This is a genomic window from Paraburkholderia sp. GAS448 (genome assembly GCF_050435685.1).
In the GTDB taxonomy this organism is placed as follows: Bacteria; Pseudomonadota; Gammaproteobacteria; order Burkholderiales; family Burkholderiaceae; genus Paraburkholderia.
In genome coordinates, this window is the sequence record NZ_JBNDKT010000012.1 from 57409 (window position 1) to 253686 (window position 196278).

192 protein-coding genes and 1 riboswitch (1 of these 193 only partly in view) are annotated in these 196278 nt (G+C 63.2%); of the genes, 108 read left to right on the plus strand and 84 right to left on the minus strand.

Going from position 1 to position 196278, the window contains the following annotated elements; all coding sequences use genetic code 11:
- Positions 1-612, plus strand: the final stretch of a protein-coding gene (locus P3T23_RS21985; protein ID WP_429318413.1) for a putative bifunctional diguanylate cyclase/phosphodiesterase. 1662 nt of this gene lie to the left of the window's left edge; the window shows 612 of its 2274 coding nt (coding positions 1663-2274); the start codon falls outside the window, past its left edge; its stop codon occupies positions 610-612.
- Positions 613-659: 47 nt separating this feature from the next.
- On the opposite strand, the gene P3T23_RS21990 is transcribed toward P3T23_RS21985, so the two are convergent.
- The gene (locus P3T23_RS21990; protein WP_429318228.1) at positions 660-2210 is read right to left on the minus strand and encodes a methyl-accepting chemotaxis protein; all 1551 of its coding nucleotides are present in this window, start codon (positions 2208-2210) and stop codon (positions 660-662) included.
- A 404-nt stretch (positions 2211-2614) separates the two neighbouring features.
- The gene (locus tag P3T23_RS21995; RefSeq protein WP_429318229.1) at positions 2615-2986 is read right to left on the minus strand and encodes a hypothetical protein; all 372 of its coding nucleotides are present in this window, start codon (positions 2984-2986) and stop codon (positions 2615-2617) included.
- A gap of 161 nt (positions 2987-3147) precedes the next feature.
- Here P3T23_RS21995 and P3T23_RS22000 point away from each other — a divergent pair, with 161 nt between their 5' ends.
- Positions 3148-3627: a VOC family protein gene (locus tag P3T23_RS22000; RefSeq protein WP_429318230.1), complete on the plus strand. Its 480-nt coding sequence runs from the start codon at positions 3148-3150 to the stop codon at positions 3625-3627.
- A gap of 170 nt (positions 3628-3797) precedes the next feature.
- The gene (locus tag P3T23_RS22005) at positions 3798-4181 is read left to right on the plus strand and encodes a nuclear transport factor 2 family protein (protein ID WP_429318231.1); all 384 of its coding nucleotides are present in this window, start codon (positions 3798-3800) and stop codon (positions 4179-4181) included.
- Positions 4182-4444: 263 nt separating this feature from the next.
- Here the strand turns inward: P3T23_RS22005 and P3T23_RS22010 are convergent, their stop codons facing one another.
- A complete protein-coding gene (locus P3T23_RS22010) occupies positions 4445-4933 on the minus strand; it encodes a cache domain-containing protein (protein WP_429318232.1) in 489 nt (162 codons plus the stop codon).
- A gap of 345 nt (positions 4934-5278) precedes the next feature.
- On the opposite strand from P3T23_RS22010, the gene P3T23_RS22015 reads away from it, so the two are divergent.
- On the plus strand, positions 5279-5806 hold the full coding sequence (locus tag P3T23_RS22015; protein WP_429318414.1) for a hypothetical protein: 528 nt from the start codon (positions 5279-5281) through the stop codon (positions 5804-5806).
- A gap of 136 nt (positions 5807-5942) precedes the next feature.
- Here the strand turns inward: P3T23_RS22015 and P3T23_RS22020 are convergent, their stop codons facing one another.
- On the minus strand, positions 5943-7358 hold the full coding sequence (locus P3T23_RS22020; RefSeq protein ID WP_429318233.1) for a methyl-accepting chemotaxis protein: 1416 nt from the start codon (positions 7356-7358) through the stop codon (positions 5943-5945).
- 396 nt (positions 7359-7754) lie between these two features.
- Here P3T23_RS22020 and P3T23_RS22025 point away from each other — a divergent pair, with 396 nt between their 5' ends.
- Positions 7755-8525, plus strand: a complete 771-nt coding sequence (locus P3T23_RS22025; RefSeq protein ID WP_429318234.1) for a class I SAM-dependent methyltransferase — start codon at positions 7755-7757, stop codon at positions 8523-8525.
- 28 nt (positions 8526-8553) lie between these two features.
- Here P3T23_RS22025 and P3T23_RS22030 read toward each other — a convergent pair whose 3' ends face one another.
- The 4 genes from P3T23_RS22030 to P3T23_RS22045 all read right to left on the minus strand — a co-directional run bounded on the left by P3T23_RS22030 (position 8554) and on the right by P3T23_RS22045 (position 13293).
- Complete coding sequence (locus P3T23_RS22030) at positions 8554-10014, minus strand: flavin-containing monooxygenase (RefSeq protein WP_429318415.1); 1461 nt, start codon at positions 10012-10014, stop codon at positions 8554-8556.
- Positions 10015-10211: 197 nt separating this feature from the next.
- Complete coding sequence (locus P3T23_RS22035) at positions 10212-11423, minus strand: tetratricopeptide repeat protein (protein WP_429318235.1); 1212 nt, start codon at positions 11421-11423, stop codon at positions 10212-10214.
- A 114-nt stretch (positions 11424-11537) separates the two neighbouring features.
- The gene (locus P3T23_RS22040; protein ID WP_429318236.1) at positions 11538-12221 is read right to left on the minus strand and encodes a PspA/IM30 family protein; all 684 of its coding nucleotides are present in this window, start codon (positions 12219-12221) and stop codon (positions 11538-11540) included.
- Positions 12222-12603: 382 nt separating this feature from the next.
- On the minus strand, positions 12604-13293 hold the full coding sequence (locus P3T23_RS22045) for a hypothetical protein (protein WP_429318237.1): 690 nt from the start codon (positions 13291-13293) through the stop codon (positions 12604-12606).
- Between the two features lie 354 nt (positions 13294-13647).
- On the opposite strand from P3T23_RS22045, the gene P3T23_RS22050 reads away from it, so the two are divergent.
- From P3T23_RS22050 to P3T23_RS22125, 16 genes are all read left to right on the plus strand, one after another.
- On the plus strand, positions 13648-15159 hold the full coding sequence (locus P3T23_RS22050) for a tyrosine-type recombinase/integrase (RefSeq protein ID WP_429318238.1): 1512 nt from the start codon (positions 13648-13650) through the stop codon (positions 15157-15159).
- Between the two features lie 32 nt (positions 15160-15191).
- Complete coding sequence (locus tag P3T23_RS22055; RefSeq protein ID WP_429318239.1) at positions 15192-15434, plus strand: hypothetical protein; 243 nt, start codon at positions 15192-15194, stop codon at positions 15432-15434.
- A gap of 273 nt (positions 15435-15707) precedes the next feature.
- Positions 15708-16715: a hypothetical protein gene (locus tag P3T23_RS22060; protein ID WP_429318240.1), complete on the plus strand. Its 1008-nt coding sequence runs from the start codon at positions 15708-15710 to the stop codon at positions 16713-16715.
- Positions 16716-16752: 37 nt separating this feature from the next.
- Positions 16753-16998: an HNH endonuclease gene (locus P3T23_RS22065; protein WP_429318241.1), complete on the plus strand. Its 246-nt coding sequence runs from the start codon at positions 16753-16755 to the stop codon at positions 16996-16998.
- Between the two features lie 133 nt (positions 16999-17131).
- Positions 17132-17371: a hypothetical protein gene (locus tag P3T23_RS22070; protein ID WP_429318242.1), complete on the plus strand. Its 240-nt coding sequence runs from the start codon at positions 17132-17134 to the stop codon at positions 17369-17371.
- Positions 17372-17403: 32 nt separating this feature from the next.
- Positions 17404-19509, plus strand: coding sequence for a DNA polymerase (locus tag P3T23_RS22075; RefSeq protein ID WP_429318243.1), 2106 nt, complete (start codon positions 17404-17406; stop codon positions 19507-19509).
- Position 19510: 1 nt separating this feature from the next.
- Positions 19511-19900: a hypothetical protein gene (locus P3T23_RS22080; protein ID WP_429318244.1), complete on the plus strand. Its 390-nt coding sequence runs from the start codon at positions 19511-19513 to the stop codon at positions 19898-19900.
- Between the two features lie 4 nt (positions 19901-19904).
- Positions 19905-20576: a PD-(D/E)XK nuclease family protein gene (locus tag P3T23_RS22085; protein ID WP_429318245.1), complete on the plus strand. Its 672-nt coding sequence runs from the start codon at positions 19905-19907 to the stop codon at positions 20574-20576.
- 12 nt (positions 20577-20588) lie between these two features.
- The gene (locus P3T23_RS22090; RefSeq protein ID WP_429318246.1) at positions 20589-21050 is read left to right on the plus strand and encodes a hypothetical protein; all 462 of its coding nucleotides are present in this window, start codon (positions 20589-20591) and stop codon (positions 21048-21050) included.
- Positions 21038-22624, plus strand: coding sequence for a helicase-related protein (locus tag P3T23_RS22095; RefSeq protein WP_429318247.1), 1587 nt, complete (start codon positions 21038-21040; stop codon positions 22622-22624). The genes P3T23_RS22090 and P3T23_RS22095 overlap by 13 nt, the downstream gene beginning before the upstream one ends.
- Before the next feature lie 18 nt (positions 22625-22642).
- Positions 22643-23134: a hypothetical protein gene (locus P3T23_RS22100; RefSeq protein ID WP_429318248.1), complete on the plus strand. Its 492-nt coding sequence runs from the start codon at positions 22643-22645 to the stop codon at positions 23132-23134.
- A gap of 17 nt (positions 23135-23151) precedes the next feature.
- The gene (locus P3T23_RS22105) at positions 23152-23385 is read left to right on the plus strand and encodes a hypothetical protein (RefSeq protein WP_429318249.1); all 234 of its coding nucleotides are present in this window, start codon (positions 23152-23154) and stop codon (positions 23383-23385) included.
- Positions 23382-24839: a hypothetical protein gene (locus tag P3T23_RS22110; protein ID WP_429318250.1), complete on the plus strand. Its 1458-nt coding sequence runs from the start codon at positions 23382-23384 to the stop codon at positions 24837-24839. The genes P3T23_RS22105 and P3T23_RS22110 overlap by 4 nt, the downstream gene beginning before the upstream one ends.
- A gap of 39 nt (positions 24840-24878) precedes the next feature.
- Entirely contained in the window at positions 24879-27932 is a 3054-nt protein-coding gene (locus P3T23_RS22115) for a DUF927 domain-containing protein (protein WP_429318251.1), read from the plus strand.
- Positions 27907-28443 (plus strand): hypothetical protein, encoded by a 537-nt coding sequence (locus P3T23_RS22120; RefSeq protein WP_429318252.1) that lies wholly within the window; start codon positions 27907-27909, stop codon positions 28441-28443. The genes P3T23_RS22115 and P3T23_RS22120 overlap by 26 nt, the downstream gene beginning before the upstream one ends.
- 33 nt (positions 28444-28476) lie before the next feature.
- Entirely contained in the window at positions 28477-28743 is a 267-nt protein-coding gene (locus tag P3T23_RS22125; RefSeq protein ID WP_429318253.1) for a hypothetical protein, read from the plus strand.
- A 29-nt stretch (positions 28744-28772) separates the two neighbouring features.
- Here P3T23_RS22125 and P3T23_RS22130 read toward each other — a convergent pair whose 3' ends face one another.
- The 8 genes from P3T23_RS22130 to P3T23_RS22165 are packed head-to-tail and all read right to left on the minus strand — an operon-like array spanning position 28773 to position 42115.
- Positions 28773-29369 (minus strand): hypothetical protein, encoded by a 597-nt coding sequence (locus tag P3T23_RS22130; protein ID WP_429318254.1) that lies wholly within the window; start codon positions 29367-29369, stop codon positions 28773-28775.
- Between the two features lie 3 nt (positions 29370-29372).
- Entirely contained in the window at positions 29373-29837 is a 465-nt protein-coding gene (locus P3T23_RS22135) for a hypothetical protein (protein ID WP_429318255.1), read from the minus strand.
- Complete coding sequence (locus P3T23_RS22140; RefSeq protein ID WP_429318256.1) at positions 29837-36850, minus strand: LPD38 domain-containing protein; 7014 nt, start codon at positions 36848-36850, stop codon at positions 29837-29839. Before P3T23_RS22140 ends, P3T23_RS22135 begins: the two co-directional genes overlap by 1 nt.
- A gap of 24 nt (positions 36851-36874) precedes the next feature.
- A complete protein-coding gene (locus P3T23_RS22145; protein WP_429318257.1) occupies positions 36875-37630 on the minus strand; it encodes a lytic transglycosylase domain-containing protein in 756 nt (251 codons plus the stop codon).
- Positions 37627-39060, minus strand: a complete 1434-nt coding sequence (locus P3T23_RS22150; protein ID WP_429318258.1) for a hypothetical protein — start codon at positions 39058-39060, stop codon at positions 37627-37629. Before P3T23_RS22150 ends, P3T23_RS22145 begins: the two co-directional genes overlap by 4 nt.
- A gap of 22 nt (positions 39061-39082) precedes the next feature.
- On the minus strand, positions 39083-40003 hold the full coding sequence (locus P3T23_RS22155) for a hypothetical protein (protein ID WP_429318259.1): 921 nt from the start codon (positions 40001-40003) through the stop codon (positions 39083-39085).
- Positions 39994-40428, minus strand: a complete 435-nt coding sequence (locus P3T23_RS22160; RefSeq protein WP_429318260.1) for a GNAT family N-acetyltransferase — start codon at positions 40426-40428, stop codon at positions 39994-39996. Before P3T23_RS22160 ends, P3T23_RS22155 begins: the two co-directional genes overlap by 10 nt.
- Before the next feature lie 7 nt (positions 40429-40435).
- Positions 40436-42115: a hypothetical protein gene (locus P3T23_RS22165; RefSeq protein ID WP_429318261.1), complete on the minus strand. Its 1680-nt coding sequence runs from the start codon at positions 42113-42115 to the stop codon at positions 40436-40438.
- 94 nt (positions 42116-42209) lie between these two features.
- Between P3T23_RS22165 and P3T23_RS22170 the strand changes: the two genes are divergently transcribed.
- Positions 42210-42446 carry a hypothetical protein gene (locus P3T23_RS22170; protein WP_429318262.1) on the plus strand — a complete coding sequence of 79 codons (237 nt, stop codon included), beginning with the start codon at positions 42210-42212 and terminating at the stop codon, positions 42444-42446.
- An 11-nt stretch (positions 42447-42457) separates the two neighbouring features.
- On the opposite strand, the gene P3T23_RS22175 is transcribed toward P3T23_RS22170, so the two are convergent.
- The 15 genes from P3T23_RS22175 to P3T23_RS22245 all read right to left on the minus strand — a co-directional run bounded on the left by P3T23_RS22175 (position 42458) and on the right by P3T23_RS22245 (position 54290).
- Positions 42458-43384, minus strand: coding sequence for a hypothetical protein (locus P3T23_RS22175; RefSeq protein ID WP_429318263.1), 927 nt, complete (start codon positions 43382-43384; stop codon positions 42458-42460).
- On the minus strand, positions 43384-44031 hold the full coding sequence (locus P3T23_RS22180) for a hypothetical protein (RefSeq protein ID WP_429318264.1): 648 nt from the start codon (positions 44029-44031) through the stop codon (positions 43384-43386). The genes P3T23_RS22175 and P3T23_RS22180 overlap by 1 nt, the downstream gene beginning before the upstream one ends.
- Positions 44028-44768, minus strand: a complete 741-nt coding sequence (locus P3T23_RS22185; protein WP_429318265.1) for a DUF6682 family protein — start codon at positions 44766-44768, stop codon at positions 44028-44030. The genes P3T23_RS22180 and P3T23_RS22185 overlap by 4 nt, the downstream gene beginning before the upstream one ends.
- Before the next feature lie 474 nt (positions 44769-45242).
- A complete protein-coding gene (locus P3T23_RS22190) occupies positions 45243-45860 on the minus strand; it encodes a hypothetical protein (protein WP_429318266.1) in 618 nt (205 codons plus the stop codon).
- A gap of 12 nt (positions 45861-45872) precedes the next feature.
- A complete protein-coding gene (locus P3T23_RS22195; RefSeq protein ID WP_429318267.1) occupies positions 45873-46820 on the minus strand; it encodes a hypothetical protein in 948 nt (315 codons plus the stop codon).
- Positions 46821-46895: 75 nt separating this feature from the next.
- The gene (locus P3T23_RS22200) at positions 46896-47936 is read right to left on the minus strand and encodes a hypothetical protein (RefSeq protein ID WP_429318268.1); all 1041 of its coding nucleotides are present in this window, start codon (positions 47934-47936) and stop codon (positions 46896-46898) included.
- An 11-nt stretch (positions 47937-47947) separates the two neighbouring features.
- Positions 47948-48205, minus strand: coding sequence for a hypothetical protein (locus tag P3T23_RS22205; RefSeq protein WP_429318269.1), 258 nt, complete (start codon positions 48203-48205; stop codon positions 47948-47950).
- Entirely contained in the window at positions 48202-48498 is a 297-nt protein-coding gene (locus P3T23_RS22210) for a hypothetical protein (RefSeq protein WP_429318270.1), read from the minus strand. Before P3T23_RS22210 ends, P3T23_RS22205 begins: the two co-directional genes overlap by 4 nt.
- Positions 48499-48580: 82 nt before the next feature.
- On the minus strand, positions 48581-49201 hold the full coding sequence (locus P3T23_RS22215; RefSeq protein ID WP_429318271.1) for a hypothetical protein: 621 nt from the start codon (positions 49199-49201) through the stop codon (positions 48581-48583).
- Between the two features lie 24 nt (positions 49202-49225).
- On the minus strand, positions 49226-49939 hold the full coding sequence (locus P3T23_RS22220; RefSeq protein ID WP_429318272.1) for a hypothetical protein: 714 nt from the start codon (positions 49937-49939) through the stop codon (positions 49226-49228).
- A 19-nt stretch (positions 49940-49958) separates the two neighbouring features.
- Entirely contained in the window at positions 49959-50849 is an 891-nt protein-coding gene (locus tag P3T23_RS22225) for a hypothetical protein (RefSeq protein ID WP_429318273.1), read from the minus strand.
- A 14-nt stretch (positions 50850-50863) separates the two neighbouring features.
- The gene (locus P3T23_RS22230) at positions 50864-51292 is read right to left on the minus strand and encodes a hypothetical protein (protein WP_429318274.1); all 429 of its coding nucleotides are present in this window, start codon (positions 51290-51292) and stop codon (positions 50864-50866) included.
- The gene (locus tag P3T23_RS22235) at positions 51289-51852 is read right to left on the minus strand and encodes a hypothetical protein (protein WP_429318275.1); all 564 of its coding nucleotides are present in this window, start codon (positions 51850-51852) and stop codon (positions 51289-51291) included. Before P3T23_RS22235 ends, P3T23_RS22230 begins: the two co-directional genes overlap by 4 nt.
- 34 nt (positions 51853-51886) lie before the next feature.
- Complete coding sequence (locus P3T23_RS22240; RefSeq protein WP_429318276.1) at positions 51887-52159, minus strand: hypothetical protein; 273 nt, start codon at positions 52157-52159, stop codon at positions 51887-51889.
- Positions 52160-52316: 157 nt separating this feature from the next.
- Positions 52317-54290: a hypothetical protein gene (locus P3T23_RS22245; RefSeq protein WP_429318277.1), complete on the minus strand. Its 1974-nt coding sequence runs from the start codon at positions 54288-54290 to the stop codon at positions 52317-52319.
- Positions 54291-54381: 91 nt separating this feature from the next.
- On the opposite strand from P3T23_RS22245, the gene P3T23_RS22250 reads away from it, so the two are divergent.
- Complete coding sequence (locus tag P3T23_RS22250) at positions 54382-54546, plus strand: hypothetical protein (RefSeq protein ID WP_429318278.1); 165 nt, start codon at positions 54382-54384, stop codon at positions 54544-54546.
- Positions 54547-54566: 20 nt separating this feature from the next.
- Here P3T23_RS22250 and P3T23_RS22255 read toward each other — a convergent pair whose 3' ends face one another.
- Positions 54567-55160, minus strand: a complete 594-nt coding sequence (locus P3T23_RS22255) for a hypothetical protein (protein ID WP_429318279.1) — start codon at positions 55158-55160, stop codon at positions 54567-54569.
- 67 nt (positions 55161-55227) lie between these two features.
- Complete coding sequence (locus P3T23_RS22260) at positions 55228-56124, minus strand: hypothetical protein (RefSeq protein ID WP_429318280.1); 897 nt, start codon at positions 56122-56124, stop codon at positions 55228-55230.
- Between the two features lie 183 nt (positions 56125-56307).
- Here P3T23_RS22260 and P3T23_RS22265 point away from each other — a divergent pair, with 183 nt between their 5' ends.
- Positions 56308-56904, plus strand: coding sequence for a hypothetical protein (locus P3T23_RS22265; RefSeq protein WP_429318281.1), 597 nt, complete (start codon positions 56308-56310; stop codon positions 56902-56904).
- 13 nt (positions 56905-56917) lie between these two features.
- Here the strand turns inward: P3T23_RS22265 and P3T23_RS22270 are convergent, their stop codons facing one another.
- From P3T23_RS22270 to P3T23_RS22290, 5 genes are all read right to left on the minus strand, one after another.
- The gene (locus P3T23_RS22270; RefSeq protein ID WP_429318282.1) at positions 56918-58411 is read right to left on the minus strand and encodes a hypothetical protein; all 1494 of its coding nucleotides are present in this window, start codon (positions 58409-58411) and stop codon (positions 56918-56920) included.
- A 4-nt stretch (positions 58412-58415) separates the two neighbouring features.
- On the minus strand, positions 58416-58925 hold the full coding sequence (locus P3T23_RS22275; protein WP_429318283.1) for a hypothetical protein: 510 nt from the start codon (positions 58923-58925) through the stop codon (positions 58416-58418).
- Positions 58918-59085 (minus strand): hypothetical protein, encoded by a 168-nt coding sequence (locus tag P3T23_RS22280; protein ID WP_429318284.1) that lies wholly within the window; start codon positions 59083-59085, stop codon positions 58918-58920. Before P3T23_RS22280 ends, P3T23_RS22275 begins: the two co-directional genes overlap by 8 nt.
- Positions 59086-59087: 2 nt before the next feature.
- Positions 59088-59345 carry a hypothetical protein gene (locus tag P3T23_RS22285; protein ID WP_429318285.1) on the minus strand — a complete coding sequence of 86 codons (258 nt, stop codon included), beginning with the start codon at positions 59343-59345 and terminating at the stop codon, positions 59088-59090.
- A gap of 65 nt (positions 59346-59410) precedes the next feature.
- Entirely contained in the window at positions 59411-59980 is a 570-nt protein-coding gene (locus tag P3T23_RS22290; protein ID WP_429318286.1) for a hypothetical protein, read from the minus strand.
- A gap of 384 nt (positions 59981-60364) precedes the next feature.
- On the opposite strand from P3T23_RS22290, the gene P3T23_RS22295 reads away from it, so the two are divergent.
- The 16 genes from P3T23_RS22295 to P3T23_RS22370 all read left to right on the plus strand — a co-directional run bounded on the left by P3T23_RS22295 (position 60365) and on the right by P3T23_RS22370 (position 81707).
- A complete protein-coding gene (locus tag P3T23_RS22295; protein WP_429318287.1) occupies positions 60365-61045 on the plus strand; it encodes a hypothetical protein in 681 nt (226 codons plus the stop codon).
- Positions 61046-61726: 681 nt separating this feature from the next.
- Positions 61727-62098: a hypothetical protein gene (locus tag P3T23_RS22300; RefSeq protein WP_429318288.1), complete on the plus strand. Its 372-nt coding sequence runs from the start codon at positions 61727-61729 to the stop codon at positions 62096-62098.
- A 313-nt stretch (positions 62099-62411) separates the two neighbouring features.
- Positions 62412-63032, plus strand: coding sequence for an antirestriction protein ArdA (locus P3T23_RS22305; protein WP_429318289.1), 621 nt, complete (start codon positions 62412-62414; stop codon positions 63030-63032).
- A gap of 51 nt (positions 63033-63083) precedes the next feature.
- Positions 63084-63431, plus strand: coding sequence for a hypothetical protein (locus P3T23_RS22310; RefSeq protein ID WP_429318290.1), 348 nt, complete (start codon positions 63084-63086; stop codon positions 63429-63431).
- Positions 63428-63718: a hypothetical protein gene (locus P3T23_RS22315; protein WP_429318291.1), complete on the plus strand. Its 291-nt coding sequence runs from the start codon at positions 63428-63430 to the stop codon at positions 63716-63718. The genes P3T23_RS22310 and P3T23_RS22315 overlap by 4 nt, the downstream gene beginning before the upstream one ends.
- Entirely contained in the window at positions 63715-64086 is a 372-nt protein-coding gene (locus P3T23_RS22320; RefSeq protein ID WP_429318292.1) for a hypothetical protein, read from the plus strand. Before P3T23_RS22315 ends, P3T23_RS22320 begins: the two co-directional genes overlap by 4 nt.
- 10 nt (positions 64087-64096) lie before the next feature.
- Positions 64097-64441 carry a hypothetical protein gene (locus tag P3T23_RS22325; RefSeq protein WP_429318293.1) on the plus strand — a complete coding sequence of 115 codons (345 nt, stop codon included), beginning with the start codon at positions 64097-64099 and terminating at the stop codon, positions 64439-64441.
- Positions 64434-64796 (plus strand): hypothetical protein, encoded by a 363-nt coding sequence (locus P3T23_RS22330; RefSeq protein WP_429318294.1) that lies wholly within the window; start codon positions 64434-64436, stop codon positions 64794-64796. The genes P3T23_RS22325 and P3T23_RS22330 overlap by 8 nt, the downstream gene beginning before the upstream one ends.
- A 340-nt stretch (positions 64797-65136) precedes the next feature.
- Positions 65137-65505 (plus strand): hypothetical protein, encoded by a 369-nt coding sequence (locus P3T23_RS22335; RefSeq protein WP_429318295.1) that lies wholly within the window; start codon positions 65137-65139, stop codon positions 65503-65505.
- A 112-nt stretch (positions 65506-65617) separates the two neighbouring features.
- Positions 65618-65902, plus strand: a complete 285-nt coding sequence (locus tag P3T23_RS22340; RefSeq protein WP_429318296.1) for a hypothetical protein — start codon at positions 65618-65620, stop codon at positions 65900-65902.
- A 142-nt stretch (positions 65903-66044) separates the two neighbouring features.
- A complete protein-coding gene (locus P3T23_RS22345; protein WP_429318297.1) occupies positions 66045-74465 on the plus strand; it encodes a hemagglutinin repeat-containing protein in 8421 nt (2806 codons plus the stop codon).
- On the plus strand, positions 74465-74671 hold the full coding sequence (locus tag P3T23_RS22350; protein ID WP_429318298.1) for a CPCC family cysteine-rich protein: 207 nt from the start codon (positions 74465-74467) through the stop codon (positions 74669-74671). The genes P3T23_RS22345 and P3T23_RS22350 overlap by 1 nt, the downstream gene beginning before the upstream one ends.
- 91 nt (positions 74672-74762) lie before the next feature.
- Positions 74763-76517: a ShlB/FhaC/HecB family hemolysin secretion/activation protein gene (locus P3T23_RS22355; RefSeq protein WP_429318299.1), complete on the plus strand. Its 1755-nt coding sequence runs from the start codon at positions 74763-74765 to the stop codon at positions 76515-76517.
- 78 nt (positions 76518-76595) lie between these two features.
- Positions 76596-77201 carry a hypothetical protein gene (locus P3T23_RS22360; RefSeq protein WP_429318300.1) on the plus strand — a complete coding sequence of 202 codons (606 nt, stop codon included), beginning with the start codon at positions 76596-76598 and terminating at the stop codon, positions 77199-77201.
- 872 nt (positions 77202-78073) lie between these two features.
- Complete coding sequence (locus P3T23_RS22365) at positions 78074-80566, plus strand: penicillin-binding protein 1A (RefSeq protein ID WP_429318301.1); 2493 nt, start codon at positions 78074-78076, stop codon at positions 80564-80566.
- Positions 80567-80828: 262 nt separating this feature from the next.
- On the plus strand, positions 80829-81707 hold the full coding sequence (locus P3T23_RS22370; RefSeq protein WP_429318302.1) for a lipid A biosynthesis lauroyl acyltransferase: 879 nt from the start codon (positions 80829-80831) through the stop codon (positions 81705-81707).
- Here the strand turns inward: P3T23_RS22370 and P3T23_RS22375 are convergent, their stop codons facing one another.
- From P3T23_RS22375 to P3T23_RS22385, 3 genes are read right to left on the minus strand one after another with little or no spacing between them, the layout of a single operon-like run.
- Positions 81708-83189, minus strand: a complete 1482-nt coding sequence (locus P3T23_RS22375) for an efflux transporter outer membrane subunit (protein ID WP_429318303.1) — start codon at positions 83187-83189, stop codon at positions 81708-81710.
- A 2-nt stretch (positions 83190-83191) separates the two neighbouring features.
- Entirely contained in the window at positions 83192-86383 is a 3192-nt protein-coding gene (locus P3T23_RS22380; RefSeq protein ID WP_429318304.1) for an efflux RND transporter permease subunit, read from the minus strand.
- Positions 86380-87444 carry an efflux RND transporter periplasmic adaptor subunit gene (locus tag P3T23_RS22385; RefSeq protein WP_429318416.1) on the minus strand — a complete coding sequence of 355 codons (1065 nt, stop codon included), beginning with the start codon at positions 87442-87444 and terminating at the stop codon, positions 86380-86382. The genes P3T23_RS22380 and P3T23_RS22385 overlap by 4 nt, the downstream gene beginning before the upstream one ends.
- A 318-nt stretch (positions 87445-87762) precedes the next feature.
- On the opposite strand from P3T23_RS22385, the gene P3T23_RS22390 reads away from it, so the two are divergent.
- Positions 87763-88380, plus strand: a complete 618-nt coding sequence (locus P3T23_RS22390) for a TetR/AcrR family transcriptional regulator (protein ID WP_429318305.1) — start codon at positions 87763-87765, stop codon at positions 88378-88380.
- Positions 88381-88554: 174 nt separating this feature from the next.
- The gene (locus P3T23_RS22395; protein ID WP_429318306.1) at positions 88555-88689 is read left to right on the plus strand and encodes an entericidin A/B family lipoprotein; all 135 of its coding nucleotides are present in this window, start codon (positions 88555-88557) and stop codon (positions 88687-88689) included.
- A gap of 161 nt (positions 88690-88850) precedes the next feature.
- On the opposite strand, the gene P3T23_RS22400 is transcribed toward P3T23_RS22395, so the two are convergent.
- From P3T23_RS22400 to P3T23_RS22425, 6 genes are all read right to left on the minus strand, one after another.
- Positions 88851-89081, minus strand: a complete 231-nt coding sequence (locus tag P3T23_RS22400) for a DUF2795 domain-containing protein (protein ID WP_429318307.1) — start codon at positions 89079-89081, stop codon at positions 88851-88853.
- 66 nt (positions 89082-89147) lie between these two features.
- Entirely contained in the window at positions 89148-89408 is a 261-nt protein-coding gene (locus P3T23_RS22405; RefSeq protein WP_429318308.1) for a hypothetical protein, read from the minus strand.
- A gap of 347 nt (positions 89409-89755) precedes the next feature.
- Positions 89756-91093 (minus strand): C45 family autoproteolytic acyltransferase/hydolase, encoded by a 1338-nt coding sequence (locus tag P3T23_RS22410; RefSeq protein ID WP_429318309.1) that lies wholly within the window; start codon positions 91091-91093, stop codon positions 89756-89758.
- 219 nt (positions 91094-91312) lie between these two features.
- Entirely contained in the window at positions 91313-93046 is a 1734-nt protein-coding gene (locus P3T23_RS22415; protein WP_429318310.1) for a ClcB-like voltage-gated chloride channel protein, read from the minus strand.
- 133 nt (positions 93047-93179) lie between these two features.
- Positions 93180-93917: a glutathione S-transferase gene (locus P3T23_RS22420; RefSeq protein WP_429318311.1), complete on the minus strand. Its 738-nt coding sequence runs from the start codon at positions 93915-93917 to the stop codon at positions 93180-93182.
- 223 nt (positions 93918-94140) lie between these two features.
- The gene (locus P3T23_RS22425) at positions 94141-95214 is read right to left on the minus strand and encodes a YeiH family protein (protein WP_429318312.1); all 1074 of its coding nucleotides are present in this window, start codon (positions 95212-95214) and stop codon (positions 94141-94143) included.
- Positions 95215-95333: 119 nt separating this feature from the next.
- Here P3T23_RS22425 and P3T23_RS22430 point away from each other — a divergent pair, with 119 nt between their 5' ends.
- The 8 genes from P3T23_RS22430 to P3T23_RS22465 all read left to right on the plus strand — a co-directional run bounded on the left by P3T23_RS22430 (position 95334) and on the right by P3T23_RS22465 (position 102947).
- Complete coding sequence (locus P3T23_RS22430; protein WP_429318313.1) at positions 95334-96236, plus strand: LysR family transcriptional regulator; 903 nt, start codon at positions 95334-95336, stop codon at positions 96234-96236.
- A 198-nt stretch (positions 96237-96434) separates the two neighbouring features.
- The gene (locus tag P3T23_RS22435) at positions 96435-97208 is read left to right on the plus strand and encodes a sugar phosphate isomerase/epimerase (protein ID WP_429318314.1); all 774 of its coding nucleotides are present in this window, start codon (positions 96435-96437) and stop codon (positions 97206-97208) included.
- A 59-nt stretch (positions 97209-97267) separates the two neighbouring features.
- A complete protein-coding gene (locus tag P3T23_RS22440) occupies positions 97268-98293 on the plus strand; it encodes a sugar kinase (protein ID WP_429318315.1) in 1026 nt (341 codons plus the stop codon).
- Between the two features lie 55 nt (positions 98294-98348).
- Positions 98349-99635, plus strand: a complete 1287-nt coding sequence (locus P3T23_RS22445) for an MFS transporter (RefSeq protein WP_429318316.1) — start codon at positions 98349-98351, stop codon at positions 99633-99635.
- Between the two features lie 4 nt (positions 99636-99639).
- Positions 99640-100608, plus strand: a complete 969-nt coding sequence (locus P3T23_RS22450; RefSeq protein ID WP_429318317.1) for a 2-hydroxyacid dehydrogenase — start codon at positions 99640-99642, stop codon at positions 100606-100608.
- Entirely contained in the window at positions 100605-101666 is a 1062-nt protein-coding gene (locus P3T23_RS22455; protein ID WP_429318318.1) for a LacI family DNA-binding transcriptional regulator, read from the plus strand. The genes P3T23_RS22450 and P3T23_RS22455 overlap by 4 nt, the downstream gene beginning before the upstream one ends.
- Positions 101667-101726: 60 nt before the next feature.
- Positions 101727-102533, plus strand: a complete 807-nt coding sequence (locus P3T23_RS22460; protein WP_429318319.1) for a YhfC family intramembrane metalloprotease — start codon at positions 101727-101729, stop codon at positions 102531-102533.
- A 48-nt stretch (positions 102534-102581) separates the two neighbouring features.
- Positions 102582-102947, plus strand: coding sequence for a DUF3022 domain-containing protein (locus P3T23_RS22465; protein ID WP_133662991.1), 366 nt, complete (start codon positions 102582-102584; stop codon positions 102945-102947).
- A 39-nt stretch (positions 102948-102986) separates the two neighbouring features.
- On the opposite strand, the gene P3T23_RS22470 is transcribed toward P3T23_RS22465, so the two are convergent.
- Both P3T23_RS22470 and P3T23_RS22475 read right to left on the minus strand, forming a co-directional pair.
- Positions 102987-103424, minus strand: coding sequence for a PGDYG domain-containing protein (locus P3T23_RS22470; protein WP_429318320.1), 438 nt, complete (start codon positions 103422-103424; stop codon positions 102987-102989).
- A gap of 211 nt (positions 103425-103635) precedes the next feature.
- Positions 103636-104151, minus strand: a complete 516-nt coding sequence (locus P3T23_RS22475; protein ID WP_429318321.1) for a Spy/CpxP family protein refolding chaperone — start codon at positions 104149-104151, stop codon at positions 103636-103638.
- Positions 104152-104352: 201 nt separating this feature from the next.
- Between P3T23_RS22475 and P3T23_RS22480 the strand changes: the two genes are divergently transcribed.
- From P3T23_RS22480 to P3T23_RS22490, 3 genes are all read left to right on the plus strand, one after another.
- Positions 104353-105237 carry a LysR family transcriptional regulator gene (locus P3T23_RS22480; protein ID WP_429318322.1) on the plus strand — a complete coding sequence of 295 codons (885 nt, stop codon included), beginning with the start codon at positions 104353-104355 and terminating at the stop codon, positions 105235-105237.
- A gap of 162 nt (positions 105238-105399) precedes the next feature.
- Complete coding sequence (locus P3T23_RS22485) at positions 105400-105864, plus strand: Lrp/AsnC family transcriptional regulator (protein WP_429318323.1); 465 nt, start codon at positions 105400-105402, stop codon at positions 105862-105864.
- Between the two features lie 287 nt (positions 105865-106151).
- The gene (locus tag P3T23_RS22490; protein WP_429318324.1) at positions 106152-107249 is read left to right on the plus strand and encodes a saccharopine dehydrogenase C-terminal domain-containing protein; all 1098 of its coding nucleotides are present in this window, start codon (positions 106152-106154) and stop codon (positions 107247-107249) included.
- Between the two features lie 44 nt (positions 107250-107293).
- Here the strand turns inward: P3T23_RS22490 and P3T23_RS22495 are convergent, their stop codons facing one another.
- Together P3T23_RS22495 and cydX are read right to left on the minus strand one after the other, a co-directional pair.
- Positions 107294-107914, minus strand: a complete 621-nt coding sequence (locus P3T23_RS22495; protein ID WP_429318325.1) for an AAA family ATPase — start codon at positions 107912-107914, stop codon at positions 107294-107296.
- Entirely contained in the window at positions 107911-108072 is a 162-nt protein-coding gene (gene cydX / locus P3T23_RS22500; protein WP_429318326.1) for a cytochrome bd-I oxidase subunit CydX, read from the minus strand. Before cydX ends, P3T23_RS22495 begins: the two co-directional genes overlap by 4 nt.
- Positions 108073-108396: 324 nt before the next feature.
- Between cydX and P3T23_RS22505 the strand changes: the two genes are divergently transcribed.
- From P3T23_RS22505 to P3T23_RS22560, 12 genes are all read left to right on the plus strand, one after another.
- On the plus strand, positions 108397-108831 hold the full coding sequence (locus P3T23_RS22505; RefSeq protein WP_429318327.1) for a hypothetical protein: 435 nt from the start codon (positions 108397-108399) through the stop codon (positions 108829-108831).
- Between the two features lie 143 nt (positions 108832-108974).
- Complete coding sequence (gene corA / locus P3T23_RS22510; RefSeq protein WP_429318328.1) at positions 108975-109952, plus strand: magnesium/cobalt transporter CorA; 978 nt, start codon at positions 108975-108977, stop codon at positions 109950-109952.
- A 352-nt stretch (positions 109953-110304) separates the two neighbouring features.
- Positions 110305-111261: a sugar ABC transporter substrate-binding protein gene (locus P3T23_RS22515; RefSeq protein ID WP_429318329.1), complete on the plus strand. Its 957-nt coding sequence runs from the start codon at positions 110305-110307 to the stop codon at positions 111259-111261.
- A gap of 342 nt (positions 111262-111603) precedes the next feature.
- Positions 111604-113199: a sugar ABC transporter ATP-binding protein gene (locus P3T23_RS22520; protein WP_429318330.1), complete on the plus strand. Its 1596-nt coding sequence runs from the start codon at positions 111604-111606 to the stop codon at positions 113197-113199.
- The gene (locus tag P3T23_RS22525; RefSeq protein WP_429318331.1) at positions 113196-114212 is read left to right on the plus strand and encodes an ABC transporter permease; all 1017 of its coding nucleotides are present in this window, start codon (positions 113196-113198) and stop codon (positions 114210-114212) included. The genes P3T23_RS22520 and P3T23_RS22525 overlap by 4 nt, the downstream gene beginning before the upstream one ends.
- Before the next feature lie 125 nt (positions 114213-114337).
- A complete protein-coding gene (locus tag P3T23_RS22530; protein ID WP_429318332.1) occupies positions 114338-115366 on the plus strand; it encodes a LacI family DNA-binding transcriptional regulator in 1029 nt (342 codons plus the stop codon).
- Between the two features lie 47 nt (positions 115367-115413).
- On the plus strand, positions 115414-116376 hold the full coding sequence (gene rbsK, locus P3T23_RS22535; RefSeq protein ID WP_429318333.1) for a ribokinase: 963 nt from the start codon (positions 115414-115416) through the stop codon (positions 116374-116376).
- Between the two features lie 200 nt (positions 116377-116576).
- Positions 116577-118310, plus strand: coding sequence for a methyl-accepting chemotaxis protein (locus tag P3T23_RS22540; protein WP_429318334.1), 1734 nt, complete (start codon positions 116577-116579; stop codon positions 118308-118310).
- A gap of 237 nt (positions 118311-118547) precedes the next feature.
- Positions 118548-119321, plus strand: a complete 774-nt coding sequence (locus tag P3T23_RS22545) for a 2-keto-4-pentenoate hydratase (protein WP_429318335.1) — start codon at positions 118548-118550, stop codon at positions 119319-119321.
- A gap of 607 nt (positions 119322-119928) precedes the next feature.
- Positions 119929-121851, plus strand: coding sequence for a PrkA family serine protein kinase (locus tag P3T23_RS22550; RefSeq protein ID WP_429318336.1), 1923 nt, complete (start codon positions 119929-119931; stop codon positions 121849-121851).
- Positions 121852-121977: 126 nt separating this feature from the next.
- Positions 121978-123249, plus strand: a complete 1272-nt coding sequence (locus P3T23_RS22555) for a YeaH/YhbH family protein (RefSeq protein ID WP_429318337.1) — start codon at positions 121978-121980, stop codon at positions 123247-123249.
- Positions 123246-124946 (plus strand): SpoVR family protein, encoded by a 1701-nt coding sequence (locus tag P3T23_RS22560; protein ID WP_429318338.1) that lies wholly within the window; start codon positions 123246-123248, stop codon positions 124944-124946. The genes P3T23_RS22555 and P3T23_RS22560 overlap by 4 nt, the downstream gene beginning before the upstream one ends.
- Positions 124947-125235: 289 nt before the next feature.
- Here the strand turns inward: P3T23_RS22560 and P3T23_RS22565 are convergent, their stop codons facing one another.
- Together P3T23_RS22565 and P3T23_RS22570 are read right to left on the minus strand one after the other, a co-directional pair.
- Positions 125236-125577 carry a small multidrug resistance protein gene (locus P3T23_RS22565; RefSeq protein WP_429318339.1) on the minus strand — a complete coding sequence of 114 codons (342 nt, stop codon included), beginning with the start codon at positions 125575-125577 and terminating at the stop codon, positions 125236-125238.
- The gene (locus tag P3T23_RS22570) at positions 125577-127100 is read right to left on the minus strand and encodes a UbiA family prenyltransferase (RefSeq protein ID WP_429318340.1); all 1524 of its coding nucleotides are present in this window, start codon (positions 127098-127100) and stop codon (positions 125577-125579) included. Before P3T23_RS22570 ends, P3T23_RS22565 begins: the two co-directional genes overlap by 1 nt.
- Before the next feature lie 194 nt (positions 127101-127294).
- On the opposite strand from P3T23_RS22570, the gene P3T23_RS22575 reads away from it, so the two are divergent.
- The 5 genes from P3T23_RS22575 (at position 127295) to P3T23_RS22595 (ending at position 132993) form a co-directional block, all read left to right on the plus strand.
- Positions 127295-128590: an MFS family transporter gene (locus P3T23_RS22575; RefSeq protein ID WP_429318341.1), complete on the plus strand. Its 1296-nt coding sequence runs from the start codon at positions 127295-127297 to the stop codon at positions 128588-128590.
- Between the two features lie 284 nt (positions 128591-128874).
- Positions 128875-129774, plus strand: coding sequence for a TauD/TfdA dioxygenase family protein (locus P3T23_RS22580; RefSeq protein WP_429318342.1), 900 nt, complete (start codon positions 128875-128877; stop codon positions 129772-129774).
- Between the two features lie 64 nt (positions 129775-129838).
- Entirely contained in the window at positions 129839-130891 is a 1053-nt protein-coding gene (locus tag P3T23_RS22585; RefSeq protein ID WP_429318343.1) for an ABC transporter substrate-binding protein, read from the plus strand.
- A gap of 384 nt (positions 130892-131275) precedes the next feature.
- Positions 131276-132118, plus strand: coding sequence for an ABC transporter ATP-binding protein (locus tag P3T23_RS22590; protein WP_429318344.1), 843 nt, complete (start codon positions 131276-131278; stop codon positions 132116-132118).
- On the plus strand, positions 132115-132993 hold the full coding sequence (locus tag P3T23_RS22595) for an ABC transporter permease (RefSeq protein ID WP_429318345.1): 879 nt from the start codon (positions 132115-132117) through the stop codon (positions 132991-132993). Before P3T23_RS22590 ends, P3T23_RS22595 begins: the two co-directional genes overlap by 4 nt.
- 19 nt (positions 132994-133012) lie before the next feature.
- Here the strand turns inward: P3T23_RS22595 and P3T23_RS22600 are convergent, their stop codons facing one another.
- Both P3T23_RS22600 and P3T23_RS22605 read right to left on the minus strand, forming a co-directional pair.
- The gene (locus tag P3T23_RS22600) at positions 133013-133234 is read right to left on the minus strand and encodes a hypothetical protein (protein ID WP_429318346.1); all 222 of its coding nucleotides are present in this window, start codon (positions 133232-133234) and stop codon (positions 133013-133015) included.
- A gap of 96 nt (positions 133235-133330) precedes the next feature.
- The gene (locus P3T23_RS22605) at positions 133331-134299 is read right to left on the minus strand and encodes a glycosyltransferase family 2 protein (protein WP_429318347.1); all 969 of its coding nucleotides are present in this window, start codon (positions 134297-134299) and stop codon (positions 133331-133333) included.
- A 383-nt stretch (positions 134300-134682) separates the two neighbouring features.
- Between P3T23_RS22605 and P3T23_RS22610 the strand changes: the two genes are divergently transcribed.
- From P3T23_RS22610 to cynS, 11 genes are all read left to right on the plus strand, one after another.
- On the plus strand, positions 134683-135549 hold the full coding sequence (locus tag P3T23_RS22610; RefSeq protein WP_429318348.1) for an NmrA family NAD(P)-binding protein: 867 nt from the start codon (positions 134683-134685) through the stop codon (positions 135547-135549).
- Positions 135550-135797: 248 nt separating this feature from the next.
- Positions 135798-136283: an SRPBCC family protein gene (locus P3T23_RS22615; RefSeq protein ID WP_429318417.1), complete on the plus strand. Its 486-nt coding sequence runs from the start codon at positions 135798-135800 to the stop codon at positions 136281-136283.
- Between the two features lie 245 nt (positions 136284-136528).
- On the plus strand, positions 136529-137371 hold the full coding sequence (locus P3T23_RS22620; RefSeq protein WP_429318349.1) for an alpha/beta fold hydrolase: 843 nt from the start codon (positions 136529-136531) through the stop codon (positions 137369-137371).
- 203 nt (positions 137372-137574) lie between these two features.
- Positions 137575-138348 carry an SDR family NAD(P)-dependent oxidoreductase gene (locus P3T23_RS22625; RefSeq protein ID WP_429318350.1) on the plus strand — a complete coding sequence of 258 codons (774 nt, stop codon included), beginning with the start codon at positions 137575-137577 and terminating at the stop codon, positions 138346-138348.
- A gap of 18 nt (positions 138349-138366) precedes the next feature.
- Positions 138367-138618: a DUF1488 domain-containing protein gene (locus P3T23_RS22630; RefSeq protein WP_429318351.1), complete on the plus strand. Its 252-nt coding sequence runs from the start codon at positions 138367-138369 to the stop codon at positions 138616-138618.
- A gap of 235 nt (positions 138619-138853) precedes the next feature.
- Positions 138854-139057: a cold-shock protein gene (locus tag P3T23_RS22635; protein WP_429318352.1), complete on the plus strand. Its 204-nt coding sequence runs from the start codon at positions 138854-138856 to the stop codon at positions 139055-139057.
- A 319-nt stretch (positions 139058-139376) separates the two neighbouring features.
- Positions 139377-139607, plus strand: coding sequence for a hypothetical protein (locus tag P3T23_RS22640; RefSeq protein WP_429318353.1), 231 nt, complete (start codon positions 139377-139379; stop codon positions 139605-139607).
- A 260-nt stretch (positions 139608-139867) separates the two neighbouring features.
- Positions 139868-140113: a hypothetical protein gene (locus tag P3T23_RS22645; RefSeq protein ID WP_429318354.1), complete on the plus strand. Its 246-nt coding sequence runs from the start codon at positions 139868-139870 to the stop codon at positions 140111-140113.
- A gap of 17 nt (positions 140114-140130) precedes the next feature.
- Positions 140131-140409, plus strand: a complete 279-nt coding sequence (locus P3T23_RS22650; RefSeq protein ID WP_429318355.1) for a hypothetical protein — start codon at positions 140131-140133, stop codon at positions 140407-140409.
- Between the two features lie 78 nt (positions 140410-140487).
- Entirely contained in the window at positions 140488-141345 is an 858-nt protein-coding gene (locus P3T23_RS22655; protein WP_429318356.1) for a GNAT family N-acetyltransferase, read from the plus strand.
- Between the two features lie 93 nt (positions 141346-141438).
- Positions 141439-141888, plus strand: coding sequence for a cyanase (cynS, locus tag P3T23_RS22660; RefSeq protein ID WP_429318357.1), 450 nt, complete (start codon positions 141439-141441; stop codon positions 141886-141888).
- 67 nt (positions 141889-141955) lie between these two features.
- Here the strand turns inward: cynS and P3T23_RS22665 are convergent, their stop codons facing one another.
- Entirely contained in the window at positions 141956-142342 is a 387-nt protein-coding gene (locus P3T23_RS22665; RefSeq protein ID WP_429318418.1) for a DUF488 domain-containing protein, read from the minus strand.
- Between the two features lie 249 nt (positions 142343-142591).
- Between P3T23_RS22665 and P3T23_RS22670 the strand changes: the two genes are divergently transcribed.
- Positions 142592-143032 (plus strand): SET domain-containing protein, encoded by a 441-nt coding sequence (locus tag P3T23_RS22670; RefSeq protein ID WP_429318358.1) that lies wholly within the window; start codon positions 142592-142594, stop codon positions 143030-143032.
- A gap of 86 nt (positions 143033-143118) precedes the next feature.
- Here the strand turns inward: P3T23_RS22670 and P3T23_RS22675 are convergent, their stop codons facing one another.
- The 10 genes from P3T23_RS22675 to P3T23_RS22720 all read right to left on the minus strand — a co-directional run bounded on the left by P3T23_RS22675 (position 143119) and on the right by P3T23_RS22720 (position 156697).
- Positions 143119-144063 carry a DUF2950 domain-containing protein gene (locus P3T23_RS22675; protein ID WP_429318359.1) on the minus strand — a complete coding sequence of 315 codons (945 nt, stop codon included), beginning with the start codon at positions 144061-144063 and terminating at the stop codon, positions 143119-143121.
- A 21-nt stretch (positions 144064-144084) separates the two neighbouring features.
- Positions 144085-145446, minus strand: a complete 1362-nt coding sequence (locus P3T23_RS22680) for a DUF3300 domain-containing protein (RefSeq protein WP_429318360.1) — start codon at positions 145444-145446, stop codon at positions 144085-144087.
- 190 nt (positions 145447-145636) lie between these two features.
- Positions 145637-147436 carry an allophanate hydrolase gene (gene atzF / locus P3T23_RS22685; RefSeq protein ID WP_429318419.1) on the minus strand — a complete coding sequence of 600 codons (1800 nt, stop codon included), beginning with the start codon at positions 147434-147436 and terminating at the stop codon, positions 145637-145639.
- A 37-nt stretch (positions 147437-147473) separates the two neighbouring features.
- The gene (gene uca / locus P3T23_RS22690) at positions 147474-151097 is read right to left on the minus strand and encodes an urea carboxylase (protein WP_429318361.1); all 3624 of its coding nucleotides are present in this window, start codon (positions 151095-151097) and stop codon (positions 147474-147476) included.
- A 195-nt stretch (positions 151098-151292) separates the two neighbouring features.
- The gene (locus P3T23_RS22695; protein ID WP_429318362.1) at positions 151293-151934 is read right to left on the minus strand and encodes an urea amidolyase associated protein UAAP2; all 642 of its coding nucleotides are present in this window, start codon (positions 151932-151934) and stop codon (positions 151293-151295) included.
- Positions 151935-151948: 14 nt separating this feature from the next.
- Positions 151949-152653 carry an urea amidolyase associated protein UAAP1 gene (locus P3T23_RS22700; protein ID WP_429318363.1) on the minus strand — a complete coding sequence of 235 codons (705 nt, stop codon included), beginning with the start codon at positions 152651-152653 and terminating at the stop codon, positions 151949-151951.
- A 12-nt stretch (positions 152654-152665) separates the two neighbouring features.
- Entirely contained in the window at positions 152666-153457 is a 792-nt protein-coding gene (locus tag P3T23_RS22705) for an ABC transporter ATP-binding protein (protein ID WP_429318364.1), read from the minus strand.
- Positions 153454-154269, minus strand: coding sequence for an ABC transporter permease (locus P3T23_RS22710; protein ID WP_429318365.1), 816 nt, complete (start codon positions 154267-154269; stop codon positions 153454-153456). Before P3T23_RS22710 ends, P3T23_RS22705 begins: the two co-directional genes overlap by 4 nt.
- 27 nt (positions 154270-154296) lie before the next feature.
- A complete protein-coding gene (locus tag P3T23_RS22715; protein ID WP_429318366.1) occupies positions 154297-155364 on the minus strand; it encodes a putative urea ABC transporter substrate-binding protein in 1068 nt (355 codons plus the stop codon).
- 58 nt (positions 155365-155422) lie between these two features.
- Positions 155423-155532, minus strand: a riboswitch (guanidine-I (ykkC/yxkD leader).
- Between the two features lie 241 nt (positions 155533-155773).
- Positions 155774-156697 carry a LysR family transcriptional regulator gene (locus P3T23_RS22720; RefSeq protein ID WP_429318367.1) on the minus strand — a complete coding sequence of 308 codons (924 nt, stop codon included), beginning with the start codon at positions 156695-156697 and terminating at the stop codon, positions 155774-155776.
- 267 nt (positions 156698-156964) lie between these two features.
- Here P3T23_RS22720 and P3T23_RS22725 point away from each other — a divergent pair, with 267 nt between their 5' ends.
- From P3T23_RS22725 to P3T23_RS22735, 3 genes are all read left to right on the plus strand, one after another.
- A complete protein-coding gene (locus P3T23_RS22725; RefSeq protein ID WP_429318368.1) occupies positions 156965-158080 on the plus strand; it encodes an NADH:flavin oxidoreductase/NADH oxidase in 1116 nt (371 codons plus the stop codon).
- Between the two features lie 85 nt (positions 158081-158165).
- Entirely contained in the window at positions 158166-159518 is a 1353-nt protein-coding gene (locus tag P3T23_RS22730; RefSeq protein WP_429318369.1) for an MFS transporter, read from the plus strand.
- A 181-nt stretch (positions 159519-159699) separates the two neighbouring features.
- Positions 159700-160314: a hypothetical protein gene (locus P3T23_RS22735; RefSeq protein ID WP_429318370.1), complete on the plus strand. Its 615-nt coding sequence runs from the start codon at positions 159700-159702 to the stop codon at positions 160312-160314.
- Positions 160315-160429: 115 nt separating this feature from the next.
- Here the strand turns inward: P3T23_RS22735 and P3T23_RS22740 are convergent, their stop codons facing one another.
- A complete protein-coding gene (locus tag P3T23_RS22740) occupies positions 160430-161824 on the minus strand; it encodes a dihydrolipoyl dehydrogenase (protein ID WP_429318371.1) in 1395 nt (464 codons plus the stop codon).
- A gap of 156 nt (positions 161825-161980) precedes the next feature.
- Here P3T23_RS22740 and P3T23_RS22745 point away from each other — a divergent pair, with 156 nt between their 5' ends.
- The 3 genes from P3T23_RS22745 (at position 161981) to P3T23_RS22755 (ending at position 164415) form a co-directional block, all read left to right on the plus strand.
- Positions 161981-162949: an AraC family transcriptional regulator gene (locus P3T23_RS22745; RefSeq protein ID WP_429318420.1), complete on the plus strand. Its 969-nt coding sequence runs from the start codon at positions 161981-161983 to the stop codon at positions 162947-162949.
- A gap of 301 nt (positions 162950-163250) precedes the next feature.
- Positions 163251-163520: a glutaredoxin 3 gene (gene grxC / locus P3T23_RS22750; protein WP_429318372.1), complete on the plus strand. Its 270-nt coding sequence runs from the start codon at positions 163251-163253 to the stop codon at positions 163518-163520.
- 100 nt (positions 163521-163620) lie between these two features.
- Positions 163621-164415 (plus strand): TSUP family transporter, encoded by a 795-nt coding sequence (locus P3T23_RS22755; RefSeq protein WP_429318373.1) that lies wholly within the window; start codon positions 163621-163623, stop codon positions 164413-164415.
- Between the two features lie 102 nt (positions 164416-164517).
- On the opposite strand, the gene P3T23_RS22760 is transcribed toward P3T23_RS22755, so the two are convergent.
- The gene (locus P3T23_RS22760) at positions 164518-165501 is read right to left on the minus strand and encodes an LLM class oxidoreductase (protein WP_429318374.1); all 984 of its coding nucleotides are present in this window, start codon (positions 165499-165501) and stop codon (positions 164518-164520) included.
- Between the two features lie 366 nt (positions 165502-165867).
- On the opposite strand from P3T23_RS22760, the gene P3T23_RS22765 reads away from it, so the two are divergent.
- The gene (locus tag P3T23_RS22765) at positions 165868-166143 is read left to right on the plus strand and encodes a hypothetical protein (RefSeq protein WP_429318375.1); all 276 of its coding nucleotides are present in this window, start codon (positions 165868-165870) and stop codon (positions 166141-166143) included.
- An 85-nt stretch (positions 166144-166228) separates the two neighbouring features.
- Positions 166229-166528: a superinfection immunity protein gene (locus P3T23_RS22770; protein WP_429318376.1), complete on the plus strand. Its 300-nt coding sequence runs from the start codon at positions 166229-166231 to the stop codon at positions 166526-166528.
- Positions 166529-166579: 51 nt separating this feature from the next.
- On the opposite strand, the gene P3T23_RS22775 is transcribed toward P3T23_RS22770, so the two are convergent.
- A complete protein-coding gene (locus P3T23_RS22775; protein WP_429318377.1) occupies positions 166580-166870 on the minus strand; it encodes a hypothetical protein in 291 nt (96 codons plus the stop codon).
- 778 nt (positions 166871-167648) lie between these two features.
- Here P3T23_RS22775 and P3T23_RS22780 point away from each other — a divergent pair.
- Together P3T23_RS22780 and P3T23_RS22785 are read left to right on the plus strand one after the other, a co-directional pair.
- Positions 167649-167807: a hypothetical protein gene (locus tag P3T23_RS22780; RefSeq protein WP_429318378.1), complete on the plus strand. Its 159-nt coding sequence runs from the start codon at positions 167649-167651 to the stop codon at positions 167805-167807.
- A 103-nt stretch (positions 167808-167910) separates the two neighbouring features.
- Positions 167911-168198, plus strand: coding sequence for a hypothetical protein (locus P3T23_RS22785; RefSeq protein ID WP_429318379.1), 288 nt, complete (start codon positions 167911-167913; stop codon positions 168196-168198).
- Between the two features lie 44 nt (positions 168199-168242).
- Here the strand turns inward: P3T23_RS22785 and P3T23_RS22790 are convergent, their stop codons facing one another.
- The 4 genes from P3T23_RS22790 to P3T23_RS22805 form a co-directional block, all read right to left on the minus strand.
- On the minus strand, positions 168243-169916 hold the full coding sequence (locus P3T23_RS22790; RefSeq protein ID WP_429318380.1) for an FAD-dependent oxidoreductase: 1674 nt from the start codon (positions 169914-169916) through the stop codon (positions 168243-168245).
- A gap of 42 nt (positions 169917-169958) precedes the next feature.
- Positions 169959-170723: a ParA family protein gene (locus P3T23_RS22795; RefSeq protein WP_429318381.1), complete on the minus strand. Its 765-nt coding sequence runs from the start codon at positions 170721-170723 to the stop codon at positions 169959-169961.
- A 212-nt stretch (positions 170724-170935) separates the two neighbouring features.
- Entirely contained in the window at positions 170936-171640 is a 705-nt protein-coding gene (locus P3T23_RS22800; RefSeq protein ID WP_429318382.1) for a YceH family protein, read from the minus strand.
- Positions 171641-171946: 306 nt separating this feature from the next.
- Positions 171947-173182, minus strand: coding sequence for a DUF3734 domain-containing protein (locus P3T23_RS22805; RefSeq protein WP_429318383.1), 1236 nt, complete (start codon positions 173180-173182; stop codon positions 171947-171949).
- A gap of 643 nt (positions 173183-173825) precedes the next feature.
- On the opposite strand from P3T23_RS22805, the gene P3T23_RS22810 reads away from it, so the two are divergent.
- The 4 genes from P3T23_RS22810 to P3T23_RS22825 all read left to right on the plus strand — a co-directional run bounded on the left by P3T23_RS22810 (position 173826) and on the right by P3T23_RS22825 (position 175826).
- A complete protein-coding gene (locus P3T23_RS22810; protein WP_429318421.1) occupies positions 173826-174209 on the plus strand; it encodes a hypothetical protein in 384 nt (127 codons plus the stop codon).
- A 12-nt stretch (positions 174210-174221) separates the two neighbouring features.
- On the plus strand, positions 174222-174443 hold the full coding sequence (locus P3T23_RS22815) for a hypothetical protein (protein ID WP_429318384.1): 222 nt from the start codon (positions 174222-174224) through the stop codon (positions 174441-174443).
- A gap of 138 nt (positions 174444-174581) precedes the next feature.
- The gene (locus P3T23_RS22820) at positions 174582-174947 is read left to right on the plus strand and encodes a BON domain-containing protein (RefSeq protein ID WP_429318385.1); all 366 of its coding nucleotides are present in this window, start codon (positions 174582-174584) and stop codon (positions 174945-174947) included.
- A 324-nt stretch (positions 174948-175271) separates the two neighbouring features.
- Entirely contained in the window at positions 175272-175826 is a 555-nt protein-coding gene (locus tag P3T23_RS22825) for a hypothetical protein (RefSeq protein WP_429318386.1), read from the plus strand.
- Positions 175827-175922: 96 nt separating this feature from the next.
- Here the strand turns inward: P3T23_RS22825 and P3T23_RS22830 are convergent, their stop codons facing one another.
- Complete coding sequence (locus P3T23_RS22830; protein ID WP_429318387.1) at positions 175923-176729, minus strand: LytTR family transcriptional regulator DNA-binding domain-containing protein; 807 nt, start codon at positions 176727-176729, stop codon at positions 175923-175925.
- Positions 176730-177091: 362 nt separating this feature from the next.
- Between P3T23_RS22830 and P3T23_RS22835 the strand changes: the two genes are divergently transcribed.
- The 8 genes from P3T23_RS22835 to P3T23_RS22870 are packed head-to-tail and all read left to right on the plus strand — an operon-like array spanning position 177092 to position 185393.
- Entirely contained in the window at positions 177092-177958 is an 867-nt protein-coding gene (locus P3T23_RS22835) for an FAD binding domain-containing protein (protein ID WP_429318388.1), read from the plus strand.
- 24 nt (positions 177959-177982) lie between these two features.
- Positions 177983-178504, plus strand: coding sequence for a (2Fe-2S)-binding protein (locus P3T23_RS22840; protein ID WP_429318389.1), 522 nt, complete (start codon positions 177983-177985; stop codon positions 178502-178504).
- A 17-nt stretch (positions 178505-178521) separates the two neighbouring features.
- Complete coding sequence (locus tag P3T23_RS22845) at positions 178522-180933, plus strand: aerobic carbon-monoxide dehydrogenase large subunit (protein WP_429318390.1); 2412 nt, start codon at positions 178522-178524, stop codon at positions 180931-180933.
- A gap of 60 nt (positions 180934-180993) precedes the next feature.
- Positions 180994-181596 (plus strand): SRPBCC family protein, encoded by a 603-nt coding sequence (locus P3T23_RS22850; protein WP_429318391.1) that lies wholly within the window; start codon positions 180994-180996, stop codon positions 181594-181596.
- A gap of 14 nt (positions 181597-181610) precedes the next feature.
- Positions 181611-182504 carry an AAA family ATPase gene (locus P3T23_RS22855; RefSeq protein WP_429318392.1) on the plus strand — a complete coding sequence of 298 codons (894 nt, stop codon included), beginning with the start codon at positions 181611-181613 and terminating at the stop codon, positions 182502-182504.
- Positions 182498-183703 carry a vWA domain-containing protein gene (locus tag P3T23_RS22860; RefSeq protein ID WP_429318393.1) on the plus strand — a complete coding sequence of 402 codons (1206 nt, stop codon included), beginning with the start codon at positions 182498-182500 and terminating at the stop codon, positions 183701-183703. The genes P3T23_RS22855 and P3T23_RS22860 overlap by 7 nt, the downstream gene beginning before the upstream one ends.
- On the plus strand, positions 183700-184755 hold the full coding sequence (locus P3T23_RS22865; protein WP_429318394.1) for an XdhC family protein: 1056 nt from the start codon (positions 183700-183702) through the stop codon (positions 184753-184755). The genes P3T23_RS22860 and P3T23_RS22865 overlap by 4 nt, the downstream gene beginning before the upstream one ends.
- Positions 184752-185393, plus strand: a complete 642-nt coding sequence (locus P3T23_RS22870; protein ID WP_429318395.1) for a nucleotidyltransferase family protein — start codon at positions 184752-184754, stop codon at positions 185391-185393. The genes P3T23_RS22865 and P3T23_RS22870 overlap by 4 nt, the downstream gene beginning before the upstream one ends.
- Positions 185394-185587: 194 nt before the next feature.
- Here the strand turns inward: P3T23_RS22870 and P3T23_RS22875 are convergent, their stop codons facing one another.
- Both P3T23_RS22875 and P3T23_RS22880 read right to left on the minus strand, forming a co-directional pair.
- Positions 185588-185920 carry a DUF4148 domain-containing protein gene (locus P3T23_RS22875; protein WP_429318422.1) on the minus strand — a complete coding sequence of 111 codons (333 nt, stop codon included), beginning with the start codon at positions 185918-185920 and terminating at the stop codon, positions 185588-185590.
- Positions 185921-185991: 71 nt separating this feature from the next.
- Positions 185992-186261, minus strand: a complete 270-nt coding sequence (locus P3T23_RS22880; protein ID WP_429318396.1) for a hypothetical protein — start codon at positions 186259-186261, stop codon at positions 185992-185994.
- Positions 186262-187066: 805 nt separating this feature from the next.
- Here P3T23_RS22880 and P3T23_RS22885 point away from each other — a divergent pair.
- Positions 187067-188494, plus strand: coding sequence for a cytochrome P450 (locus P3T23_RS22885; protein ID WP_429318397.1), 1428 nt, complete (start codon positions 187067-187069; stop codon positions 188492-188494).
- A 130-nt stretch (positions 188495-188624) separates the two neighbouring features.
- Here the strand turns inward: P3T23_RS22885 and P3T23_RS22890 are convergent, their stop codons facing one another.
- The 5 genes from P3T23_RS22890 to P3T23_RS22910 form a co-directional block, all read right to left on the minus strand.
- Positions 188625-188990 carry a hypothetical protein gene (locus tag P3T23_RS22890; protein ID WP_429318398.1) on the minus strand — a complete coding sequence of 122 codons (366 nt, stop codon included), beginning with the start codon at positions 188988-188990 and terminating at the stop codon, positions 188625-188627.
- A 292-nt stretch (positions 188991-189282) separates the two neighbouring features.
- Complete coding sequence (locus P3T23_RS22895) at positions 189283-189636, minus strand: DOPA 4,5-dioxygenase family protein (protein ID WP_429318399.1); 354 nt, start codon at positions 189634-189636, stop codon at positions 189283-189285.
- Positions 189637-189702: 66 nt separating this feature from the next.
- Entirely contained in the window at positions 189703-191043 is a 1341-nt protein-coding gene (locus P3T23_RS22900; RefSeq protein ID WP_429318400.1) for a type II toxin-antitoxin system HipA family toxin, read from the minus strand.
- A 2-nt stretch (positions 191044-191045) separates the two neighbouring features.
- Positions 191046-191543 (minus strand): helix-turn-helix domain-containing protein, encoded by a 498-nt coding sequence (locus tag P3T23_RS22905; protein WP_429318401.1) that lies wholly within the window; start codon positions 191541-191543, stop codon positions 191046-191048.
- Between the two features lie 402 nt (positions 191544-191945).
- Positions 191946-192404: a hypothetical protein gene (locus P3T23_RS22910; RefSeq protein ID WP_429318402.1), complete on the minus strand. Its 459-nt coding sequence runs from the start codon at positions 192402-192404 to the stop codon at positions 191946-191948.
- 694 nt (positions 192405-193098) lie between these two features.
- Here P3T23_RS22910 and P3T23_RS22915 point away from each other — a divergent pair.
- The 3 genes from P3T23_RS22915 (at position 193099) to P3T23_RS22925 (ending at position 194568) form a co-directional block, all read left to right on the plus strand.
- Positions 193099-193731 (plus strand): hypothetical protein, encoded by a 633-nt coding sequence (locus tag P3T23_RS22915; protein WP_429318403.1) that lies wholly within the window; start codon positions 193099-193101, stop codon positions 193729-193731.
- Positions 193732-193805: 74 nt separating this feature from the next.
- Positions 193806-194339: a hypothetical protein gene (locus P3T23_RS22920; RefSeq protein WP_429318404.1), complete on the plus strand. Its 534-nt coding sequence runs from the start codon at positions 193806-193808 to the stop codon at positions 194337-194339.
- A 49-nt stretch (positions 194340-194388) separates the two neighbouring features.
- Positions 194389-194568 (plus strand): hypothetical protein, encoded by a 180-nt coding sequence (locus tag P3T23_RS22925; RefSeq protein WP_429318405.1) that lies wholly within the window; start codon positions 194389-194391, stop codon positions 194566-194568.
- Positions 194569-194642: 74 nt separating this feature from the next.
- On the opposite strand, the gene P3T23_RS22930 is transcribed toward P3T23_RS22925, so the two are convergent.
- From P3T23_RS22930 to P3T23_RS22940, 3 genes are all read right to left on the minus strand, one after another.
- Positions 194643-194873: a tautomerase family protein gene (locus P3T23_RS22930; RefSeq protein ID WP_429318406.1), complete on the minus strand. Its 231-nt coding sequence runs from the start codon at positions 194871-194873 to the stop codon at positions 194643-194645.
- Positions 194874-194966: 93 nt separating this feature from the next.
- A complete protein-coding gene (locus P3T23_RS22935; protein ID WP_429318423.1) occupies positions 194967-195695 on the minus strand; it encodes an SDR family NAD(P)-dependent oxidoreductase in 729 nt (242 codons plus the stop codon).
- A 203-nt stretch (positions 195696-195898) separates the two neighbouring features.
- Positions 195899-196111 carry a hypothetical protein gene (locus P3T23_RS22940; protein WP_429318407.1) on the minus strand — a complete coding sequence of 71 codons (213 nt, stop codon included), beginning with the start codon at positions 196109-196111 and terminating at the stop codon, positions 195899-195901.
- Positions 196112-196278: the final 167 nt, after the last annotated feature.

The following is a 196278-nucleotide window of genomic DNA, read 5'->3' on the forward strand; positions in this document are numbered from 1 at the left end:
GAGGATACGGGGCTCATCGTCGCGATCGGCCACTGGGTGCTCGAACGGGCGTGCGCGCAGGCAGCCGAATGGCGAAGGACGATCGCGCCGGACCTCGTCATCGCCGTCAATCTGTCGCCGCGCCAGTTCAACGATGGGCTGGTCGAGCGCGTCCAGTACTGTCTTGCCCGTACCGGGCTCGATCCCGGCGCACTGGAACTGGAGATCACCGAAGGGCTCCTGATGCGCGACAGCGAAGCCGTGCTGCCGATGCTAAGGGCGCTGACCGGCATGGGCGTGCGGATTTCCGTCGACGATTTCGGCACGGGCTATTCGTCGCTGTCGTATCTGAAGCGCTTTCCGCTGCATAACCTGAAGGTCGACCGGTCGTTTGTCGCCGGCTTGCCGGACCACCGCGACTCGGTCGCGATCACGCAGGCGGTGGTCGCGATGGCGCATTCGCTCGGCATGAACGTGACGGCCGAGGGGGTCGAGACACCGGCGCAGGCGTCCTTCCTGCGCTCGATCGGCTGCGACAAGCAGCAGGGCTATCTGTTCAGCCGGCCCGTGGAAGCGATGGTGTACGCGCGCCGCCTGCTGGAGCCGTATGCCGAGCCGGGCGTCGAGGTGTAGCGGTATGGCGTCAGTCGGCCGTAGACCGTATTGAATCCGTCACTGTTTCAAACCCTCCTGGACGGCACCAGGCCGTCGCCGCGGTTGACGCTGCACTGGACGGCCCAGCGGCCACCGAGCGCGGGCGCAATGTAGCCGATCTTTTCCACTGGTTGCCTCGTGACGGGGTGCCGTCCGTTGAATTCGATCCAGCCACCGCCCTGATCGACCGCGCGCCAGCTGGCTTCGCGGATCGCGGATTGGTCGTCGCCCGGCAGCGCCTCCTGGCGCAGCTTGCCGGCCTTGCCTGGATCAGAGCCGAAGGCACGGAAATAGTCGTCCCGGTCCGCAACCACGATATAGAGGTCGCGATCGCGAAAGCCGCCGTTTGGGTCGTGAAATCGGCGCACGGCGTTTTCCGGCCCCTCAGTGTCGACCAGTCGGGCCGCGCGCTCCGCCATGGTCCGGGCCTCGTCGGCACAGCCCTGTCGCAGCCGGATATATTTGACCCCGTCGCTCAGTCGATCGGCACGGGCTTGCAGCAGACTCGCCGTTTCCACCGACCCGCCGACCATCTGGCCATTGCGCTGGGTGATGTCGTCCAGCACCTCGACCGCCTGGGCGATCTCCTGCAATCCGGTGGTCTGCTCGCTGCTCGACCGTGCGATGTCGCGCAGCAAGGCGGCCACCTCGCTGACCGCGTCGACTGCACGCGTCAACAAATTACGGCTGCCTTCGATGGCCTGAACCCCGTCGGTCACTTCGTCGCGAGAAGCCTGGATCAGTTTCTTGACTTCCGCTGCCGCTGCCGCGCTGCGCTGCGCCAATGCCCGCACTTCGGCTGCAACCACGGCAAAACCGCGGCCGGAATCTCCGGCCCGGGCGGCCTCCACGGCGGCGTTGAGCGCGAGGATATTGGTCTGGAAGGCGATGCCGTCGATCACGCCGAGTATCTCTCCCATCTCGCGCGAACGTTGCTCGATGCGCACAATGCTTTCGACCGAAGCGCGCACCGCGGCCTGTCCCGCTACCGCATCGGCATGCGCACGGGCAGATCGCTCGTCGGCTTGCTGTGTTTGATCGGTGTTGTAGCGCACGGCTTCCAGCAGGGCTTCGAGTGAGGCACGGGTCTGCTCCAGGTTGGCAGCCTGCGATTCGGTGCGTTGCGACAGCGAGGTGGCATGTTGGGTCGCCTGGGCCCCGCCCATGGCGATCAGTTCGGCTTCGCTGCGCATGCGCGCCACCATCTGCGACAACTGGTAGGCGAGCACGCGCCCCTGTTCGCCCAGCGCCGCCAGTTCGTCGCGCCCCGCCAAAGACACGTCCCGTGACAGATCGCCGTCGCACAGCGCCTTCGACTGGGCCCGCAAGATCGAGATCGCATGAAGCAGGCCGGCCCCGAAGAGCGCAAAAATCACCAGGAACTGCGCCAATCCCAACGCGGCGCCATAGTTGCCGTACCAGCGCGCCGCCGCGACGGCGCCGATTGCGCTAAGTGCGGCAATCGTCCACTGCACCCGCAGGTTCCAGCGGCGCAATGCCGACCTGAGCGGGAGAGGAGGGGATTGTGCGTGGGACAGGCCGCCGGTTAAGCGTGGAGTCTCTTTATAGGTTGACATGCATTTTCCCCGAACCTGATTTTGTTTTTTGCCTTCGAGCGCTGGCAAGCTGCATGGGAATGCAACCGGGAGCACATCGCTGGCGCGCATGTTCTTCTGTTCCCGGAGACGCCTTGCGGAAGTGACGGTTGTCACGGAGCGCATCGCTCCCGCAAACCTCCGTCTCCCTTGAATTCGCCGTGGGCGGCCGTCACCGCAAAGGCCACGCTCACGCGGCGATTCTGCCATAGCGGGGGTAGCACGGTTATCGCAAATGCCCTCATCTCACTTCTATTCTTCTTATCGGGCGAATGCGCTCCGCCCGGTGGCGAGTCTCTGCCTCGCACCCACAAAACTCGCGTGCTCAAAGGTAGACATCTTGACAACGCGGCGAGATTTCGTTTCGGCGAGGGCTGCTCGAGCTATCAGGCGCCGAATGTGGAGCGCGTGCCTGACGATGACCAAAGTACTTTTCCTGGCATTGCCTGGGTCACCATCGCGTAGAACGCTTCGCCCGAACAATGCATCGGGATCACGTAGTCTGGATTGATTTCCTTCAGCATGTTCACCGTGGCCTGTTCATGTTGAAAATCGTCGGGAATCGACGTGGCACTCTGCTTGTCCAGCGGTAATTTGTCGGCGTCACAACCCATGCCACTACGCACACCGACGGTCATGATGCTGGGATTGAGCGGCTTCTCGAACGTCGTCTGGGGAATCCAACCCGTTGTGAACGCGTGACCCGCCACTACGGCGGGACGCTCCGCGAAGACGATGTCCAGGTTGGCGTCCCGCATCGCCTGCGGGTCGAGCGAGGTTTGGGATTCGGGTTTGCGCCCATTTCGAACTCGACAGCCAGGCTATTATCGACAGTCAATACAGCTGTCTCGATGGCGTGGGCGTCAGGATGCTGTCCTCAAGGCCCGTTGACGGCGTGTGTTTCTGAAAGGAGATTGCGATGGCTGAGCTCGTAACATGCCTGTGGTTCGATCAAGGTAGAGCGCGCGAGGCGGCGGAGTTTTACGCCGCCACTTTTCCCGACAGCCGTGTCGACGCAGGTCATGTATCGCCTGTACCGGGCATTGGGCAGGGTCCGGAGTTGACGGTCGAGTTCTCCGTGCTCGGCCGGCGCTTTGTAGGGTTGAACGGCGGGCCCAATTTCAAGGCGAATGAGGCGGTAAGTTTCATGGTCCAGACGGATAGCCAGGAAGAGACCGACCGATATTGGAACGCCATTATCGGCAATGGCGGAGAGGAAGCGCCTTGCGGCTGGTGCAAGGACCGCTGGGGCTTTTCGTGGCAGATCACGCCCAGGCGGCTGCTCGAGCTCGTCAACGGGCCCGATCGTGATGCCGCAAGGCGTGCGATGGACGCGATGATGAAAATGAGGAAGATCGATATGACCGCGATAGAGCGCGCAGCGGCAGCAGCTGATTGACACGCAGACGCGGTGGTTCGGCCAGCCAATCGATGTCGCTGGCCACCCACGGCAAGAGCACTCATTGAGCACGGGCTTCGTGGAGTCTCGAAGTCGCCAGGACGGGCAGCCCCGGGTTTATTCCACGACGCACGTGATAGATGAACGTAAACGGTATCCGGAGGCCCTCCATGCAGGAAGAGAAAATACGTGAAGCCCTGAATGCGCACTGGCAAGCGTCGGCGGCCGGCGATCTCGACGCAGAACACGATATTTACGATGACGATGCCATCTGTGACTATCCCCAGTCAGGTGAACGAATCCTCGGGCGAATGAATTTGCAGGCACTGCGGAGTCATCATCCAGGCAAGCCAGCAGGTTTCGATGCCAGGCGAATTCAAGGAGAAGGTAATCTATGGGTCACGGAATACTCCATCACCTATAACGGGCGACCAGCCTACACGGTAAGCATTATGGAGTTCTGCAACGGCAAGGTCGTTCACGAGACCCAGTATTTTTCGGATCCCTTTGAGGCGCCGGGTTGGCGGAGTCAATGGGTTCAGCAGATCGCGTGACGACGCATTGCGGCAAGATAAGCCCAATTGCTTAGTGGTCGCCCGCTGGAATTTGGCTTCCTCGAATTCGCAGTTCAGCGAATCCTTGCGAAAACGTCGGAGAACAAGGCGGCGATAAGGCTCGGCAAAACGGTTGGAATGCGTGTTGAATCAGAACGCGTCAATGATCGACGCTTCAAGGGCCAGGAGTGGACTACGACAGTATTGGCCACAGGATCTTTACTCGCGCCTGTGTCGAATCGGGCTGAGGCTAATCAAGGGCACTACTCGGGATAAAAGCCCGAACCCACCAGACCAGGAACTCCATCGATCTTCACGGCCTTCACGTAGGTCCATTTCCGCGATGGCTGGGTCTGTCCGGGTTTCGGGGACATGTAGTCGACCCATCCTGCCCCCCTGGTTTCAGCCGTCTGAATCATGGCGTCATGAAACAACTTGCCGTTGACATCTTTCAGGCCGGTGACTTTGGTCCCCTCACGGGCTGGGATGCCAGGATTCAGCAAGACATTCGACTCCAGGTCGTAGACGAATACATAGGTGTCGCCGTGTAACCACTCGGAGTCCTTTACTCTAAACTCGGGAAAAGCCGCCCTACCTTTACCGTCGATCAGAGCCGCGGCTTTGTTGACTAGCGCTTCGACCTGTTTCGCCTGCTCGGACGGCGGAGGGGACGACTGAGCAAATGCGAATGACGCGCTGCCGGGCAAACTGGCAAAAAGTAGAAGACCTAGCGAGAAGGCTTTAATTTTCATAGCATTGTCTCCAGTCGATGAATACGGCAGTGTCGCGGCGACTCCTCGCAGCCCTCGGATCCTGGCGCCTGGTCGGGGCATCCCTTGCACGTGCACACGCGACCATCTGCTTTTTCCCGCGCGTCAATGAAGCAGATCGAATCGCGCTTGATAGTCGGTCACCGGCGGTGACTCTTGTCGACGGTTCAGTATGCTTCCGCATGCCTGATGACGCTTCGCGGCTTGCAGGAAAGACGATCATCGATAGGGAACTTTGAAGGCGCCGGCACTGTGCCTTTTCCGCCCAGATTTTCTAAAATGATTAATGAAAGTAGCGGAATCTGGTCGCGTCTAAAAAAGGTCGCGATGGAACGTCACATGCACTCGCACCAATTCACTCGCCGCATGCCCGACTGGCGTGCAGTCGTAATCGCCGGCTGCGTAGCGGGAGCGGTCTTTCTGGTGCTCGAACTTCTGGGGATATGGTTCGCCGGGCAGAGCCCCTGGGGGGCGCCTCGAATGATCGCGGCGATTGCGGTGGGGCGTGGTGTGCTGACGCAGCCCCCTACGTTCGAGGTGGGCATCGTGCTGGTGGCGCTGGCCGTTCACTTCGTGCTTTCGGTCATCTTCACGCTTATTCTGGCGGTGATCATCGCACCGTTTAGCTTCGATTCGAGCATGGGGATGGCCTCGCTGGCGGGCGCGGTTTTCGGCGCCACCGTGTATCTCGTCAACTTCTACGGCATGAGTCACGTGTTCCCATGGGTTGCGGACGCCCGCAGTTGGGTGAGCTTCGTGTCTCATATCGCGTTTGGCCTCATTGCCGCCGACACGTACCTGCGGCTGGAAAGGAAGGAGGGGGCGAGCAGCAGCGGAACAGGCGCAATCCGTTGACGCTTTCTCTCAAGGCTACGGCAAGTGAGGACTTATCGCGCTCTACGTCGGCAGCGCGATATCAGCCCTGCCGGAACAGATCACGCGCCAGCGAGCAAAAGAGGGTGGTGTGGGCGATTCGTCTGCGACCTCCTTTTCAAACCCGATACCCGACCCGAACCCCACCCCAATGCCGTCCGGCGACAAAAACCGGCGCCGACGCGTCTTTCATCAACACAAACGCGCCACCCCCCATATCCCTCCGGTAGGTCTGCAACAAAAACCGCTTCGTATTCGCGCCTGCCGCAAGGCCAGTCCGGTCATTAAACAGGCGCCGGTTCCGGCAATTAGCGGCATTCCAGACAGGATCATCCCCTTGCGGCTGCGAAAACTTCAGATTATGGGTAGGCAGATAACCGTGCCGGTCGACAGCGGCACAAAACGCGACCCGCTCATCGAGCTTGAGCAAAGGCTCCTGAACAGCGGGCAAAACCCGATCGGTGAACGCAGTAAACCGCGTCATGAACTGCGGCGGATCCGTGCGCGGAACCGGCACGTAAGTCTCATCGAACAGATCCGCGATGGCGATATCGCCCCGCGCGAGGGCGCCCTCGAACAGTTTGCTGATCTTCACAGCCGCCTCTTCAACCGCTTCGATAAAGCGCGTATCCGCCGTCTCCACTCCGGTCGCCGCCGTCAGTTCGATCAACGTTTCAGACACACCCAGCAGATTCCCCAGCCGGTCCTTCGCCTGCGCGAAGTTCTCGCTCGAATGCTCGACGCCGCTCGCCATCTCAAGCACCTGTGCCTCGAGTCCGTTGCATTGCGTCTCGATTTCGCCGGAGAGCGTCGCAATCTGCCCGGCTTCGGCGTTCAGTTGCGTGATGGCCTCTCCGGTCGAATGAACGACATCGCCGATCATCCGCGTGCCTTCGCGCACGCGATGCGCCCGCGCCGTATTCACCGATCCCTCTGAAATCAGCTGCTCGGTCTGCTGGGTCAGTTGCGCAAGTGTCGTCTCGATCTGGCCGGTGGCCTGAGCGGTCTTCGCCGACAGGTTCTTCACTTCGGCCGCCACCACCGCGAAACTCTTGCCGGATTCGCCGGCGCGGGCAGCCTCGATCGCGGCGTTCAAGGCGAGCAGATGTGTCTGGCGCGCAATCAGCGAAATCTCCTCCGACACGCGGCTCACATGCGCGAGCGCCGCGCGCAGCGCACCGATCTGGCTCTCGATCACCGTCACACCCTCGACGAGCCCGTGAATATCCGCAAGCGATGCTTCGAGCGTCTGCTGCGACGTCTGCACGCTGGTCGCGGCCCCGGCGGTCACGCTGCGCATCTCGCGGGCGGCGGCGGCAATCCGGTGGTTGCCTTCCATCGTCAGTGCCGCGGATTCACGCAAGGCGCGGCATACCTGCGCCTGCCGCTGCACGCGAGCCGCGACTTCTTCGACGTGCCCCGACACGTCGCAGATTTCGATTCCCAGTTTGCCCGCCTGCGTGGCAATGTCGCCGACGACCGAACTCGACCGGCTCATCCTGCGGCCCATCCGGCGAAAGCTGAAGCCCGTCATTGAAGTCTCCTTGATGGCGCGGGTTTGCGAGGTCGTCCAGGACGGATCCCGCGTCTTCCTGCTGCGTTTACGGCAAGCTTTCCGGCGACTTGATCAGGAGAATCCCGCACTCGTCATTAGCGATACTGTGCGAACATGCGCGCTCGCTGGTGACGACCCGTCCGGTGCGCCTGAAGCTGTCTAACCTTTAACTGAGTCCATGATTGAAGCCTTCGCACCCGTTGCGGACTGGCAGCAGCTCGAGAAGTTGTGGGAGCTGATCGTGCTGGTCTGCAAGTTTTTCTGGGAATTGCTGCGCCTCCTGGGCGGTGGTGGCTGAAAGCGTCCCGTCACGCACTTGCCCGTGATCTGAGCTAACGTAAAGCGCTTCGACACACGCAACGAGGGGCCCCAGCAATGACTCACGATTCAACCAGGCGCTTCACCGACCGCGTTGCCGACTATGTGAAATACCGTCCAGGCTATCCGCGCGAAGTGGTGACGTTCCTGCACGCCACGTGCGGCCTGGCAAACGGCGCGCGCGTCGCCGACATCGGCGCCGGCACGGGTATTTCGACGCGGCTCTTTCTCGACGCAGGGCATCCGGTCGTCGCCGTCGAACCGAATCAGGCGATGCGTGAAGCCGCCATCGCGTGGCTGTCGGCGTCCCCGGGGTTCAATGCCGTTTCAGGCACCGCGGAAGCGACCACCCTCGAGAACGCCAGCGTCGATCTCGTCATCGCCGCCCAGGCGTTTCACTGGTTCGATCCGGCAACGGCTGGCCGCGAGTTCGCACGCGTCCTGAAACCGGGCGGGCTCGTCGCGCTATTCTGGAACAGCCGGCTGCTCACAGGCTCGGCGTTTCTCGAGGGATACGAGGCGCTCCTCAAGCGATATGGCGTGGACTACACGGAGGTGTCTGAGCGCTATGGCGACGATGCCGGCATGTCGGCCTGGTTCGGCGACAGTTTCGCGCACAAGGCGACGTTTCCGAACATGCAGGCGCTTGATTTCGACGGATTGAAGGGGCGTTTGATGTCTTCGTCGTATGCGCCGAAGGCCGGGCATCCGGATCACGAGCCGATGCTGGCCGCGCTGCGCGACCTGTTCGACCGTACCGCACAGAGCGGCAAGGTTGAATTTGCGTACGACACGCGCGTCTACGTCGGATACGGCGCGCGCCGTTGATTCCCAGCCCGGACCACAATCGCGCTCACTACGGGGAAAAGCGGTATTCGCGCTCGCGCACGCGACGCGTGCGCTTGCGGAAACTGAACGTGAAGCCAGGCCAGATCGCGGTATTCTTGCCGCTCTTCGACTGATACCAGCTGCGGCATCCGGTTGCCCAGACGGAGCGCTGCATGTCGCGCTGCAGACGCGCGTTGAACGCACGCTGAACGTCGTGGCGCAGGTTCATGGTTCGCGCGCCGCGCCGGCGCAACACACGCAGACAGTCGGCGATGTACTGCACCTGCGACTCGATCATGTAGATCATCGAGTTGTGGCCAAGGCCAGTGTTAGGTCCGACCATCATGAAGAAATTCGGAAAGCTCGCCACGCTCGTGCCGAGATACGCTTCGGGCCCGTCGCGTAACCACAGGGCGCCGAGATCGGCGCCGCCGATTCCCGTCACGTCGAACGGCGCGCCCACGTCGTTCACCTGAAAACCGGTGCCGCAGATGATCGCATCGACGCGATGAAGGACACCGTCATCGGTGACGATGCCGTCCGTGACGATTTCGCGGATCGCGGTCGTGATGACGTCGACGTTTGGCTGCGACACGGCAGGGTAGTAGTCCCTGGAGAGCAGTACGCGTTTGCAGCCGAGCTGATGGTTCGGTGTGAGCTTTGCGCGCAGGGCAGGATTCTTGACGCGCCGTTCGAGATAGCTCAGGCCGAACTTCATCGGATACTTCATCAGCTTCGGATTCACGACGAACGCCACCGCGCGCGATTCGAGCTGCCAGTAGGTCGCCGCGCGTACGACGCGCTGCGTGAACGGCAGATGCCGGAAGAACCAGTGCGCACGCCGGCCGATCGGCCGGTCCGGCTTGGGCATGATCCATGGCGGCGTACGCTGGAACAGCGCGAGATACGCGACGCGCGGCTGGATTTGCGGCACGAACTGGATCGCGCTCGCGCCGGTGCCGATCACGGCGACGCGCTTGCCATCGAGCGGATAGTCGTGATCCCAGCGGGCCGAATGAAACATCTTGCCGGTGAAGCGTTCAATGCCGGCGATCTGCGGCATCGCCGGGCGCGACAGCGGACCGCTCGCAGCAATCACGACATCGGCTTCGATGCATTCGCGCGCACCATCCGTGTCGATGTCGAGCCGCCAGATCTGCTGTGCTTCATCGAAGCGCGCGGCTGCGACACGCGCGTGACAGCGTACGAAACGCTCGATGCCGTATTTGCGCGCGCAGTGTTTCAGGTACGCGAGAATCTCTGCCTGCTGGCTGAACGCGCGTGACCACGCCGGATTCGGCTCGAACGAGAACGAATAGAGATGTGAAGGCACATCGCACGCGGCACCGGGATACGTGTTGTCGCGCCATGTGCCGCCGATATCGCCCGCCGCCTCGTAGATCGTCATCGACGTGATGCCCATCTTCGCGAGCCGGATCGCCATGCCAATGCCGGCAAAGCCGCTCCCGACGATGGCAATGCGCGGCATGCTGGAAGAGGCGGGCGGGATGGATGTCACACGGGCTCCAGACTGAGAACGTCTACAAACGTCTACAGAACTATGCCGCAGGGTAGACAACTGTGCACTTCGCGGCGTGAGAGGGGTGAAGCGTTCGTCAAGCGATAAAAAAGCAGGCTCCATGACGGAGCCTGCTTTCATGTGCCATCCGACGCGGCAGCATTGGATCAGGTATCGGTCCAGCCACCGGAATCGTCGCTGCTGCCCATGTCGATTCCGCCGCCGCCATCACCGTCGCTCCAGTCGTTCGAACCCTGGCCGAAATCGACATCGCCGCCAGCCGCGCGTCGGCGCGCTTCGTCGGGATCGACGATCACGTCGCGCTCGATAATACGATCGCGGCCGCCCGAATTGAGCACCTGGCCGAGCAGCACGCCGGTCAGCAAGCCACCCATGCCGCCACCGAAACCGCCGCCTTGCTGGACGATCACAGGCGGCTGCTGTTGTGGCGCCGGCTGCGGCGGATACGGGTAGGGCGCCTGCTGCCGGCCGAAGCGTTCATCCGCCTCGCGTGCATAGGTCGACTCACCACTGCCCAACGGCCCCGGCCCGAATGCGGCCGTACCCGTGGCGTTCGGATCGGGGCGACCTTCCGAGCGCGCCTTGAGGCTTTCGACCTGACGCGCCAGATCCTCGATCTGATACGGTGGCACGGGATTCTGGCTGTTCGACAGCGTTTCGACCAGCTGGCGCAACTGCGTCTCCGCGCCTTCGACTTCCTTCTCCAGTGCCTCGTGTCCCGGCACCGTCGAAAGCCGGACATCGAGCTTCAGCGAACGCACCGCATTGAGCAGTTCGGTCGCGCGCTTGAGCTGCTCGCGCCGGTCGCCTTCGACCCGTGAATCATCATTGGAGCGTGCGCGTTTCAGCGTCCAGCGCAGCACGAACGCGATCGCGACGATCACCAGCACAATACCTATCAACATGCCCATTGAAACCCCCTGACGTTTCGGCGTCACCGGTTGCATCATTGTCGTCTGCTGCGTCTGGGCAGCGGGCGCGTTCTGTTGCGCGAAAGGATTCGTCGCGCGGTTGGTGGTGGTCGTGCCTGCACGTTGCGCGTCTTTGCGCAGGCGTGCTTCTGTTTGCGCGAAACGCGACGGATCGGTGAAACGCACCTGCGGGTCAAGCGTCTTTGCCTGCTGGAGGTGCGTGAGTGCGTCTGCGTATCGGCCTTCGCGATCGAGCACCTGTGCGTAGAGATAATGCGCACGCGCATTGCTCGGATGCGCCTGCAGCACCTGTGTGAGGCCAGCGTCCGCCTGTTGCCAGTTGCCCTGCTGCATCGCGGTTTCGATCTGCGTCGCGGTCGGCAGGGCAAAGGCACCGCCGGAGACGAGCATCAGCGAAACGAAAGCAGCGGCGAGAAATCTCTTCATGATTCGGGCCGGGCGGCTTTACGCCCGTCTCCATGACTATCGGTATCAGGTGCGACGCCGCGTGCGAGTGGAAGTTCGATCCGCAGCGCGCCGCACCGGGCCCGCAACAGCAGGTTACTGCTGTGCCGGCGTGTTCAACTGCTTCTTCAGGGCCTCGAGGCGATCTTCCACCGACGGACCGCGGTTGAGTTCCGCGAGCTTGTCGTCGAGTGCCTTGCCGCTCTTGACGTCGGCCGAATTCAGGCGCGCGTCGGAGCGTGCATTCGACAGCGCCACCTTGTCTTCGAGCTTCTGGAAATCCTCGGCGAGATTCTTGCCGCCGATGCCGCCGAGTGCCGTCGCTGCGACATCCTTCGCCTGCGCGATCTCCTGCTTCGCCTGCAGGATGCTGGAGCGCGCGTTCAGGTCGTTGCGGCGCTGACGCATTTCGTCGATCTGCTGCTTCAGTTGATCGACTGACGGTTCGAGTGTCGAGAGTTCGGAGCTGAGCGCGTTGCGCTCGGCTTCTGCCGTCGCCTGTGCGCCGAGCGCCTCGCGGGCGAGGGCTTCGTCGCCGGCCTGCAGGGCACGCCGTGCGCCGTCTTCGTACTTCTTTGCCTTGTCGGCGGCTACGTCGCGCTTGCTTTGCTGCGTCGCCACCTGTGCCTGGATCTCGATCAGCGAGTTCTCCGCCTTCGAGATGCTCTCGTCGAGTTCGCGCACGATCTGGCGCGAGTCGCGTGAGGGATCCTGCACGGATTCGGCCGCGTCGTTCAGGAGACCTTTGAGCGTGCGCGAGATGGTGTCAATAAGCGACATGAATACCTCCGTAGATTGAAATCGGCGCCGGATAACCAGGCGCGTCCAGCCGACCGCGTTTATCCGATAGCTTACGCCGCTGCGCGCGTTGATGCGCGGACGACCGGTCAGCAAATCGGGACGTTTCGATGAATTGCAATGGCAATGTTGCCGGGATTGCGATTACAAAGGATTAACAGCCCGAAAGGCGCGTCGCCAATGGCTCGGCGGAGCGCGAATATTACACCACGGCCCGTCTTAAACATGGCTTAAAACCACGTTCTATAACGGTTTCAAAACGTCGTGCCTCGCCGTCATCAAAACGTCGCTTTTGCGGTGGTCAAAGAGCGGTGTGTTTCGCCGGATTTCCGTCGATTGACTACCGGAGATGCGCCAGCGAGTTTCACGCGAAGCGGCCATCCTTTGGCGTGGGGTCGGCGGCGTCTGGATCGTCGTCCACCGGCGCGGGGTCGAGGCGTGGGCGCTGCCGCGACGTGTCCGGCCCGCTCGCGTGTGCCGCGTCGGCCGTGGCGTTCGGGCCCGCGGCAAGCGCCGCAGCCTTTGCCGCGGCCACCCTTGCGACGGCTTCTGCCGCGTTGCGCATTTCCTCTTCGGTTGCAGTGGCGGGATCGAAAGGCGGCGTTGCGTCCGGCAAATCTTCGGTCGGCGCGGGGGCGTCCTTGAACGACGCGCCGGAGCGGGCCGGAAGCGGCACCCGGGACGAGGCGTGCAGCTCGTCCTGAAACGGAACAGGCGCCGCATCAGCGTCATTGTTGATCGACGAAGCGGATGGCGGCGGCAGGGCATTGCGCGCGCGCGCCGGCGGTAGGGCGGGTGTCGCGGTGCCGTGTGTGTGGCGCGTGCCGCGGGCGACTTTGCGCAACGCCTCGTTCAACGCATCCGGTTCACGCGGAGCCCGCAAACGATCGACGATGCTCGCCGCCTTGACCTGCTCGCTCGTCGCACCGAAGCTGAGCACCGCACGCCGCATCAGTTCGCTGACGCTGATGCCGAGGCCTTCGGCGGTCGAGGCGATCGCGCGCTTCTGGGCGGGTGTGACGAATACGACGATGCGTTCGCTGGGCTTGTTCATGGTCGGCTCGCGTGCGTTTTGGCGCGTTTTGTCGTCTGGCTGCGGATTCTGGCGGGCGGCCGCGTCGGAAATAGACGCGACCAGTGCATCATAAGGCGACTCGCGCCGAAGCGAAACGGGGCAAACCAGGGTAAAACCGGAGCGCCGCGCGAAAATATCGTGACTTCAACGACTTGCAGCCTTTCCAGCAGGATTGTCCACAGGCCTGTCAACAAAAACTGTGGAGAATGTTTTCCCGCAGCGCACCACTTCGACAAACGTTTATCTTGTTCGGATTCAACAGGTTAGGTGTCTGCACAGCGACCGCGATCGCTCGTAGAATCCGGGCAGGGCATCTGACTTGTGGGGAAAACCGTGGGGGAAAGACGATCACCAGCCATCAGCGAGGCGACGCTCGCCAGGCTCACCGCCGCTGATAACGACCGGGTACTGACCGAAGGGTCGGGTCTGTCCGGCAAGGTTCATGTTGGAGCCAGCGGGCGCATCAGTGTCCACTTTCGCTACCGTTACCGGTTCGAAGGCCAGTCACGCGAAATGTCGCTTGGCGCATGGCCGCGCGATCCGGTAGCAACGATCCGCGAGCGCCTTGACGAGACGCGGCTGCGTGTCGAACGCGGCGGCGACCCGGCAGGACAGAAGCGGGCCACCGTCCAGAAAATGCAACTGGAACAGGAACAGATTGCCCGGCAGCAGCGGGAGCTGGCCGGACACGGGCGGCAGCAGGCCGAGCAGCAGTTGACGATCCAGTCACTTTTCGAGGAATGGCACCCCGTCGCACAGGTGGACAACACGCCGAAAGGGGCGAAGGGGGTGCGTCGCATGTTCGAACTGCACTTCCTGCCCATCGTGGGGCAGGTGCGTGTACTCGACGTGAAGGCCGAGCATGTTCGTGGTCCGGTCAGGTCCCTGATCGAGGCGGGCAAGGTGCCGACCGCGCTTGCCCTGTTCATCTACATCGATGCGATGTTCACATGGGCGGGCAGACGCAGGCCCTGGCGGATGCTGTTTGACGTGAACCCCGCCACCGAGGTTGATATTGACCGGCTGGTGCCAGCCGATTTCCAGAGCTGGTGTGACCGTGTGCTGGAGGACGACGAGATCATCGACCTGCGGGACCGCTTCCAGTCGATCCGCAACGTGTTCAACTTCCGTACCGGATCGAGACGGGGGCTGGCGACACCCATTGCGCGTGAACACGAGCTGGCGGTCTGGATCATGCTGGCGACACTGGTACGTATCAATGAAATCTGCGCGGCGCGCTGGAAGGAACATATCGACCTGAAGGCGGGAACGTGGCTCATTCCCTCGACGCAGGCCAAGAACCGGAAAGGCTTCATGATCCATCTGTCGGATTTCGCCGTGCGGCTTCTGCGCGAACTGTACACGCTCACCGGTCGCACGCCGTATCTGCTGCCGCACACCAGGGATGTCAGCAAGCCTGTGACGACCGCCATTCTCCAGTGCGCCATCAATTCCCGCCAGAGCTGGGGCAGGGGCTGGCAGGGAAAGAACAGGCCTGCGGCAGTGACGGCCCGTTCGCTCATGCTGTCAGGCGGGCCGTGGAGCTGTCACGACCTGCGGCGTACCGGGGCGACGCTCATGCAGGCCTGCGGTTTTGATGAAGGGATCGTTGAGCGGTGCCTGAACCATACCATCACGACGCAGGCGCGCAGGAAGGGACTGAACCCGACGCTGCTTCGCACTTACCAGCAGTATGACTACGGCAAGGAAATGCGCCGGGCGTGGCAGGCGCTGGGCGAATACCTGACGAAGCTTGACGGCACATTTATGCAGATTGCGGCACCTGAAGCTGTTGTCGTGGCGAACGAGGCAGTCAGTGAGCCGCCGCAGCTCGACGCCGCATGATCCCGAACCCCCATGACATCCCAGGAGTTTTCATGAGCGATACCGGCATCTTCGTCAGGACGACGACCTTGCTCGACCAGATCCACAGGCGGCTGCGCGAGGCCGGGAAGCTGCGCGGCACGCGGCAGGCTGAAGAAGCGGCACGGATAGAGGATGCCGCGCAGACGCTGCTGTCGGTGCTCGTCGCGAAGGACGTGCGCAATGCCTGGGTCACGTTGCCAGAAGCCGTGCGGCGGCACTACGAGGTCGTTACCTTGACTTGCTCCGAAACGTGACCAATAATGTTCATGCCATATGAAAATTTAGTCTGTATTCTTAATCGTATCCGACTCGAATTAGTAATCCAGTCCACGACTGATTTTTTGCCTGTTCCCTCCCCGCATCGCATTTCTGCATCCGGCGCATTTCGACATTGTTCCTCTGCGAATTCTTAATTCGTAGCGCCCGTTCCTGCATTATCTGATCCGATCCCATTCCGTAAAGGGACGTGCTTTTTGCGCGTCCTGATTGCGTTCATTCGAACGTTGACAACCCAAGGAGTCTCTGACATGCCCCCGAAAAATACCGCCATCCTCGAAGCCGCAAAGACGACCAACTCGATCCGCACGCTGGCGGATGCGGGCCACCTGAAGAAGGACAACATGTACAAGATTCCGGTGCACCGGCTGGAGGAAGAGGACGGCTATAACCCGCGTGACTACGACAGCCTGGAGAGCCGCGCGAAAATCCGTGCCTTTGCGGATGCGTACCGGGCGGGGCACTATGTGCCGCCCGTCGAGTTCCGCGTCATGAACGGCAGGGTGCTGGTCGTCGAGGGACACCAGCGGCGGCGCGGCGCGCTGCTTGCCCTCGAGGAAGGCGCACAGGTTGAGTGGCTGTGGGGTATCCCGTTCACAGGCAACGATGCTGACCGCGACGCGCGGCTGCTGACCGCTTCCGATGGCCTGCCGCTCAAGCCGCTTGAAATCGCGGCGGTGATCCAGCGGATGAAGAACCGGGGCGCGGGCAACCGCGAGATTGCCGAACGTATCGGGCGCACGCCGCAGGCCGTCGAACAGTACCTGGTGCTGGCGCGCGCCAACAGCGACGTGAAGGCGATGGTGGAAAGCGGGCAGGCCGATGCCCAGGCGGCTATCGGCATCGTGCGCAGGCATGGCGACGATGCGGCGCGGGTGCTGAAGACCATGCAGCAGGAAGTACAGCGCGAGGCCGCAGCCGAAGCGCAGGCAGCACCGGCTAACGGCAGGCCGAAGACCGCGAAGCCGGCGAAGGTGACGGTCGCGGCGATGAAGCGTCTGGAGGCGAAGCGGATGCAGACGCGCCAGGAAGCCAGGCAGCCGCAGCGCCTGTCGCTCACCCCCGCGCAGCTCACGGGTGTGGCGAAAGGTATCGACAGGTTCGCGGTTCATGTTGGTGGCGATGAACTGCTCGCCGAGCTGCGTGAGCATGCGGCGAACGATCACCTGTACGAATTCGAGGTCGAGCCGTCGATGCTGCTCGCGCTCATGGAAGCATGGGAGGCGTTGCGTCCGGTGACGGTCGCGCAGGCCGCCTGATACACACCGGTACGCAGGCAAACGCAAGGAGACGCAGATGGGCCAGAACCCGAAGGATCGCGATTACCGGAAGGAATACCTGCGGGACCACGCGTCTCCCGCACAGAAGAAGGACCGGGCGACGCGCAACGCGGCGCGCAGGACGATGGAAGACCGGCTCGGCAGCGCCGCCATCGCGGGACGTGATGTCGATCACATCCGGCGTCTGAAGGGCGGCGGCACCAACGCGCCGTCGAACCTGCGCGTGATGTCAGTTCGCCGGAACCGGGGAAGGAATAACTAGACAGATGTTTGTGCAATTGTGACGACATCCTTTCAAACATATTAGGTGTCCTACATTGTTACCCGCAGGATGCTAACCTGCGCTTCTGCGTAATAAACGTCAGGCCTGTGCGATGCCTGACACGGAGGCTGTCATGTCTTACCGGTCTGCTGGCGATCCGCTCACACCCGAACAGGTGCATGAGCGGCTGGTGTCCATGCTCGACAGGACCTATGGCGGGAACGTCGAGCTGATGGCGATCAAGCTGAACATTGACAAGTATTACCTGAAGATGCTGCTCAAGGCGCAGCGCTGCCCGCCGCGCTGGCTGCTTGACAAGCTGGGCATCGTGCGTCACCGCCACGTGATTGTCGAGCTGTACGACGCCGCGTGAATCACAGGGTGTGATTTTCTGCGGAGTGCGTCATGAAGCTCGTTTTCGCGGATTTTGAAACGTACTACGACGACAACTATTCGCTGTCCCGGATGACGACTGCCGAGTACCTGCGCGATCCGCGTTTCGAGGTCATCGGCTACTCGATCCGCATCAACGGTGGGCCAACGACGTGGCACACGGGTGATGTCCGCTTCCTCAAGAAGTCGCTGGGCGCACAGGCATGGTGGAACGACGCCATCATGGTCGCGCACAACAGTTTCTTCGATGCGCTCATTCTCGCGTGGCACTTCGGCATCCTGCCCGCGCGTCTGGCATGCACGCTGTCGATGGCGCGTGCGCTGGGGCTCGACCATGGCGCAGGCGGATCGCTCGCGGCGCTCGCGAAGCACATGCGCTCGCTGGGTTACGCGATACCGGAGAAAGGCGACGAAGTGACGCGGGCGCTTGGCAAGCGGCGCGCGGATTTCACGCCGCAGGAGCTGGCGCGCTACGGCGCTTACTGCTGCACCGACACCGACATCTGCCACGGCCTGTTCCACATCATGGCCCCGCTGCTGCCCGTGGGGGAGCTGGTGTGGCATGACATCGCGATCCGCATGGCCGCGTGCCCGATGCTGCGGCTTAACCGTGACGTGCTGGTAGCGGACCTGAAGCGCGTGCGCGAGCGCAAGGCCGAACTGATGGCGACACTCGGCAAACGTCTCGGCGTGCAGTCGGTTGAACAGCTTGAAACGGTGCTCGCGTCGAACGAAAAGTTTGCGCTGATGCTGGAGTTCATGGGCGGCGCGCTGCCGTGGGCGTGGTTCGCGACGCCGGGCCGCGCCTTTGACCGGGACGACGAAGGCGGCGTGCGCTATGGAAAGTATCTCCAGCAGCGCTACAGCCGCACGGGCGGCGTGCCCGTGTCGTTTGACATTCCGGTGAAGCCCTCACCGTCGAATCCGTCGAAGCTGACGTATGCATTTGCGAAGACGGACGAGGGCCTGATGGAACTGGCGGAGTCGGGCAACACGCTGCTGGAGGCGCTGGTAGCCGCGCGCTTGGGCGTGAAGTCAACCATCGAGGAAACCCGGCTGGAAAAGCTGATCACGCTGTCGAGGTTCCCGTCGCTCAGCGTGCCGATGAAGGTGTCGGGCGCGCATACGCATCGCCTCGGCGGTGACGATGGTATCGATCTTCAAAACCTGCCGACCGGACGCGTGGAGGGCCAGAGCGACGCAATGCGCGTCGCCATCGAGGCACCCGAAGGATACGTGCTGGTGGCAGGAGACTCGAAACAGGTCGAGGCCCGCACGCTCGCGTGGCAGGCGAACCAGCACGACCTGCTGCACCTGTTCGCGACGGGTGGCGATCCGTACCCGGTGATGGCCGCGCATATCAGCGGACTGGACGTGCATGAGATACGCGAGCGCGCGAAACGCGCGCTGCCCGAGGACCGGCATTACGTGACGTGGCGGCAGACCGGCAAGGCGGTGGTGCTGGGTGCGGGCTTCGGGATGGGCTGGGAGCGTTTCAGGAAGATGGCACGCGCCCAGCACGGCGTGATGCTGGAGCCGCAGATGGCAATGCGCTCGATAGAGGTGTACCGCCAGACCAACGACCGGATCGTCCTGTACTGGTTGCGCTGCGATCAGGTGCTGCGTCACCTGCTCGCGGGCGGTAGCGGATGGTTTGGCGGGCCGCGCGGTGACCTGTTCTTCTACGAGGGCAGCCGCACGCTGTTCGGTACGTACACGCCTGGCGTGCGTCTGCCGGACGGTCTGTGGCTGAACTATCCGAACCTGCGGGTCGAACTGGTTGAGAACCGGGAGTCCGGGTCATTCGATGAAGAAATCGTCTACGACCGGCGCAGGGGACACGCGACGGTGCGCAGGAAGCTGTACGGCGCGAAGCTCGCCGAGAACCTGACCCAGGCGCTCGCGTTCGCGGTGATGAAGTGGCAGGCACGGCGGATCGCGAAGCGCTATCCGGTGCTGCTCAATGAACATGATGCCTGGGTGACGGCGGTCAGGGAAGAGGAGGCCAATGAGGCGCGGGCGTATGTCGCTACATGCATGCGACAGGTGCCCGCATGGTCCGCAGGCCTGCCGCTCGACTGTGAAGTCGGGACTGGCCGCAATTTCGGAGCAACGTGAAATGGAATCAGAGAACAGCAGTACCAGCAGCAATGAAGACCTGGTGCCGCGTGTGCGGCTTGATCAGGTCTACCGCGAGCGCAACAACCTTGCGATTCTCGCGGCGATTTTCATGGGGGCGTATCTCGAAGGCGTGAAGCAGGTCATTGCGCCTTCGGAGTTCGTGGGCTGGAGCGTGGACCCCGAAGCGGAGTCCGGATTCGAAACAGTCGTGTACCTGACGCCGAGCACCGAACGGCAGATTTCGTTTCATATGTCGCCGCGTGAAGCCGCGCTGGCCCGCGCGCTACTCGTGCCGTTCACGGGCGAGTGGGATGGAACTTACCGTGGACGCGACGAAGACGTGTACCGCTGGCTTCAGGTGGTGCGTCTGGAACACATGAACGGGTGATGTCATGAACAGACAATTCATTCCGATCAGCCAGACGGCGCTCTCGACGTTCCAGAACTGTCCGCGCCAGTTCGAGGCGAGATACGTGACGAAAGAAGTGCGTTTCGAGGAAACCGACGCGATCCGCGAGGGCAACCGGCTGCACAAGTCACTTGAGCTGCGCATCCGTGATGGCAGGTCGATGCCCGCCGAGTTTGCGCACCTGGAGTGGGTGGGGCGTCTGCTGGACGGCTATCGCGGCAAGGCGGAAATTCATGTCGAACGCAGGCTGGCGGTCGATCACGATTTTCATCCGTGTGAGTGGGAGGCACAGGACACGAAGTATGTGTATGGCAAGGACGACTGCACGGTGGTGATGGGCGAGCGGGCCGTCACGCTGGACTGGAAATCCGGGCGACTGAAGCATGATACGCAGCAGCTACAGATGCTGGCGCTGCTGACCTTCGCCCATCACCCGAAGGTGCAGACAGTGGACAGCGCACTCGTGTTTTTCAAGGCGGACGATATGGTGCGCTTTCGCGCCAGACGTGGGACCTTCACGCCCGAGGGCCTGTTCGATGAGTTCCGGCGCTACGAAGCCACGCAGGCGGAGGGCAAGTATCCGCCGACACCCTGCGGACTCTGCAAGGCGCATTGTCCCGTGACCCGCTGTGAATATCACGGGCGTGGCGGGTAGCCGGTGACGGACATGAGCACGCCCGAAGGCGAAATCAAGGCACGGTGCAAGGCGCTGTTCGCGCGGGTCGGAGCCTACCGGGCGATGGTCGTCACGTTCGGCTACGGCGAATCGGGACACCCTGATTTTCTCGTGTGCCTGCACGGCGCACTGGTCGGCGTCGAGACGAAGGCCACCACAAAAAGCCCCGTGAGCGCGTTACAACGGCTGCGGCTGAAGCAGATACGGGCGGCGGGTGGTCTTGCGTTCGTCGTGCATGCGGACAACTACCCGGCCTTTGAGGCGCTGGTGCTGCTGGTTCACGTCCATGTGCGTACGGCCATGCAGCGCATCGCCGATGAACGCGGCATCGCGGTTTCGACGCTTAAGGCCTGGACTGACTACAACCCGCTCGCGCTCGGCGGCGCGGCCTGGCAGGCTGCATACCGCCGTTCCAGACAGATAGTGAGGATGACAGAGCAATGCCAGTCGTGATACCCGGCGAGAATGCCATGGTGCTGCACCTGCGTAACCCGGAACGCGTGAAGGCGGTCATTCCCGCCTGCTGCGAGTTCGTGTTTCGCGGGCGGCGGCTTTTCAAGGTGCCGCACACCACCGACGTGATGCGCGTGCTGCGCAATATTGGCGTGAACGTGAAGGGCCATGAGGTCTTCCGTTACCGCTACCGCGCGCCGCTGATCCGGGGCCGTCACCCGGTGATGGCGCACCAGACCGATACCGCCGCGTTCCTTACCGAGAACACCCGCGCGTTCGTGCTGCATCCGCCACGCATGGGCAAGACGGCGGCGATCCTGATCGCCATCGACTTCCTGAAGACGCAGGGGCAGGTCAAGGGGGCGCTCGTAATCGCGCCCGTGTCGGGGCTGCATGCGACGTGGGAGACGGAAGCGTTCGGCCTGTTCCCGCACTGGTCGGTGGCGGTGCTCGCGGGCTCGCGCGAGCGGCGGTTGAAGCTGCTCAAGGGCAACTATGACCTTTTCATCATCAACCCGGACGGAATCGAGGTCATCGGTCGCGAGCTGGCCGAGGCGGTCAAATCCGGCCGCATCGGCGTGGTGGTGGTGGACGAGATCACCGACTACGCGAACCCGTCGACGGCCCGCTGGGAGGCGGCGGAGCAAGTCGTGAGACCGGCGGCCTGGGCGTGGGCAGCCACAGGTACGCCGGGCGACCCGATGCACGTGTACGGCCAGGTGAAGCTGATCGATGCGCGCAAGGTTCCGGCCTCGCGCACCGCGTGGCGGAACATGACCATGTACGCGTCGAACCGCAGGAAGTATCTGCCGCTCGCGGGTTCCGAAAAGCTCGTCAACCAGGTGATGCAACCGGCGATCTGCTACGCGAAGGAAGACGTGATGGATCTGCCGCCCTTGCAGTACCTGGAGTTCGAGGCACCGCTGTCGAAGGAACAGAAGAAGCTCTACGAGTCGCTGCGGCGCGACATGCTGGTGGCGACCGAGGATGGCAGGACGGTGACGGCGGCAAACGCGGCGGTGCTGGTCGGCAAGCTGCTTCAGGTCGCAACGGGGGCGGTGAAGACCGACACGGGCGAGCCGGTGATGCTCGACATGCGCGAACGGCTGGCGGTGCTTGACTCGATCATCGAACAGTCCGAATACAAGGTGGTGATCTTCGCACCGTACCGCGCGGCGATGGATGCGCTGGTTGCGCACCTGGGCAAGCGCTGGAGCGTGGCGCGGGTGGACGGCGACGTGACGGGCAAAAGGCGCAACGACATATTCCACAACTTCCAGTGGCAGAAGGACCCGCACACGCTGGTGCTGCATCCGAGGACAGCGGCCTTCAGCGTGGAGCTGGCGGCAGCGGACACGGTGGTGTTCTTCGGGCCGCCGATGAACGGTGCGTTCGTCTACCGGCAGGCGGTCGAGCGCATCAACTCGGTGCACCAGAAGTCCAAGACGCCCGCCATCGTGCATCTGCATTCGACCCCTGCGGAGCGCAGGCTCTTCCGGTCGCTGAAGGAAGGTGTGGACCTGCAGGAACGGATCATCGAACTATTTCGCGAAATCATTCACGAGCCATCGTGAACCAGCACGAGGAAAACCATGAACGGTAAAGACATGAACGGAAACAGCGGCATCAGCTGGCAGCAGGCCACCGACGACGAGCTGGTGCGTGCGCACCTGATGTGCGGCAGGCGCGACGACGAACTGAAGGAGCAGTTGCGCAGGCTCAAGGCGGTGGAGGAGGGCATCGAGCGCGAAATGCTCGCGCGGATGAACCGTCGCCAGCAGGACGGGTTCAGGACCGGGGCCGCCACGGTATCACGCACGAAGGTCAACACCATCTCGTGCGCCGCCGAGGGCTGGCCGAAGTTCTACCGCTGGCTGCTGGCCGAGGCGGTGCGCCTCGAAAAGGCGCGTGCGGACCCGACACAGGTATTTGCTTACCTGCACCGACGCGTGACGAAGGAGGCGGTTGAGAGCTACATGGCGGCCAACGACGGGCGCGTACCACCGGCCATTAACGTGATGCCCGCGTACGGCGTGTCGGTGAGGCGTCGCAGTGAGTCCGCGCGCACGCGCGCGGCGGCATAACCCCAGGAGCACAGGACATGGCAACACGCAGACGCGCCGCGCGAGCGGTGCAGCAACAGCAGGCAACCCCGGCAACGGAAGACGCGCCGCAGGACGTGGCGCAACTCACGGTATCCGGGCATGTGAACGAGGCCATCGCGCAGATCGAGGCGGCAGGCCCGCAGACGGACGGCGAGGTCAATGCGCTCGGCTACCTGAAGCAGGCACGCAGATGGCTCACGAAGGACAACCAGGAGGACGAACAGTCATGAACGACCTTGCAATTTTTGATACGGTGGACCCGCGTACGCTCGCGCTGCTCAACAGTGACAGTTCGGGCATCGGCGCTGCGCTGGGCGGCGGCCTCTCGGGCGGCATCAACCGCCTGTCGATCAGGAGCAGCCGGTTTCGCTTCTACCGGGGCGGCACCGAGGTCTACGTGCACCCCGAACGGACGCTCAAGGTCGTGATCATTGCGGCCTCTCCGAGTGTGAGCCGCATCTGGTTCAAAACGCCGTACGGCCAGGTGGAGGGCGCACGGCCTACGTGCTGGTCGCGTGATGGCGTCGCCCCCGAAGCGCCGCTGGAGCAGATTCCGCAGATCGAGACGAATCGCGGCTGGCGACCGGTCCACTCATGCGCCGAATGCCCGAACAACATCAAGGGTTCGGGCCAGAATGGCGGGCGCGCGTGCCAATTCAAGAAGCGTATCGTGATCGTGTCGCCGGATGACATCGAAGGCGAGGCGTGGGCGTTCGACATCAACGCGATGTCGCTGTTTGGCGAGTCGGACCCCGCCAGCAATCTGCGGTCGCTGAAGGACTATGTTCAGTACCTTGCGTCGCCGCGTGGTGGCTTCCCGCACGGCATTCCGCCGCACGCAATCGTCACGCAGCTGACGTTCGATGAAAAGCCGGCCGTGCCCGTCGTGCGCTTTGGCGTGGCGCTGAACTCGGAGCGTAGTGCGGCATTTCTCGGGCCGGACCAGATTTCGGCGGCGGCGCTGCGCGGGCGGGAACCTGACGTGCTGCACCTGCTGAACGTGGACGCAGAAGAATACGCGGCGTCGGCACCTGTGGACAGCATGGACGGCGTAGCGGAAGCACCCGAGCCGGACACGCAGCGGCAGCAGGTAGTGCGGGAGCAGGAACCGCAGCACGGACAGCAGCACGAGGAACGCCCGCTGGTCGAGCCGCCGGGCCTCATGCACCCGGACGTGCCGGAGACGGTGCGCGAATGGGCGCAGCATCCGCTGGTGACGGAGGACATGGTGACGGACTACCTGCTGGAGAACTATCCGCACGCGCTGGAAGTGCCGCAGATGCAGGAGGAAGTCCCTCCGCCGCCCCCGCCGCCTGCCAGCAAGGCACCGCCGTCCCCGCCGAAGGCAGATGCGCAGGGTACGGCACGGCGCACACGTCGCCGGACCGCCGCTAACGACCCCAGTGTGGGGCAGGCACAGCAGTCCACCCAGGCCCCGCCACGGCAGCAGGCGGGTTTCGTGCCGCCGAAGCAGGCCGAAGATGGCACGTCGGGCGGGACGGAGGGTCGCCCGTCACGCGGCTTCGTCAATCCCCGTGGCACGCGGGCCGCCGTGCAGGCAGGCGACGGTGAAGAGAGCGAATCCGGCATCGGGACGGGCTCCGAGGCGGGTTTCGAAACCGGGATCGGTGGCACTCTCGAAGCGAAGGTGGCCGCCCTGCTGAACGGCACGACCGACGACTGAACCGGGCCGGGGCGCGTGAGCGCGCGCCCCGTGCAGACCATGAACAGGACCGATATGGCGGGCTTCCTGCGCCGGGTGCTGCCAGCCCGCGGCTGGCTGTGCGCGGCCACGCCCGTGCAGCGCGGCACGCGCAGCTGGTGGCGCAACACGCCCCATGCGGACGTGGACGGACTGGCCGCGCGTCTGCGGGCGATTGATACGGCACAGGGCAACGCCTACATGGCGCTCGCGGGCTTTCGCGACCGGGAACGCCCGCACGACAACCCGGCGAAGGCAGCGAAGGGGGGCACGCGCTTTTACCGCACGCAGGAAAACGCGGCGTGGCTGCACTCGCTGTGGCTCGACATCGATATCAAGCCCGCCCGCGATGATGCGTATCCGACCAGGAAGGACGCGGCGCACGCGATCACGCGGTTCATCCAGGACTCGGGTCTGCCATGGCCGCTGGTGGTGAACAGCGGCCACGGCTTTCACCTCTACTGGCCGTTCTCGGAAGACATTCCACAGCGCGTCTGGCTGATGGCCGCGACGGTCCTGAAGGTGGTCGCGCTCGGGCTGGGGTTGAAGGTAGACCATGCGTGCACGACCGATGCATCACGCGTGCTCAGGCCCGTTGGCACGTCGAACCGGAAAGACCCGGCCAGACCCCGGCCCGTCGAGCTGGTCACGCTGAACGATCCCTACACGGACAGCGAGCTGGGCGACCGGCTGGTGACGGCGGCCCGACCGTACAAGTCACTTGTCAGCCAACCGCGCGGCGGCCATGGCGTGGCCCGTGCAAACGGCACCGCACCCCATACCGATACGCTGCTGCACGCGCTCGATGCGACGCTGCCGAAATCGGCGGAACCCATCATCACCGGCTGCCGCCAGATACGCGACGCACCGTTCCAGCGCGAGGACATCTGGCGCGGCATGCTGTCGGTGCTGCGCCTGTGCCAGCAGGGCGACGGATGGTGCCATGCGATGTCAAAGCGCGATGCGCGCTACCGGCGCGAGGATACCGATGCGAAGCTCGCGGTGCTGGCCCGCCAGCAGGGTGACGGCGGCATGCCGATGACGTGTGCGGTATTCAACGGCAAGCGCCCCGGCATCTGCGAGCGGTGCGTGCATCACGGGCTGATCCGCTCGCCCATCGTGCTCGGGCTGGGCAGGCCGCTGCCCGGCACGAGCGCAGCACCCGCGCTCACCAACGTGGTGAATGGCGATCACCAGACGGAAAGCGAATTCGCTGTGCCACACACGTTCGCGCGTGAGGTAATCGGCATGACGCTGCGCCTGCGCGATGCGCGGTTCGAGCTGGTGACGCCGGAGGAAATGGACGACGGGCATCCGATGGGCGTCGCCTGGCTTGACCGCTATGAGGATGACAGCGGCAACGCGAGGGTGCGGCGCGTTCCGCTCACGCATCAGCCTGTGTACGTGAAGGAAGCGGCGCAGGGTTACGACAGTGAAGGCCGCGAAATCTTCGACTACTGGACAGGTATCTACGACAGGACGCGCAACGCCTGGTATGAGATTCCCCTGTCTGGAAAACTATTCAGCAATCCTCTTGACCTCCAGCGGGAACTTTACTCGCGGGGCGTGACGCTTGCTCCCGGACAGAACAACCGGATGGTGGAATACATGAGAGCCTACATTGACCAGATCCGCCAGGTACAGAAGCCCGTGGCCCAGCATGTGCGTTTCGGCTCGACAGCAGACGGCGCGTTCGTGTCCGGCAACCGGATGTTCAGGAACACGCCGGCAGGCGTTGAGGTGGTGCCGGTGCGCCTCGCGCGCACTGCCGCGAGCATGGCGCGCTGGCTGGAACCAGCCGGTACGCTCGACGCGTGGCGCAGCGCGGCGAACCTGTATGCGAAGCCGGGGCTGGAGCCGATGGCCTTCGCGCTATTCACCGCGTTTGGCGCACCGCTGCTGCACTTCACCGAGTCGCCGGGTTTTCTCGTGCATCTGGTGGGCGAATCCGGCACCGGCAAGACCTCGCTGCAAAGGATCGCCGCCGCCGTGTGGGGCAATCCGCAACTGCTGATGAAGCACGCGCCCACCTCGAAATACGGCAGCACCCGTAACGCACTGATGGCCGAACTGGGCGTGCTGCACAACCTGCCGCTGATGTTCGATGAGATCGCACTCACCCAGCCCGAGGAGGTTTTTCCGCTGCTGCACGCGCTCGCCAGCGGCCAGGAAAAGGACCGCATGACCGCGACGCTTGACGTGACGCAGGGGCACACATGGCAGTCGATCTACCTGTCGTCGGCCAACCGTTCGCTGCGGGCGATGCTGACCGCGACGACCGACCGCGAACATGTCGCGGTGCTCAACCGGCTGCTGGAAGTCCCGCTGCCGTCCATCGACCCGAACGACCGCAGCTGGATCGACGACCAGAGCGTGGTCAGTCTGGCGCTCGGCAACTACGGGCATGCGGGAGAAATCCTGGTGCAATGGATGGTCGCAAATGCAGGGAGACTGCCCGCGCTGATCCGCGAGCGCCAGGAGACGCTGATGCGCCGCGCGAATGCGGGGCGTGACGAGCGGCTGTGGTTCGCCAGCCTCGCGGCGATCTTCACGGGAGCCGGGCTGGCGAAGGCGGCGGGCCTGCACGACATCGATGTGGCAGGTGTCGAGGCCTGGGTGGCCGATGTGCTGCTGCCAGACCAGCGGCGCGAGGTTGCGGATAGCCAGGCCAGGGGCGGTACGGTACTGGCCGAATTCCTGAACGACAGTATCGGCAGCACCGTGATCGTCGCGCAGTCGCACGCACCCGCCGATGCGTCGCTGGCAACCGACTACGTGATCCGCGACATCGCCCCTGGCGGGACGCTGAAGGTGCGCTACGAACAGAAGAGCGGGCGGACCTACATCGCGCGGGCGGCGTTGCGCGACTGGTGCAGGCGGCGACGCATCGACTACCCCGACGCGCTCGCGGACATGCAACGCCACAGCCAGCTCGTCAAGGCAAGGTGCCAGTCTGCGCTCGGCAGGGGACTGCCGAAGTACGGTTCGAATGTGCTGCGCACTGACTGCCTGTGCGTGCAGGCCAGCGACGACATGATGGGAGTGGATGATGACGACGATAGCAGCGCGCAATGACGACGGCGCGATCACAATGGCGGCGGACAGTGCGCTGTCCGGCAGCGATTTCGCGTATGCCGACCCGGTGCGCAAGATCATGCATGGCGACGGCTGGCTGCTGGGGCTGTCGGGGCCGCTGGCGGTCACGCAGCATATCGAGCGGTGCCTGACGATGGAGGCGGGCCGCTATCCGCTCGCGGGCGGTCATGTCGCGCTGGTGGAGACGATGCGGCTGCTGCACCTGATGCTCAAGGAAACTGCACTGATCCGCCCGGAGTACGAGGCCACGCAGACCGAGGACAGCCACTTCAACGCGCTGGTCGCGAACCGCACCGGTCTCTACACGATGATCGAGGACCGCTCGGTGATAGGGCCGCAGAAATACTGGGCGATTGGCAGCGGCTGGCGCTTCGCGGTCGGCGCGCTGGCCGCAGGGGTGACTGCGCAGCGCGCGGTGCTCGTGGCGGGCACGCTCGACCACGCAACCGACACGCATGTGCAGGTTGCGTCGCTAAGAGCGATAAAATGACGGGGTGTCGTACAAGAAAAGGGTCGGAGACGCATGGGATACATCACTATTGCCCGCGAAGGGCAGCATTCAGTCACCTTCAATGTCGAGGAGATTTCTGGCAGTCACGGTCGCGGATTCCACATCCGGAACAGTATGGGCAGGCCAGCGCGGCAGAAATGGAAGGTGACCATCAACGAAAGCCCGGTTGTGGTGGAGTTTGACGGTCTGTGGGTTGAAGGGGACGATGTATTCGCGTATGACTGTCGAACCGAGCGAGGCATTGCAAAACTGGGTATGCGGGAAGTCTCGGGAAAATAGCGCCAGGCCGCGCGACGGAGCGATTGCATTTACCCCTGCACGTCCAGCATCACTGGCTGCGACGCCACCGCGCCGTTGCAGTTCGTTGCACCGACCGATAGGAGGTAGTGGCCCGCGAAAGGCGGCGTGCCCGCGAGCTTCACGAAGTTCGCACCCAGCGTGACGCCGAGCCACGCGGGCGCACCCTGAACCGACAGCGCCATCGGCATCGCGCCGCTGAACACCACCATGCCTTCCCACGGCACGCCCGCGAGCGACGCGGGAATCACCATGCCCGCCGCCGCGACGGCCTCGCACGGGCAGTCACCCGCACAGCAGTCGAAATTGCAGATCAGGTCTTTCACGCCGTCATAGGTCACGCGCCCATCGACACATGCGCCCTTCGGGAAGCTGTGGGGCGTTGAAGCGCGTGCAAGCGCCAGCGTGCCTGCATACGCGGATACCTTCACGACCTCGACACTCGCGCCGTCATGCACGTAGAGGAACGCGTAGTTGCCGTTGCCGGCATCGGACAGGCGCGAGACGAGCAGCGTCTGTGCGGCGGCGTTGAGCACGAGGGTTGTGTCTTCGGCCATCAGGGGGGCCGCAAGCGTTGCGGTAAAACCGGTTATCGATACCTGTGCCATCCATCACGCTCCGCAGTCGCAGGGGGCCACCTCGACGTTCGCGACCTGTTCAACGACAACGGGCGCGGCGTCGAGCTGGAGACCGAACACCAGCAGTTCATGCTCGCCACGGCGCACCGCTGCCCGGTAGCGTCCCGATGGCTGGGTGTAAAGCAGCCGGTCCCAGTAGAAGCAGATGCGGCCTTCGCGGTCGCGTTCGAAGGCCGGATAGTCGATCACCGGGAACGGGCAGCGGGAGCGTCCGTCGTCATCGCACGGCACGTAACAGCAGCCGTTCCAGACCTGCTTCAGCGGCTCGGGATGATAGCAGTGCACGCGCTCGATCCGCACATGCAGGTCCAGCTCCCGTAAAGGCTCACCGCTCCCGGCATCATGGCACCCGGCCTCGCGCAGCGCGAGGCACGTCTTGATGGTACGGTAGGGGACGACCCGCACGATCAGCTTATGTGCCATCTTATGCACAATCATCACTGGGTCTCCCGGAGATAGCCGCGCATGATCTGCCCGCGCTGCGCCTCGATGGCCTCCAGCTCGGGACGGATCAACTCCACGTCGCCGTTCGCATCCTTGTACGCCTGTTTCGCTTGCTGCGAAAGCGTGCGCAACGCATTGACGGCGCGCGTGGTGGCATCCACGCGCGCCGGGTCCACGTCCTCGTCGCCCGCCGCGCCCGCGCGCTGCTGCCGCTGCGCGCGGTCCAGTTCCGAGTAGAACTGGCTTTCCAGTTCACGCGGGTTGCCCTTCACGAGGCGCGAGAGGCCGAATGCATCCCACAGCCCCAGCTCTTCACGCGTGGTCTGCAGCTTGCCCTTCGCCCCTGGCTCCTGGAAGAGGGACGCCACGCCCGTCAGCGGGCCGATCAGGTAGCCGTTCACGAGCGTCTTCCATTCCTCGGGCGCAAGATCGAGGCCGGTGGTTTCGCGCACCCCGTTGGCAAGCCGCTTGTAGGATTCTTCGGTGTTCATCGTGCCCTGCATCGACCGGTACTGCTCCGGCGACAGGTCACGCACGATCGGACTGCCGAACTGCGATGTGTTGAGCGCGACCTGTGCGGCCGGGCGCAGCAGCCCCGGCGTCGCCGTCATGAACGCGTCCTTCAGCAGCGAACCGCTGCTGCCTTCGGGCAGCGACAGCGGCGTTGTCTCGCGCAGCACCGCATTGGCCGCACCGAACACGACATCGCTCATGTCAGATTTGCCCGCCGCCGCGCGCGACGCGAGCACGGCCATCTCCCAGGCGACCTTCGGAATGCCAAAGCCGACCGGCACGGAGAGGAAATGGTCGCCCACCTTCACGGGAATGCCGTTCGCTATCGTGCTCTCCGGCAGGTTGTCCACCTCGTTGCCGGTGTCCGGGTCGTCGTTCGCCATTGAATGCGCCATCGAATACATCATCAGTCCACCGACAAAGGCGGTCGCGAACAGGGCCTGGCCCCGGCGCGTGGACATCGAGCGCACGAAGTTGCCGCCGCCCTTGAAGGTGGAATTGGCAAACGGCAGGAACGCTCGCGCCCAGCCGGTTGCCTTGCCGCGCTGGTTCAGGTCAAAGAGGTCGAGCGTGCGGAACTGCGCTTCCTGCTTCGGCACGCCCTGATCGCGCAGCGCCGCGTAGATCGACAGCGACGATCCGGTGTCGAAAAACTCGTTCCATTTGTTGACGTAACCGAGTGCCACGTCGCGCAGGGTGAGGGCACTTTCCTTCACGTCCTTCGAGTTGAAGATGTCACGCGCGCGGGCGGCCTCGCGGATGATCGACTCACGCGACTTCGCATACTCGTTCGTGTACGTCATCAGCGCGCCCCCTTCGTGCAGTTCCTTGAGGTACTGGCCGAACTTCGATGTATCCGGTGCGCCACGCAGGAAATTGAGCACCGCGCCGTTCATCTGCGGGCTGGCCTGGCGTCGGGCCACGTCGGAGAAAAAGCGTGTGCGGCTGATGGGCTTGCCCTCCGCCGTCAGGATATTGCGCGACGCGGCGTTGAAGGACCGCTCCAGCACGTCCTTCATGCGGTTGATGGGCGCGAACATCGGCGTGAAGCGGGTGATGAGCTGGAAATAGCCACGCGTGGCCGCGCCGATCTTCTGCAACACTTCGCTGTGCGCGTCGTTTAGCCCCGCGCGCAGTGCCTGTCCCACGCTGTGGTCGTCCCAGTAAATCTTCTGCCGGTTGCCTTCCTCGTCGCGGAAACGGATCACATCACGCTGGCCGACCGGCTGGCTGTCCGGCACGACATGCACGCCCGCAGGCTTTTCGTCGCGGATCGCTTTCGTCAGCGCCTCGACAAACGGCTGCTTCGCGATGGCCCGCGACAGCTCGGAGGCGCGCGCATGAAAGGCGGTCAGTGCGTCATCGGCAAGCGATGCGCGCCCGCCGCGCGTGCGCAGGAGGTCGTGGTTCATCGCGGACGCGCCGAACACATCGTGCTCGCCGGTCTCGCTGATGCCGGGGTCGCCCGTGAGCGGTACGTAGTCCCGGTTCAGCGGACTGTCTTCAAGCGACCTGTCGTACACACCCGCATCGATTCCGGCGCGGCGCAGCTCCGCATGTACCTTGACATGTTCTGCGGCAAGCCGCTGCATGTCGTCTTTCCCGTAACGCTGCTCCAGCAGACGCATCGCCTCACGGGCCTGCGCGCGGGTCGCCCCACCGGGCAGCAGGCGGCTGGTTTCACCCGCGTCTGTCCTGCCATCATGCTGCTGCGCGTGCCCGAACTCCGCCAGATCGTCCCGTGCCGCGTCGCGTGCGCGCATCATGTCGGGCGAGGCGACCTCGCCGCGTTTCACCACGTCGTCGATGCGCGCCTGGGCATTGTCCAGGCCCTCCTTCAGCGAGGCATGCACCGCATCGGTGGCGCTGCCCGCGATATGCGCATAGGTCGGGTAGTACGAGATTTCTCGCGCGACCTGCGCCGGGTCACGTCCATCACCCTTGTGTTTCTGCGCGATGTCGTTGGTCAGGTCCATCAGCCGCTTGCCCTGGTCGTGCAGCATGTCGTGGTATTCGGCGCGCGCCTTGCCTTTCATCAGCCGCCACGCGCGGTACGCGGGGATCGAATCGTATTCACCGCCATCACGCCTGAGACTCTGACGCGCCCACGACAGGAATGGCGTGTCGGTGAAATTCAGTCCCTCACGCAGGTTGCGCCACAGCTGGTACGACAGCGTGTCGGCGGAGGCAGGCTTCGGTTCGCGCACCGGCTCGCCGCGCAGCAGGTTCATCGCTTCGTCGTGCGTGCGGGGGATCGGGTTTTCGTCGCGCGAGAGGATCGACGCGGCCTTCGCTACCGTATCCGCGAGAAAGCTGGGGGCAGCGGATTGCGACGCCGCAGGTTCGGGCCGGTATGCCGCTTCACGCTGCATGTCGGCACGCAGGGCCGTGTCCGCTTCAGCTCTCGCGGCAGCACGGCGCTTGAGCAGGCGCGACGCCCCATAGCCCGCGCCGAGCGCCGCGAGCATGCCCATGCCGCCGCCTGAATCGGCGGGCGCACCCGTCGAGGCATTGGCGGACGGCACCAGCGCATCGAGCGCGGCTTCCGCACCCGCCTTGAGTCCCCTTTGCAGCATCGAGGTCTTTCCCGCAGGCTGGCCGCCCGGAAAGCGCCTGCCAAGTTCTTCAGCGTTGTCGGGCACGACATAGAGCCGCCCGTTATAGTTTTTGTCAAACAGCCGGTTGTACGCTTCGGCAGGCACGTTGATGCAGCCGTTGGTGATGCGTCTGTCGGCAGGGTTGCCGGAGGCCAGGCGTTCGGCGCGATGCTCGGGCGTGCCGGTCAGCACGCGGTGAATCGCGAACGTGCCCTTGTCTGTCGCCCTGAAGGTCTGGATCGAGTCGCCATAGGTCTTCGTGTCGGGGGCTTTCTGCCAGTTCAGCGTGAAGGCGCCTGCGGGCGTCTGGCCCTGCACGGCCTCGTCGCCCTTCGCCGCGCCGAACAGGGCAGGTATCGTTTCCCGCACTTCGCCTTTGGGCGACATCACATAAAGGTTGCCGTTTTCCTTGTCCGCAATGAGATAGCTTCCGCCGTTGTTGTCACCCGACTTCTGCACCCACTGGTTGACGATATCGTTCCTGCCTTCAAGGCCCTTCGTATGCCGGGACACCGTAACATCGGCATGCGCCACCTGGGCGCGTGCATCGTGCATCGGCACCGCATGATTGATCGCGATGGCGGCAGCGAGCACGCCGACGCCTTTCATGACCGTGTTGACCAGTGACCTGACCTTCGCGGACAGGTCGTGCCAGAAGCTGCCCGGAAACTCGCTGTTCAGTTTGGCGATCATCGCGAACTTCGCGGGCGAGCGCACGCCGTGCGCGGCGGCGGCATCCTGCAACAGCGCCTTGTCCTCGGGCGCGAGACGGTTGACGTTATCGTTCGCTGGCGCGGCCCTTTCGTCCGTGATCTGCGCCTCATCCTTCGATACATCCATGTGGTCGGGCACCTTGCGGTTCGCCTTGACCCACAGGCGCTGGTCGCCCAGCCGTTGCCTGGCTTCGTCGGCCAGCTTCTGCACGTCATCGCCGGTCACGCGGCCGGTCTGCGGATCAGCCAGGTTCTCGATCTGGTCGCGGAAATAGGTCCGCTCCCGCGTGCGCGTATGGGGATTTTCAATCGATGTCAGCTCCGACATCACGCGCGTCAGCGCTTCGTGCCTCGTGTAGTTCTCCTTCGCAGTGGGGGATTCGCGCGCTCCGGCTGCGCCTTCTCCGGCAGGTTTTTCAGGGCGGGCGTTTCCTTCGCCCACTTGCGGCAGTCCCACTTCGGGTCGTTCGCCGCGAAGCATTTGCCGATCTGTGCGCGGCTCCTGAATGGCATGGCTGGCCTCCGTTCCGGTGGCGGTTGAGGGCGAGGTTGAGGACGCTATAGCGGCACGTTCCCCTGCGTCTGCTGGGCGAGCTGCGAGCGCTGGTTCACCGCCTGCTGGGCCTGCTGCTGCCGTATCAGCTGCGCCTCGTTGGCGAGCACTTCGGCGCGCGCCTGGGGCGGCAGTGATCGCAGCACCTGGGCCGGTGTCGGGTTGGTGGGCGGCTGCGGGCCACCGCGTGCGGCGATTTGCTGCGCCTGCCGCTGGAGTTCGGGCGTTTCCGGTATCTGCCCCGAGCGGTTGAACTGGCGGCGCTGGCGCAGCAGGACGATCATGTTCACCATCTGTTTGAGCTGCTGTGGCGACAGGCGTTGTGTCAGCGCTTTCGGCACGGGTCTGCCGGTCGCGCCCAGCGCGATGCCCATCGCCATCAGTTTCTGCGGGTTCACGCCTGCTTTCGGCTGTGTGCCCGAAGGCGAAGTCGCGGGTGGCGGCCTGGCCGCGTTCGGCGCGCGTGGCACGGGACGTGCGCGCGGGCGTGCCGGGTTCACGTTGGGTGCCAGTACGGGGTTGCTGGTTTTCATTGACGGTCCGCCTTTCAGGAATGACATCGTTGATCCATGCCGCCGTTTCCTGCGCGCTCATGTCGGGGATCGCATGCAGGTATTGCGCCGTGTCGTGCAGCAGTCCCTGCGCGTGCTCCAGACGCTCGCCCGCCAGGCGCTGGCCCTGTTCGAGCAGTTCGGGCGTGAGCTGCGCGCGCGAGTGTGGATAGTTCGACATTTCGGCATCCAGCAGCGCATTGAAGCGTTCCGCTGCGGACTGGCGGGATGACGGGTCCGCCAGCGCATCATTGACAGCCCGTCCGGCCACGCGGTCCACGACGCCACGCAGCGATTCCGCGCGGGCCTGGTCGATGCGCTGCTGGATCGCGTTGTACTGTTCGTCGCTCACGGCGTCCATCAGCGCATTGCGCGTTTCCTCGGCCTCGGCGGCTTCGCGGCGCGTGCGGGCTTCGGCCTGCTGTGCGGTATCGTTGTTCATCATTTCGTCGTGCCACCACGCCTGATAGTTGGCGGCAGCGGATTCGTCGGGCCGCAGGTCCTGCCGCCAGGGCTGTGCGTCGAGCTGGTTCAGGCGCTCAGTCCACCACGCCTCATAGGCATCACGTCCCGTCTGACGTTGCGCATCGAGCGCATCAATGTGCGCGCCGAATTCGTCGGGGTCGATGAACGTGCGCGGCGCTTCAGCGCGACGCGGTGCCATCGCCGCATAGGCTTCTTCCTGCGTGACAGGCTGCACGGGCTGTTCCGCGGTGCCCTGATACATCGACGTGAGGTTTTCGAGGTCCGCCTGCGTCGCGTCGCGTCGCGTGGTCGCCGCCGCGATGTCGGCATGGCGCTGCTGCAACGCGGTCTGCGCATCGGTCATCTCACGCGCCTGCTGGCGCTGCGCAAGCGTTTCTCCGACTGCCTGGCTCGTCGCACCCGCCTGCGATGCAAGCGACACGCTGCCATCAGGGAACGTCACTACGGGACTGCCTGAAGCGACGTTAGGGTCGTAGCCAAGCTGGGGAGCTGGCGCGGACGGCGGGGCTTCTTCGGTGGGCGTGGCGGCAGGCGCTTCACGCGAACGCAGCGCGCCGACGCCGCCAAACACCGCACCCGGCAGCGCGCCTTGGGCAGCGGCTGCGAAAATATCGCGCCCGGTCGAAACGTCGGGCTGCACCTGCTGCGCCGCGATGTTCGTGCCGAGCTGCGTGACGCCGCCCGCGATACCCTGTTCGACCGCACCCGCAACCGGCGCACGCCAGCCGCTTTCGAGCGCCTGGGTAATGCCTTGGCCCAGCCGCCCGCCCGCAACCCGCCCGAGGAACGAACCGCTGATTGCGCCACCCGCGCCCGCGATCACATTGCCCGCGCCGATCTGCCGTCCCAGCGTGTCACGCACCTGCGCCTCGGGCACACCCGCATCGAGCATCGCCGCCGCATCGGGATTGCGGCGCAGCGCATCGAGCGGCATGGTCTGCGCAAGGTCGTATTCGGCTCCGCGTGAACCGCCGAACGCCTGGGCCGCACCGGCTGCGATACCGAGCGGTGCGGCAACGGCCCCGCCCAGCAGCGCCGGTATCGAGCTGCCGCCCACCCCGGCCATCGTGTCGAGCGGATGCGAAAGAAACGCCCGTCCGTAGACCTTTGCACGCTCCCATCCCGGCGCGTTCGGATTCGCCTGGTCGGCCTTCGCCAGCCGCTCCTGCAACGCGAGGTCTTCGTCCTGCGAGGCCGCCGACATGCTGGCGCGGATGCGGTCGTTCTCGGCGCGGATCGCTTTCGCATACTCGCTGCCGGGGCTCACCGCATCGGCAAACTGCCCGATGCCCTCGTTCAGGCCGATGGTCGTGCGGTTGAACAGGTCGTTGCCGAAGACGCCCCCCGATGCGGGGCGCGGCACGTCCTGCGCGAAACGCTGGTTGATCTCGCTCACGAACTGGTGCTTCTGTTTGTCGCTGACGTTTTGCAGAAGCTGGGGCGCATCGGTCTTCAGCCAGTCGGCGTACTGGCGGCGGCGATCCTCATACGACGCGCCGAGGAACCCCGGATCGGACGTGAGCTGGGTATAGGTACGTGGCGCGGCAGGCGCATCGCCCTGGCCCTGTGCCATCAGGTCAGAAATCAGTCCCATGCCGCACCCTTATCGCACCGTACGTCATGCCTTTTCGACGATCTGCCGGATGAGCGGGTCCAGCTCGTCGGGCAGGCCCTCATCGCCCAGCATGTCGCGCCCGTCAAGTACGTCGCGCGCGGGCAGCAGCTGCGCAAGCGCGCCGACCAGCTGGCGTTCGACATCCGGTGCGTAACCGCGCGATGCAATGCCCGACATCAGGTCATGTTCCTCCTGCGTGGAAGGCATCGCCACATGGGGTCCCTGCGGCGTGTGCAGCACAGCCGAGGGCGTAAACTGCGCCGATGGCCCACCCATCAGGTCACGGCCCGCCGCAGCGTTGGAGTCGAGCGCGGCCACCTGAAGGTGCGCAGGAAGCTGCCCTCCGCTGTGATCCTTCGCATGGCCCAGCACCAGGTCCGGATACTGCTGCGTCTCGGCGGGCATCGGCTGGCCGTTCACCCCCTTGCCGGTGCGCAGGTAACTCGCATGGTTGCCTTCGCCCCAGTTGTAGGCGTGCAGCGCATCGCGCCACGAGCCGAACTGACCGTAAAGTGACTTCATCATGCGGGCCTGCGCGTCGATCGACTGCGCCGGGTCGCGCGGGTCGATGCCGTACTGCTTCGCGGTGCCCGGCATGAACTGCGAAATCCCGACCGCACCGGCAGGCGATACCGCATCGGGATTGAAGCCGGACTCCTGCCTGATCTGGCCGACCAGCAGTTCGGGCGGTACACCGTGCCGGGTACCGGCCTGCTGCGCCATGCTGATGTATCGCTGGATGTCGGCGGGATGGCTCATTTCAGGTTCCTCAGCAGATCCTCGGCGGCCTTGTTATCCGCCGCTTCCTGGCTGGCGCGCTGGACCACGCCCCAGCGCTGGCGCAACTGATCGTGCTGCTGTTTCGCGGTGTTGATCCTGCTATCGAGTTTCGCCAGCGCGATGACCGCTTCATTCGGCACTTCGGCCTCGCCGCCCCCCTCGAACGGCATGTCGAGCCGGTTAAAACCATGTGCCGCATGCTGGAGACCGGGATACTGCTGGAACAGCTGGAGCTTCTGCGCACTCAACGCGTCCAGTGCCGACTTTGCCTGCTTGACGTGGTCTTCGGTGAGCGGCGCTTCGGCGGGTGCTGACGGGTTCGGTGTGGTGGCCGTCTGCGGCTGCGCAGCACCTGGCGTCGTGCCCTGTGCGCCACCGGCCCGGTACTGTGTGCCGGTCGGCAGCGGACCCGATGGACGCGCCCCCGCCAGCGGGTTGACGACCGGCTGCTTGCCCGCTGGCGCGCGCACGGGGGCGACCCGTCCTCCTGGACCAACCGTCACGGCCGGTTTGAACTCGGCCATCCGGTCGAACTGCTGGACAGCCGGCGCCGTCGAGAGGATCGAGCCGTCCGCGTTGTACGTGTTGATGACGGGTTCCTGTCCGGGTGGAAACACGACCTGCTGGTTGGATTCAAGCAGCCCGTTGGTGCGAAACCATTGATTCGCCGAATCGGTATGCTGCTGCAGGGCAAGCGCGTTTTCCGGGGTCGAGGAATCGCCCCGGAACGACAGCAGGCCCGCCATCTGCGGTGCGTACTGCTGGAGGAATTGCGCACGCTGGGCGAGCTGCGCTGTGCCGAGTTCGAGCGTGTTACCCGCCGCCTGGGCGGCACCGCTGCCAGCCAGTCCCTGGGTTCCCTGCCGGGCCTTCTCCACGTCGTAAGCCGTCTGTGCCGGTATCGTCTGGAGCGCCCCCTGGTTGCGCAGGGCATCGATCCTGGGCTGATCGAAGACGTTCTGCGCACGGTTCACGCCGAGCGTCTGTGCACGGTTATCCCCGCCAAGCCAGTCGATACCCGCCTGCTTCACCTGCGCGTCCTGCTGCGCCTGGTTCAGGCCCGTGTCCGTCGTCTGCGCCCACGTCTGCGCGTTTTTCTGCGGCAACCCCATGTTGTACGCGGCATCGGCCTGGGCCTGCTGCGCAGCCGAATTCAGTCCGGCCACCGCAACTTGTCCAGGCTGACGGGCGGCCCCCAACTGGTCCAGCCTGCCGGACTGGTTGCCCAGGAACTGGTTACGCTGGTTCGTCGCGAAGATGTCGCCGCCCTGGGTCGCCTCGGCCTTGTCAGTCGTTACGTAGTCCTGACGCAGCTTCTCGGCATTGAACAGGTCGTTCCAGTTATCCTTGATCGCCTGCTGCTGGCCCTGCACGTGGGGCTTGAACAGGTCAACGGGCATGAAGAGCATCGCAGTCTCCGTCAGGCATTAGTCACGCATTACCCACGTCCCACGTGGCATTGGACTGGACCGACGCCATGATGTCGCTGCCGCCCTGGTTGACCGGCGCGAATCCCATGACCGGCGTGGAAGGGGCTGGCGCCATTCCCGGCAAGGGCGATGAAGACGGCATGCTCATGTCCATCGGGCCACCGACCACGACGCCACCCGCATCACCCGTGGTCTGCATCGGCGACACGGGATTGGGCGACCACGACTGCGGCGCACGCGATGGCCAGGCGGTCGGATTGCGGCTGCCGCCATAGCCGAGCGCGTACATCGCGCCCGATGCCCCCATCGCGGCCTGCTGGCCGAGCGTGCCAAAAAGGCCCTCGGCGGCCTTCGCGTAGGTGGCCGATTCCGCCATCAGGTTGCGTCCGAGCCCCAGCGCCTGCATGCGGCGGTTCCAGCGCAGATCGTCCTTCGCTTCCTTGCGCGCCTCTTCATAGCGGTACGCGTAGTTCTGCGCATCGCCCACGGCCTGCGCTTGGGCAATCGCGGCATCCTTGAGCATCGCCTGGGTGAGTCCCGTGCAGAAACGGTTGGAACAGTTGATGATGTTGTTCAGCGCATCGCGGAACTGCTGTTTCACGCTTGCGATGTAGCGGCCTGCCGTCTCGTCATAGAGCGGCGTGTAGAGCGGAGCCGAGCAGGCTTCCGCCACCGTCGCCTGTTCGCACGGCACGAACGTGTTGTTCCACATGTCGCGCAGCTCGCGCGCGAGATCGTAATAGCCCTTCGCGATCTCATATTCGCGGCGCGAGATTTCCAGCGCGGCCACCGTGTTGATGACCGCAACGGCGGTGGCCGCAAGCTGCGCGATGCTGGATGAGGTGATCCAGCCGCTGTCGGTGCGCGCATCCTGCGACTGGACAATCGAGCCGGTGTTGACGGTGCTTTCGACTACGGACATGGCAACTCCTCGCGCCGCATGCGATGCCGGTCGCCGCCATGTTCATCGGCGCTGCGGTAAAGGTGGGTGATGTCGAGCGCGCGCGCCAGCTCCCGCGCATGCTTCAGCGCTTCGCGCATGAGGCCGCGTCCGCGAACTTCAGGCAGCAGGTACACGGTGCCGATGTCGGCTACCGCGTCATGGCAGAACAGGCTCTGGCGGCGGAAGATGAAGATGAAACCGACAAGACGTTTTTCCAGTCGGATTTCAATGAAGAGCAGTTCGCGGCTCATCCAGGCGCGGATGAAGCCTTCCACGTTGAACGCGAACCCGCCGTATCCGGGTGGCCGCACTTCACGCCAGTAGGCATCAAGCAGGGGTCCCAGCTCGGCCAGTACGGTTCCACTGTCCGTCGCGGACTGTGGCATCCAGACCGGACGGATCACAATGCGTTCATCCATTCTGAGCAAGCTCACGCAGACTCGTCGCTACGTGAACGCCCCACACCGTGCCGATACCCTGAAGGATAACCCCGTGAATCATGTGCCGTCCATACGGACGGATGCGAAAATGCTGGCGACCCGTGACCACGCGCCGGAACACGATGCGCCCGTCGGCCTTCAGCGCGAAATCCGCACTCGCACTGCTTCTGTCGTCACTGTCACACCAGATTCGGCCTGCGAAATAATACGTCTGTCCGGCCGATTCAAACCACTTGCTTTCCCACACATAGGGACGCAGCGACACGCCCGCGTTCCACTGCGATATCTCACCGTTCTCCAGCAGGAACAGCTCGCCATTACCTGCACCATTACCCGCGCCATACAGGAACACCGGTCGGTCGCTGAGCGTCGAGAGCTTGCAGGTCTCCCAGTTGCTGTAGGTCTCGGTGTCGATGGCGAGCATGAACGCATCCACATCCGATACGCAGAAGAGCGCGCCCGCGTACCAGCCGAGGCGCATCGTGTCGGGGCGAAGCTTGCGCCAGTCATCCTGGGCGAACCACTGGTCGGTGATCACCTTGGGCTGGCCCATCGAAGGCAGCAGCACAAGACCATCCGCGCCCACATAGACCATGCCGAACGGCGTCACCACCGACCCACGGTTCGAACAGCACGTCACCATCGGCATCGGCATGACGTACTGGCGCACGCGGCGGCACTCGCGCTTCTTGCATCCGGCGCTGCCCTGAACCGTGTACGGCGTGCCGGTTGTCGCGACAAAGAGCGTCGCGCCATACCAGGGGACATCGAGCGCGCGGATTGCAACAATCGGGTAGTCAAGCGTCATGCGCTCGGCCTCGGGCCAGTTCCACGGCTGGCCGTTCGCGCAGAACCACAGGTCGTTGCCGCAGAATCCCGCCAGGACCTCCGTTTCGGGAATCGCGATGATCCCACGCAGGCAGGCGGGCGGCGGCGCAAACTCGCGCGTGGACAGCACGGGTCCCAGGTCGCGGTTCAAGGCGGTATCGACATACGAGGTCGTGCCAGCAGGCACGGTCGCGACCAGGAAGTAGTCGGTGATGTGTTCCTCGGTCTGCTCACGCCCGGTACGGAAGCCCGTGACGCGCCGGTAAATGTTCATGCCTGTCACGCACCACTCGGGCGACGGTGGGGGCGGAAAACCGCTCAGCGTGACGGATTCGCCATCGTTGACGATGATCTCGTTACCGGGCCACGAAGGACCGCCTTCCTCGCACTGGCTGTTGGTGAAGGTCACCAGATAGTCACGCGCCTCGCTTTCGTCGCTCAGCGGATCGGGCGTCACGGAAGTGGCGAGCGGCCCCGCTCCGGGGTCCGGTACGCCCAGGCGGCACCACGCCATTGCCCCGTCCGGCTGCGGCACGCCCACGGTCGGCCAGGGCGCGTCCCCCGTCACGAAGAGTTTCATGCACGACGGCAGCCACGGTGCGACCTCGACGCAGGACTCCCACGCAAGCCACTTGCAGCCGGACGGGTAGACGGTGAGCGTGTCGGGCGGCACATCGGCCACCGGCAGGCGCTCGCGCCACGCCATCAGCGTGCCGTGCGTGAGACGCACGTCCTGGGCGACAACCGCGTAGCCCGGCTTGAGGTCGGCAGGGTGCAGGCGCGGCACGATGCCGTAGAAGTTGGCGATGCGTACCGAGGGCATGTCAAACTCCACAGGGTTTTTCGGGACAGGCCCGGAGCAAACTGTGTAACCATACGCACCCCGCGTGTTGCCCATGCCTGCGATGAAACAACCAATGCTCGACCTCCAGCTGTTCGATCCTGATCCGGCAGATGCACCAAAGCCGAAGGAGCCTTCCGTCGTGGTAGTAAAGGTGGAGAGCAGTCACGACCTGCTGTTCGACACCATTGCCGTACTCCAGGAGATCGTGCAGAAGCTGGACTCCGAACTTCAGACCGAACGGGCGTCAAACGCAAGACTGCGCGAAATGCTGGGGCTGGAGCTTGAGGCCCTGAAACGGACGCTGCACTGACCGGCTTCATCTCACACCGCCTGCACACCGGTAATGATGCCGTCCGCGTTGTAGCTGATCCGCTTGCCCGTGTCACCCGGCACGGAAGGATCGGGCGGCGAATAGAAGGAGCCTGCCGTCAGTGGCGCGACGGCCTGCGAGACGTTCGTGAGCTGCCCCCGGGTGTTGACCGCCACGTCGTAACGCCCGAGCCGCCAGGTGGCCGCATTCACGCCCGTGTCCGCCAGCCCGACCGAGTACACGCCGCCACCCGCCGGGGCCTGTTCCTGCGCATTGACGCCAGCGGTGCCGACGATGGCGCGCACGGTGGGACTGCCGCCGTCCGCCTGATAGCCGGTGACAAGCCCGAACTGGTTGACCATCAGACCGCCATAGTTGCCGGGTGCGACTGACGGGTTCATACCGATGATGAGCGGTGCGGAAGACGAGCCATCCCCCTGCACACGAATCGGCGGATCGCCGGACACGGCGCTGATCGCCGCGCCCTGTGACGCGGATACCGAAATGCGCAGCGGGTTGCCGGTCGTGCCGCAACCCTGTACCGACACGCCGTTGCCGGGCGCGACATTGAGGAGCGTCTGGAGTCCGGCAGGCCCCATCTGCGTGAGGTTGCATGCATCGGGCGACACCGGCACCACGGGGGCGGGCGTGCTGCCCGAGCCGTCCGACCCATCGTTGCAGCAGGGCGCTGGCGTATACGATGGCACGGGCAGCTGGCCCACGCCGACCACGCAGCCGTCCTGGAACTGGATTGCCGAATACACGCCGTCCGGTATCCGGTTCCTGCGGGGGGCGAGCGCGCAGCACGTGCCGTCATACGTCAGTGTGTAATTGCCGACACACACCGAAAACGGCCGGCAGCACGCCGGCGCGGCGCTCTGCTCCACAGGCGGGCACGTGACGGGGGAATGGGTCGCCCTGCATCGGGTGAAGTCCATCAGACCACCCTCCGGTGCTTCATCCTGAACGGGCCGCGCGTGTTGCCCGTGAGCCGGTCCATGCCCGCCGCCGCTACCCCGACATCAAAGTGTCCGTCGTGCGTCGCGGCGAGCGCCGGGTCATACCATGCAGCGCGCCGGATCGCGAACAGGCGCGCGAGCGCCCCGTGCACGACCGCCTCGTGATACCGCTCGTAGAAGAGGCGATCTACCTCGCACGCGTCACGCAGCGGAGCCACCGACAGTTTGACCCACAGCCCGCCGTCATGATCACTACGTGGCGCGGGAGTCACATTGATGATGTCGGGCGGCTCGAACCACACAGCGCTGTCGCCGCAGGCGCACGGCAGGCGGCACGGCTCGTGCGGACAGACGATGTTCTCGCTGCAGTCGCTGTCAAAACAGACACGCTGGATCGCGACGATGCGCTCGCACGCGGGTGGCGTGATCAGGTAGTCGGCGACACACGCCTGGAAATCCACGCGCATGATGCGGGTGAGCACCTGTGCGCGTTCGGCCAGATCGATGGCCGCATGCCGCAGGTAGTTTTCCGCGATCTCGGCGGGGCAGTCTCCCGTGGCGAGGATCACTTCGGGCGTGAACGCCGAAATCGGCACCGTCGCGAAGGGATCGTAGACGATGCTCATATCGCCACCTTCGCGGTCGATACCGACGCCGCGAGCGCAGGCGAATCGAGCGCGCCGATCTGCTGCGCGAGCTGGCGCGAGAACTGCACACCAAGCAGCGAGAAATACAGCTTCAGGTGAATCATCGCGGTCTGCACGGACGACAGGCTCTGCTCGTCCACCATGTGCGCGCGGAACAGCACCCACTGCTTCGCGGCGGTGATGATGCGGCAGTCAGCCTTACCGTCTCCCCCATTTCCACCCTCTGCGCAGCAGTCGTCATCCGGATTCGCGCACGTGAGCGCATCCGGCATCACCGAACACATGGCCTTCACGTAGACCGTCTGGCCGGGCGGCACCGGCGGTGTCACGGCGAATGCGCCGTTTTCCAGCGGGTCGAAGTTATAGCCGGTGAGCCGGAAGGGGCCAGGAGCGACGGGGCATCCCGGCTTGGTCCAGCCGTAGGTCGCGGCGTCCGAGCGGCGGGGCAGGTAGCCGCCGAGCAGGTTGCCGTGCGCGTCCGTCTGCCCGACGATCTTGTGCAGGATTGTGCAGTGGCACGGCTGCTGCTCGCGGCCCGGCGCCAGCTGCATCACGACCGTCTGCGTGAAAAGCATGGGGTTCAGCGTGAAGGCGTTGCACTGCGCCTCGTTCAGGTACGACAGGAGCTGGCCACGCGTCCAGGTCTGGAACGCGTGGCCTGCTTCCGCGTCGTTAAGGTCGCGAGCCAGATCATCGAGTACCTGGATCAGACGCATGGAGATTCAGCTCCACGGAGCTGTGGGGAATTCCGTTCTCACGCCTGGGCGGCGCAGCGGTATCCGCCGCCCGCCGCGCAGATGCGGGGCGAGGTGGAGGCGGGGGCGGGGGCGGCGCTACGACGACCTCGGGGCGGGAGTCATCAGGCCCATCACAGGCTTCCACCAGGTCGCCACGCCGTGCCATCTCCTCGCTATACACGTGCACCATGCCCGTTGCCTTCTCGCGCAGGTAGCCACACGGCGGCACGACAGGCGGCGGCCCGTTCAGGTTCTCGTCATCGCCCGCACGCGGTCGAGGGTCGGCAGGCAGCGTAAAACGGGGCCTTGCCGGTTTTGGCGAATGTGTCGGGTTTGCCATTGAGTACTCCACAAGTCACTTGTCGCTGGCCGTGCGCACCCCACGCATTGCCGCAGCGGCATCGGGTTGACGTGCGGGCCTGTGCGGTCTGCCTCTGCTGGATCATAGGGGCCTCAGTTCATCAATGGATACTGGAAATCGTGCGCCTTGGCGACGAGCGTGATGCGGCCCGCCAGATCGGCAAACGTCTCGCCGCTGGTCGTCGGTCCCGTCAGGAAGCGCACGGCGAGTATCAGCACCGTGCCCGCGTTGACGTACTGCTGCATGAACGCGTGCACGGACGCCTCGACCGACGCATCGAGTCCGGCGAACACGGCGGGCATGGTGATGCTGGAAGCAGGAGGCTTCGTGAGCGCGTCGTCGTCCACGCCGTAGATGTTGCCGATCACGTCGAACGTGACGCCCTCCATGCTGGTTGCGTTGCAGCCGACCGTGCTGCATCCGGGGGCAATCGGCGGCGCAACCGGTTCGGTCTTCACGAACAGTTCCGTCAGCGAGTGTTCCCCTGGCACCACGAGCAGGTTGACCACATCGCCCGCCGCTACGTCCCGCATGACCGCCTGCTGGTAGGGCCGGTAAGCAGGCTGGATGTTGTCGCCCAGCGTGAAATCGCCACGGCCATATTCGCCCGCGACAGTGGCCGGATAAGGCAGCCGGAAATCGCGCTCGCTATGGCAATGCGGAAAGGCGATGACCGGCATGCCGCCCTTGTACAGGTTGAACGTGTTCATGAACTTGGCTCCCTACACCGTCCAGTAACCAATCGCCATCGCGTCGGGCAGGATCGCCTTTGAACCCCATACCGCGAGCATCTGGTACTCGATACCGAAGTAGCGGCTCGGGCGCACCAGCTCGCCCTCGATCAGGTCACCCGCGAACGCGAAGGCGTCACGGTGCGCGGCGACGATGTAGTACGCCTCGGTCTGCGTGGTGGCATCCATCACGGCAGGCACCGCATTCGTCACGAACACGTCAAAGCCGACGATCCTGCCCGGCAGCTGGCCGGTGACGAGCAGCGAGCAGTCCAGACACTGGCCGAGCATCAATGCGTTTGCGTAGGGCGACTCCACCAGCAGTTCCTGGATCGCGGGCGGAATGATCAGCGCCATCTTGCCGTCTTCCCAGCGGCGCGCTTCCTGCAGGGTGCGCTTGAGCTTCGCGACCTCGCGCCCGAAACTGGTGCCGGTGATCAGGCGTGGCGCGTTGATCGTGCCGAGGTCGATGTTGCACGACTTGCCCGCCTTGTTGCCCTTGTTGCGTGCCCACGTTTCCAGCACCATGCCGTTCAGCACATAGCAGCGCCATTCCTCCGCCAGCCCCTGGTAGGCGGAGTCCAGCAGCGATTCCTCGAACGGCTGGAAGCGGTCGCAGATGCGCGCGATGTCGAGCTTGTCGAACTTCAGGTCCTTGTAGGCGGCATTGCAGATCCGCATGCAGAAACCCTCGGGCGTGATCTGCTCCGGCACCAGCTCCTGGTTCTTCTCGTAGGGCCGCCACGGGCCGACCAGCGGCTGGCGGGTGAACTGCACCACCTGGTTGCACTGCGTGATCCGCTCGTCGATCTCGGTGTTCGTGATCAGGGGCAGGAAATCCTTTTCCCAGCCGCGCGCGATGATCTTGTTGTAGTAGCCGATGCGCGCGAGCGGGGTGTTCTCCAGCCCGCCAAATCCGGAAGAGGTTGCAATGGTCATCTGCTTCTCCCTGCGTCATCCGCTACGCACTACTAAACGTCTAATCTGTCAAACTATCCGTACAACCCATACCGGCTACCGCACGCGCCCCTCGGCTTCCGCCTGGTCGAAATCGGTGCGGAACTTCTTCCACTCCGAGTGCGAAATCTGGCGGCTGCGGAACCGGAACGACATGTCCTCGTATTCCTTCATCGTGTACACACGCTGGTCCGCGTGCGCGGGTTCGGTCGCGACCCTAGTAGTGCCCGCGTCGGCGACGGCGCGCAGTGATGGCGTGCTGCCGCGCGCCCTGAACGCGTCCACCACCGAACTCACGTAGTCCACGTCGCCGTCGTAATAGGCGGCCTTCATCTCGTCGCGGTAGCTGCGGCGGGTGCCGGGAATCCTCGCGTCGAGGAAGCGGTTGAACTCGGCCTGCGCCAGCAGTGATTCAAAATCGGGGTGTTTCTGCGCGATGCCGCGATTGGTGATCGCCAGCGACGCATTCTTCTGGCTGTCCGACAGGCGCGTCTGTCCGGTGCTCAGTTCGTTCACGCGCGCGTCGAACGCCGCCTGCTGGTCACGCAGCTTCTGCGCGTAGTCGTCCTCGATGCGCATCAGGCGCGGGCGGAGCAACTTTTCGTCCAGCTCGCGCGCGGCCTCGGGTGTCACCGCTTCGAGCGCCGAATAGTCAATCGCGTAGCTGCGTTCGCGCTGTGCCTGGCGTAGCTGTGTCGCCGTCTCTTCGCGCTGGCGGTCGGCTTCCTCCAGACGGCTTTCCAGGTCCCTGATCGTGCGCACGCTCTGCGTGCCGGTCGTCTCGTACTGTTCGATGAGGCGCGACGCATCGAGCGCCGCCTGACGCGACGTGTCGCGCTCGGACTCGGCCTGCGCGAGCCGCGCGCGCAGTGCCTCGATGTCGGGGTCCGGCTGCGCGGTGGTCGAGGCAGAAGCGGCAGACGGGGTGGCGGATGCCGCAGGCGCGGCGGATGAATCAGTCTTCGCTGCCGCTCGCGCGCCGGAAGACGCCGAAGCGGCGGCATCGGCGGTGGTGGTCCTGGATGCGGACGCATCGTCGCCTTCAAGTGACTTGTCAAAAGCTTCCGCCGCTGTAGCGGCGGGATGGCGGGTAGCCATGTTTTGCTCTCCTACACCTTCTGCCGGTTAAACAAGTCGAGGATGTCGGCCAGCACAAGCAGCTTGCCGTGCGCAATCTGTGCGGTGCCGCGCGCGCCCTCGGCAAACACGAGCGCATTCTTCGCCGCATCGTAGTCCTGCCCGACCGCGTGGTGCAGGTCCACGAAAATGCTTTCCAGCGCCGTGAACAGCTCCGGCTGCCTGGTAAGCGCGCCGAGCGCCTGCACCTGCTCATGCGTCAGGCGGGGTTGCAGGTTACGGCCTGTCATGGCCGGGGACCACGGCGGAACCCCGGCACGTCAAACGGCTTCGGCGAGTTGTCGCCGATATCCGGCGCATCCCTGAACTGGCCGCCCAGCTCCCTGTTCTTCACGACCTTCGTGAAGCCCTTCGAGCGGGGAGCCCTGGTCCCATACACGGCACTCGTCATGTCCTGCGCGTTCGAACGGCTGGAGCGGGCACCGGACGTACCGCTGTTCATGCGGTTCGTGAAATCCTGGCTCATGCCACGTCCGCCCGCCTTGCCGTTGCCCTTGTTGTCACGGTTCGTAAAGTCGCCCATCGCTCGCCTCCGGCCTGTTGCGCTGGTATGTAGCACTTCTATTGAAACGAATCAACCCATTGCATTCACGTACGTCATAAACCTAAAGGGGCGCGGCGAAGAACTGGAATTCGGAATCCAGGTTCCAGGTTGCGCTGTAGGGGGTATACAGCAGCTGGAGGCTCGATGGCTTCGTCAGCGAGAAGGAGATCGGGCCGGTGATCAGGCGGTACGTACCGTCGCTGTTTGAAAACGGCGGCAGGGCGACACCGATACTGATTCTTGGCGGGTTCGAGCTGTTTGATCCGTCAGACGCGAGGGTCGTCAGATACACCGTGTGCGATCTCGTCGGCGGTACATTGAATTCCATCAGCGTTCCCGTGCCGAAGTAGTTACCCGGCTGGAGCAGCACCGCACCGCCGGTAATCGAAACATAGGCGCTATACCGGCCTGCCTGTCCGGAGAGCAGCCTGTTGAGCGGGGTCAGTTGCCATCCGCCCCCAACTTCGGGGACGGGATTGCCAGCCGCATACGTGAGGCCCACCGTGAATGCCGCGTCAAACCACTTGTCGGCGCTGCCCGCCTTCAGGCCGCCGTCGCTCCCGATGGACAGGATGTTGCCCGCGTCGGACGATAGCTGCACGGCGCTCCCAGCCAGTACGTCGCCAGCGGACAGCACGTCGTGCGTCTTGCCGTTGAGAATGACAGGTGTCCGGATGGTCATGATTCCCTCGCTGGCGGTAGCCGTTCAGTCACTCAGCTTCGTGCCGTAAATGCCCGCCACAGAACTGGACGTATAGCCGAACCACGCCCCCGATGCCTGCACGGTGGCAAGAAACTGCATGGGCGCGCTGCCGAACTTCACGGTGTCTGCCGGATAGGACGAATCGAAGCCGAGGAGCAGCGCGTATTCGCTGGCCGTATCCACGCGCTGCGGGTAGGTTGCCGTGCCCGAGCATGAGCCGTTGACAATGCCGAAAAGCTCCAGCCCGACCGGATACACCACCGACGCGCCATTGAACGCGCCAGCTACGGGCGGATTCAGCCTGAACAGCGACAGCGAAAACATCGCGTCCTGCGCGTTGCCTGGCCCAGCCGCCTTCGACAGGAACGCATAGAACGTCAGCAGGTAGACCCCCGCCCTCGTGAACCGGAACGTGTTCCACGTACTGCCGAGGACCTGGTAAGTGCTGCCTGGCGCCGTGAACGCGGAACTCACCGTGTCGCCCAGGCAGACGTATTGTTTTGTCGCCAGCGTCAGGCCGTTGACCCCGCCACTGGTCATCAGCACAGCCGTACCCACGTCCGGTTGCGATGGCGAACCATACAGTCCGTCGCCTTTCACGACGATAGTGTTGCCAGCGGCGGCGCTGACCGGGATGGATGCCGGATCGAGCAGATCGCCAGCGGACAGAACATCGTGCGTCCTGCCAACCAGGGCAACGGGTTTGCGGAGCGTCATGGATGTCTCATGCAATCAGCTATGCGTAGTACGGCACCTTCCTGCCGCTGCCGAGATCGAGCCAGCCCGCGGGCCTGCCGAGAAACGTATCGCGCGCGCCATACGCATCGGTCGGCACGTCCGTACCCGAAGAGGCAGGCGGGGCGGCTATCGCCGCGAACATGACATTCGCGCCCGTCGCATCCACTTTCAGCAGATTGGACGGGTTCGGCGAGGGGCGCACCGCGACGCCGTTTTCCGTCAGGGTCAGCGCCCCGAACGGATCGAACCTCAGTTCGAGTGGCGCAGCGACGGAACCGTCGCCGGTAAACGCGGCACCGGCGTTGATCGGGATCAGCTCGCTCAGATCGACGGTGAAGGTTTCCCCGGTGTCCATGCGCAGGGTCATCGTGTGCGTCACCGGGTCGTAATCGACCAGTTCGAGAAACCTGTCCATCGGAATCCCGCCGATGGCCTGTTCAATCTTGCTGTCCACCTCGCCACAGGTCGGCAGTGCGTTGCCCGGCACATGGCGTGAACCGTCGCAGCGCAGAAAGACGCTGGCGATCCGCTCAGGCGGCACCTGCACATCCCGGATCGCGTCGTCGATGCAGCATTGCAGCGCGGCGCACAGCGCATTACCAAGAATCTGCTGGGCCTGCTCGTTTCGCGAGATAGCGGCGGCGACCTTCAGCACGTCTACCTGCGGATTCGGGTAGTCACCGGTCAGGTCGCCACCCGCAGCCCCGGGCGGCGGAAGCGCATCGGTGACAAACTGCTTCAGCAGGGTCTGGGCGGCGGCATCACCGACGATGCGGCGCATCGCCATCAGCCCGTCAATCGACGGCCCAGGATAGCTGCCCGTCAGATCACCACTGGCAGGGCCGGAGGGCGGCACGCTGGAAGGGAACTGGCAGCAATTGTTCGACATCTGAAGGACTCCTTTTACCCGCCACAGTCGCAGGCAGCCGCGCCGAAGAACAGGTTCTGCGGCACGAGCGCGGCGGCATCCGCGCCAATTTCAATCGCCTCGACATAAACCGAGCCAATCGCCGCAGCATCATTCAACGTCAGCCGGTACGAGCCCGGTAATGTGAGGACGCCGAGGTTCTGGCACGGCGACAGACCCCACAGGCCACACTGCGTGACATCCTCGTTTTGCAGGATGGTTGCCTCGGGCGGCTCCAGGTCTTCGCACACGTCGCCGTGCGGCATGATGCCGTCCTCGTAGCGGACCTTCTCGATGATGGCCAGCTGGGCGGTGCCCGCATCCGAATGCGCCAGCCCAAACGCGGAAAGCACGACGCCTTTTCCGGGGCGCACGAGAAAGGTCGGACTGGTCATGCTGGCCGAGCGGCTGTCGAAGAGGATCATGACGTATTCCGTTCTTCAGCAGCCTGCATGGTCTGGGTAATCTGCGATTCGCTACCGAAAATCAGCGGTGCGGGCAGGCCGCCGCCACGTACCAGCCGCGCCTCGACGTAGGTTTCCCCAACAAGTGAATTGTCGGAAAGCTCGAAGCGGTATGCGCCTGGCGTGGTGATCAGTTTCGTGTCGTCCTCATCGGTCATCACCCACGGCACCGCGTTCGTGATGACCTGTTTCTGGTAGATGACGCTCGGGAAGGGCGCACCGGGCGGGATCACGCCAGCCGGTTCGTCGCACACGCCCGGACAGGCGAAACCCTGCGGCATGTCGCCTGCCGCCAGCGCGACCTTGTGCACATTGAGCGCGCCGCCCGCCAGCTCGAATACCGAGACCACCAGCGCCGCGCCGGGATCGACCACGAACACGGCGGACCAGCGGCTGGCCGAATGCGCGTCGAACACGACATCGTTGCGGTAACGGCTGTCGCACGATGCGCCGGACGTGCCGCCTTGTCCACCATGAGCCGGTTCGCACGTCAGCGTGCCGGTAGACACGGTGCAGTCCATTGCGCGCCCCTCATGTACCAGCTCATACGCCACCTCATATGCCACGATAGCGGTCAAGCACGCCGATCACCGCACGCACAAATTCAAGCCGGTCATACTGGCCCTTGCGCGGCGTGAAGACGACCGGATTGAACCAGTACACGCGCTTGACGCCCGAGAAGAAGCCGTCCGGCATGTAGCGCATCGTGCGGCGCGCACCGAAGCGCACCGCAAAACTCCCATCCGGGGTGACTTCCTCGACCTGTCCCGCGCCCAGGAAAATGTCCCACACCGTATCGCCGGGAAATACCTTGTCCTGATCCAGCATCGGGGCCTCCTGCTGCGCTCAGTGCCATATAGCGCAGGCCCCTGCGGCTGTCAACGCGCCCAGCACGAAGCCAGCCAGCAGCCCGCGCAGTGCCGAGCAGCACCAGCACGCGGTGGGGAAAACCTTCTCCATCACGTCGCCCACCACCGAGTCAACATCACACGGGTTGACCAGGAGCCGACGACGCAGCCACGTTCGAATCGGGAACACTTGCGCCTCCGACAGGTGACGGCGAGGGCGGCGCACCGGGTGCGCCGGGCTGCTGTGGCGCTCCGGCCTGCTGCGAGGGCGTGCTCTCGTCGGGGAACTGGTCAAGCGGCACGCCAGCGGCGACCAGCGCCTGGTCGATGGCCCATTTGAGCAGCGCGGGCGGAATGTCGCCCGTCTGTGCGAGCTGTGCGATGAACTGCAAGGTGTCCTGCGCGTTCTGCTTCGCGACTTCCTTTTCCAGCAGGCCACTGGTGCCACGCGCCTTGACCTTCGCATCCCCCCTGATCGACGGATCGGGGTCGTACTTCATGTTGAAGCTGAAGTACGCATTGCCCATCCGTTCGAACACGTCGATGTCGAGATTGGTCAGTGCGCTCTGCACCCCCTTGAGTGCATTGCCATAGAGGGCCATGATGCCGCGAAACGTGCGGTTCACGCCGGTGCCGATGGGCTGGCCCGACAGCGCCGCAGGCAGCCCCGTCCAGCGGTCGGCCATGTCGATGAAGAACTGCATCAGGCTCATCGTCTGCTGGGTGACGGTCGGTACCGTGTGGAAGTAGTGCGCGGGCCTGCCGCCGTTGGCCGGGTCCGGGTCGGTCGGCACGACCGTGCCCGCCATCACGTTGCCGATCTGGTCGTCCGCGACGTAACGCTGGATGCGCCGGTAATCGACCTCGCCGAGTGGCGCGACCGAGTAGCTGACGTTCTCCAGCGTGCCACGCAGCGCTGCCATGAACGCGCGCTCGATGTCGCGCACGAGCTGGCCGATGCCATGCCCCGGCAGCTTGCCCGGTGTGCGCTGGTAGGAGGTCACGTAGACCGGGCGTTCCGCCGTGTTCGGGTTAGGGTTGACCAGCAGCCGGATCGTCCAGTAGCCGAGCACCACCGCTTCGGTTTCATGGTATTCGCCGTCGTCCACCGACATCCCGTAACGCCGCAGCTCACGGCCCGACAGCAGGCCGTAATGGCGGATCACATCGATCGAATCATCCAGTCCCCACATGAGCGACCCCACCATCGGCTTGTCAGGGTTCGGGTTGAGCCAGTCACGGTTGGTCTCGGGCAGCGCGAAGTGCTGCAATGCCTCGATCACGTTCTTCGTGATGTAGCCGGGCAGCGTCGCGCTCATCATCAGCCGGTACTTGGTCATGCGCTCGCGGATCACGTCGAACGTGCCCTTGCCGCCTGACGGCGAATCCGGCGACCAGAAGTAGTCGAAGGGACTGACGTTGCGTACCGCCAGCATCGGCTCGTACGTCTCGACGGGACGGTTGCCTTTCCAGTGGAACACGGGCCGCATTTCCGGTGTCGGACCCACCAGCACCGCATACGGGTACAGTGCGAAGTTCGTGAGGAACATCAGCAGCTCGTCACGGAAGCTGGCCTCGACCAGCTGTTCCTCGATGCGCTGCTGCATCGCCTTCGACGCGGCCTGGGCGATGTCCTGTTCCGCCGCGAGCTGCTGCGCCTTGAGCTGGCGCACCAGATCGACCAGCCCCTCGGGGCCGGGTGTCGCGCCATCGGCAAGCAGCTTTTTCTTGACCTGCTGCACGACCTGCGCCTTGCCGGACACGGACAGCTCGGGGATCGGCGTCGGCGACACGACAAAGGGGGCATCGGCGCTGTTCAGCAGCAGGTCGCGCATCCATGCGACCAGCACATCCGTCTTGTGCTTCGTGATCGAGACGGTGAGGTCGATGCCGGATGCGTCCACCAGTTCCTGGTCGTGCGGATCGAGGATCGCGTGGTACTGGCGGTAGCAGTTGCGCAGCGTCTCCTCGACCGTGAACCTGCCGATACGCTCGACCGCCCGCCAGCGGCGCGCGCGACGGTAACGGTCACGCACCAGCAGCGCCACGGGATCGAGCAGGGCACCGGGCGGCGCAGGCTGTTCCGTCTGGTACTGGGAGGTCATGTCCATGCGCGCCTTGTGTCACCGCGCAAGGGCATTGTCAAGGCGGATGCGGCGTGGTATGGCGGATCAGTCAACCCGCGTGCGCGGGAGGAACATCATGCGCAGTCTGTTTCTCGTCCTCTGTGCCGTCTTTTGTAGCGCGTGCACGTTCATCCATATCGAAGGCAACTCGAACACCGTCAGCGACATCGAGGGACATACGACCGACCTGAAAGTGCCTGTGTCCGCCGACAAGCCGCTTGTCATGCCGCCGTATCAATAACGACCCTAAACAACGCTGGATCAATGCCCATAAGGCGTTGCCAATATCAGGAATTGCGCAACGAGAATGGAAAGATAAACAGCCGCAGCTAACCCAAGCATCATCAAGACGAAAGCGACAATCCGCATTTTGTCGCTAACAACAGGCTGCGGATACATCGTTATGGGCTGCGCAACACACTGATCGCATCGGACTGTAACGACGAACGGCAACTCGCGATTAACAGACAATATTTCACAGCCAACCGTTTCACGCGGCGACAGGCTGTCAAAGATCAGCACATATCTCCCGTCAGGTTCAATGTGCTTCTCAAAGTGACGGGGCGGCCATACGTTTGCGCACATCGGCTCCCAGTTGAAAACCATTTCGAGTCTGGTTGCAGGCTCACGCCCAGCATTCCTTACAGTCACAGACTGGGTATGCACGGTCTGCGTGGGTCGGATCTCATTACCGTCGGGGCCACGCAATGGCTCCTGCACAAGAAAAGTGAAGCTATGAGGTGTCGCAAGTTGAAGACGGACCTTGCCTTTCAGTTTGTTATTTAGAACCCAGGCGATAAACGGTACGATCAGTGAAACCAGCTCTTTTGAATACGTTTGAATCCACTGCATCATTGATCCCCCCGTCGTACCTCTTCGTTAGTGCTTCCAATTCTGCATCGATCTCATCCGGTTGTCCGCCTTATTTCGGCGCAGCGAGGAGGGCAGTAATGCCGACGGTAATAGCGGTCGCCACTAGGTTCCCAACTGCCCCCTCGCAGATAGTCTTCGCGGAGCCTAGCAAATTCCGCATTCTGGATTGGTCGGGCGCTGGCTTTCGCGCCTCGGTCTCCAGATCATCGAGAACGGGCGCGACGTGCGCCTGCGTTTGTGCCGGAAGCGCCGCGATCGATGTCTTCGCTTGCGAAACCAGATCGAGAACGCCGGATATCGACAGCGGTCCGTTCAATGTCTGGTTGTTGGTAACCGTAGCGTTGTCGGTTACGTTGCCGACAACGCCCGCGTTTTGAATGAAGAACTGTTGACTCACTGGTTTCGCTTCCATTTTTTCGGTTACCGTAAATGACATGTTCTCGCCGAGAACACCCGCTTGCTCAAGTTGCAAACTCCAGTCGAGCGTCAAATTTCGAACAGCATCAAAAATACCGACCAGATTGCTTTTCGGCAATTTAATGGCGAACTTCGAGTCCGTTTGAAACAGATCTCTTAGCCCTTTTTGTAGCTCGAACGGATACTGCAGAAAGAGGGGCTTGCCGTCGTCAACAAGCAGTGGCTCCATTGATCCGAGGGACTGGCCTACTCGTGCTTCGGAACAGGCGTCGTGTATTTCACTGTCCGGGAATTGAACTGGTTGCCACCCATGAAAAATGTTAAGCCACCGGCACTCACCAGCGAAAATCCGGTACTTCGGCAATAAGCGGAGGTTGGGATAACCGTTTAACTCCCTATCGATCCAGCCTGTCGCCTCAGGCAAAGAGAGCTTCGTAGCCACCAGCTTTGCCGTACGGACCAGCTGTACAACCGACGAGGATTGATCAACGGCCATGCGTTGGACTTCCAGAACTAGCGGCAGACTCATTGGGCAATTCCCGTGCATTGATGGGGCGGCTGCGGACAACATTCGTATTATAAGTGAGTACGTCGACGTAACTGCGACGCAGATCGCATTGATTTGATCCTTGTCCGAGTGCCTGGCGCGTGCAACAATCACCGTCCAAAAAATCCTGTGGCTGTCGTTAGCAGCCCCGATCCTTTTAGAAGAATGACAGAAAAATCCACCGAACCAGTCAGCAGGACAGTGCTATCCGGTGTCCTCACCGCCATTATTCTGGCCATACTTGGATTCATCTGGCGCTTTCTTCCCACTTTGTGGCAGTGGCTAGTACATCTCGCGGCCCTGATCAGGGCGCACCTGACGAGCCATGCGGCGCTTCCGGTATGGTCGGTCTACATATTGGGCGCTGCCCTCGCCGGATGGATAGTGGTGTTTGCAATAAATCTGTGGCCGAGAGCCAAGGCAAATCTAGAACCGAAATTCACAGATTACCGGGAAGACCGGTTTTTCGGAGTGACCTGGCGCTGGCACTACGACCGGAACAAGCGAATGACTGATGCTTGGCCTTTCTGCCCGGCATGCGACACGATACTTGCGTACTCGACACAAAAGGACTGGAGTGGTTTCGCGCATGGAGCCCCAAAGACGGAGTTTGTCTGTGAAACCTGCAATACGACGCGGTTAGAACAGCACGGATATCGGCACGACATCATAAACAAGGTGTACAGGCAGATCGAGCGCACTGTGCGCAACGAGGAGTGGAGGGAGAAGGTACTGCACAGCGACAAAGCGACCAGCAAGTAGTTTGTCGTGCAATTCATACAACCCGCCGTTTCCGCACCCTCACGCGCGACGGCATGCTGATGTCCTCGTCGGCGGCGAGGTGCGCGACATGCATCGCGAGGTACTGGAACGCCTCGACCACGTGCGAGGTCGGCCCCTTGACCGGCTCGTTCGCGTACTCTAGGCCCGTGGTCGCCGTCGCCCGCAGCCGCCGGTGCACGTAACTGCGCGCCAGCCCGTCGATCAGCATCGTGCAGGCCGGATCGATCACGCAGCCGCGACGGCGGTTAAGGAGCCGCGCGACCGCCGCCTTCCGCAGCGCGAAGCGGTTGGTCGCGGCGGGAATTGCATGGATCTGGTAACGCTCCAGCAGCTGCACCGGCGTGAGGCCCGTTCTCGCATCGCGCGGGTTCGACGGGTCGCAGACCGCCAGCAGCGGTGTGCCATGGTAGCGCTTCGCAATGACGGAGAGCAGCACCTCCTGGATGAACTGCTCGAAGGCCATGTCCTCGGCGTAGCCTTCGTCCATCACGACGAGCTGGCCCGCCTGCGGCTGGCCGAACACCGCGCCCGGATGCAGGCCCGAGGTGTCGATGCCGATCAGCGCCTCCTCGCCCCGCACCGGGGTGGTACGCAGCTTCCCCACATGCGCCGGCGCGCTGAACTCGGGGTGCACGAGCTTGCCCAGCGCGGTCGGGGTCCAGCGCATCATCAGGTACGAGCGGATTTCCGGCCACTTGAGCGCCGCGAGCTGGTTCGCATAGTAGTCGGGCGGCAGGTTCGCGACGTTCTCCGCAGCCGGGTTCATCCTGAAGCGCGGCGGTGCGCCGTCGTTTTCCACTGCGTCCTCGTTGTCGCACACGACGGCGGGCGGCTGCATGAACAGCTCCAGGGTGGGCGCGAAGGTGCGCCCGTCCGGCAGCTCGATCACCGGGAACGGCTCGCGTTCGACAAACTTCCGGTGCAGCCAGTGGCTCTGGTCCGGCAGGTTGAAGTCGAGCACCACGCCGGGTTCGGCGCACGCCACGCCGTGCTTCATCGACGGGTAGCGGCCCACGCGCTGCACCGCGATGCGCAGGATCGCCTCGGTCAGGTCGGTGGCCTCATGCAGCCAGAAGGCGCTCACCTCCAGCGAGCGCATGTCGTCAATGTCCTTCTCGTCCTCCAGGGCGATCATCAGCACCTCGAACCTCACGCGGGTGCCGTCCGGCAGCGGGAACCGGTACAGGCCCTCCATCGGCGCGGTGAGCTTCACGTCGCCGAACGCGGGCGGCATCCAGTCCTGCACGGTCTTAAGCGTGGTGGTCTTCAGCTTCGGGTAAGTTGCCCGCGCGATGCCGAGACGGAAACGGCGCAGGCCCTCGCGGTCGGCGGGCTGGCGCATCGCGCGCAGCAGGCCATCCATGAACGCGCCGACCGACTTGCCGCCGCCCGGTGGCCCGGCAAGCGCCTTGATAAAGGCGGTGCTGTTATGGAAACGGAGGACGGTCAGTGAGGGCGCGTAGCTGATCGCCGGATAGTCAGCCATTTATTTAGCCATCCTCGCCCCCGCGTCCCAGCCCAACAGGCGGTGCCACATCCACTGCCGGTACGACATGCCCCATGCCCCGGATGCCCGCCGCGAGATTGAAGATCACGCGCACGCCACCGCCGTCACCCGCCCTGCGGCTCGCGGCGGGATCGAGCAGCGCATAGCGCGCCAGCGATTCGAAAATCCTGTGCCGCAGCTGGGCATCGGTGGCGGGTGACTTCGCAAGGCCGTAGATGTCCGGCAGCAGGTCCTCGGCGAGCGCGCGCGAGCGGAACACAAAGCCGGCCTGCGCGCCATGCTCGCGAAGCTGCGACTGCGCATCGCGCAGGGCGGCGACGAACGCGGGAGTGTCGAGCAGCGCATCGAAGCGTGCGGGACCGAGGCCGTACGCGGCAATGATCTCCGCGAGGGGTGCGACGCGCAGCACGAGGTCGAAGGCGAGCGAACCCCATGAGGACTTGTCGAGCGCAGCCGGGGGAAGCGTAGCGGTGGAAGGCGTGGCGTCATCCATTGCCGGCTCCCGACTTCAGTTCCGCGAGAAACCTTCGGACTGCGGCACGCACGATCTGCTGCACCGGACGGCGGGTTGCCCTCGACACCGCGCGCAGCTCGTCCAGCAATTCCTGCGGCAGGTACTGGCGGTAGGAAGGGTTATGGTAGCGACCGGCCATGATCACAGCTCCAGCGCACCCGCACCCACCAGGCGCGCACGCACGAGCTTCAGGTGCGCGCACGCAAACAGTTCAGCGGCGACGGGCGGCGGCAGTTCGCCAAAGCCGAACACGGGAATGCCCGGCGCATCGAGCACGACCGCCGCGCCCGTGATGCCTTCGTAGTGGCCGTTATCGATGTCGTTCGCCAGCCTGCGAAGCATTCCCGAGATATCCGCGAGCGTCACCTCGCGCAGCGGCATCACCTTCAGCTCTGGCATCGCGGACTCCCAAGTCACTTTCATACGGGTCATACCATGGCCCATAGCAAAGTCAACGGGCGATTTCAGTTCCGGTTTTCCAATGCCTTCGCCGTGTCGCATCTCGCAATGCCAGTCAGTGATCTGGCTGCCCTGTCAATCGCCCGCAGTGCGTTTCGTCTATCCAAACGCCGGTCAATGCCGCCTTCCATGAAGCCGAGGCTGAATACATCCCGATATAACTCCATCAGCATGGAGAGGCCGTCGTCCATTGCATTGAAGCGTTCGCCAACCGGTCTGTCGGGGCCAACCCGGTCGATTTCAGCCGGATAGTCTCTCAGAGACGTCGTCTGCTTCCGGATCTGCCAAGCGACGTAATCCGGCTGATGCCACAGGGCGCGCGCTAACTCCTCAGCCTTCTTCTCGCCCAGCAAACGCGGTCGATCCAGCGGCGCTTCCTCCTGTTCAAGCTCCGTGATCAGGATGTCCGGTAGCTGCGGGGTGGCGCGGTCAACGGCATCGAGCGCGGCCAGCCACTCCCGTTTTGCCGCCTGCCGGTAGTCCGACAGGCAGAGTGGCGGCGCTGGGGACAGTGCTCTTGCAGACGAAGAAAGAACGGCTAGGCACAGCATGAGCGAGGTGCAGGAGAGCTTCATGGTTGATATCTTTTAATGTCGATTCCGCAACGTTTGTAAGTGGCGGAGCAGTATACCGGCGACGTATGGGGCATACAGGTGAAAACGGCAAAAGTCGCGCGTACCACCCCATACCGTGTGACACGCCCCCGCCCACCCCGCGCGGTCCAATTGGGGGACGGCAGGCCATGCGTCGACAAAATCACAGGGCATGATTTCCTGCTTTTCCCCGTTGACAAGTGGCTTGTTAATCAGGAAAACGAAGGCTCCCCGAAGCGATGCAGCAGCGCGGCGGGGCGGCAGACACGCCGTGTTGACAAGCCGCTTGTCGATATGGATAACGAAGCAGTGCCGCACGGTGCGGCGCGAAACCAAACCAATTAGCAAGACTAAGGAAAAGTGAAAATGGCCAAGAAGCAGAACGCAGCAGTAAAGACGGCACGTGCACAGAAGCCCGCAACGGCGCAGCAGCCGGACGCACAGAAGCCCGACGTGCAAAGCGTCGCAACGGTGGAGAAGCAGAACAACACGAAGCCCGCAGCAAACGATACGGGCAAGACAGACAGGCCCGCAGCGGTCAACATCGAAGGATTCCGCAAGGCGTTTGCCGATTCGGCGCGCGCGGACAGCAACGCAGAGAACAAGGTCGCCGTGTGCGCGGACCTGTTCAGACCGATCCGCACCTGGGAAGAGTTGCGCGAAGCGATGCGCCACGCAATCTATGGCTACATTCACGGACGCGCCGGAAAGCAGGAAGCGGAAAAATACTTCGCCCTGAAGAAAGCGAGCGAGCACCCGCTTTACAAGGTGGCGGCCAACGCCGTGAAGCGCGCCAAGGACCGCGCGGAAAAAGACGGCTGGGAAGCGCCGCAGGCACCGAACGCGGGCATTGATCGCGCGCCGCGCGAAAAGAAAACCGGCAAGGGGAGCGAACTGCTGTCGATGTTGAACCGACTCATGGCAACCGACGAAGAATTTACGACCGCGCTGACGTACGCCGTAGAGAACGAAGCGCTTTTCAAGGCATGGGCGCGCAGCAGCAGCGCAGCAGCAACCGCAAATGTCACCCTGCGCCGCGTCGCGTGACATCCGCATGCACCACATGCCCCGCACCATGCGGGGCTTTTGGCGTTGGTGCGCGTGACATTAAAGCTGCATTTGTGCACTTGTGCAGATTGCAGGTGAGAATAAAAACTGCATTCCGGACAAAATGCAGCATGGTCTTGAAAACGCAGCTGCGTTTTTGCACAAGATTCATCTAATGTGCATGTACACTCGGAGTCGACGGCACTCACCCGAGAATAATAATAATAATAATTTTCTAAAATATAATTTATTTATTCAAAATACAAAAACACAGGCGCTCCAGAACATAAGACCTCGTGCGCGCGACCCATTACATGTATGTAACTGCAGCGGTTACATTTTCGTGTTGACATTTTTTGTACTTAATGTGGCTCTCTATATACCTCTCCTGTTTGCAGACCGCCTGCATTCTGGCCTTAATGCAGGTCTCGCGCGCTAACCCGTTGAATACTTTCGGAATGGCTTGGCGGGGCCATATGCATTTTTCTGGCGGGCCGCTATAAGCGCAGGTCTGGCAAATCTTTTTGATCGGTGCAACAGTGCCGATAGCTGCATCCGGCGCTAACTGCCTGATTCCTTTCGGATTAGCGTCCGCCTATCCGCGCGCTGCGCCGTTAGCCCGGCACGCCTTATTCTTTCCGTGCGCCGTTGCCGTGCTTCTGCCTCACGCATGCTGTCTTGATGGATGCGCGCGCAACCATCGCCCTATCATCAAACGTTCTGGTGCGCGAGGCGCAGCGGCGAAAAATCACACCCCGTGATTTTCCGGTCCTTGCTCCGGCTCACGCCGTGCGGTTGCCGATTCCCTTGCATGGCTCGCACCGCGCGCCGTGCCGCTTCCTGGGGGCCGTGACTGTATGGATGTTTTACCCGTATCCCCATGCCGTAATCGCGTGGAAGCCGGTGGCGACCCCGGGTAAGCCTCTGATATTCACCTGCCCGTTCCGGGCCGTTCCAGCCGTCTCTATTTTGCTGGAAATGGCATTTCCGGCTGCGTCAGGACTGGCGCGCGATTGCGTGAAATTAGTCACGAAAGATGTTTTATCTGTATGATTTTAAAGGATTTTATGTTGTCCGTTAGCTTGAATTGCGGCAAAAGATGACCCATACTGGATTTACCGTGCGGTTACCCCGTACCGTGCGGCTTTTCTCCTTCTTCGCGCCGCATCTGGCGCACCGGGAAAGCGCGCCGGCGTAATGAATGAACATGCGGCGCGCGTCTTTTTCCTCGTAGCAATCAGTAATCCTAAGTAGCTAATCCAACAAATCATACCCTGTGATTTTTCGTGCCATGGCATGTCCACGGCACGCGGCAAATCACGCCGCTGGCTCACGCCAGCATGGGATTTTTCATTCAAGGAAAAACATGAGCAGCACACACCACGCTGAGCGCCGTATCTACGTCGCCTGTCTCGCCTCGTACAACAGCGGCATTTTGCACGGCGAGTGGATCGACACGGAAGGCAAGGATGCGGACGACATTCAGGACGAGGTGAACGCGATGCTGCGCGCCAGTCCGTGCCCGAACGTCGTCGTCACCTGTCCGCATTGCGACGGCGACAGGGAGATATGCGACCCCGCCACGTCGGAAATGCGCGCAAGCCCCACATGTAAAGGCACAGGGCAGGTTCCGAGCGCCGAGGAATGGGCGATCCACGATCACGAGGGCTTCGGCGGGCTGCTCGGTGAGTACGACAGCTTCGAACGCGTCGCGCAGCTCGATGCGGCGCTGGAGGAACACGGCGAGGCGTTCCTCGCGTTCCTGTCCGCGTTCGGTAGCGACGCCGACATCGACAGGTTCGGCGACGCCTATCGCGGCGAATACGACAGCGAGCGGGCCTTCGCGGAAGAGTGGGCGATCGAAGGCGGCCTGATTGATGCGGGGCATCCGATGTTTTCGTACATCGACTGGGACCACTACTGGAGCGGCGACCTGCAGCACAGCTTCGTGTTCGAGGACGGCCATATGTTTGACCGCAACTGGTGAGGAAAATCACACCCTGTGATTTTTCCAGTGATAGATAGGAGGAGAAAAAACATGACCGGCTATTTCCAGATGAACATCAAGGACGGCACCGCTGCAGGCGAACGGGTCAGGACAGCGTGTCGCCGCTTCTCGCACACCATCGGCGGCCAGAAGTTCTGGTTCGCGCTGCATGCCGTGGAAGGACGCACCTGCAAGGTCATCAGCCACGTTGCGTCGGGCCGGAAGGTCTGCGATTCGCTGGCGGGTTTCACGAACGTCAGCTACTCGAAGCATGACGAGCTGGCGATTGCGCGGCAGTCGCTCGACCGGCTGGCCGGCAGCGCCGGTGCTGCCCGCATGCGCAGCGTGCTCAGTGCGGCGGAAGCCCCTGTCACGAATGCACAGAAGGACGCCACATGAACGGTTTCTTCGCCATGGACGGCGATATCCGCTACCGCCGTGTCGGCAAGGTCCACGCACGCAGGGCGTGGAATGCGGGGATGGACGTGGTGTTCTGCCCGCACAGGCTGTATCCGTTCGGCGGATGGCGGCCGTCGATTCTTGCCAGCAGGGCAGGCTTCAGCGACCGCGCGTTTGACGACGTGCTGCGCGACTTCATTTCGTACAACTGCAACCTCCACGAAACCGGCTACTACGCGTCGTACTTCGTGCGCGTCGGGCCAGAAATCACAGGGTGTGATTCATGAATACCTTTATCAGCTTTCTGGACGCGTCCGGCATGTCGAACGCGGAGTTTTATCGTCTGAACGGCACCATGAGCGAGGAGCGCATCGTGGCGCTGCTCGACGGCGAAGCCGCTGCACCGGACCTCGGCAGCGTGGTGTGCGATCTGGGCGAGGCGAAGGCGGGCTTTCCCGCCGAGGACTGCGCCAGCGCGCTGCTGGAAGGCATGCAGAAACTGGCGAAGCGCATGCGCGGCGATAACCGGGCCGCGTTGCTGGAACTGGTGGGAGAACTGGAGCAGTTGCAGACCTCGCTGGCGAATGACGCGGACTATGGGCGCGACAAGCTCGACGCGGCGATCAGGGCGATTGATGGCAAACGGAACTCATAGGGGGTGGGAAATGAATGGGAAAATTCTTGAACTGGAGCTTGAGGACTCCTTGATTAAAACCGGCGCTGTCATGAAAGAGTGGCTGTCGGGTTGCGGGCGTATCTATCTTCAGATGACGGACGGGCAGGCGCGTGCCGCGCATCATCCGGGGCCGTGCGATGCCGATGTGGTGGCGCTCTCGCGCGAGCGGGAGATTCGCGAACAGCTTGATGTGGTGGACCCCGCCACGTTGCGTGAAGTGCTGAAGGAGTATGGGGCGTGGAACGCCGAAGAACTGGCGGATCATGAACAGAACCTGCAACGCGTGCTGTGGCTCGCGGCAGGCGACATCGCGGAGGAAGTGGACAATGGGTAACCGTCACCCGTACCGGCATGCGGTCACGCTGCATCGCCGGGGCAAGGATCACAGCAGGACTCAGCAGGCAGGAGTGGCCATGTACAGGATGACATTGATCGAACAGGCCGGGGTGCTCGCGCGCATCACCATCTCAGCCCCGTATGACCGTGAACGTAGTGCCGCCATCGAGGCGGTACGGCAGGATCGGGCCACTGCCACGCAGGTTGCACTGGTTCACGCAGGCTTGCTGCGCTACGCGGAACTGGGGCGCGGCAATGCGCGCAGCGAGGCGAAGCGGGCGCTGGAACCTGCGGACGAGGCCGGGCCGGGTGTGAGGTGGTACTCGACCGGAGACGGAAATCACAGGGTGTGATTTTTAGAGATGGGCGTGCTGAGCAGGTCGCTTGCCACGCCCCTATCATGTCGCATGCGCAAGTCGTGTGCGTTATACTCAGTAACTGCTACCAAAATAGCGGTAGTGCTGTAATCAGGCTTGGCAGCCTGAAATGCCTTACCCCGCCCGCCTGCACACGCAGGCAGGCGGCTGCCTTTGTTCGCCTATGCTTTTCTATGGGCGGGTCTTGGCAGGGAGACCTTCGGGTCTGCCGGTAGTGGTAAGGCACCGGTCTGCCAACCCTGTCAATGCGCCCGCTCACCACCTCCCTCTTGCAGAGGTTGCGGGCCTTTTCCACCGACAGGAAACAGGACGCGCCATGAAGAAAAAGGAAGTCCCGCCATCTCCCTCGCCGGCAGAACTGGTTGAAAGCTGTGCCCGGCTCGCCGAGGAAAACTCGGTACTCGAATCTGCAGCCGACGCGGCGCTCGAAACCGGTCACCGGCATCTCACCCAGCTTGAAGGCATTCGCGCCGTGGCGCGCGCCATCGCCCGCCGTCCGATGTCCGATGTTGAGCGGATCGCTCTGGCAGGTGCGCTCGAACAGCTCTGCAGCCAGGCCCGTACGGAAGCCTCGCTTCATGTCCAGCGACTGGGCTTCGCCCGCAACTACCGCCGTCTGTCCGCCTGTCTGGCGCTGGTCGATGACGAGTTGCTGGATGTGGACTGCGCCCCGACCCGGCACTGATTACTTTCACCGTTTTTCGCACAGCGGTATCACTGAGGATTCCTCACGTGCCGTACCGGTGCGATCCGCTTTTTCGTGCTGTTCAACGTTTTCCATCTCTGGAGCCTGAACAATGCAGCAACAGAAATCATCCACGCTTGACAAGCTGCTTGACGGTTTTACGCACGAAATATTGCAGGCCTGCCAACGCCACTATGCGCAGTTCTCGAAAATCTCCGCACTGGCCGAAGCGATCGAGCAGGGTGCGGCGTCACCCGAGGAACGCGACGCGCTGTTCGCGCTGCTGATGGAAGCCGTGATCCGCTTCGAGCTGAATGCACAGGCCGATGTGGACGCTTTCCGGCGCGTGCACAACGGCGTGATGCGCAGCCTGCTCGAAACAACAACGATGCGTTAATCGCAATCAGATAAATCCGATTTTCAAAAACGTTGTCGCGCGACAACATTTGACACTATTTGACTCGTTGGTTACCGGAGCCTTTCGATACCCTACAGGTCATTTACGGCAATCCGTTGTTCGCACAACGAAAAAAGAACAAATGAATACAAATACTTTTCGGCTGGTCTTTAGCCAGCGACGAGGAATGCTGGTTGCCGTCGAGGAGACAGCGGCAGGTAACGGCAAGGCCGCATCGGGAGAAACCACGCGCTTAGGCGGCCCGCATGGGCACACACCCGTTACGCGGTTCGCGTTGCGGCAAGCCGCTTTCGCGGCCATGCTCCTGCTCGGTGCTGTCCCTGCGACCAGTTACGCGCAGATCGTCGCCGCGCCCGGCTCCGGCGCGAGCGTCATCCAGACGCCGAATGGTCTGCCGCAGGTGAACATCGCCAGACCTTCGGGGGCTGGCGTTTCCGTGAGTACCTATTCACAGTTTGACGTACAGCACCCCGGCGCGATTTTGAACAACTCGCCGGTCATCACCAGCACCCAGCTTGCCGGGCAGATCAACGGCAATCCGAACCTTTCGCCGGGCCAGTCCGCGCGGATCATCGTCAATCAGGTCAACAGCAGCGCAGCGAGCCAGATCAATGGCCCGCTCGAAGTCGCGGGTGCCCGTGCTGCAGTCGTCATCGCGAACGGTTCCGGGATTTCGGTGAACGGTGGCTCGTTCATAAACACTTCGCGCGCGACCCTCACGACCGGCACGCCGAACTATGGTCCGGACGGAAGCCTCACCGGTTTCGACGTACGCGGTGGGCAGATTACCGTGCTAGGCGACGGGCTGAATGCGTCGAACGTCGATCAGGTCGATCTTATTGCGCGTGCGGTTGCGATCAATGCAAAGCTTTACGCGAACACGCTGAACGTGATCGCGGGCGCGAATCACGTCGATCATGACTCGCTGGCGACGACGCCGATTGCGGGTGACGGTGCGGCCCCTGCGGTCTCGATCGACGTGAGCCAGCTGGGCGGAATGTACGCCAACCGCATCATTCTGGCGAGCAATGAATACGGGGTAGGGGTTTCGAACGCAGGCGTGATTGCCGCGCAGGCGGGCGACCTGACGCTGCAATCGAACGGCCGGCTGGTCCTCACCGGCAGCACCAGTGCGAGCGGCAATCTGTCCGTTGATGCGCGCGACGGCATCACGAACGGCGGCACGACGTATGCGCAGCAGTTGGTCACCGTTAATACGGCTGGGGACCTTGTGAACAGCGGCACGCTCGCCGCGCAGCAGGACCTCACGGCGAATGCCGCCAATGTTGCCTCGACCGGCATACTCGCTGCGGGGCTTAATGCCGACGGCACGCTCGCGCAGGCAGGCGAGCTGAACCTCACGGCGGCTGGCGTACTGTCGGCGCACGGCAGCAACGCGGCAGGCGGCAACGCCACGCTCTCGGGCGCGGCGCTGGACCTCGGCGGCAGCACCACGCAGGCGGGCGGCAACCTGACGCTTGCGGCGAATGCCGGCGACCTGAATCTTGCCAGCGCCACGGTGAGCGCGAACGGTACATTGTCGGCGACGGCCAGCGGCACGCTGACCAGTGACAATGGTTCGCTCACCTCTGGCGGTGCGCAGACGATCAGGGCCGGTGCACTGTCGAATCGCAACGGCCAGATCGTCTCGGGCAGTACCCTTTCGGCAAACGTCGCGGGCGCGATCGCGAACCAGGGCGGCGTGATGCAGGCGGCGGGCCGTGCGGACATACAGGGCGCATCACTCGACAATACGGCGGCCCGCATCGTGTCGCTGAACAGTGACGGCCTGATCGTCACGACAGCCGGCCTGCTGGACAACGGCCTGGGCGGCGTCATTGGCGGCAACGGCAACGTGACCGCGCAGACGGGACAACTCGCTAACGCCGGATCGATTACGGCGGCGCAGTCGCTGATCGCCAGTGCCGTGCAGACGCTGTTCAACGGCGGCACCCTGGCGGCCAACGGCAATGTCACCCTGTCCGCAGGTTCGGTGCTGACAAACGCCAGCAACATCGCATCAGGTCACCTGGTGACGCTCACGGCAGCCACATTCGACAACAGCTACGGCAACATGGGCGCGGACCAGCTTGCGCTGCACGCGGCGAACCTGGTCAACCACGCGGGGATGATCACGCAGACCGGCACCGGCGCGATGACCGTCGATGTGTCGGGCACGCTTGACAACTCGGCTAGCGGCACGCTGCAGACCAACAGCACCGATCTCACACTCGCACCGGCTACGCTCATCAATGACGCTGGCACGATTACGCACGCCGGAACGGGCACCCTGACGCTTGCGCCGGGTAATGGCGCGGGGGCGATCAGCAACGTCGCGGGCAGCATCATCAGCGCCGGTCAGATCATCGCCAACGCGGGCAGCCTGAACAATTCGGGTGGCGTCTTCGCGGCCTTGGGCGGGATCAGGGCCTCTTTCACGGGCAATGTCAATAATGTGCAGGGGCTGATGCGCTCGCTGTCGTCCCTATCACTGCACAGCGGCGGCGCGCTGACCAATGTGAATGGCTCGATCCAGTCCGGCACCGGTTCGGTGAATGACGCCAGTACGCTCGATATCCAGGCGGCGTCGGTGGACAACTCGGGGGGCCTCGCCAGCAATCTCGGCACGGGCGCGGCGACCGTGCAAGGCGGCACCTCGATTGTCAATAGCCAGGGCACCGTCACGGGCAACGGGGACGTGACGCTCGGCGCGTCGTCGCTCTTGAACACGCAAGGTGGTCAGTTCAGCGGCGCAAATGTCACGGTGCGCGGTGACACGCTGGACAATAGCGATGGCACCATCGGCACGGTCGCGTACGGCGACGTTGACATTATGACGACCGGTGCGGTGACGAACTCGAACGGCCAGATCGGCGCGACCCACGACGTGTCGGTGAATGCCAGTACCCTGTACGGGGGCGGTGCCTACAGCGCGGCCAACAATGTCACGCTGAACCTGCAAGGCGATTTCAGCGTGCTGCCCGGTTACCAGTTCAACACGGGCAACCGTCTGGCGTTTTCCTTGCCCGGTACATTCAGCAATGCCGCGAGCCTGCTATCGATCAACGACTTCACCATCGATGCGGGTAACATCGTGAATTCGGGCACGATTGCAGCGGGTGGCCTGCTCGCCACGCACTCGAACACCCTGACGAACACGGGCGCGATGGTGGGCGGCAGCGTGTCGCTGGCGGCGACCTCGACCCTGTCGAACCTTGGTCCGACGGCGCTGATTGGAGCCACGGACAGCAACGGCCTGCTTGAGCTGCTCGCGCCCGACATCGAGAACCGTGACGACACCACTGCGACTGATACGCAGGCGCAGACGGCGATTTTTGGTCTGGGCAGGGTCGTGCTGGCGGGCGGCAAGGATGCGAACGGCAATTACACCAACGCCGCGCTGATCCGCAATCAGTCCGCGCTGATCGAATCGGGCAGCGATATGGCGCTGTACGCCGGTCAGGTCACGAACACGCGCCGTGTGATGACGACGGGCTGGACCAGTGACGTGGACCCCGCCCTGCTGGAACAGCTGGGCATCAGCCTGAGCGGCCAGACGGGCCAGATCGGCGTGTCTGATCCCACCAGCATCGGCGGCGCCTATATCGATCCGCCGCACGGTGGCCAGTGGAACAGCACGTACCAGTACACGACCTACACGGGCGTGGCGCTTGCAAACATCGTCACGTCGATCAGTCCGCAGGCGCAGATCGTCTCCGGCGGCAATCTGTCAGCGGCCTCGGTCGGCCTGTTCCAGAACTACTGGAGCGCGGTCGCGGCGGTGGGCAACATTGCCATGCCCTTCACACTGGACCAGAACAGCTGGCAGGGCCAGACGGCGCCGCAGGTGCTGGTCACGTACTCCGGGCAATATCACTACAACAACTACGACAATACCGAACACGACTGGCAGTTGCCGTTCGGCGATGCGCCGTTTGTCGGCTCCCAGCCGGGCGGCTATACGCAGAAGGCTCCCGCCGATATTCGCCCGTACGGGTTGCCAGACTACGAATCGAGTTTCGTCCCGGGCGGCACGCTGTCCGGCACCGGTGTGAGCATCGACAATACCGCGGGCAATGCAGGGATTCCGTCGCTCGGCCTGCTGCCCGGCCAGTCGCTGGGTGGCGTGAATCCCGGCGGGGTCAATGGCAAGCCCGGCGTGAACGTTGATCCGGTCATCGCAGCCGCGACAGCGGTGAACGTGCTGGGCAACCTGACGATCCCGCAGGGCGGCCTGTTCAAGCCATCCTCAGCGCCGGGTGCCACGTACGTGATCGAGACGAATCCGGCCTTCACGAGTTCGCGCTCGTTCCTGTCGAGCGACTATTACCTGCAGCAGCTGGGCCTGAATCCGCAGACCACGGAAAAACGCCTCGGCGACGGCTTCTACGAACAGCAGCTCGTGCGCGACGAGATTACGGCGTTGACCGGCAAGGCCGTGCTCGGTCCGTACACGGACATCGAAGCGATGTACGAGGCGCTTCTCGGAGCGGGCGCGGGGCTGGCACAGTCGCTGAATCTGCCGCTCGGCATGAGCCTGTCGCCCGCGCAGGTGGCAGCGCTGACGAGCAACGTCATCATCATGGAAACGCGGGTGGTCGATGGGCAATCGGTTCTGGTGCCGGTCGTCTATCTGGCGCAGGCCAGCCAGCAGAACATGAACGGGCCACTCATCGCGGCGACCGATATCGATCTGAAGAACACACAGACCTTCACGAACAGCGGCACGGTGCAGGCGAGCAATACACTGTCGATCGATGGCAAGTCCATCGACAATACGTTTGGCGCGCTGAAAAGCGGCGGCCTGATGGCGCTGACGACGACGGGCGATGTCAATTTGACTTCGGCGAACGTGAACGCCGGGAGCCTCGCGTTGAACGCGGGCGGCAACCTGATCCTCAATACGGCGACGAACACGCTGAGTCAGGTCGGCGACACGGGTGCCACGCGCATCACCACGACGCTGGGGCCGCTGGCACAAATCAATGTCGCGGGCGATGCGGCCATCGTGACGGGCGGCAACTTCGAGCAGAACGCGGGCGCGCTGTCGGTCGGCGGCAATCTGGGAATGCAGATCGGCGGCAACTGGGACCTCGGCGCGGTGCAGACCGGCGAGCACAAGGTGGTTGAGCGTGCGAACGGCGTGTCGGATACGAACCTCAACAGCGTGACCGGCAGTACCGTGAATGTCGGCGGCGTGTCGGCCATTGGCGTGGGCGGCGACCTGACCGCGCGCGGCGCACAGATCGATCTCGGCGGTGGCGGGACAATTGTGGCGCAGGGCAACGTGTCACTGCTGACGGCAAGCGCGACCTCGACCGTGGACAGCAACAGTTCGGGGAGTAGCTTCGGTCGCAGCTACGCGGAAACGCTGCACCAGTCCGACGAGCAACTGACGGGCACGGTCCTGACCGGCGGGCAGAGCGTCGCGATCGTGGCGGGCAAGGACCTGAATGTGATCGGCAGCGCGATCAGTCTGGACAAAGGTGATGTGACGCTGGCTGCGGCAGGCGACGTGAACGTCGGCGCGGCGACGGAAACACATGTGCTGGACACGCAGGAAACGCACAGTCACAGCACTGGGGTGAGCGGCACGAAAGTCGCGAGTGGCAGTGACCAGACGGCGATGCTGAGCCAGGGCAGCCTGATTTCGGCGGATGGCGTCACGATCACGAGTGGCCGGGACATCAACGTGATCGGGAGCACGGTCGTCGGCACCAATGATGTCAATCTGACGGCCGCGCGCGATGTGACCATCACGACCTCACAGGACACGCAAAGCTCGCAGGGCTACTCAGAGAAAAGCGAATACGGTTTCCTGTCCGGCATGACGGTGATGAACATGCTCGACGGCGGCCTGCAGGGCTATTCGGTCGGCACGCGCAAGACCACCGATGCGCAGCAGGCCACGCAGGTGACGAACAATGGCAGCATGGTCGGCGCGCTCAACGGCAACCTGACGGTCACGGCCGGTAACGACCTGCATGCAACGGGCAGTGTCCTGTATGCGGGCAACGACGTGAATCTGGCGGGCAAGACGGTCACGATTGATGCGGCGCAGGACACCACGACGTTCAACGAGCAGCAGTCGTTCAGCCAGACAGCGGTTTCTGGTGGTATCAGCAATCCGGCGCTTTCGCTGGCGCGTACCGCGATCCAGATGAACAACGATGTCAAGCACGTTGGCGGCGATGCCCGGCTGACCGCGCTGGCGGCGGCGACCACGGGCCTTGCCGCGAAGAATGCCTATGATGCGGTCATGAGCGACCCGACCGCCCTTGGCGGCGTGGGCATCAACGTGTCGCTGGGCACGAGCCACAGCAACAGCAATTCCAGCGCGTCATCGAGCACGGCGGTCGGCAGTGCGGTATCGGCCGGTCACAATGTGAACATCACCGCAACCGGTGCAGGAGCCGACAGCAACATCAATGTGATTGGCAGTGACATCACGGCGGGCAACAATGCGACGCTCAACGCCGAAGGCAGCATCAATCTTCAGGCCGCGCAGAACACCGACAGCCAGCAGAGCACGAATAGCGGGTCGAGCGCGAGCATCGGCGTGACGTTCGGCGTCGGAAAATCGAACGGCATCTCGTTCCAGGTGGGCGTGTCCGGCACGAAGGGTAACGGCAACGGCAGCGACACCACGTGGACGAACACGCACGTCAACGCGGGCAACACCCTGACGCTGCAATCGGGCGGCGACACGAACCTGAAGGGCGCGGTGGCTAACGGCCAGCAGGTAGTCGCCAACGTGGGCGGCAACCTGAACATCGAAAGCCTGCAGGACACGAGCACCTACAATTCGAAGCAGCAAAGCGCGAGTGTGGCCGTGAGCGTGTGCGTGCCGCCGATCTGCTACGGCGGCTCCAGCGTCTCGGGCAGTTACAGCCAGCAGAAACTGAACAGCGATTACGCGAGCGTCACCGAACAGTCGGGCATCAATGCGGGCGACGGCGGCTTCCAGATCAATGTGAAGGGCAACACGGACCTCAAGGGCGCGGTCATCACGAGCAGCGATACGGCCATTGAGAATGGCGTGAACAGCCTGACGACCGCGACGCTCACGCATAGCGACATCCAGAACCGCGCCAGCTACAGCGGGCAGTCGATCGGTATCAGCGGCGGCTATGGCGGCAATATCGGCAAGGGCCAGCAGGGTCAGGCGAACAACGTCAATCCGATTCCGGGTACGACCTTGCCGAAAGCCGGTGGACTCTCGATGGCGCCCCCGATCGTCATGAGCGCATCAGGCGATGCGAGCGGAACGACGAAGAGCGCGATCAGCGGCGGGACCATCACTATTACCGATGGCGCGGCACAGCAGCAGCTGACCGGGCAGACCGCCGATGAGGCAGTCGCGGGCATTAGCCGCGATACGTCCGATACCCGGGGCACGGTTGCGCCGATCTTCGACAAGGACAAGATCGAGGCCGGTTTTGATATCACGAGCCAGTTCATCAACGAGGTCGGTACGTTCGTGAACAACCGGGCGAAGGAAGCGGACGCAGCGAAGGCGGCGGCGAACGATCCGAACTTGACACCGGAGCAACGCGCGGCGGCACAGCAGCTGGCGGACCAGCTGAATGCGGAATGGGGACCGGGCGGCACATACCGCCAGATCCTGACGGCGTTAACGGTCGCGGCGGGCGGCAACGTGACGGCGGGTGCAGGCGAGTTCGCACAGAACGCGACGGTTGCATACATTCAGGAGCTGGGTGCGAGTGCGGTCAAGACGATCGCCGACAGTCTCGATAGTGAGGAGGCGCGCGCGGCGTTGCACGCTATCGTGGGCTGCGCGGGTGCAGCGGCGAGCAGCCAGAGTTGCGGCGCGGGCGCGCTGGGCGCGGCAACAAGCTCGGTGCTCGGCAGCCTGCTTGCGCCGACAGAGGGTATGTCTGCGGAAGACCGTCAGGCGCGTGAAAATCTGGTGACGAGTCTGGTGGCGGGCATCGCGGCGGCGTCGGGTGTGAATGCGGCAACTGCAACAGGCGCAGGACAGATCGAAGGGGAAAACAACCAGTTTTCGATGGCACCCACGCCGACGTTGCCGCCGCTCGGTGGTTACACGGGCGAGACCGCGAAGAAAGGCGACGGCGTGATTGCCGATCCGGCCACCGAGCTTGATCCGTCAATCAAGGCCGATACGCCGCTGGTAACACCACTTCCAGGACCAGGCCTGATCGATCAGGTGATTACGGCGGCGACACCTGATTGGCTCAGGGCGCTGCTAACCGACCCGATTACGAACAGTTCTTTCTGGTCTTCGACAAAGGATAAGACACCGGTTGAAAATGCCTACGGTCATTCGACCAAGCACGGGGACGAATTCCCAAATTACCAAAACTCGGTGCAGTATGTGCAGGCTGCACAGGGCTTTGTAAACAATCCGCCTGAAGGGACTCTGACCAAAACTCGGCCGAACGGTGACACGTTGTATTACGACCCGTCAACTAACACATTTGCATCGAAGACTAAGGACGGAGCGCCAAAAACAATGTTCAAGCCTACGGCTGGAATGGATTATTGGAATAAACAGTGATGCAAAACACAGAAGAACGCCTACCGTGCCCCTGCTGTAATAGCTTGACACTTACTGAGCATGGAGGCTATGAGATCTGCGATGTGTGCGGCTGGGAGGATGATCCAGTGCAGTCGAACGATCCTACCTTTGCAGGGGGAGCTAATCAAAATAGCCTGAACGAAGCTCGCATACTTTGGCAGATAAAGAAGGGTAACGCGCAGTAGCAATTAGCGCACGTAAAGCTGTAATTGATGGCAGTGGCGGTTTGCATGACCGTCATTGGCATCGCAAGCAGAATCAGGAATCAATCCAGTGATGAAAATCAGCAAGAGGCTGGCGGCACTGCCGCTCACAGCCCTGGTATCGCTCGCGGCTCACGCGCAGCAGACGCCGACGCCCGCAGACACCGCAGCAGCGGCACGCGCCAACGCCGAACAGAACCAGCAGGTCCAGCAGCAGCGTGACGCGCAGGCGCGCGCAAAAACCGTGAATGCATCTTCGGTGCGTTCGACCATGCCGAAGGCCGGTGAGTATCCCGAACTGCCGGATGAGCAGCCATGCTTCCGCATCGGGTCGTTCGTGCTCGATGCACCGACGACCTTGCCTGACATCGTGCGCGCGAAGGCCGCCTCGGCACTGCCCCAGGACCCGTTTGCATTCGCCCGCGACTGGCTTACCTATTACACCGGACAATGCGTCGGCAAACAGGGGCTCGACGTGATCGTCAAGGGCTTACAACAGACGATCCTCAGCCGTGGCTTCATCACGACACGCGTGCTGCTGCCCGAGCAGGACCTGTCGTCCGGCACGCTGAAACTCGCGCTGGTGCCGGGCGTGATCCGGCAACTGGCCTTCGCCGATCCGGCAACGCGCGGCACGTGGAAGACCGCGTTCCCGGCTCGTAGCGGCGATCTGCTCCAGCTGCGCGACCTCGAACAGGGACTGGAGCAGATGAAGCGCGTCAGCAGCCAGGACGTGGACATGAAGATCGAGCCGACCGACACGCCCGGCGAAAGCGATGTCGTGATTACGGTGAAGCGCGTGAAGCCGTGGAGTGTGGTCGCTTCAGTGGATAACTCAGGTAGCCGCGCAACCGGCAAGCTGCAGGGTAATCTGAGCCTCGGCATTGACAATCCGCTGGGTCTGAACGACATCCTCGCGCTCGGCGCGAACCAGGACCTGGAGTTCGGGGACAAGGGACTTGGCTCGCACGGTTTCAACGGCTCGTATTCGGTCCCGTGGGGCTACTGGACCGCGACCCTCTTCGGCAACACGAACACCTACTACCAGCAGATCGCGGCCGTGAACACGACCTTTGTGTCGAGCGGCAATTCGCAGACGGCGGGCCTGAAGCTGCAACGCGTGATCCACCGCAGCCAGAACGATGTGTCGGGCGTGGAATTCCAGCTGACCAAACGTTTCGGCGCGAGTTTCATCGAAGGCACGACCATTCCGACACAGCAGCGTGACAACACGTTCATCGAGGCGGGACTGACCAACCGGCACTACTTCGGCACTGCGCAGTTCGACGGCACCCTCGCGTACCGCCAAGGCATCAACGAATTCGGCGCGACGCCTGACCCGTACTCGACCGGCCCGACGTACCACTTCCACATGGCGGTGCTCGATGCGAACCTGTCGGTGCCGTTCGCCATCGCGAAGCAGAACCTGCGCTATGTGACGACTGTGCACGGCCAGTTCACCAACGACACGCTGTTCTTCATTGACGACCTGAGCATCGGCAGCCGCTACACGGTGCGCGGCTTCGATGGCGAAACGATGCTCGCGGCCGAGCGCGGTTTCTTCTGGCGCAATGAACTGCAGATGTCGATCGGCCAGACCGGCCAGTCGCTGTATGCCGGGATCGACTACGGCCACGTGTTCGGGCCGAACACCGCGTTCCTGGTCGGCGCGCAACTGGCGGGTGCGGTGATTGGCGTACGCGGCAGCGTCCCGGCGCGGATTGGCGGGTTTGCGTACGACCTGTTTGCCGGTACGCCCATCTACAAGCCGTCGGGCTTCGATACCGCTCGCGTGACGGTCGGCTTCCAGCTGACTGCACAGTTTTGATGGTGCGCCTGGGCGACAGGTGGGTTGTGGGAAGTAGTGTTGATCGAGACCGTTCTATTCACTTAAGGAAAAAATGAGATGTCCAATAACAGCAAGCGGTGGGTTTGGTCTGCGTCCACGATCATCGCGGGAATGTTCGCGACGGCTCTGGTGACGGGTTGTGGCGGCGGTCACGGTGCTGGCAGCACCAGTGCGAGTAGTGATGTCTCGGCGGAGCAGCAGCCTGATTCCACTCCGCAACCGGCCGCTTTTTCCTGTCCTGCCGGATACAAGAAATTTGACGTCGCGAACAGCCTTGTCCCGAACGCCGGCGTGTCGGTCGTCACCGATGATGGCATAGCGACATTTACGTTCACGACGCCGGCAACCGGCAGCAACACTGATGTTGTGGTGTGCCTCGGCAAGCCGGACCCGATCCCGGCTGGCGTTCAGGCAGACTACGTTTACGAGTTGAAAGCGCAAGGCGCACTAACGAGGTTGCTGAATCGCAGACTCACACTGAATTTCACGACGGACGTGACGCCAACGCAGATACCGCCGGCCATTGAGCTGGCGAAGGTAAGCGACGGTGCGGTGACGTATTTGCCAGTGATTGAAGGGCCGATTTATGCCGTCAGGCCAAACTACAGTCTGACAGCGAACCCGAATGAGCCCGGGTTCTATGTTGTCCGGTTGACCAAATAGGATCGCTGCCGTTTTCGGGACGCCGCTTTACAGGCCATCGGGCTTCCCCACCGCGCGGGTGACGCGTGGGGAGCGATGAGAGATCGTCCCACAAATCACAGGGTGTGATTTTCACGCCGCCTCGGGCAGCGCCGGTTACGTCCTGCCGTCGCCCTATCATCGCGCCCCGTGGGGAAAGGCGCGGGCGTTTCCGCTGCCGTGTGCAGTGCAGCGTAAACAGGTAGCCTGTACAACGTTCGACAGATCATTTGCCGTGTCGGAACGGGGCCGTCGTACCGGCACCCATCAACGACTTTGCCAGTCTGACAATACGGACGTTAAATCTGTAGACGGCTTCTGGCATGGGGGAACGGCGATCTTCCCGCACCGCAGTGCATGGGGAAACGTGGGGGAACGGCGCTGGCCGGGACGTGGGGAATATTCCATTCCCCACGGGCACCCCGCAAGGCCATATCTGGCAGGACTTTCCGAGCCAGGCCGGGTTACTCCCTTGACTTTTCAACATTTTCTGTTAATAACCCCCGCACTCCGACAAAAGGCATACTGCGCCTTGCGGGGAACCATCATGAGGGAATTCTTACAAAAAAATCGGCTTGGGCGCCGCGCGATTTCTTTAAAATGCCCTGTTACGTTTGCGCCGGCCGCCGTTTTCGCCGTGCGCTGCGCGGTCGCCGGGGGCGTATGACCGCACGGGGAGCCGGTTTCGGCGGGGTGTTGCGATGTCCGTCCGAGGCGGCGCTATTTGACAACCGCTTATTGCCAACGTCCAGACCTGACGGCGCTGCCAGCCCACGGCGCGCCACGACCATGATCCGTGCGTGCGCCGGGAGCGCGCGCAGAAGGTGCGCAGTGAGGCGCCAACCATTCAAGTCATGCCAATTATCAAACGACCGCCTTCAAATTATCCGGCCGACGACCGGAATCCCAACCACCGCAACGCCGGATCCAGCCGCGAACGCAACGGTGCCGCCCGCGACGACAAGTCCGCTGGCCGTTCGCTCGGTGCGAACATTGCAATCTGGTTCGCCGGGTTGCTGGCGACGATTGCCGTCGTCGGTGCGCTGATCATCGGTTATGCGCTCGTCGTGATGGGGCCGCAGCTGCCGTCGCTCGACGCGCTCACCGACTATCGTCCGAAGGTGCCGCTGCGCGTCTATACAGCGGACCACATCCTGATCGGCGAGTTCGGCGAGGAGCGCCGCAGTCTCGTGCGCTTCGCGGACATTCCCGACCAGATGAAGAAAGCGGTGCTGGCCATCGAAGACTACCGCTTCTACGAGCACGGCGGCGTCGACTTCGTCGGCATTCTGCGCGCGGGGTTCACGGACCTGCTGCACGGCGGCGCTTCGCAAGGTGCGAGCACGATCACGATGCAGGTCGCACGCAATTTCTTCCTGTCGAGCGAAAAGACCTACACCCGCAAGATCTACGAAATGATGCTTGCGTACAAGATCGAGCGCGCGCTCACGAAGGATCAGATCCTCGAGCTCTACATGAACCAGATCTATCTGGGTGAGCGCGCGTACGGTTTTGCAGCTGCCGCGCGCGTCTACTTCGGCAAGGATCTGAAAGACATCACACTGGCTGAAGCAGCCATGCTGGCGGGCCTGCCGAAAGCGCCGTCGGCCTACAACCCGGTGGTGAACCCGAAGCGCGCAAAGATCCGTCAGGAATACATCCTGAAGCGCATGCTCGATCTGCATTACATCACCCAGGACCAGTATGACGAGGCCGTGAAGGAGCCGATTCACACGAAGGTCGCGGGCAATGAGTACAGCGTGCATGCCGAGTACATCGCGGAGATGGTGCGTCAGATGATGTACGCGCAGTACAAGGACGAGACCTACACGCGTGGCCTGAACGTCACGACGACGATCGATTCCGCTGACCAGGACGCGGCGTATCACGCCGTGCGCAAAGGCATCATGGATTACGAGCGCCGCCACGGTTATCGCGGACCGGAAGGCTTCATCGAACTGCCGGACAACAGCGACGATCGCGACCAGGCGATCGACGACGCGCTCGCCGATCATCCCGACGCCGGTGAAATCGTTGCAGCCGTGGTCACCGATGCGACGCCGAAGCAGGTGAAGGCGCAGTTCGTCGACGGCACGGTCGCGACGATCGACGGCGATGGGCTGCGTTTTGCGGCTGCCGCGCTGAGCCCGCGTGCGGCGCAGGCGCAGCGCATCCGGCCCGGCTCGATTGTGCGCCTCGTCGCCGATGCGAAGGGCAACTGGCAGATCACGCAGTTGCCGCAGGTCGAAGGCGCGCTCGTGTCGCTGACACCGCAGGACGGCGCGATCCGTGCGCTGGTCGGCGGCTTCGACTTCAACAAGAACAAGTTCAATCACGTGACGCAGGCGTGGCGGCAGCCGGGCTCGAGTTTCAAGCCGTTCATCTATTCGGCGGCGCTCGACAAAGGCCTCGCACCGGCGACGATCATCAACGACGCGCCGCTGTCGTTCCCGCCGAGCACGCCAGGCGGAGACGCGTGGGAACCGAAGGACGACGATCAGCCGGATGGCCCGATGTCGATGCGCCTTGCGCTGCAGAAGTCGAAGAACCTGGTGTCGATCCGCATCCTGTCGTTTATCGGCACGAAGTACGCGCAGGACTTCGTCACGCAGCGTTTCGGCTTCGATGTCGACAAGACGCCGCCTTATCTGCCGCTCGCGCTCGGCGCGGGGCTCGTGACGCCGTTGCAGTCGGCGGGCGCCTATTCGGTGTTCGCGAACGGCGGTTACCGGATCAATCCGTATCTGATCGCCGATGTCACCGATGCGCGCGGCCAGGTGATTTCGCGTGCGCAGCCGCTGACGGCTGGCACCGACGCGCCGCGCACGCTGGAAGCGCGTAATGCGTTCATCATGAACAGCCTGCTGCATTCGGTCGCGACCGCCGGCACGGGGGCGGGCACCAACGTGCTGCGTCGTTCGGATCTGCAGGGCAAGACGGGCACCACGAACGATGCGAAGGACGGCTGGTTCGCCGGCTATCAGAAGTCGCTGGTGGCGGTGGCGTGGATGGGTTATGACCAGCCGAAGTCGCTCGGTAGCCGCGAGTTCGGTGCGCAGTTGGCGCTGCCGATCTGGGTCGATTACATGCAGCGGGCGCTGCGCGGCGTGCCGCAGGAAGAGCCGCAGATGCCCGAGGGCGTGACGACGCTCGACGGCGAACTGTTCTACACGGACATGACGCCTGGCAATGGCTTTGTCGCGAGCATCGGCCTCGATTCGGCGAATCCGCTTGCAGGCGCAACCGATGCGCTGGGCACGGTGGGAGCAGCGGGGCTGACGCCTCCAGATGTCTCGTCGACCGAGAAGAAGCAGATCATGGATCTGTTTGAATCGAACAAGCCGTGATGTAATCGGAGGTAAGAAGGTGCGCCCGGACGAAGATGCGTCCGGGGGTGCCTGGCGGTTACAATCCGTGAGGCATGCGGTTCCGTCCGCCTGTTGATTGACAGAATACTTCGTCCCCGCGTTTAAACGGGGCTGCTTCGCACCAGGCGCAACGCTTTCACCCGGTATCAGCCGCGCGCATGCAGGTCCAGTCCGACCGTCGTCTCCATGCTTTCCCGGAACGGCGCATTCGCCACGCACGCAGGATCAACCGGGTCCTCCCTTGAAGAACCGCATTCTTATCTGTCTCGCGACAGGCTTGCTGCGCGCGCTCGCGCTCTTGCCGTATGGCCTGGTTGCGCGCTTTGGCGTGGGTCTTGGCGCGTTGCTGTATCGCATTCCAGGCACCCGCAGGAAGGTCGTTCACACCAATCTGAAGCTGTGCTTTCCCGACCTGAGCGAGGCCGAACGCGAGCGCCTTGCGCGGGCGCACTTCTGTCATGTGATACGCAGCTACGTCGAGCGCGGGCCGCAGTGGTTCGGTAGTGCGCAGTCGCTCGCGCGTCTCGTCGAAGTGGAGAGCGCAATCGATCTTGCCGACGCGCACCAGCATCCGACGATCTTTGTCGGCTTCCATTTCGTCGGTATCGAGGCGGGCTGCATGATGTATTCGACACGGTATCCGGTCGCGTCGCTTTACACACCGATGTCGAACGTGCTGTTCGATGCGCTGGCGCTGCGCCAGCGCGGCCGCTTCGGCACGGAGATGATTCCGCGCAGCAACAGCGTGCGTCATGCGCTGCGCGTGCTGCGTGCCGGCAAGCCGGTGATGTTGGCAGCCGACATGGACTTCGGTTTGCGCGATTCGGTGTTCGTGCCGTTCTTCGGCGTGCCCGCGTGCACGTTGACGTCCGTGTCCCGGCTCGCGAAAACGGGCAACGCACGGGTGGTGCCGTTCGTCACCGAGGTGCTGCCGGACTACCGCGGCTACAAGCTGACGATTTTCGATGCGCTTGCCGATTTTCCATCGGACGATGCGGCAATCGACGCGCGTCGTATCACCGCGTTTCTCGAAACGCAGGTGCGCAGGATTCCGGATCAGTACTACTGGGTGCACAAGCGCTTCAAGAACCGGCCAGCCGGCGAGGCCGCGGTGTATTGATCAGTTGTTCGCTACGCCGTCCGTCGAAGGTTCCGCCTGCGGCGGCGGATTGCCCATTGCCTGGAAGAGGGCCGCCGTGTCGGAGAGGCGCGCGCCCGTGTAGCGGATCTCGTCGAGCCGCGCGTTGCGGTACTGCTGCTCGCTCGAGCGTGCCGTCGACTCGGGCACGGCGCCGAGCCGGTAGCGCGCGGATGTCTCGTCGAATACGCCCTGTGCCGAACGGGCCGCAAAATTTGCCGCATCGAGCGACTGCGCATCGTGTTCGAGCGCGGCCAACGTGTCGGCTACATTCTGAAACGCGGCAAGCACAGTCTGCCTGTACTGGGCCGTGGCAGCGTCGTACGCATCGACAGCCGCGCGGCGTTGAGCGACGAGCGCGCCGCCATGAAAGATCGGTTGCGACAGCGACGCGCCGATGCTCCATAGCGCGCCCGCACCGGACAGCGCAACCGGCCAGCTAAAGCCGCCCTGGCCCATCGATGCCGTCAGCGACAGGCTTGGAAACATCTGCGCCGTGGCGACGCCGACGTCGGCAGCGGCGGCCTTCAACGTGGCATCGGCGGCCTGTATGTCGGGTCGCGACTTCAGCAGATCCGATGGTATCGACACCGGCACCTGCTCGGGCACATGAAGGCTCGCGAGATCGAGATCGGCCGGCGCTGCATCGGGTGTGCGGCCGAGCAGTACGGCAAGCGCGTGACGGGTCGCCAGCCATTGTTGACGCAATCCCGGCAGACTGGCCGCGAGCGTCGCGGCGCTTTGCTGTGCGTTCAGCGCATCGGTATGGGAGGCCGCGCCGAGCTCGTAGCGGCGCGAGGTATCGCGTGCCTGCTCGTTGGCGAGCGTGATGAGGCGCTCGGTCGTGTCGATCTGCGCGTGCAGCGTGGCCGAAGCGATCGCCGCCGCGACGATGTTGGCCGCCAGCGCGCGACGCGCGGCGTCGAACTGATACGCCTGCACGTCGACGCGGGCGGCGAGCGCCGCGTTCGCCAGCCGTGCCGCGCCGAAAATATCGAATGTGTAATGCGCCTGCAACTGCCCGACGAACACGTTGTAGAGGAACGTGTTCGGCCCGGCCTCCGGAATGGCGAGGGCGCGCTGCCGGCTTGCCTGGCCGCCGGCGTCGATGGTGGGCAGCAGCGAGCTGCCGATCTGGGCTCGCAACTGCTCGCGCGCCGCGGCGAGGCTGCGATCGGTCGCGGCGAGTGTCGGGCTGTTGCGCAGGCCCTCATCGACGAGCGCGTCCAGATCGTCCGAGCGGTACTGCTTCCACCAGTCCGGCACGGGCTTAGCGCCAATGACGAACTGCTGCGTCACGCCCTGGGCTGGCACGGTCTGCATCGGTTGCGGCTCGGCGCCGTAGTGGGCTGGCTCCGGCATGGCCGGCGGAGTGCCGTTCGGGCCGAACGAGCAGGCGGCGAGCGTGAACGCCGCAGCGGCGGCGAACGCCGTCATCCTGGGAGTGAAGCAACGGTTGTCCATGATCAAACTCCCGTTTGCGCAGATGAGGAGGGCGGCGGAGACGGCTCGCGCTCATCCTTGCGCACCCTGAACGACGCCGCGTACAGCGCCGGCAGATAGAACAGCGTCAGCACGGTCGCGCTCGTAATGCCGCCCATCAAGGCGGTCGCCATCGGTCCGAAGAAGTTGGAGCGCAGGAGCGGAATCAGCGCGAGCACGGCGGCGGCGGCCGTCAGCGTGATCGGCCGGAAGCGTCGCACGGTCGCGCCGACGATCGCGTCGAAACGTTTCTGGCCGGCCGCGATGTCCTGCTCGATCTGATCGACGAGAATCACCGAGTTACGCATGATGATGCCGAACATCGCAATCACGCCGAGCATGGCGACGAAGCCGAACGGCTTGCCGAACAGCAGCAGGGTCGCGACGACGCCGATCAGCCCGAGCGGTGCCGTCAGCACCACCATCAGCACGCGTGCGAAGCTCTGCAACTGGATCATCAGCAAGGTCAGCACGGCGATGATCATGATCGGCATCTGCGCATTGATCGACGTCTGTCCTTTCGCGCTTTCCTCCACCGGGCCGCCGACTTCAATGCGGTAACCCACCGGCAGCGCCTCACGGATCTGCGCGAGCGAGCGGTCGATGCTGTTCGTCACGTCGATACCCTGCGCACCGTTGGCGACGTCGGATTGCACGGTGATCGTCGGTTGCCGGTCGCGTTCCCAGATCACGCCGTACTCGAGGTCGTGGCGCACCTGGCCGAGTGTGCCGAGCGGCACCGGGCCGTTGGGTGTCGGCATCGCGAGCGTGATGATCCGCGCCGGATCGACGCGTTCGCTTTTCGGCGCGCGCAGATCGACGCTGATGAGCTTGTCGCGCTCACGGTATTGCGTGACCGTGTAGCCGGAAAGCGTCATCGCAAGGAAGCTGGAGATATCGTCGGAACTCACGCCCAGTTCGCGCGCCTTCTTCTGATCGACTTCGAAACGCACCGAACGCTCGGCGGGTTCGTCCCAGTCGAACTGGACATTCGCGGTGCGCCTGTCGGCGCGCATCATGGCAGCGACTTTTTCAGCAATCGAGCGGACCGTCGCGATGTCGTCGCCGCTCACGCGGAACTGCACCGGATAGCCGACCGGCGGGCCGTTTTCCAGCCGGGACAGGCGCGTGCGAATTGCCGGAAACCGGTTTCGCAGTTCAGGTGCGAGCCACCGTGCGAGTTTCTCGCGCTCCTTGACCGATTTCGCGGTGATCACGAACTGCGCGAAGTTCGGCTGCTGCAGTTGCTGATCGAGCGGCAGATAGAAGCGCGGCGCACCCGTGCCGACGAAGTTGACAGTGTGATCGATCTCAGGCCGTCCTTCGAGCGCTTTTTCAAGCCGCTGCGCCTCGCGCAGCGTTGCATGGAACGATGCGCCTTCGGGCAGGCGCACGTCGACGAGCAGTTCCGGCCGGTCCGAACTCGGGAAGAACTGTTGCGGCACGAGCGTAAAGCCCGCGAGCGAGATGAGAAACAGCACGACGGTAATCGCGAGCACGACAAAGCGTCGCTCGATGCACCAGCCGACCCAGCCGCGCAGGCGGCCATAGAAGCGCGTGTCGTAGATGTCCCCCAGGGAGATTTCGTGCGGGGCGTCATGCTCGTGGTCCCCCGAGGGATGTTCTTTCGGGGCGCGCTTGCGCTCCGGCAGCATGTGATAGCCGAGCATCGGAATCAGCACGACGGCCGCAAGCCATGAGGCGATCAGCGCAATCGCGGATACTTCGAAAATCGAACGCGTGTATTCGCCGGTACTCGATTTGGCGAGCGCGATCGGCAGGAAGCCGGAGACGGTGACGAGCGTGCCCGTCAGCATCGGAAACGCCGTGCTGGTGTACGCGAATGCCGCGGCGCGTGTGCGATTCCAGCCCTGTTCGAGCTTCACGGCCATCATTTCGACGGCGATGATCGCGTCGTCGACAAGCAGGCCCAGCGCAAGCACCAGGGTACCGAGCGACACCTTGTGCAGGCCGATGTCGAACAGATACATGAAGAGCGCGGTCACGGCGAGCACGACCGGAATCGAGATCACGACCACCATTCCGGTGCGCAGGCCCAACGAAATCAGACTCACGACGAGCACGATCGCAATCGCTTCCGCGACGGCTTCGAGGAAGTCGTCCACCGACAGCGCGACCGCCTTCGGCATGCTCGACACTTCGACGAGCTTGAGCCCCGCCGGCAGATGCGCGCGCAATACGGCGGTCTGCTGGTCGAGCGCCTTGCCGAGGCGGATCACGTCGCCGCCCGGCTGCATGGTCACGCCGATGCCCAGCACCGCGTTGCCGCCGAAACGCATCTGCGTGACGGGCGGGTCGTCATAGCCACGCCTGATCGTCGCGATGTCGCCGAGGCGGAACGAGCGGTTGTTGATGCGGATCAGCGTATCGGCGAGCGCATTCACATCGTTGAACTGGCCGGTGGGGCGGACGAACACGCGGTCGTCGGCGGTCGTCAACGTGCCTGATGGCGACACGGCGTTCTGCGAGTTGATGGCCTGTGCAAGCTGCTGCGGCGTGATGCCAAGGCGCGTCAGCTGGGTGTTCGAAATCTCGACGTAGATGTGCTGGTCCGGGTCGCCGAAATAGTCGACCTTGCCGACACCCGGCACACGCAACAGCACCGTGCGTAACTGGTCCGCGTAATCGTGCAGTTGCGCGGGCGAAAAGCCGTCGCCTTCGAGCGTGTAGATGTTCGTGTAGACGTCGCCGAACTCGTCGTTGAAGAACGGCCCCTGAATGCCGGGCGGCAGCGTCGCGGCAATGTCACCGACTTTCTTGCGGACCTGGTACCAGGTCTGCGGCACGTCCTTCACGGGTGCGGAGTCCTTCATCGTGAAGAACATCAGCGATTCGCCCGGGCGCGAATAGCTGCGCACGAAATCGATCGACGGCGTTTCCTGCAACTTGCGGCCGATGCGGTCGGTGACCTGTTCCTGCACCTGGCGCGCGGTGGCGCCTGGCCAGAACGTGCGGATCACCATGACGCGAAACGTGAACGGCGGGTCTTCGGATTGCGCGAGCCGCGTGTAGGCGAGCATGCCGAAGGCGGTCGACAGGACGATCAGGAACACGACCAGTGCCTGATGGCGCAGCGCCCAGGCGGACAGATTGAAACGGCCTTCCTCCAGCCGGGCTTCGCGTTCGGCATCACGCGCGGCGTCGGAAGTGCTCATGACGCGAAGTCCTCGGGATGAAGCGGCGCCACGACCCGGACCTTCTCTCCGGCCGCTACCGTGTGAACGCCTTGCAGCACGACACGTTCGCCGTCCTTCAGCCCTTCGGAGACGGCAATCGTGCGCTCGTTATAGCGCGTGACCTGGATGCGGCGCAGTTCGAGCGTGTCGTCCGCGCGCACGATCCACAGCGCGGGCGCGTTGCCTTCGTGAAAGAGGGCGGTCGCGGGCACCACGAACGAACTGGACGCGCCGTGGGCGGCGTTGTCGCGGGCTAACGACACGCTGGCTGTCATGCCGAGGCGCACTTCGGGCCCGGGGTTCTCGAGCGTGAGTCTGGCGCGAAACGTGCGGCTTTGCGGATCGGCCGCCGGCGACAGTTCGCGCACGCGCGCCGTGAAGCTGCGGCCCGACAGTGCCGGCAACGTGACCTTCGCGATCTGCCCGACGGCAAGCGTTGCGAGCGTGCTTTCGGGCACGTCGCAGATCACGTCGACGTCGCCCGTCCACGCGAGGTTGTAGACCGACTGGCCGGCCGACACGTTCTGGCCGGTGTCCGCCTGTTCAGCGGTGATGACGCCAGTGTGATCGGAGACGAGCGTCGTGTACTGCAGCTGGTTTCGGGCGAGCGCCGCCTGTTGATCGGCCTGATCGCGCTGCGCAGCCGCGGACGCGTACGCGTCGGTCGTCTGTTCGAACTGGGCCTCTGAGATCAGGTTGTCGTGCAGCTGGGCGCGATCGCGGTCGAGCTGCTGTTTCGCGAAGACGAGGCGATGCTGGGCGGCGTCGAGCGCCGCCTGGGCGCTTGCGGCGTTCTTCTGCGCATCGGCCGGATCGAGGCGGGCGACGACCTCGCCGCTCTTCACCGAATCGCCAAGCCGCAAGCGCCGCTCAATGATCTTGCCCGCGACACGGAACGACAGCGGCGTCGAGTAGCGCGCCTCGATTTCGCCGGGCAACGCCGAGGCGACCGGCTGGCCGTCCGGATGCACCGCGACGGCGACGACGGGGCGGGGCACGGGTGCTGCCGCTTCTTTGCGGTGGCACGCGCTGAGCAGCATGACGCCGCTCAGTGCTACGACGAGGGTGGCAGTACGCAAGGGCGCGACGCCTGCGCGCCGACGGGACTGCGGACGCGCTGGAAGCTGCGCGCTAGAGCCAGGATTGAAACCGGGACGATTCACGATAACCCCAATGCGAATGCGGCGAACGAAGGTTGCAAGCGAATGCGACAGACCGCGGCAGCGGTTGGCGGATGCAACCCGGTGCGGCAAAAATCTGCACGTCACCCTTGCTTCAGATTGATGGCTGGATTCTAATACATACCTGTATCTGAATGCAAAGATGAATCGACCCATTCTGGATGCTAGACTTCGCTCATGAAACGAAAACGCCTTACCCGCGAGCAGAGCAAGGACCAGACGCGCGAGCGTCTGCTTGACGCAGCGCTCGCCATATTCATGAAGAAGGGTTTCGTCGCGACGAGTGTCGAGGACATTGCCGGCGCGGCCGGCTACACGCGTGGCGCGTTCTATTCGAACTTCCGCAGCAAGCCGGAGCTGTTCCTGGAGCTGTTACGGCGGGATCACGAAGCGATGCAGGCCGATCTGCATGCCATCTTTGAGGGCGACGCGTCGCGCGAGGAAATGGAAGCACGCGTGCTGACCTACTACAGCCGGATGCCCACCGACAACAAATGCTTCCTGTTGTGGGTCGAAGCGAAACTGCTCGCCGCCCGTGACGCCCGCTTCCGGACCAGATTCAACGCGTTCATGCGGGAGAAGCTCGAACAGCTGGCCGCATACATCCGCGAATTTTCCGAGCGCGCCGGCACGCCGCTGGCCTTGCCCGCTGAAAATCTCGCCACCGGCCTGATGGGCTTGTGCGACGGCGTGCAGTTCCTGCACACGGCCGATCCGCAAAACGTCAGCGACAGCCTGGCGCAGGCGGTGCTGGCAGCGTTTTTCTCGAGAGTGGTGTTTGGCCGCGATGCCTGATAGCAGCGGCGTCGCCGGGCAAAAAGGTACCCGGCCGGCGCAGCACTCCCGCGCCAGAATTTCTTCTCCTGCCCTACAATCGAAACGGATCGATTCACTCAGTCGATCCGGCTCGACGCTGGGCAGGATGTCCTGCCTTCATACGCTTGGCTATTCCCTCGCATAGGAGCTTCTATGACACGACTCATCGCTCTCGTTATGGTTTGGGGTGCAGTTTTCCTGGCCGGTTGCAATACCATCGCCGGCGCGGGGCAAGATATATCGAAGGGTGGGCAGGCGATCGAGAATAGCGCTGAAAAGGCGAAGTAGCGTCGAACGCACGGCGGCTTCGCGTGCGATGCCGCCGTGTTTTGCCGTCTGGTTAACGTGTTTGCGCCGCGTCGCGATTTTCGACGTGAGGATCGCGCGGCATAACCTGCCGGGAAGCGGCCGATCAGGCTACGCCGTGACGCCGCTCGATGTGCGCGCTTTCACGTCCCGAGCCCGGGACCGAAGTTGCTGCCGATGAGCGGGGTGACGGACGCGATATCGGCGTAATCCTGCTCCGGCAAGCCGTCGAGCATCGACATCACCTCGTTGCTCGCGCCGGCCTCACGCGCGGCGTCGACTAGCGCGTCCTTGTTGGCGGGCCAGGAAATGGTCCGCAGGATATCGCTGATCTGCAGATCGATCGACTCGTCGGGAATGGGCGTTCCGGTCATGCGAGCGTTCCTTGTCATGACTGTTTGGCTGCCGTGCGCGAACCGTATGACGGTCCTGCAGGCGCTTCAGGTCTGCAGATGCTCATTCGGCGCCATAAAGCGGCGATCCAGATGTCGGGATTTCGGCAAGGCTATGAACTGCCAGCGCTGCGGCTGCTGGTTGTCTACGGCGGCGACATCCGGCGCCGCGGGCGCGACGGGCGCCGCTTCGGCGCGCAGGGCGGCTTGTACCGGGCGGTCCAGCGTGCTGTCGTACGCGGTGTGCACCGGTGCGGCAAAGCATGAAGCTGACAGCGTCACCATCGTCAACAGAGTCGAGATTCTCATCGCACGAACTCCTTTGCTTACGCAGCCCCGGGGCTGCAGCAAATGCCGTGCCATTTCTTCATCCTGCAGCAGGCTGCCCACGTGGCGCGGTTCGCTAATGCAGCGTGCATGCTGCTATCTTACGACGCAAACCGGACGCGCGCTGCAGCAAAAGCGACAAAGAAATAGTCAGTCTTGCAATAATCGCGGGCCCCGTCTGTGTTTCGGTGCGAGCGGTCCTGCTCGCACCTGCGCGCAATGCGATATATGAGGCAAACGTAGAGGGCGAGATGGATGACGGACCATCCCCGGCCGAAAGACGACCGGCCGGCCGGTCAATTCGTCTGGCGATTTAGCGCAAGGGCCGGTCAGCGCAACACGCTGAACTCGGTCCACGGCCACGATGGCCGGTCGTGCATATAGCCGTTCAGCCAGTTCCACTGCGGATGGCGTTTCATGAACGCCTGCGCATCGAATGGCCGGCCGCACGGATGGCCCCAGCGCGCCAAGAACGTGAGATCGCGGGCCATTTCGCTGTCGACTACCTTGCCGTCGTTCGCGCCCCACGGATTGAAGGGCCCCTGGTCCGAGCCGCCGAAGCGGGCGTCGTCGAGTTCGAGATGTCCGCAGATCGTGCGTGAACAGGGGTTGTCGTTGCGATCCAGATAGACATCGTGATGGTCGGCGATCATTTCCTTCGCCACGTCGATATCGATCTTGCCGTGATGCTGCTCCGCCAGTTGCATGAAGCGCAGTCGCCGCGCGCCGTTCTTGCGTACGTCGGTGTAGTCCTCGCCTTCGCCGACGCATTCCTGGTTGCGGATCTTCAGATCGGTTGCCGTGTTGTAGCCGCTGTAAAAGCCGTTCTTCGTGCTCTCGAAGCCCGAGTAGTGAAGACCCAGTTCGTAGCGCGCAATCTCGCCGTTTTTCACGTCGCCGAGCAGCCAGCTGTTCGCATAGCCGCCGTTGTTCGCGACCGCAAACATCTCGCACCATTCGCCGATGCTGTTCGCGTATTGCGACGCACGCCGCGAGCGGTAGAACTCCGGCGCGCCTGCCGCGTTATAGCCCACGAAGTTGGAGATCGTCGTCTCGGTGACCATCAGGCCCGCCGACGTGACCCAGAAATCGGTGAGGCTCGAAATGCAGCCCGGCAGTCCCTGCATCAGGATCCGGTGGCCGGAGTCGGGGACGATGTCGAACACCACGTTGAAGGCGTCGCCCGCCGCGTAGCGGTCCCACGAGTTGTGCGCCATCACGATGCGGCCGTCGCGCGTTGCGTTGCCGGTCGCGATGAAGGCGCTGCAATGATGGCCGCGCCGGCCGCGCCACGGTTTCACGCCGAGGCGCGGCTGCTGTTGCGATACGTGGGTCGGCCACCAGCTTTGCAGCAGGTCCATGTAGCCGTTCCACGCGAGCACTTCGGCGAACGGCAGTTTCGCGCCGTCGGCGATGCCCTGGATTTCGTCGGCGAATTCCGTGTCGAGTCTGGGCGCGAACTGCGCGACGGCGGCATTGACGAAGGTATCGAAGTCTTCGCCCGTGTCCCACTTCGCGAGGTATCGTGCTGTCTTGATCGCATTGCGGATTTCCGCTGCAAGCAACTGGCCGTGCTGTTCGCCGCGGTCGTAGGGCTCACCTTCGATATGGACGAAGATCCATCCGGCGTGGTCGCGACGTACGGCATCGATGGACGGTTCGCTCATCTTCGCTCCGGCTCGAAAGGGTGGCTGCGCGATTGACTCATTGCGCCGCTGATTGCGCCGCTGATTGCGCCGCTGATTGCGCCGGATACTCAGGCGCAGTACGGCTCGCGGCTCGTTTCATTATAGAAATATGCCACGCTTTTCCGGCCGGCGCATGCGGGTATCACGCACTTCGTTCGCTCGGCCGCAGTGTGTTATACGGCCCGCCAGGGGAGACGCTCAACGCGCCGGATTCATGCGGAAATAGGCATCCAGCAGCGATGTTTTATAGACCACGCCAGCGAGCGTCGGACAGCTGGTGCTTTCGACGACCGGCAGGCGTTCACCCTGAAACGCCATGAAATGCTGCAGCGCGACACTGAGCGACATGTCCGGCGTCAGCACGTCGAAGTGCGACTGGAGATAGTCGGCGGCGGTGCGGTTCGACGTGTCCTGTTTATCGAGCAGGTCCGACGTAATGTCTTTCAGTGCGACGACGCCGAGAAAGCAGCCCTTGTCGTCGGTCACGTAGAGGTACTTCACCGGATATTCGAGGAACACGCGTGTCATGTCGCGTACGGTCGCGTTGAGCGGCACGATTGTTTCGGCTGGCCTGATGAGTTCGCGCATCTGGGTCGCGCGCAGGCGCATGAGTTCCTGTTCTTCGCGATGGCGATGCAGCGTGATCTCGTACATCGATGTCTTCGCGATCGCGCGCGACACGAAATACGCCACCACGCATGACAGCATCAGCGGCAGGACGACCTGATAGCTGAGCGTCATTTCGAAGATCATCATGATCGCCATCAGCGGCGCCTGAGTGGCTCCCGCGAGGAATGCGCCCATGCCGACCATCGCATATGCAAAGGGCGCCGAGGTGCCGTGCGGCCAGAGCGTATGCATCCCTTGACCAAACAGCGAGCCGAGCGTGGCCCCGACAAAGAGCGTCGGCGTGAACACCCCGCCAACCGCGCCGGAGCCGACCGTCGCTGCGGTGGCGACCACCTTGAACACCAGCACGAGGACGAGCGCGATCCAGGTCCACGGCGAATGCAGGATCGAGTTCACGACGCTATAGCCGTTACCCCACACCTCCGGCTCCCAGACCGACAGAACGCCAACAATCAGACCGCCCAGCGCGAGCCGCACGGGCAGCGGCAGCGGCAGCTTGCGAAAGCCCGCTTTCGACGCATCGAGGAGCCGCAGGAACTGCGGTGCCGCAGCGCCGCACAGGATGCCGAGCCCGACGAAGAGCAGCACTTCGATGCCCGCGACGGGCGGAAACACCGGCATTTCATACGGCGGCTTGTAGCCGGCGAACTCGCGCATCGTGATGTTCGCGACCACCGATGCCACCACCACCGGCCCGAAGCTTTCCATCTCAATCGAGCCGAGCACGATCTCGGTGACGAAGAACGCGCCCGCGATCGGCGCGCTGTACGCGGAGGTAATCCCCGCGGCCGCGCCGCACGCGACGAGCAGACGCAAACGCGCCGGATCGAAATGCACCCAGCGACCGATCAGCGACGCGCACAACGCCGCCAGTTGCACCATCGGGCCTTCGCGGCCGATCGAGCCGCCGCTCGAAATCGTGAACAGCGACGACACGCTGCGCCAGAAGCTCTGGCGCACCGGCACCACACCGTCGCCGATCGCGACCGCCTCCATGTAGTCGGCGTGATTGTTCTTGTCGGCAAAGCGCCGCGCGACCAGCAGCAGGAAGCCGGCGACAAGGCCGCCCGCGGCCGGCAGCCAGATGCGTACGGTCCATGGCAGCCGCCGCGCCATCTCGACGAAGCTGCCCGATTCGCCGGAAATGGCCCGCTGCAGCAGGGCGATCGCCTCGCGAAACACAATCGTGGCGAATGCGCCCGCGATGCCGACCACCACCGACCAGATCAGCATCGTGTGAGCATCGGACAGACGGAACAGGTCTTGTGCGCGCGTGCGCAGCTTCAGCAGGAATGAAAGCACGTAGGAAGCAGGGAACGTGAGGAGTGGGGGATCGGGCGCAAGAATAGCACTGCGGCGCGCGCCTGAGACGCGCCCATCAGGAGCCTGTTCGCTGGCGCGGGGTGAAGCACGCCTAGTTCTGCGCGGCTTGCCTTCAACGTGCGGCCTTGTCGAGTTCAGGGTAGTGCCGGAAGATGCACGATTCGTTATGCGGCAGACGTCGGTCAGACGCGAGATACGCACTGATATTCGGCCGTGCGATGACGGCGTCATGCAGCGCGGCGAGCAGCGGGTAGTGCTCGCCGAAGCGCTTCATCGCACGCGGAAATGCGTAGATCAGGCCGTCGATCAGCTGGAACATCGACAGGTCGACATAAGTCAGCGCATCGCTGACCAGATGGCGGTCGCCGGCCGGGTTCTGTTTCAGCACGCGTTCGAAGTAACCCATGTACTTCGGGATGCGGTGATCGATGAAATCGTGCGCGCGGACCTTTGCCGCATCCTTCTGGTCTTCGTAGTAGAGGCCGGTCGCGAGCGGATGATGCGTGTCATGCGCTTCGGTGACGGCATCGGCTATCGTCATCTGCAGGCCGTTCGCCACATGGCGCAGCCCCTCGTCGTGCGGGGCGAGACCGAGTTTCGGCCCGAGATACATCAGGATGTTGGCGGTCTGCGAGAGCAGCAGGTCGCCGTCCTTGAGGAACGGCGGCGCAAACGGGGGATGCGGCTCGGTCCTGCTCCTGAGCACTTTCAGCATTCCATCGGTGCCGAGGCCGTCATCGTCCGGCTCGCGTGTCGCTTCGATGTACTCTGCGCCGGCTTCTTCGAGCGCGAGCCGGATAAATTCGCCACGGCCCTGCAGGCCGTCCCAGTAATAGAGTTCATAGGCCATCGATCAATCCTCGCTCGGTTGTGTGATCCGCTGCGCGAGCAGAAAGTATGACGCGTGTGCGCCCGGCAATGTGCAATCGGGGTGCGGAAGTCCGTACAAAAGCAGAAGCGCGCGTGAAAGGGCATGGAGAGGTGCGCGAACGGGCGCACGAAGCGGAGCGTGCAGGAACGCAAAAGCCCCGCACGGAGCGGGGCTGCGACTCGGACCGGCCGGGCAGGGCGCTTCATCCGAGCAGGCGTTCGACAATCCACGTGATGCCCAGTCCGCCGCCGATCAGCCACACGTACAGGATCAAGCCGGTGGTCAGTGCGCGGGGGCCCGCCTGCTTCACCTGCGAGATGCGGGTTTCGATACCCAGAGCGGTCATGGCCATCGTCAGCGCGAAGGTGTCGAGTGTGTTCAGCGTATGCGTCGCGGATTCCGGCAGCACGTGCATCGAGTTGACGACGACCAGTGCGAGGAAGCCGAGCGCGAACCAGGGGATCGCCAGCTTGCGCGTGGTCTGCTTGCCGCTCGCCGCCGCCGCGTGGCGCGCCGAACGGTTGAGCCACACGCCGAGCACGAGCAGCACCGGCACGAGCAGCATCACGCGGGTCATCTTGACGATCGTCGCGATGTGCGTGACTTCGGGGCTGACATTGCTCGCTGCGCCGACCACCTGGGCCACTTCGTGAATCGTGCCGCCGAAGAAGAGGCCCGCGCCGAGCGTATTCAGATGCAGCCAGCCTGCGTGATACAGCACCGGGTAGAGGAACATCGACAGCGTGCCGAACAGCACGACACTGCCCACCGCCATGGCGCTCTGATGCGGCTTCGACTGCAGCGTCGATTCGAAGGCGAGCACGGCTGCCGCGCCGCAGATCGCGCTGCCCGCTGCGGTGAGCAGTGCGCTGTCGCGATCGAGTTTCATCAGCTTCATGCCGGCCCAGGTGCCGATCGCGAGCGTGCTGACGACGATCGCAACCGATTCGACGAGCCCGGGCAAACCGACCTGGGCGATTTCCTGCAGGCTGACGCGCAGCCCGAAGAAGGCGACCGCGATACGCAAAAGCTTGCGCGCCGAGAAGTTGACGCCGGCGGCCCAGCTTTCCGGCATGCCGTCGCGCAACGCGTTGCCGTAGATCGCGCCCGCGACGATGCCGATGATCAGCGGGCTCATGCCGAGGCCCGCGATCGCGGGTAACGAAGCGATGCTGGTGACGGCCGCCGCGAACAGCGCGACGAACAGGATGCCGTTCAACTGGCCGCGGGTCGACGGGGCCTGGTGAGCGACGGCTGAAGCGTGAACGGTGGACATGCTGTTCGTCCCTCAAAAAAGTGTGTCTGAAGCGATGGCCTAATCCTAATTTGGATATATCGATATGAAAAATCGTCATTTGTGACGTAAAATATCAGCTACACCGATAGTTTCAAGCCATGACCCCTGATCAGCTTATAACGTTCGCCGCTGTCGCCGAGCACCGGAACATCAGCCGGGCGGCTGTCGCACTTCATCTTTCCCAGCCTGCCGTGTCGGGTCAGCTGCGCCAGTTGCAGGAGGAGTTCGGCGAGGCGCTCTACCAGCGCGACGGGCGCGGCGTGCGCCTCACGCCGACGGGGGAACAACTGGCGAGCTACGCGAGCCGCCTGCGCGACACCTGGCAGCAGGCGCATGCCTTTCGCGACGCGTTGCGCGGGCTGGAGCGCGGCACGCTGCGAATCGGCGCCAGCACGACGCCGGCGAGCTATCTGCTGCCGTACCTGATCGCGGAATTTCACCGTCGCTTCCCGGAGGTCACGCTGCACACGGCGGACGGCAACACGTCCGAAATCGTCGGCTCGCTGGCGACGGTCGATATCGCGATGGTCGAAGGGCCGGTCGGCGCGGACCTGCCGCCGGACACCGTCGTGCATCCCTGGCGCGAGGACGAGATCGTCGCGATCATGACGCGTGCGCATCCGCTCGTCATGCAGTACACCGCGTCTGCCGGACCCCGCAACGTCGCTCTTGATGACCTTGGCGCCTGGCCGCTCGTCCTGCGCGAGACGGGCTCGGGCGTGCGCCAGATGGTGGAGCGGGCATTCGCCCGCGCGGCCGTGCCGATGCGGGTGGCGCTGGAGATCGCGGGCGTGGAAGGGGTGAAGGAGGCGGTGCGGGCAGGCATGGGCATCGGCTTCGTGTCGGCGATGTCGATGCGCCACGAAGACGACGTCCTGTGCCGCTTCTCGCTGAGCCCGGAGCCGCTCACGCGGCGCTTTTCGATTCTGATGCCACGTGCGAGCGTGCCTTCGCGGGTGGCGGAGCGCTTTCTGGAGCTGTGTCTGGCGGACGCGGGTTGAGTCGCGGCACCCGGCGCTGACGCTCGCGGCGGGGATCAGGCCATCGCGCAGCGATCATTTTCAGGGATTTCCACTATGGCGCTTGCCAGCCGCACGGCGCACTATCCGTTCATCAAAGCGCCCGAGGCGCTTTTTTCAAACCTTCAAATGGAACCGGTTCCAAATAGAGAAAGCCGGCAACAAGCAGGGTAATTCGACATGTCTGACGTGGTGATCGTGGCGAGTGCATTTGGCGTGGATGCCATCCGGCGGGACGGCCATCGTGCGTGGCTGACAGCCGCAGCCGAAGCGGGCGCGTCGGCGTTCGAGGTCCGTCGTGAGCTGTTCGCGTCTGAAGCGGAGGCTGCGCCCGAGGCATTGCGTGCACTCGGCGACGCGACCCGTGCACTCGGCATGTGGCCGGTGTATTCGACGCCTGATGCGCTCTACGCCGCCGACGGCACGCTCGACGAGGCGGCGATACGCACCGCGCTCGCGGAAGGCGCGGCGCTCGGCGCACGCTTCGTCAAACTGCAGCTGGGTGGCTTCGCCGCTGACGCCGGCTACGCGGCCGGCGCGGAAATCTCGGCCTGTGTGCGCGGCGCGAAAGCGCGTCTGGTCGTGGAGAACGGGCAGTTGAAGGCAGGCGGCCAGGTGGCGCAGTTCGTGCGGCTCTTTGACCTGCTGAGTGAAGAGGGACATGCGGATGTGCTCGGCATGACATTCGATATCGGCAACTGGCAATGGCCTGGCGAAGCGCCCGTCGACGCGGCGCATCGGCTGGCGGCGCACGTCGAATACATCCATTGCAAGGCAGTGGCGGGCGAGGGCGCACGGCGCTTCGCCGTCCCACCCACGTCCGACGATCCCGTTTTTGCAGCCGTGCTGCCGCTGCTGCCGCGCGACGTGCCGCGAGGCATCGAATTTCCGTTCGACGCACAGCGCCTTTCAGCGGACGCCGCGCACTACGTCGCGTGGCTGGCGGCCGCGTGAGTACAGACACGAATGTGCAGCAACCCCGGGCATGAAGCGCGGGACATGAAGGAGAAGCCATGCAATCGACACTCGATGTCATCACCTACGGCGAAGCGATGGCAATGTTCGTCGCCGCTGAGACCGGCCCGCTCGCCGATGTTTTCCAGTTCACGAAGCGCATCGCCGGTGCTGACCTGAACGTCGCGATCGGTCTTTCGCGCCTTGGCTTCAAGGTAGGCTGGATGAGCCGCGTCGGCCGCGATTCGTTCGGACAGTATGTGCGCGATACGCTGGCGAAGGAGGGCATCGACGCCGCCTGCGTCACGACCGACGAGCGCTATCCGACCGGCTTTCAGCTCAAGTCGAAGAACGATGACGGCAGCGATCCGGCGGTCGAATATTTCCGCAAGGGATCGGCCGCGAGTCACCTGTCGGTGGAAGACTACGTGCCGGCTTACGCGCTGTCCGCGCGCCATCTTCATCTGACGGGCGTCGCGCCTGCGATCTCGGGCACCTCTCGCGAACTCGCTTTCCATCTGGCGAAGGAAATGCGCGCGGCAGGCAAGACGATCTCGTTCGATCCGAACCTGCGCCCCACGCTGTGGCCCTCGCGTGAAGCGATGGTCACGGCGCTGAATTCGCTTGCAGCACACGCCGACTGGGTGCTGCCCGGGATCGGCGAAGGCGAGATCCTGACCGGCTACACGAAGCCCGACGACATCGCGCGCTTCTACCTGGATCAGGGCGCACGCGGCGTGATCATCAAGCTGGGCGCAAAGGGCGCGTATTTCCGCACGGCCGACGCCGCCGGCATCGTTGCCGCCCAACCGGTCGAGAAGGTCGTCGATACGGTTGGCGCGGGCGATGGTTTCGCCGTGGGTGTCGTCAGTGCGCTGCTCGAAGGGCGTCCGGTTGCCGAGGCCGTCGCGCGCGGCAACCGCATCGGCGCGCTCGCGATTCAGGTGATCGGCGATTCCGAAGGCCTGCCGACACGCAGCGAACTCGATGCGCTCGAACACCCGCAGATCACGAACATCACGGCCGTCACGCCCATGACGGCCGTCACGCAGACAGAAAGCAAGGTGTCCCAGACGCTGCACTAACCGTGCAGCAAGGCGCGACACGCCCATTCCCCGCTTCAGGTTCAAGGAGACACCCATGACCACCTCATCGCTCGCGATTCGCCGCTGGTGGACGATCATGCCGATCGTGTTCATCACCTACAGCCTCGCCTATCTCGACCGCGCGAACTACGGTTTCGCGTCGGCGGCCGGGATCAACCTGGATCTCGGCATCAGCCGTGGCCTGTCGTCCCTGATCGGCGCGCTGTTCTTCCTCGGCTATTTCTTCTTCCAGATTCCAGGGGCGATCTACGCCGAACGCCGCAGCGTGAAGAAGCTCGTGTTCTGGAGCCTGATCCTGTGGGGCGGATGCGCGTCGCTGACGGGGATGGTCAGCAACATTCCATCGCTGATGGCGATCCGTTTCGTGCTCGGCATCGTCGAGGCGGCCGTGATGCCGGCGATGCTCATCTTCATCTCCAACTGGTTCACCAGGAGCGAACGCTCGCGCGCCAACACGTTCCTGATTCTCGGCAATCCGGTGACGGTGCTGTGGATGTCGGTGGTGTCGGGCTATCTGGTGCATTCGTTCGGCTGGCGTCACATGTTCATCGCCGAGGGCTTGCCGGCGGTCCTGTGGGCCGTGTGCTGGTGGTTCATCGTGCAGGACAAACCGGCGCAGGTATCGTGGCTCACGCAGCGAGAAAAGAACGACCTCGAAAACACGCTGCGTGCCGAACAGGCCGCGATCAAGCCGGTGCGCAACTATGGCGAAGCGTTCCGTTCGCCGGCCGTGATCAAGCTCTGCGCACAGTATTTCTGCTGGAGCATCGGCGTGTACGGTTTCGTGCTGTGGCTGCCGTCGATCCTGAAGAACGGCTCGTCGCTTGGCATGGTCGAAACCGGCTGGCTGTCGGCGCTGCCTTACCTTGCCGCCACCATCGCGATGCTTGCGGCATCGTGGGGTTCGGATAAACTCAATCGCCGCAAGCTGTTCGTGTGGCCGTTCCTGCTGATCGGCGCCGTGGCGTTTGCCCTGTCGTACGCACTCGGCTCGACGCACTTCTGGCTGTCGTATGCGCTGCTCGTGATTGCCGGCGCCGCGATGTATGCGCCGTATGGGCCGTTCTTCGCGATCGTGCCGGAACTGCTGCCGAAGAACGTCGCCGGTGGTGCGATGGCGCTGATCAACAGCATGGGCGCGCTCGGGTCGTTCGTGGGTTCCTACGTCGTCGGTTATCTGAATGGCGCGACGGGCTCGCCTGCGGCATCCTATGCGTTCATGAGCGTGGCGCTGATTGCCGCCGTGATCCTGACGCTCGCGGTCAAACCGCAGCCGGCGCAACATGCCCACCCGCTTGCTACTCCGTTACAAGGAAAATGACTCGATGAAGAAAAGGATCGTCGCGTACAAGCCGCTGCCCGATGATGTGATGGCCTGGCTGCGCGAGCACGCAGAGGTCGTCGAGGTCGACGCCGCGCGGCACGACGCCTTCGTGGCCGCGCTGAAAGAGGCCGATGGCGCGATCGGCGCGAGCGTGAAGATTACGCCGGCGATGCTCGAAGGTGCGACGAAGCTCAAGGTGCTGTCGACGATCTCCGTGGGCTTCGACAACTTCGACGTGGCCGATCTCACGCGCCGCGGCATCGTGCTCGCGAATACGCCCGACGTGCTGACGGAATCGACGGCCGACACCGTGTTCGCGCTGATTCTCGCGTCGGCGCGGCGCGTCGTCGAACTGGCGGACTTCGTGAAGGCCGGCCAGTGGCAACGCAGCATCGGCGCCGAACACTATGGCGTCGACGTGCAGGGCAAGACGCTCGGCATCGTGGGGTTGGGGCGCATTGGCGGCGCGGTCGCAAGGCGCGCTGCGCTCGGCTTCAACATGCGCGTGCTGTACACGAACCGCAGCCCCAACGAACACGCGGAAAAGACCTTTGGCGCCCGGCGTGTCCAACTCGCCGAACTGCTGGCGCAGTCCGATTTCGTGTGTCTGCAGGTGCCGCTGACGAAGGAGACCCATCACCTGATCGGCGCCGCCGAACTGAAGGCGATGAAGAAGAGCGCGATTCTCATCAACGCATCGCGCGGCCAGACGGTCGACGAGGCGGCGCTCATCGACGCGCTCAAGGCCGGCACGATCCACGGCGCGGGGCTCGACGTGTTCGAACGCGAGCCGGTTGCTGCCGACTCGCCGCTCTTGTCGATGAACAACGTGGTCGCGCTGCCGCACATCGGGTCGGCGACGCACGAAACGCGGCACGCCATGGCGCGCTGCGCAGCGGAGAATCTCGTCGCTGCGCTCGACGGCTCGCTGGCCAGCAACATCGTCAACCGCGAAGTGCTGAAGCCATGAGCACGATGGCTCGCGCCCCGGCGCCGCGCCGCGCGACGATCACCGATGTCGCACGCGAAGCCGGTACCGGCAAGACCAGCATCTCCCGCTATCTGAACGGCGAGATGAACGTGCTGTCGCCCGAACTCCGGGCGCGCATCGAGGCCGCGATCGAGCGTCTCGATTATCAGCCGAACCAGATGGCCCGCGGCCTGAAGCGCGGCCGCAACCGGTTGATCGGCATGCTGGTTGCCGACCTGACGAATCCGTATTCGGTCGAGGTGTTGCAGGGTGTCGAAGCCGCGTGCCATGCGCTGGGCTACATGCCGCTCATTTGCCACGCGGCCAACGAAGTCGAGATGGAGCGGCGCTATCTGCAGCTCCTGACGACGTATCGCGTGGAAGGCGTCATCGTCAATGCGCTTGGCGTGCGGGAAGAAACGTTGCGGCCAGTCGGCGACGGCGGGATTCCGGCGGTGCTGGTCGATCGCACGGTGGAAGGGCTGACGGCGGACATGGTGGGGCTCGATAACGCCGCAGCGGCCCGGTCCGGCACCCGGCATCTGCTGGAGCAGGGTTTCGACGACATCCGCTTCGTCGTGCAGCCGTTCGAGCAGGTCAGCTCGCGACGTTTGCGCGAAGCGGCGTTTCGCGACGAGATCGCAGGTGCCCAGGGCGCGCGCGGCCAGACGGTCGTGTTCGACCTGGCTGACGAGACATCGGCGCAAGCGTCGCTCGCCGCGCTGGATCGCGATGTCGACGCGGCCTCGGAGGCGGGCAGCAAACAGGGCAGCAAACGCATCGCCTGGTTTGCGGCCAACGCGCCGGTCGCGCTGCGGCTCGCGCTTCATCTGAACACGCGCTACGGCGCGCACTGGCAGGAGCGCGTCGCGCTGCTATCCTTCGACGACCCCGAATGGGCCGAACTCGCCGGCATTTCGACGATCCGCCAGCCGACTTACGACATCGGCTATCGCGCGGTCGAGTTCCTGAACCAACGGATCGACGGCGCGACCGAGGCGGCGCGTGACTGTCTGTTGCCGGGCGAATTAATCGTTCGCGCGTCAACCGGGCGCTGATCTGCGATCATGCGGTCTGCGGCGCGCAGCGGGTGCGTGCCGGTCACTGCAAGGAAACTCATGGTTGTTGCACCCATCACCCTCACCAGCCTCGCGCTCGCGACGCTGGTCGTCGCCGCGGTTCCCATCCTCGTGTATCGACGCCTGCGGGCGCCGCTTGCGCTCAACCGGCGCGACGCCATTGCCGGCATTGCGGTGTTCGCGCTGTTCGCGATGGTGATCGAGCGGGCGATAAACGGCTATCTGTTGCATGTGAACGAAACGACGGCAGGCTGGCTTTCGAACCCGGTCGTGTTCGTGACTTACGGTGCGCTGGCCGCGGGGATCTGCGAGGAGGTCGGGCGTTTCATCGCGATGCGGCTGCTGTTAAAGCGCGCCCGTGAGAAAGCGTCGCCCGCGGCGAACACGGACGGCACGGCGCTCGCGTATGGCCTCGGTCACGGCGGTGCCGAAGCGTGGCTCGTCGGCGTGCTGGTGCAGGTGCAATGGATCGTCTTCGCCGTCTTCGAGAACCGCGGCGAACTCGAGTCGCACCTGGCCAACGTGCCTGCCGACGCCATGATGCGCATCCACCTGATTCTGGCGAGCCTTTCGCCCGCCACCGCGGGGATTTTTGCGCTCGAGCGGCTCGCCGCGCTGGTGTTCCAGATCGCGCTGTCGGTGTTGATGTGGCGAGGTCTGCGGGCTGGATGGCGCGGGATCCTGCCGCTTGCCATCGTCGCTCATGCGCTCGTCGACGTGCCTGCTACGCTGTTTCAGGCTGGCGTACTGCCGCTCCTGCTGGTCGAAGGGATCTATGGGCTCGTCGCAGTCGGCATTGCCGGTATGCTCTTCAAGCTGTTGCGCCGCTCCGCGACTCCGGCGTGAGCGCCGCGCATCGACCAGCCTGCCTACCAATCTCTTCGGCCAGTAAAAATGGAAGCCTACCAGTACGATTGCGCAAGCCCCGACTTCGAGGAACTGGCGCGCGTGATCAGCGACCTGTTCCCGGAACAGACCCAGTTCGCCGAACGTCCCGCCGACGACGGCACGCCCGCGCTGACGGTGATCTGGGTGGCGATGCGTTTCGGATCGACCGCGCGCCGTATCACGATGAGCGTCGTCATCACGCCGGCTGCGCTGGCGCGCTATCGGGCGACGCCGCCGCGCCTGCGTGGACGCAGTTTTGCGGTGCTGCGCGCGTATGTGGAAGCAACGCTCGGGTCGCTCGAAGAGATGTACGCGAATGGCGAGACCGTGCCGCGCGAGGTCACGGTCGATCTCGGCGACGAGTTCGCGTGAAGTTCGTGACGCCTTCCGGTTGGCGCTTCAGTCGCCACGTCAGTCGGCGCGGCGGTAAACCTTCGCAAAGCGCGCCGCCTGCACCACGCCATAGTCGCCGGGGGCGTATTGCATGATCCAGTCGCCGGCCGTGCCGTGCAGCACATCGCCGCCGGCCGCGGTGCGGGCCATCGAAAAAGGCGCGTCCATCTGTTTCGCCAGCACGACGGCCGGACGGTTTCGATAGGGGCCCGCTTCGCCATGCGCAAGCGCCGCGTTGGCCGGGACGTATTTCGCGTCGAAGCGCTCGCGCGACACCACCCAGCGGTCGCCGGTTGAGCCCGTGACGAGCGCGTCGCCGCGCGTATAGCGGTTGGGTCCTTCGAGGCTCATCAGTTCGCCGTCGCCCGGGGCGAATTCGACGCTGACGGTTTCGTCCTTGACGTAACGCTGTGCTGCTGCGTCGGTACGCAGGTCGATGTTCTTCAGTTCAATCATGGCTTGGGTGGCGAAAAGGTCAGGCAACGCACGCGTGATGATGCGGCAGGGGATGCCATCGCGGCTTGCAGGCGTGGCATCGAGGCCGCAAGGGTAACGCGAAACCGGCGCTTCTATCAAACAACGAAAAACGCCCGCCGGTGAAGGCGGGCGTTTTTCTGTCATTGCGGCGACGGCAGGTGTCGCAACGTCGCCGGACAACGCAGGCTGCTTATGGCTTGACCGTTGCGTCGTCCTGTTCCGCAGCGCCTTTCTTCGTGCCCGTCGAATGATGGTGCTGTTCCGCACGGTCCGGATGGCGGAACGTCGTGTCGGCCAGCTTTTTCTGATCCGGCGAGAAGCTGCTGTACAACGGGTCAAATGCGTCGACCAGCTTCTTCATGCCGTCCGCGTGTGCCTGGGCGATGGTCGCGTATTGCTGCATGTCTTCGACTGCGGACTTGGTCGCGGTGTTGCTCATGCGCTGCTCGTACAGTCCGGCCATCGTCTCGCCATTGGTACGCATGACGTCGGCGAATGCTTTCCACTGCGTTTCCTGTTGCGGCGTAATCTTCAGCTGCGAATGCAGGTAAGCGATGCGCTGCTCGACGCGTTGTTCATAGCGCGCCGCGCCCGATGCGGGAGCAGCTGCGGGGGCTGCCGCGGGCGCGCTGGCCGGCGCCGGAGTCTGGGCAAAGGCGCCGCTCATCGCCAGCGTGGAGGCGAGCATAACGAGTGTTTTTTTCATCGAAACTCCTGATGTCTGTTCGTATCCGGCAGAAGTGCGCAGTACCGGTGACGGCTGCCTGCTGAGGCTTGCAATCCTGGAAGGTTTGCACTTGCCGTTCACCTGCGCGCTTCGTCCTGGCCGATATTAGTATCACGATATGCGCGCATTACGACTGCATTGCGACAACTTCTTACAACCGAAACGAACAGGAAACGGCGGGTGGACAAATTTGTCAGCATGGAGATCTTCGTGGCTGTGGTCGAGGCGGGGAGCCTGACGGCCGCGGCCGAACGCTTCGACATATCGTCGGCGATGGTTGGCAAGCACATTCGCTCGCTGGAAACGCGGCTTGACACGCGGCTTTTGACCCGCACGACGCGCCGTCAGAGCCTCACCGAAATTGGCCGCCAGTATTACGAGCAGTGCCGGCGGATCCTGGCAGACGTGAAAGCGGCGGAGTCGCTGGCCGAGGCGATGGCGGCGACGCCGCGCGGCGTGCTCAAGGTGACGGCGCCGCTGACCTACGGCGTCGAGATTTTCTCGCCCGCGATGACCGACTATCTGACCGCCTGGCCCGAGGTGAGCCTCGAACTCGATCTGTCGAACCGGATCATCGATCTTGTCGAAGAAGGCTTCGATGCGGCCGTGCGTATCGGCCGGCTGCCGGATTCGAGCTTCGTCGCGCGGCCGTTGAAGCCGTACCGGATGCGCGCGTGCGCTTCGCCGGAGTACCTCGCGCGGATGGGCACGCCGCGCACGCCCGCCGATCTCGCGCAACATGAATGTCTGGGCTTTCTGCACTGGGGCCGCGAAGGGCTGTGGCGGCTCGACGGTGAAACCAGCGATGAAAACCAGTTGCGTGCAGGCCGTTTTCGCGCGAACAACGGCCAGGCGCTGAAGGTGGCTGCGCTGCGCGGCTTTGGTCTTGTGCTGCAGCCCGAGGCGCTGCTGGCGAAGGAGATCGAAAGCGGGCAACTGGTGTCGGTGCTGGAAGCGTTTCTGCCCGACGGGTCGCCCGTGCATCTGATCTATCCACGTGACCGGCGCGCGACGCCGAAGCTGACCACCTTCATCGATTTTGTGATTGAACGTTTCGGCGCGTAACGCAGGCTGACAGCAAACCGGTCGCTGACAGCGTGCGACGGGTGATAATCCGGCTGCGTGATGTTGCTTATGCGTGATCCCGCCTTGATCCCGCGTGGGTCGGGCAACGCCTGCGCATCGACCCATATCGACCCATCTTTCCGACGTTTCCATCTGCCATCAATGAGACCTCCGCGCCTTGACCAACTCGACGATCTCGACCGCAACCTGGTTGCCCTTCTGCAGGCGAATGCGCGTGAGAGCGTCGCGAATCTCGCGCGGCAACTGGGCGTTGCGCGCACCACGGTCATTGCCCGCATCGCACGGTTAGAGCGCACCAATGTCATCGCGGGCTATAGCGTGCGGCTTGGGCAGGACGTGCTCGACGCGAGTATCTATGCGTACGTCGGCATCATCCTCGCGCCGAAGTACGGGCCGGATGTCCAGAAACGGCTCGGCAGGATGCCCGAGGTGCAACTGCTGTGCGCCGTCAGCGGCGAATTCGACTACGTCGCCTGGTTGCGCGCCGATTCGCCCGACCGGCTCAACGATCTGCTCGACCAGATCGGCGGACTGGACGGCGTCGAGCGAACGACGACGTCGATTATCCTCGCGCGCAAGATCGATCGGGGGACGATAGGCGGTTGAGTCAGGCGGCCCGGTGGACCGCAACCAGCGGGAGGCGGGCCGCATTCGGGTGGCCTTGCATCGGCGAGCGCCTGATGCTTTTTCAGGTGTTTCGTCATATTAGAAAATCACTTCGTCATATCGTCGAAAGTAATGGTCATAGCGCAGCATCTTGTGCCTATGATTCGAACCGGCCTCTCCATAAACTGTGTTGCAAGGGTTCAGCCCGTCGGGCGCTGCGCGAGGCGCAGCACACTTTACAAGCCGTGGATAACCCACCCGGCACACACAGAACAATGGAGAAGCGCATGAAAGTTGTCATCGTTGGCGCAGGTCTGATCGGTCACACCATCGCCCACATGTTGCGTGAGACTGGCGACTACGAAGTCGTCGCGCTCGACCGCGATCAGCACGCGCTCGACAAGCTCGCCGCGCAAGGCATCCCGACGCGCCGCGTCGATTCCGGCGACGCCGCCGCACTGCGCGCCGCGGTGCAGGGCTTCGATGCACTCATCAACGCGCTGCCGTACTACCTGGCGGTGAACGTCGCGGCGGCGGCGAAGGGCGCGGGCGTCCACTATTTCGATCTGACCGAAGACGTGCGCGCAACGCATGCGATCCGCGCGATCGCCGACGACGCCGAGCACGCGTTCATGCCGCAATGTGGCCTCGCACCTGGTTTCATCGGCATTGCCGCGCACGAACTGGCGAACCGCTTCACCGAAATCCGCGACGTCAAGATGCGCGTCGGCGCGTTGCCGGAGTTCCCGACCAATGCGCTGAAGTACAACCTGACGTGGAGCGTCGACGGTCTGATCAACGAGTATTGCCAGCCCTGCGAAGCGATCCGCGACAGCCGCACGCAGTGGGTGCAGCCGCTCGAAGGCCTCGAGCATTTCTCTCTCGACGGCACCGAATACGAAGCCTTCAATACGTCCGGCGGCCTCGGCACGCTGTGCGAGACGCTGTCGGGCCGCGTCGAAACGCTCGACTACAAGTCGGTCCGCTATCCGGGTCACCGCGACCTGATGCAGTTCCTGCTCGAAGATCTGCGTCTTGCTACTGACCGCGACACGCTGAAGTCGATCATGCGCCGTTCGGTGCCGTCTACGGCGCAGGACGTCGTGCTCATTTTCATCACCGTGACGGGCATGCGCGATGGCCAGCTGGTGCAGGAAGTATTCACGCGCAAGATCTTTGCGAAGACGGTCTGCGGCGTGCCGATGAGCGCGATCCAGATCACCACAGCCGGCGCGATGTGCGCGGTGCTCGATCTGTTCCGCGAAAAGAAGCTGCCGCAAAAGGGCTTCGTGCGCCAGGAGCAGGTGTCGCTGGAGGCCTTCCTTGCGAACCGCTTCGGGCGTCTGTATGAAGGGCAGGCGCTGGAGTCGATGGCAACGGTTTAAGGCAGGAAGAGGCGTTCCGGCCGATGCCGGAGCGCCTCGCAACTTTACGCCGGCACAGGTGGCATGATCGAAACCGGCGGGAGACTGGCGCCGACGATGCGCGCGAGGAGCGTGTCATAGTCGGCCGGGCCCGGCGCGGTGTTGTCGAACATCAGGAGTTCGTCAGAGATGTCACCGCTCGGGACGAACCGCCGCTGCCGGTATTCGTCCCAGTGCGCGAGCTTGTACGCGTCGTTTGGATTGCCTCGCTGGATGATCCGCTGGTGCGCCGTTTCTTCCGACGTGTACACCCACACGATGCGGATTTCCACGTCATCTGCCACGCCGAGCCAGGCCCTGTCGAACAGGCGCCGGTCGCGCACCTCACGCGAAAGCGGCCCGATCACGAGCGTACTGATGCCGAGTTCGAGATTGTCGCGCGCCGTATCAACGAGCCCCCGATACTCAGGATCGCGCAGATGCTGAAGGTAAAGCGGACTGTCGCGATCGTTCGGGTCGCCGGTCAGCACACCCATCACCGCTGAACTGTAGCCACCGTACAGCGTGTCCTTGTCGAGCAGGCAGAACGCTTCCCGTGTCGCCCGCATAAGCGGGCCGATCAGACGCTTCGCGAGCGTGGTCTTGCCGGTACCCGCGTGCCCGCAGAAAAAAACCAGATGCGTCACAAATGCGTGTCCTTCGATGCTTCGGATGGGGCCGGCGGCCCTTCATCGGGCGCGGCGGGCTCGCGTGCGAACTTGCCGCTCGCCTCGAGCCACATCACGTTGATGATCCCGAAACCGAGCGCAACGCCCACGCCGAGAATCCAGGTGAAATACCACATCGCAGTCTCCCTGCCGGTGTCCCGCCGCTGCGGCACGTCGTGCGGCAGGCGGTCGAGTCGAAGCAAACTGCCTGGCGAACCAGGGTGGCGACGAAAATCCGCGGCCGGTACCCCGCCCGCATGCAGCGATCATGACCAGGAAGGCTACGCCGCGCAAGAGGGGCAACGCGGGTGCAACGGGCCTGTCGTCCGCCCGAGGCTTGCCTTGGACGCAGCAGTGGCAGGTATCATTGACGCGGATCAAAACGCCTTGCGTGCACGCTGGCGCGGCGTGAATCTTCCACGGAACCGAACGCGACACCAACAGAAGAGGAGAGCTCGACCATGCCGATGCGCCTGCCGGTTACATGGAGAACGTTGGCAAGCGCCGCCGTGCTGATTGCGCTTGCCGGCTGTGCGGAGACATCGGCCGACAAGGTGCCCCTCAGGGACGTCCCGGCCGAGCGCATCGTCAAACTGGGCTACACGCAACCCGAAGCGGGGAAGGTGGCGGTCGATGTGCGCCGCGAGCGCGCCGGCGACCTCGTGATCCGGTTTCGCGACGCGCTCGTCTATGTCGACGGCGAACAGGTCACCGACCTGATGAACGGCGAGCGCGTCGTGTTCTATCTGAGCCCCGGCATGCACCGGATCGCGGTATCGACGCAGTTCGACCCGGTCGTCGAATTGCCGTTCATGGTGACCGACCGCTACACCGATCACGCGAGCGTGACGTTCGACGAGGATCACCGGATCCAGCTGCGACGCGTGCCGAAGTGAGCTGTCCGCACGCGCAGGCGGGCCACGCCGTCGCATTCATGAAGAGCCGTTAACATGGCGGCTGCCCCGTCATCCTCCCGCAGAAAGGTGGCGCGCACAGCAACGTCGCGCCGCCTGCGGGCCGTTTTCAAGGTAATCAATCCATGCTGATCAACTGTGCTGCCTATCAGGACGGCCGCAAGCTGGCCGATATCGAGGTCGACGACATAAGCGTCTACGTGGCGAAGCCCGAGTGCTTCGTGTGGGTCGCGCTGAAAGACCCCGGTCCCGGGGAGCTCGACGTCATGAAGCACGAGTTCGGCCTGCACGAACTGGCGGTCGAGGACGTCCGCAACGGGCACCAGCGGCCCAAGATCGAGGAATACGGCGAGTCGCTGTTCGCCGTGATGCACACCCTCGAAATGGACGAAGACGGTGAGCTGGTGATCGGCGAGGTGGATGTATTCGTCGGCCAGAACTATGTGCTGTCGGTGCGCAACCGGACGCGGCACGGCTTCCAGGAGGTGCGCGCACGCTGCGAGCGGGAGCCTGCGCTGCTCAAGGAAGGCGCGGCGTTCGTGCTGTACGCGCTCGCGGACCACATCGTCGATCGCTACTTTCCGATCATCGAGGCGCTCGGCACGGAGATCGAAGAAATCGAAGACCGGATCTTCGGCAGGCACACGCTCGCGCAGTCGCGCGCGATCATCGAGGATCTGTACTCGTTAAAGCGCCGGCTGGTCACGCTCGACCATCACATTTCGCCGCTGCTCGAAGGCGTCGGCAAGCTCACGGGCGGGCGCATTCCACGCATCTGCGAAGGCATGGAGGCCTATTTCCGTGACGTGTATGACCACCTCGACCGGATCGTGCACACCCTCGAAGGCCGCCGCGAAATCATCGTCACGGCCGTGCAGGTCAACCTCGGGATGATCTCGCTCGCGGAGAACGAGGTGACCAAACGGCTCGGCTCGTTCGCCGCGCTGTTTGCCGTGCCGACCATGATCGCCGGCATCTACGGGATGAACTTCCAGCAGATCCCCGAGCTGCACTGGCAGTACGGTTATCCGGCCTGCCTTGCCGTGATGGGTTTGATTGACGGGGGCCTGTACTGGCGCTTCAAGAAGGCCAACTGGCTGTAGTCAGCAGGCTTCGTTCGTCCTCTCTGGCGTCTCGCGGCCGTCTGCGCGCCCACTTGCATCTCGCGCAATAAAGGGACAGCATAAGCATCCCGTTCGCGGCAAACCATGCATCGGATGGGATCTAAACGAATGCCGGACCAAGCGGGGGATCCTTGCCAGAACGTCGCCTTGCGGCACGCCAGGCGGCCTGCCGCACGCCTCGCCGCGTGCCTCTTGACCGTCACGGAGCATGTGCACTGCAGCACCGCGAACCGTTGACACGTCGAACAGGCTACGTCGAGAATAGCCCTCGCAAACGTTTGCGCATCAGCAATAATACGGCTCGCCCTGAGCCAGATAACTGGAGATACGCATGAACCACCGCATTCGCCGGCGCGTCCTGGCGGCCACAGTCGTGCTTACCGCTGCAGCAGTCCTGCCGTTTTCCACCGCTTACGCTCAAGCCGCAAAGAAGCCCAAAGTCGCACTGGTCATGAAGTCCCTCGCCAACGAGTTTTTCCTCACGATGGAAGCCGGCGCGAAGGACTACCAGAAGCACAATGCCAGCCAGTTCGACCTGATCACCAACGGCATCAAGAACGAGACCGATACGGCTGCGCAGATCCAGATCGTCGAACAGATGATCGTGTCGAAGGTTGACGCCATCGTGCTGGCGCCGGCCGATTCGAAGGCGCTCGTGCCGGTCGTCAAGAAGGCCGTCGACGCGGGCATCATCGTCGTCAATATCGACAACCGGCTCGATCCGGACGTGCTGAAGTCGAAGGACCTCAATGTGCCGTTCGTCGGCCCGGATAACCGCAAGGGCGCGCAGATGGTCGGCGACTTCCTCGCGAAGCGGCTGAAGGCGGGCGACGAGGTCGGCATCATCGAGGGCGTATCGACCACCACCAACGCGCAGCAGCGGACCGCGGGCTTCAAGGATGCGATGCAGACCGTCGGCGCGAAGGTTGTCTCCGTGCAGTCGGGCCAATGGCAAATCGACGAGGGCAACGCGGTGGCGTCAGCGATGCTCAGCGAGTATCCGAACCTGAAGGCGCTGCTTGCGGGCAACGACAACATGGCGATCGGCGCGGTGTCGGCGGTTCGTGCGGCGGGCAAGCAGGGCAAGGTGTACGTCGTCGGGTACGACAACATCGACGCGATCAAGCCGATGCTGAAGGACGGCCGCGTGCTCGCGACCGCCGACCAGTACGCGGCCAAACAGGCCGTATTCGGTATCGATACCGCGCTGAAGGCGATCAACGAGCATAAGAAGCAGTCGGACCTGTCGGGCGTGGTCGAGACGCCGGTCGTTCTCGTCACGAAGTAGGGCTGGCGGCGAACCGGCGCCGTCTCGCGCGTGCGCCGGTTCGCGGCAATTCAATAAACGCTCAAGAAAAGCGCTGCGCCGCCGTTATTCCATAGATAGGCGTCATGGGGGTGGCTGGCAAAACTGCACGGCGCGGAAGGACGCGTGGCGTTGCGCTGGCCAGGCGTCATCGTCCCGCGCGCTCAGGCGAGCGGGGCGAGTCACGAAGTCGAGCTTGCTGGTTTAGCCGCGCAGCCAGGGCTCGCTGCTAAATCGCCATGACGCCCGCGGTCGAACGCCTGCATCTTCAACCGATTCAGATCGCATGAAGGCAGGTGCGAGCGCTGCCGAACCAGGATCGCGATGGATCTAGCTGCCCACGATACGTTGCCTGCCGTACTGTCCGTCACCGGGATCGGAAAGACGTATGCCGAACCGGTGCTCGCTGACGTCGACCTCGACCTGCATGCAGGCGAGGTGCTTGCGCTTACCGGCGAGAACGGCGCGGGCAAGAGCACGCTGTCGAAGATCATCGGCGGGCTCGTCGATCCGACGGCCGGCTCGATGCGTCTCGGTGGCGAGTCATACGCCCCTGCCAGCCGGACGGCCGCCGAAGCGCTCGGCGTGCGGATGGTGATGCAGGAGTTGAACCTGCTGCCGACGTTGTCAGTGGCGGAGAACCTGTTTTTGAACCGTTTGCCGCAGGCCGGACCGCTGCGGCTCGGCTGGATCGACCGCAGCAAGCTGCGCAAGGACGCGCGGCATGCCATGGCGCAGGTCGGACTCGATGCGATCGACCCGGACACGCTCGTCGGGGAACTCGGCATCGGGCATCAGCAGATGGTCGAGATCGCGCGCAACCTGATCGACGACTGCCGGGTGCTGATTCTCGACGAGCCGACCGCGATGCTGACGGCGCGCGAAGTCGACCTGCTGTTCGAGCAGATCGCGCGGCTGAAGGCGCGCGGCGTGGCGCTGATCTACATCTCGCACCGGCTCGAAGAGCTCGCGCGGGTGGCCGGGCGGATCGCGATCCTGCGCGACGGCCGGCTGGTGCATGTCGATGCGATGGCGAACCTCACCAGCGAGCGGATCGTCACGCTGATGGTCGGCCGCGAACTGGGCGAAAGAATCGATCTGGGCGTGCGCAATATCGGCGCGCCCTTGCTGAAGGTGGAGGGCGTCGGGCGCGCGGATGTCGTGCGCGACGTGTCGTTCGAGGTGCGCGCGGGAGAGATCTTCGGTATCAGCGGCCTGATCGGCGCGGGACGTACGGAACTGATGCGGCTCGTTTACGGCGCGGATCTGAAGGATCGCGGCACGGTGTCGCTCGCGAAAGTGCCGGGGCAGCCGCCGGCGCCGGTGCAGATTCACTCGCCGGCCGATGCGGTCAGGCAGGGCATTGCGCTCATCACCGAGGACCGCAAGGGTGAGGGTCTGTTGCTGCCGCAACCGATCGCGGCGAACGTGTCGCTCGGCAATATCGGCAGCGTGGCGCGCCATGGCGTGGTGGATGCGAAGCGCGAAAACGCGCTCGCGCAGAAGCAGATCGACGCGATGCGGATTCGCAGCGCGGGACCGGCGCAGCCCGTCGGCGAGCTGTCCGGCGGCAACCAGCAGAAGGTCGTGATCGGCCGCTGGCTCGCGCGCGACTGCAAGGTACTGTTGTTCGACGAACCCACGCGCGGCATCGATGTCGGCGCGAAGTTCGATATCTATGGATTGATGGGCGCACTGGCCCGCGAGGGCCGGGCGCTCGTGGTGGTGTCGAGCGATCTGCGTGAGCTGATGCTGATCTGCGACCGGATCGGCGTGATGTCAGCGGGCCGCATGACGGGCATGTTCAACCGGGACGAGTGGACGCAGGACGCGCTGCTCGCCGCGGCGTTCGCCGGTTACCGGAGCCGTGAAGCGCTGTTGCATGCCCCCGACACGAACGAAGCAGGGAGTCTGTCATGACGAACGTGACGAACCAGCCGGACGCCGCGCCGCCGACCGATCCGTCGGCGCCGCTGGCGAGCGGCAAGCCAGCCGGCACGCGCCTGGGTTTTTCGAACTACCTTGGCCTCGCGGGCGCGCTGCTCGCGATGATCGCGCTCTTTTCCGTGCTGAGTTCGCATTTTCTGACGTACGACACGTTCAGCACGATCGCCAACCAGATCCCCGATCTGGTCGTGATGGCGGTCGGCATGACCTTTGTGCTGATCATCGCCGGCATCGACCTGTCGGTCGGCTCGGTGCTGGCGCTGGGCGCGTCGGTGGTGAGCGTCGCGGCGCTGAAATGGCACTGGGGGCCGTTTCCGGCCGCGCTGCTGGGCCTTGCCGCGGCTGCGTTGACGGGCACGGTGACGGGCACGGTCACGGTCGGCTGGCGGATTCCGTCGTTCATCGTCTCGCTTGGCGTGCTGGAAGCGGCGCGCGGTCTGGCCTACCAGATGACGAACTCGCGGACGGCCTATATCGGCGACGCGTTCGACTTCCTGTCGAACCCGATCGCGGTGGGCATTTCGCCGGCTTTCCTGATTGCGGTCGCCGTGATGATTGCTGCGCAGCTCGTGCTGACGCGCACGGTGTTCGGCCGTTATCTGGTGGGCATCGGCACCAATGAGGAAGCCGTGCGGCTCGCGGGCGTCAATCCGCGGCCGTACAAGATCATCGTGTTCGCGCTGATGGGGGCCTTGTCAGGCCTCGCTGCGCTGTTCCAGATCTCGCGGCTCGAAGCCGCCGATCCGAACGCGGGTGTCGGGCTCGAGCTGCAGGTGATCGCCGCGGTGGTGATCGGCGGCACGAGCCTGATGGGCGGCCGCGGCTCGGTGATCAGCACGTTTTTCGGCGTGTTGATCATCTCGGTGCTGGCGGCGGGCCTCGCGCAGATCGGCGCGAACGAGCCGACCAAACGCATCATCACAGGGGCGGTGATCGTGGTCGCAGTGGTGTTGGACACGTATCGGAGCAGACGCAAAAGGATCTAGCGGCACGGATGTGGGCAGTGAGATGAAATGGGCCATTCATTGATATAAGAGACCAGCGCCGGGCGCGCAAGGCATCGCGCATCCGGCCTGGTCGGCAAGAAAAACAGGCAGGAGAGAAACGGGTTATGGCGACGATCAAGGATGTAGCGGCCGTGGCCGGCGTGTCGTTCACGACGGTGTCCCATGTGGTGAACAACTCGCGGCCGGTGTCGGCCGATGTGCGCGCGAAGGTGGAACGCGCGATCAGCCAGCTTCACTACGTGCCGTCGGCGGTCGCGCGCTCGCTGAAGGCGCGCGCGACGGCGACGATCGGCCTCGTGGTGCCGAACAGTACGAATCCCTATTTCGCGGAGCTCGCGCGGGGCATCGAGGACGGTTGCGCACGCAACGGCTACTGCGTGTTCTTCTGCAACTCGGACGACGACCCCGCCAAGCAGCGCAGCTACCTGCGCGTGCTGCAGGAAAAGCGCATCGACGGGCTGATCGTCGCGTCCGCCGGCGAAGATGCGGTGCTCGCGCAGAGCCTCGCGGACTCACGCGAGCCGCTCGTGATCGTCGATCGCAACATCGAAGGCCTGAGCGCCGATCTGGTTCAGATCGACCATGAAAAGGGCGCCTATCTCGCCACCCGTCATCTGCTCGAACTCGGCCACGCGAAGATTGGCTGCATTACCGGCCCGGTGGCGACGGCGGTGAGCGCGATGCGCGTGCACGGCTTCATCCGCGCGATGGCGGAGCGCGGCATCGAGATCGCGCCTGGGGCGATCGTCGAAAGCGACTTTTCCGGTACCGGCGGTCATCGGGCGGCTGGACAGCTGTTCGACTCCGTCCGCCCCACGGCGATCTTCGCCGGCAACGACATGATGGGCATCGGCGCCCTGCGCGCCGCAGCCGAGCGCGGGCTGAGCGTGCCGCGCGACTGCTCGATCATCGGCTTCGACGACATCGAACTGGGACGTTTCACCTTTCCGGCGCTGTCCACGGTCGGGCAATCGGTTCGCGCGCTGGGCGACATGGCCGCGCAGACGCTGATCGAACGCATCACGGGCGCGTCCGACGCACCGACGCGCCGGCGCGTGGTGTCGCCACGGCTGATCGTGCGCGAATCGACGGCCGCCTTTACGGGTGCGCGCGAGGTCCGTGCGGCCGCTTGATGTGAAGTGAACGGGCAAGGGCCCGGCAGGATCGGAAGGAGGCAGATGTGGCAATCGACGTAACGCGCGGCCGGGTTGCCGTGGTGGGCAGCCTGAACATGGATCTCGTCGTGCGCGCGGCGCGTCTGCCGCACCCCGGCGAGACGCTCGCGGGCCAGGCGTTCGCTCAGGTCGCGGGAGGCAAGGGCGGCAATCAGGCCGTCGCCGCCGCGCGTCTCGGCGCCCAGGTGGCGATGATCGGCTGCGTGGGCGCCGACCCCAACGGCGCGCAGCTGCGTGCGGGCCTCGAAGCGGAGGGCATCGATTGTGGCGCGCTGCACGCGAGCCAGACAGCTTCGACCGGCGTTGCGCTTATTGTGGTGGACGACAGCAGCCAGAACGCGATTGTCATCGTCGCGGGCAGCAATGGCGAGCTGACGCCCGAGACCATCGCCCGGCACGAAGCCGTGCTCGCTGCCGCCGACGTCGTGATCTGCCAGCTTGAAACGCCGCCGGACGCGGTCAGGGCGGCGCTCGCCGCCGGGCGCCGTCTGGGCAAGATCGTGATCCTCAACCCGGCGCCGGCCACAGGGCCTCTGCCGGCCGACTGGCTGCCCTTGATCGACTACCTGATCCCGAACGAACTCGAAGCGGCGACGCTGAGCGGCCTGCCGGTGCGCACGCCGGAAGACGCGGCCAGCGCCGCTGCAGCATTACGTCTGGCGGGGGCGCGTAACGTGCTGGTGACGCTCGGGGCGCAGGGCGTGCTGGCCGCGCTCGCCGGCGCGACCCCGGGCGATGCGGACGATGCGGGCGACCCGGTCCACTCCGTTCATTACCCCGCCCCGCAGGTCAAGGCGATCGATACGACTGCGGCGGGTGATACCTTCATCGGCGGGCTCGCGGCGCAACTCGCGGAAGGTGCGGCAATCGACGCCGCGATCCGCTTCGCCCAGCAGGCCGCAGCGCTTTCCGTAACCCGCGCCGGCGCCCAGCCGTCGATTCCGCGGCGCGCAGAAATTGCCGCCTGATGCCTGATAGGCAGGCATTTTGTAATTTATGCCATAGCGTTTCACCTAAATCGTCAGACAATATAAAAACTTCAAGTCCCCTTCTGCCTTGCCGTAAACGCATTTAGAGCACCGTACCTAAACCGGTGCCACATGTGCAGCAGGGCATCGCAACGTGCTGCACATGCCGTCTCCTCATTCGACGTATTACAGGACGAAGCATGTTGAACAAGGGCATCACGATCAAGGCACGTATCGGTTTGACGATGGCGTTTCTCGCTGCGCTGCTGATGGCTATCGGCGTTCTCGGTTTGGTGGGCATGAGCCGCTCCAACGACGCTTACCGGGACACCTTTACGAACCAGATGCCCAGCGCGGTCGACATCGACAACGCCGAGCTGTTTGCCGCGCGTGAACGCCTGGCGCTGGACCGTGCAGCTTTCCTGATTGGAACGCCGGAAGCCGCGCAAACGATTGACAGAGCCCATACGATGCGCGCGACGTCGGAAACCTGGTGGAAAAAATACCTCGATCTGCCCCGCGGGGCCGAGGAAGATCGCATGGCGCAGGACGTGGCGGCCAAACGCGCGGCGCTGTATCAGGTAGCCGACGCGTTTGCCGCGTCGGTCTCCGCGAACGAGCAGGCGAAGATCGTCGACGGCGCGAAGCAGATGCAGGCGGCCTACACCGAGCTGTCGAGCGTCGACGACGCGCTGCGCAAGTACCAGTTCACCCAGGCCCGGGACGGCTATGACAGCGCCCAGTCGAGCTTCGAAACGTTCCGCATCGTGACGATCGTCGCGATCGCCGCCGGCGTGCTCGCGGCCCTGTTCTCCTACATGACGCTGCGCCGCGCCATTGCCGGGCCGATCGGCGAGGCGCTCGCCCATTTCGACGCGATCGCCGCCGGCGATCTGCGCCGCCCGGTCGTGGTGCGCTCGCATGATGAAATGGGCCAGTTGCTCGAAGGCGTGGGCAAGATGCAGCGCAGCCTGATTGAGACCGTGCGCTCGGTACGCTCGGGCAGCGAATCGATCGCGACCGCAACCCGCCAGATCGCCGCGGGCAACATCGATCTGTCGTCGCGTACCGAAGAGCAGGCATCGGCGCTGCAGGAAACCGCGTCGAGCATGGAAGAGCTGACCGGCACGGTCAAGCAGAACGCCGAGAACGCCCGCCAGGCGAGTTCGCTCGCGGCGAACGCGTCGGAGATCGCCAATCGCGGCAACGCCGTGGTGGGCCAGGTCGTCGGCACCATGGGCGACATCAACCAGAGCTCGGCGAAGATCGCCGACATCATCTCGATCATCGAAGGCATCGCCTTCCAGACCAACATTCTCGCGCTGAACGCGGCCGTCGAAGCGGCCCGCGCCGGTGAGGACGGGCGCGGCTTCGCCGTGGTGGCGGGCGAGGTGCGCAGCCTCGCGCAGCGTTCGTCGGCGGCGGCCAAGGAGATCAAGGAACTGATCGATACGTCGGTGGAGCGCGTGCAGTCCGGTTCGGCGCTCGTCGACGAGGCCGGCCGCACGATGACCGACATCATCGGTGCGGTGCAGCGTGTGACCGACATCATGGGCGAGATCGCGGCGGCATCGGAAGAGCAGAGCAGCGGCATCGACCAGGTCGCGCGCGCCGTCACGCAGATGGACGAGGTGACGCAGCAAAACGCCGCGCTCGTCGAGGAGGCGGCCGCCGCAGCCCAGTCGCTCGAAGACCAGGCCGGCAAGCTGCGTACGGCGGTCGCGGTGTTCCAGCTCGAAGAGGGTGCGGTCCAGTCCTCATTCGGCGCGAGCCAGCCCGTGCGCCGTGCGAAGCCGGTCACCGCGGCCCGCAGGGCGGCGCCGGCCGCCCCGAAGCCCGTCGGTGGCGCGCTGGCCCCGGTCGCGTCGGCCGCTCCGGCGAGAGCCGCTGCCCCGCTCGCTGCCGGCTCGGACAAGGAGTGGGAAACCTTCTGACGAACCTGCGGCGCCTCCTCGCCGGAAAGGAAGACTGCGAAAGACCGTGAGACCGCCGTTGCCTGTGCAACGGCGGTCTTTTTTTTGTCTCCCGATGGGCGGACAAATCAGGTTCCGGTACATTGTCGGGCGCGAAGGTTGCTCGCGCCGCCTTCACATGTCATCGTCCGCCTGCCGTACGATGCCCTCCGATGCACTTGAAACGCAGCTAAACGCGACAGCAGGAAAGGACACGACATGACGCATCATGATCCCCATCGAGGTCTTTCCACGCGCCTGCTCGAGGCGCGCCGGCAGCGCAGTCTGATCGAAGACCTGCCGCCCGACAGCCTGCCGCCCGACGCGGCGAGCGCCTATGCGATCCAGCAGGCGGTCATCGCGGGCCTCGGAACCTCGACAGGCGGCTGGAAAATCGGCGCAAGAAGCCCGGGCGGCGCCGCTTCGGGGGCGCCCATTCCCGCCTCGCTGGTGCTGCCGTCGCCGGCCCGGATCCCCCGCGATTCATTTTTTCGCGTGCTGGTGGAACTGGAGGTCGCCTTCCGTTTCGACGGGCCGATCGAGCCTCGCGACAAGGCCTATGCGCGAGACGAAGTGCTGGCACGGCTCGGCGTCGTGCTGCCCGCCATCGAAATCGTCGATAGCCGCTTTGCCGAATGGCCCAACGTCGCGGCGCTGGCGCAACTGGCGGATGCGCAGAACAATGGTGCGCTGGTCACCGGTCATGCCGTGCCCTATGCCGGATTCGCGCGCACATTCGACTTCGTTTCACCCGAGCTGGAGCTGACTTTCGACGGCGAATCGCTGGTGCCGGAAACAACCGGCAATCCTGCTGGCGACCCGCGGGAGCTGCTGGTGTGGCTCGTCAACCATTGCGCGGCCATGGGTATCACGATAGAACCGGAGTGGACCATTACGACGGGCACGTATGTCGGTGCGCACCGCATCGAACAACCCGGAACGGTGCATGGTCATATTGACGGCCTGGGCGAAGTGGAAATCGTCCTGACGTAAGCGGTCTGAAGCCTGCTCTCACGGGGCTCGCTGCCATCAGCAGCCTCGATGGTTGAGTGCCAGTGCACCCGTTACCGACGTAAGATCAGGGAAGGGACCGCGCGGTTACGGCTGCATTGTTCGAGATAGTGGGACACACCCATCTGTTACAACTCATCCCCTACCTGCCGTAAACCCGCTCGTGTAATCGAAAAGCGCGCCTCGTGCGTTCAGGAAAAGAAGAGCCGGGAGCGTTACCCGGCAGTCCCAGCGCGAGCGCAGCAAAGTGGTGAAGCACACATGCAACAGGATCCAGTGTGCGCGCGCAGACAGGCGAACCCTTGTTCCTTTGCGATCGTCTGACTGACAGGGTGACAGGGCATTTGCGCCGTGAAGGCGGAGGGTATCGCTGCTCTACTGCGCTGAATGAAGCAATCTGGTCGCAGGATTGTAGGTGACCCAAAAAGTCCTGGCCAGACGACGAATGTAACGACGCTGTTGTGAGACGATTTTCGCAACGTAGTTCGTGAAAAAAAATTTAAAAGGGTTTAGGATGAATTCGAGCGATGTCGTTTCCGATTAGCGCGCCGCGCACGACATCGGTCTAGACTTTCGGCGAGGAGGTAGCATGGATATCTACAGCAGTTTCGCGACCCGCTTCGAGAAAACCCGGGAGGATGAACTCTCGCTCGAAGAGTATCTCGCGCTCTGCAAAGACAATCCCGCCGCGTACGCCACTGCGGGCGAACGCATGTTGGCAGCAATCGGCGAACCTGAACAGATCGACACTCGTAACGATCCGCGCTCCTCGCGTATCTTCGCGAACAAGGTCATCAAGGTATACCCCGCGTTCCGTGAGTTCTACGGAATGGAAGAAGTGATCGAGCATGTGGTCTCCTACTTCCGGCATGCCGCTCAGGGGCTCGAAGAAAAGAAACAGATTCTGTATCTTCTGGGGCCAGTCGGCGGCGGCAAGTCGTCGATAGCGGAACGTCTCAAGCAGCTGGCCGAACGTGTGCCGTTCTACGCGATCAAGGGGTCGCCCGTGAACGAGTCGCCGCTCGGGTTATTCGACTACGACGAGGACGGTCCCATCCTCGAAGAACAATATGGCATTCCGCGTCGCTATCTGAGGACCATCCTGAGTCCATGGGCGGTCAAGCGGCTGCATGAATATAACGGCGACATCCGCAAGTTCCGTGTGGTGCGTCGGTATCCGTCGATCCTCCGGCAGATTGGCATCGCGAAGACCGAGCCGGGCGACGAAAACAATCAGGACATTTCATCGCTGGTCGGCAAGGTCGACATCCGCAAGCTCGAACAATATGCGCAGGACGATGCCGATGCATACAGCTATTCCGGCGGCCTGTGTCTTGCGAACCAGGGCCTGCTCGAATTCGTCGAAATGTTCAAGGCGCCGATCAAGGTCCTGCACCCGTTGCTGACGGCGACCCAGGAAGGCAACTTCAAGGGCACGGAAGGCTTCGGTGCGATCCCGTTCGACGGCGTCATCCTCGCTCACTCGAACGAGTCGGAGTGGAAGGCGTTCCGCAACAACCGTAACAACGAAGCCTTGCTCGACCGGATCTTCGTCGTGAAGGTGCCTTACTGCCTGCGCTACTCGGAGGAAATGAAGATCTACGAAAAGCTGATCCGCAATTCTTCGCTCTCGAGCGCGGTCTGTTCGCCGGGCACGCTCAAGATGATGTCGCAGTTCTCGATACTGACGCGTCTGCATGAGCCGGAGAATTCGAGTCTCTTTTCGAAGATGCAGGTGTATGACGGCGAAAACCTCAAGGACACCGATCCAAAGGCGAAGTCGTATCAGGAGTACCGCGATTTTGCGGGCGTCGATGAGGGCATGACGGGCGTGTCGACACGCTTTGCGTTCAAGATCCTGTCGCGTGTGTTCAACTTCGATTCGACCGAAATCGCCGCGAACCCGGTGCACCTGATGTACGTGCTCGAACAGCAGATCGAGCGCGAGCAGTTCCCACCGGAAACCGAACAGAAGTATCTGTCGTTCGTGAAGGACGTGCTGGCCTCGCGCTACGCGGAATTCATCGGCAAGGAAATTCAGACTGCCTATCTGGAGTCGTACTCCGAGTACGGGCAGAACATCTTCGATCGCTATGTGACGTACGCCGACTTCTGGATTCAGGATCAGGAGTTCCGCGACCACGACACCGGCGAGAGCTTCGACCGCGCGGCGCTGAACGCGGAACTGGAGAAAATCGAAAAACCTGCGGGCATCAGCAACCCGAAGGATTTCCGCAACGAGATCGTCAATTTCGTGTTGCGCGCGCGTGCTGCGAATGCCGGCAAGAACCCGGCGTGGGTCAGCTACGAGAAGCTGCGCGTCGTGATCGAAAAGAAGATGTTCTCGAATACCGAAGAACTTTTGCCGGTCATTTCGTTCAATGCGAAAGGGTCGGCGGAGGAGCAGCGCAAGCACGAGGACTTCGTCAACCGGATGGTCGCCAAGGGATACACGCCGAAGCAGGTGCGGCTCCTGTGCGACTGGTATCTGCGCGTACGCAAGTCGTCATGAGGCAGCAGATGTACCGCCCGCGCGGCGCCACTGCGCGGGCAACCTGCGAGGCGCAAGCCGCATGGACATGAGGTTGCATGCGCAACTTGCGTCTCGCGCTCCAGAAATTAGAGCGGGAGACCGGATGTGCTTCACCAGATCATCGACCGCAGGCTGGCAGGCAAGAACAAGAGCATTGCAAACCGCGAACGCTTTCTGCGCCGCGTAAAGAACTATATTCGCCGCGCCGTATCGGAAGCGGTACGCGATCGCAGCATCAAGGATATCCAGAACAACCAGAGCATCACGATTCCGCGCAAGGACATCGCGGAACCGTCGTTCCGGCACGGCCCGGGCGGCAAGCGTGAGATGGTGCACCCTGGCAACTCGGACTACATCCGCGGCGACAAGATCCCGCGTCCCGGCGGCGGTGGCGGCGGTGGCGGCGGGAACAGCGCCAGCAATGAAGGCGAGGGCCAGGACGACTTCGTCTTCGAGCTGAGCCGCGAAGAATTCATGCAGTACTTCTTCGACGACCTCGAACTGCCGCGCCTCGTCAAGACCCATCTGCTTGCCGTGCCAACCTGGAAGAGCATCCGCGCGGGCTGGGCAGCGGAGGGCACGCCGAACAACATCGACGTTGTGCGCTCATTGCGTAGCGCACTCGGCCGGCGCATCGCGCTCGGCTCACCGCTCGTAAACGAACTGCACGAGCTTGAAAAGCAGCTCGAAGTGCTGAAGGCCGACCCGGCCGACCGTCGCGAAGAGATCAAGGTGCTCGAAGAGGAAATCCATCATTTGCGCGGGCGCATCTGGCGCATCCCCTTCATCGATCCATTCGACCTGCGTTACGTGAACCGCGTGAAGCAGCCGCAACCGTCCAGTCAGGCCGTGATGTTCTGCCTGATGGATGTGTCGGGCTCGATGGACGAGCAGCGCAAGGATCTCGCGAAGCGCTTCTTCATCCTGCTGTACCTGTTCCTGAAGCGCAACTACGAGAAGATCGAGGTGGTGTTCATCCGCCATCACACGCGTGCCGAGGAGGTCGATGAAGACACGTTCTTCCACTCGACCGAAAGCGGCGGCACGGTGGTGTCGAGCGCGCTCGAACTGATGAAGAAGGTCATGGAGGACCGGTATTCGCCGACTGAATGGAACATTTACGGCGCACAGGCCTCGGACGGCGACAACTGGACGGACGACTCGCCGAAGTGCCGCAAGATGCTGGCAGATGACATTCTGTCGAAGGTGCGCTATTTTGCGTACATTCAGGTGACGCCTGAAGAGCAGAACCTGTGGCTCGAATACGCGCAACTTGCGCTGACCGCGCCGCATATGGCGATGAAGAAGGTGGAAACAGCGGCGGACATCTATCCGGTCTTCCGTGAACTGTTTGAAAAGCAGGTGGCGTCTTCATGAGCACCAAACATCTGCACAATGAAGCGCGCGGCTACCAACCGGAACGCAGAAAGGGCGCGAAGGAGAAGGACGCCGGAAGCGCCGGGCCATCCGGATCCGTTGGATCCAGTGAAAAGGCAGCCGCAGCACGAGGGCAAACCGAAGTGCCCATAAAGGGGCAAAGGGAAGTCCGTATGAACGTTGCCGATAGACGGCCTCTGCCGTGCCCGTCCGACTGGACCTTCGAACTGATCGAAGAATACGACACACACATATCCCATGTTGCAGAGCAATATGGGCTGGATGTGTATCCGATCCAGCTCGAGCTCATCAGCGCTGAACAGATGATGGACGCGTATGCGTCTGTCGGCATGCCGGTGAATTACCGGCACTGGTCGTTCGGCAAACATTTTCTCGCTACCGAAAAAAGCTACCGTCGCGGACAGATGGGTCTTGCGTACGAGATCGTCATCAATTCGAACCCCTGCATCGCGTATCTGATGGAAGAGAACACGATGACGATGCAGGCGCTCGTCATCGCGCATGCCGCGTATGGGCACAACTCGTTCTTCAAGGGCAACTATCTGTTCAAGCTGTGGACGGATGCCCACGCGATCATTGACTACCTCGTCTACGCGAAGAACTACATTGCCGAGTGCGAAGAGCGGTTTGGCCTTGACCGGGTGGAGGAACTGCTCGATTCGTGCCATGCCTTGATGAACTACGGCGTGGACCGCTACAAGCGGCCGCAGAAGCTGTCGCTCGCGAAGGAATCGGCTGCGCGCCGGGAGCGCGAGGCGTACCTGCAGTCACAGGTGAATGAACTGTGGCGCACGTTGCCGAACAAGAGGGAAGTGCTGCCGGAGGAACCCGAGGACCGGTATCCGCCTGAGCCGCAGGAGAACCTGCTGTATTTTGCGGAGAAGAATTCGCCGTTGCTGGAGCCTTGGGAGCGCGAGGTGATCCGCATCGTGCGCAAGGTAGGGCAGTATTTTTATCCGCAGCGGCAAACGCAGGTGATGAATGAAGGGTGGGCGACGTTCTGGCATTACACGTTGCTGAACACGCTCTACAACCAGGGCAAGCTCGAAGACGGCTTCATGATGGAGTTTCTCCATTCGCACAGCAACGTCGTCTATCAGCCGCCGGTGACGAAACCTTACTACAGCGGTATCAATCCGTATGCGCTCGGTTTTTCGATGATGAGCGACATCCGGCGGATCTGCGAAACGCCCACTGAAGAGGACCGGCAGTGGTTCCCGGATCTGGCGGGGAGCCCGTGGCTGGACGCGTTGCATTATGCGATGCGCAATTTCAAGGATGAATCGTTTGTCGCGCAGTATCTGTCGCCTCATCTGATTCGTGAGATGCGGCTCTTTTCAGTCCTCGATGATGATATGCGGGACGCGCTCGAAGTATCCGCCATTCATGACGACAGCGGCTATCGGTACGTGCGTCAGGCGCTTTCGCGGCAGTACGATATGCATCATCGGGAGCCGAACATTCAGGTGTGGTCGGTCAATACGCGAGGTGACCGGAGTCTTACGCTGCGGCATTTCATGAGCGATAACCGGCATCTCTCCAGTGACAGTGAAGAGGTTTTGAAGCATATGGCCAGACTCTGGCAGTTCGATGTTTATCTCGAGAGTGTTGATGAGAATGGGACTGTCAGGAAGCGGTATGAGTGCCGGTATGTGCCGCCGATTGTTCGGGTTTGAGTATTTTGGTTTTTTTCCCTCTGGCTTTTGCCTGATTTGTTAGTCGTTTATTAGTGTCGCCCCTGTCCGGGGCGGTAGCGACTTATCTTCGTCTTCACTGTCGAACCGCAAGTCGCTGTCCTCGGCGCGGAGGCGCACATAGCTGCCATGGTCATATGTGACGCGACAACACGGAGATCGCATTGCTAGTCTAGAACCGCGCAGTGGCCTGAAAACCCAAGGTCACGCGCGCGTCGTGTCAATGGAATGAAGGACAGCGCGTTGCTCACCTGCAGTTGTTGTTGCCTTGTCATACCTGCCTTGTTACCAACCAGACACCAATAAAAATCACTGCTGCGCCGACGATCTGCGTCGGCCTTAACACCTGCTCATGCAGCGCCGTGAACGCAAGCACGACGAGGATCGAGACCGCGACCATCAGCGGATAGGCCACGCCCAGATTGGCCTTGCGAAGCGCGAGCGCATAAAGCACGAAGCCGACTCCATAAGAGCCCATTGCCCCAGCCCGGAACAAAAACGGCATCCATTCACCACCCGCTGACGGTGTAGCGGCCCGGAGTGCGGCGAGCCGCAACAGGACGCTCGCCAGCCCGCTCAATGTTCCGCTGGCAATCAAGGTGATCAACGACATCAGGCACCCACACTCGAATCCACGCGCGCCGCTGTATGTTTCCCTTCTGAGTCGGCGTCTGAAAAAATCTGCCCGAACTGGCGCGCGCCATTGAGCGCGATCAACACGATCGCCGGAAAGACAATGGAGAAATTGCGGGTCTCGTCGCGATAGCCAAAGAACGCGAACAGCACCAGCACCGGCAGGAAAGCCGCGAAGAAGTACCACCGATAGCGCGTGCCCGATTCTCGCCATGCATGGCGGAAGAAGACGATCAGCGGCACGAGCATTAGCGGGTTCTGCAGGCTCGGCGTGAATACGCCCTTCGCAATGAGGTTGTAAAAGCCAAAGTACGACTTCGGATTGAGCCAGAAGCGCAGGTTATCCAGCACGTGAAACTCGACGAGACCACCGGCGTTGTCCTCGTAGCCGCCCAGGATGATGTGCCGGCTCAACGCACAGCAAGCCAACTGGATCACGAGCCAGCCAATGCGCTTCGACATTGCAACGTCACCTTCGTGCAGGAAAATGAGCGCCAGCGGCACGAGAAAGAACGTTTCCTTGTTGAACGAGAACAACGCGACGAAGATCGTGCAGGCGATCATCCAGCGCTTGAGCAGGAAGTAGCATGCGCCGAATACACCCAGCAGCTCGATGAAGTCATAGTAGTACCCGCCTTGCTGAAAGGTGAGCGGGTAGATAAGGCTGAAGCCGACGACGAAGCCCACCGCCTGCCCGAACGTGAGGCCACGCATCCTTGCGAGCTTGTACACGAACCACAATGCGAACACTGTTGACAGGACAACGGCGAGATAGGCCAGGTGATAGGTGATGGCGACCACCGGCGTCCAGAATTCATCGGGAACGCTGTGGAGTATCGCATACCGTTCTGCCGTCTCCGGTGCGTTGATGAAAAGGCCGAAGACGATCACTGCCGCGAGTGACGAGCCGATACCGAGCGGCCACAGCACTTCAAGATCCGCGACCCGGTAATCGCGCCCAACCGTGACGGCGTCGGCGCTCCTGCGCAAGGACACCAGCTCGGCGCAGCGCTTGACGAGTGCGAGACTCAGGAATGTGAGGACCGAAAACGCGAGCAGCCAGTGACTCGTGCTGATATTTACAGCTACCGATCCCGCGAAGATTCTCAGCGTGTATAGCAGCGAGAGCGTAATGACGTCGATCATCACGCGCGTTTTTAGAAACAGGCTGTAGGCGGTGGTCAAGATCAGGTACAGCAAGAGCATCGCTGCAAACGCTGGCGATGTTGAGAACGCGAGCGAGAGCGACGCTATGAGTAGCGCCATGGCGCACAGGATGCCGTTCGATATCGACAACGCGCCGCTCGCGAAGGGTCGCTGCCGCTTGCGAGGATGCCGCCGGTCGCTATCGAGATCCCAGAGATCGTTCGCGATGTAGGTCGCTGACGCGCCCAGCGACATCGAGACAAACGCCATCGTGAGCGTCGCCAGCTTGCCGGTATCAAAGAAGGAAAATGCAGTCAGCAAGGGCACGAAGAGTACGGCGCGGCTTCGATTGGCCAAGGCGAAAAACGCCGCGAGGAAGAAGCGTGAATCCAGGGAAAACCCTGAACAAAACGCAAAAAACAGAAACCAGAAACAGACAATTTCGCTCCATTCAACCTTACAACCCGCTAAAATCCGCGACTGCGCGCACCGGGCACCACGAGCACAAAACAGCAAACGACGAAAACCAAAAACAAGGACCATCCAACAGCATGACCGACCAGACCATCCTCCAGCCACACGATACCCGCCGACGCATTTTCGCGATCGTAGGCGCGTCCTCCGGCAACCTCGTCGAGTGGTTCGACTTCTACGTCTATTCCTTCTGCGCAATCTATTTCGCGCCGGCGTTCTTCCCGAGCGGCAACACCACGACGCAGCTGCTCAACACCGCGGGCATCTTCGCCGCGGGCTTCCTGATGCGCCCGATCGGCGGCTGGTTCTTCGGGCGGTTGGCCGACAAGCGCGGCCGCCGCTTCGCCATGATGGTCTCGGTCTTCATGATGTGCGGGGGCTCGCTCGTCATCGCCGTGCTGCCCACCTACGCACGGATCGGCGCCCTGGCACCCGCGTTGCTGCTCGTCGCGCGGCTGTTCCAGGGGCTGTCGGTCGGTGGCGAATACGGCACCAGCGCGACCTATATGAGTGAAGTGGCGCTCAAGGGTCGTCGCGGCTTCTTCGCTTCGTTCCAGTACGTCACGCTGATCGGCGGCCAGTTGTGCGCGCTGCTCGTCATCGTGATCCTGCAGCAGACCCTCTCCACCGAGGAACTGAAAGCCTGGGGCTGGCGCATTCCGTTCGTCGTCGGTGCGCTCGCGGCACTCGTGGCGCTGTACCTGCGCAAGTCGCTCGACGAAACGACCACCGCCGAAACCCGCGCGCGCAAGGAAGCGGGCACGATCCGCGGTCTGTGGGCGCACAAGGCCGCGTTCGCGACGGTGCTCGGCTTCACGGCAGGCGGCTCGCTCATTTTCTACACGTTCACGACGTACATGCAGAAGTACCTGGTCAACACGGCCGGCATGCATGCCAAAACGGCCAGCACCGTGATGACGGCCGCGCTCTTCGTCTACATGATCATGCAGCCCGCATTCGGTGCGCTGTCGGACCGTATCGGCCGTCGCACGTCGATGATCCTGTTCGGCCTCCTCGCCACCATCGGCACCGTGCCGCTCCTGCATACACTGGGCGACATATCCAACCCGTACGCGGCATTCGGCCTCATCGTGGTTGCCCTCGCGATCGTCAGCCTCTACACGTCGATCAGCGGTCTGATCAAGGCGGAAATGTTCCCCGCTGAAGTGCGTGCGCTTGGCGTGGGCCTGTCGTACGCGCTCGCGAACGCGATCTTCGGCGGGTCGGCGGAATATGTCGCGCTGTGGCTCAAGCAGGCCGGCAGCGAGCCGACGTTCTACTGGTACGTGACGGCACTGTGCGCGGTCGCGGGCCTCGTCTCGTTCCGCATGCGCGATCCGGGTAAGGAAGGCTACCTGCGCAACGAGCCGTAAGCCGCGACGCGCAGGGCACAGGCGCGCATGCGCCGCGGCGGTCATTGCCAGATTCACCACACGACAGACTGCAACAGACGGCGGCACCGGAGACACCCGGCGCCGCCGTTTTTCGTTGGGGCTTCACGCTTGCCGTCCAGGTGAGCACACGGTTTATCACTCCAGCAGATAAACGTAGCGGATTTGCTTCGTTGACCCGCGGCAGACAGGGTCGTAGATTGATGGTCTGACGCCGCATGCGGCGCGTGTTGACCTGCATCTGACGATCTGACGAAGAGTTTCGCGTGACGACTGCCACTCCTACCCAGGCGCCTGCGAGCGCTGCTGTTTCGCAACGCATCGAGATCCGCCCGTTCAACGCCCGTGTCGGCGCTGAAGTGCTTGGCCTGGATCTGAACCAGCCGCTTTGCGCCGACGACTTCGCGCGCATTCATCGCGCGCACCTTGATCACCACGTGCTGGTTTTCCGCGACCAGCGCATTACACCGGACCAGCATATTGCCTTCAGCCGCCGCTTCGGGCCGCTGCAGATTCACGTGCTGCACCAGTTTCAGTTGCCCGGGTATCCGGAAGTCCTGATCGTGTCGAACATCGTCGAGGACGGCAAGCCGATCGGTCTCGGCGACGCCGGGCATTTCTGGCATTCGGACCTCTCGTACAAGGAGAAGCCGAGCCTCGGGTCGCTGCTGCACGCACAGGAGTTGCCGGCGGAGGGCGGCGACACGCTGTTCGCCAACATGCACCTCGCGTGGGACACATTGCCTGCGCATCTGCGCAGCGCAGTGGCAGGGCGCACGGCCGAGCACACCTACCTCGCCAGATACGCGGAACTGCAAAAGCGCAGCCCATGGCGGCCAGATCTGTCGGCCGGGCAGATCGCGCAGGTGAAGCCGGTCGTGCACCCGATCGTGCGCATGCATCCGGAAACGGGTCGCAAGGCGCTTTTCGTCAGCGAGCATTTCACCACCCGCATCATCGGTTTGCCTGAGGACGAGAGCCGCCACCTACTCGAGGAAATCTTCGCGCACAGTGTCCGTCCCGAGCATCTGTATCGGCATGTCTGGTCAGAACACGATCTCGTGTTCTGGGACAACCGCTCGCTGATGCATCTGGCCGCCGGCACGCCCGACCATCTGCGTCGCAAGCTGTATCGAACGACCATCGAAGGCGACGTGCCGTTCTGACGGCGACGCCGTCCGCGCTGTAGCTTCAGGCTTCCATTCCAGATCCATGCTGACCGGAGTTCCGATGTCGTCTTCGTATCACCCGGCCGCGCCGCGGTCGTTTTTCGCCCGCCGGTTTGCCGCCGTGCTGTTCACGCTTTCGATCGGTACCGCCGGTCTGGGCGCTGCGGCGCCAGCCCGGGCCGAAGGGCAGATCCGCGTTGCCGAGCAGTTCGGCATCGTCTATCTGCTGCTCAACGTCGCGCGCGATCAGCAACTGATCGAGAAGGAAGGGCGCAAGGAAGGGCTCGATATCAAGGTCGACTGGGTGAAGCTGTCGGGCGGAGCGGCCGTCAACGACGCGCTGCTCTCCGGTTCGGTCGATATCGCTGGTGCGGGCGTGGGCCCGTTGCTGACGATCTGGGATCGCACGCACGGCCGGCAGAACGTGAAAGGCGTAGCGTCGCTGGGCAATCTGCCGTACTACCTCGTATCGAACAATCCGGGCGTGAAGACGATTGCCGACTTCTCGGATAAGGACCGCATCGCGCTGCCGGCGGTTAGCGTGTCGGTGCAATCGCGCGTGTTGCAGTTTGCCGCCGCGAAGCAGTGGGGCGACAAGGAATACAACCGCCTCGACAAGCTGACGCAGGCGGTTCCGCATCCCGACGCTGCGGCCGCGATCATCGCTGGCGGCACGGAAATTACCGGTCACTTCGGCAATCCACCGTTCCAGGAGCAGGAGCTGGCAGGCAATCCGAAGGCGCATATCGTGCTGAGTTCATACGACGTACTAGGCGGGCCGAGTTCAGCGACGGTGCTCTACGCAACGGAAAAATTCCGCAACGACAATCCGAAAACGTATCGCGCATTCGTCGATGCGCTTGCCGATGCGGCGCGCTTCGTTACCGCAAATCCGGACGCGGCCGCCGACATCTATCTTCGCGTGAACCAGTCGAAGACCGACCGCAAGCTGTTGCTGTCGATCATCCGCAGCCCGCAGGTGCAGTTCAAGGTCGCACCGCAGAATACGCTGGCGCTCGCGCAGTTCATGTACCGCGTGGGCGCGATCAGGAACCAGCCGAAATCGTGGAAGGATTATTTCTTCGATGATCCGGCGACGGCAGCGGGTAGCTGAACGGCGCGAATAACATTATCGAAAAGCATTCGTTGTGCGCACATTAACAGCGCCTTACGATGAAGTGTTTCTGTCGTGATCACTTTGTGAACTGGGACTCTCGCCCGCTGCGTGCAGCGGGCTTTTTTCGTCTGCTTTCTGTTGACAGTCGGGCAACACGGCGTCGAACCAGGCGACTACGCGCGTCGCGGAAGCAGCGTTTGCGGCGCTTATGCATCAGGCTGTATTGAATATGCGCAAACATTGGTTGGTGTGCGCGCGCGGCACCCGTATGTTGTCGTTTTACCTTTGCGGTGCCGTCGTCGTGAACATCACAACTCATTTTTCGCTGTGTTTTACGGTGCTTTTCTCCATGCAGGCAGTGTGTGCACAGGAGGAGATCTGATGGTGGCCAACCCTTCCGTCCTGTTTCCCCACGACGCCCATCCATCGTCGCCAGCCGTGGCCGGGCAGCACAGTGATCGCCTTCTCGCCGTCGACGGCGTGAACCTCGAGTACCGCACGCGCGAGCGCATCCTTCGGGCGACGCATAACGTCAGCTTCGATGTCTATGGAGGCGACCGCTTCGTATTGCTCGGTCCGTCGGGCTGCGGCAAATCGACTTTGCTGAAGGCGGTGGCGGGTTTCATCCAGCCCACATCCGGCACGATCTCGCTCGACGGCGAGCCGATCCGCGGCCCGGGTGCGGATCGCATCGTCGTGTTCCAGGAGTTCGACCAGTTGCCGCCTTGGAAGACGGTGGTCCAGAACGTGGCGTTTCCACTGCGTGCAGCGAAGAAGATGGGCCGCGCGGAGGCGAAGGAACTGGCGCTGCACTATCTGGAGAAGGTCGGCCTTGCTTCATTCGCCGATGCTTATCCGCACACGCTGTCGGGCGGCATGAAGCAGCGTGTCGCGATTGCGCGCGCGCTGGCGATGCAGCCACGCGTGCTGCTGATGGATGAGCCGTTTGCCGCCCTCGATGCGCTGACGCGCCGCAAGATGCAGGAAGAACTTCTACGGCTGTGGGAGGAAGTCCGCTTCACGCTGCTGTTCGTGACGCATTCGATCGAAGAGGCGCTCGTCGTAGGCAGCCGGATTCTGTTGCTGTCGCCGCATCCCGGCCGCGTGCGCGCCGAACTCAACAGCCATCAATACACACAGGACAGCTTCGGCCGCAGCGATTTTCAGCGCAGCGTTGCCCACATCCACTGTCTGCTGTTCGAAGAAACGGAGCCCGTTCAATGAGCACGCCGTCTACGCTTTTACCGCCCGTGCGCCCGGAATATGAGCGGGCGCCGGAGCCCGTCGGCGACCTGCTCGTCGAAGCACCGTTGCCACTCGGGAGGCGCCTCCTCGCGCAATCCTGGTTGAGCAAGACGTTGATCGCGCTGGTGCTGATCGCCGTCTGGGAAATTGCCGCGCGGGTGATCAACAACGATCTGTTGTTGCCGACGTTCGGTGCAACGCTGGTTGCGTTCGTGCAGGGCGTGCTGTCTGGTGAACTGGTGCAAAAGACGGCAGTGTCGATGTCCGTTCTGCTGCGCGGTTATCTGCTCGGCGTTGCCCTCGCTTTCGCGCTGACTTCGCTCGCGGTATCGACCCGCGTCGGCCGTGACCTGCTGTCGATGCTTACGGCCATGTTCAATCCGTTGCCCTCGATCGCGCTATTGCCGCTCGCGCTGCTGTGGTTCGGGCTCGGCACGGGAAGCCTGCTGTTCGTGCTGGTGCACGCGGTCCTGTGGCCGCTCGCGCTCAATACTTACTCGGGCTTTCGCGCCGTGCCCGCGACGCTGCGCATGACCGGGCGAAACTATGGATTGACTGGTCTGCGTCACGTCGTGCTGATTCTGGTGCCGGCTGCGTTACCGTCGATCCTGGCTGGCCTGCGGGTGGGCTGGGCCTTCGCGTGGCGAACGCTGATTGCCGCTGAACTGGTCTTCGGCGCGAGCAGCGGCAACGGCGGGCTTGGCTGGTACATCTTCCAGAACCGCAACGAGCTGTACACCGATCGCGTATTCGCGGGTCTCGCCGCGGTGATCGCCATCGGCTTGCTTGTCGAGCATCTCGTGTTCGATACGCTGGAACGGGTCACGGTGCGTCGCTGGGGTGTTCAGCAATGAAGCTGCCATGTCGCGCGCGTCAGGACACGACAATGTCGGTACCCAGCGCGCGCAACAGATCGCGCAGCGCTTCAGCCTGTGCCATTCGCGCGTCGCTGCGCAGATGAATCCGCAACGCGCGGCCGTCGATGCCGTCGACGGGCCGCGCGAGCCACAACTCCACCGCCAGTCCGAGGCCGTCGGGCGCATGCTGGGTGACGGGTTCAACGACGCGTGGTTTGAAACAGGCACTCTCAGACATGACGACTCTCCCGCTGACCGATGCTCCTTCGTCATCGTAGTAACAGGGACGCCTGTTTCAAAGCAACGAATCCATCTTTCCAAATTCCCTGCGGTGTCAGCGCGACTGTGCGACCGGTGCCCGGCGACCAGGCTTGAGCATCGAGCGGGCAATCATCAGGAGGTGGTAGTAGAGCCGCATGCTGAAGCCGTACCGGTAAGCATACGGGTGCTGGAGTGCGATACGCAGCCCTTTGACGGGATCGTTGTTGCGTGAGTACACCGACACGACGATCGGCACGATGCGACGCAAGGCCAGCCTGCGTGCGGGCTCCAGCCTGCGGTCGAGGCGCAGGTTGCGCACGAACCGGTAGGCGGACACCGAAGCCGCGCTCACCGAACGTTTCGTGGCGGTCGAAATCGACACCTCCGTCTTGCGATAGAACGATACATATTCGTCCAGGTAGTACACGCGCTTTGCCGCAAGACATAACTCAGCGCCGAACACATAGTCGCAGCACATCCCGTACTGCTCTTTGTAGTTGATCCTGCGCACGAGGTCCGCGTTGGCCATCCAGCCGTTATTCGGAAACATCTGGATGAGGCCGGTGCGTCCCGGCGGCTCCTGCAGGCCTTCCGCACTTTGCGTGCGATAGAAGTCGGCGTTGAGCCGATCGCTCACTTCACGGTCGACTTGGCCCGACTGATCGACTTCATATTGCTTCGCAAAGGCAACCTCGAGGTCGGGCTGGCGATCCCATAACGACACCAGACGTTCGACACCGTCCACGGTGAGGTAATCGTCGTCGTGAATCAGCAGTATCTTGCTGCCCGTCGCGCGTGCGAAGAGGCTCGCGACATTGCGGGCCTGGCCGAGCGACGGCGTATTTTTCACGTACCGGATGCGCGGCTCGCTGGCGTAGCGTGTCGCGATCAATTGCTGTGTGTGGTCGTCCTTCGAATCGTCACCGATGAGGATTTCGATGTTCGTGTGCGTCTGCGCAATGCATGACTCCAGACACTCGACAATGAGCTCCGGGCGATTGCAAGTCGGCAGACAAATGGAGACTTTTGTTCGAGTCGTCATCGCTTTCGCCTTGAATGTAGAGGGTCAATGCAGCGCGTCCACATGACGAACTACTCACCGTGACTGGTTACGGTAGTCGAAAAAAAGTTAAAAAAAATCCTCAATAAATCGACGGAAAAGACGATGTTTTAAAGGGGGCGGAAGCTGTTTTCGTGAATCCGTCGCACCACGAACGGCAGGAAGTAGTTCGCGGGGCTGTCGGAAAGCCTCGCAGGAGGACGCGATGCGGGACGCGGGCCGGGAGGTTTCTGGCCCGCTTTTTTTGCCAGGATTAATGCCGTGACGTCATCAACGATATGACAGATATGCTATCGCGGAAACGACGCCCAACCGACAGAATGCTCCCCAGTGCGGTGATGACCGCGGCTCATTGGGAGATCGACATGTTTGTGATTACGGGTATTACGGGGCAGGTGGGAGGCGTCGTGGCGCGTCGTCTGCTGGCGGCAGAAGAGGACGTTCGCGCAGTGGTGCGCAACACCGCAAAGGGTGCTGCGTGGGCGCAGCAAGGTTGCGAAGTCGTGCTTGCGGAGATGGACGATGCCGACGCGCTGGCTCGCGCGTTCGCTGGTGCAAAAGGGGTGTTCATCCTGCTGCCGCCCAACTTCGATCCGTCGACGGGCTTTCCCGAGTCGCGCCGCATAATCGCCGCGCTGCGCGCGGCGCTCGAAAGCGCGCGGCCGGAAAAAGTGGTCTGCCTGTCGACGATCGGCGCACAGGCGGCGCAGACGAATCTGTTGCAGCAGTTACAGATCATGGAGCAGGAACTGGGATCGCTGCCGATGCCGGTCGCGTTTCTGCGGGCAGGCTGGTTCATCGAGAACGCGGCATGGGACGTTGAACCCGCGCGTACCACTGGCGTGATTCCGAGCTTTCTCCAGCCGCTCGACAAACCGGTGCCGATGGTGGCAACCAGCGATATCGGCCGCGTGGCGGCGGACCTGCTTCGCGAAGAATGGGGGGGGCGGCGGGTCGTCGAACTGGAAGGCCCGTGGCGCGTCAGCCCGAATGACGTTGCCGCGGCGTTCAGCCGTCTGCTTGGCCGGCCCGTGCGGATGGAGCCGGTGCCGCGCGATACGTGGGAAACCTTGTTCCTGTCGCAAGGCATGAAGAATCCGACGTCGCGTATGCAGATGCTCGACGGCTTCAATGAAGGCTGGATCGGGTTCGAAGCCCCGCAAGCGGAAACGCTGAAGGGGACCGTGACGGTAGAGACGGTCCTGCAATCGTTGATCGAACGGATCGATTGAGCGGCTCGCATCGACCGGTTCAGCGGCACCTGGAGAAACCGATGGCATCCGAAGCGCTCATGACGGAAGTCATGAGCGCTTTCAAGCCGGAGTTTTCGTTGCGTCGTCATCGGTGCTCAAACCCGACGGCGAGCGACAGCCGCGCCGTTACGGGGCAATATATCGATTTGATACGCAGCGAATCGACGGGTGGGGGCCACGGTCGCCTTCGCGACACCGGAAACCGACGCAGGGAGGGAAGAACAATCGTGCGCACGGTCGAATATCAGTTCTCGACGATATGGCGAATTGATGCGCCCGTGCAGGCTGTCTGGGCGGTCATTCGCGATTCCGCTCGCTGGCCGGAGTGGTGGAAGAATGTCGAACGCGTGGCCGAGCTTGCGCCGGGTTCAGGCGAGGGTGTCGGCGCGATGCATCGTTATACGTGGAAGGGCGCACTGCCGTACCGGATCGTGTTCGACATGCGCGTGACGCGGGTCGAGCCGCTGATCGCGCTGGAAGGCGAGGCGAGCGGCGACGTCGAAGGAACGGGCCGCTGGCGCTTTTCCAGCGAAGGCCGCGCAACAGTCGTGCGCTACGACTGGCACGTCCGCACGAGCCGGCCCTGGATGAACGTGCTGGCGCCACTCGCGCGGCCGGTGTTCCAGTGGAATCACGATGCGGTGATGCGCGAGGGCGGCATCTCACTGGCTCGCGTACTTGATGCGCGATTGATCGGCATCGAGCAGGGCTGAAAAATGTGGGGCGCGCGGCCGCCTCATTGCCTGCGCGCAGACTGCGCGCAATACGCAGCACCTCTTCTGCTGACAACCCCTCGTGCATGAATCCGATGAAACAGCGTTTTCCGGACCACGCGTCACCGGACCATCCAGCGGATACGGCTGCTCATTCTTTACCTCACAGGTAATCGACGTGCTTTTCGGCCTGCGGCACATTTTCCATACCGCAGCGCCTTTTCGACGATACCAGGAGGTTCCTCATGCACAAGCCGAACATGCAGCCCGCCACCGATCCGGGCTATATCCGTACTGCCGGCGACGTCCGCCTGTTTTACCGCGACTGGGGTGACGGCACGCCGTTTGTGTTCCTGTCGGGCTGGACGCTCAACGCGGACATGTGGGCCTACCAGATGCAGCCGCTCGCGAGCCAGGGCTTTCGCTGCATCGCCTACGACCGGCGCGCACATGGCCGCTCGAGCGATCCGGGCCGCGGCTATGACTACGACACGCTTGCCGACGATCTTGCGAGCGTTCTGGACACGCTCGACGTAAGCGGCGTCACGCTGGTCGCGCACTCGTTCGCAAGCGGCGAAATAGTGCGCTACGTCAGCCGGCACGGAGCCGGACGGATCGCGCGTCTCGTGTTCGTGGCGCCCGCCGCTACACCGTTTCTGTTGAAGACAGCCGACAACCCGAACGGCGTCGATGCGCACGTGTTCGAGGAGACGCGCGCGGCGTTTGCGAAGTCCTTTCCAGACTGGATCGGAGCCAACGCTGCACCGTATTTCGGCCCCGGCACGTCGCGTCTGGCGATCGACTGGACGGCGGCGATGATGTTGCAGACGTCTTTGCAGGCGGCCATCGAACTCAATCGCATCCAGACGACGACCGATTTCCGTGCCGAACTCGCTGACATCCGGTTGCCTGCGCTGATCGTGCATGGCGATTGCGATGCGTCGGCACCGCTCGAACTCACCGGGCGACCGACAGCAAGGTTGATTCCGAACGCGAGGCTCAAGGTCTACGAAGGCGCCGGTCACGGCTTTTACCTGACGCATGCAGAGCGACTGAACAGGGATCTGGTCGAGTTCGTGCGTGCATGAGTATGGGCAGCTCAAAACCAGTGACGCGTTCCCGGCCTCGCGTGCGCGTGCAAAGGTCATCGCATGATGCGAAAGATGACGCTTTGTCATCTTCGACATGACCTGAGCGCTATCGCCAGCGTCGCGTGCCGGGGCTAATCTGCAGGCAATGGCAGCGACAGCGACTGTCGGTTGTGCACGCATCCACTGGAAAAGGAGAATTCATGGCACGCGTTTTCATTACCGGATCAGCGGACGGACTCGGTCAGATGGCCGCGCATCTGTTGATCGACGAAGGTCATCGGGTCGTGCTGCATGCGCGCAGCGAAGCGCGCGCAAAGGAAGCATGGCAGGCCGCACCCGGTGCCGAGGCGGTGGTCGTAGGCGATCTGTCGAGCATCGCGCAGACTCGCGCGGTCGCGGAACAGGTCAATGATCTTGGCCGCTTCGATGCGATCATTCACAACGCGGCGGTGGGTTACCGCGAGCCGCGTCGCATCGAAACGGTCGATGGCTTGCCGCATGTGTTCGCGGTCAACACGCTGGCGCCGTACATCCTCACCGCGCTCATCAGCAAGCCGAAGCGGCTGGTCTATCTGAGTTCCGGGTTGCATCAGGGCGGCGATGAGACCCTGCAGGACCTGACGTGGACGCAGCGTCCCTGGCAGGGCATCGCGGCATACTCCGATTCGAAATTCCACGACGCGCTGCTTGCCTTTGCCGTTGCGCGCCGATGGCCGGACGTGCTGTCGAACGCGCTGGAGCCAGGCTGGGTCGCGACGAAAATGGGCGGCGCGGGTGCGCCGGACGATCTTCAGGCTGCGCCGAAAACACAGGTCTGGCTTGCCGTCAGTGAAGATCCGTCTGCCCGTGTGACGGGAGAGTATTTCTATCACATGAAGCGGCGCGCGCCGAATCCTGCCGTGCACGACGAGCGTCTTCAGGACCGCCTGCTTGCGGCGTGCGAGCGTTTCTCCGGCGTCAAACTGCCGCTTTAACAGGAGTAGTATGAGTGCATGTCACTCAACTTTCCGAATCCGAGCCGTAGCTACGATGCCTCCCGACATTGCGTCGTGTTCTGGGGCTACGATAACTCGCGAGAAATTGCCTTCCAGGTCGATGAAGCCGTGCTGTCGAACCTGAGCCCCGGCATGGGTTCCGATGAATCGTCCATGCTCGCGGCGTTCGATCTTCATCATGATCGCGTGCTGTTGCTGGCCCGGGGCGTTTATTCAGGTGGTCCGCAGAACCGGTACAGAATCTCGTGAAAGCCATGCCAGTGGCTGCGCGAGGGATGCGCTGCATGGCAGCCTTGCAAACCGTTACCGAATAGTCCTTGCTTCACAGGCGCCTTCAGCGTACTGTGGTACTCGAAGTTCAAGAAGGTCGATTGCTGATCATCAATGTGTCGCCTCTTCAGCGGTATTCGTTGTCCTCTCACTCCTTGATTCTTCTCTGGCGCTCCGCTACGGAGCTGATACTTTATTTTTCACAAGGTTTGTTATGGATACCGGTACCGTCAAGTGGTTTAACGACAGCAAGGGCTTTGGATTTATTACGCCGGATGCAGGCGGCGAAGACCTGTTCGCCCACTTCTCCGAAGTGACTGGCGACGGCTTCAAGACGCTCGCTGAGAACCAGAAGGTGAGCTACGAAACGAAGCGTGGCCCGAAGGGTCTTCAGGCAGCGAACATCAAGCCGCTGTAACGCTTGAAGGTCAGATGCCTGCATCCGTGGGCATCTGACGCTGGCGGCATCCTCCTCGGTGTCCGCAGTTTTTGGTTCTGCAATATCCCCAGCATCTCTCCGCGTTTTTCTCCTGTTGTCCCTCCCGCTTTTTTCCTCGCTTCAGCCCTATAAGCTGTCAACCTGCACGTCGTGTTGCGGCGCGCAAGAATTCGTTCGCCTCGCGCAATGGGTTCATTCCGTCGTTGTCCATGGATCGCGCAGTCGTGACGCAACTCGCAGTTTGGTTGTTAGACTGGCGATATCAGGGCGCCACCGCCCGAACGTTCAGGAGACACCCATGACGAAGATCGCGTTCAAGGATTTCGAGCGGCAGGTGGTGCAGCGTCACCTGATCAAAGGCAACGCCTATGAAAACGCCGCAACGCTCGTTGAACGGGCGAATGCCTGGATCGGCGAAAACAGCATCGATGTCGTGAACGTCGAAAGCCTGTCGACGTTCGGCACGGGCGACGACACCAGCGTGAGCCACTGGTATTCGGGAATACGTATCTGGTACCGGGAGGGGTGATCGCCGGCTTGAGCGGTGTTCCCCTTGGCTTGTGGCCGGATAGCCCCCGATGCGGCGGTTATCCGGCGCGCCTGAAGGTTCCTTGACACGGCTCTTTAGACTGCCGTGCGGGGAAACAGCAACCGGCGCGCAATTATTCCTGCGCCGATGCTGGGTCTTTCGCTGGATACACGTGGGCCCCTCGCAGCCGAGTCTGCCAGACCGTCAGTCACGGCCGGGGACAGGTGCTACGATGACCCGAACTTGCCGCGGAGGCTTCGATGCAAAAGGCCGCTCTGTTTCACGTCGTTCTTGACTACCTCGAAGCGAACGATACGCCGTCAGGCGACGTTCAGAGATTCGTCGACCGCTGGCACCGGCTGAAACCGCAGGATGCCGCTCCGTGCCCCGTCTGCTACCTCGCCGGCGAAGAACAGCCGCTCGTTCCGTTGCCCGCGGAGGGCAATTTCAATCCGGTCAGTTGCCCCGCCTGCAAGACCCGGTTCGACGTGCCCGTCGACGATTGACGCCCGGCGAGCGGCGGATGAACGAGCGCCGGGTAATGGGGCACTTTAAGAAGAAAAAGAACGGATTCGCGCGCCTGCGTCCGGGAGCGCATCGCCTAAAATACAGGCATGCTCGCCGCTGGGCGAAGGAGGTTGAGATGGCCGAGTCGATGACGGGAATGTGGCTGGGAGTGATTGTGCTGATCGTCGCTGCGATTCTGGTGGCAGAGCACTATCGGCGCGAACGTCGCAGGGGGCGGCAGCTTCGCTGGCTCGACACGCACCCCACGCACGACTGGTTGCACCACAGGCACTGATGACGCTGCCCGCATGGCAGGCCCCTGCGGCAGGCGTCACGCAGAACCGGCCCTCCGAACGCGGGGCCTCGTGACAGGATGAGTCAATCACCGGATCTGGCTCGGAATTTCAACGTTCGCACGATGACGGCCGCCGAGGTCGCGCTCGCGCTCGACTGGGCCGCCGCGGAGGGCTGGAATCCGGGCCGGCACGACGCGCAATGCTTTCAGGCGGCGGATCCCAACGGTTTTTTTATCGGCGAGTGGCAGGGCGCGCCGGTCGCGTGCCTGTCTGCCGTCGCCTATGACGACGGTTTCGGTTTCATCGGTCTCTATATCGTCCGCCCCGGCTTCCGCGCAATGGGCTTCGGCATGCGCATCTGGCAGCACGGCATGGCGTATCTCGGCAATCGCAATGTCGGACTCGACGGCGTCGTGGCCCAGCAGGCGAACTACCGGAAATCGGGCTTTGAGCCTGCATGGCGCAACATCCGCTTTCAGGGCCTGGTGCAAGGCGCTGACGGCGCCAACGTTTCAGAGGTGTCGGCGCTACCGTTCGAGCAGCTGGTGGCGTACGACAGCCTGCATTTTTCCTGCGAACGCGCACGGTTTCTCGCCCAGTGGATCGGCCAGCCGCAGAGCGCCGCGCTGGCGGTCGTGAGCGGCGGCCATATCCGGGGCTACGGCGTGCTGCGCAGCTGCCAAACCGGCTGCAAGATCGGCCCGCTTTTCGCCGACGACGCACTCGTGGCGGACGAACTGCTGCGCGCGCTCTGCGCCCGGTTTCCCGGGCAAACGATGACGCTCGATGTACCGGAGACCAATCCCGCCGCGCTCGCCCTGGCCGGGCGGCATGGGATGGCCCGCGTCTTCGAAACCGCCCGCATGTATACGAAGGAGGCGCCGGCACTGCCGGTCGGGCAGGTGTTCGGGGTGACGTCCTTCGAGCTCGGTTGAAGACAGCGTCTCTACGGCTCCCCGCCGATGTCGCCTGGATATTGACCGGATAGCATGTCCGGTATCCAGAGGCTACCTGAGACGGAGGAAAACATGATTTCGAGCCGGAATGAAGTCACGCAGATGATCGTCGCCGCAAAAGTGGCCCGTGGCATCAAATGGGCGGACGTGGCGAGCGCCGTCGGTCTGAGCAAGGAGTGGACGACTGCCGCGTGTCTCGGGCAGATGACCCTCGACAAGGCGCAGGCCGAAACGGTCGGCAAGCTGTTCGGCTTGCCGGATGAAGCGGTCGCATGGCTGCAGATCGTCCCGTACAAAGGCTCATTGCCGGACGCCGTGCCGACCGATCCGCTGATCTACCGCTGGTACGAGATCGTCAACGTGTATGGGACGACGATCAAGGAACTGATCCACGAAGAATTCGGCGACGGCATCATGAGCGCCATCGATTTTTCGATGGACATTCAGCGTGAGCCCGATCCGAAGGGCGATCGCGTCCAGGTGGTGCTGTCCGGGAAGTTTCTGCCGTACAAGCGCTATTGACGACTGGTGCGGCCTGAAGGCGTCGCGGGGACATGTTGTGGGCGAGCGGGAGCGCCCGCTCGCCTGATCAGGCGATCACCGCACCTCGCTCGTTCAGCAACTGACGAAGAATCCCCCGATGACATCGGCTCTCGTCTGCGCAATAGCAGCCCACGGAAAAGTGCGTCGTTTTCGATAACGCGGCCAGCAGATCCAGCACCTTGCTGGCGTCGCTGCTGTTCATCTCGGCGCGGAATTTCCGCACAAACCCGTCCCATTCCGCCTGGCTGGTCGCCGCTTTGGCCTGAGCCATCAGGTCCGGGCTGGGCGACAGCATGGGCAGCCAGACATCGTAGTAGTCCCGGCTGCTGAACTCGGTCCTGGGCACACCGCGCGGCGGCCGCCGAACCGTGCCGATTCGCAAACCTTCGTCCGATGTTCGTGCGGATCCGAGCTGAACAATTCTGATGCTCATAATTCCATCCGGGTGGTTTAGCACCTGTTGTGTGACATAGGCAGTCAATCCGCAGGACGTCCGCGCAGAACGCTCGCGGCGGTAAGGCGGCGCGCGGGGCATGCCAGCGCCGTTGCTTCCCTGTCACGAGACAGCGGCCATCGGATCCCGCGCTTCGCGACATGCGATGCCGCCATCGCTGAACAGCAGTGGAGGAAAGGATTTTGCCGCCTTATACTCAGCTCCAGCTATGGTTCGTGGGAGCACGGGATGAGACGCGTCACTGTCCGGCGATCGCCGGTTCACGGGAAAGGGGTATTCGCACTGCGGCCGCTCGCGGCGGGCGAGCGCGTGCTCGAATACAAAGGCGAACGCATGAGCTGGCGTGAGGCGGTGCGGCGTCACCAGCGTTACGGTATCGACGGGCACACATTCCTGTTCGGTCTGTCCGACGGGCGGGTAATCGACGGCAGTCGAGGCGGCAACAGCGCGCGTTGGCTCAATCACGCGTGCAACGCAAACTGCGAGACGGTGGAAGATGGCGAACGGGTTTTCATCGAGACCACCACGGACATTGCAGCGGGTGAAGAACTGTTTATCGAATACCGGCTGGTTGTCGATGAAGAGATCGATGACGCCACGCGGCAGCAGTACGCGTGCCATTGCGGACGCGTCGGGTGCCGCGCATCGATGCTCGGGGATGCCGTGTGAGCGTATCCGAAGGATGGCGTCATAGAAGCCTGTGGCGCATGACAACGACAACGTCATGCGCCACGCCACCCTCGAAGGCGATCCATTCAGGGCTGCACTGGCTGCCATGACGGGTCCGGGTCGAACGACCTGAGCGCGGCTGCAACATCAGCCGAGCGTGGCCCAAGGTTCTTCTGATACACCCGGCCGTCCTGGTTGACGATGAAACTCATCACGCCGGTCTTGCCGTATTCGGCAGGCCACGCGACGAGACCGTAGCCCTTCATCAGCTTGCCGCCGTCCACGTAGTCCTGCGCGCCGCCTTTTGCGTGCTGGCCTTGAGCCGTGAGAATCCGGAAGTGATAACCGTAATAGCCCTCTTTGGTCACGGATTCGCGTTGCGGCATGGCTGCCGCGAGGGGGCCGAGCGGGCTTTCCGCTTCGCCTGGCGCGGCAGGCCAGTACAGGCCGTCATGCTGACCCGGCGTGCTGATGAGCCGCTGGGCATATTGCTGGTTCAGCGTGTTGTAGTCGTGCTGCGCGTCGACATAGGCGAGCGCGGTCATCATCGCTGCGTGTTCGTTGCGACCGATGCGGCGCGTGAAGATTTCATCTCGTCCGGCGACCGGATCGAAATGCCAGCCGTGTGAAGTCTGTACGAGCGGAATCGGCAACGTCCAGCCGTCCGTTCCGACGGACAGATGCTTGCTGGGGTGCCCTTCAAGCGGCGCAGGATTGTCGACGATCTCGTGTCCTTTCGCCCATTGGGCGAGGAAATCATAGATATCGTCCTCACCCACGTTCTTCGTCGGGATGAACTTCGTGTAATCGTTGCCAAGCACATGCTTCAGCGCGTCGCGATTATTGGTGGCGAGCGCATCGACAAAGGCATTGGCGGCGGCATCGGGCGTCGGGTAGACGGCCTGTGCGTGCGCCGCCGTAGCGCCGAGTAGCAGGGCAGACATAACGATCGTCGTGCCGACGATGCCGGGAGCGACCGCAAGCGTGACAGCGCTAAAGCGGCGTACGCGAAGTGCAGGGAAGCGGATCATGAGCGGCTCCTTTGAGATGGTTCATTGCCGGCCGATGGGGCGGTGACCACCGCCACCGCCGCCACCCAATCCGCCGCCGCGTTGACCGCCGCCGCCCGCACCCAGTCCGCCGGCACGTTGCTGACCGCCCCCCGCACCCAGTCCGCCACCGTGTTGTTGACCGCCGCCCCCCGCACCCAGTCCGCCACTGCGTTGTTGACCGCCGCCTGCGCCCAGGCCGCCTCCGTTGCTCGCCAGCGACTGCCGGCTCGCTTGCCCGCGCTGCAAATCCTGACGTGCGGCGTTGCCGTCCCCGGCGCCGCGCAGCGCGTTGTCGCGGTTGACGTTTTGTGCGCGATTCTGCAGCTCGCTGTTGTTGAGGCCGCCCTGATTCTGCGCGCGGCCTTTGAGGTCGTTGGAACTGACTCCACCCTTCTGGATATCCTGAAAACGCTGGCTCGCCGTGCCGCCGAGATTCTGACCGGTCCGGTTCTGAAGCGTCTGCTCCGCCTGTGCGCGTGACGCATCGCGGCCCCGGTAAGCATCGCGTTGCGCGGCGTTGAGGTTCGCATTGCGATTGACGTTTGCGTTGCGATTCCAGTTCGTCGTGTTGGTGTTCGTGTTGATCCGGTTGTTCACGTTGATGTTGTTGTACCGGTTGACGTTGACGTTGACGTCGTGAGTGTTCCAGTTAAAGCCGCCCCACAGCGAATTCGCCACCGCGATGCCAGCACCGAACGCGAGGCCCGCGGCAAGCCCCGTCGCTATCGCATAGCCGGGCGGCGGCGGGACATACACGGGCGGATACGCCGGATAAGGCCACGTGCCATAGACGACCGTCGGGTTATACGTCGGTACATAAACGACCTGCGGATTCGCCGGGACGATCTGGATCGTGCTCTGCTCGACGATCACTTTCTGCTGTTCGGTTGTTTGCAGGTGACCGGCCTGCTGGGCCTGTCTGCGCAGCTGCTGCACGGAGTCCATCACGTCGTTCGGCTGCGCGAGAAACGCGTTGCCGATCTGTGCGACCCAGTCGGGTTTCGACGCCATCGTCGCAAGCACCTGCGGAAACGCGACCAGCGATTGCACGCTTGGGTCCCACGGCTGCGACGCGACGGCCTTCACGGCGTCGTCGCCCTTCATGTTCGGATTGGCCCTCGACCAGGCCGCCGCAGCCTCGACGTCCTGCGGGAAGGTGGCAGCCATCAGCACCTGAGCGAGGAGGGCGTCCGGGTAGAGTGCAATCGGTGCGGTCAGCGAGTCGATCTGCTGGCTGGAAAACTGCGCGGCGTTTTGCGCATAGGCGGCAGAGGGTGCGAGGACGCCGATGAAAGGCGGTGCGCCGGCGAGTGCGGCTAACAGAATCAGTGAACCGCTCGGGTATGCCCTGGATCGTTTCACGATGAAGTCCCCCTGTACCGGCATCCGCACGCAAACGACCGATAAGCCGCCTTCATTGCAGAATTCCGATGGTGACCAGTTCAGACTAGCAATTTTTCCTCGGGATTTCAGGTTTTTCTGGTCATTGTCAACCCTTGATCTGCGGGTGGACGCTTGCGAAATAAAGCGCTATCCGCGCCTCACCACCGACTTATTTCGCGCCCGCGAGCCACGCCCGCCAGCCGCCGGTGTGGGTGATGTCGAGCGCATTCTGCAGGCCGTGCTGTTCGCAGATGAAGCCGGTTTCCCAACGTCCATCCGCGAGCTCGATCTTGCCGAGACCGAGCGGGGCGGGAATGCCAGCGAGAAACGAGCCGACTTCCGCACTGGGCAACTCCCATACCTCGACGGCAATCGCTGCGCTCGCCTGACTGACCCGCGCCATGCCCGGACGGGAAACGCCGCCGCCCGTCAATGCGTAGAGCCGGTAGTGCGGTGCGCTGGTCGTCGCAGCGACGAGCCGTGCGCCGCGTCGCGTCAACTGGCCGTTGAGCGGCAGGCCGTCAAGGTGCGCGCCGCACACGACAAGGCGCATCCGGTCGTGACGTGCGTTGCCGGCAGGTGCGTCGAGATCGCATGACACGCCGCCGACGAGCGGCAGTTCGAGCGCTCGCTGAAACCCATCCGCGACACTCAACAGATACTGGTCGGTGAATGCGCGGCCGAAGAGCGTCACGCCCCAGGGCAGGCCGCTCTTCATGAAGCCGGCCGGCACGGCGAGCGCAGCGTAGTCGAGCAGGTTCATGAAGTTCGTGTAATAGCCGAGCAGCGAATTCGCGCCGATCGGATCGCGCTCCAGTTCATCTAGTGTGACCGGACGCGGGAAGGACGGCGTCAGCACGAAATCGAGCGTATCGAGCACGGCGTCGCAGGTTGTTTTCAGCGCCTGCAGGCGGTATTGCGCGCGGAATGCGTCGACAGCGGTGGTGCCCGGCGCCTTCGCGAGCACATCACGGATCACGGGGAGCACCGCCTCCGGTTGCGTCTCCATCAGTTCGCCCGCGACGCTGTAACGTTCCGCGACCCAGGGGCCTTCGTACAGCAGCTTCGCCGCTTCGATAAACGGTGCGAAGTCGATCTCGACCGCCTCGCCGCCGAGCGCTTCCAGCGTCGCTCGCGCGTGAGCGAACAACGCCGGACTTTCTTCGCAACCGGCGAATTCGGCTACGCGCGGCACGCCGAAACGAAAGCGCGCGACCTTGCCGAACGCTGTCGCGTCGTTCCATTGCGGATTGGCACGGCTGTAGGGATCGGCGGGGTCCAGTTGCGCGGTCAAGGCAAGCAGTTCGCTGGCTTCGCGTGCGGTTGCGGTGAGGAACGTGACGCAGTCGAGCGTGCGGCACGCGGGTACGACGCCCGCCGTCGATAGCAGGCCCTTCGTGCCCTTCAGCCCTACGAGGTTGTTCAACGCAGCGGGCACGCGTCCGGAGCCTGCGGTATCGGTGCCGAGCGCGAAGCTCGCGACACCCAGCGCCACGGCCAGCGACGACCCCGAACTCGATCCGCCCGACGGATAGTCCGGCAGCACGCTGTTACGGCACTTGCCATAGGGCGAACGTGTGCCGTTCAGACCGGTGGCGAACTGGTCGAGATTGGTTTTCCCAAGTGGCACCGCCCCGAGCGCAATCAACTGCGCGACAAGCGTGGCGGATTCAGCAGGCGTGTACGCGAAGGCAGGGCATGCAGCGGTCGTCGGTATGCCCGCGAGGTCGATGTTGTCCTTGATCGCAAACGGGACGCCAAAAAGCGGTAGCGATTCGACATCGCGTGTTTCCAGCGCGGCGAGATACGGTTCGAGTTCCGCCTCGGACAGCAAATGAATGAACAGGTGATAGTCCGCGTCGAGCGCGGCCGCGCGCTCGCGCAACCCGCCAATCAGACGGCGCGGCGTGGTGGTCCCTGCGCGGTACGCCGCGCGCAGCGTGGGCAGACGCAGATCGAATGAAAACATGCCGGATCCTGAGGAGTAGTTGTTCATGGCTTAAGCCTCACGCGCGTCCGATCACCACGACACGCTGTCCTGCCCGCACCGGAGAACCGGGTGCGACGTACACCTCGTCGACGATGCCTGAGCAGGGTGCCGTGACCGAAATCTCCATCTTCATGGATTCGATGACGAGCAGCACGTCGCCCGCCGCGACCGTCGCGCCGGGGTTGACGTGGACCTGCCACAGATTGCCGGCGATCTCGCTGTCTACCGCGACCTGGTGGTCTTCGAGCGGCGTCGTGCCGATGTCGGCGGCAGTGGGCGACTCCAGCGCTTCCAGGGCGCTGCCCGCCTCGTGCCAGCGCTGCCGTTCGGCCTGAAACGCGGCCTGCTGCTGCGTGCGGAACTGGTCGATGTCGTCGGCTTCGCGCTCGATAAAGGCCTGATAGTCGGCAAGCGACAGTTCGGTTTCTTCGATCCGCAGCGGGTAACGCCCGAGCGGAAAGTCCGCGCGTATCTGCAGCAGTTCGTCTGCCGGGACTTCGTAGAAACGGATCTGGTCAAAGAAGCGCAGCAGATACGGGCGGCCGGCGAAGTCCGCCGTTTGACGAAAGCGATTCCACATCTGCAGCGTGCGCCCGACGAACTGGTATCCGCCCGGACCTTCCATCCCGTACACGCACAGATAGGCGCCGCCGATGCCGACCGAGTTCTCCGCGGTCCATGTCCGTGCCGGGTTGTACTTGGTCGTCACGAGGCGATGGCGCGGGTCGAGCGGCGTCGCAACCGGCGCGCCGAGATAGACATCACCGAGACCCATCACGAGATAACTTGCCTCGAAGACGATGTTCTTCACGGCGTCGATCGAATCGAGATCGTTGATGCGGCGGATGAATTCCAGATTGCTCGGGCACCATGGGGCGTCCTTGCGCACCGTGGTCATGTATTTGTCGATGGCGAGCTGACAGGCCGGGTCGTCCCACGACAGCGGCAGGTGCACGATGCGCGACGGCACGCGCAGATCCTGTTGCAGCAGCACACGCTGCCAGGTGCTTTCGACTGTGGCGAGCAGGGTGGCGAGCGGCAGACGTTCAGGCTGGTAGTGAATCTGCAGCGAGCGGATGCCGGGCGTGAGGTCGATCACACCTTCGATGTCGAGCGCCTCAAGCGATTGCATCAGCGCATGGCCGCGAAACCGCAGCACGAGGTCGAGTTCGGCCGGGCCGATTTCGAGCAGCAGGTGCGTATCGCCGGACAGGCGCGCGACGAGCCGCTCGCGATCCGAGCCGATGTCCAGCACTATCGGCGACGCGAGCGCAGGCGTTGCGCCGATGCGCGAGCCGTCGAGCGGCGCTGCGTCTGTCTGCGCTTCGAGCATGGCCGTTTCGACATGGCGGGCTCGCGCGGCGGCACGCGCCGTTTCGATATCGACGGGCACGAAGCGCACCTTGTCGCCGGCCTTCAGTTGGCCGATCTGCCAGAGGTCCGCCTCGATGATCGTGACCGGACAGACGAAGCCGCCGAGACTGGGGCCATCGGGGCCCAGAATCACCGGCATGTCGCCGGTAAAGTCGATCGCGCCCACCGCATACGGATTGTCGTGAATGTTCGACGGATGCAGGCCCGCTTCGCCGCCGTCCTGACGCGTCCATTCCGGCTTCGGACCGATCAGGCGCACGCCGGTGCGGCTGGAGTTGAAATGGATCTCCCATGCGGTCGCCAGAAAGCGGTCGATGTACGCCGCACTGAAATATTCCGGTGCGCCGTGCGGGCCGTAGATCACCCGCAGCACGCGCACGTCCTGCAGTTGCGGCGTGAGCGGGGCGGGCAATGCTGCGCCCGCCGTACGGTCAGTGAGTGGTTGAAGGTGCAGTACATCGCCGGCGCGCAGCGCGCGGCCGCCATGTCCGCCGAACTGTCCCAGCGTGAATGTGCTTCGGCTGCCGAGATACTGTGCAACGTCGAGTCCGCCGCGCACGCACAGATAGGCGCGCGCGCCTGCGCCGCGAATCGTGCCGAGCGCGAGCGTCGCGCCAGCCGCGATGAAGAGCGCCGTGTGGAGCGGCTGGGGGATGTCGTCGATCGTGACAGGCAGCGCCGCACCTGTGATGGCGACGACCGCATCGGTATTGAAGCGCAGCGTCGGGCCGCTCATGGTGATTTCGAGCGCGGCAGCGCATGCGTCGTTGCCGAGCAGGCGATTGCCGAGCTGCAACGCGCGGTCGTCCATCGGACCTGACGGCGGAATGCCTACCGCCCAGTAGCCGAGCCGCCCCGGATAATCCTGGACCGTCGTCTGCGTGCCGCCGCTCAACACCTCGAGCGTGGTGGCGTGATAGCGGAGACCTTCGAGGCAACGCGTCCACGGCTCGCCGCTCGCGAATGGCGCGTCGTCGAGTATTTGCCGCAGATAGTCGCGATTCGTCTCGACGCCGTACAGGCGCGTTGCGCCAAGCGCCGCGCCGAGCGCGTGGCGCGCTTCATCGCGCGTCGGCGACCAGGCGATCAGTTTCGCCAGCATCGGATCGAAGTAGGGCGGCACCTCGCAGCCGGCTTCGATCCACGTATCGATACGCAGTGCGCGGCCATCGGCAGCGGGGAACGCAACGTCCGTCAGCAGGCCCGGGCTGGGTTTGAAATCACGGCCCGGATCTTCGGCGTAGAGGCGCGCCTGGATCGCGTGGCCAGAGGGCCGCAGCTCGCGCATGAGCGTATCGAGCGGCGCCAGCGTACCGGCCGCGAGTTCGACCATCCAGCGCACGAGATCGACACCCCAGACCTGTTCCGTCACACCATGCTCGACCTGCAGACGCGTGTTCACTTCGAGGAAATAGAAGCGCTCGGCGAGGCTGTCGTAGACGAACTCGACCGTTCCCGCCGAGCGGTAGCTGACGGCCTTCGCCAGCCGGATCGCCGCGGCGCAAAGCGCGTCGGCCATACCGTCGGGCAGGTTCGGCGCGGGTGTCTCCTCCAGCACCTTCTGGTTGCGCCGTTGCACGGAACAGTCGCGCACGCCAAGCGCGATGGCGTCACCTCTGCCGTCGCCGAAGACCTGCACTTCAAGATGACGCGCACGCTCGATGTATTTCTCGAGAAACACGCCCGCGTCGCTGAAGTTGTTCTGACCGAGGCGCTTCACGACGTCGAACTGCGACGTCAGTTCATCGACCGAGCGGCACACGCGCATGCCGATGCCGCCACCGCCTGCCGTGCTTTTCAGCATCACCGGGTAGCCGATGCGTTCTGCCGCCTCCAGTGCAGCGGCAATGTCGTCGAGCAGACCGGTGCCCTCCAGCATCGGCACGCCCTGCGTTGCGGCGATCGAGCGCGCGGTGTGCTTGAGCCCGAAAGCACGCAACTGATCGGGTGTCGGTCCGATGAACGCGATGCCGGCTGCTTCGCACGCCTGCGCGAAGGCGGCGTTCTCCGACAGGAAGCCGTAGCCCGGATGAATCGCCTGCACCCGTTCGGCACGCGCGACGGCGAGGATCTTGCCGACGTCGAGATAGGTCGCGCCGGCCGCGCCTTCACCCAGACCGTGCGCCGCGGAGGCTTCTGTGACGTGCCGGCTTGCGCGGTCGGCTTCGCTGTACACCGCGATACCCGCCACATCAAGTTCGCGCAGCGTGCGCAGGATGCGGCAGGCAATCGCGCCGCGATTGGCAATGAGGACTTTCTCGAACATGAGAGGACGTGTAAGGCATGGGCGGGCCGTCCCGCCACGTGGGCATGCATGCCGTGGTCGTCCACGGCGTGTCAGCGATGAAGCTGTCTGGCGTTTAGTGCTTTGTCTGCACGGGCGAGGTGGCGGCGCGGTGCATCGGGAAATAGCGTTCCGCGCGAACCCGCAGCACGTCGTAGATCCAGTTGCGCAGGGTCTTCAGTTCCATATCAGCAGCTCCGCGGGCGTCGGGTTGTAGGCGTTGCAGGGGTTGTTCAGCTGCGGACAGTTCGAGATCAGCACGATCACATCCATTTCAGCGCGCATCTCGACGTATTTGCCGGGCGCCGAAATGCCGTCTTCGAACGTCAGGCCGCCGCTCGCCGTCACCGGCACGTTCATGAAGAAGTTGACGTTCGCATTGATGTCGCGCTTCGACAGGCGGCCGTCGTGCGCACAGGCACGCAGGTAGTTGTCGCGGCAGCTATGCATGTAGCGCTTTTCGAGTGCATAGCGCACGGTGTTGCTCTCCTGTGCGCAGGCCCCGCCGAGCGTATCGTGACGTCCGCACGTATCGGCGACGATCGTCAGCATCGGGTTGCCGAGGTTCGAATAGAGCACCGTGCCGGTGGTCAGATACAGGCTTTGCTGGCGACGCAGCGTACGTTGAGCGTCGTAGCGTTCGCGCGGGTCGGCGAGGCTGTAGAACAGCGTATCGACGGCCTGGTTGCCTTCCAGGTCGTGAATGCGCAGCGTCTGGCCGGCCTTCACTTCCTTGAGCCACGGTTCGCCCGCCGCAAGCGTTTCGCGATAGATCGCATCGGCGGGATTCCTTGTGCTTTCGATGAGCGTGGTCGTCATCTGGCGTGCTCCGGTCAAAGAAAGAAGCGTTCGGTATTGATGAAGCCGCGGACGTTTTCGTCGCAAGACGTGCGGCAGAGTTCGGCGACCTGCGGGTCGGCCTCGGCCAGCGTGAGCCTGACGGGCTTCGGCGCGTATTCCGGATTCGGGTCGAGCGGATGTTGGATCGCCGTCAGCACGACGAGCGTGTTCATCGGCGCGTACAGCTCGACGTAGTCGCCGGCCTTCGAATTGCCCGGCACGAAGCTGAGCGCGCCGGCGTCGGTGACATCGACACGGCTGAACAGGTTCAGCGTCATCAGCAGATCGGAGAGGCCGAGGCCCCACTTGCCGAGTTCGACGAGCAGGTTGTCGGTGCCATTGCGGAAGAACGCGTTGCGCAATTCCTGATAGCGGCCGGTGCCGTATTTCTGCTGCACTTCTTCCGCGTTCGATACGCCGGTGAGCGTGTCATGCCAGCCGCACGTGTCCGCAACGATGGCGGCGAGCACGCGGCCCATGTCGGAATACAGGCAATGACCGGCGGTGAGTTTTGCAGTGTGCTGGCACTTGAGCGTGTCGGGCAGATTGAGGCGCTCGCTTTTCTCTGCGGCGTTGACCATCATCACGCTCACGTTGGCGCCGCCGCGCAGATCGGTGATCCGCAGCGATTGCCCACGCCTGACGATGAGCGACGCGTGAGCGCCGCCGGGAACCGTTTCTTCCAGTAGATAATCCATGTTGCGTTTCCCTTAAGCCGGAATCACATCGGCGCGCGATGCGCCTTCCACCACGGCCTGCGCCATGTGAAGGGACGATATCGAGTCGCGGCTGTGATCCAGTGGAATGTTGTACGTGATGCGCGCGCCGTAAGCCTGCGGCGCCTGCGGATCGACGCGCACCTTGTCGAATACCAGCACGCGGCTGCCGAGCGCGAAGCCTTCCTTCAGATCGTGCGTGACCATGAAAATCGTCAGGCCGGTTTCGCGCCACAGCGCGAGCAGCAGTTCGTGCATGTCCTTGCGAATGCCTGGGTCGAGCGCGCCGAACGGCTCGTCGAGCAGCAGCACGCGCGGCTTCATCACCAGCGCCTGCGCAATCGCGAGACGTTGCTGCATGCCGCCGGACAGTTGATGCGGGTACTTGTCGAGCGCGGCGCCGAGACCCACACGCTCGAGCATCGACACCGCTTCGTCCTGCGCCGCGCGACGGCGTGCGCCGAAGAGACGGCCGGTGAATTTCGCCTGCGGCAGTTCGAGCCCGAGCAGCACGTTGCGCATGACGCTCAGATGGTCGAACACCGAATAGCGCTGAAACACCACGCCGCGATGCGCATCCGGTTCGCCGGGCAACGGCTCGCCGTCGAGCAGGATCTCGCCGCGCGTCGCGCGTTCCTGGCCGAGCAGCAGGCGCAGGAAGGTCGACTTGCCGCATCCCGATGCGCCCACCATCGAACAGAATTCCCCTTGCCCGATCTTCAGGTTGATCCGCTCCAGCACGACCTGCTCGCCGTACTCTTTCCAGACGTTACGGACTTCGATCATCGTGAGCCTCCGCCGTACCAGGGGAACGCCCATTTCGTGAGGCGCCGCAACGCTTCGTCCATCAGCCATGCGAGCAGCGTGATCCACATCACGTAAGGCAGGATCACGTCCATCGCGAGATAGCGGCGCACGAGGAAGATGCGATAGCCGAGGCCGTCCGTCGATGCGATCGCTTCGGCGGCGATCAGGAAGAGCCACGCAGAGCACAGCGACAGCCGCAACGCGACGAGGAGCCGCGGCAACAGTTGCGGCACGATCACGCGCAGCATCAGCGTCCAACTGGTGGCGCCGAGTGTCTGCGCCTTCACCCACAGCTCGTTCGGAATCTCGCGGGCGCGCTGCTGAAGATCGCGGATCATCATCGGCGTGATGCCGATGACGATCAGCACGACCTTCGACAGTTCGTCCAGCCCGAACACGATGAAGAGGATCGGCAGCACGGCGAGCGGCGGGATCATCGAGATCACCGTGATGAACGGGGAAAGCGTCGCCGTGACGAGCGGAATGCTGCCCGTCAGGATGCCCGCCACGAGGGCGATCGCCGCGCTAACCACGAGACCGATGCCAAGGCGCCGCAGGCTCGACGCCGTGTCGGCCCACAGCAGATGCTCGCCGGTGCGCCTGTCCTCGGTGAAGGCGAACTGTCTGACCGCGTCGCTCATTTGCGTCGCGCTCGGCAGCAGCTTGTCCTCGGGGTTCGCCGCGAGGCGCAGCGACGATCCCGTGAAGTACACCGCGACCAGCACGATGAACGGCATGAGCAGCAGCATCAGCGCGCCGCTGCGGCCTGGATGTCGGTTGATGAGTCGCATGTCGTACAGTCTCGTGGTTCAGGGGCTCTACAGCTTGCCGTCCGCGGCCAGCCGTACGTAGGTCGGATCGAAGCGCAGCTTGACGTTGCTCTTGCTGCCGACGATCACGCCCTTGTCGAAGGCCATGCCGACCGCGTTCGCGTCGGGCGCGCCCTGGCCGAGCAGGCCATGGTCGAATGAGAACTTCGCGACGCGCGTCATGGTTTGCGGCAGGCTCGGACTGGTGGCGAAGTCGAGCGCGGCCTTCGGGGTGTAGAAGAGCGCCGTGGTCGAGAGCTGGCCCTTGAAGCCGGCGAGGTCGGTGCCGGAAGCCTTGGCCATCGACGTCAACGCAGCCGTGCTGCTGGCGCTATTCGCATGCATCAGCGCGACCATTTCGAACCATGCGCCGGTGAGCGCCTTGCCGAGCGCCGGGTTGTCCTGAAGCGTCTTCGTGTTGACGACCATCATGTCCATGATTTCGCCGGGGATCTTGCTGGAATCGAAGACTTCGGTGACGTTCGGCTGTCCCTTCAGGTCGGCGAGCATCGGGTTCCACGTGACGGCCTGCTTGACGGTGGGCGTGGCGAACGCGGCCGAGATGTCCGCATCCGATGTGTTGACAACCTTCAGGTCGCGCTCGCTCAGGCCGGCCGATTCGAGCGCCCGCGCGAGCAGATAGTGCGAAACGGAGAACTCGACCAGATTGACCGGCTGGCCTTTGAGGTCCGCGATCTTCTTGCCGTTGCCCTTGATGAGCACGCCGTCGTTGCCGTTCGAGTAGTCGCTGATGATGAGCGCGGTGGAGTCGACGCCGCCGGTGGCGGGAATCGTCAGCGCATCCATATTGGTCATCGCGCAGCCGTCGAACTTGCCGGCGGTGTACTGGTTGATCGATTCGACGTAGTCGTTGAGCTGGACGACATCGACATTGATGCCGTATTTCTTTGCCCACTTCGAGACGATGCCCTGGGTTTTGGCTTCGCCCCATGGCATCCAGCCAGCGTAGATGGTCCAGCAGACCTTGAAGTCCGTGCGCCCGGCGGCAAACGTTGGAGTGGAGGCGAGAATGGAGAGAGCGGTGACGGCAGCAGCGAACAGACGGAGCTTGCGCATGAAGTTGACCTCGGGTTGACGGGTTATCGACGGCAGGAGCGGCGCGACTTCTCGCGTTCTCTCCCGGGCTTTTATCCCGCCGTGTAACCTCGCCTGAGGTCGACAACTCTCGGACCAGCATCCGCTTCGCATGACGCGATGCAGACCGGAACCCTAGTCGTCCATTGCAAATTGTGACTACCAAACCGGATGTAGCGCCGGCTCCTTGGGAGGCTTGAAAAGCGAGAACTGTGCCATGCAATGTATTGCCGTGTGCAGGGCGTCTGGTGCGATGGCGATGCCCTGAATCGAGGCAGGAGCGCCATGAACAGGCGCCGCGATGCCCGGCAATGGTGCAGGTTGGGGCATGCCGTCCGTTACCGCAACGGACGGTCTGTGCGGTGGTTGTGCGAGCAATGTGCGCCGGCGGTCACGCTGTGCGATGGCCGCTTTCGAGGTGGTCGACGAGCAGGCGGGCAGGCATTGGCAGCGTCTGGAAATTGCGGGCGATGATGAGAAGAGGGCGCAGCGACCACGGTTCGTCGAGTTCGACGACACGAAACGATGCGGCGTGCCGATACGGCACGACGCTGCCCTCGGGCAGCACGCCGATGCCGAGACCCGCGCTCACCATATTGCGCACGCCCTCGAAACTCGTCACCTCGATGCGCACGCGCAGGCGCTTGCCGGTGCGCTCGGCGGCCGCGCGACACAGCTTCGGGATCGACGTGCCGTACGGCATGCTGACGAAGTCTTCGTCGAGCGCTTCCGCAAAGCTGACGCTTGCGCGCGCGGCCAGCGGATGATCCGACGGCACGATCAGCACCAGCTTGTCGGTGCGGTACGGATGCCATTGCAGATCGCCGAGCGAATCCGTGGCGGCCGAGCAGATACCGAGGTCGGCCACGCCGCTCACGATCGCCTGCACCACTTCGTCGCTGGTCTTTTCGACCATGTCGATCCGCACTTCCGGATTCGCACGCAGAAACGAGTGCAGCGCGCCTGGCAGATACTGAACCATCGCGGTGAAGTTCACATAGATCCGCGCGTGCCCGCGCAACCCTTCCGAGTATTCGGACAGCTCATCCGAAATCTGCTGCAGATGCTCGATCAGGCGCCTCGCGTGGTGATAGAGCGCTTCTCCCGCAGGCGTAGCCTGCACGCCGCGGCTGTGGCGATAGAGGAGCGGCGTCCCGGCATCGCTCTCGAGGTCCGATACGCGCTTGCTGACCGCCGACGCCACAAGGTGCGTGCGCCCCGACGCCGCTGCTATGCTGCCTTCCTCGATCACCGCTACGAAGATGCGCAGCGACTCCATGTCGAAGCGTACCGGTCGATCTGCTGCAACACGCATCTGCTCTCCTGGGGAAGGGTTTTCCCGTATTTTTCCGCTTGCATCCATCGCGTTTGACGATGCCTGCATTGAACATTCAGAAGTTCTCAAGATGCCCGGAACTCCGCATCCTATGAGCAACAGGGATTCGATCGGCGCGGCGCCATCGTTGGTCATGCGGCGCTGACGCATCGCGCTTTGCGATTTTAAGTCGAGGTCGCGACTTTTGTTCGGCGCCCGCCGCCCTGCGTACAGGTCATCATCTTTACCGGGTAAGGAAACGCATCGATGAGCGCAACACTTTTTTCTCCCTTCGAACTTGGTTCGCTCAAGCTGGACAACCGCATCATCATCAGCCCGATGTGCCAGTACAGCGCCGTCGACGGCTCGGCGAGCGCGTGGCATCGCACGCATATCGGCAACCTGTCGCAAAGCGGCGCCAGCCTGATGCTGCTCGAAGCGACCGCGGTGGAAGCGGGCGGCCGGATCACGCCATACTGCCTTGGCCTTTACTCCGATGCGAACGAAGCGGCGCTCGCGAGCGTCCTCGACGAGGTCCGCCAGTTCAGCGACATGCCGATCGGCATCCAGCTGTGTCACGCGGGACGCAAGTCGTCGAGCGAGCCGCCCTGGCGAGGCGGCGCGCAGATCGCGCTGAAAGACGGCGGCTGGCGCGCCTACGGGCCGTCGGCGCTGCCCCAGTCCGAAGGAGAAATACCGCCGCTCGAACTCGATCACGAGGGCCTGAAGCGCATCCGTGACGCGTTTGTCGAGAGTGCGCGGCGGGCCGCGCGGCTCGACCTCGCTGCCATCGAACTCCACTTTGCACACGGCTATCTGCTGCACCAGTTTCTCTCGCCGGTTGCCAACCAGCGGAACGACGAATATGGTGGCTCGCCGGAAAACCGGATGCGCTTTCCGCTCGAGATCTTCGACGCGGTGCGCGCCGTCTGGCCCGCCGGGAAGCCGCTCGGCGTGCGTGTCTCGGCAACCGACTGGGTCGAGGGCGGCTGGGACATCGAGCAGACCATCGAGCTTGCGCGGCGCCTTCACGAGCGCGGCTGCGACTGGATCGATGTCTCGACGGGCGGGGTGTCGCCGCGCCAGAAAATTCCGGTCGGGCCACACTATCAGATCCCGTTTGCCCGCGCGGTGCGTGAAGCAACCGGCATGAAGACCATAGGCGTCGGCCTCATTACCGACGCGGCAGAGGCCGACAAGGTGATTCGCGACGGCGACGCCGACCTGATCGCTCTCGCCCGTGCCGTGCTGTGGGACCCGCGCTGGCCGTGGCATGCCGCCGCCGAACTGGGTGCGACCGTCAAGGCGTCGCCGCAATACTGGCGCTGCGAGCCACGCGGCGCCGGCCGCGTCTTCGACGGCGCGGCGTTCGGGCAACGCTAGCCCCGGGCTCGTGGCCAAAGTGAGAGCCGGCGCACGACCGGCAACACGCAGAAACACCCTGATGAAAGCATGAAGGAGACGAAAGATGGAACACGGACACCTTGCTGTCAGCACACGGAACCGCTGGTACGACGGCCTGACGTCGATGCACTGGCGCGTGCTCAAGGCAAGCTTTCTTGGCTGGATCTTCGACGGCTACGAGGCGCTGGCGCTCGTCGTCGTCCTGGGGCCGATGCTGCACTCGGTGCTGTCGCCGGCGCAGGCGGCGTCTCCCACGATCTACGCGGGTCTGGTCATCGGAATCACGCTGCTCGGCTGGGGCGCAGGCGGTCTGGTCGGCGGGATTCTCGCGGATTACGTGGGGCGCAAGCGCATGATGCTGTGGTCCGTGTTCCTCTACGCGGTGCTCTCGGGTTTGACTGCGTTTTCGCAAACCTTCTGGATGCTGTGCGGACTGCGCTTTCTGACCGGCCTCGCAATGGGCAGCGAATGGAGCACAGGTATCGCGCTGCTGTCGGAGACATGGCCGGAGCAGGCCCGTGCGAAAGGGGCAGGCTTCCTGCAGTCGGGCTTCGGCTGGGGCACCTTGATCGCGGCGCTCGTGTGGTACGCGCTTGCGTCGACGCATCCGCTCGGCGCTGAAACGTGGCGGCTGATGTTCGTGCTGGGCGCGTTGCCGGCGCTCTTCGTGCTGTATATCCGGCGCGGGGTGAACGAGTCGGAGAAATGGCAGCGTGCGGTGCGCGAGAAGCGCTGGAGCGCGACGAACGTCGGGCCGGCCGCGGGCGAAGCCTCTGACTCCGGCAAGCGTCCCTTCACGCTGGCGCAACTCTTTAGCGAACGCGAAGCGCTGCGCCGCACGCTGATCCTGCTCGTGCTGTCGATTGTCACAACCGTCGGCTGGTGGGCTATTTCCAGCTGGCTGCCGACCTACACCGTGGCGCTCGCCAGGGCGGAAGGCATCCCGGACGCGCTGTCATGGGGCTCGAAGATATCGATCGTCTACACCGTCGGCGCGATCGTGGCTTACATGGTGGCGGGCTTCGTGGTCGACGCAATCGGTCGGCGCGCGTTCCTGTCGCTGACTTTCGTCGGCGCGCTGGTGACGACATTCATCACCTACAAGCTGACGACGAGCATCGAAGTGATGATGTGGGTCGCGCCGGTCAACGGTTTCTTCACGCTGGGCTGTGCCTATGTGTGGATGGCCATTTATCCGGGCGAGCTCTTTAGCTGCAGCGTTCGTTCGACCGCGATCAGCTTCGTGTTCAATGCTGCGCGCCTGATCGCGTGGGTTTTCCCGATCATTGCAGGAAGCATGATCAAGTCTTTCGGCGGCGTGTCGCAGGCGGCACTGGCGATGGGCTCGGTATATCTGCTCGGCATCGTGCTGCCGTGGTTCCTGCCGGAGACGCGCGGCGCGGGCATGCCCGACTAGGATGGGGCCTTCCGGTTGCCGGTGACGGCGCAGCGCCTGCTGCGCCGTCATGTCGTTGAGCGTTGGATATTTGTAAGATAAATTATTTCTTTCCCCGCGGAATAATTTCGCGCGATTGATGTTTAGTCCGTGTGGTCGGCAGCACACCGCGGCTCGATCGACAGCCCTGCACGGAGCATCCATGTCTATCCGCCTGAAACTCGGCATTGCGCTCGTCACCCTGGCTTTCGCCGGTGCCTCACTCGCCCAGACGCCGGACGTCAAGCCGACGCGTATTCGCGGTGAGATCGTCTCCTTCGAGGGCGATGTCCTGAAGGTGCATCGCCGCAGCGGCGATACGGTTTCGATCGAAGTGAAACCGACCGCTGGCGTGTCGGCCGTCAAAGCCCTGCAGCTTGCTGACATCAAGCCCGGCACGTTCATCGGCACGGCCGCCACGACCGGCGCGGACGGCAGGTTGACCGCAACCGAGGTGCTTGTCTTTCCGGAATCCGCGCGTGGCTCGGGTGAAGGTCACTATGCATGGGACTTCGGTCCGAACAGCTCGATGACGAACGCGAACGTCGACGCGGTCGTCGAGGGTGAAAGCGGCCGCGATCTGAAGCTGTCGTACAAGGGCGGCAGCAAGGTGGTGACCGTCCCGCCCAATGTTCCGGTCGTGACCTTCACGCCGGCCGACCGCACCGACCTGACGCCGGGCAAGAAAGTGTTCGTCGTCGCAACAGCCGCGTCGCAGGGCACTTTTGTCGCGCAACGCGTCCTGGTCGAAAAGGACGGCGTCGCTCCGCCGATGTAATGGCCGGTTGTGCGTGGACGGCCTGCCTCGGGCGATCCTCGGGGTAGCGGTAACGGTCGGCTGTCAGCGCGGCGGCGCCTTGTTCGCGCCGACGCCGTCTTCGATCAGATACGCATCACGCACCGCGCAGCGCGGCCGCCGCATGGCGCAGCGCCGTGCGCAGACCTTCCTCCACAACTGGGTGATAGAAAGGCATCTCCAGCATCGCGTCGACGCTCAGCTTCATCTGCAGTGCCCACGCCAGCAGGTGAGCGATATGCTCGGCATCCGGCCCGATCCATTCCGCGCCGAGAAACTGCCGGCTGGCCCTGTCGACATAGACATGCATCAGTCCGCGATTCTTCAGCATGACCCGGCTGCGCCCCTGGTCTTCGAAGCTGACCTCGCCGGTCACGAAGGAGTCGGGCGCAAGGTCGGCATGCCGGGCGCCCACCATCGCGATTCCCGGATCCGAGAAGAGCACGGCAATCGGCGCGCGGCGCACCAGCGGCACGACATTCGGGAAGCGGGCCGCGTTGGTGCCCGCGGCGCGTCCTTCATCGGCGGCTTCGTGCAGAAGCGGCAGCACATCGTTCGCATCGCCGGCGATGAACACAGGATGCGCACCCGCCTGTAGCGTCAACGGGTCATAGACCGGAACGCCCTTGCTATCGAGCTGGATGCCTGTGTTGTTCAATGCGAGGCGGTCGAAATTCGGCTTGCGGCCGGCGGTGACGAGCACGTAGTCGAACGTGTCCTCAGCCAGTTCACCTGCGTCGTTTCTGAAACGCAGCTGGACCTCGTCGCCCTGGCGGACGGCCGCTTCGACTGTTGCGTGCGCTTCAAAACGGAACGACTGGCGGAAGGTCTCGTGGGCATAGGCCTTGATCGCCGGATCGGTGAGCGGACCGACACGTCCACGTGCGCCGAGCACGGTCACGTCCACGCCGAGATGCGCAAGCGCCTGCCCGAGTTCCAGTCCGATCACACCGGCGCCGACTACCGCGACCTTGCGCGGCAGGTCTGACCATGCGAACACATCGTCATTGACGATCGCACGATCGCCGAGGGCCTGATACATCGGCGGGATCACCGGCGACGAGCCCGTCGCGATCACGATGCTGCGCGCCCGTACGCGGGTGTGGTCGCCCACCTGAAGCAGGCCGTCGTCGATGAAGCGCGCGTAGCCGGTGAGCCTGTCTTCGGCCGGGATGGACTCGACGCTATCGAGCACGAAGCCCACGAAGCGGTCGCGCTCGCTCTTCACGCGCTGCATGACTTCCCGGCCGTCGATGCGGATCGTGCCGTCGATGTGCACACCGAATGGCGCCGTGTGCGATGCGGCATGCGCGGCTTCGGCGGCGGCGATCAGCAGCTTCGACGGCATACAGCCGACGCGCGCACATGTCGTGCCGTGCGGGCCGCCTTCGATCAGGATCGCTGAGGCGCCGGCCGCCTTCGCCGCGCGGTAGGCTGGCAGGCCGGCGCTGCCGGCGCCGATGATGGCGACATCGATGTGAACTGTTTTCATGACGTCCTCGAAAGGATGAATTCGGTAAATGAGTGCCGGCTGCGCGCCTGTCGCGGGTCCGGTAAAATCCTGCTGCTTTCGTTGCAGTCACTGTATGTCGCCGCGCTCGCCGGGCGAATCCTCAAACGACGCAAGAACCTGCTCAAGCGGCTCAATATGGATCTGCTCAGTCGAGTCCTTTCCCTGATCCCCGTCACTGGCCGTCTGGACGTGCGTTGCCACTTCGGCGCGCCGTGGGCGATCTCGCAGGGCAATTCGGCCATCCGCGAGATTCCGTATCACGTGCTGCTGTCGGGAGAGGCCGTGCTCGAATACGGTGACAGCGCGCCCGAGAAGCTGATCGCGGGCGACATCATCGTGTTTCCCGCGGGCGGGGCGCATCGGATCCACGACGGCAGCGGCGAGTCGGCGTCGCCGCCGGCCGAGCGGCAAAGCATGTCGCTGATGATTGCGGAGAATGAAGGGGCGGGCGCGCAGGCCGACATCCTGTGCGGGCGGTTTCTGGTCGGCGCGGTGCCCGACCGGCTGTTGCGCGATCACCTGCCGGGGCGGCTGGTGGTGCGCAGCGCGCTCCACGGGCCTGGCGCCACCAACGGCGAGGGCGACCCGGCCGCATCGATGGCCGGCTCGCGGCTCGCGCGGCTGATCGAGTTGATGAGGGAAGAAGCGGTCGACGAAGGCCCCGGCAGCGAGACGCTGGTAGGCCATCTGTCCGCCGCGCTCTTCGCGTTGACCCTGCGCTTCGCGAGTGTGGGGCCGCAGGCGCCGCATGGCCTGCTCGCCCTGGCGGGGCGGCCGCGGTTGCAACCGGCGATATCGGCCATGTTCGAGTCACCCGCACAGCCCTGGACGCTCGACCAGTTCGCGGCGCTTTGCAATATGTCGCGAGCGACCTTCGTGCGGCAGTTCCAGGACGCAATCGGGCGTTCCGCCACCGACGTGCTGACCGAGGTACGCATGACGCTCGCAGGCCGCACGTTGCTGCAGTCCGGGCTTGCGGTTGCGGAGATCGGCGAAATGGTCGGCTATCAATCGGACGCCGCGTTTCAACGCGTGTTCAAACGCCTTATCGGCGTCACCCCGGCGCGCTACCGCGCATCGGGTGGCCAGGTCGAAGCGGGATAGACCCGCGCCGCGCTGACGGCGTGTGCCGTCGTCAGTTCAATTCTTCTTTCCTGACGTGATCGGACCGGACGTGACGCGACATGACGCGCGCCACGCGCCGCCGCTTGCACAGGCCGCGTCGTCGCGGAGAACGGTCGCCGCATGGCCCGGTATGCGCGCGGTCAGGGCAGGCGCGTCGCGCATTGATTCGAATGAGCATCTTGATGAGCCGTCCCGCGATTAACGCGAAAGGGACTGACTTTTATAGTTCAGTCACGCCGTCACCGACGGTCCCCAACGCTATCTACCGGGAAACAGCATCATGTCCACTGTAACGATCTACACCAAACCCACCTGTCCGTACTGCATCGCCGCCAAGGCGTTGCTGCGCAACAAGGGCGTGACGTTCAACGATATCAGCATCGAGGGCGACCGTTCTGCGGCTTCTGCGCTCGCCGAACGAACAGGACGCCGCACGGTGCCGCAGATTTTCATCGGCATGACGCACGTCGGCGGATTCGACGATCTTCACGCGCTCGACGAGGCCGGCGGTCTGGATCCACTGCTCGGCCGGCAGGCACAAATCGGTTGAGGGGAGCAAGCGCCGCGACCGGACTGAGGACGTCCGGTTGCGTTAGCGTATATGCTTGCACGTTTCTCCAACGTGAAGTCGCCGCGCGAACCTCGCAGCCATGATCCATCCTGATCTTTCCGGCGGTCTTCCAGGCCCCAGCCTGCAGGCGCTCGACCTGTATGCGTTACTGGGCATCGTCGCGGCTCTGCTGCTTGGCGGCATGGTCAAGGGCGTGGTCAGTATCGGCGTGCCGCTCGTCGCGATGCCGATACTCAGCCACTTCCTGCCGGTCAAACAGGCGGTGCTGCTGCTGTCGATGCCGATCGTTCTCGGCAACATCCCGCAGGCGCTGGAAGGCGGCGACATGCTGCCGACGGTACGCCGGATCGCAGCGCCTCTCGCCGGCACGGTCCTCGGCAACCTCGTTGGCGTGACCGCGCTGATTTCGCTCTCGCCGCACCGGGCGCAGGCCGCAGCCGGAGCGGTGCTCATGTTTGCGGCGCTCCTGCTGCTCGCGACGCCGAAGCTCACCCTGTCGCCGTCTGTCGCGAGGCCCGCAGGGTTCGCGCTTGGGTTCGGCGCGGCGGTGATGGAGAGCATCGCGTCCGTGCCGGGTCCGCTGCTGGCGATGTACCTGATCGCATCCGGCGCGACCGGCAAGGCATTCACCAAACAGATCGCGATCATCCTGGTGGTGTCGATCATCACCCTCATCATTGCGTTCAGCGGCGGTGCTCACGCGAGCTGGACCGATCTCGCCATCTCGGGTGCCGCGAGCATCCCGGTGGTCATCGGTATCCTGCTCGCGCGGCCGCTTCGCGACAGACTGTCGCCCGCCATGTTTCGCAGGCTGGTGCTGCTGTTCGTGGCCGCAGCGGCTGCGCAGATGATCTGGAAGTCGGGCCTCCTGTAGCTGCCTCACGACCGCCGATCCCGGCGTGCGGAAAACACGGGACATGATCCGCTTGCGGCGTCGTTCCCCGCCGAACCGCGCCGCTCCAGTTCGCGCGTCTCTCTAGACGCGCTGTCGTTGATCGCTGTGGAATTCGGGCAAAACTTCTGCCGCCAGTTCTTCGAGCACTTCCCGGACCGGCCGCTCTGATGTCAGATTGAAGCTCACATGGTGCGTGCCATTCTCACGCATGTCCCGCAGGAGACTGGAAAGGGCACGTCGTCCTGTCCGGTATCCGAGCGGGATTGGCGTTGCGGGTTCGTTTGCGTCCGCGCCCAGTTCGAGGCGCATCGCAACCCCGAACGCACGGAATGCACCCGCGGGGAGCCGGTCGACCGCGGCTCGCCACATGCTGTGTCGTGCTCGCTGGATCTGTGGCTCGCGATGATAGGTCATCCAGCCGATGGCGTTGCGCGCGATCCAGTCGACGCTTTGTCCGCCCGAACCGACGGCCAGCAGCGGAACGGCAGCCAGCGGCCGGGGCAACAGAAAAAACGCTGGAGTGTCAGCCTGAATCCGGTCGGGGATGATGCGCGACGTTACGTTCAAGGCCGCCGCTACGGTTTCCCAGTGCGTGCGATAGATCTCGCGCCGTTGATCTGAATCCTGGCCGAAGGCGGCGAATTCAGGAGGCCGGTCGCCGGAGCCGAGACCAAGAATGAACCGGCCGCGCGACAAGGTGCTGACGGAAACGGCCCCCTTCGCAATATGCAACGGATGGCGCAGCGTGAGCACGATAGCGCCGCTAACCAACGCGATGTTCCGGGTGTGCGAGGCGAGGGCGCCAAGCCATACCCACGGGTCCAGATGTCCGACCGGGTCTGGATAGTCGGCGCTGTTCAACGGCACGTCGCGCACCCAGAGCGCACGATAGCCGAGTTCATCCGCGAGGCTGGCCAGCGCGACCTGCTCTTCGAAATCCACGACGATGTTGCCAGCCCGGAGCAGGGGCAATGTCAAACCGATCGAAAGACTGCCTTCCGAAAGGACCTGGCGCTCGACGGGAATATCACTAACGGAATTGGGGTTGACGTTGGCTTCCGACATCTGCTTCCTCGTTGCGCCCAACCATCTGCCCCTGCGCGTCCGGGCAGGCGACGGCGTATCCACCTTGCAGGGTGTCGATGCTATCACCGCGGACCGATACCGGTAGTAGCCAGGCCTGCGTCGTATGCGGTCACGGTCTGCGTTGTTCCGGTCAGCGAAGTCGGCGCAACGCTGCGCTTTGCGGCCGCCGCGGCGCGTCCGGTCCTCAGCCGCGAGGATTGTTCGGGAATTGAAAACGGTGATTTCACGCTATCGGCATAGATATTCGATAGAGACGGCATACACTGAATCCCATTCGCGACGCACCGGACATCTTTCAGTTGGGTGATCGCGCCTCGGAAATCGCTATATCACCGGAGTCTCATCATGAAGAACAAGCTTGTTGCCGCGCTGCTTATCGCAGCCTCAGCTGCTCTTGCCGCGCCCGCATTCGCCAGCGGCTACGGCCCGGCGCCTTTCTATCGTCCGTCCGCGGGCGCGCCTGCCTCGCAGCGTGGCCAGAGTGCGCAGACTGTCGCCGCCGAGCGTGGCGATGCCGTTAGCTCGCAAGGCAACGCGTTTGGCGGTGTCGTAGGGGCGTCGTCGCAATCGGGCAGCGGTGAGCTGGTGTCTGCCCCGCGTGATGCGTCCGTGGGTCGTTAATCGTTCTCTCCTGAACGCATGCAAGCCGTACGCGTTGCGCTTGCATGCCTTGTGCACAGACATATCGTCGCAAAGAGGTGATGCAATGTTGAAGTTTCTGGAATCGCTGGCTTATGTGGGCGCATTGGCGCTGTACCTGACTCCGTCCATCATTGCGGATGTGCGAGGACGTAAAGACACATTGGCAGTCACGATCGCGAACGTGCTGCTCGGATGGACGATCGTCGGCTGGTTCGCGGCGCTCGCGTGGGCCCGTCATCCGGTCAGCGACAGAAAACTGACCCACATGGCGAGGAAATCGCGCCGTGCGGTTGCTCGCGCGACGATCGAATCGATCGTCGCCCGGGCGCGGCGTCGCTCGAGTCTCGTGCATCGCCCGGTCTGAAATCGCGGTGATTTGCCGGGTGTGAGCGGTTGACCTCGCTAACGGCAAATCTCACTCGAACACGATGCGCGGAAAATAGAGCGAGACGACCCGGTTGGGCTGGTCGACGATCTCGTTGATATGCAGATCGCCGCAGACGCTGCAGAGTAGATAGGCATCGACGGCACTGAGGTGGTGCTGCTTCGACAGCAGGTCGACCATTCCGCTGTCAGCGGCTCGCGCGCTTTCCATGAGATCCGGACCGATGCCAGTTGTCACCTCGTAACCCTTCGCATCCAGATGACGGCTGATGGGACCCGGTGTGGTGAATCGTGGAAACTCGAGGTGCGCACAGTCACCCATCGTTAGCGATCCCAGGCAATTACACGGCGGCAGATCCGTAGCGGAACAGAACGTCAGATTCTGCAAAGCGTGCCGCTAGCGAAGCGAAACTGTTGCTGAGGACGAACACTCCCGACTGCCATGCAGAACCACTGACTAACATGCCAGCCGGTCGACCTCCCTGACTTCCGCGCAATCACCCAGGTGACTAACCGGCACCCTTTCTCAATAAGGGAATCTACCTGGCAAGAAGCAGGCTGGATGCGGATTTAACAAAGTTAGAATCAAAACTCTAATTGCACAGGCTCAGCGAGGTATCAGGTTGTAAGCCCGCTCGCCCGATAGCACACCGGATTTGCCCCGCCTGGCACTTGACAGGCGCTTGTTGAAGCCAACAGTGGAGAGCCGTTCCGTTGCCTCTGCATGGTCGTCATTCGTAGCGAAGCGATCCAGCACAGCAATTCCATTTCGCCGGCAGACAGTCATGTTAAGTCCCCACGAATTCACCACGTTAATGCTGCTCAACCATAACCCGGATCAGATCGACCCGGACCGTATCGAGATCCGTACCCTCATGGAACGTCGACTGGCGGCACTGGAGCCACTCGCATCAGGAAGCCGGCGTCCTCGCATTACACCGGAGGGTCATGCCGTTCTGCAGGCTGTTGCGCGCATCCGATGAATGACTGTGACATTCGCATGTCCGCATGTGAAGGGAACCCAGCGGCGCGATCAACGGCGGTCGGCGTGGGTTGAAATAACGGGGCGGCAATCGGCAACCCGACGTGAGGAGGCGCTAATGAGCGAGTCGTGGCTTGGGATCGTGTCGGGAATGTTCGTACTGGTGACAGCGGCGATCGCGGTCGCCGGGCATTATCGTCGCGAGCGTCGTCGTGAGCAGCTGCTCCGGAATCTGGATCATCACGACTGGTGCCGCTGGGTCCGGGTCCGCAGATGATCGCGGATGACCGTTTAACGAAGCATGAAGCGGTGTCGGGCGCTATCGCGGTTCCGGGATACCCGTTTGCGCTGCGATCATGCCAATCCGGCTACAGAACCGTATGGCACAAAGCCACATCGACGAGGTGAGTATGTGGTGGGACCATCAGGCGGAGCAGGACCTCTCACATATACAGGCCGCGGTCTGTCAGCTGGAGCGTCTGGGCAACAGGCTCGGAACCGTCGAGGTCAGTGCCGTGATGAATCCGGAGTACTGGCGAACGCGCATCCGCGAGGTGATGGCACGCCCTGACGCGCCGCCTCGCATCGTGCAGAAGGGGCTGGCGCTTCTGGCGAGGCTGGACCGTCTGCCTGGCGCGCCGCCCACCGAGGGGCGCAACGAGCGGTAATCGTTGTCTTCCACAGCTCGAGCATTGACCCGTGCGAACAGAACTTAACCGGACAAGGCCAGATATTGGTGAAGGGACTGGATGGCAGCCGCGCCTTCTCCTACCGCCGTAGCAACTCTCTTTACCGAGCCGCTGCGAACGTCGCCGACGGCAAAGATGCCAGGCCGGCTTGTTTCCAGATAGTGTGGCGGGCGGTCTGACGTCCACTGAGGGCCTGCATCGGGTCCGGTCAGCACAAAACCATTCCTGTCCAGCGCAACGCAATTGCCGAGCCAGCCGGTATTCGGCTGGGCGCCGAGAAAGAGGAAGACGTGCCGGATGGGCTTCTCTTCGATCTGCCCCTGGCGGTCCCACTTCACGGCCTCAAGCTTTGTGTCGCCGTACAGTTCGACGATCTGTGTCCTCAGGTGCAGCGTGATATTGGCCGCCGCGTCGATGCGCCTGATCAAATAGTTCGACATGCTCGCATTGAGTCCGTCGCCGCGAATCACGATGTGGACGTGACGCGCGAATCCCGCCAGAAACACCGCTGCCTGCCCGGCAGAATTGCCACCGCCGACGACAATCAGTTCTTCGTTGCCGCAGAACGCGGCCTCCATGAAGGTCGCACTGTAGTAGACGCCACGCCCCTCGAAGTGCTCGAGGCGCGCGAGCGACGGCTTCCGGTAGCGCGCACCGGTCGCAATGACGACAGCCCGGGCGTCGACACTCTCGTCGTAGTTCAGTCTGATATGAAAGGGCGGGTCGTCCCGGCACTCTATTCCGAGCACTTCGATCGGCACACCGACTTCCGCGCCGAACTTGCGGCATTGAGACAGACCGCGGCCCGCCAGCGCCTGCCCCGAAATGCCGGTCGGAAACCCAAAGTAGTTTTCAATCTTCGAACTAGTGCCCGCCTGACCACCGGGTGCCTTGGTGTCGAGGACGGCGACCCTCAGCCCTTCGGACGCGGCGTAGACCGCGGCCGCAAGACCTCCCGGTCCCGCGCCGACCACGACGACGTCGAAGCACGCGCCATTCAGCCTGTCCGGGCTCAGGCCGATTGCATCGGCGACTGCCCGGTTGCTCGGCCGCTTGAGGACTGCGCCCTGTAACGTGATGACAACCGGCATGTCGGCTTCCGTTGCGCCATAACGCGCCAGAAGTTCTTTTGCCTCCGCATGCTCGACAATATCGAAGTAGGCCGAGGGCTGACCGTTGCGGCTGAGAAAATGACGCAGACCGAGCGTGGCCGCGGAGGCTGAGCTTCCAATCACCAGGACGCCCCCGTGCGGGCCCTGAATGAATGCGACCCGGCGCAGGATAAAGGCACGCATGATGGTTTCGCTCAACTCGGCTTCCGCAATCACGAGTGCGCGTAGCGATTCCTCGTCAATGGCGATGACCTCGCAATCCGACTTGGCGCGTGCCGTAGCCACCGCGGCGCGGCCCGCGAGTGTACCGACCTCGCCGGTGAAGCTGCCTGGACCGTGCACCCCCAGAACATGCGGGCCGTCCCTCGAGTCTCTTGTCGCCTCGATTGTTCCGGAGACGATGGCGAACATGCAGATATGCCGCTCGCCTTCGGTGAACAGAACGTCGCCCGTGTTTAGCCGGCGGCGCTCGCCATATCGCTCCAGCAGCGCGAACTGCTTTTCGTCCAGCGTTGGAAAGATCTGATGGTGGCGACTGCCGCCCGAATCCAGCTCGTCTGGTTTCCCCGAAACCTTGTTGTTCATGATGGCGTTCCGAATTGGCGGGCGCACACTGCGTCCCGGCTGCTATCCAAGCAGTTCACGATGCAATGCCATGAACTCCTGGGAGAGCTTGTGGCGGGGATCGAAGTGAATCATCGGCCGCGCATATTGATGAGACTCCCGAATTTTCACGGAGGAGGACAGCCGGGACGCCAGCACCGGCAAACCCTCACTGACCAGTTCCTCGACCAGCTGGAGCGGCAGGCTTGCGCGGGGTTGAAACTGGTTGATCACGATTCCCTCGACCTCCAGTCCGGAATTGTGGTCCTGCTGAATCTCCTTAACGTTGTCGAGCAGCGTGTACAAGGCGCGACGGGAAAAATCGTCGCAGTCGAAGGGGATCAGGCAGCGTTCAACCGCAATCAGCGCGGAGCGGGTGTAGAAATTCAATGCCGGCGGCGTGTCGATATAAATGGCATCGTACGCATCCAGTTCATTGAGCGCGTCACGCAGCTTGTAGATTTTGTAGCGGGATTCGAGCTTGCCGTGCAGCGCATCGAGATCAGGATGGGAGGGCATGACATCGAGATTCTCGAACGGCGTGGGATGGATGAACGTCGACACTGGCGTCGGCCTGAAGCTGAAATTCAAGGCGGTTTCGAAGAAGTCCGCCACGCTCGGCTTGAGGTCACTCGCCTGTTTGCCGAGAAGATACTGGCTTGAGTTGCCCTGCGGATCGAGGTCAACGACGAGCGTGCGCATCCCCTCGCTGGCGTTTATCGCCGCCAGGTTGCATACGATGGTCGATTTGCCGACTCCACCCTTCTGATTGAATATGACACGCCGCATTTGCCTCTGCCCCTTATTTCAAGATCGCATGAAACGTACAGCTTACCGCAGTGGAGTTGCAGCGCGACGACCCGTTCGGTTGACTCGCCATCTTCCGTGGGAACTGCCGGGGGACGCGTATTCATCGGTATGACCAGGCGTCACGTTGCCCGATTGCACGTGGCCCGCGACAGACCACTTGCGACGCACTCGCAGGGCAGGAAGGTCGGCAGTTATGACTGAGGTGTGAACCCGTCGAGACGGATGCCCAGTTCGGCTGCCAGATGCTCGACAAGCGCCCTAAGTTGAGTCAGCTCCTCTCTCTGGCGCTTCTGTTCCGCCTTCAGGGCCTCGACTTCGTCGGACGAGACTGACTCCTCGACGGCGCCACGCCCGGGTGCTTCATTCAGACTGACTTCGCCGCACAGCAGGTGCATCCAGCGATTTTCGCGCTCGCCTGGCGTGCGTGGCAGTTTGACTACGCGTGGCGGTTCGCGGGTCGCGAGTTCGTCCAGAAACGCCTCCACCGACGAGACATCGGCAAAGCCATGCAGCCGCGCGCTGTTCAACCGCAACTCGGCCGCCGTCTGTGGGCCGCGCAGGAACAGCGTGGCGAGCAACGCGGCCGCCTGAGCCGGTATCCCGAGTACGCGATTGATATTGTGCTCGAAGCGCGGTACGCGGCTGCTGCTGCCTTCCAGCACCAGGCTCAGGCGTTTCAGACTGTCGATGGCGGTAAGTACGTCTGCCTCGGTGACGTTCATGACCGGGGCACGCGCAGTCTTCTGGTTGCATCCCGATGTCAGCGCATTGAGCGTCAGCGGATAGGTGTCGGGCACCGTGTGCTGCTTCTCGAGCAGCACGCCCAGCACGCGCGCCTCAAGCGGCGTCAGGGAACGGATTGCCGGGTTCGAGAAAGCTTGGGGAGTGGAATTCATAGGGAACGTCGCAACGCAGTTACCTGTGTGCGAACTGATAGTAGGTCTGGCAGGAAAGTCTGTCTGTGGGTCTATGATAACTGGCGCGGGCACCGCGCACGAGCGGCCCTTGCCGCCGACATCGATCACGCCTGTCCGGTCTCACGCGCTGCAACGGTTTCATATCGGCGCGGGCGCGACGTGGTACGGCTTGCCCGATCCGCTATGCCGATAGCGGCTTCATCCGGACTCAGCATTCGCAGTTGCCGCCTGCTCGATGGCTGAAATCGTGCGTGTGCTCGAACGCCAGACACCGGATGGTGCGCATCAAATCCCTGCCTCGTGTTCCGAGCCCGTCTTCGGTCCGAGCCGGTCGCTGCTGGAGGGCGCGTGCACGTCCCGCGACGCGAATCCCGCCTCGTTCTGCGGAAGGTCGAACCACTCCGGATGCGTGCACGTTTCGCGAATGTCGGCAAGGCCAGAGCACCAGTGGTCCAGCATCGTGTTGTAGCCGAACTGAAAATCCTTGAAGTGATTCTCGTACGGCTTGTCCCGGTAGATCAGCTGCACGACGTTGTAGCGCTTGTCCGTCGACATCCGCGCCGCGATCCTGCACCACGGGTCGTTTTCAAGCGCCTCGGCACTCACATGACGCAAAACCTCGCGAAGGGTCCGGCGCAACAGCTGATCGTGACGCGCGTGGTGAGTCACGATTCTCGTCCGGCTGGAGTACTGGATGTCTTTGGTCCGGCCGTCCACCTGTTCCATGTTCGTCGGCAATTCGCCGCGTGCGCTCCAGAGATCGACCTGGAAGACGAGGGTGTCGCGCCGCGGAATCTGTCCGAGCACCTGGACCAACGGTGTATTCGAGACAAGGCCGCCGTCCCAGTAAAACTCCCCGTCCACTTCGACGGCGGGAAAGCCCGGCGGCAACGCGCCGGACGCCATGAAGTGCTCGGGTCTCAACGTGATGTCCTTATTATCGAAGAACGTCAGATTGCCCGTCGCCACATTGACGGCACCCACGCACACTCGCATGCCGCCCCGGTTGATGCGGTCGAAATCGGCGAACCGCGTGAGCGTGCTGCGTAGCGCCGAGGTGTCGTAATGGCTTGCCTCGATCACCTGGCGCGCCCAGGGTCCTAGCGGCTGCGGAAAACGTGGGGCAAAGAAACCGCTCTGGCCTTCGAGGAGCGCGCGGGTCGAATACCACGCGGCAAATGCCTGCCGGTAGGCGTCGGAGATTTCGAACAGGCGGCTCTCGAGCTCGGAAGGCCAGAAGTTCAGCGCGGAAGCCGGCTGGCAGATGGTCGTCCAGAACTGCTTCAGTGCGTCGACGCGCGCTTCCGGTGCATTTCCGGCGATGATCGCCGTGTTCAGCGCGCCGATCGAGATGCCGGCCACCCAGTTCGGATGGATGTCAGCCGCGGCAAGCCCCTCATAGACACCGGCCTGATAGGAACCCAGTGCGCCGCCGCCTTGCAGGACGAGCGCGACGGTCTCGTACTGCCGCGCGATTGTTTCGTTGAGCGGCACAAGGGCGTGATTTGTTTTGGTCGCCATATGAACCTCGCTGTGAATGCAACGATCGTAACCCGCCTGACCCTCGCCTGTTGCAGTACGACGGTAATGCGTTCACCTGAGGCGCGGCCGTGCGTGGTCAGCGGTTCTGCTGGTCGTCCGCCAGGTAGTCGATCAATTCCTTTTGCGTTGCAACAGGTCTTTCGAATGGGCGACGTGCTCTCATGGCTGCGATACAACATGTCAATTCTATGGCAGCCGATCCGCGCGATACGTAGAACGAACCCATCATGCGTGCGCCGGCGCGACGCCCCGGTTGCCGCCGGAGTCGACCTGGCGATTATGTAGTTGACTCGCTACAAAGGTGTGGCGACATCATGCAAATATCGGCTATAAAGTCGAAGTATGGAATGGACGCCAAACTGGCTTATGCAAAGAGCATCCGGATACCTTGAACCGCTCACGTCGAATCGTCGACTGCGTTGAGCCGCATGGGAGGGATCCGAAGCTTGTCAGACATGGCGCATACTGGTCGCGTTCACGCCCGGCTTCGAGCTTCTGCGGGGCTCTGCGGTTGCGAAAAAGGAGACCTCGACAGATTGACCCCGTCTGGATGCCCGATTGGATGCCGCCGGACGCTGTCGGCGGTTGAGCGCTGGAGAGTATGACTACCATGGAGTACGTGATGGCAACCAAACCACAATGGCGTACGCTGTTATCTCTGAGCTTCCTGTCGTTGGCGCTGTTGGGCAATGGCGCCCGCGCACAGTCAGTCCCGATAGTGACGGGCGAGCAATGGACCACCTCTTCGGATGAGGCCAAGAAGGCGTATCTGGTTGGCATTGCCAATCTGCTCGAGGTCGAACGCGCCTACTACGGTAGCAATACGCCGGCCGATAGCCAGGATATCGCACCGCGTTTCGTGAAGGGCATGCAAGGTCAAACCCTCGACAGCGTGCGTCAGGGTCTCGACAACTACTACGCCGCCAATCCTACGAAAATCCAGCATCCGGTAATCGAGACCATCTGGTTTCAAATGGTCCTGCCTGGTCTGAAAAAGAACCCGTAACGGAGATCGATCATGAAACGACTTCGCTGGATCGCGGTGATTGGGGCTATGCCGATCGTGATCGGATGCACGGACATGACGCCAAGGCAGCAGGGAACGATGAGTGGTGCTGCAATCGGCGCCGCTGGGGGGGCCGGTATTGCTGCCATCTCGGGCGGCGACGCCTGGACTGGTGCGATCATCGGCGGCGCCGCCGGCGGAGTGGCCGGCAATATCAGGGGCGGTCGCCAATAATATCGCCGTGCCGCTGCGGCGTGCGAACCTCGCATCGGCCGGATTGAAGAAGGCTCGAGCCTCACTCCTCACGAGGTCGAGTTATGTAGTTGCATCGTCGTCCGCCGTTCAATCATTGTGACAACAGGAGAAAATTCAATGAAAGCAATTCACGCAATCAAACTGGCAAGCGGCGCGCTGCTCGTAATGGCCTCCATCCAGGCCTATGCCCAAACGAGCGAAGCGGCGCCTGCCGCCGACAACATGGCCCCGAACGCCAAGGCCCAGCACAAGGCAGATAGCGCCGCCAACCGCGCGTTGGGACGAAAAGTTCGTACCGCGCTCTCCAAGTCGTTGGGGGTCGGCGCGTCCCATATCACCGTTCGTGCAAGCCATGGCGCCATTGTTCTGCAAGGCACGGTACCGGAGCAGGACTTGAGCGATAAGGCAACCGATATCGCCAAGGGCGTGGACGGCGTCACTTCGGTGAAGAACGCGCTGTCGATCCGCGCGGAAGGGACGTAAGCGCACCCGTCAGGCTCGTTCCTGCCGCCTGGCGCTCGTGGCGCGTGCTGCCGTTTTTTCACCACGGTAGCGCGTCGACCGCGAGCCGCCTCGCGCACGAAATCGATTCGACTGGCAGGACGTTCACCGGGACGATCCTGTTGTAGATATTTGGGTGGAAAAACGCGCGTTTGGGCGGGCCCGTTCGTGACCGGTTCGTGGCCCAGCGTGTGAGTGCGAAGATCACGCCGCGGCGCGTGTCGACGCAGCAGTCCGGTTGCCGCACCGAAGGATCGCGGGAGCTTCGTGCTGAAGCGGGACCTTCCGTGGAGGAATGAGGAAGCCATGTTCGCCCGCCCGGGTCATGCTCCTGTCTGTACGCCTTCAAAGGCGCGGACACGCATTGCCGTGCGTCACGCAATGCTCGTCGGTGTTGCGATGCTGGCGCTTACGGGCTGCGCGCAGCCGTGGCAGCAGTTCCAGCCCGGCGAAGACCAGTCGGCGATCATTGCCCGCCTGGGTCCGCCGCGCGAGGCCTATGAACTGCCGGGCGGCGGCAGACGGCTGATGTGGCCGACCCAGCCCATGGGTGTAACGACCGTCGCCGCCGACGTGGATGCGTCCGGCAAGATTCTGAACGTGCGTCAGGTGCTGCAGGCGAGGGAGTTCTATCGCGCGGAGATCGGCAAATGGACGCGCGAGGACGTACTGATCAATTTCGGCCGTCCCGTGCAGACCGCATTCTTTCGGCGAACGCAACGGGAGGTGTGGTCGTATCGATATGTCGAAAACAACATCACGCACCTTCTTTTCAACTTTTCATTCGACACCGACGGCATTTTGCGTGAAACGCAGAAGACGCCTGACCCGCTGCGTGAGCGGGATATCCGCAGATTCTGAACCGCTGGTTTTACCATTGCAGGCAGACAACCGGACAGCCCGTCCAATGTCCGATGTTATAACTGGCTGATTCGGCGCATGTCACGCCTCGGGGCCTCAAACCACGCCTAGCAGCTCTTTCAGTTGCGCGGTTTTCGACCGGCTGACCGGCACCTGGGTCTGCTCGGCATCGTCCATCACCAGATTGACGCTTTCGTCTGACTTGATCAGTTCGACCGCATACGGAAGGCTGACGATATGGCTGCGGTGCACCCGCAGGTAGATGCTGTCGTCCAGCCGCAGTTCGAGATCGGCGAGCGAGAGATTGGACAGATAGTGGTCGTCCTTCGTGACGATGGTCGTGTAGTGCCCGTAACCCTGGAAGCGCACGATGTCCTTCAGGTCGATCAGGATCACCCGGTTTTTCCGGTAGACAGGAATCTTGAAGAGGCGGCGCGGCTCTGCGAGATGGCCGCCCGATCCGTGTCCGGACGGCTCGGTCGTGAGATCGGTAACGTCGTAGAAGATCATGCAGGTGCCGCACGTGCCACCGATGCCGCTCATCCGGGAGACCTTGATCATCAGGATCCGGTCGGGGATGTTGATCATCATCGCAACCGGCGGCGGTGACTTCACCGGGCAACCGCCCGCATCGCGCGATTCCAGCAAAAAACGCAGTTTGTCGCGGCTTTTTTCCGGGTGCAACTGCACCACATCGATTCCGAACAGCTTGTCCTGCTGAACCCCAAGCGATTGCTCGCTGGCAGGGCCGAGAATCTGCAGGGCGACGTCATTGAACGCGGTCACGTGACCCTGCGCGTCGAGCCATACCATCCCCGGATTGAACTGCTCCAGTTTGTGCTGAAACGTCTCCCCACGACGAGGTTCCGACGCCGCTAAAGGGGCGTGTTCAGGCGGTTTCATGCCAGGTCTCCTGCCCTCATGGGGCTGTCAACGCTCTCAGGCGAATTGTCTCCGTTGTATGTCTTTTCCGCATTTCGCGCAAGTTTCGGACCGTTCACGCAGAGCATTCCTCAGTTCGGGAAATCCGTATTGAAAATCTGTTGCGCGTCGTGGAATCGTCATTCAGTAACGGTGGTGGCCTGCGCGCGCCCTGGCACGGAATCATCCGCCGCGAACCGGTTTCATGCACGTTTTACGGTGGTTGGCGCGCGTGCGCCACCACTCGGGAAATCGCGTTGAATTGCTGCGTTGCATTGTGAAATGCTCGACAAAGGCCGATGACGCTCCACTTCGCGGGCGGATGACAACCAAAGGAGGCCCAGGTGATCCCTCGACCATTCGAATATCACGTCCCGCGCACCTTGCCGGAAGCCATCGCGCTCCTCGGCGAACTGGGCGACGAAGCGAAACTGCTTGCTGGCGGACATAGCCTGTTGCCGATGATGAAGCTGCGTTTTGCCGAACCGGGCCATCTGATCGACCTCGGCAAGCTGAGCGAGCTCAAAGGCATTCGGGAAGTCGCCAGTGAAATCTGCATCGGCGCGATGACGACCGAGAACGAACTGATCTGGTCCACGTTGCTGCAGGCGAAGTGTCCGCTAATTGTCGAAGGTGCGCGGCAGATTTCGGATCCGCAGGTTCGCTACCGCGGCACGCTGGGCGGCGACATCTCGCACGGCGATCCCGGCAACGATCATCCCGCGCTGATGCTGGCGCTCGATGCGTCGTTTGTGCTCGCGGGCGGGCAGGGCAAACGTGTCGTGCCGGCTGACGGCTTCTTTCTCGGCACCTACATGACGCTGCTCGAACCGGGCGAAATCATGACCGAGATCCGTATTCCGGTGCCGCAAGCCGGCACCGGCTCCTGCTACGCGAAACTGAAGCGCAAGACCGGCGACTTCGCGACAGCTGCCGCAGCCGTGACACTGCGCATGAGCAACGGCGCCGTCAGCGACGTTCGCATTGCCTTGACCAACGTCGCGCCGACCGCGTTGAGAGCCGCCGCCGCGGAGCAGTCGCTACTCGGCAAGCCGCTCGACGAAGCAGCCATTGCTGAAGCCGCGCGCCTCGCGATGGACGTCTGCGAGCCGGTCGCCGATCTACGCGGCGACATCGAATACAAGACGGCGATGGCGGGCGAGATGACGCGGCGAGCATTGACCACCGCGTATTCGCGGGCCGCACACTGAAGCGGGTTTCACGGAGAACACGACATGAACAGAAAGGCCATGGTGTCGTTCAGTCTGAACGGCAAGGAAACGGATGTGGTGGTGGAGCCGCGTGAACTGCTGATCCACACGCTGCGCGAAAAGTGTCTGCATACCGGGCCTCATATCGGTTGTGAGACGTCGCACTGCGGCGCGTGTACGGTCGATTTCAACGGCATGTCGGTCAAATCCTGTACGGTCCTCACGGTGCAGGCTGAAGGCGCGGAGGTGTTCACCGTCGAGGGGCTTGCGCCGGGCGGCGAACTGCATGCATTGCAGGAAGGTTTCATGCAGGAACACGGCCTGCAATGCGGTTTCTGTACGCCAGGCATGCTGATGCGCGCGTGGCGACTGTTGCAGGAGAACCCGAACCCGACCGACGAAGAGATCCGTTACTGGATGGCAGGCAACCTGTGCCGCTGCACGGGCTATCAGAACATCGTGAAGGCCGTGCAATACGCGGCGCGCAAGTTGCGCGGCGAAGCGGTCGAAACATCGCATCCGCTGACCCCAGCGGCCGCGCACTGACGCCCGGGAGCCTCGCCATGGGAAATATCGACGCCAATCTCGATCGTCTGGCCGCGCTGGAGGGCATGGGTTGCTCGCGCAAACGCCGTGAGGATCCGCGTTTCATTCAGGGCAAGGGCACCTACGTCGACGACATCAAGATGCCGGGCATGCTGTTCGGTGTGATGGTCCGCAGTCCGTATGCGCATGCACGCGTGAAGAAGATCGACAAGTCGCGCGCACTCGCGCATCCCGGCGTGCACGCCGTGCTGACCGCCGACGATCTGAAGCCGCTCAAGCTGCACTGGATGCCGACGCTCGCGGGCGACGTGCAGGCCGTGCTGGCCGACGAAAAGGTCTGCTTCCAGAATCAGGAGGTGGCGTTCGTCGTTGCCGACGACCGCTATGTGGCCGCCGACGCCGCCGAACTCGTGGAAGTCGAATACGAGGAACTGCCGGCGGTGATCGATCCGGTCGCGGCGCTGGCGCCGGATGCGCCCGTGATCCGCGAGGACATTCGCGACAAACAGGCCGGTGCGCACGGCGCGCGCAGGCATCCCAATCACATCTTCACCTGGAACATCGGCGACAAGGACAAGACCGACCGCGTCTTCGATAACGCCGACGTCACCGTCGTGCAGGACATGCTGTATCCGCGCGTGCATCCGTGTCCGCTGGAGACCTGCGGCTGCGTTGCCTCGTTCGACAAGGCGCGCGGCGATCTGACGGTCTACATCACGTCGCAGGCGCCGCATGTCGTGCGTACGGTGGTCGGCCTGCTGTCGGCGATTCCTGAATCGAAAATCCGCATCATTTCGCCGGACATCGGCGGCGGCTTCGGCAACAAGGTGGGCGTGTATCCCGGCTACGTGACGTCGATCGTTGCGTCGATCGTGCTCGGGCGGCCCGTCAAGTGGATCGAGTCGCGTGCCGAGAACCTGAGCAGCACGGCTTTCGCGCGCGACTACCACATGACGGGCGAACTGGCCGCCGATCGCGACGGGCGCATCAAGGCGCTGCGTGTCCACGTCACCGCCGACCACGGCGCCTTCGACGCCTGCGCCGATCCGACCAAATGGCCCGCCGGCATGTTCCATGTCTGCACCGGCTCCTATGCGATACCGAATGCGTTCGTCTCGGTCGACGGCGTCTATACCAACAAGTTTCCTGGCGGTGTGGCGTATCGATGCTCGTTCCGGGTGACCGAGGCGGTCTATCTGATCGAGCGGATGGTGGACGTGCTCGCGCAGAAACTCGGTATCGACAAGGCCGAAATCCGTCTGCGCAATTTCATCCGCAAGGAGCAGTTTCCGTACACCACGCCGCTCGGGCTCGAATACGATTCAGGCGACTACGAACCTGCGCTCAGGAAGGTGCTGGCAGCCGTCGACTATCCGGCGCTGCGTGCCGAACAGGCTGCGCGCCGGGCCGACCCGGACGCCGAATGGTTGATGGGCATCGGTGTGGTGAATTTCACCGAGATCGTCGGTGCGGGCCCCTCGAAGATGTGCGACATCCTGGGCGTCGGCATGTTCGACTCCTGCGAGATACGCGTGCATCCCGACGGCTCGGCCATTGCGCGCATGGGCACGATTACGCAAGGGCAAGGTCACCAGACCACTTACGCACAGATCATCGCGTCCGAGGCGGGTATCCCGGCGTCGGTGATTACGGTTGAGGAAGGCGATACGTCCACCGCGCCCTACGGACTCGGCACCTATGGCTCACGCTCGACGCCGGTAGCGGGTGCCGCAGTCGCGCGGGCGTCGCGCAAGATCCGCGAGAAGGCCCGGCAGATCGCCGCGCACCTGCTCGAAGCAAGCCCGAACGACGTCGAATTCGATCTCGACCGCTTCGTGCTCAAGGGGTCGCCCGGGCAGTTCAAGACCGTCAAGGAAGTGGCCTGGGCCGCGTACAACAACGTGCCCGAAGGCATGGAGATGGGCCTTGAAGCCGTCGACTACTATGACCCGCCCAACTTCACGTTTCCGTTCGGCGCGTATGTGTGCGTGCTCGAAGTGAACCGCTATACCGGCGAAACGCGGGTGCGCCGCTTCTACGCACTCGACGACTGCGGCACGCGGATCAACCCGATGATCATCGAAGGCCAGATCCACGGCGGCTTGACGGAAGGCTTCGCGGTGTCGATGGGGCAGGAAATGCCCTACGACGAAGCCGGCAATCTGCTGGGCGCCACGTTGCTGGATTACTTCGTGCCGACTGCCGTGGAGACGCCGCATTGGGAGACTGATTTCACGGTGACGCCGTCTCCGCATCATCCGATCGGGGCGAAAGGCGTTGCCGAATCGCCGCACGTCGGCTCGATTCCGTGTTTCACGGCGACCATGGTCGATGCGTTTGCGCATCTGGGCGTGACGCACATGAACATGCCGCATAACGCGTATCGCGTGTGGCAGCAATGCCGCGCGCTCGGACTGACGAGGCAGTAGCGGGCAGCCGAGGAGGCGCCGCGCGCGCCTCCATCCGTCACACACGCGAAAGGTGGCTTCATGAAAGTCGTACTTGAAAAAGTGTTTCCCCTCGCTGCCACGGCGGACAGCGCATGGCAGCTGATGCAGGACATCGAGGCCGTGGCCGGATGCATGCCGGGCGCGAAGATCACCGAGCGCATCGACGCGACGCATTACAAAGGGACCATCACCGTGCGGCTTGGGCCCGCCACGATGTCGTTCAGGGGCGAGATCGAGGTGATCGACCTCGATGCCACGGCGCGCAGCCTGCATCTGGTGGGGAAGGGCGCGGATGCGACGGGTACGTCGGCGGCGTCGATGGATCTGGTCGCTGCGGTGCGAGCCGCGGGTGAGGCATGCGAGCTGACCGGCAGGAGCGAGGTGACGATGAGCGGCAAGGCGGCCGCCCTCGGTGGACGCCTGATGCAGCCGGTGGCGGACCAGATGCTCAAACAGTTTGTGGCCAACTTCGCGGCGCGTCTCGCGACCATGCAGTCGGCTGCCACGTCATCGTCCGATGCCGAAGCGGCTTCCGGGACGCCTGAGAGCGAAGCACCGCATTCCGAACTGAACGGCCTCGCGCTGGCGTGGGCCGTCATACGCGACTGGCTGCGGGGCCTTTTCTCCCGCAAGACGGCCTGAGAATCGAGGCGTCCATGGCGACCGATCGCATGAACGACGTCGTGAGCCTGCAGCAGCGGCTGGAGCGGCATGGCTTCATCGCCGAGCGCAGCTTTGCCGCCACCTTGCTGCTGACGATGGAGATGCGCCGCCCGCTGTTGCTGGAAGGCGAGGCCGGTGTCGGCAAGACGGAAGTCGCCAAGGCGCTGGCGCGGCTGCTCGATACGCGCCTGATTCGCCTGCAATGCTACGAAGGCCTGGATGTGCATTCAGCGCTGTACGAATGGAACTATCAGCACCAGTTGCTGGCGATCAAATTGCTGGAGCAGGACGAACGGTCTATTCGGACCAAGGAACAGGATATTTTCTCCGAGCGCTATCTGCTCAAGCGTCCGCTGCTCGAAGCGATCACGACGACACCCGCGCCGGTGTTGCTGATCGACGAAATCGACCGCACCGACGAGGCATTTGAAGCCTATCTGCTGGAGCTGCTCTCCGATTTCCAGCTGTCGATCCCGGAACTGGGCGTCATACGCGCGACCGAGCGGCCGTTCGTGATTCTGACTTCGAACGGCACCCGCGAGATCTCCGATGCACTGCGCCGCCGATGTCTGTACCAGTACGTCGACTATCCGGGTTTCGAGAAGGAGTTGCGGATCGTCCGCACCCAGGTTCCCGACGTGCCGGAGAAGCTGGCGCGACAGATCGTCGAATTCGTGCAGTCGGTTCGGCAGATGGACATGCAGAAAAAGCCCGGTCTGGCGGAAACGCTCGACTGGGTCGCCGCGCTGCTGCGTCTCGGCGTGAGCGCGATCGATTCGGACGGCGTCGAACAGATCATGGATTCGCTTTCCGCGCTGGTGAAGACGCGCGAGGATCAGGCCGGCCTGACACGGCCAGTCGTTGAAAAATTGGTGGCGTCATGTTGAGCGGCATTCCGTGCGCTGCGGATCGCGCGTTGCCGCGAGGCGTGGAGGCCGCATTGGTCGCGCGCTATACCGGCTTTGCCCAATGGCTGCGCGCCAACGATTTTCATGTGACCAGCAGCGACGTGGCCGCCTCCATGGAGGTCGCAGAACGCATGGGGCAACTGGACTACGTATTGCTGCGCTGGAGCCTGCGCTCGTTGCTGTGTTCGCGCGCGGAAGAATGGCGGCGCTTCGATGCACTGTTCGACGCTTATTTCATGCGGCCGAATCGCCGCAAACTGGTCGAAACGCGTGCCGGCGGCGCCGGCCGGATCGAGCCGGACACCACCGCAGGAGACAACCGGGATGACAGCGAAGGCCAACCGCTGTCTCTGGCCGGACGCGGCGGTGAGCCGGCATCCGCGCGTGGCCATGCAGCCGTGCAGGGCGCATCCGCGGAAACCTCGCTCGCCCACGCGGACTTCCGTCACCTCAACCAGCCCGACGAACTGTTTGCCATCGACGACGCGATCCGGCGTTTCGTGCGGCGTCTGCAGGGCATCCAGATTCGCCGCGAAGCGCGCGCGAACGCCGGCCGTGTCATCGACATGGCATGGACGATCAGGCGCAGCATTTCGAGCGGCGGCCAGCCACTCGATCTCGCGTGGCGGCGCAAACGGCGGCTGCGTCCGCGCATCGTGCTGCTGCTCGACGTGAGCCGCTCGATGAGCCTGTACAGCTTCTTCTATCTGCGGCTCGCGCGCGTCCTGAGTGCGCGGGTCTCCGACGTGCATTGCTTCATCTTCCATACGCGGCTGGTGGGCGTCGAACAGGCCTTGCGCGACCCCGATCCATGGCGCTCGCAGGAGCGCCTGCAACTGCTCTCGGCAGGGTGGGCAGGGGGCACGCGCATCGGCGACAGTCTCGAGGAATTCAATCAGCAGCATGCAACGAGGCTGCTTCATTCGCGTACCGCCGTCGTGGTTGTGAGCGACGGCTACGATGCGGGTGACCCCGCGTCCCTGCAACAGGCGCTTGCGAAGATCCGGCGGCGCTGCCGGTGTCTCGTCTGGCTCAACCCGCTTGCGAGCCGTGCCGATTTCACACCTGCGAGCGTCGGCATGCAGGCGGCCATGCCCTATGTCGATCTGCTGGCGGGCGCGCGCGATCTGGCAAGTCTCAAACGCGTATTACCTCAAGTGTTGTCCGTCCTGCAATGAACGCCGATACCCTTTTACAGCTCGAACAGCGGCTGATCGACGAAGCTGAGCCGTTTGCGGTGGTAACCGTGATTCGCGCGGCGCCGCCCACGTCCGCGTGGGTGGGTGCCCAGGCGCTGGTGGAAAGCGACGGTGCCCTGCACGGCTGGATCGGTGGCGGCTGTTCACGGGCGATCGTGATCGAGGCGGCCCGCCAGGCGATCCGCTCGGGACTGCCGAAGCGGGTTCGCATCAGCAACGAGCGGGTAGCGCCGGAGGCCGATGTCGAGGCGCACGCCATGCCGTGTGCGAGCAACGGCGCGATGGAACTCTTCATCCAGCCTACGGTGCCCGCGCCGTCCGTGCTCGTGCTGGGTTCGACGCCCACGGCGCTGGAATCCTGTGTGCTGGCGCAGCGGGTCGGGCTGCGCGTATCTGCGGCAGCCCACGTCACCGCGCCGCTGGCTGCGCTCGGCTTGCAACGGGTGATCCAGGGGTTCGATGCCGACGCCCTGAACAGGGTCGAGCCGCAACTGATTCTGGTGGCAACCCAGGGCGACAGCGACGAAGACGCCCTTGAAGCAGCCTTGCGCAGCGTTGCCGCGGCGGTGTTGCTGGTCGCCAGCCGGCGCAAGGCGGACATGTTGCGTGAAGCGATGCTGGCGCGCGGAATTACCCCAGCACGCCTTGCTGCGCTCCATGCGCCTGCCGGCCCTGCGATCCACGCGCACACACCGCAGGAGATTGCGCTGGGCGCGGTCGCCGGGCTGGTTACGCTGCGCCGCGAACTGGAGCAGGCGGGCGCCGAAGTGTCCGCCTCGATGCTGGCTGGAGCCGAAACGGTGTCGGTTTTGCGGCCGTGCGAATCGATGGCATCGGTCGAAGTTTCGCCGGCGCGTTATCTCAACCCCGTGTGCGGAATGGCCATCGATATCGCATCGGCGAAGCATGTGATCGACTGTCAGGGACAGCGCGTCTATTTTTGTTGCGACGGTTGCAAGATCGAGTTCGAACGCGATCCCGACAGGTATCTGGCGATTGCGCGAGGCACAGAGCACAAGGCGAGAACATGAGCGACACGTGGAAGATGACCGGGCCACCGTGCGCGCCGACGTTCTCGGCGGTCGTGCTGGCTGCCGGATTGTCAACACGGATGCAGGGTCAGCATAAGTTGCTGCTGCCCATCGACGGACAGCCGGCCGTCAGGCGCACAGTGAGTGCACTCGCCGGAGCGGGCCCGGAGGAAATCGTGGTGGTGACCGGCTTCAAAGGGCGTGCCGTCATGGAAGCGCTGGATGGCTTGCCGGTCAGGTTCCAGAGCAATCCGCGCTACGAAGAAGGGCAAATGACATCGGTGGCGGCTGGTGTGGCCGCACTCGGCGGCCCCTGCAACGTGGTGATGGTTTGCCTCGCGGATCAGGTGCTGCTGGATGCTGCCGACTATCGGGAACTCATCGACGCGTTTGCCGCGATGTCGCACGGGTCGATCCTGATTCCGGTATTTAACGGGCAGCGCGGCAATCCGGTGGCTTTTTCCGCAAGCTATGCAGCGGAGGTCATCAGCGGACACGTCAATCCCGGGTGCCGCAAACTGATTGCCGAGCATCCCGAGGAGGTCTTCGTCCATGAAGCCGCGCATGATCGCTTCACGATCGATATGGACACGCCCGAGGATTACGCGCACATTCTGGCGCGCGTCGGCTTGAACTAATCGTGGGTCGTTCGTGGAAGAGGGTGGAGACAAAAGAAAAATGCCCGGTCCGGAGACGGGGCAAAGCCACCAGGCATCTGGCGGAGGAGGAGTTCTGTATCGGCAAGCGCAGGCCCGCGTTTTCGGCTCGCACGAGCTTGCCTTGTGATGACCACCGGTGCTTTTGCCGGCTCAATTCGTCTTGGTGCGGTCGATTAACGACCGATCACGTACACCGGCGGCGAGTATGAGCTGGCCCTCACCTCGGCGCGCTGGCCAGCCTGCGTCGTACCGCTCACGCCCGGACCGAAGCCGGTTGCATCGGCTTGCGTACCGCCGTTTTGTGACGCAACGCGGGCTTCCGCAGCCTGGATATCGGACGGGTAATAGGGGTCGCGGCCATGAGACGGGCTATAGCCGGCCTGTTCCACCTGCACCAGTTCAGCGCGCACCTGCGCACGGGTAACCGGCTGGTTCGACTGGGCGAACGACGCCACGGGAACGGCGAGCACCGCGGCGATGGCAACTGCCTGAATGAGTGACTTCATCATCATGGACCTCCAGAGATTGTTTGATTGACTGCTTTCAACGCGCGCGGCCTGCAGCCGCAATCGCAGGCTCAATGGCCGAAGAACACCGAGCGCGGGCCGGAAGCCGCCTCACGGGTGCCCGATTGCGACGATTGCGCGTTCACTCCGCCAAATGAGCTGTTGGCTGTCGCACTGGCGCGCTCGGCCGCGACGGTCTGTGCGCTCTGGCCTTGTTGCGATGCCGGTGCGCCGACGCTGGGGCGATAGAACGGTGCCGGGCCATAGCCGCTGGCAAAGGCGGGTGCAGCGATCGACACAGAGGCAGCAACCAGCAGGGCAGCAATCAGCTTGTTCGTCATGACTGGACTCCAATAGCGTTTTGACTTCGATTCAGGAAGGCGTCGTGACAGGGACCGGTGAAGTGTGTCTGCAACGTCGATGGAGGCAGTCTATCTCGTTGCTATTGAATATTTGTATCGATAGCCTGAAATGATATTTCGCGATTTGCTGCCAATCCCGCTGGTATCGCAGCAAGGAGCTTCGATGGGTGAGACATCCTCGACAGTTCAAACCACTGTGACGATTGGCGGTCAAAGATATGGAATACGCGTGCAGGCAAGGGGGGGCGATGGACACCAGATCAACGCTGCGGTGCATTTGCGCCGGTTTGCTTGCAAGCGCCTTTATCGTCATTCTTGCCGGATGCAATACGCTGGAAGGGCCGCGAGCGCTCGAATGGCCGGGTCCGCACGCGCCGTATCCTTTCCCGGACGACATTCCTCACCGTACCGAATGAGCGGATGCGCCCCGGCGTATTGTCGACCGCCTGAACCGGCCAACTCGCGCTGATCGTCCGGATCCGGTCTATCTATCCCCGATACCAGGGCCTGCAGGAAACCTGCCCTGTCGTTCCCTTGTGCGATGTGCAATCGGACGACGATTCAATCGTATTGAGAAGAGAGCAAGCCCAGTGGTACGGCATCTATGCACGTGCTTACCCGATTCCTGTGCCCGGCCTTGTTCCTGTGCGGTCCGACAGACTTTCCCGTCGGCAGTTGGGCCTGCGATTGACGACTTCCGCGTGCGTGCGATGACCCGTTCCCTGAAACGGCGCTCTTCGCGCCCCGTTGTTCCCGCACTGCGGCATACGAAGCGGAGGAGGGTATGGCGGACCTGCAGCTAGACAATGAAGAAATTTCGCGGACCGTCGCAGATTTGCCGTGCCCGCCTGGTTTGCCGCTGCTGGGAAATCTTTTCCAGCTCGCGCCCGCGAAATTTCACCTGACGCTCGAGCAATGGGCGAAGCAACTCGGTTCGCCATTCCGGGTTCAGCTCGGCACCATTCCGATGACCGTGTGGACGCAGGCGGACCTGTTCCAGACTGTCATGCGGGAACGTCCTCACCGGTATCGACGCTTTGCTCCCATTGAGTCCGTCATGGCCGAGCTTGGCGGCAACGGTCTCTTTTCTGCCGAAGGCGCTGCCTGGGAACCGCAGCGCCGGCTTGTGATGCACGCGCTGTCTTTTTCCAACATCAAGGCCTTCTACCCAACGCTTGCAGCGATCACCGAGCGTCTTTACGTTCATCTGCAACACGCGGCAGCCGGAAATCGCTCGCTCGAAATGACAGACGAACTCAAGCGCTACACAGTGGACGTGACAAGTGCGCTCGCATTCGGCGAGGACCCCCACACGATCGAACAGGAGCGTGGCGTCATTCAGGAGCAGCTTGCGGCAATAATGCCTGCACTGCAGAGGCGTGTTACTGCGCTATTTCCTTACTGGCGCTACGTTACGCTTCCGCGCGACCGACGCCTGAACCAGGCGATGGTGGAAGTGCATCGCTACGTTCAGAAAATGATCGAAAGAGCGCGCGAGCGCATGCGCGAGTTTCCAGGCGAGCCGCCGCGCAACCTGCTCGAAGCGATGCTTGCGGGGCGCGACGAGCCACATTCGACGATCACGGATGAACAGATCTCCGCGAACGTCCTCACGCTGCTGGTCGCAGGGGAGGACACGACGGCTAACGCCATTGCCTGGGCGTTGATGTACCTGGCTGCGGATGTCGACCTGCAGGACCGGCTTTTCGAACATTCCCGTCAGGCACTCGGTCAGTCGGCCGTCTGCCCGGACTACGACGCGCTCAGGCACCTTGATCTATGCGAGGCGGTCTGCAATGAGGCACTCAGGCTGCGGCCAGTTGCTGCCGTACAGACCTTCGAGCCATTGACCGATGTATGCCTTGGCGGCGTCGCGTTGCCGGCCGGCACGCGGATGCTATTCCTCACGCGGCCGGCCATGCTGGATCCCCATCATTTTGCGCATCCGGACGCGTTCGATCCTGACCGCTGGAAACATCCGCGCGCCCCATCGGAAGGCGCGCACGAACAGCGGGCCTATCTGACATTCGGCGCGGGACCGCGAGTCTGCCCAGGGCGTTATCTCGCGGGCGTCGAGATGAGACTGATTGTTTCGATGCTGGTGGCCCACTTCAGGATCGAGCTGACAATCGACCCAGCCGAGATCAAGGAGGTATCCGCCTTCACCATGGTGCCGGCCAGGATGCCGGTGAGACTGCGCTTTCGTACCTGATCGACCGCCGGCCGGACGCACCCGCTCCTGGCGCAGCGGCCCCGTGTCTTCGGTCCCGATCCGGTCCACACTTACGTATTTTGAAGTCCAGACAGCTGGCCGCCGCGGTTGGGCACACCGCAGGACAGTATCAATCAGCCGCGCGTCTGTCGGCGAGGGCGCGCTCGCAATCCGCCAGCACCTGCTGGACCAGCCTTGCCTGGAGATTGAGGTCATCCGTATCCAGAATCTCTTCAACGGCGTCCCGCGCCCATTCGGCGTCGACAAACCAGGCATGCTGACGGGCGATGTCCAGCGCGAGCGCGGACAGCCTGGCGATACTCAGCCAGTCGGCGTCCCGCATGCGACGGTCCAGCCATTTGTGTGCCGCCTGCACGTGAAACGACGCGTCCGGCCAGGTCCCGTTCAGGTACCAGGCTCCAAGGCTCCCACAGGTGAGCCAGCAGAGGAGTTCCACGCGGTCACGCGGGCTCAGTTGGTGGCGTACATCACTCATGGCGACGCTCGCGACTGTGAATTGCGTTCAGTTCCCGACGGCGCACGGGCCGTCCACTGATGCGATTACACGATATCACGGGGTGGAGTCAATGAGGTGGACGGGCGTTCCGGCGCGCGTGACGAACAGCCTGTCGGGCTGACGCCGGCGGCAGCGGTTTACTCCCGGATTGCCGACTCATCGATATGGGGCGACATGCGTCGAGCGGCGCGCACATCAATCTTCGGGCCGCCGGGTTCGGGGAACGGGCCACAAACGAACCGACGACATGGCGCCGGTTGTCGATGCCTGATTATTCGCTCAACGCCGACAGATTCAACGCGTGCGAGTGGCCAATCCACGCAGCGGCGTCCCGATGGTCACGCAATGGGTTGCCCGTGTTCGGATGAAGGAACACATCGAGTTCGCCGTGATTCAGCGCGAGCCACGCGAAAATCGAGGCGAAATGCTCACGCTCGAATGCGAGTTGGTACGACCATAGTGGATGGGGACCAACCGGGCGCTCGTGGAAGCGGCCCATTTGCAACATGCCTCCGAAGCGGGCTTCGATAGCCTCCCTGAAAGTCCACGCAACATCCCGACTCGAAGAATCGAAATAGATGTGCGCGTGCCAGTTCAGGATTTCGGCAGGATCGATATAGGTCATGGTGGGCTCAAACAGGTGGGGGCGGTCAGACGGATATTTTGCTCGTCGTTTGCTGCTCGCGCACGGTCATGCTGATGCCGGCGCAGCCAGTTTCCTGCCCAGCCGCAACATGCCGTTGAAAATCGCCTCGGCAACGTCCATCGGAAAGTCTTGCGGCAGGAGGGCCGAAACCTTGTCGATCACGCCCCTGGTTCGCGCGGTCAGTTCACCGATCATTTCCCCGACCGCTGCCTCTGAAAACCCGACGCGCTGCCCCTGGGCAATCCACTGGCGGTGCTGGATCTGGTTGACCAGATAGTGGACGTTCTTGCTGCGCACAGCCATCGCAAGTTTCACCTTGTGCGCGGACAAACGCCTGGCGCCCGTGCCAATGATCGGGTGGGCGGAAAGAACGTCATAGAGAGGCGTGGATTCGTAACGGTTGCCCGCCAGGTGGGCGATGCTGAAGTTCTTCGCGTGACCATCGGTCGCGGCAAGCATCCAGAAGAGCATCTGCGTCATGAAGAAGTTGCGCCTGTCCGCCGCTGCGCGTTCTGACCCGGAGAGCACTTCCATGATCTCCTCGATACCGGGCCCGCCGTCAGACTGGTACTTATGGAGCGGCGGCGTGCCAGTGGCCTGACACATGTCTTCCTGCGGCAGTCGCAAAATCCATGTTGCATCGCTTGATAGCCTGCGGTCGAATCGTTCGACCATGAGCACTTTCAGATCCTCGAACCTGGCGATCTCGCAGTGGGCGATGGGCAGGCCATAGGCTGCGACGATTTTCGAACAGAGCCACTCATTTTCCACAGAGGTCCGCATGTCGGCCTGCATGTTGCCCACAAGTCCCAGCGGCAACTTGAGTATATGCGTGGTCGGCGTGCTGCCCTCGGGCAGAAGCCAGCGGTTGTCGTGCCGAAGAAGGGCGGTCTTTTCCTGCGCGCCGGCGATCGACAGGCGCAGATCATCCACCGGTTCGTGCTGCCCCAGATAGGGCGCCGAAGTCGTATCCCGCAGCAGACGGGCGATCTCTGCGTCGCTGAGCGCGCGTCCCCGGATGCTTTCCAGGTCGACGGGTTCCTCGTCGGGCGGCAGCAGCTGGATGGCGCCGACGCAGTCGCGGCCGAGCCTCGCGAGAAGCTGGAAAGGTGCGGTACCACCCGACCTGTAGCGTGTGGCGAGCCGGCGCCGGATCGGCTCGCTGTCAGGAAGGAGGTTATCGAAATAGTCTGTGACGACCCGGCCACGAAAAGGCTGGTTGCCCGGCGTAAAGGGAAGCGATAACGAGAGCGGACGCCCCTGCGGATCGTCGATCCAGTCTTCCCGATACACCAGACGCTCGCCGCCAGGTGTGGTCTCCCAGTATCCAACGGGCAAGCCATTGATCCACAGGTTGAGGCGATTCGTTTGCGTGCGGCGCGCCATTCTTACCAGTTCTCCCTTTTCCTGATGACGCCCCCAGACTTTCTGGCGCTTCGTCGGGTAGCTGGCCCGGTATCGCCGCTGCTTTTCCGGGTAGTGGTCGCGCTGGTCCGTTTCGCCGCGGTCTCCTTCTTGCGGGGGTGCTCGAGCGTGCGTTTTTCGTGGCCGGCGTCTACGGCCGAAGCTGTCCTAGCAGGGCGGGCCGCAGCTAGCCGGTCTCCGGCAGGCATGCCGCCTGGAGAAGGAGGGACAATCATTCCAGCGCCACCGTCCTGCTTCGGCCGGACAGCCGTTTGGGTCAACGTCAGATCGACATCCAGCACGCGCAGGACCTTGAATAGCCTGTCCACGCTGACGGCGGCAGGATTGGCCTCAAGCTGCGCGTAAGTCTGCTGCGTCACGCCGAGGTGACTGGCCATCATGGCCTGCGTGAGTCCGGCGGCTTTCCGGAATCCTTGCAGGATGGGCCGCAACTGGCCAAGCGTCTTGATGGGATAGTCCACAGCAGATCTCCGGTCCGTGCCCATGCATCAATACAGGTTACAGCCTGTTAATTTGAATAACAGTCTATACCCTGTATTTTGAAAATACAAGTTATCATCTGTAAATCGAAAATACAGCCTTTAAACCCGACGTCCTGCCTGACGCGGAAGCCTCGCTGCCGGGATGCAGGCGTTCGGCCGGATGAAAACCGTCAACGATGCACCGTTATCAGAGAGAGGGGGATCGCAGGCCGGGTAGCCATTCAGGCATGAGCGAAGCAGGCAGCGATATGTCCGCGCTCTTCGTTAAAACAATGCCGAGGCGCAACGCTCTCGCCTGACGGACGTGCACATGGAGATCGTTGGGGATCTTTCTCGAGCTGGTGGAATCTGTGGTGACCGACTGAATTCATACAACCACGCTCAGGAAGCTTCGACGGGAGCGAGCTTGACAAACAGTCTGGCTGCTTCATTGCCGTGGGACAACGCGCGCAGTGCAAGGGCGAGCGCTAGCTGTGCGTCGTGGGCGACTGCGCCACGGTCTTGATCGAAGTGCCTGACGGCTTGGCGCATATGCAGCGCTGCCTGCTCGTGAAGCTCTGCTGCTGTTGCGTGATGCGCCGCCACATGCGCGTTGTTTGCGCCAGAACCAGTCGATGCAGGCGTTATCGGCGGCGTAGCGGCGCTGTGTGCACCCGCGTCGTGTGCCCGATCGATGGCGTGCAACGCATGGCCATGCGCCATCATCGCCTGGTGTGCGGCGTGGGCATAGTCTTTGCCGGCTTCGAAATGCCGCGACGCCTCGTGGTGATATCGCGCTGCCTGCTCGTGATGTGACGCCGCGGCTTCAAGATGTCCCTTTTTGCTGTGTTTCGTGTTCATGGCGGCTCCTGTGCGACTGTGTGATTGACTTCGATGACGGCCGGTCCGCAGACGAAGCGGCAGGTCGGAAACCACTGGATCCGAATTTACACGCTCTTGCGGCTCCAATGACGTTTTGGTCGGCGCAAAGCCAGCATCGAGTCAACGGGAGCGGTCGCGATTTTTCGAGCGCGTCCGGAAACATCCCGGCCGGCAGCATCGTGGAGAGAAACACCGGGGGGGCGCCGTTGTCAGCTATCGCGGCGCATCCGCAGCACGTCGGCCATTTATTGCGGTCTGGCAGATCTCATTTTTTGACGGAATGGAGTTGCGCGAAGACCCCAAAAACAAAAGGGCGAGGTAAGCAGGGCGCTTTACTGCGATACTCGCCCGGATTGGTGGGCACAGTCGAAGGAGTGACTCTCGTTAAAGGAGCACTTTCCACGATGCGTGGGTTGCGGGCTGATTTGAGGGTCAATCAGGTGCCGCTCCGACACAACCATGCACAAATAGCGAAAGCGGTTCGGCAAATACTGATGCAACTTGAGACCAGGAGGCAGAAACTGGCTTCTGCGATCATCGGGCTGTTGTCGGTCATGGAACCCGCGGGATAATCAGGCAATATTTGGCAAATCAGCGCTGTAACCCAGATACCCAGGAAGATCACGGATGTATCTAACGCCGCTGAAGAACTCAAACCCCTTCGGAGAAGTTGATGGGCAGTGAAAAATCCAGGCGCGCACGTCGCGCCGCCGAAAGCCTTTTCTCAGGGCTTCAGACAGAGGGCTCTAACTCGGCTAGCCGGCCCGCGAACCCGTTCGACAATGATTCATTCGAGGCTGTCGGCATGCCAGCGCAGACGGGGGACGAACTTGTCACGTTGCCGCCGGAGATTGAACTGCCTCCAGGCTACGAGGACGCAGCGCACATGCGCGATGCACTTGCGCGTGCGTGGCGCATGGATTGGATCAAGGCAGGAAAAGACACCTCTGTAGTGAGGTTGCCGGTAGGGTGGGGCGCGGATCGCTCGGTAGACGGTATGCTGAGGATCTGTTGTGGAGCGGTCGTCCGCGCCGAGGGCAGGCTCGTAGAGGGTGCCGCGCTGCGTATACTCCCACGCTTCTACCTCCAGTCCGAGTTCCATTCGTCCGATGATCGCTGTCGCATCGTCGTCCGTGATCGCGACAGCAACAATAGCGTCCTCAAGGACTCGTTCTGGGACACGAGGAGTGGGCCGAACCATCCCCAGTGGAAGCTCCTGTCCGAATGGCTCGACAAGGAGTATCCGCTGCATCGCGATCCACTGAGGTACTGGGAAGACTGCGAGGATAACCTCGACGGGGCATGACGCCGCGCTGGCGCCACTCGATAAGTGTGGGAAAGCCGGCGCGGGAGACAAAATAAAAAGACGGGGAAAACGCTATGAGACCAAGAATTCATCTGTTCCACTTCGAATCCTCGGACCATCCGGTAAACGGCTCACCGTGGCCATATGTGATCGGGTTCGATGATCAGCTCGGCGTGTACATGAGTGAGCCGGATGCCCTGGCTGCCGAATCAGCGGACCGATTGCAGGACGTGTTCATTGACGTGCTCCGCCGTGCCGATCTGGACGACAACGAGCATGTCACGCATCTGTTGCAAGGAAAGCATCCCTGTCAGTTCAAGATAGGCGAACAGGTTAGCGACGGCGGCACAAATCCCGGCACATATGCCGGCCTGTTTGACGTCGAGTTGCCTGAAAAAACAATTACCGTTGTTCCGGTCGGACCGGGTGGCTGGACGTTCCGCGTCACGTCGTCCAGACACGCATCTGCCATTGGCTCGCGCGGTCAATACGCGTCGGAGGTGGATGCAGTACGGGCAGCGCGCCGCTCACACGCTGGCGCGAATGTCGTGATTCAGCGCCAGGTCGGAAGTGCGCAAGCGGTGACCACCGAAGACGTGAACCGATGAACTCCTGGATGACGTCTATCCAGCTCGCGCATCGTCATGGTGATCGTCCATGCGCGCGATCTATTCGGCCTCTCTCGCGAAGCGTGGCTTCACCGGCCCGCTTCGTCTGTTCGAAGGGCCCAATGGGCTGGTGCGCATGTTCGATCAGCCGCTCGAAGTGGACTGGGGTGCGATGATCCTCGAATCGGCCTTGAACGCGATTGAACCGTTGCTGACAAACCAGGTGTAGATATTCTCCTGGAAGGCGCGACTGCTAGAGCGGATCGGCGAGATCCTGCCGCGTGGTGTGGTATCGAAACGCCCCTACTTCAACCCTCGCTGCTTGCGATATACGTCAGTCGGTAGACCGCCCCAGCCCCAGTTCTCCGTTTCCACCTCCTGGATGACCACAAAGGTTGCTTCGAGCGGCTTTTTCAGCACGTCGAGCAGCAGGTGGCTGACGCCCTTGATGAGTTCAGCTTTCTCTTCTGCGGTGACCGAGTCGACGCCCGGCCTGGTGCCCTCGCGGGTCACCTGGATCGTGACGATTGGCATGGTGTTCTCCTTGATCCTGGTTGACGAACCGGCCGCCAGCTAGTTGGCGGCGTCCGGTCGTGTGGGATGGTGCCTGGTATTGCGGGGTCGCGCTTAGTGCCCGGCGCTCTGGCCGCCGTCGACGTGCAGGATCTCGCCGGTGACGAACGGGGCGGAGTCGAGATACACGATCGCGTTGACGATATCGCTCATCTCGCCCATATGACCCATCGGATGGAGCGCGCCGAGTGCCGCATGCGTTTCCGCCGGGTGCATCGGCGACTTGATGATGCCCGGCGCGACCGCGTTGGCACGAATGCCGCGTTTTGCGTATTCGATCGCAAGGGACCGGGTTGCCGCGTTCAGGCCGCCCTTGGTGAGCGAGGCGAGTACCGAAGGCACGCCGTCGATGGCGTGGTCGGCCAGGGTGGTGCTGATGCTGACGACGTGGCCGCTGGAATGCTTCTCCATTTCAGCGATGGCGAGCTGCGTGATGTAGAAGAAGCCGTTCAGGTTCACACCCATGACTGCCGCATAGTCTTCCGCGGTGTAGCTGGTAAAAGGCTTGGCGACGAAGATGCCGGCGTTGTTCACGAGCGTGTCGATGCGGCCAAAGCGCGCCACGGCTTCGCTGATCACGCGGCGGGCGGTTTCGGGGTCGGCGATGTCGCCCGCCACGGTCAGGATGTTGGGATCCTCCGACGGCTTGATGCTGCGCGCGGTGGCGACCACGCGATAGTCGAGCTTGCGGAAAGCCTTGACGACTTCTGCGCCGATGCCTTGCGACGCGCCGGTAACGACGATGACCTTTTGTGACGTGCTCATATATAACCTCCGATCAATTGAGTGGGCTCTGTTGCCGATCGGGCCTGTGGCTCCGATAGGCGCCCAATTTAGGCGCTTTGGCGTCGAGTTCGAATACCCGGCGCGGACAAACACTTGTGATTCGGAGGAACAAATGAGGCGCGACGGGCGCGGACGCGTACTTCGCGGCCGTCATCACGGCCGAGCAGCGCCTGGCGTCGAAGAAGGGGCACCGCTCGTTGTCAACGATCGCGGTCTGAAGGTGGCCCCGCCACGAAGACGGCTTTTTCCCGCAAGCCTTTCCGTCGGGTAAAGAATGTTTTGCCCGCCAGCCGATTGACCGCCTGTTCTCCCAGGTGGACATTCTCGAGAGGCAAATCCCGAACGAGCATCTGACTGAGCGCGAGATTGAGTGCATGGCCGGCTCCGTAATCCCGCAGGGAACCGGCAAGCATACCGAGACCAGAACACGACATTTCTATAAAGCTCCCACAACAATGTCGAGGCCAGATTCAGATGTCCGCTTTCCGGCCAAGTTGAAATGTCCGGGTTTAAGGGGTTTGTTTCTAACGCCTTTTGTCTCACACATTGTTGAAGGACGACGCCTGAACTGGCAGGGCGC

What these genes read in the sequence shown, in the direction of transcription:
- P3T23_RS22700 (WP_429318363.1), bottom strand. Translation starts at nt 152,653, where the DNA reads ATGGATTATCTACTGGAAGAAACGGTTCCCGGCGGCGCTCACGCGTCG.
- P3T23_RS22180 (WP_429318264.1), bottom strand. Translation starts at nt 44,031, where the DNA reads ATGAGCATCGTCTACGATCCCTTCGCGACGGTGCCGATTTCGGCGTTC.
- P3T23_RS22135 (WP_429318255.1), bottom strand. Translation starts at nt 29,837, where the DNA reads ATGATTGTGCATAAGATGGCACATAAGCTGATCGTGCGGGTCGTCCCC.
- P3T23_RS22405 (WP_429318308.1), bottom strand. Translation starts at nt 89,408, where the DNA reads ATGAGAATCTCGACTCTGTTGACGATGGTGACGCTGTCAGCTTCATGC.
- P3T23_RS22465 (WP_133662991.1), top strand. Translation starts at nt 102,582, where the DNA reads ATGGAAGCCTACCAGTACGATTGCGCAAGCCCCGACTTCGAGGAACTG.
- P3T23_RS22220 (WP_429318272.1), bottom strand. Translation starts at nt 49,939, where the DNA reads ATGACGCTCCGCAAACCCGTTGCCCTGGTTGGCAGGACGCACGATGTT.
- P3T23_RS22155 (WP_429318259.1), bottom strand. Translation starts at nt 40,003, where the DNA reads ATGTCCGTAGTCGAAAGCACCGTCAACACCGGCTCGATTGTCCAGTCG.
- P3T23_RS22045 (WP_429318237.1), bottom strand. Translation starts at nt 13,293, where the DNA reads ATGAACAAGCCCAGCGAACGCATCGTCGTATTCGTCACACCCGCCCAG.
- P3T23_RS22445 (WP_429318316.1), top strand. Translation starts at nt 98,349, where the DNA reads ATGACCACCTCATCGCTCGCGATTCGCCGCTGGTGGACGATCATGCCG.
- P3T23_RS22485 (WP_429318323.1), top strand. Translation starts at nt 105,400, where the DNA reads ATGAGACCTCCGCGCCTTGACCAACTCGACGATCTCGACCGCAACCTG.
- P3T23_RS22005 (WP_429318231.1), top strand. Translation starts at nt 3,798, where the DNA reads ATGCAGGAAGAGAAAATACGTGAAGCCCTGAATGCGCACTGGCAAGCG.
- P3T23_RS22855 (WP_429318392.1), top strand. Translation starts at nt 181,611, where the DNA reads ATGGCGACCGATCGCATGAACGACGTCGTGAGCCTGCAGCAGCGGCTG.
- P3T23_RS22305 (WP_429318289.1), top strand. Translation starts at nt 62,412, where the DNA reads ATGAGCAGCACACACCACGCTGAGCGCCGTATCTACGTCGCCTGTCTC.
- P3T23_RS22365 (WP_429318301.1), top strand. Translation starts at nt 78,074, where the DNA reads ATGCCAATTATCAAACGACCGCCTTCAAATTATCCGGCCGACGACCGG.
- P3T23_RS22560 (WP_429318338.1), top strand. Translation starts at nt 123,246, where the DNA reads ATGAGCACCAAACATCTGCACAATGAAGCGCGCGGCTACCAACCGGAA.
- P3T23_RS22300 (WP_429318288.1), top strand. Translation starts at nt 61,727, where the DNA reads ATGGATGCGCGCGCAACCATCGCCCTATCATCAAACGTTCTGGTGCGC.
- P3T23_RS22285 (WP_429318285.1), bottom strand. Translation starts at nt 59,345, where the DNA reads ATGCCAGAGCTGAAGGTGATGCCGCTGCGCGAGGTGACGCTCGCGGAT.
- P3T23_RS22145 (WP_429318257.1), bottom strand. Translation starts at nt 37,630, where the DNA reads ATGAGCCATCCCGCCGACATCCAGCGATACATCAGCATGGCGCAGCAG.
- P3T23_RS22085 (WP_429318245.1), top strand. Translation starts at nt 19,905, where the DNA reads ATGAACAGACAATTCATTCCGATCAGCCAGACGGCGCTCTCGACGTTC.
- P3T23_RS22745 (WP_429318420.1), top strand. Translation starts at nt 161,981, where the DNA reads ATGGATCTGCTCAGTCGAGTCCTTTCCCTGATCCCCGTCACTGGCCGT.
- P3T23_RS22105 (WP_429318249.1), top strand. Translation starts at nt 23,152, where the DNA reads ATGGCAACACGCAGACGCGCCGCGCGAGCGGTGCAGCAACAGCAGGCA.
- P3T23_RS22000 (WP_429318230.1), top strand. Translation starts at nt 3,148, where the DNA reads ATGGCTGAGCTCGTAACATGCCTGTGGTTCGATCAAGGTAGAGCGCGC.
- P3T23_RS22845 (WP_429318390.1), top strand. Translation starts at nt 178,522, where the DNA reads ATGGGAAATATCGACGCCAATCTCGATCGTCTGGCCGCGCTGGAGGGC.
- P3T23_RS22295 (WP_429318287.1), top strand. Translation starts at nt 60,365, where the DNA reads ATGGCCAAGAAGCAGAACGCAGCAGTAAAGACGGCACGTGCACAGAAG.
- P3T23_RS22775 (WP_429318377.1), bottom strand. Translation starts at nt 166,870, where the DNA reads ATGGGTGACTGTGCGCACCTCGAGTTTCCACGATTCACCACACCGGGT.
- P3T23_RS22635 (WP_429318352.1), top strand. Translation starts at nt 138,854, where the DNA reads ATGGATACCGGTACCGTCAAGTGGTTTAACGACAGCAAGGGCTTTGGA.
- P3T23_RS22520 (WP_429318330.1), top strand. Translation starts at nt 111,604, where the DNA reads ATGGATCTAGCTGCCCACGATACGTTGCCTGCCGTACTGTCCGTCACC.
- P3T23_RS22150 (WP_429318258.1), bottom strand. Translation starts at nt 39,060, where the DNA reads ATGCTCTTCATGCCCGTTGACCTGTTCAAGCCCCACGTGCAGGGCCAG.
- P3T23_RS22200 (WP_429318268.1), bottom strand. Translation starts at nt 47,936, where the DNA reads ATGGCTACCCGCCATCCCGCCGCTACAGCGGCGGAAGCTTTTGACAAG.
- P3T23_RS22010 (WP_429318232.1), bottom strand. Translation starts at nt 4,933, where the DNA reads ATGAAAATTAAAGCCTTCTCGCTAGGTCTTCTACTTTTTGCCAGTTTG.
- P3T23_RS22490 (WP_429318324.1), top strand. Translation starts at nt 106,152, where the DNA reads ATGAAAGTTGTCATCGTTGGCGCAGGTCTGATCGGTCACACCATCGCC.
- P3T23_RS22540 (WP_429318334.1), top strand. Translation starts at nt 116,577, where the DNA reads ATGTTGAACAAGGGCATCACGATCAAGGCACGTATCGGTTTGACGATG.
- P3T23_RS22120 (WP_429318252.1), top strand. Translation starts at nt 27,907, where the DNA reads ATGACGACGATAGCAGCGCGCAATGACGACGGCGCGATCACAATGGCG.
- P3T23_RS22840 (WP_429318389.1), top strand. Translation starts at nt 177,983, where the DNA reads ATGAACAGAAAGGCCATGGTGTCGTTCAGTCTGAACGGCAAGGAAACG.
- P3T23_RS22460 (WP_429318319.1), top strand. Translation starts at nt 101,727, where the DNA reads ATGGTTGTTGCACCCATCACCCTCACCAGCCTCGCGCTCGCGACGCTG.
- P3T23_RS22850 (WP_429318391.1), top strand. Translation starts at nt 180,994, where the DNA reads ATGAAAGTCGTACTTGAAAAAGTGTTTCCCCTCGCTGCCACGGCGGAC.
- P3T23_RS22655 (WP_429318356.1), top strand. Translation starts at nt 140,488, where the DNA reads ATGAGTCAATCACCGGATCTGGCTCGGAATTTCAACGTTCGCACGATG.
- P3T23_RS22115 (WP_429318251.1), top strand. Translation starts at nt 24,879, where the DNA reads ATGAACAGGACCGATATGGCGGGCTTCCTGCGCCGGGTGCTGCCAGCC.
- P3T23_RS22235 (WP_429318275.1), bottom strand. Translation starts at nt 51,852, where the DNA reads ATGGACTGCACCGTGTCTACCGGCACGCTGACGTGCGAACCGGCTCAT.
- P3T23_RS22870 (WP_429318395.1), top strand. Translation starts at nt 184,752, where the DNA reads ATGAGCGACACGTGGAAGATGACCGGGCCACCGTGCGCGCCGACGTTC.
- P3T23_RS22755 (WP_429318373.1), top strand. Translation starts at nt 163,621, where the DNA reads ATGATCCATCCTGATCTTTCCGGCGGTCTTCCAGGCCCCAGCCTGCAG.
- P3T23_RS22630 (WP_429318351.1), top strand. Translation starts at nt 138,367, where the DNA reads ATGTCACTCAACTTTCCGAATCCGAGCCGTAGCTACGATGCCTCCCGA.
- P3T23_RS22410 (WP_429318309.1), bottom strand. Translation starts at nt 91,093, where the DNA reads ATGAGCGAACCGTCCATCGATGCCGTACGTCGCGACCACGCCGGATGG.
- P3T23_RS22030 (WP_429318415.1), bottom strand. Translation starts at nt 10,014, where the DNA reads ATGCCGCGCATTGCCATCGTCGGGAGCGGCTTTGCCGGCATTGGCATG.
- P3T23_RS22825 (WP_429318386.1), top strand. Translation starts at nt 175,272, where the DNA reads ATGTTCGCCCGCCCGGGTCATGCTCCTGTCTGTACGCCTTCAAAGGCG.
- P3T23_RS22815 (WP_429318384.1), top strand. Translation starts at nt 174,222, where the DNA reads ATGAAACGACTTCGCTGGATCGCGGTGATTGGGGCTATGCCGATCGTG.
- P3T23_RS22545 (WP_429318335.1), top strand. Translation starts at nt 118,548, where the DNA reads ATGACGCATCATGATCCCCATCGAGGTCTTTCCACGCGCCTGCTCGAG.
- P3T23_RS22665 (WP_429318418.1), bottom strand. Translation starts at nt 142,342, where the DNA reads ATGAGCATCAGAATTGTTCAGCTCGGATCCGCACGAACATCGGACGAA.
- P3T23_RS22395 (WP_429318306.1), top strand. Translation starts at nt 88,555, where the DNA reads ATGACACGACTCATCGCTCTCGTTATGGTTTGGGGTGCAGTTTTCCTG.
- P3T23_RS22895 (WP_429318399.1), bottom strand. Translation starts at nt 189,636, where the DNA reads ATGACCTATATCGATCCTGCCGAAATCCTGAACTGGCACGCGCACATC.
- P3T23_RS21990 (WP_429318228.1), bottom strand. Translation starts at nt 2,210, where the DNA reads ATGTCAACCTATAAAGAGACTCCACGCTTAACCGGCGGCCTGTCCCAC.
- P3T23_RS22930 (WP_429318406.1), bottom strand. Translation starts at nt 194,873, where the DNA reads ATGCCAATCGTCACGATCCAGGTGACCCGCGAGGGCACCAGGCCGGGC.
- grxC (WP_429318372.1), top strand. Translation starts at nt 163,251, where the DNA reads ATGTCCACTGTAACGATCTACACCAAACCCACCTGTCCGTACTGCATC.
- P3T23_RS22350 (WP_429318298.1), top strand. Translation starts at nt 74,465, where the DNA reads ATGCAAAACACAGAAGAACGCCTACCGTGCCCCTGCTGTAATAGCTTG.
- P3T23_RS22355 (WP_429318299.1), top strand. Translation starts at nt 74,763, where the DNA reads ATGAAAATCAGCAAGAGGCTGGCGGCACTGCCGCTCACAGCCCTGGTA.
- P3T23_RS22595 (WP_429318345.1), top strand. Translation starts at nt 132,115, where the DNA reads ATGAGCACGCCGTCTACGCTTTTACCGCCCGTGCGCCCGGAATATGAG.
- P3T23_RS22250 (WP_429318278.1), top strand. Translation starts at nt 54,382, where the DNA reads ATGCGCAGTCTGTTTCTCGTCCTCTGTGCCGTCTTTTGTAGCGCGTGC.
- P3T23_RS22470 (WP_429318320.1), bottom strand. Translation starts at nt 103,424, where the DNA reads ATGATTGAACTGAAGAACATCGACCTGCGTACCGACGCAGCAGCACAG.
- P3T23_RS22165 (WP_429318261.1), bottom strand. Translation starts at nt 42,115, where the DNA reads ATGCCCTCGGTACGCATCGCCAACTTCTACGGCATCGTGCCGCGCCTG.
- P3T23_RS22435 (WP_429318314.1), top strand. Translation starts at nt 96,435, where the DNA reads ATGTCTGACGTGGTGATCGTGGCGAGTGCATTTGGCGTGGATGCCATC.
- P3T23_RS22590 (WP_429318344.1), top strand. Translation starts at nt 131,276, where the DNA reads ATGGTGGCCAACCCTTCCGTCCTGTTTCCCCACGACGCCCATCCATCG.
- P3T23_RS22025 (WP_429318234.1), top strand. Translation starts at nt 7,755, where the DNA reads ATGACTCACGATTCAACCAGGCGCTTCACCGACCGCGTTGCCGACTAT.
- P3T23_RS22810 (WP_429318421.1), top strand. Translation starts at nt 173,826, where the DNA reads ATGGCAACCAAACCACAATGGCGTACGCTGTTATCTCTGAGCTTCCTG.
- P3T23_RS22335 (WP_429318295.1), top strand. Translation starts at nt 65,137, where the DNA reads ATGAAGAAAAAGGAAGTCCCGCCATCTCCCTCGCCGGCAGAACTGGTT.
- P3T23_RS22125 (WP_429318253.1), top strand. Translation starts at nt 28,477, where the DNA reads ATGGGATACATCACTATTGCCCGCGAAGGGCAGCATTCAGTCACCTTC.
- corA (WP_429318328.1), top strand. Translation starts at nt 108,975, where the DNA reads ATGCTGATCAACTGTGCTGCCTATCAGGACGGCCGCAAGCTGGCCGAT.
- P3T23_RS22760 (WP_429318374.1), bottom strand. Translation starts at nt 165,501, where the DNA reads ATGTCGGAAGCCAACGTCAACCCCAATTCCGTTAGTGATATTCCCGTC.
- P3T23_RS22625 (WP_429318350.1), top strand. Translation starts at nt 137,575, where the DNA reads ATGGCACGCGTTTTCATTACCGGATCAGCGGACGGACTCGGTCAGATG.
- P3T23_RS22360 (WP_429318300.1), top strand. Translation starts at nt 76,596, where the DNA reads ATGTCCAATAACAGCAAGCGGTGGGTTTGGTCTGCGTCCACGATCATC.
- P3T23_RS22055 (WP_429318239.1), top strand. Translation starts at nt 15,192, where the DNA reads ATGAGCGATACCGGCATCTTCGTCAGGACGACGACCTTGCTCGACCAG.
- P3T23_RS22100 (WP_429318248.1), top strand. Translation starts at nt 22,643, where the DNA reads ATGAACGGTAAAGACATGAACGGAAACAGCGGCATCAGCTGGCAGCAG.
- P3T23_RS22185 (WP_429318265.1), bottom strand. Translation starts at nt 44,768, where the DNA reads ATGCGTCTGATCCAGGTACTCGATGATCTGGCTCGCGACCTTAACGAC.
- P3T23_RS22385 (WP_429318416.1), bottom strand. Translation starts at nt 87,444, where the DNA reads ATGCTGCTCAGCGCGTGCCACCGCAAAGAAGCGGCAGCACCCGTGCCC.
- P3T23_RS22175 (WP_429318263.1), bottom strand. Translation starts at nt 43,384, where the DNA reads ATGGACTTCACCCGATGCAGGGCGACCCATTCCCCCGTCACGTGCCCG.
- P3T23_RS22240 (WP_429318276.1), bottom strand. Translation starts at nt 52,159, where the DNA reads ATGCTGGATCAGGACAAGGTATTTCCCGGCGATACGGTGTGGGACATT.
- P3T23_RS22805 (WP_429318383.1), bottom strand. Translation starts at nt 173,182, where the DNA reads ATGGCGACCAAAACAAATCACGCCCTTGTGCCGCTCAACGAAACAATC.
- P3T23_RS22675 (WP_429318359.1), bottom strand. Translation starts at nt 144,063, where the DNA reads ATGATCCGCTTCCCTGCACTTCGCGTACGCCGCTTTAGCGCTGTCACG.
- P3T23_RS22670 (WP_429318358.1), top strand. Translation starts at nt 142,592, where the DNA reads ATGAGACGCGTCACTGTCCGGCGATCGCCGGTTCACGGGAAAGGGGTA.
- atzF (WP_429318419.1), bottom strand. Translation starts at nt 147,436, where the DNA reads ATGTTTTCATTCGATCTGCGTCTGCCCACGCTGCGCGCGGCGTACCGC.
- P3T23_RS22230 (WP_429318274.1), bottom strand. Translation starts at nt 51,292, where the DNA reads ATGATCCTCTTCGACAGCCGCTCGGCCAGCATGACCAGTCCGACCTTT.
- P3T23_RS22770 (WP_429318376.1), top strand. Translation starts at nt 166,229, where the DNA reads ATGTTGAAGTTTCTGGAATCGCTGGCTTATGTGGGCGCATTGGCGCTG.
- P3T23_RS22875 (WP_429318422.1), bottom strand. Translation starts at nt 185,920, where the DNA reads ATGAAGTCACTCATTCAGGCAGTTGCCATCGCCGCGGTGCTCGCCGTT.
- P3T23_RS22505 (WP_429318327.1), top strand. Translation starts at nt 108,397, where the DNA reads ATGCCGATGCGCCTGCCGGTTACATGGAGAACGTTGGCAAGCGCCGCC.
- P3T23_RS22340 (WP_429318296.1), top strand. Translation starts at nt 65,618, where the DNA reads ATGCAGCAACAGAAATCATCCACGCTTGACAAGCTGCTTGACGGTTTT.
- P3T23_RS22215 (WP_429318271.1), bottom strand. Translation starts at nt 49,201, where the DNA reads ATGACCATCCGGACACCTGTCATTCTCAACGGCAAGACGCACGACGTG.
- P3T23_RS22070 (WP_429318242.1), top strand. Translation starts at nt 17,132, where the DNA reads ATGTCTTACCGGTCTGCTGGCGATCCGCTCACACCCGAACAGGTGCAT.
- P3T23_RS22075 (WP_429318243.1), top strand. Translation starts at nt 17,404, where the DNA reads ATGAAGCTCGTTTTCGCGGATTTTGAAACGTACTACGACGACAACTAT.
- P3T23_RS22780 (WP_429318378.1), top strand. Translation starts at nt 167,649, where the DNA reads ATGAGCGAGTCGTGGCTTGGGATCGTGTCGGGAATGTTCGTACTGGTG.
- P3T23_RS22130 (WP_429318254.1), bottom strand. Translation starts at nt 29,369, where the DNA reads ATGGCACAGGTATCGATAACCGGTTTTACCGCAACGCTTGCGGCCCCC.
- P3T23_RS22170 (WP_429318262.1), top strand. Translation starts at nt 42,210, where the DNA reads ATGCTCGACCTCCAGCTGTTCGATCCTGATCCGGCAGATGCACCAAAG.
- P3T23_RS22705 (WP_429318364.1), bottom strand. Translation starts at nt 153,457, where the DNA reads ATGATCGAAGTCCGTAACGTCTGGAAAGAGTACGGCGAGCAGGTCGTG.
- P3T23_RS21995 (WP_429318229.1), bottom strand. Translation starts at nt 2,986, where the DNA reads ATGCGGGACGCCAACCTGGACATCGTCTTCGCGGAGCGTCCCGCCGTA.
- P3T23_RS22885 (WP_429318397.1), top strand. Translation starts at nt 187,067, where the DNA reads ATGGCGGACCTGCAGCTAGACAATGAAGAAATTTCGCGGACCGTCGCA.
- P3T23_RS22900 (WP_429318400.1), bottom strand. Translation starts at nt 191,043, where the DNA reads ATGGCGCGCCGCACGCAAACGAATCGCCTCAACCTGTGGATCAATGGC.
- P3T23_RS22800 (WP_429318382.1), bottom strand. Translation starts at nt 171,640, where the DNA reads ATGAATTCCACTCCCCAAGCTTTCTCGAACCCGGCAATCCGTTCCCTG.
- P3T23_RS22785 (WP_429318379.1), top strand. Translation starts at nt 167,911, where the DNA reads ATGGCACAAAGCCACATCGACGAGGTGAGTATGTGGTGGGACCATCAG.
- P3T23_RS22290 (WP_429318286.1), bottom strand. Translation starts at nt 59,980, where the DNA reads ATGAAGCTCTCCTGCACCTCGCTCATGCTGTGCCTAGCCGTTCTTTCT.
- P3T23_RS22910 (WP_429318402.1), bottom strand. Translation starts at nt 192,404, where the DNA reads ATGAACACGAAACACAGCAAAAAGGGACATCTTGAAGCCGCGGCGTCA.
- P3T23_RS22620 (WP_429318349.1), top strand. Translation starts at nt 136,529, where the DNA reads ATGCACAAGCCGAACATGCAGCCCGCCACCGATCCGGGCTATATCCGT.
- P3T23_RS22725 (WP_429318368.1), top strand. Translation starts at nt 156,965, where the DNA reads ATGAGCGCAACACTTTTTTCTCCCTTCGAACTTGGTTCGCTCAAGCTG.
- P3T23_RS22865 (WP_429318394.1), top strand. Translation starts at nt 183,700, where the DNA reads ATGAACGCCGATACCCTTTTACAGCTCGAACAGCGGCTGATCGACGAA.
- P3T23_RS22420 (WP_429318311.1), bottom strand. Translation starts at nt 93,917, where the DNA reads ATGGCCTATGAACTCTATTACTGGGACGGCCTGCAGGGCCGTGGCGAA.
- P3T23_RS22260 (WP_429318280.1), bottom strand. Translation starts at nt 56,124, where the DNA reads ATGAGTCTGCCGCTAGTTCTGGAAGTCCAACGCATGGCCGTTGATCAA.
- P3T23_RS22210 (WP_429318270.1), bottom strand. Translation starts at nt 48,498, where the DNA reads ATGGGCGACTTTACGAACCGTGACAACAAGGGCAACGGCAAGGCGGGC.
- P3T23_RS22400 (WP_429318307.1), bottom strand. Translation starts at nt 89,081, where the DNA reads ATGACCGGAACGCCCATTCCCGACGAGTCGATCGATCTGCAGATCAGC.
- P3T23_RS22110 (WP_429318250.1), top strand. Translation starts at nt 23,382, where the DNA reads ATGAACGACCTTGCAATTTTTGATACGGTGGACCCGCGTACGCTCGCG.
- P3T23_RS22015 (WP_429318414.1), top strand. Translation starts at nt 5,279, where the DNA reads ATGGAACGTCACATGCACTCGCACCAATTCACTCGCCGCATGCCCGAC.
- P3T23_RS22795 (WP_429318381.1), bottom strand. Translation starts at nt 170,723, where the DNA reads ATGCGGCGTGTCATATTCAATCAGAAGGGTGGAGTCGGCAAATCGACC.
- P3T23_RS22575 (WP_429318341.1), top strand. Translation starts at nt 127,295, where the DNA reads ATGACCGACCAGACCATCCTCCAGCCACACGATACCCGCCGACGCATT.
- P3T23_RS22065 (WP_429318241.1), top strand. Translation starts at nt 16,753, where the DNA reads ATGGGCCAGAACCCGAAGGATCGCGATTACCGGAAGGAATACCTGCGG.
- P3T23_RS22650 (WP_429318355.1), top strand. Translation starts at nt 140,131, where the DNA reads ATGAACGAGCGCCGGGTAATGGGGCACTTTAAGAAGAAAAAGAACGGA.
- P3T23_RS22140 (WP_429318256.1), bottom strand. Translation starts at nt 36,850, where the DNA reads ATGGGACTGATTTCTGACCTGATGGCACAGGGCCAGGGCGATGCGCCT.
- P3T23_RS22515 (WP_429318329.1), top strand. Translation starts at nt 110,305, where the DNA reads ATGAACCACCGCATTCGCCGGCGCGTCCTGGCGGCCACAGTCGTGCTT.
- P3T23_RS22740 (WP_429318371.1), bottom strand. Translation starts at nt 161,824, where the DNA reads ATGAAAACAGTTCACATCGATGTCGCCATCATCGGCGCCGGCAGCGCC.
- P3T23_RS22310 (WP_429318290.1), top strand. Translation starts at nt 63,084, where the DNA reads ATGACCGGCTATTTCCAGATGAACATCAAGGACGGCACCGCTGCAGGC.
- P3T23_RS22585 (WP_429318343.1), top strand. Translation starts at nt 129,839, where the DNA reads ATGTCGTCTTCGTATCACCCGGCCGCGCCGCGGTCGTTTTTCGCCCGC.
- P3T23_RS22530 (WP_429318332.1), top strand. Translation starts at nt 114,338, where the DNA reads ATGGCGACGATCAAGGATGTAGCGGCCGTGGCCGGCGTGTCGTTCACG.
- P3T23_RS22195 (WP_429318267.1), bottom strand. Translation starts at nt 46,820, where the DNA reads ATGACCATTGCAACCTCTTCCGGATTTGGCGGGCTGGAGAACACCCCG.
- P3T23_RS22375 (WP_429318303.1), bottom strand. Translation starts at nt 83,189, where the DNA reads ATGGACAACCGTTGCTTCACTCCCAGGATGACGGCGTTCGCCGCCGCT.
- P3T23_RS22940 (WP_429318407.1), bottom strand. Translation starts at nt 196,111, where the DNA reads ATGCTTGCCGGTTCCCTGCGGGATTACGGAGCCGGCCATGCACTCAAT.
- P3T23_RS22245 (WP_429318277.1), bottom strand. Translation starts at nt 54,290, where the DNA reads ATGGACATGACCTCCCAGTACCAGACGGAACAGCCTGCGCCGCCCGGT.
- P3T23_RS22600 (WP_429318346.1), bottom strand. Translation starts at nt 133,234, where the DNA reads ATGTCTGAGAGTGCCTGTTTCAAACCACGCGTCGTTGAACCCGTCACC.
- P3T23_RS22255 (WP_429318279.1), bottom strand. Translation starts at nt 55,160, where the DNA reads ATGATGCAGTGGATTCAAACGTATTCAAAAGAGCTGGTTTCACTGATC.
- P3T23_RS22440 (WP_429318315.1), top strand. Translation starts at nt 97,268, where the DNA reads ATGCAATCGACACTCGATGTCATCACCTACGGCGAAGCGATGGCAATG.
- P3T23_RS22710 (WP_429318365.1), bottom strand. Translation starts at nt 154,269, where the DNA reads ATGCGACTCATCAACCGACATCCAGGCCGCAGCGGCGCGCTGATGCTG.
- P3T23_RS22315 (WP_429318291.1), top strand. Translation starts at nt 63,428, where the DNA reads ATGAACGGTTTCTTCGCCATGGACGGCGATATCCGCTACCGCCGTGTC.
- P3T23_RS22565 (WP_429318339.1), bottom strand. Translation starts at nt 125,577, where the DNA reads ATGTCGTTGATCACCTTGATTGCCAGCGGAACATTGAGCGGGCTGGCG.
- P3T23_RS22525 (WP_429318331.1), top strand. Translation starts at nt 113,196, where the DNA reads ATGACGAACGTGACGAACCAGCCGGACGCCGCGCCGCCGACCGATCCG.
- uca (WP_429318361.1), bottom strand. Translation starts at nt 151,097, where the DNA reads ATGTTCGAGAAAGTCCTCATTGCCAATCGCGGCGCGATTGCCTGCCGC.
- P3T23_RS22715 (WP_429318366.1), bottom strand. Translation starts at nt 155,364, where the DNA reads ATGCGCAAGCTCCGTCTGTTCGCTGCTGCCGTCACCGCTCTCTCCATT.
- P3T23_RS22345 (WP_429318297.1), top strand. Translation starts at nt 66,045, where the DNA reads ATGAATACAAATACTTTTCGGCTGGTCTTTAGCCAGCGACGAGGAATG.
- P3T23_RS22080 (WP_429318244.1), top strand. Translation starts at nt 19,511, where the DNA reads ATGGAATCAGAGAACAGCAGTACCAGCAGCAATGAAGACCTGGTGCCG.
- P3T23_RS22765 (WP_429318375.1), top strand. Translation starts at nt 165,868, where the DNA reads ATGAAGAACAAGCTTGTTGCCGCGCTGCTTATCGCAGCCTCAGCTGCT.
- P3T23_RS22720 (WP_429318367.1), bottom strand. Translation starts at nt 156,697, where the DNA reads ATGCGTGTTGCAGCAGATCGACCGGTACGCTTCGACATGGAGTCGCTG.
- P3T23_RS22735 (WP_429318370.1), top strand. Translation starts at nt 159,700, where the DNA reads ATGTCTATCCGCCTGAAACTCGGCATTGCGCTCGTCACCCTGGCTTTC.
- P3T23_RS22020 (WP_429318233.1), bottom strand. Translation starts at nt 7,358, where the DNA reads ATGACGGGCTTCAGCTTTCGCCGGATGGGCCGCAGGATGAGCCGGTCG.
- P3T23_RS22915 (WP_429318403.1), top strand. Translation starts at nt 193,099, where the DNA reads ATGGGCAGTGAAAAATCCAGGCGCGCACGTCGCGCCGCCGAAAGCCTT.
- P3T23_RS22880 (WP_429318396.1), bottom strand. Translation starts at nt 186,261, where the DNA reads ATGACGAACAAGCTGATTGCTGCCCTGCTGGTTGCTGCCTCTGTGTCG.
- P3T23_RS22270 (WP_429318282.1), bottom strand. Translation starts at nt 58,411, where the DNA reads ATGGCTGACTATCCGGCGATCAGCTACGCGCCCTCACTGACCGTCCTC.
- cynS (WP_429318357.1), top strand. Translation starts at nt 141,439, where the DNA reads ATGATTTCGAGCCGGAATGAAGTCACGCAGATGATCGTCGCCGCAAAA.
- P3T23_RS22925 (WP_429318405.1), top strand. Translation starts at nt 194,389, where the DNA reads ATGCGCGCGATCTATTCGGCCTCTCTCGCGAAGCGTGGCTTCACCGGC.
- P3T23_RS22860 (WP_429318393.1), top strand. Translation starts at nt 182,498, where the DNA reads ATGTTGAGCGGCATTCCGTGCGCTGCGGATCGCGCGTTGCCGCGAGGC.
- P3T23_RS22330 (WP_429318294.1), top strand. Translation starts at nt 64,434, where the DNA reads ATGGGTAACCGTCACCCGTACCGGCATGCGGTCACGCTGCATCGCCGG.
- P3T23_RS22820 (WP_429318385.1), top strand. Translation starts at nt 174,582, where the DNA reads ATGAAAGCAATTCACGCAATCAAACTGGCAAGCGGCGCGCTGCTCGTA.
- P3T23_RS22475 (WP_429318321.1), bottom strand. Translation starts at nt 104,151, where the DNA reads ATGAAAAAAACACTCGTTATGCTCGCCTCCACGCTGGCGATGAGCGGC.
- P3T23_RS22380 (WP_429318304.1), bottom strand. Translation starts at nt 86,383, where the DNA reads ATGAGCACTTCCGACGCCGCGCGTGATGCCGAACGCGAAGCCCGGCTG.
- P3T23_RS22890 (WP_429318398.1), bottom strand. Translation starts at nt 188,990, where the DNA reads ATGAGTGATGTACGCCACCAACTGAGCCCGCGTGACCGCGTGGAACTC.
- P3T23_RS22605 (WP_429318347.1), bottom strand. Translation starts at nt 134,299, where the DNA reads ATGACGACTCGAACAAAAGTCTCCATTTGTCTGCCGACTTGCAATCGC.
- P3T23_RS22920 (WP_429318404.1), top strand. Translation starts at nt 193,806, where the DNA reads ATGAGACCAAGAATTCATCTGTTCCACTTCGAATCCTCGGACCATCCG.
- P3T23_RS22550 (WP_429318336.1), top strand. Translation starts at nt 119,929, where the DNA reads ATGGATATCTACAGCAGTTTCGCGACCCGCTTCGAGAAAACCCGGGAG.
- P3T23_RS22320 (WP_429318292.1), top strand. Translation starts at nt 63,715, where the DNA reads ATGAATACCTTTATCAGCTTTCTGGACGCGTCCGGCATGTCGAACGCG.
- P3T23_RS22205 (WP_429318269.1), bottom strand. Translation starts at nt 48,205, where the DNA reads ATGACAGGCCGTAACCTGCAACCCCGCCTGACGCATGAGCAGGTGCAG.
- P3T23_RS22455 (WP_429318318.1), top strand. Translation starts at nt 100,605, where the DNA reads ATGAGCACGATGGCTCGCGCCCCGGCGCCGCGCCGCGCGACGATCACC.
- P3T23_RS22090 (WP_429318246.1), top strand. Translation starts at nt 20,589, where the DNA reads ATGAGCACGCCCGAAGGCGAAATCAAGGCACGGTGCAAGGCGCTGTTC.
- cydX (WP_429318326.1), bottom strand. Translation starts at nt 108,072, where the DNA reads ATGTGGTATTTCACCTGGATTCTCGGCGTGGGCGTTGCGCTCGGTTTC.
- P3T23_RS22265 (WP_429318281.1), top strand. Translation starts at nt 56,308, where the DNA reads ATGACAGAAAAATCCACCGAACCAGTCAGCAGGACAGTGCTATCCGGT.
- P3T23_RS22610 (WP_429318348.1), top strand. Translation starts at nt 134,683, where the DNA reads ATGTTTGTGATTACGGGTATTACGGGGCAGGTGGGAGGCGTCGTGGCG.
- P3T23_RS22275 (WP_429318283.1), bottom strand. Translation starts at nt 58,925, where the DNA reads ATGGATGACGCCACGCCTTCCACCGCTACGCTTCCCCCGGCTGCGCTC.
- P3T23_RS22730 (WP_429318369.1), top strand. Translation starts at nt 158,166, where the DNA reads ATGGAACACGGACACCTTGCTGTCAGCACACGGAACCGCTGGTACGAC.
- P3T23_RS22425 (WP_429318312.1), bottom strand. Translation starts at nt 95,214, where the DNA reads ATGTCCACCGTTCACGCTTCAGCCGTCGCTCACCAGGCCCCGTCGACC.
- P3T23_RS22640 (WP_429318353.1), top strand. Translation starts at nt 139,377, where the DNA reads ATGACGAAGATCGCGTTCAAGGATTTCGAGCGGCAGGTGGTGCAGCGT.
- P3T23_RS22695 (WP_429318362.1), bottom strand. Translation starts at nt 151,934, where the DNA reads ATGACGACCACGCTCATCGAAAGCACAAGGAATCCCGCCGATGCGATC.
- P3T23_RS22225 (WP_429318273.1), bottom strand. Translation starts at nt 50,849, where the DNA reads ATGTCGAACAATTGCTGCCAGTTCCCTTCCAGCGTGCCGCCCTCCGGC.
- P3T23_RS22060 (WP_429318240.1), top strand. Translation starts at nt 15,708, where the DNA reads ATGCCCCCGAAAAATACCGCCATCCTCGAAGCCGCAAAGACGACCAAC.
- P3T23_RS22035 (WP_429318235.1), bottom strand. Translation starts at nt 11,423, where the DNA reads ATGAAGAGATTTCTCGCCGCTGCTTTCGTTTCGCTGATGCTCGTCTCC.
- P3T23_RS22790 (WP_429318380.1), bottom strand. Translation starts at nt 169,916, where the DNA reads ATGAACAACAAGGTTTCGGGGAAACCAGACGAGCTGGATTCGGGCGGC.
- P3T23_RS22325 (WP_429318293.1), top strand. Translation starts at nt 64,097, where the DNA reads ATGAATGGGAAAATTCTTGAACTGGAGCTTGAGGACTCCTTGATTAAA.
- P3T23_RS22430 (WP_429318313.1), top strand. Translation starts at nt 95,334, where the DNA reads ATGACCCCTGATCAGCTTATAACGTTCGCCGCTGTCGCCGAGCACCGG.
- P3T23_RS22280 (WP_429318284.1), bottom strand. Translation starts at nt 59,085, where the DNA reads ATGGCCGGTCGCTACCATAACCCTTCCTACCGCCAGTACCTGCCGCAG.
- P3T23_RS22095 (WP_429318247.1), top strand. Translation starts at nt 21,038, where the DNA reads ATGCCAGTCGTGATACCCGGCGAGAATGCCATGGTGCTGCACCTGCGT.
- P3T23_RS22390 (WP_429318305.1), top strand. Translation starts at nt 87,763, where the DNA reads ATGAAACGAAAACGCCTTACCCGCGAGCAGAGCAAGGACCAGACGCGC.
- P3T23_RS22830 (WP_429318387.1), bottom strand. Translation starts at nt 176,729, where the DNA reads ATGAAACCGCCTGAACACGCCCCTTTAGCGGCGTCGGAACCTCGTCGT.
- P3T23_RS22190 (WP_429318266.1), bottom strand. Translation starts at nt 45,860, where the DNA reads ATGAACACGTTCAACCTGTACAAGGGCGGCATGCCGGTCATCGCCTTT.
- P3T23_RS22040 (WP_429318236.1), bottom strand. Translation starts at nt 12,221, where the DNA reads ATGTCGCTTATTGACACCATCTCGCGCACGCTCAAAGGTCTCCTGAAC.
- P3T23_RS22450 (WP_429318317.1), top strand. Translation starts at nt 99,640, where the DNA reads ATGAAGAAAAGGATCGTCGCGTACAAGCCGCTGCCCGATGATGTGATG.
- P3T23_RS22645 (WP_429318354.1), top strand. Translation starts at nt 139,868, where the DNA reads ATGCAAAAGGCCGCTCTGTTTCACGTCGTTCTTGACTACCTCGAAGCG.